This is a genomic window from Streptomyces sp. R-07, assembly GCF_049913175.1.
GTDB lineage: Bacteria > Actinomycetota > Actinomycetes > Streptomycetales > Streptomycetaceae > Streptomyces.
The window spans coordinates 1-225216 of record NZ_CP183978.1 but is presented as its reverse complement, the minus strand read 5'-3'; the positions used below and the strand labels follow the sequence as shown (position 1 = coordinate 225216).

Annotated in this window: 214 protein-coding genes, 1 tRNA gene and 22 pseudogenes (1 of these 237 only partly in view); 147 read left to right on the top strand and 90 right to left on the bottom strand. The window is 70.2% G+C overall.

What is annotated here, in order from left to right; all coding sequences use genetic code 11:
* A protein-coding gene (locus ACN9M0_RS01185) for an SDR family oxidoreductase (RefSeq protein WP_426402932.1) crosses the window boundary here: on the top strand, positions 1-96 show its final stretch. The gene continues 657 nt to the left of window position 1, outside the view; the window shows 96 of its 753 coding nt (coding positions 658-753); its start codon lies off the left edge, out of view; its stop codon occupies positions 94-96.
* 232 nt (positions 97-328) lie between these two features.
* Here the strand turns inward: ACN9M0_RS01185 and ACN9M0_RS01180 are convergent, their stop codons facing one another.
* Positions 329-1822 (bottom strand): IMP dehydrogenase, encoded by a 1494-nt coding sequence (locus ACN9M0_RS01180; RefSeq protein WP_426402931.1) that lies wholly within the window; start codon positions 1820-1822, stop codon positions 329-331.
* A gap of 387 nt (positions 1823-2209) precedes the next feature.
* On the bottom strand, positions 2210-2752 hold the full coding sequence (locus tag ACN9M0_RS01175) for a GNAT family N-acetyltransferase (protein WP_426402930.1): 543 nt from the start codon (positions 2750-2752) through the stop codon (positions 2210-2212).
* 226 nt (positions 2753-2978) lie between these two features.
* On the opposite strand from ACN9M0_RS01175, the gene ACN9M0_RS01170 reads away from it, so the two are divergent.
* Both ACN9M0_RS01170 and ACN9M0_RS01165 read left to right on the top strand, forming a co-directional pair.
* Positions 2979-3362, top strand: coding sequence for a VOC family protein (locus ACN9M0_RS01170; protein ID WP_366040392.1), 384 nt, complete (start codon positions 2979-2981; stop codon positions 3360-3362).
* A gap of 43 nt (positions 3363-3405) precedes the next feature.
* Positions 3406-3954: a GNAT family N-acetyltransferase gene (locus ACN9M0_RS01165; protein ID WP_366040391.1), complete on the top strand. Its 549-nt coding sequence runs from the start codon at positions 3406-3408 to the stop codon at positions 3952-3954.
* A 45-nt stretch (positions 3955-3999) separates the two neighbouring features.
* Here the strand turns inward: ACN9M0_RS01165 and ACN9M0_RS01160 are convergent, their stop codons facing one another.
* Both ACN9M0_RS01160 and ACN9M0_RS01155 read right to left on the bottom strand, forming a co-directional pair.
* Positions 4000-5112 (bottom strand): ABC transporter substrate-binding protein, encoded by a 1113-nt coding sequence (locus tag ACN9M0_RS01160; RefSeq protein WP_426402929.1) that lies wholly within the window; start codon positions 5110-5112, stop codon positions 4000-4002.
* Positions 5113-5260: 148 nt separating this feature from the next.
* Positions 5261-5854, bottom strand: coding sequence for a TetR/AcrR family transcriptional regulator (locus tag ACN9M0_RS01155; RefSeq protein WP_426402928.1), 594 nt, complete (start codon positions 5852-5854; stop codon positions 5261-5263).
* Positions 5855-6042: 188 nt separating this feature from the next.
* Between ACN9M0_RS01155 and ACN9M0_RS01150 the strand changes: the two genes are divergently transcribed.
* The 3 genes from ACN9M0_RS01150 to ACN9M0_RS01140 all read left to right on the top strand — a co-directional run bounded on the left by ACN9M0_RS01150 (position 6043) and on the right by ACN9M0_RS01140 (position 7542).
* A complete protein-coding gene (locus ACN9M0_RS01150) occupies positions 6043-6573 on the top strand; it encodes a hypothetical protein (protein ID WP_366040388.1) in 531 nt (176 codons plus the stop codon).
* A 304-nt stretch (positions 6574-6877) separates the two neighbouring features.
* Positions 6878-7045, top strand: coding sequence for a hypothetical protein (locus ACN9M0_RS01145; protein WP_366040387.1), 168 nt, complete (start codon positions 6878-6880; stop codon positions 7043-7045).
* A gap of 44 nt (positions 7046-7089) precedes the next feature.
* A complete protein-coding gene (locus tag ACN9M0_RS01140) occupies positions 7090-7542 on the top strand; it encodes a DUF5709 domain-containing protein (RefSeq protein WP_426402927.1) in 453 nt (150 codons plus the stop codon).
* A gap of 126 nt (positions 7543-7668) precedes the next feature.
* Here ACN9M0_RS01140 and ACN9M0_RS01135 read toward each other — a convergent pair whose 3' ends face one another.
* Positions 7669-8820: a PucR family transcriptional regulator gene (locus ACN9M0_RS01135; protein ID WP_366040426.1), complete on the bottom strand. Its 1152-nt coding sequence runs from the start codon at positions 8818-8820 to the stop codon at positions 7669-7671.
* A gap of 160 nt (positions 8821-8980) precedes the next feature.
* Here ACN9M0_RS01135 and ACN9M0_RS01130 point away from each other — a divergent pair, with 160 nt between their 5' ends.
* Positions 8981-10468: a long-chain-fatty-acid--CoA ligase gene (locus ACN9M0_RS01130; RefSeq protein ID WP_366040385.1), complete on the top strand. Its 1488-nt coding sequence runs from the start codon at positions 8981-8983 to the stop codon at positions 10466-10468.
* A gap of 50 nt (positions 10469-10518) precedes the next feature.
* On the opposite strand, the gene ACN9M0_RS01125 is transcribed toward ACN9M0_RS01130, so the two are convergent.
* Genes ACN9M0_RS01125 through ACN9M0_RS01115 form a run of 3 tightly spaced genes read right to left on the bottom strand, consistent with a single transcriptional unit; the run spans position 10519 to position 12861 of the window.
* Positions 10519-11673: an alpha/beta hydrolase gene (locus tag ACN9M0_RS01125; protein ID WP_426402926.1), complete on the bottom strand. Its 1155-nt coding sequence runs from the start codon at positions 11671-11673 to the stop codon at positions 10519-10521.
* 33 nt (positions 11674-11706) lie between these two features.
* Positions 11707-12132: a tautomerase family protein gene (locus ACN9M0_RS01120; RefSeq protein WP_366040383.1), complete on the bottom strand. Its 426-nt coding sequence runs from the start codon at positions 12130-12132 to the stop codon at positions 11707-11709.
* Positions 12133-12159: 27 nt separating this feature from the next.
* Entirely contained in the window at positions 12160-12861 is a 702-nt protein-coding gene (locus ACN9M0_RS01115) for an SDR family oxidoreductase (protein ID WP_426402925.1), read from the bottom strand.
* Between the two features lie 94 nt (positions 12862-12955).
* On the opposite strand from ACN9M0_RS01115, the gene ACN9M0_RS01110 reads away from it, so the two are divergent.
* Entirely contained in the window at positions 12956-13438 is a 483-nt protein-coding gene (locus tag ACN9M0_RS01110) for a winged helix-turn-helix transcriptional regulator (RefSeq protein ID WP_366040425.1), read from the top strand.
* Positions 13439-13490: 52 nt separating this feature from the next.
* Here the strand turns inward: ACN9M0_RS01110 and ACN9M0_RS01105 are convergent, their stop codons facing one another.
* The 4 genes from ACN9M0_RS01105 to ACN9M0_RS01090 form a co-directional block, all read right to left on the bottom strand.
* The gene (locus ACN9M0_RS01105; RefSeq protein WP_366040381.1) at positions 13491-14702 is read right to left on the bottom strand and encodes a helix-turn-helix domain-containing protein; all 1212 of its coding nucleotides are present in this window, start codon (positions 14700-14702) and stop codon (positions 13491-13493) included.
* 214 nt (positions 14703-14916) lie between these two features.
* Entirely contained in the window at positions 14917-15858 is a 942-nt protein-coding gene (locus ACN9M0_RS01100) for a hypothetical protein (RefSeq protein ID WP_426402924.1), read from the bottom strand.
* 44 nt (positions 15859-15902) lie between these two features.
* Positions 15903-17543: a DUF6801 domain-containing protein gene (locus ACN9M0_RS01095; RefSeq protein ID WP_426402923.1), complete on the bottom strand. Its 1641-nt coding sequence runs from the start codon at positions 17541-17543 to the stop codon at positions 15903-15905.
* A gap of 120 nt (positions 17544-17663) precedes the next feature.
* Entirely contained in the window at positions 17664-18293 is a 630-nt protein-coding gene (locus ACN9M0_RS01090; RefSeq protein WP_366040378.1) for a hypothetical protein, read from the bottom strand.
* A 621-nt stretch (positions 18294-18914) separates the two neighbouring features.
* On the opposite strand from ACN9M0_RS01090, the gene ACN9M0_RS01085 reads away from it, so the two are divergent.
* The 14 genes from ACN9M0_RS01085 (at position 18915) to ACN9M0_RS01020 (ending at position 31673) form a co-directional block, all read left to right on the top strand.
* Positions 18915-19925: an ABC transporter ATP-binding protein gene (locus ACN9M0_RS01085; RefSeq protein ID WP_426402922.1), complete on the top strand. Its 1011-nt coding sequence runs from the start codon at positions 18915-18917 to the stop codon at positions 19923-19925.
* Positions 19922-20686, top strand: a complete 765-nt coding sequence (locus ACN9M0_RS01080; protein ID WP_030212814.1) for an MlaE family ABC transporter permease — start codon at positions 19922-19924, stop codon at positions 20684-20686. Before ACN9M0_RS01085 ends, ACN9M0_RS01080 begins: the two co-directional genes overlap by 4 nt.
* Positions 20687-20691: 5 nt before the next feature.
* The gene (locus tag ACN9M0_RS01075) at positions 20692-21498 is read left to right on the top strand and encodes an MlaE family ABC transporter permease (RefSeq protein ID WP_426402921.1); all 807 of its coding nucleotides are present in this window, start codon (positions 20692-20694) and stop codon (positions 21496-21498) included.
* A 1-nt stretch (position 21499) separates the two neighbouring features.
* Positions 21500-22753 (top strand): MCE family protein, encoded by a 1254-nt coding sequence (locus ACN9M0_RS01070; RefSeq protein ID WP_426402920.1) that lies wholly within the window; start codon positions 21500-21502, stop codon positions 22751-22753.
* Positions 22750-23805 (top strand): MCE family protein, encoded by a 1056-nt coding sequence (locus tag ACN9M0_RS01065; RefSeq protein WP_426402919.1) that lies wholly within the window; start codon positions 22750-22752, stop codon positions 23803-23805. Before ACN9M0_RS01070 ends, ACN9M0_RS01065 begins: the two co-directional genes overlap by 4 nt.
* A complete protein-coding gene (locus tag ACN9M0_RS01060; protein ID WP_366040373.1) occupies positions 23802-24851 on the top strand; it encodes an MCE family protein in 1050 nt (349 codons plus the stop codon). The genes ACN9M0_RS01065 and ACN9M0_RS01060 overlap by 4 nt, the downstream gene beginning before the upstream one ends.
* Positions 24848-25939, top strand: coding sequence for an MCE family protein (locus ACN9M0_RS01055; protein ID WP_366040372.1), 1092 nt, complete (start codon positions 24848-24850; stop codon positions 25937-25939). Before ACN9M0_RS01060 ends, ACN9M0_RS01055 begins: the two co-directional genes overlap by 4 nt.
* Entirely contained in the window at positions 25936-27165 is a 1230-nt protein-coding gene (locus tag ACN9M0_RS01050; protein ID WP_366040371.1) for an MCE family protein, read from the top strand. The genes ACN9M0_RS01055 and ACN9M0_RS01050 overlap by 4 nt, the downstream gene beginning before the upstream one ends.
* Complete coding sequence (locus ACN9M0_RS01045) at positions 27162-28436, top strand: MCE family protein (protein ID WP_426402918.1); 1275 nt, start codon at positions 27162-27164, stop codon at positions 28434-28436. The genes ACN9M0_RS01050 and ACN9M0_RS01045 overlap by 4 nt, the downstream gene beginning before the upstream one ends.
* Positions 28433-28948 (top strand): hypothetical protein, encoded by a 516-nt coding sequence (locus ACN9M0_RS01040; RefSeq protein WP_366040369.1) that lies wholly within the window; start codon positions 28433-28435, stop codon positions 28946-28948. Before ACN9M0_RS01045 ends, ACN9M0_RS01040 begins: the two co-directional genes overlap by 4 nt.
* Positions 28945-29712, top strand: coding sequence for a hypothetical protein (locus ACN9M0_RS01035; protein ID WP_426402917.1), 768 nt, complete (start codon positions 28945-28947; stop codon positions 29710-29712). The genes ACN9M0_RS01040 and ACN9M0_RS01035 overlap by 4 nt, the downstream gene beginning before the upstream one ends.
* Positions 29713-29738: 26 nt before the next feature.
* A complete protein-coding gene (locus tag ACN9M0_RS01030; RefSeq protein WP_426402916.1) occupies positions 29739-30281 on the top strand; it encodes a hypothetical protein in 543 nt (180 codons plus the stop codon).
* 55 nt (positions 30282-30336) lie between these two features.
* Positions 30337-31125 (top strand): hypothetical protein, encoded by a 789-nt coding sequence (locus tag ACN9M0_RS01025; protein ID WP_366040366.1) that lies wholly within the window; start codon positions 30337-30339, stop codon positions 31123-31125.
* Between the two features lie 128 nt (positions 31126-31253).
* On the top strand, positions 31254-31673 hold the full coding sequence (locus ACN9M0_RS01020; RefSeq protein WP_426402915.1) for a TOBE domain-containing protein: 420 nt from the start codon (positions 31254-31256) through the stop codon (positions 31671-31673).
* A gap of 139 nt (positions 31674-31812) precedes the next feature.
* On the opposite strand, the gene modA is transcribed toward ACN9M0_RS01020, so the two are convergent.
* From modA to ACN9M0_RS01005, 3 genes are all read right to left on the bottom strand, one after another.
* Entirely contained in the window at positions 31813-32628 is an 816-nt protein-coding gene (gene modA / locus ACN9M0_RS01015; protein WP_426402914.1) for a molybdate ABC transporter substrate-binding protein, read from the bottom strand.
* Positions 32629-32721: 93 nt separating this feature from the next.
* Positions 32722-32928 (bottom strand): TOBE domain-containing protein, encoded by a 207-nt coding sequence (locus tag ACN9M0_RS01010; protein ID WP_426402913.1) that lies wholly within the window; start codon positions 32926-32928, stop codon positions 32722-32724.
* A gap of 313 nt (positions 32929-33241) precedes the next feature.
* Complete coding sequence (locus ACN9M0_RS01005; RefSeq protein WP_426402912.1) at positions 33242-33640, bottom strand: TOBE domain-containing protein; 399 nt, start codon at positions 33638-33640, stop codon at positions 33242-33244.
* Positions 33641-33800: 160 nt separating this feature from the next.
* Between ACN9M0_RS01005 and ACN9M0_RS01000 the strand changes: the two genes are divergently transcribed.
* Complete coding sequence (locus ACN9M0_RS01000) at positions 33801-34502, top strand: 2-phosphosulfolactate phosphatase (protein WP_426402911.1); 702 nt, start codon at positions 33801-33803, stop codon at positions 34500-34502.
* A gap of 52 nt (positions 34503-34554) precedes the next feature.
* Here the strand turns inward: ACN9M0_RS01000 and ACN9M0_RS00995 are convergent, their stop codons facing one another.
* Positions 34555-34746, bottom strand: a complete 192-nt coding sequence (locus ACN9M0_RS00995) for a hypothetical protein (RefSeq protein ID WP_366042592.1) — start codon at positions 34744-34746, stop codon at positions 34555-34557.
* A gap of 155 nt (positions 34747-34901) precedes the next feature.
* Positions 34902-35624: a TetR/AcrR family transcriptional regulator gene (locus ACN9M0_RS00990; protein WP_426402910.1), complete on the bottom strand. Its 723-nt coding sequence runs from the start codon at positions 35622-35624 to the stop codon at positions 34902-34904.
* A 126-nt stretch (positions 35625-35750) separates the two neighbouring features.
* Here ACN9M0_RS00990 and ACN9M0_RS00985 point away from each other — a divergent pair, with 126 nt between their 5' ends.
* Together ACN9M0_RS00985 and ACN9M0_RS00980 are read left to right on the top strand one after the other, a co-directional pair.
* Positions 35751-36974 (top strand): saccharopine dehydrogenase family protein, encoded by a 1224-nt coding sequence (locus ACN9M0_RS00985; protein ID WP_366042589.1) that lies wholly within the window; start codon positions 35751-35753, stop codon positions 36972-36974.
* A 41-nt stretch (positions 36975-37015) separates the two neighbouring features.
* Entirely contained in the window at positions 37016-37198 is a 183-nt protein-coding gene (locus tag ACN9M0_RS00980) for a hypothetical protein (protein ID WP_426402909.1), read from the top strand.
* Positions 37199-37309: 111 nt separating this feature from the next.
* Here the strand turns inward: ACN9M0_RS00980 and ACN9M0_RS00975 are convergent, their stop codons facing one another.
* The 7 genes and pseudogenes from ACN9M0_RS00975 to ACN9M0_RS00945 form a co-directional block, all read right to left on the bottom strand.
* Positions 37310-39199, bottom strand: a complete 1890-nt coding sequence (locus ACN9M0_RS00975) for an SMI1/KNR4 family protein (protein ID WP_426402908.1) — start codon at positions 39197-39199, stop codon at positions 37310-37312.
* Between the two features lie 150 nt (positions 39200-39349).
* Positions 39350-40201 (bottom strand): MBL fold metallo-hydrolase, encoded by an 852-nt coding sequence (locus ACN9M0_RS00970; protein ID WP_366042587.1) that lies wholly within the window; start codon positions 40199-40201, stop codon positions 39350-39352.
* A 228-nt stretch (positions 40202-40429) separates the two neighbouring features.
* The gene (locus tag ACN9M0_RS00965) at positions 40430-40882 is read right to left on the bottom strand and encodes a hypothetical protein (RefSeq protein ID WP_366042586.1); all 453 of its coding nucleotides are present in this window, start codon (positions 40880-40882) and stop codon (positions 40430-40432) included.
* Between the two features lie 229 nt (positions 40883-41111).
* Complete coding sequence (locus tag ACN9M0_RS00960) at positions 41112-41423, bottom strand: sulfurtransferase TusA family protein (protein ID WP_426402907.1); 312 nt, start codon at positions 41421-41423, stop codon at positions 41112-41114.
* Positions 41420-42085: a class I SAM-dependent methyltransferase gene (locus tag ACN9M0_RS00955; protein ID WP_366042584.1), complete on the bottom strand. Its 666-nt coding sequence runs from the start codon at positions 42083-42085 to the stop codon at positions 41420-41422. The genes ACN9M0_RS00960 and ACN9M0_RS00955 overlap by 4 nt, the downstream gene beginning before the upstream one ends.
* Positions 42086-42231: 146 nt before the next feature.
* Complete coding sequence (locus tag ACN9M0_RS00950; RefSeq protein ID WP_426402906.1) at positions 42232-42492, bottom strand: hypothetical protein; 261 nt, start codon at positions 42490-42492, stop codon at positions 42232-42234.
* 150 nt (positions 42493-42642) lie between these two features.
* Positions 42643-43658 (bottom strand): annotated as a pseudogene (locus ACN9M0_RS00945) (zinc-dependent alcohol dehydrogenase family protein).
* Positions 43659-43937: 279 nt separating this feature from the next.
* Between ACN9M0_RS00945 and ACN9M0_RS00940 the strand changes: the two are divergent.
* Positions 43938-44825 carry a helix-turn-helix transcriptional regulator gene (locus ACN9M0_RS00940; protein ID WP_426402905.1) on the top strand — a complete coding sequence of 296 codons (888 nt, stop codon included), beginning with the start codon at positions 43938-43940 and terminating at the stop codon, positions 44823-44825.
* A gap of 130 nt (positions 44826-44955) precedes the next feature.
* Positions 44956-45681, top strand: coding sequence for an SDR family NAD(P)-dependent oxidoreductase (locus ACN9M0_RS00935; RefSeq protein WP_366042582.1), 726 nt, complete (start codon positions 44956-44958; stop codon positions 45679-45681).
* Between the two features lie 434 nt (positions 45682-46115).
* On the opposite strand, the gene ACN9M0_RS00930 is transcribed toward ACN9M0_RS00935, so the two are convergent.
* On the bottom strand, positions 46116-47387 hold the full coding sequence (locus ACN9M0_RS00930; protein ID WP_426402904.1) for a multidrug effflux MFS transporter: 1272 nt from the start codon (positions 47385-47387) through the stop codon (positions 46116-46118).
* A 191-nt stretch (positions 47388-47578) separates the two neighbouring features.
* Here ACN9M0_RS00930 and ACN9M0_RS00925 point away from each other — a divergent pair, with 191 nt between their 5' ends.
* From ACN9M0_RS00925 to ACN9M0_RS00910, 4 genes are read left to right on the top strand one after another with little or no spacing between them, the layout of a single operon-like run.
* Entirely contained in the window at positions 47579-48388 is an 810-nt protein-coding gene (locus ACN9M0_RS00925; protein WP_426402903.1) for a PucR family transcriptional regulator, read from the top strand.
* Between the two features lie 5 nt (positions 48389-48393).
* Positions 48394-48972, top strand: a complete 579-nt coding sequence (locus ACN9M0_RS00920; RefSeq protein WP_426402902.1) for an ATP-binding cassette domain-containing protein — start codon at positions 48394-48396, stop codon at positions 48970-48972.
* A gap of 32 nt (positions 48973-49004) precedes the next feature.
* A complete protein-coding gene (locus ACN9M0_RS00915) occupies positions 49005-49496 on the top strand; it encodes a DUF2975 domain-containing protein (RefSeq protein WP_426402901.1) in 492 nt (163 codons plus the stop codon).
* Positions 49496-49720 carry a helix-turn-helix domain-containing protein gene (locus tag ACN9M0_RS00910; RefSeq protein WP_366042758.1) on the top strand — a complete coding sequence of 75 codons (225 nt, stop codon included), beginning with the start codon at positions 49496-49498 and terminating at the stop codon, positions 49718-49720. The genes ACN9M0_RS00915 and ACN9M0_RS00910 overlap by 1 nt, the downstream gene beginning before the upstream one ends.
* Positions 49721-50116: 396 nt before the next feature.
* Here ACN9M0_RS00910 and ACN9M0_RS00905 read toward each other — a convergent pair whose 3' ends face one another.
* Complete coding sequence (locus ACN9M0_RS00905) at positions 50117-50494, bottom strand: DUF4440 domain-containing protein (RefSeq protein WP_426402900.1); 378 nt, start codon at positions 50492-50494, stop codon at positions 50117-50119.
* Between the two features lie 224 nt (positions 50495-50718).
* A pseudogene (locus tag ACN9M0_RS00900) lies at positions 50719-50805 on the bottom strand (GNAT family N-acetyltransferase); the annotation flags it as partial.
* Positions 50806-50914: 109 nt separating this feature from the next.
* Here ACN9M0_RS00900 and ACN9M0_RS00895 point away from each other — a divergent pair.
* From ACN9M0_RS00895 to ACN9M0_RS00870, 6 genes are all read left to right on the top strand, one after another.
* A complete protein-coding gene (locus ACN9M0_RS00895) occupies positions 50915-51310 on the top strand; it encodes a hypothetical protein (protein ID WP_366042762.1) in 396 nt (131 codons plus the stop codon).
* A gap of 539 nt (positions 51311-51849) precedes the next feature.
* Complete coding sequence (locus ACN9M0_RS00890) at positions 51850-53619, top strand: CoA transferase (RefSeq protein ID WP_426402899.1); 1770 nt, start codon at positions 51850-51852, stop codon at positions 53617-53619.
* Between the two features lie 394 nt (positions 53620-54013).
* Positions 54014-55693: a class I adenylate-forming enzyme family protein gene (locus ACN9M0_RS00885; protein ID WP_426402898.1), complete on the top strand. Its 1680-nt coding sequence runs from the start codon at positions 54014-54016 to the stop codon at positions 55691-55693.
* 159 nt (positions 55694-55852) lie between these two features.
* On the top strand, positions 55853-56152 hold the full coding sequence (locus ACN9M0_RS00880) for a hypothetical protein (RefSeq protein WP_366042765.1): 300 nt from the start codon (positions 55853-55855) through the stop codon (positions 56150-56152).
* 43 nt (positions 56153-56195) lie between these two features.
* The gene (locus tag ACN9M0_RS00875; protein ID WP_426402897.1) at positions 56196-57452 is read left to right on the top strand and encodes a nucleotide sugar dehydrogenase; all 1257 of its coding nucleotides are present in this window, start codon (positions 56196-56198) and stop codon (positions 57450-57452) included.
* Between the two features lie 120 nt (positions 57453-57572).
* Positions 57573-58112, top strand: coding sequence for an EF-hand domain-containing protein (locus ACN9M0_RS00870; RefSeq protein WP_366042767.1), 540 nt, complete (start codon positions 57573-57575; stop codon positions 58110-58112).
* Positions 58113-58188: 76 nt separating this feature from the next.
* Here ACN9M0_RS00870 and ACN9M0_RS00865 read toward each other — a convergent pair whose 3' ends face one another.
* Genes ACN9M0_RS00865 through ACN9M0_RS00845 form a run of 5 tightly spaced genes read right to left on the bottom strand, consistent with a single transcriptional unit; the run spans position 58189 to position 64081 of the window.
* Positions 58189-58641 carry a DUF6917 domain-containing protein gene (locus tag ACN9M0_RS00865; RefSeq protein WP_366042776.1) on the bottom strand — a complete coding sequence of 151 codons (453 nt, stop codon included), beginning with the start codon at positions 58639-58641 and terminating at the stop codon, positions 58189-58191.
* Complete coding sequence (locus ACN9M0_RS00860; RefSeq protein WP_426402896.1) at positions 58638-59690, bottom strand: Gfo/Idh/MocA family protein; 1053 nt, start codon at positions 59688-59690, stop codon at positions 58638-58640. Before ACN9M0_RS00860 ends, ACN9M0_RS00865 begins: the two co-directional genes overlap by 4 nt.
* Positions 59687-60838 carry an Ldh family oxidoreductase gene (locus tag ACN9M0_RS00855; RefSeq protein WP_426402895.1) on the bottom strand — a complete coding sequence of 384 codons (1152 nt, stop codon included), beginning with the start codon at positions 60836-60838 and terminating at the stop codon, positions 59687-59689. Before ACN9M0_RS00855 ends, ACN9M0_RS00860 begins: the two co-directional genes overlap by 4 nt.
* Entirely contained in the window at positions 60835-63066 is a 2232-nt protein-coding gene (locus ACN9M0_RS00850) for a M20/M25/M40 family metallo-hydrolase (RefSeq protein WP_426402894.1), read from the bottom strand. The genes ACN9M0_RS00855 and ACN9M0_RS00850 overlap by 4 nt, the downstream gene beginning before the upstream one ends.
* Positions 63050-64081: a Gfo/Idh/MocA family protein gene (locus tag ACN9M0_RS00845; RefSeq protein WP_426402893.1), complete on the bottom strand. Its 1032-nt coding sequence runs from the start codon at positions 64079-64081 to the stop codon at positions 63050-63052. Before ACN9M0_RS00845 ends, ACN9M0_RS00850 begins: the two co-directional genes overlap by 17 nt.
* Before the next feature lie 262 nt (positions 64082-64343).
* On the opposite strand from ACN9M0_RS00845, the gene ACN9M0_RS00840 reads away from it, so the two are divergent.
* The 10 genes from ACN9M0_RS00840 (at position 64344) to ACN9M0_RS00795 (ending at position 75768) form a co-directional block, all read left to right on the top strand.
* Positions 64344-65501, top strand: a complete 1158-nt coding sequence (locus tag ACN9M0_RS00840; protein ID WP_426402892.1) for a DegT/DnrJ/EryC1/StrS family aminotransferase — start codon at positions 64344-64346, stop codon at positions 65499-65501.
* Positions 65498-66673: a DegT/DnrJ/EryC1/StrS family aminotransferase gene (locus ACN9M0_RS00835; RefSeq protein WP_426402891.1), complete on the top strand. Its 1176-nt coding sequence runs from the start codon at positions 65498-65500 to the stop codon at positions 66671-66673. The genes ACN9M0_RS00840 and ACN9M0_RS00835 overlap by 4 nt, the downstream gene beginning before the upstream one ends.
* Positions 66674-66731: 58 nt before the next feature.
* Entirely contained in the window at positions 66732-68084 is a 1353-nt protein-coding gene (locus ACN9M0_RS00830) for a protoporphyrinogen/coproporphyrinogen oxidase (RefSeq protein WP_426402890.1), read from the top strand.
* Entirely contained in the window at positions 68081-69694 is a 1614-nt protein-coding gene (locus ACN9M0_RS00825) for an AMP-binding protein (protein ID WP_426402889.1), read from the top strand. Before ACN9M0_RS00830 ends, ACN9M0_RS00825 begins: the two co-directional genes overlap by 4 nt.
* Positions 69691-70695 carry a class I SAM-dependent methyltransferase gene (locus tag ACN9M0_RS00820; RefSeq protein WP_426402888.1) on the top strand — a complete coding sequence of 335 codons (1005 nt, stop codon included), beginning with the start codon at positions 69691-69693 and terminating at the stop codon, positions 70693-70695. Before ACN9M0_RS00825 ends, ACN9M0_RS00820 begins: the two co-directional genes overlap by 4 nt.
* Positions 70692-71675, top strand: a complete 984-nt coding sequence (locus tag ACN9M0_RS00815; RefSeq protein ID WP_426402887.1) for a UbiA family prenyltransferase — start codon at positions 70692-70694, stop codon at positions 71673-71675. The genes ACN9M0_RS00820 and ACN9M0_RS00815 overlap by 4 nt, the downstream gene beginning before the upstream one ends.
* A gap of 159 nt (positions 71676-71834) precedes the next feature.
* Entirely contained in the window at positions 71835-73661 is a 1827-nt protein-coding gene (locus ACN9M0_RS00810; protein WP_426402886.1) for a glycoside hydrolase family 15 protein, read from the top strand.
* Positions 73662-73773: 112 nt separating this feature from the next.
* The gene (locus tag ACN9M0_RS00805) at positions 73774-74418 is read left to right on the top strand and encodes a class I SAM-dependent methyltransferase (protein ID WP_426402885.1); all 645 of its coding nucleotides are present in this window, start codon (positions 73774-73776) and stop codon (positions 74416-74418) included.
* Positions 74419-74655: 237 nt separating this feature from the next.
* The gene (locus tag ACN9M0_RS00800) at positions 74656-74958 is read left to right on the top strand and encodes a 3-oxoacyl-[acyl-carrier-protein] synthase III C-terminal domain-containing protein (protein WP_426405264.1); all 303 of its coding nucleotides are present in this window, start codon (positions 74656-74658) and stop codon (positions 74956-74958) included.
* A gap of 228 nt (positions 74959-75186) precedes the next feature.
* Positions 75187-75768 (top strand): dihydrofolate reductase family protein, encoded by a 582-nt coding sequence (locus ACN9M0_RS00795; RefSeq protein WP_426402884.1) that lies wholly within the window; start codon positions 75187-75189, stop codon positions 75766-75768.
* Between the two features lie 40 nt (positions 75769-75808).
* On the opposite strand, the gene ACN9M0_RS00790 is transcribed toward ACN9M0_RS00795, so the two are convergent.
* A complete protein-coding gene (locus ACN9M0_RS00790; RefSeq protein ID WP_426402883.1) occupies positions 75809-76624 on the bottom strand; it encodes a hypothetical protein in 816 nt (271 codons plus the stop codon).
* Entirely contained in the window at positions 76621-77187 is a 567-nt protein-coding gene (locus ACN9M0_RS00785) for an RNA polymerase sigma factor (RefSeq protein ID WP_366041548.1), read from the bottom strand. The genes ACN9M0_RS00790 and ACN9M0_RS00785 overlap by 4 nt, the downstream gene beginning before the upstream one ends.
* Positions 77188-77384: 197 nt before the next feature.
* Between ACN9M0_RS00785 and ACN9M0_RS00780 the strand changes: the two genes are divergently transcribed.
* From ACN9M0_RS00780 to ACN9M0_RS00765, 4 genes are all read left to right on the top strand, one after another.
* Positions 77385-77882, top strand: coding sequence for a plastocyanin/azurin family copper-binding protein (locus ACN9M0_RS00780; protein WP_366041547.1), 498 nt, complete (start codon positions 77385-77387; stop codon positions 77880-77882).
* Positions 77872-78285: a hypothetical protein gene (locus tag ACN9M0_RS00775; protein ID WP_426402882.1), complete on the top strand. Its 414-nt coding sequence runs from the start codon at positions 77872-77874 to the stop codon at positions 78283-78285. Before ACN9M0_RS00780 ends, ACN9M0_RS00775 begins: the two co-directional genes overlap by 11 nt.
* Before the next feature lie 447 nt (positions 78286-78732).
* Positions 78733-79278 (top strand): hypothetical protein, encoded by a 546-nt coding sequence (locus ACN9M0_RS00770; RefSeq protein ID WP_366041545.1) that lies wholly within the window; start codon positions 78733-78735, stop codon positions 79276-79278.
* 186 nt (positions 79279-79464) lie between these two features.
* Positions 79465-80016 (top strand): YciI family protein, encoded by a 552-nt coding sequence (locus tag ACN9M0_RS00765; protein WP_366041544.1) that lies wholly within the window; start codon positions 79465-79467, stop codon positions 80014-80016.
* Between the two features lie 264 nt (positions 80017-80280).
* Here ACN9M0_RS00765 and ACN9M0_RS00760 read toward each other — a convergent pair.
* Positions 80281-80399 (bottom strand) — tRNA-Arg (locus tag ACN9M0_RS00760).
* Positions 80400-80553: 154 nt separating this feature from the next.
* On the opposite strand from ACN9M0_RS00760, the gene ACN9M0_RS00755 reads away from it, so the two are divergent.
* Positions 80554-80988 carry a protein-tyrosine phosphatase family protein gene (locus tag ACN9M0_RS00755; RefSeq protein WP_426402881.1) on the top strand — a complete coding sequence of 145 codons (435 nt, stop codon included), beginning with the start codon at positions 80554-80556 and terminating at the stop codon, positions 80986-80988.
* A 19-nt stretch (positions 80989-81007) separates the two neighbouring features.
* Here the strand turns inward: ACN9M0_RS00755 and ACN9M0_RS00750 are convergent, their stop codons facing one another.
* Positions 81008-81145, bottom strand: coding sequence for a hypothetical protein (locus tag ACN9M0_RS00750; protein ID WP_426402880.1), 138 nt, complete (start codon positions 81143-81145; stop codon positions 81008-81010).
* A 318-nt stretch (positions 81146-81463) separates the two neighbouring features.
* On the opposite strand from ACN9M0_RS00750, the gene ACN9M0_RS00745 reads away from it, so the two are divergent.
* Entirely contained in the window at positions 81464-82072 is a 609-nt protein-coding gene (locus tag ACN9M0_RS00745; RefSeq protein ID WP_426402879.1) for a hypothetical protein, read from the top strand.
* On the opposite strand, the gene ACN9M0_RS00740 is transcribed toward ACN9M0_RS00745, so the two are convergent.
* A complete protein-coding gene (locus tag ACN9M0_RS00740) occupies positions 82047-82640 on the bottom strand; it encodes a YdcF family protein (RefSeq protein ID WP_426402878.1) in 594 nt (197 codons plus the stop codon). The two genes, ACN9M0_RS00745 and ACN9M0_RS00740, sit on opposite strands and share 26 nt — an antisense overlap.
* A gap of 246 nt (positions 82641-82886) precedes the next feature.
* Here ACN9M0_RS00740 and ACN9M0_RS00735 point away from each other — a divergent pair, with 246 nt between their 5' ends.
* The gene (locus ACN9M0_RS00735; protein ID WP_426402877.1) at positions 82887-83438 is read left to right on the top strand and encodes a hypothetical protein; all 552 of its coding nucleotides are present in this window, start codon (positions 82887-82889) and stop codon (positions 83436-83438) included.
* A 33-nt stretch (positions 83439-83471) separates the two neighbouring features.
* Here the strand turns inward: ACN9M0_RS00735 and ACN9M0_RS00730 are convergent, their stop codons facing one another.
* The 4 genes from ACN9M0_RS00730 to ACN9M0_RS00715 form a co-directional block, all read right to left on the bottom strand.
* Positions 83472-84497, bottom strand: coding sequence for a TolB-like translocation protein (locus ACN9M0_RS00730; RefSeq protein WP_426405263.1), 1026 nt, complete (start codon positions 84495-84497; stop codon positions 83472-83474).
* Positions 84498-84502: 5 nt separating this feature from the next.
* A complete protein-coding gene (locus ACN9M0_RS00725; protein ID WP_426402876.1) occupies positions 84503-85840 on the bottom strand; it encodes an MFS transporter in 1338 nt (445 codons plus the stop codon).
* A 1-nt stretch (position 85841) separates the two neighbouring features.
* A complete protein-coding gene (locus ACN9M0_RS00720) occupies positions 85842-86723 on the bottom strand; it encodes an alkaline phosphatase family protein (RefSeq protein WP_366041538.1) in 882 nt (293 codons plus the stop codon).
* 344 nt (positions 86724-87067) lie between these two features.
* A complete protein-coding gene (locus ACN9M0_RS00715) occupies positions 87068-87649 on the bottom strand; it encodes a TetR/AcrR family transcriptional regulator (RefSeq protein WP_426402875.1) in 582 nt (193 codons plus the stop codon).
* A gap of 117 nt (positions 87650-87766) precedes the next feature.
* On the opposite strand from ACN9M0_RS00715, the gene ACN9M0_RS00710 reads away from it, so the two are divergent.
* Both ACN9M0_RS00710 and ACN9M0_RS00705 read left to right on the top strand, forming a co-directional pair.
* Entirely contained in the window at positions 87767-88693 is a 927-nt protein-coding gene (locus ACN9M0_RS00710) for an NmrA/HSCARG family protein (RefSeq protein WP_426402874.1), read from the top strand.
* Positions 88690-89571, top strand: a complete 882-nt coding sequence (locus ACN9M0_RS00705; RefSeq protein ID WP_426402873.1) for a TIGR03620 family F420-dependent LLM class oxidoreductase — start codon at positions 88690-88692, stop codon at positions 89569-89571. The genes ACN9M0_RS00710 and ACN9M0_RS00705 overlap by 4 nt, the downstream gene beginning before the upstream one ends.
* Before the next feature lie 101 nt (positions 89572-89672).
* Here ACN9M0_RS00705 and ACN9M0_RS00700 read toward each other — a convergent pair whose 3' ends face one another.
* On the bottom strand, positions 89673-90053 hold the full coding sequence (locus ACN9M0_RS00700) for an FKBP-type peptidyl-prolyl cis-trans isomerase (RefSeq protein ID WP_366041534.1): 381 nt from the start codon (positions 90051-90053) through the stop codon (positions 89673-89675).
* A 299-nt stretch (positions 90054-90352) separates the two neighbouring features.
* Between ACN9M0_RS00700 and ACN9M0_RS00695 the strand changes: the two genes are divergently transcribed.
* A complete protein-coding gene (locus ACN9M0_RS00695; protein ID WP_366041533.1) occupies positions 90353-91804 on the top strand; it encodes an RNB domain-containing ribonuclease in 1452 nt (483 codons plus the stop codon).
* 128 nt (positions 91805-91932) lie between these two features.
* Here ACN9M0_RS00695 and ACN9M0_RS00690 read toward each other — a convergent pair whose 3' ends face one another.
* Positions 91933-94785, bottom strand: coding sequence for an AfsR/SARP family transcriptional regulator (locus tag ACN9M0_RS00690; RefSeq protein WP_426402872.1), 2853 nt, complete (start codon positions 94783-94785; stop codon positions 91933-91935).
* 146 nt (positions 94786-94931) lie between these two features.
* Between ACN9M0_RS00690 and ACN9M0_RS00685 the strand changes: the two genes are divergently transcribed.
* Positions 94932-95165, top strand: coding sequence for a hypothetical protein (locus tag ACN9M0_RS00685; protein WP_426402871.1), 234 nt, complete (start codon positions 94932-94934; stop codon positions 95163-95165).
* Between the two features lie 100 nt (positions 95166-95265).
* On the opposite strand, the gene ACN9M0_RS00680 is transcribed toward ACN9M0_RS00685, so the two are convergent.
* From ACN9M0_RS00680 to ACN9M0_RS00670, 3 genes are all read right to left on the bottom strand, one after another.
* A complete protein-coding gene (locus ACN9M0_RS00680; protein ID WP_426402870.1) occupies positions 95266-95388 on the bottom strand; it encodes a hypothetical protein in 123 nt (40 codons plus the stop codon).
* 85 nt (positions 95389-95473) lie between these two features.
* The gene (locus ACN9M0_RS00675) at positions 95474-96013 is read right to left on the bottom strand and encodes a GNAT family N-acetyltransferase (protein ID WP_366041529.1); all 540 of its coding nucleotides are present in this window, start codon (positions 96011-96013) and stop codon (positions 95474-95476) included.
* Positions 96014-96404: 391 nt separating this feature from the next.
* Positions 96405-97892 (bottom strand): RICIN domain-containing protein, encoded by a 1488-nt coding sequence (locus ACN9M0_RS00670; protein ID WP_366041528.1) that lies wholly within the window; start codon positions 97890-97892, stop codon positions 96405-96407.
* Positions 97893-98116: 224 nt separating this feature from the next.
* Here ACN9M0_RS00670 and ACN9M0_RS00665 point away from each other — a divergent pair.
* The 3 genes and pseudogenes from ACN9M0_RS00665 to ACN9M0_RS00655 all read left to right on the top strand — a co-directional run.
* Positions 98117-98735 (top strand): annotated as a pseudogene (locus ACN9M0_RS00665) (IS5 family transposase); the annotation flags it as partial.
* Positions 98736-98890: 155 nt separating this feature from the next.
* Positions 98891-99343, top strand: coding sequence for a hypothetical protein (locus tag ACN9M0_RS00660; RefSeq protein WP_426402869.1), 453 nt, complete (start codon positions 98891-98893; stop codon positions 99341-99343).
* A gap of 95 nt (positions 99344-99438) precedes the next feature.
* Complete coding sequence (locus ACN9M0_RS00655; protein WP_426402868.1) at positions 99439-99603, top strand: hypothetical protein; 165 nt, start codon at positions 99439-99441, stop codon at positions 99601-99603.
* A 292-nt stretch (positions 99604-99895) separates the two neighbouring features.
* On the opposite strand, the gene ACN9M0_RS00650 is transcribed toward ACN9M0_RS00655, so the two are convergent.
* Positions 99896-100756: an ROK family protein gene (locus tag ACN9M0_RS00650; protein ID WP_426402867.1), complete on the bottom strand. Its 861-nt coding sequence runs from the start codon at positions 100754-100756 to the stop codon at positions 99896-99898.
* Positions 100757-101009: 253 nt separating this feature from the next.
* On the opposite strand from ACN9M0_RS00650, the gene ACN9M0_RS00645 reads away from it, so the two are divergent.
* Positions 101010-101474 (top strand): hypothetical protein, encoded by a 465-nt coding sequence (locus ACN9M0_RS00645; protein WP_426402866.1) that lies wholly within the window; start codon positions 101010-101012, stop codon positions 101472-101474.
* Between the two features lie 11 nt (positions 101475-101485).
* Here ACN9M0_RS00645 and ACN9M0_RS00640 read toward each other — a convergent pair.
* Positions 101486-102162: pseudogene (locus ACN9M0_RS00640) on the bottom strand (transposase); the annotation flags it as partial.
* 33 nt (positions 102163-102195) lie between these two features.
* A complete protein-coding gene (locus tag ACN9M0_RS00635) occupies positions 102196-102597 on the bottom strand; it encodes an SMI1/KNR4 family protein (protein WP_426402865.1) in 402 nt (133 codons plus the stop codon).
* Positions 102598-103311: 714 nt separating this feature from the next.
* On the opposite strand from ACN9M0_RS00635, the gene ACN9M0_RS00630 reads away from it, so the two are divergent.
* Positions 103312-103728, top strand: a complete 417-nt coding sequence (locus ACN9M0_RS00630; RefSeq protein WP_426402864.1) for a hypothetical protein — start codon at positions 103312-103314, stop codon at positions 103726-103728.
* Positions 103725-107768 (top strand): hypothetical protein, encoded by a 4044-nt coding sequence (locus ACN9M0_RS00625; protein WP_426402863.1) that lies wholly within the window; start codon positions 103725-103727, stop codon positions 107766-107768. Before ACN9M0_RS00630 ends, ACN9M0_RS00625 begins: the two co-directional genes overlap by 4 nt.
* A 310-nt stretch (positions 107769-108078) precedes the next feature.
* Here ACN9M0_RS00625 and ACN9M0_RS00620 read toward each other — a convergent pair whose 3' ends face one another.
* Positions 108079-109002: a recombinase family protein gene (locus tag ACN9M0_RS00620; RefSeq protein ID WP_426402862.1), complete on the bottom strand. Its 924-nt coding sequence runs from the start codon at positions 109000-109002 to the stop codon at positions 108079-108081.
* 267 nt (positions 109003-109269) lie between these two features.
* On the opposite strand from ACN9M0_RS00620, the gene ACN9M0_RS00615 reads away from it, so the two are divergent.
* Positions 109270-110520 (top strand): MFS transporter, encoded by a 1251-nt coding sequence (locus ACN9M0_RS00615; RefSeq protein WP_426402861.1) that lies wholly within the window; start codon positions 109270-109272, stop codon positions 110518-110520.
* A gap of 263 nt (positions 110521-110783) precedes the next feature.
* On the opposite strand, the gene ACN9M0_RS00610 is transcribed toward ACN9M0_RS00615, so the two are convergent.
* Together ACN9M0_RS00610 and ACN9M0_RS00605 are read right to left on the bottom strand one after the other, a co-directional pair.
* The gene (locus ACN9M0_RS00610) at positions 110784-111152 is read right to left on the bottom strand and encodes a Tn3 family transposase (protein WP_426402860.1); all 369 of its coding nucleotides are present in this window, start codon (positions 111150-111152) and stop codon (positions 110784-110786) included.
* A gap of 169 nt (positions 111153-111321) precedes the next feature.
* Complete coding sequence (locus ACN9M0_RS00605) at positions 111322-111546, bottom strand: hypothetical protein (RefSeq protein WP_366041519.1); 225 nt, start codon at positions 111544-111546, stop codon at positions 111322-111324.
* A gap of 73 nt (positions 111547-111619) precedes the next feature.
* Here ACN9M0_RS00605 and ACN9M0_RS00600 point away from each other — a divergent pair, with 73 nt between their 5' ends.
* Positions 111620-112495 (top strand): IS5 family transposase, encoded by an 876-nt coding sequence (locus ACN9M0_RS00600; protein ID WP_426402859.1) that lies wholly within the window; start codon positions 111620-111622, stop codon positions 112493-112495.
* A 13-nt stretch (positions 112496-112508) separates the two neighbouring features.
* Here the strand turns inward: ACN9M0_RS00600 and ACN9M0_RS00595 are convergent, their stop codons facing one another.
* A complete protein-coding gene (locus ACN9M0_RS00595) occupies positions 112509-112940 on the bottom strand; it encodes a hypothetical protein (RefSeq protein WP_426402858.1) in 432 nt (143 codons plus the stop codon).
* A gap of 40 nt (positions 112941-112980) precedes the next feature.
* The gene (locus ACN9M0_RS00590) at positions 112981-113499 is read right to left on the bottom strand and encodes a hypothetical protein (RefSeq protein WP_426402857.1); all 519 of its coding nucleotides are present in this window, start codon (positions 113497-113499) and stop codon (positions 112981-112983) included.
* A 406-nt stretch (positions 113500-113905) separates the two neighbouring features.
* On the opposite strand from ACN9M0_RS00590, the gene ACN9M0_RS00585 reads away from it, so the two are divergent.
* The 7 genes and pseudogenes from ACN9M0_RS00585 (at position 113906) to ACN9M0_RS00555 (ending at position 121079) form a co-directional block, all read left to right on the top strand.
* Positions 113906-114451 carry a hypothetical protein gene (locus ACN9M0_RS00585; protein ID WP_426402856.1) on the top strand — a complete coding sequence of 182 codons (546 nt, stop codon included), beginning with the start codon at positions 113906-113908 and terminating at the stop codon, positions 114449-114451.
* A gap of 425 nt (positions 114452-114876) precedes the next feature.
* The gene (locus ACN9M0_RS00580; protein WP_426402855.1) at positions 114877-115170 is read left to right on the top strand and encodes a hypothetical protein; all 294 of its coding nucleotides are present in this window, start codon (positions 114877-114879) and stop codon (positions 115168-115170) included.
* A 38-nt stretch (positions 115171-115208) separates the two neighbouring features.
* Positions 115209-115595, top strand: coding sequence for an SCO4225 family membrane protein (locus ACN9M0_RS00575; RefSeq protein ID WP_426402854.1), 387 nt, complete (start codon positions 115209-115211; stop codon positions 115593-115595).
* Positions 115596-116066: 471 nt separating this feature from the next.
* Positions 116067-116681, top strand: a complete 615-nt coding sequence (locus ACN9M0_RS00570) for a hypothetical protein (protein WP_426402853.1) — start codon at positions 116067-116069, stop codon at positions 116679-116681.
* Between the two features lie 2059 nt (positions 116682-118740).
* Positions 118741-119676, top strand: a complete 936-nt coding sequence (locus ACN9M0_RS00565) for an SDR family NAD(P)-dependent oxidoreductase (protein WP_426402852.1) — start codon at positions 118741-118743, stop codon at positions 119674-119676.
* Positions 119677-119973: 297 nt separating this feature from the next.
* Positions 119974-120704 (top strand): annotated as a pseudogene (locus ACN9M0_RS00560) (dienelactone hydrolase family protein); the annotation flags it as partial.
* A 3-nt stretch (positions 120705-120707) separates the two neighbouring features.
* Positions 120708-121079 carry a hypothetical protein gene (locus tag ACN9M0_RS00555; protein WP_426405404.1) on the top strand — a complete coding sequence of 124 codons (372 nt, stop codon included), beginning with the start codon at positions 120708-120710 and terminating at the stop codon, positions 121077-121079.
* Positions 121080-121103: 24 nt separating this feature from the next.
* Here ACN9M0_RS00555 and ACN9M0_RS00550 read toward each other — a convergent pair.
* Positions 121104-121253, bottom strand: a pseudogene (locus ACN9M0_RS00550) (ATP-binding protein); the annotation flags it as partial.
* Positions 121254-121583: 330 nt separating this feature from the next.
* On the opposite strand from ACN9M0_RS00550, the pseudogene ACN9M0_RS00545 reads away from it, so the two are divergent.
* From ACN9M0_RS00545 to ACN9M0_RS00535, 3 genes and pseudogenes are all read left to right on the top strand, one after another.
* Positions 121584-121813: pseudogene (locus tag ACN9M0_RS00545) on the top strand (IS110 family transposase); the annotation flags it as partial.
* Positions 121814-121890: 77 nt separating this feature from the next.
* Positions 121891-122280 (top strand): hypothetical protein, encoded by a 390-nt coding sequence (locus ACN9M0_RS00540; RefSeq protein ID WP_426402851.1) that lies wholly within the window; start codon positions 121891-121893, stop codon positions 122278-122280.
* A gap of 186 nt (positions 122281-122466) precedes the next feature.
* The gene (locus tag ACN9M0_RS00535; RefSeq protein WP_426402850.1) at positions 122467-123120 is read left to right on the top strand and encodes a hypothetical protein; all 654 of its coding nucleotides are present in this window, start codon (positions 122467-122469) and stop codon (positions 123118-123120) included.
* Between the two features lie 30 nt (positions 123121-123150).
* Here ACN9M0_RS00535 and ACN9M0_RS00530 read toward each other — a convergent pair.
* Positions 123151-123315: pseudogene (locus ACN9M0_RS00530) on the bottom strand (IS110 family transposase); the annotation flags it as partial.
* Between the two features lie 180 nt (positions 123316-123495).
* Between ACN9M0_RS00530 and ACN9M0_RS00525 the strand changes: the two are divergent.
* The 5 genes and pseudogenes from ACN9M0_RS00525 to ACN9M0_RS00505 all read left to right on the top strand — a co-directional run bounded on the left by ACN9M0_RS00525 (position 123496) and on the right by ACN9M0_RS00505 (position 126205).
* The gene (locus ACN9M0_RS00525) at positions 123496-123981 is read left to right on the top strand and encodes a hypothetical protein (RefSeq protein WP_426402849.1); all 486 of its coding nucleotides are present in this window, start codon (positions 123496-123498) and stop codon (positions 123979-123981) included.
* Between the two features lie 512 nt (positions 123982-124493).
* Positions 124494-125129 (top strand): hypothetical protein, encoded by a 636-nt coding sequence (locus tag ACN9M0_RS00520; protein WP_426402848.1) that lies wholly within the window; start codon positions 124494-124496, stop codon positions 125127-125129.
* A gap of 197 nt (positions 125130-125326) precedes the next feature.
* Entirely contained in the window at positions 125327-125671 is a 345-nt protein-coding gene (locus tag ACN9M0_RS00515) for a hypothetical protein (RefSeq protein ID WP_426402847.1), read from the top strand.
* A 191-nt stretch (positions 125672-125862) separates the two neighbouring features.
* A pseudogene (locus ACN9M0_RS00510) lies at positions 125863-126012 on the top strand (hypothetical protein); the annotation flags it as partial.
* Between the two features lie 40 nt (positions 126013-126052).
* Positions 126053-126205 (top strand): hypothetical protein, encoded by a 153-nt coding sequence (locus tag ACN9M0_RS00505; RefSeq protein ID WP_366042437.1) that lies wholly within the window; start codon positions 126053-126055, stop codon positions 126203-126205.
* Between the two features lie 253 nt (positions 126206-126458).
* On the opposite strand, the gene ACN9M0_RS00500 is transcribed toward ACN9M0_RS00505, so the two are convergent.
* The gene (locus ACN9M0_RS00500; protein WP_426402846.1) at positions 126459-127307 is read right to left on the bottom strand and encodes an SDR family NAD(P)-dependent oxidoreductase; all 849 of its coding nucleotides are present in this window, start codon (positions 127305-127307) and stop codon (positions 126459-126461) included.
* Between the two features lie 104 nt (positions 127308-127411).
* Here ACN9M0_RS00500 and ACN9M0_RS00495 point away from each other — a divergent pair, with 104 nt between their 5' ends.
* Positions 127412-128023 (top strand): CGNR zinc finger domain-containing protein, encoded by a 612-nt coding sequence (locus ACN9M0_RS00495; RefSeq protein ID WP_426402845.1) that lies wholly within the window; start codon positions 127412-127414, stop codon positions 128021-128023.
* 768 nt (positions 128024-128791) lie between these two features.
* On the opposite strand, the gene ACN9M0_RS00490 is transcribed toward ACN9M0_RS00495, so the two are convergent.
* Positions 128792-129655, bottom strand: coding sequence for an RNA repair domain-containing protein (locus ACN9M0_RS00490; protein ID WP_426402844.1), 864 nt, complete (start codon positions 129653-129655; stop codon positions 128792-128794).
* Between the two features lie 862 nt (positions 129656-130517).
* A complete protein-coding gene (locus tag ACN9M0_RS00485; protein ID WP_426402843.1) occupies positions 130518-131711 on the bottom strand; it encodes an FG-GAP-like repeat-containing protein in 1194 nt (397 codons plus the stop codon).
* A 337-nt stretch (positions 131712-132048) separates the two neighbouring features.
* Here ACN9M0_RS00485 and ACN9M0_RS00480 point away from each other — a divergent pair.
* A pseudogene (locus ACN9M0_RS00480) lies at positions 132049-132135 on the top strand (HNH endonuclease); the annotation flags it as partial.
* 22 nt (positions 132136-132157) lie between these two features.
* Here the strand turns inward: ACN9M0_RS00480 and ACN9M0_RS00475 are convergent.
* The gene (locus tag ACN9M0_RS00475; protein WP_426405262.1) at positions 132158-132718 is read right to left on the bottom strand and encodes an IS5 family transposase; all 561 of its coding nucleotides are present in this window, start codon (positions 132716-132718) and stop codon (positions 132158-132160) included.
* A 122-nt stretch (positions 132719-132840) separates the two neighbouring features.
* Positions 132841-132939 (bottom strand): annotated as a pseudogene (locus ACN9M0_RS00470) (hypothetical protein); the annotation flags it as partial.
* Between the two features lie 209 nt (positions 132940-133148).
* Here ACN9M0_RS00470 and ACN9M0_RS00465 point away from each other — a divergent pair.
* The 6 genes and pseudogenes from ACN9M0_RS00465 to ACN9M0_RS00440 all read left to right on the top strand — a co-directional run bounded on the left by ACN9M0_RS00465 (position 133149) and on the right by ACN9M0_RS00440 (position 140545).
* A complete protein-coding gene (locus ACN9M0_RS00465) occupies positions 133149-133583 on the top strand; it encodes a hypothetical protein (protein WP_426402842.1) in 435 nt (144 codons plus the stop codon).
* A gap of 645 nt (positions 133584-134228) precedes the next feature.
* Positions 134229-134981, top strand: a pseudogene (locus ACN9M0_RS00460) (transposase); the annotation flags it as partial.
* Between the two features lie 10 nt (positions 134982-134991).
* Positions 134992-135729, top strand: coding sequence for a hypothetical protein (locus tag ACN9M0_RS00455; protein WP_426405403.1), 738 nt, complete (start codon positions 134992-134994; stop codon positions 135727-135729).
* Between the two features lie 744 nt (positions 135730-136473).
* Positions 136474-136695: a hypothetical protein gene (locus tag ACN9M0_RS00450; protein ID WP_426402841.1), complete on the top strand. Its 222-nt coding sequence runs from the start codon at positions 136474-136476 to the stop codon at positions 136693-136695.
* Positions 136696-136698: 3 nt separating this feature from the next.
* A complete protein-coding gene (locus tag ACN9M0_RS00445; RefSeq protein WP_426402840.1) occupies positions 136699-139161 on the top strand; it encodes a hypothetical protein in 2463 nt (820 codons plus the stop codon).
* A 934-nt stretch (positions 139162-140095) separates the two neighbouring features.
* Positions 140096-140545 carry a hypothetical protein gene (locus tag ACN9M0_RS00440; protein ID WP_426405402.1) on the top strand — a complete coding sequence of 150 codons (450 nt, stop codon included), beginning with the start codon at positions 140096-140098 and terminating at the stop codon, positions 140543-140545.
* 85 nt (positions 140546-140630) lie between these two features.
* Here the strand turns inward: ACN9M0_RS00440 and ACN9M0_RS00435 are convergent, their stop codons facing one another.
* Complete coding sequence (locus ACN9M0_RS00435) at positions 140631-141554, bottom strand: quinone oxidoreductase family protein (protein WP_426402839.1); 924 nt, start codon at positions 141552-141554, stop codon at positions 140631-140633.
* An 89-nt stretch (positions 141555-141643) separates the two neighbouring features.
* Here ACN9M0_RS00435 and ACN9M0_RS00430 point away from each other — a divergent pair, with 89 nt between their 5' ends.
* The 3 genes from ACN9M0_RS00430 to ACN9M0_RS00420 all read left to right on the top strand — a co-directional run bounded on the left by ACN9M0_RS00430 (position 141644) and on the right by ACN9M0_RS00420 (position 145240).
* Positions 141644-142075 (top strand): MarR family winged helix-turn-helix transcriptional regulator, encoded by a 432-nt coding sequence (locus ACN9M0_RS00430; protein ID WP_426402838.1) that lies wholly within the window; start codon positions 141644-141646, stop codon positions 142073-142075.
* 296 nt (positions 142076-142371) lie between these two features.
* Complete coding sequence (locus tag ACN9M0_RS00425; protein ID WP_426402837.1) at positions 142372-143052, top strand: transposase family protein; 681 nt, start codon at positions 142372-142374, stop codon at positions 143050-143052.
* A gap of 268 nt (positions 143053-143320) precedes the next feature.
* A complete protein-coding gene (locus ACN9M0_RS00420) occupies positions 143321-145240 on the top strand; it encodes a family 20 glycosylhydrolase (RefSeq protein WP_426402836.1) in 1920 nt (639 codons plus the stop codon).
* 39 nt (positions 145241-145279) lie between these two features.
* Here the strand turns inward: ACN9M0_RS00420 and ACN9M0_RS00415 are convergent.
* Positions 145280-145477: pseudogene (locus ACN9M0_RS00415) on the bottom strand (IS5/IS1182 family transposase); the annotation flags it as partial.
* A 38-nt stretch (positions 145478-145515) separates the two neighbouring features.
* Between ACN9M0_RS00415 and ACN9M0_RS00410 the strand changes: the two are divergent.
* Positions 145516-146037: a hypothetical protein gene (locus tag ACN9M0_RS00410; protein WP_426405261.1), complete on the top strand. Its 522-nt coding sequence runs from the start codon at positions 145516-145518 to the stop codon at positions 146035-146037.
* Here the strand turns inward: ACN9M0_RS00410 and ACN9M0_RS00405 are convergent.
* Positions 146023-146793: pseudogene (locus ACN9M0_RS00405) on the bottom strand (IS5 family transposase); the annotation flags it as partial. The gene ACN9M0_RS00410 and the pseudogene ACN9M0_RS00405 overlap by 15 nt on opposite strands.
* A 148-nt stretch (positions 146794-146941) precedes the next feature.
* On the opposite strand from ACN9M0_RS00405, the gene ACN9M0_RS00400 reads away from it, so the two are divergent.
* The 9 genes from ACN9M0_RS00400 (at position 146942) to ACN9M0_RS00360 (ending at position 155933) form a co-directional block, all read left to right on the top strand.
* Positions 146942-147274, top strand: coding sequence for a hypothetical protein (locus ACN9M0_RS00400; protein WP_426402835.1), 333 nt, complete (start codon positions 146942-146944; stop codon positions 147272-147274).
* A gap of 119 nt (positions 147275-147393) precedes the next feature.
* Positions 147394-147975 (top strand): DUF6368 family protein, encoded by a 582-nt coding sequence (locus tag ACN9M0_RS00395; protein WP_426402834.1) that lies wholly within the window; start codon positions 147394-147396, stop codon positions 147973-147975.
* A 121-nt stretch (positions 147976-148096) separates the two neighbouring features.
* A complete protein-coding gene (locus tag ACN9M0_RS00390) occupies positions 148097-149071 on the top strand; it encodes a hypothetical protein (RefSeq protein ID WP_426402833.1) in 975 nt (324 codons plus the stop codon).
* Between the two features lie 822 nt (positions 149072-149893).
* Entirely contained in the window at positions 149894-150310 is a 417-nt protein-coding gene (locus tag ACN9M0_RS00385; RefSeq protein WP_426402832.1) for an ISL3 family transposase, read from the top strand.
* A 252-nt stretch (positions 150311-150562) separates the two neighbouring features.
* Complete coding sequence (locus tag ACN9M0_RS00380) at positions 150563-150874, top strand: hypothetical protein (RefSeq protein WP_426402831.1); 312 nt, start codon at positions 150563-150565, stop codon at positions 150872-150874.
* A gap of 406 nt (positions 150875-151280) precedes the next feature.
* Complete coding sequence (locus tag ACN9M0_RS00375) at positions 151281-152027, top strand: TnsA-like heteromeric transposase endonuclease subunit (protein ID WP_426402830.1); 747 nt, start codon at positions 151281-151283, stop codon at positions 152025-152027.
* Positions 152027-154075 (top strand): Mu transposase C-terminal domain-containing protein, encoded by a 2049-nt coding sequence (locus tag ACN9M0_RS00370; RefSeq protein ID WP_426402829.1) that lies wholly within the window; start codon positions 152027-152029, stop codon positions 154073-154075. Before ACN9M0_RS00375 ends, ACN9M0_RS00370 begins: the two co-directional genes overlap by 1 nt.
* Entirely contained in the window at positions 154075-155130 is a 1056-nt protein-coding gene (locus tag ACN9M0_RS00365; RefSeq protein WP_426402828.1) for a TniB family NTP-binding protein, read from the top strand. Before ACN9M0_RS00370 ends, ACN9M0_RS00365 begins: the two co-directional genes overlap by 1 nt.
* Positions 155127-155933, top strand: a complete 807-nt coding sequence (locus ACN9M0_RS00360; protein WP_426402827.1) for a TniQ family protein — start codon at positions 155127-155129, stop codon at positions 155931-155933. Before ACN9M0_RS00365 ends, ACN9M0_RS00360 begins: the two co-directional genes overlap by 4 nt.
* A gap of 669 nt (positions 155934-156602) precedes the next feature.
* Here ACN9M0_RS00360 and ACN9M0_RS00355 read toward each other — a convergent pair.
* Positions 156603-157808 carry a WD40 repeat domain-containing protein gene (locus tag ACN9M0_RS00355; protein WP_426402826.1) on the bottom strand — a complete coding sequence of 402 codons (1206 nt, stop codon included), beginning with the start codon at positions 157806-157808 and terminating at the stop codon, positions 156603-156605.
* Positions 157809-158371: 563 nt separating this feature from the next.
* On the opposite strand from ACN9M0_RS00355, the gene ACN9M0_RS00350 reads away from it, so the two are divergent.
* From ACN9M0_RS00350 to ACN9M0_RS00325, 6 genes are all read left to right on the top strand, one after another.
* Positions 158372-159130, top strand: a complete 759-nt coding sequence (locus ACN9M0_RS00350; RefSeq protein WP_426402825.1) for a hypothetical protein — start codon at positions 158372-158374, stop codon at positions 159128-159130.
* 102 nt (positions 159131-159232) lie between these two features.
* Entirely contained in the window at positions 159233-160954 is a 1722-nt protein-coding gene (locus tag ACN9M0_RS00345; protein WP_426402824.1) for a PQQ-binding-like beta-propeller repeat protein, read from the top strand.
* 311 nt (positions 160955-161265) lie between these two features.
* Positions 161266-161784, top strand: coding sequence for a HEAT repeat domain-containing protein (locus ACN9M0_RS00340; RefSeq protein WP_426402823.1), 519 nt, complete (start codon positions 161266-161268; stop codon positions 161782-161784).
* A 287-nt stretch (positions 161785-162071) separates the two neighbouring features.
* Positions 162072-162386 (top strand): hypothetical protein, encoded by a 315-nt coding sequence (locus ACN9M0_RS00335; RefSeq protein WP_362009781.1) that lies wholly within the window; start codon positions 162072-162074, stop codon positions 162384-162386.
* 416 nt (positions 162387-162802) lie between these two features.
* Complete coding sequence (locus tag ACN9M0_RS00330) at positions 162803-163408, top strand: dihydrofolate reductase family protein (protein ID WP_426402822.1); 606 nt, start codon at positions 162803-162805, stop codon at positions 163406-163408.
* A 621-nt stretch (positions 163409-164029) separates the two neighbouring features.
* On the top strand, positions 164030-164785 hold the full coding sequence (locus ACN9M0_RS00325; RefSeq protein ID WP_426402821.1) for a hypothetical protein: 756 nt from the start codon (positions 164030-164032) through the stop codon (positions 164783-164785).
* A gap of 205 nt (positions 164786-164990) precedes the next feature.
* On the opposite strand, the gene ACN9M0_RS00320 is transcribed toward ACN9M0_RS00325, so the two are convergent.
* From ACN9M0_RS00320 to ACN9M0_RS00305, 4 genes are all read right to left on the bottom strand, one after another.
* Complete coding sequence (locus tag ACN9M0_RS00320) at positions 164991-165272, bottom strand: hypothetical protein (protein WP_426402820.1); 282 nt, start codon at positions 165270-165272, stop codon at positions 164991-164993.
* A 261-nt stretch (positions 165273-165533) separates the two neighbouring features.
* The gene (locus ACN9M0_RS00315) at positions 165534-165917 is read right to left on the bottom strand and encodes a transposase (protein WP_426402819.1); all 384 of its coding nucleotides are present in this window, start codon (positions 165915-165917) and stop codon (positions 165534-165536) included.
* A 474-nt stretch (positions 165918-166391) separates the two neighbouring features.
* Positions 166392-166571 carry a hypothetical protein gene (locus ACN9M0_RS00310; RefSeq protein ID WP_426402818.1) on the bottom strand — a complete coding sequence of 60 codons (180 nt, stop codon included), beginning with the start codon at positions 166569-166571 and terminating at the stop codon, positions 166392-166394.
* 17 nt (positions 166572-166588) lie between these two features.
* Entirely contained in the window at positions 166589-166960 is a 372-nt protein-coding gene (locus ACN9M0_RS00305) for a transposase family protein (protein ID WP_426402817.1), read from the bottom strand.
* Positions 166961-167546: 586 nt separating this feature from the next.
* Here ACN9M0_RS00305 and ACN9M0_RS00300 point away from each other — a divergent pair.
* Positions 167547-169151: an FAD-binding oxidoreductase gene (locus tag ACN9M0_RS00300; RefSeq protein WP_426402816.1), complete on the top strand. Its 1605-nt coding sequence runs from the start codon at positions 167547-167549 to the stop codon at positions 169149-169151.
* 160 nt (positions 169152-169311) lie between these two features.
* Positions 169312-169410, top strand: a pseudogene (locus ACN9M0_RS00295) (IS481 family transposase); the annotation flags it as partial.
* Positions 169411-169438: 28 nt separating this feature from the next.
* Here the strand turns inward: ACN9M0_RS00295 and ACN9M0_RS00290 are convergent.
* Positions 169439-169744, bottom strand: coding sequence for a hypothetical protein (locus ACN9M0_RS00290; RefSeq protein WP_426402815.1), 306 nt, complete (start codon positions 169742-169744; stop codon positions 169439-169441).
* Between the two features lie 307 nt (positions 169745-170051).
* Between ACN9M0_RS00290 and ACN9M0_RS00285 the strand changes: the two are divergent.
* Positions 170052-170288, top strand: a pseudogene (locus ACN9M0_RS00285) (transposase); the annotation flags it as partial.
* 128 nt (positions 170289-170416) lie between these two features.
* Here ACN9M0_RS00285 and ACN9M0_RS00280 read toward each other — a convergent pair.
* Positions 170417-170914 (bottom strand): hypothetical protein, encoded by a 498-nt coding sequence (locus ACN9M0_RS00280; protein WP_366042878.1) that lies wholly within the window; start codon positions 170912-170914, stop codon positions 170417-170419.
* A gap of 191 nt (positions 170915-171105) precedes the next feature.
* Positions 171106-171576: a MarR family winged helix-turn-helix transcriptional regulator gene (locus tag ACN9M0_RS00275; protein ID WP_366042879.1), complete on the bottom strand. Its 471-nt coding sequence runs from the start codon at positions 171574-171576 to the stop codon at positions 171106-171108.
* A gap of 84 nt (positions 171577-171660) precedes the next feature.
* Here ACN9M0_RS00275 and ACN9M0_RS00270 point away from each other — a divergent pair, with 84 nt between their 5' ends.
* A complete protein-coding gene (locus ACN9M0_RS00270; protein ID WP_366042880.1) occupies positions 171661-172038 on the top strand; it encodes a VOC family protein in 378 nt (125 codons plus the stop codon).
* Between the two features lie 703 nt (positions 172039-172741).
* On the opposite strand, the gene ACN9M0_RS00265 is transcribed toward ACN9M0_RS00270, so the two are convergent.
* Positions 172742-172888 carry a transposase gene (locus ACN9M0_RS00265; protein ID WP_366042881.1) on the bottom strand — a complete coding sequence of 49 codons (147 nt, stop codon included), beginning with the start codon at positions 172886-172888 and terminating at the stop codon, positions 172742-172744.
* 755 nt (positions 172889-173643) lie between these two features.
* Between ACN9M0_RS00265 and ACN9M0_RS00260 the strand changes: the two genes are divergently transcribed.
* Together ACN9M0_RS00260 and ACN9M0_RS00255 are read left to right on the top strand one after the other, a co-directional pair.
* Positions 173644-174024, top strand: a complete 381-nt coding sequence (locus tag ACN9M0_RS00260) for a hypothetical protein (RefSeq protein ID WP_366042883.1) — start codon at positions 173644-173646, stop codon at positions 174022-174024.
* A 25-nt stretch (positions 174025-174049) separates the two neighbouring features.
* Positions 174050-174514: pseudogene (locus ACN9M0_RS00255) on the top strand (ISL3 family transposase); the annotation flags it as partial.
* 18 nt (positions 174515-174532) lie between these two features.
* Here the strand turns inward: ACN9M0_RS00255 and ACN9M0_RS00250 are convergent.
* Positions 174533-175102 carry a YrhB domain-containing protein gene (locus tag ACN9M0_RS00250; protein WP_426402814.1) on the bottom strand — a complete coding sequence of 190 codons (570 nt, stop codon included), beginning with the start codon at positions 175100-175102 and terminating at the stop codon, positions 174533-174535.
* A gap of 5 nt (positions 175103-175107) precedes the next feature.
* Here ACN9M0_RS00250 and ACN9M0_RS00245 point away from each other — a divergent pair.
* Both ACN9M0_RS00245 and ACN9M0_RS00240 read left to right on the top strand, forming a co-directional pair.
* Positions 175108-175182 (top strand): annotated as a pseudogene (locus tag ACN9M0_RS00245) (ATP-binding protein); the annotation flags it as partial.
* A gap of 690 nt (positions 175183-175872) precedes the next feature.
* Complete coding sequence (locus ACN9M0_RS00240; protein WP_426402813.1) at positions 175873-176430, top strand: hypothetical protein; 558 nt, start codon at positions 175873-175875, stop codon at positions 176428-176430.
* 14 nt (positions 176431-176444) lie between these two features.
* Here ACN9M0_RS00240 and ACN9M0_RS00235 read toward each other — a convergent pair.
* A protein-coding gene (locus ACN9M0_RS00235; protein ID WP_426402812.1) for an IS5 family transposase occupies positions 176445-177304 on the bottom strand; the annotation gives its coding sequence in 2 pieces (ribosomal slippage) (positions 176445-176950 and positions 176950-177304; 861 coding nt in all).
* Between the two features lie 250 nt (positions 177305-177554).
* Between ACN9M0_RS00235 and ACN9M0_RS00230 the strand changes: the two genes are divergently transcribed.
* The 6 genes from ACN9M0_RS00230 to ACN9M0_RS00205 all read left to right on the top strand — a co-directional run bounded on the left by ACN9M0_RS00230 (position 177555) and on the right by ACN9M0_RS00205 (position 185687).
* The gene (locus ACN9M0_RS00230; protein ID WP_426402811.1) at positions 177555-177989 is read left to right on the top strand and encodes a hypothetical protein; all 435 of its coding nucleotides are present in this window, start codon (positions 177555-177557) and stop codon (positions 177987-177989) included.
* Between the two features lies 1 nt (position 177990).
* Entirely contained in the window at positions 177991-179403 is a 1413-nt protein-coding gene (locus ACN9M0_RS00225) for a M64 family metallopeptidase (RefSeq protein ID WP_366042621.1), read from the top strand.
* Positions 179404-179480: 77 nt separating this feature from the next.
* Positions 179481-183509 carry a glycosyl hydrolase gene (locus ACN9M0_RS00220; protein ID WP_426402810.1) on the top strand — a complete coding sequence of 1343 codons (4029 nt, stop codon included), beginning with the start codon at positions 179481-179483 and terminating at the stop codon, positions 183507-183509.
* Positions 183509-183787 (top strand): ABC transporter permease, encoded by a 279-nt coding sequence (locus ACN9M0_RS00215; RefSeq protein WP_366042619.1) that lies wholly within the window; start codon positions 183509-183511, stop codon positions 183785-183787. Before ACN9M0_RS00220 ends, ACN9M0_RS00215 begins: the two co-directional genes overlap by 1 nt.
* Before the next feature lie 126 nt (positions 183788-183913).
* Positions 183914-184405: a hypothetical protein gene (locus ACN9M0_RS00210; protein WP_366042618.1), complete on the top strand. Its 492-nt coding sequence runs from the start codon at positions 183914-183916 to the stop codon at positions 184403-184405.
* 136 nt (positions 184406-184541) lie between these two features.
* Positions 184542-185687, top strand: coding sequence for a hypothetical protein (locus tag ACN9M0_RS00205; RefSeq protein ID WP_426402809.1), 1146 nt, complete (start codon positions 184542-184544; stop codon positions 185685-185687).
* 65 nt (positions 185688-185752) lie between these two features.
* Here ACN9M0_RS00205 and ACN9M0_RS00200 read toward each other — a convergent pair whose 3' ends face one another.
* The 5 genes and pseudogenes from ACN9M0_RS00200 to ACN9M0_RS00180 all read right to left on the bottom strand — a co-directional run.
* Positions 185753-186382 carry a Fic family protein gene (locus tag ACN9M0_RS00200; RefSeq protein ID WP_366042616.1) on the bottom strand — a complete coding sequence of 210 codons (630 nt, stop codon included), beginning with the start codon at positions 186380-186382 and terminating at the stop codon, positions 185753-185755.
* The gene (locus ACN9M0_RS00195; RefSeq protein ID WP_426402808.1) at positions 186372-186947 is read right to left on the bottom strand and encodes a hypothetical protein; all 576 of its coding nucleotides are present in this window, start codon (positions 186945-186947) and stop codon (positions 186372-186374) included. The genes ACN9M0_RS00200 and ACN9M0_RS00195 overlap by 11 nt, the downstream gene beginning before the upstream one ends.
* 422 nt (positions 186948-187369) lie before the next feature.
* Positions 187370-189369: pseudogene (locus ACN9M0_RS00190) on the bottom strand (PHP domain-containing protein); the annotation flags it as partial.
* A gap of 317 nt (positions 189370-189686) precedes the next feature.
* Positions 189687-191477 (bottom strand): virginiamycin B lyase family protein, encoded by a 1791-nt coding sequence (locus ACN9M0_RS00185; RefSeq protein WP_426402807.1) that lies wholly within the window; start codon positions 191475-191477, stop codon positions 189687-189689.
* Positions 191478-191730: 253 nt separating this feature from the next.
* Positions 191731-191874: pseudogene (locus ACN9M0_RS00180) on the bottom strand (ATP-binding protein); the annotation flags it as partial.
* A gap of 288 nt (positions 191875-192162) precedes the next feature.
* Between ACN9M0_RS00180 and ACN9M0_RS00175 the strand changes: the two are divergent.
* On the top strand, positions 192163-192918 hold the full coding sequence (locus tag ACN9M0_RS00175; protein ID WP_426402806.1) for a transposase family protein: 756 nt from the start codon (positions 192163-192165) through the stop codon (positions 192916-192918).
* Positions 192919-193025: 107 nt separating this feature from the next.
* On the opposite strand, the gene ACN9M0_RS00170 is transcribed toward ACN9M0_RS00175, so the two are convergent.
* Entirely contained in the window at positions 193026-193646 is a 621-nt protein-coding gene (locus ACN9M0_RS00170) for a TetR/AcrR family transcriptional regulator (protein ID WP_426402805.1), read from the bottom strand.
* Positions 193647-193740: 94 nt separating this feature from the next.
* Here ACN9M0_RS00170 and ACN9M0_RS00165 point away from each other — a divergent pair, with 94 nt between their 5' ends.
* From ACN9M0_RS00165 to ACN9M0_RS00155, 3 genes are all read left to right on the top strand, one after another.
* The gene (locus ACN9M0_RS00165; RefSeq protein ID WP_426402804.1) at positions 193741-194559 is read left to right on the top strand and encodes an SDR family NAD(P)-dependent oxidoreductase; all 819 of its coding nucleotides are present in this window, start codon (positions 193741-193743) and stop codon (positions 194557-194559) included.
* 113 nt (positions 194560-194672) lie between these two features.
* The gene (locus tag ACN9M0_RS00160) at positions 194673-195491 is read left to right on the top strand and encodes an SDR family oxidoreductase (protein WP_426402803.1); all 819 of its coding nucleotides are present in this window, start codon (positions 194673-194675) and stop codon (positions 195489-195491) included.
* Positions 195492-195796: 305 nt separating this feature from the next.
* The gene (locus tag ACN9M0_RS00155; RefSeq protein WP_426402802.1) at positions 195797-196834 is read left to right on the top strand and encodes a hypothetical protein; all 1038 of its coding nucleotides are present in this window, start codon (positions 195797-195799) and stop codon (positions 196832-196834) included.
* Between the two features lie 55 nt (positions 196835-196889).
* Here ACN9M0_RS00155 and ACN9M0_RS00150 read toward each other — a convergent pair.
* Positions 196890-197741: pseudogene (locus tag ACN9M0_RS00150) on the bottom strand (transposase); the annotation flags it as partial.
* Positions 197693-198553, bottom strand: coding sequence for a PHP domain-containing protein (locus ACN9M0_RS00145; RefSeq protein ID WP_426402801.1), 861 nt, complete (start codon positions 198551-198553; stop codon positions 197693-197695). The pseudogene ACN9M0_RS00150 and the gene ACN9M0_RS00145, both read right to left, overlap by 49 nt.
* A 278-nt stretch (positions 198554-198831) precedes the next feature.
* Here ACN9M0_RS00145 and ACN9M0_RS00140 point away from each other — a divergent pair, with 278 nt between their 5' ends.
* A complete protein-coding gene (locus tag ACN9M0_RS00140; RefSeq protein ID WP_366042614.1) occupies positions 198832-199437 on the top strand; it encodes a dihydrofolate reductase family protein in 606 nt (201 codons plus the stop codon).
* A 180-nt stretch (positions 199438-199617) separates the two neighbouring features.
* A protein-coding gene (locus ACN9M0_RS00135) for an IS5 family transposase (protein WP_426402800.1) occupies positions 199618-200549 on the top strand; the annotation gives its coding sequence in 2 pieces (ribosomal slippage) (positions 199618-199950 and positions 199953-200549; 930 coding nt in all).
* Positions 200550-200565: 16 nt separating this feature from the next.
* Here ACN9M0_RS00135 and ACN9M0_RS00130 read toward each other — a convergent pair.
* Complete coding sequence (locus ACN9M0_RS00130) at positions 200566-200787, bottom strand: hypothetical protein (RefSeq protein WP_366042613.1); 222 nt, start codon at positions 200785-200787, stop codon at positions 200566-200568.
* A 177-nt stretch (positions 200788-200964) separates the two neighbouring features.
* On the opposite strand from ACN9M0_RS00130, the gene ACN9M0_RS00125 reads away from it, so the two are divergent.
* From ACN9M0_RS00125 to ACN9M0_RS00115, 3 genes and pseudogenes are all read left to right on the top strand, one after another.
* The gene (locus tag ACN9M0_RS00125) at positions 200965-201330 is read left to right on the top strand and encodes a helix-turn-helix transcriptional regulator (RefSeq protein WP_366042612.1); all 366 of its coding nucleotides are present in this window, start codon (positions 200965-200967) and stop codon (positions 201328-201330) included.
* A 124-nt stretch (positions 201331-201454) separates the two neighbouring features.
* Positions 201455-201856: an STAS domain-containing protein gene (locus tag ACN9M0_RS00120; RefSeq protein WP_366042611.1), complete on the top strand. Its 402-nt coding sequence runs from the start codon at positions 201455-201457 to the stop codon at positions 201854-201856.
* A 355-nt stretch (positions 201857-202211) separates the two neighbouring features.
* A pseudogene (locus tag ACN9M0_RS00115) lies at positions 202212-202370 on the top strand (IS481 family transposase); the annotation flags it as partial.
* A gap of 162 nt (positions 202371-202532) precedes the next feature.
* Here ACN9M0_RS00115 and ACN9M0_RS00110 read toward each other — a convergent pair.
* The gene (locus tag ACN9M0_RS00110) at positions 202533-203492 is read right to left on the bottom strand and encodes a HEAT repeat domain-containing protein (RefSeq protein ID WP_426402799.1); all 960 of its coding nucleotides are present in this window, start codon (positions 203490-203492) and stop codon (positions 202533-202535) included.
* A gap of 878 nt (positions 203493-204370) precedes the next feature.
* Here ACN9M0_RS00110 and ACN9M0_RS00105 point away from each other — a divergent pair.
* From ACN9M0_RS00105 to ACN9M0_RS00045, 13 genes are all read left to right on the top strand, one after another.
* On the top strand, positions 204371-204907 hold the full coding sequence (locus ACN9M0_RS00105; protein WP_426402798.1) for a hypothetical protein: 537 nt from the start codon (positions 204371-204373) through the stop codon (positions 204905-204907).
* Between the two features lie 43 nt (positions 204908-204950).
* Positions 204951-205235 (top strand): hypothetical protein, encoded by a 285-nt coding sequence (locus ACN9M0_RS00100; RefSeq protein ID WP_426402797.1) that lies wholly within the window; start codon positions 204951-204953, stop codon positions 205233-205235.
* Positions 205236-205247: 12 nt separating this feature from the next.
* Complete coding sequence (locus tag ACN9M0_RS00095) at positions 205248-205928, top strand: hypothetical protein (protein ID WP_426402796.1); 681 nt, start codon at positions 205248-205250, stop codon at positions 205926-205928.
* A gap of 872 nt (positions 205929-206800) precedes the next feature.
* Positions 206801-207961, top strand: coding sequence for an ATP-binding protein (locus ACN9M0_RS00090; protein ID WP_426402795.1), 1161 nt, complete (start codon positions 206801-206803; stop codon positions 207959-207961).
* The gene (locus ACN9M0_RS00085; protein ID WP_426405260.1) at positions 207895-208587 is read left to right on the top strand and encodes an ATP-binding protein; all 693 of its coding nucleotides are present in this window, start codon (positions 207895-207897) and stop codon (positions 208585-208587) included. Before ACN9M0_RS00090 ends, ACN9M0_RS00085 begins: the two co-directional genes overlap by 67 nt.
* A 223-nt stretch (positions 208588-208810) precedes the next feature.
* Entirely contained in the window at positions 208811-209977 is a 1167-nt protein-coding gene (locus ACN9M0_RS00080) for a DNA gyrase subunit B (protein ID WP_426402794.1), read from the top strand.
* A 308-nt stretch (positions 209978-210285) separates the two neighbouring features.
* On the top strand, positions 210286-211023 hold the full coding sequence (locus tag ACN9M0_RS00075; protein ID WP_366042549.1) for a lactate dehydrogenase: 738 nt from the start codon (positions 210286-210288) through the stop codon (positions 211021-211023).
* Between the two features lie 3 nt (positions 211024-211026).
* A complete protein-coding gene (locus ACN9M0_RS00070; RefSeq protein WP_426402793.1) occupies positions 211027-212133 on the top strand; it encodes a hypothetical protein in 1107 nt (368 codons plus the stop codon).
* A 237-nt stretch (positions 212134-212370) separates the two neighbouring features.
* The gene (locus tag ACN9M0_RS00065) at positions 212371-214590 is read left to right on the top strand and encodes an FG-GAP repeat domain-containing protein (RefSeq protein WP_426402792.1); all 2220 of its coding nucleotides are present in this window, start codon (positions 212371-212373) and stop codon (positions 214588-214590) included.
* A 118-nt stretch (positions 214591-214708) separates the two neighbouring features.
* Positions 214709-215386 carry a class I SAM-dependent methyltransferase gene (locus tag ACN9M0_RS00060; RefSeq protein ID WP_426402791.1) on the top strand — a complete coding sequence of 226 codons (678 nt, stop codon included), beginning with the start codon at positions 214709-214711 and terminating at the stop codon, positions 215384-215386.
* A gap of 121 nt (positions 215387-215507) precedes the next feature.
* Positions 215508-216325 (top strand): IS5 family transposase gene (locus tag ACN9M0_RS00055; protein ID WP_426402790.1). Its coding sequence is split into 2 segments (ribosomal slippage): positions 215508-215850 and positions 215850-216325, totalling 819 coding nucleotides; the frame shifts between segments, so codons are not numbered across the junction.
* A gap of 150 nt (positions 216326-216475) precedes the next feature.
* Positions 216476-216754 (top strand): hypothetical protein, encoded by a 279-nt coding sequence (locus tag ACN9M0_RS00050; RefSeq protein ID WP_426402789.1) that lies wholly within the window; start codon positions 216476-216478, stop codon positions 216752-216754.
* 19 nt (positions 216755-216773) lie between these two features.
* Complete coding sequence (locus ACN9M0_RS00045; protein WP_399702135.1) at positions 216774-217292, top strand: multiprotein-bridging factor 1 family protein; 519 nt, start codon at positions 216774-216776, stop codon at positions 217290-217292.
* Positions 217293-217822: 530 nt separating this feature from the next.
* Here ACN9M0_RS00045 and ACN9M0_RS00040 read toward each other — a convergent pair.
* The gene (locus ACN9M0_RS00040; RefSeq protein WP_366042641.1) at positions 217823-218767 is read right to left on the bottom strand and encodes a LysR family transcriptional regulator; all 945 of its coding nucleotides are present in this window, start codon (positions 218765-218767) and stop codon (positions 217823-217825) included.
* A gap of 145 nt (positions 218768-218912) precedes the next feature.
* On the opposite strand from ACN9M0_RS00040, the gene ACN9M0_RS00035 reads away from it, so the two are divergent.
* From ACN9M0_RS00035 to ACN9M0_RS00025, 3 genes are all read left to right on the top strand, one after another.
* On the top strand, positions 218913-219725 hold the full coding sequence (locus ACN9M0_RS00035; protein WP_426402788.1) for an inositol monophosphatase family protein: 813 nt from the start codon (positions 218913-218915) through the stop codon (positions 219723-219725).
* Positions 219726-219797: 72 nt separating this feature from the next.
* Positions 219798-220445 carry an NADPH-dependent F420 reductase gene (locus ACN9M0_RS00030; protein ID WP_426402787.1) on the top strand — a complete coding sequence of 216 codons (648 nt, stop codon included), beginning with the start codon at positions 219798-219800 and terminating at the stop codon, positions 220443-220445.
* Between the two features lie 297 nt (positions 220446-220742).
* Entirely contained in the window at positions 220743-220901 is a 159-nt protein-coding gene (locus tag ACN9M0_RS00025; protein WP_426402786.1) for a hypothetical protein, read from the top strand.
* Between the two features lie 232 nt (positions 220902-221133).
* Here the strand turns inward: ACN9M0_RS00025 and ACN9M0_RS00020 are convergent, their stop codons facing one another.
* From ACN9M0_RS00020 to ACN9M0_RS00005, 4 genes are all read right to left on the bottom strand, one after another.
* Positions 221134-222066, bottom strand: coding sequence for a hypothetical protein (locus tag ACN9M0_RS00020; RefSeq protein ID WP_366042644.1), 933 nt, complete (start codon positions 222064-222066; stop codon positions 221134-221136).
* 224 nt (positions 222067-222290) lie between these two features.
* The gene (locus ACN9M0_RS00015; RefSeq protein ID WP_426402785.1) at positions 222291-222773 is read right to left on the bottom strand and encodes a WapI family immunity protein; all 483 of its coding nucleotides are present in this window, start codon (positions 222771-222773) and stop codon (positions 222291-222293) included.
* A gap of 54 nt (positions 222774-222827) precedes the next feature.
* The gene (locus ACN9M0_RS00010) at positions 222828-223058 is read right to left on the bottom strand and encodes a transposase (RefSeq protein ID WP_426402784.1); all 231 of its coding nucleotides are present in this window, start codon (positions 223056-223058) and stop codon (positions 222828-222830) included.
* Positions 223059-223346: 288 nt separating this feature from the next.
* A partial coding sequence (locus ACN9M0_RS00005; protein ID WP_426402783.1) for a Helicase associated domain protein occupies positions 223347-225216 on the bottom strand: 1870 nt, incomplete at its 5' end.

Sequence of the window (225216 nt, the reverse complement as noted above, 5' to 3'; positions counted from 1 at the left end):
GTGGACGGCGACGTGCTCATCGGCGGTCCCGACGCCCGTCTGGCCCCCACCCACTACCGGGACTGGCTGAACGCGACCCTCGCCGCCCGCCCGTAAGTCCGCCAGGCAGCCGTACCGGGGTCCTGTGCGCAGGCAGCAGACCCGGGCCTCGCGCCAGGCGGCTGACCAGGTCTCCGGCACCGGCCGGGTCAGGTACGCGCCATGGGGCCGAGTTCAAGGCCAAGGCCTGCCCGAACATGTGGCCCGACGACAAACGGCCCCGCGCCCCCGGCCCTCAGCAGGGTCGGGAGCGCGGGGCCGCCGCGGTCAGGCCGCCGGGCCGGTCAGATCACTCTCCGGAGTCGATCGAGGGCTGGCGCAGCTGCACCTCGGCGCCGGTCTGCTTGAAGGACTCCGCGGACACCGGAACGAGCACGGCGTCGCGGTGGAAGTCCCGCAGGTTCGTCGATCCGCAGCTGATCATCGTCGAGGTGAGCTTCGCCCGGGTCCGCTCCACGTTGTCGTACAGGCTGCCCGCGTACGGCACGTAGCCGTCGACGCCCTCCTCGAAGACCATCTGGCCGCGCTGGCCGTAGCGGGCCTCGTTCTGCGCGCGCCGCGAGCCCTCACCCCAGTACTCCTTGTACCACTGGCCGCCGATCTGCAGCTTCCGCGACGGGCTCTCGTCGAGGCGGGCGAAGTACCGGCCGAGCATGATGAAGTCCGCGCCCATCGCCAGCGCCATCGCCATGTGCGAGTCGTTGAGCAGGCCGCCGTCGCAGCACAGCGGCACGTACACGCCGGTCTCCTGGGCGTAGGCGTCGCGCGCCTCGACCACGGCGAGCAGCGCGGAGGCCTGCCCGCGGCCGATGCCCTTCTGGGCCCGGGTCGTGCAGATGGCCCCGCCGCCGATCCCGACCTTCACGAACGCCGCGCCCGCGTCGGCCAGGTAGCGGAAGGCCCGTCCGTCGACGACGTTCCCCGCGCCGACGTGCACGTCGTCCCCGTACGTCTCCCGGGCGAACTCGACGGTCTTCGCCTGGTAGACGGAATAGCCGTCGGAGGAGTCCAGACACAGCACGTCCGCACCCGCCTCCACCAGCGCGGGAATCCGGTCCTTGAAGTCACGGGAGTTGATGCCCGCGCCGACACGCAGTCGCTTCTCGCCGTCCACGGTCGCCCGGTGGTACGTCTTGTGGGCCTGGTAGTCCCTCTTGAGGACCAGCGAGGCGACCCTGCCGTCCTCGACCACCGGCAGCACGTCCAGATGGTGCTGCCAGATCAGCTCGTTCGCCTCGGACAGGGAGACCGTGGCCGGAGCGGTGACCAGGCCGTCACGGCCCCGCATCCGGTTGCCGGCGGTCTCGGAGGCCCCGTGACGCTCCAGATGGAAGTCGTCGAGGCTGATGATCCCGAGGAACTCGCCGTCCGCTTCCCCGCTCCGCGTGACCACGGCCACGCCCTGCTCGGTGTCGGCCAACCGGCGGGAGACCTCACCGAGAGGCGTCGTCGGCGCCACCGTGACCTCGCTGGTCCGGAAGCCGGCCTTGTGCCGCTTCACGGCCAGCACGTCCGAGGCCTGGTCCTCGATCTGCTGGTTCTGATGGATGAACGACAGCCCGCCCACCTGCGCCAGTGCCACCGCGAGGGTCGGCGACGACACCGCCTGCATGATGGCGCTCACCATGGGGGTGGCGATCCGGATTCCCGGCTCCTCGCCGACCCGGTGACGCACCAGCGGCGCCCCGAGATCCACATTGTCCGGTGTGCAGTCTTCTGTGGTCAGGCCCGGGATGAGGAGGTACTCACTCAGCGTACGAGAGATCTCGGGAAGGATTTTCACATCGTCTCCAGCGAGGAGCCTGCGCACCGATCGATGAGGGATCGGAGAGGCTCGTACGGGCAGTGCGGATCGATGCCGGCCGGTAGCGCACTGGTGGAAGAAGACGCTCTGGACAACCTGAGAGCGGGCGCGCCCGGCGGGGCAGTGCGGGCACGCGCGGCTGAATCGACAGCCAAGGCACGACAGATCCGAATCCGACGGTGCTGCACAGGCGTTGACTTCCATTACGCCATACGTGATCTTAGCGCACCGCGCGCGTGTGCCCGTGTACGCCTGTTGACGCTCCGTGTGGAGCGTGGCACGGCCGAAGCGGCGCGCTTCACCGGCCGTCGCCCCTGTCCGGTAGCCGCCATGCGTCGGCCGTCGCCCCTGTCCGGCAGCCGCCATTCATCCGCCGTCGACCCCGCCCCGCATCCAGTCCGTCTTCGTCAAGAGCATCTGCGTCGCGGACCAGGGGCGGCCGTTCACCCGCTCCACGTCGGGCAGCACCTCCGTCACCTGGAAGCCGAGCCGCTCGTACAGACGGAGGGCGCTGGTGTTGTGGCTGAAGACGCCGAGTTCCACGCTCTGGAAGGCCAAAGCGCCGAAGGCGAGGGAGAGGACTTCGCCGAGCATCCCGGCCCCCACACCCCGACCGCGGGCCTCGGGGGCGACCAGTACGCGCCCGAGTCTCGCCTCGACGCCCTCCACGTCCAGGCGCAACGACACATGGCCGACTTCCTGACCGGTGCCGGAGTCGATTCCCGTCCAGCTGCGGCGCCCCGGTCCTTCGGACTCAGCCGCGTACGCGGCCAACTGCCGCTCGTCCAGAGGCCAGACGAACGCCCGACCCGACCAGGTCACCAGCTCGGTCGGCGATGCGATCCACGAGCTGAGCAACTGGCCTTCATCAGGGCGGTACTTGCGCAGGTGAACCACCGGAGCAGTCATGGACGATCCTCCATCAGTCGCGGACAGGCCAACGCGAGGTCGTGGACCACCGCGTCCAGCCGCTCGCGCAACGTGGTGCGGACGATCACCCTCCCACCGACGCGCAGGAGGCGCGCCGGTTGCACCCGGGGGCCACGCCCGAACCAAGAAGGCGCCCGCACCCTGTGCGCGACGGGCGCGCACAAGTCGGTGGCGTTCGGCGTGAAGATCAGGAAGGCTCGCCCTCATGGTCTCGGTATTGCAGAACGTGGCGATCGACTGTGCGGATGCCTATGAGCTGGCACGGTTCTGGAGCGGTGTGACGGGCCGTCCGCTGCATCCGGACGACGGACCGGGTGCACGCGAGACGCAGGTGATGCTGACGGACGGCCCGGTGCTGTACTTCAACCAGGTGCCCGAGACCAAGACGATCAAGAACCGGATCCATCTGTGCCTGCGCCCCGAGACCTCGCGCGACGAGGAGGTGGCCCGGCTGCTGGGCCTCGGCGCCACCTTTGTCGCCGATCACCGGAATCCCGACGGTTCGGGCTGGGCGATCCTCGCCGATCCCGAGGGCAACGAATTCTGCGTTCTGCGCAGCGATTCCGACCGGGCGACCGGGAGTTCCTGACCCTCACGTGCCGCGCCCGGCTCACAGCCCCTAGCGTGGGTCCATGCCGAAGATGACGTCACGGGTCGAACTCCACCCGCTCACCCTTTCCGACCAGGACGAGTTCTGCGCGCTCGTGCGAGCCAGCGCCGCACTGCACGGGCCATGGATGCAGCTCCCTGCGACCGCGGAGGAGTTCCAGACCTGGATGCACCGCTTCGACGACGGCACCAACCTGGGATTTCTGGTCCGTGTCCGGGAGACCGGCGCGGTCGCCGGGACGGTCAACATCAACTCCATCATCCGGGGCCGCTACCAGGGCGCGTCCCTCGGCTATGCGGCCTTCGCCCCGTCCGCAGGCCACGGGTACATGACCGAAGGGCTCGCCGTCATCCTGGAGCACGCCTTCACCGACCTGCGGCTGCACCGGCTGGAGGCCAGCATCCAGCCGGCGAACAAGCCGTCCCTCGCCCTGGTCCAGCGGCTGGGCTTCCGCTACGAAGGGGTTTCTCCCGCCTACCTCTACATCGACGGAGGCTGGCGGGACCACGAACGCTGGGCCATCACCGCCCCGAACCCCTGGACACCCGATCCTTCCCTTCCCGAGGTCTGAGTCGCACGGCGCTGCCGCTGACGTCCGTCGGACGCCGTGCCGTCCTCAGCCGGCGTGGAGGATACGGAAGCGGCCGGGTTCCGCCGGGTCACGATCGACGACGTGGATGGGTGCCCACGTCCATTGCCACACGCTGATGCCCGGGGTGCGGGAGAACCGGATCAGTCCCCGAGTGCCCTCGACCGCCACCCGCGGCCACGACTTGGCGATGGCCGCCCGGTCCGTGCCGTGGGAACGCAGCACCGAGGCGAGGACGGTGACGGCGTCCCAGCCCTCGAAGGCGACGAAGGAGGGCGCTTCGCCCAGCCGCTCGCGAAGCTCCTTGGCGACGCGTTCGCCGAGCGGACCGAGGCGCTCGGGCAGGTAACGCAGGAACGGGATCCCGGCGCCCTCAACACCCAGCGCCGCGGCCCATTCGGCGAACTCGGGCTGTCCGGCCGGAGCGCCGATCATGATTCCCGCGAGCCGCGGGTCGGCCCGGGCGGCCCTGACGAGGGGCACCGCCGGCTCCGGGCTGCCGACCAGCAGGAGGAGCGCCGACACATCGTGGTCGACGAGCGCGTCACACAGGGCCTCGGGCGTGAGGGCGTTCGTGTCGAGTTCGACGACGGTGCCGCCGTGGGGAGCGAGGTGGTCCCGCAGGACGCGGGTGCCGGTCGCCCAGTACACGCTCGGCTGGGTCGCCACGGCGATCCGGCAACGGCCGGTGCCGAGCAGGAAGTCCGCGTAGATCTGCCAGCCGCGGGACTGGGCCGGGGCCAGGCGAGCGACCCATTCCGTCGGCTCCTCGGTGAGCGCGTCGAGCACCGCGGACGAGCAGAGGAACGGCACACCGAGCGCGTCGGCCCTGGCGGCCGCGGCGCGGGCGACGACGCTGTGGTACTCGCCGACGACCGCGGCCACGCCCAGGCCGGCCAGTTCGTCCACGGCCGCCGCTGCCCGCTCCGGGTCCGCCGCGGTGTCCCGGACCAGCAGCTCCAGCGGTCTGCCGTCGATCCCGCCGGCGTCGTTGACCTCGCGAACGGCCAGTTCGAGCCCCGCGAGCAGGTGCCGGCCCGCCTCGACCCAGCCGGGCCGCGTCAGCGGGACGAGAGCGCCCAGGCGGACGGACGACCCGTCCGCCCGCTCCGCTCCGGACGGCGATGGTGGCGTGCTCATCGGATGGCGTCTCCCCTGGGTCGATGCGGTCGCGGGTGGACCGGGACGGTGGTCATTGGAACCGCCACCATCGCCCGCGGGCAACCGATTTCCCCGCTGTACGAGTCACCGCCGTACGCGTCCCCGCCGTACGAGGAAGTCGTCGCCGTCAGCGGCGGAGGCACAGGGCGTGCACGGCGGCGCGGACCTGGCCGGCCACCACCTCGGGGGTCGAGGAGTCGAGCGTGCCGTCGAGATGCAGGAACGCCAGGCCGTGGACGAGGGCCCACACGCCGGTCGGGAGCGCGCCCGCCTCGTCCGCGCCGGGGAAGACGTCGCGGACGATGCCGCGGACGTACTCCGTGAGGGCGGCGGTCGCGGCGACCCGTTCTTCGCCGGCCGGGTCGCACGGTTCGGCGAACATCACCCGGAACAGGGCGGGATGGTCGAGCGCGAACCGGACGTAGACGACGGCGACCGCGGCGAGGTCCTCGGGCGTAGAGGGTGTCGAAGGTGTGGAGGGTGCGGAGTGGGCCGCGGCCAGGTGCAGGGCGAGCTCGCGGTATCCCTCCGCGGCGACCGCGGAGACGAGCGCGTCACGGTCCGCGTAGTGGCGGTAGGGAGCCGTCGCCGACACCCCGGCCCGTCGGGCGACCGCGCGCAACGAGAGTCCGGCGCTGCCGTCCTCCTCCAGCAGCTCTCGCGCCGCGCGCAGGCAAGCGGCACGCAGATCGCCGTGGTGGTACGTACTCGGCTGCGACATGGATCGCATTCCTTCACGTGAGCACCGACTGCGTTCGACCGCATCCGCCCGCATGTGAGTGGTGTATACATCCTATCGCGCCACCACGCGGGAACCCTTCGGCCTGTTCACGCGTTCCGGAGGGCGACCTGATCGTTTGACGTGTGACACGGCGGCGGTGTGCCGACGTCGGGGGAAGTGAGCAATCCATGGCCATGGTGGGTCTGTTCTGGATCGCCGAGGGCGATGTGTACGTGGGCGCGAAGCCGTCCGGTCCGGCTCCCGGGGTGCGCCTGACCCCCGACGGCGTGGTGGCCCTGGGTGACGAGCAGTCGGGCCTGCACCTGTGGGAGGACGTGCGTGCCCTGACGGTGGCGGACGTTCCCGTGAAGTCCTTGAAGCGGCAGGTCGGCGTGGTCACGGACGTGGCCCTGGACGTGGTGATGAACCTGGCCATGACCCTGGGGCCGGGCCGGTTGGGCGAGGCCCCGCCGATGATGACGGTGAGCCTGGAATCGGGCGGCGGCGAGCACGAGCTGAAGGCCTACGTGGCCGCTGCCGTCGGCTACTCGGCGACGGAGGTCGAGCTCTCCCGAGCCCTTCTGTCCCGCCTCACGGAGGGCGCCGCGACGATGGCCACGACCCTGGCGGCGATGTCGGAGTGGGGTCGTGCCTGGGAGGGCGGGTCGTCGCCTCGCGGGGCGCAGCGGGAGGAGCTGCTGCGGCGGTGGCTGGCTTAGGGACCGTCCGGCGGATCGGGGTCGGGCAGGTCCCGAGGTCACCCGGTCCCGCTGTCCCCGGTTCCGAGCGCCGCCGCCCCGGTGACACCGGGTTGCGTTTGTACGGGAGGCGGGGACCATGGGATTGAGGGATTCGGCGCCTGACGAAGGCGCTCCGCACCCCATGCGCGCGGCCCAGCCCCTCACGCGAGGTGCGGCCGTCGGTCGCCGACGGCGAGACGGACCGGGGCCGCCGGTTCCCCTTCAAGACCCGGCACGCGTCCGGAACGGCCGGCAGCGACCGCACTCCCCCTCAGGAGGCGCCATGACCGTACCCGACGATCCGCACGGCGTCTGGACGGGCCGGTTGCTCCGGCTCGGCGTCGGCATCTCGCCGGAGGACGCCCGGAAGTTCGTGCACGACCTGTACGCACAGGCCCAGTCCGACCTCGACGACGAGCGTGCGGAGGCGGATTTCGAGCGAGAGGAATGACCCGGGCGAGAAGCGTCGTGGACGCCGAAGGAACGGAGTTCCCCATGACCGAGGCGCAAGCGTGGGGCGATGACGTCTACCAGCCCGACGGGAGCGAGGTCCAGGACGACGCAGGTGTCCTGGACTACGAGGACACCCTTGAGGGACCGGTCGGCGACCCGCTCGACGGCGGGTACTCGCCGCCGGAGCGGCCCCTCGGTGCCGAGCACACGGGGGAGACCGCGGCCGAACGGCACCATGGCGAATCCCTCGACGAGCGCCTTGCGGAGGAGGAGCCCGAGCTCTCCACCCCCGACGGCGACGGCCTCGGAGACACGTCGGACACCGACGGGGAGCTCTGGGACGACCAGGTCGGCGGCCGGCGGGCGGGCCGCCTGATGTCCGAGGACGAGGGCACGGGCCCCATCCGGTCGGAACTGAACGCCCGGGACCTCGGCCTCGACGGCGGCGCCGCGTCCGCCGAGGAAGCCGCGATGCACATCATCGACGAGGAGTGACTCCCGAGGGGTGACTGCCGAACTCCCGAGGGGTGATTGCCGAGGGGCGACTCCCGAGGACGGACTCCCGAGGGGCGACCCCGGGGGATCGGCTCTCCCGAGGGGGAGTCCCGAACGGCGGCCTTCTCAACTCGCCCCCGGATTGCGGACCGCGAGGAGTGCCGCGCCGATGTCCGCGGTCGCGCGCGGATCGGAGAGGGAGCGCCCCGTGAGTTCCTCCACGCGGCGCAGGCGGTAGCGGACCGTGTTGGGGTGGACGAACAGGCTCCGCGCCGCGGCGGCCGCCGAGCCGGCGGCGGCGAACCAGTGCTCCAGGGTGCGCAGAAGCCGGGAGCGTTCCGCGGCCGGAAGGTCGAGCACCGGCCGGAGGACCACCTCCGTCAGGTGTGCGGCCTCGGCCGGAGCCGCGGCGACGACCATGGCGAGCGGGTTGTCGTCGAAGCGGGCCACGCCGGGGCCGGCGCCCTCGAGACCGGCCAGGGCGAGACGGGCGAAACGCAGTGCCTGCGGTGTGTCCCGCAGCGACTGGAAACGCGGACTGAAGCCCACGCGGGCGCGGGTTCGGCGCAGGATGCGCAGGCACGTCGTCTCCGCCGTCTCCGTGGGCAGGGCGATCAGGGCGAGTTGCTGGTCCGGCAGCAGTCTCCAGGCGGAAGGAAGGCGTGCCTGGCGCAGTGCCGCCTTCGCTCCGGCGAGCGGCTCCTCGCCGGGAGTGCCGGCCCTCGCCGCGGCGACGGCGTAGGGCCCGTGCTCGGGCAGTCCCAGTTCGCGGGCCGTCTCCCACAGCGTGCGGTCGGTGATGATGCCGGTGAACAGGGCCTCCACCAGGGCGGAGCGCCTTGCCTGTCCCTGTGAGGTGAGTTCCGCGGCGGTCTCCCGGTAGGCGACGGCCACCGCCTCCGCGTACAGGCCGGACAGTGCCCAGAACTCCGCCGACTCCGACAGCAGGAGATCGCCGGAGACCTCGGGGCGCGTACGGGCCTCCGCGAGGATCTCCGTCCACAGGAGCCCCGATCCGATCCGGTACGCGTGCAACGTGTCCGCCAGCGGAACCCCCTGCTCCGCGCGCAGCCGCCCGGTCTCGCGGGCCGAACTCGCGTCCGGAGTACCTCCGAGGCGGAGGTGGGTCAGGATGAGGTCCGCGTTGGCGGTGCAGGAGCGGCGCAGCGAGTCCAGGGGGATCAGCGACTCGTCCTCGTACGCCTCGACTTCCGCGCGGATGCGCAGCGCCATGCGCTCGCCCAGTTCCGGAAGCCTCGCCAGGAGCGCGGCCGCCACACCCGAAAGGATCATCTCCGCAGCTTAACGCCCTCACATTGTCCCCCGGAACAATCCGGTGTGCCGCGCGTTGTCACACCGGCCATAGGCCGCCACCGTACGCGGCTGCAAGATGTCGGCGATGTAAACATTCGACGATTCCGTGTAACGGAGGCGGGTCATGGCCAATCTGGCAGGGTTCCTCGTGGAGACGGCGCGGCGGCAGCCCGAGCGCCCCGCGCTGCGCCTGGGGGAGCAGGTCATCTCGTACGCGGAACTGGACGAGCGCAGTGCCCGCGCCGCTGCCCTGCTCAGGTCCGAGGGGGTACGGCCCGGGGACCGGGTCGCCCTGATGCTCCCCAACGTTCCCGAGTTCGTCGTCCTGTACTACGGCGTCCTGCGCGCCGGAGGCGTCGTCGTTCCGATGAACCCGCTCCTGAAGACCCGGGAGACGGAGTTCCACCTCGCCGACTCCGGGGCGGTGTGGCTCTTCGAGTGGCACCAGGCACCGGGCGAGGGCGCGCAGGGCGCGGCGGCCACGGGCGTACGGCACACGGCCGTCGAACCCGGCGCGTTCGCGGCGGCCCTCGGCTCGTACGCGCCGCTGCCCGAGGTCGCAGACACGGACGCCGAGGACATGGCCGTCCTGCTGTACACCTCCGGCACCACCGGCCGTCCCAAGGGCGCCGTCCTCACCCACGCCGGGCTCCGGCACAACACCGAGGTCAACAGCGTCCACATCCAGCGGATGACGCCCGACGACGTGGTGGTGGGCTGCCTGCCCCTGTTCCACATCTTCGGGCAGATCTGCACCATGAGCGCGGCCGTCCGCAGCGGCGCCTCGCTCGTCCTGATCCCGCGCTTCGACCCGCAGACCGTCCTGGAGGCCGTCGCCCGCGAGCGGGCCACCGTCTTCGAAGGCGTACCGACCATGTACGCGGCGCTGCTCCAGCACCCGTCGGAGGCGGACGTGTCGACGCTGCGGATGTGCATCTCCGGCGGCGCGTCGCTGCCGGTGGAGATCCTGCACGGCTTCGAGCGGCGCTTCGGCTGTCCGGTCCTCGAGGGTTTCGGCATGTCCGAGACGAGCCCGGTGGTCACCTTCAACCACCCCGACCGGCCGCGCAAGGCCGGCTCCATCGGCACCCCCATCCGTGACGTCGAGGTGCGGCTGCTCGACGCCAAGGGCCAGGACGTGGCCCAGGGCGAGATCGGCGAGCTCGCGGTCCGGGGGCCGAACGTCATGAAGGGGTACTGGAACCGCCCGGAGGAGACGGAAGCGGCCGTCCCCGACGGCTGGCTGCGCACCGGCGACCTCGCCCGAGCGGACGAGGACGGCTATCTGTACGTCGTCGACCGCAAGAAGGACATGATCATCCGCGGTGGCTACAACGTCTACCCGCGCGAGATCGAGGAGGTGCTCCACGAGCACCCCGCCGTCGCCCTCGCCGCCGTGGTGGGCATCGCGCACCCCGAACTGGGCGAGGAGGTCGGGGCCGCGATCGTGCTCCGCCCCGCCGCGCAGGCCACCCCCGACGAACTGCGGGAGTACGTCAAGGACCGCGTGGCGGCGTACAAGTACCCGCGCAGGGTGTGGCTCGTGGACCAGCTGCCGCTGGGACCGAGCGGCAAGATCCTCAAGCGGGAGATCACCGCGCCCGTGGGGTGAGGACACTCGGCCACCGCGCGCCGGCCCTTCGCCGGCGCGCGCACGGGACCTCACTCCTGGGTCGGTGCCTGCGTCCTGCTGCGGGTCCAGGCCGCGAAGCGCTCGACGGCCTCGACCACGGAGTGGGTGCGCAGGGACTGGAAGAGATCGAAGTCGTGCTGGGTTCCGGGGAGTTCGGCGTAGGCGACGGGCTGGGTGGAGCGCTGCGCGAGCTCGTTCGCGAAGTGCCGGGCGTCGTCGGCGAGGACGAGGGTGTCGAGCGCCCCGTGGACGATGAGGAACGGCGGGGCGTCGGCGTGGAGGTGGGCGAGCGGTGAGGCGGTGACGCGGCTGTCGGTGTCGGCGGTGCCGTAGTAGCCGTAGAAGGCGACGACCGCGTCCACGGAGGTGTCCGCCCCCGCCGGGAGGCCCGGCTGGAGCCGTGGGTCGTTGGCGGTGAGTGCCGCCGTCGCGGCGAGGTGGGCGCCTGAGGAGCTGCCGGTCAGGAGCAGGGTGGAGGCGTCCGCGCCGTACGCGGCTCCGTGTTCGCGGACCCAGTGGATGACCCGTTTGACGTCGAGCAGCTGATCGGCGTAGCGGGCGCGGCGGCGCAGCCGGTAGTTCGCGCTGACGCACACCCAGCCCTGGGCGGCCATCCGGTGGAGCAGGGCGCGCGCTCCGAGCATCTTGTGGCCCTTCCGGAAGCCGCCCCCGTGCAGGTAGATCAGCACGGGGGCGCCCTGGGGCGCGGGCCGCGAGACGTAGAGGTCGAGGAGCCGGCCGCGACCGTCGTCGCCGTAGGGGACGTTCCGGATGCGCCGTACGTCGAAGCGGTACGAGACGAACGGCAGGAACAAGATCCGTACGATCGGGAGGCGGAAGCGCCGCGCCGGCGGCCGCGGGGGCCCGATGGCGTCCCGCAGCGCCGCGTCCAGGACGGGGCGGGCCGTGCGGGCCCTGACGGCGAGGGCTGTCAGTACGGCGACGGGGACGGCGACCACGCCCGCCGCCGCCCACCAGGCGGCCGACCCCGTCGTGACGCCGATCAGCGTCGGCAGGGTCCCGGCGGCGAGCCAGTACAGGGCCAGGAACGGCTGTTCATTGATGAGGTAGCCCAGCGCGAAGCTCAGCTTCCAGGGGCTGGAGTGGCGTGGCCGTGGCGGGCGCAGCGCGATGAGGCCGAAGAGCGTGACCGACGCGCTGGTGGTGAAGAAGGTGACGGACATCGGCGGGCAGTCCCTTCCGGCGGTCGATTCGGGTCAGTAGGGGGTTGCCGCGTTCTCTTCCGCCCAGCGCCGTTCGGTGTCGGAGCCGCCCGGAGGAGGCACGAGCCCGTTGATCATCCAGAGCTCCTCGCTGGTCTCGTCGACGTGGAACTCCCACTGGAGTCCGGCGTGCCGTTCCAGGTGGGGGTGCAGCATCTCCCTGATCCAGCGGGCGGTCCGGCGCCTGCTGTCCGAGTCGGGGTTGCGTCGCGCGATGTGGTCGATGGTGATGCGGACCCCGACCGGGGCGGGCTCACCGCCGACGTAGAAGTCCTCGGGCCGGGTCTCGTGGAAGAGGGTGACCACGTAGAAGCGGGGTAGGCCGACCTTCTCGTAGTGGTCGGCGATGGACGAGGCGAGCCGGTGCTTCTCGGCGTCGGAGAAGATTCCCGGCGTGTGGTGAACGGTCCACAGGGGCATGGTGGTTCGTCGCTCCTTCGCGAGAGGTCAGCCGACGGCCGGGAAGGTCAGCTGTTCGACGGGTCCGGACAGCGCGGACTTGACGGTGACGCTGACGTCGTCGGCGAGCACCTCCGTGTCTCCGGCCTCCAGGCCGTCGACGATCCGCGCGGCCACGTCGGCGGGCTTCGCCTTGTCCCGCTCGATGGCGGAGACCATGTCGGTGTCGATGAATCCGGCGTGCACGCCGACGACGTGGGTGTGCTGCGGTGCGAGTTCGAGCCGGAGCGAGTTCGTGAGGGACCAGGCCGCCGCCTTGGACGCCCCGTACGCTCCGCTGCCCGCCAGCCACGACAGGACGGAGTGCATGCCGACCAGCGCTCCGCCGCCGTTCGCGGCGAGGACGGGCGCGAACGCCCGTGCCACGCGCAGCGGCCCGAAGACGTTGACGTCGAACGTCTCGGCCGCCTGGTCGAGGTCGCCCGTGAGGAGAGGCGCGGGCAGCAGGACTCCGGCGTTGTTGAAGACGATCTCGGCGTCCGCGGCGAGCTCCGCGAGGGCGGCGACCGATGCGGCCGAGCGGACGTCGAGGGCGACGGTCACCACCCGCGGGCGGTCGTCGACGTGCGCCGAGCGGGCGGTGGAGTACACCTTGCGTGCCCCGCGTGCCAGCACCTCGTCCACGAGCGCGGCGCCCAGCCCTCGCCTGCCGCCGGTCACCACGACCACCCTGCCTGCCACCGCAACCACGGCACACTTCCCTTCTGGCTAACGACTCCGTTAGTCAGATGCAAGCACGCCAGGGCTGAGTAACGCAAGCATTAGTTACAATGGATGCGTGGCGATGAGATTCGAGAAGCGACTGAGCGACCGGGACGCCTGGTCGATCGGCGACGGATGTTCGGCCGGCCGGGTGCTCGACCTGCTGAGCACCAGGACGGTCTTCATGGTCGTACGGGAGTGCTTCTACGGCACGACCAGGTTCGAGGACTTCGTGACGAGGATCGGCACCTCCGCACCCTCGGTCTCCCGCGCCCTCAAACAGCTGGAGTCGGCAGGGGTCGTGGCGCGCACTCCCTACCAGGAGCCGGGGCAGCGGGCACGCGACGAGTACCGGCTGACCGGGGCCGGCGAGGACCTGTTGCCGGTCTTCCTGTCGCTGATCCGGTGGGGTGACGCGTATCTGCAGGACGGCCACCCGCCCCTGGCCTTCGTCGAGGCCGGGAGCGGGCGCCCGCTCAGCGTCCGCGTGACCGCCGACCCGGCGCCGGATCAGCCCTCCGACGACATCGAGATCCGCCTGCACCCCGACTGGCGCCGCGACTGACGCTCACGAGGCGTGTTCTCCCGTGTTCCGGAGTTCTCGGGCGGTACGCGGATCAGCCCGTCCGCTTCCTGCCGTGGAGGTGGAGCGATCGGAGGGCCGCTTCGAGGGCGAACCGGTGCTCGGGATCGAGCAGCCGGTCGCCGAAGTGGTTGTCCAGGTTCCGCAGGCGGTAGCGGACCGTCTGGGCGTGCACGCCCAGCATCTCGCCGACCTGTTCGGCCGGGGCCCGGGTGGAGATGTGGACGCGCAGGGTCTCGATCAGCCGCTCGCGCCGGGTGCCGGACAGCTCGTCGAGGGGGGCCAGTTCGCGTGCGGCGAGGTGGGCCGTGAGGGCCGGATCGGACAGCAGCCACAACGTTGTCAGGTGCTCCTCGCAGCGCACGAGGGGGGCGTCCGCCACGATGCCGTCGTCGATGAGCTGCAGGACCCGCCGCGCCCAGCGGATGGAGTGCGCCGCCTGCGCCGGAGGCACGGTCAGGCCGACGACGGCGGGGGTGCCGGCCAGGGCGGAGTCGAGCATCGCGAGGCGCTGCGCGGTGAGCGGGCCGGGGATGAGCAGGTGCGGCTCGGGAAGGGTGAGGTCGGCCAGCACGTCCCGGTCGAGTCCCGCCTGGATGAGCTCGGCGACCGGGGGACGGAGGGCCACCAGGGTGCACTCGGCCGGAAGCTGCCAGGAGGCCTCCTGGCACAGCTCGGCGATCGTCGCCCGGGGCAGTGGCGGACCCGCGACGACGAGGTGGAGTAACTGCCTGCGCCGCGCCGCCACGTCGGACACCGCGCGGGCCTGGGCCATGACGTAGCCCTCGCGGGACAGGGCCTCGAGCTCCTCGACGTAGGCGAAGAGGGCGTCCGCGAAGGCCAGGATCAGGGTGGGGGACAGGTTGTAGGTGCGGCCGATGCTCTTGGCCCGGCGCAGCGCGATCCGCGCCCCCAGTCGGTAGGCGCCCTGCAGGCATTCGAGGTCACGGCCCTCGTAGGCCTCCACCCGGCCGAACTTGCGCAGCAGTTCGTCCCGGAGCGCGGACTTCGTCCCCGGCGTGGCGACCCGTTCCACGAATGCCGCCAGGGCCTGTTCCACGCCCTGCCGGATGGCGTCCGAGTGCGGTCCGTTGAAGAGGTGGGCGTACACGGGATAGGTCCGCTGAACCTCCATGCCGATCTCTTTGATCAGGCCGGGGATCTCCGGTCTCATCAGGTCGGCGAACTCCCTGGGGAGAGGGTCGAGCGGCTCGCCGATGTTCGGTGACTGGGTGATTGCGGGCATGGACCGACCCCTTGCTCTCCTGCGCGACCGGTGGGGAGCGGCAGTACGGCGCCCTCCGTGGCTGGTGGGCGCCGTCGTGGCCGTCAGGTGCGTACCAACTGGGACTGCTGAAGCTAAATCAACTGCTGTGTGCTGTACACAACTTGAGCAAGAGTTGGCGTTCCGGAAGCGTGTGTGGCGCCCGAGTAGGCCGGGAATCGCCCCTGGGTGGCCTTTACCTGACGGCCGAGTGCCAGTTCTGCGAGAAGAGCCTGCCGGCGTCGGGGGCGACGACTCCGGGGGCGTAGAGGCCGGTCAGATAGGTCTGGGTGTTGTCGAGGGTGATGCTGTTCCTGCCGGCGGCGGAGGGCAGGCCGGTCTTGAGGTTGACCGCGCCGTTGACGAGGCCGAGCCCGAGCCCACAGCCGCTGGCGCCGGGGACGGCGAAGGTCCTGTCGACCTGGGTGGAACCGAGGATGTTCAGGCGGCTCATGTCGCCCTCCTCGTTGGGGAAGCCGTCGCCGTTGTAGCGGTCGACGGAGAAGTCGGGGGAGGTGAGGTTGCTCGGGCGCAGCATGATCGGGCTGGACTTCGTGCCGATGTAGCAGTTGCTGCCGAGGAACGGGTTCTGGAGGTGGATGCGGACCGGGATCTTCACGATCGGCATGTCGGTGAGGACGCCCGCGATCTGGTCGAACTCCGAGGGCGTGCCGACCGATTCCACGGTGGCGGTGATCTTGTTGAGGCTGGCGTCCGACAGCTGCCGGCAGATGTCGGTGATGAACGGGATGTCGCTCGGACACATCAGGCCGAACAGGCCCCCGGGGACGGTGGCGGAGTCCGCGATGAGCGACCCGGCGGGCGGGGGGACGACGGTGTTGGTGCCGTCGGCGTTCTGGATCACGCCGATCTGGAGGTTCGTCCTCCCGGTGACGACGGTCGTGTTGCCGAGCTTGATGGAGCCGCCGGCGGAGGAGGACGACACGCACTGCGGCGACTGGTCGAGGCCGTCGGCGGCGAGCATCGCGGGGGCGTCGACGGGGCAGCGGTCGAACGGAGCCCAGGCGCCGTCCAGCTGCGGAGCGGCCGCGGTCGCCGTGCCTACGGAGACGAAGGCGCCGAGCGCGGTCAGCGCGGAGAGGGTGGCGAGTCTCGTGCGGGAGGAGACGAGGGACATGGCGGATGCCTTCCGTCGGGGAGAGGGAGAGAGGGTGGGTCGGTTCAGCGTTCGGGCTTGGGGACCACGTACGGCTGACGGTCCTCGGTGCACTGGCCCTCGGTGGGCACGTCGACACCCACGGCGCAGGTCTGGCCCTGGATCTGCTTGATGTAGTTGCCGGGGCCGGAGATGGACGCGGTGAGGAGCCGGTCGAGGTTCTCACCGCCGGCGCCGCAGCCCTTGAAGGCGGGGATGGTCACCTCGCCGGTGAGGGGGCCGCCGCCGGTGAGGAGGTAGCCGGTGGCGTCCGTGCCGTTGATGAGCTGCCCCTTGCCCAGGAGCACGAGGTGGTCCCCGGGGTACTTGGCGGGGTCGGGCTCGGGGGAGGTGAGCGGCTTCTCGGTGCGGCAGGAGGGGCCGACGTCGAGGCGCGTTCCGTTGACCCGGACGTCGAGCACGCGCAGCACGAAGCGGGCGCGGATGTAGGTCTCCGAGAGGTTGTCGGGGAAGACCAGGAGGACGTCCGAGTCGACGGTCAGGGGCCCCGTCTGCTCCAGGACCATGGTGGCCGTGGCCGGCGCGAAGCCGAACGTCAGGAAGGTGGCCTGGAACGGCGGGGTCTGCTTGCGCCCCTGGTAGGAGAGGTTTCCCGTCGACGGGGTGAGGAGGTGGAAGCTTCCGTCCGGCCGGGGGTCGAACTGCGGCTCGCCCTGCTCGATCAGGACGCAGGACACCGGAATGATGTTGGCGCCGTTGAGTTTCCGTACGTTGGAGTAGCCGGTGATGTACGCCGACAGCGACGTGGGGGTCGGCTTCTCGGTCACGCAGGGCGGTGCGGCCGGCCGGGCCGCCGCGGTACCGGGTGTGACGTCGTCGGTCACTGCCAGGCCCTTGTCCGCCTGGTGTCCTGTCCGTGGGTCCTTCGGGGCGGTAAGCGACCCGCCCCCGGCTCCCGGCGGACTGACCGGGCCCTTCCGGTCCGTCGGGAACGACGGCCTGGAGGAGGGGGAGGACGGGGAGGACGAAGGGGCGGTCGGCGACGTGGGGGCAGGGGTGCTCGGCTCCCCGGTGCCGGAGTCGGAACCGACCGGAACCGTGGCGAGCACCGTACGGCCCTCCGCGTCCGGGCCTGGGGCGCAGGTGACGGAGAGGGAGGCGGGGGTGGTGGCCGCCCCGTCGGCCGTGCTCGGGGCGAGATCGACGGCGAGACCCCCGGCGGTGAGGGCCAGGTCGCCGGCCCTGTCCGTCGTCAGGATCGGCACATCGCCGGTCGTGGTGAACACGAGAGGCCCCTCGGCGGGTACGGCGAGGGGCTGCGTCGTCCCGCTCCAAGTGGCGTCCGTGCGCTGCTCGTTCTGGGCCACGCCGACCGTGAGCCGCGTCTCGGCCCGTACGGTGGCGGCCTTGAGCGCGGTGAGCTCGGCCACGGCCGTCGCGGGGAGTTCCACCGTCGTGGTGACGTCCGTGGGACGGATCTCCGCGCCGACGGCCGCCCGTTCGGGGAGGGCCGCCGCGATCCGTACCGTCACCGGCTGGGGTCCCGAGGGCAGCGTGCAGACGTAGGGCAGCGCGGTGTCGACCTTCAGTGTCCCCACGGCGACGGCCGCCGCCGGGAGCAGGGGGGCGAGCGCCACGAACGCGGCGATCGTCGCGCCGCGTGCGCGGATACGGGACGGTCGAGGGGTGGGCCCGGGGCCTCTCATCTGTTGCTCCGCTCGGGTCGTTCGTGGGCCGGCGGGGAAGGGAGGCCGGCGGAGGGCGCGGACAGGGCCGCGTCCGCCCGGCCGGGGCCGCCGGCCGGACGGACGCGGGTTCCTGCGTCCTTACGGGTTGGAACCGACGATCGTCGGGATGGCGGTGCCCGCCTTGAAGAGGTACGTGCCCTTGAAGGTGGGCTTGGCGCCGACCGGGACGGCCGAACCGCAGCCGCTCGACGAGACGACGGTGAGCTCGCCCGCGAGGCTGTTGACGGCGAGCGCGCCCGTCGAGTTGGTGTACGAGCTGGACGCCTTGCCCGTCACGCGGAAGACACAGGCGCCGACGGTCACCGTGGCGTCGACGTTGCCGACGTAGCCCTTGGTGACGCCGGTCGAGGCGGTGTAGTCCTGCGCCACGATCGTCCAGGGGGTGGTCGGGACGGCGGTCACGGGGCCCAGCACGCTGGTGCAGGGCGTCCCGGAGACGCCGAAGGCGATGGAGTTGATGGTGCCGACGGTGGCCGGGTTGCCCGTGGTGCTCTGCCCCGTGCCCGAACCGTTCGACTTGGTACACGTCATGGCGATGCCGTTGACGCTGAGGACGATGTTCCCGCTGTTGACGGCGGTGATGCTGGCCGGGGACGGACTGACGGTCCAGACCGTGGAGGCCACCGCCGAGGCGGGGCTCACGGCCAGGGCGAACGCGGCCGAGGCGGCTCCGGCGACGACGGCGAGGTTTCTGATCGGCTTCTTCATGGCTCTGGGACTCTCCTTGGGGATTCACCGGCAGAGGGATGGCCGCGGTGGGGGTCGAGGCCGGCGGCCCGTCGTTTCTCGGCCGCGAAACCAGACGTTACTTGCGGGAAACTTAGCTGAACAATGGCGCAGCCCATGATTCTTTGGAGATGCCCTATTGCCTGTCAAGCGGGTGAGCGATGGCGGGAATCCGCTTGGTTCCGGGGTGCGTAATGTCGACAATTCTGATCGATCACCCTGAATCTTCGGGGCGGATCTGGATTCCGTGACCACCTGCGTCCCGCCGGCGTGTGCAAGCGCTCTCTCCCGTGACAAGCGGCGCGGCGAATCTGTCTCCCGACTGATAAATATTCCGCCGTTCGATTCCGTCTCGGGAAAACTCGGAACCCGGTATTGCCGAGGCAGGTTACTCGGCCGTAACGTTCCCCTGGCCGACAGTGAATCGCAGGTCGGAGCACCACTCTGTCTCGCCGGAGACAAAAGCCGCTCCCGGTTTTGTCTCCGCGGTGACAAACGCGGGAGCGGATCAAGAAATGTGCGCCACGCCTATTGTCCGGGTGATCCGCACCGGCTTAACGTGCGCCCGCGGCGCACACCCGACGCACGCTTGCTGGAGGTGGGATGGGAATCGAAGTAGTCGTTGAGGGTCTGACCATGTCCTTTGGCAAGCAGAACATCTGGCAGGACGTGTCGCTGACCCTGCCGGCCGGAGAGGTCAGCGTCATGCTCGGCCCTTCCGGTACCGGGAAGACGGTCTTCCTGAAATCGCTCATCGGGCTGCTGAAACCGCAGCAGGGCCGTGTCCTCATCAACGGTGTCGACATGGTCAGCAGCCCCGAACGGGACATCTACGAGACCCGCAAACTCTTCGGCCTCATGTTCCAGGACGGCGCCCTGTTCGGCTCCATGAGCCTCTTCGACAACATCGCCTTCCCGCTGCGCGAACACACCCGCAAGCGGGAGTCCGAGATCCGGCGCATCGTCATGGAGCGGATCGAACTCGTCGGCCTGCTGGGCGCCGAGGACAAGCTCCCGGGCGAGATCAGCGGCGGCATGCGCAAACGCGCCGGGCTGGCCCGTGCGCTCGTGCTCGACCCGCAGATCGTCCTGTGCGACGAACCGGACTCCGGGCTCGACCCCGTCCGCACCGCCTACCTGTCCCAGCTCCTCATCGACCTCAACGCGCGGATCGACGCGACGATGCTGATCGTCACCCACAACCTCGACATCGCCGCCACCGTCCCCGACAACATGGGGATGTTCTTCCGGCGCAGGCTCGTCACCTTCGGGCCCCGCGAGGTGCTCCTCACCAGCGACGAACCGGTCGTCACCCAGTTCCTCGCCGGCCGCCGCGAAGGCCCCATCGGCATGTCCGAGGAGAAGGACGCGGCCCTCCTCGCCGCGGAGGCGGGCAACCCCGCCGGCCACTCGACGGCCCCCCGCGTCATCGTCCCGCAGCTGGAACCCTCACCCGGCCTGCCGCCCCGATCGGCCGTCACCCGGCGGCGGGAGCGCGTCCTCGGCATGCTCGACGAGCTGCCGCCCGCCGCCCGCGCCGCCATCCGCGACACCTACGCGCGCAGCGCCGCGGCGCCCACCCTGACCATGCCGGCCGCCGGGAGCGGCTCGTGATCACCGGCGCCCTGCGGCAGACCGGCCGCCTCTTCGCCCTCGCCGCCGAGGTGAGCCGGGCCGTCTTCCGGCGGCCCTTCCAGTTCCGGGAGTTCATCGAGCAGTTCTGGTTCGTCGCGAGCGTCACCATCCTGCCCGCCGCACTCGTCTCCATCCCGTTCGGCGCCGTCATCGCCCTCCAGGTCGGCTCGCTCACCCAGCAGCTGGGCGCCCAGTCGTTCACCGGCGGCGCCAGCGTCCTCGCCGTCATCCAGCAGGCCAGCCCCCTCATCGTGGCCCTCCTGATCGCCGGCGCCGGCGGCTCCGCCATCTGCGCCGACCTCGGCTCCCGCAAGATCCGGGAGGAGCTGGACGCGATGGAGGTCATGGGCGTCTCACCCGTCCAAAGACTGGTCGTCCCGCGCGTCCTCGCCACCATGGCGGTCGCCGTCCTCCTCAACGGCATGGTCTCCGTCGTCGGCACCCTGGGCGGCTACTTCTTCAACATCGTCCTCCAGGGCGGCACCCCCGGCGCCTACCTCTCCAGCTTCTCCGCCCTCGCCCAGCTGCCCGACCTCTACATCAGCGAACTGAAGGCCCTCATCTTCGGGTTCATCGCGGGCATCGTCGCCGCCTACCGGGGACTCAACCCCCGCGGTGGGCCCAAAGGCGTCGGCGACGCCGTCAACCAGTCCGTCGTCATCACCTTCATGCTGCTGTTCTTCGTGAACATGGTGCTGACGGGCATCTACCTGCAGATCGTCCCGCCGAAGGGAGGCTGAGACCGATGGCCTCCCCGTTCCTCTGGCTCGACCGGTCCGGTGACCAGCTCCTGTTCTACGTCAGAGCCCTGCTGTGGATCCCGCGGACACTGCACCGCTACCTCAAGGAGGTGCAACGACTGCTCGCCGAGGTCGCCTTCGGCTCCGGTGGCCTCGGCGTCATCGGCGGCACCATCGGCGTCATGATCGCGATGACGCTGTTCACCGGCACCGTCGTCGGCCTCCAGGGCTACGCGGCCCTCGAACAGATCGGCACCGCCGCGTTCACCGGCTTCGTGTCCGCCTACTTCAACACCCGCGAGATCGCCCCGCTCGTCGCCGGACTCGCCCTCTCCGCGACCGTCGGCGCCGGATTCACCGCCCAGCTCGGCGCCATGCGCATCAACGAGGAGGTCGACGCCCTGGAAGGCATGGGCATCCGCTCCATGCCGTACCTGGTCACCACCCGCATCATCGCGGGCGTCGTCGCCATCGTCCCGCTCTACGCGGTCGGTCTGGTCTCCTCCTACCTGGCCTCCCGCTACGTGACGGTCCTCTTCAACGGCCAGTCGCAGGGAACGTACGACCACTACTTCAACCTCTTCCTGTCACCGACGGACGTCCTCCTCTCGGTGCTGAAAGTGCTGATCTTCAGCGTGATGGTGATCATCGCCCACTGCTACTACGGCTTCCGCGCCTCCGGCGGCCCCGCCGGCGTCGGCATCGCGGTCGGCCGCTCCGTACGCAACGCCATCGTGCTGATCAGCGTCACCGACTTCTTCCTGTCGCTTGCCCTCTGGGGCGCGACCACGACCGTGAAGGTGGCGGGGTGAGATGAGCGACTCACGTGCCGAGACCCTGCGCCGCAGGTTCGCCGGCGTCGTCTTCCTGCTGGTGCCCGCCCTGCTCGCCTCGCTGGCGGTCGCCGTCTACGACAAACGCTTCACCGACTCCGACCCGGTCGTCGTCGAGACCGGCAGCGTCGGAAACGAGATGCACCTCGGTGCCGAGGTGAAACTGCGCGGCGTCGTCATCGGCGAGGTCCGCGCCATCGACGCCACCGACGGCGGAGCCCGGCTCACCCTCGCCATGCGGCCCGGAACCCTCCGCCACGTCCCCTCCGACGTCCGCGCGCAGATGCTGCCCACGACCCTCTTCGGCGAGCGGTTCGTGGCGCTCGTACCGCCCGCGAACGCCTCCGCGCGACCGCTGGGGCCCGGAGACGTCATCCCCGAGGACCGCTCGAGCAACGCCGTGGAACTCCAGCAGGTCCTCGACAACGTCCTGCCCCTGCTCACCGCGGTCCAGCCGCAGAAGCTGTCGGCGACCCTGTCCGCCGTCTCCCGCGCCCTGGAGGGGCGCGGCGACAAGCTCGGCGAGACCCTCGCCCGACTCGACGCCCATCTACGAGAGTTCAACCCCCACCTGCCCGCCCTCACCCGCGACCTGAAAGAACTCGTGAAGGTCAGCCACCTCTACGCGGACGCCGCCCCCGACATCGTCACGGCGCTCACCGACTTCACCACCACCAGCGGCACCCTCGCCGAGAAGGAGGGCGAGCTGGCCGGCACCCTCGGCGCCACCACCCGGACGGCGCAGGACCTGACCGCCTTCCTGCGGCAGAACAAGAGCAACATCATCCGGCTCAGTGCCACCAGCAGGCCCACCCTCGACCTGCTCGCCGAGTACTCCCCGTCCTTCCCCTGCACGCTGCGCACCCTCGCCCAGTTCGTGCCCGCGATGGACAAGGCCCTCGGCAAGGGCACCGACCAGCCCGGACTGCACGTCGACGTGACGACCGTCCCCTCGCGCGGCGCGTACGTCCCCGGCCGTGACACACCCTCGTACGGCTCCGGCGGCGGCCCGCACTGCTACCCCGTGCCCTACCTCGGCATCCCGCTCCAGCCCGCGACCCGGGCGTCGGCGGCGGCCGACCAGGACCTCGGGCCCGCCAACTCCCCGCAGGAGAACGACCTCGTCAACGAACTGCTCGCGCCCGCGGCGAAGAAGCGGCCCGGCGACCTGCCGGACTGGAGCAGCCTGCTGGCCGGCCCGGCGTTCCGAGGCGCGGAGGTGACCCTCCGATGACGACGCGACCCAGCCACACGCGACGCCGCGGCCTCAGCGGGACACTCCTGAAGTCCCTCGCGTTCGTCCTGGTCACAGCCCTTGCCACCACCGTCCTCGGCTTCAGCATCGCCAACACCGGCGTCGGCTCCGCCACCCGCTCGTACAAGGCGCTGTTCACCGACGTCACCGGGCTCGTCGAAGGCGACTCCGTGCGCATCGCCGGAGTGAAGGTCGGAGAGGTGACCGACGTGCGCGTCGTCGAACGGCGCACCGCCCAGGTCACCTTCTCGGTCCGCGAGGACCGCTCCCTGCCCCGGTCGGCGACCGCCGCCGTGAAGTACCTCAACATGGTCGGCCAGCGGTACGTCTCCCTCGGCCGGGGCAGCGGCGACCTCACCGGCACCCTGGAGGCCGGCGACACCATCCCGCTCGACCGCACCACACCCGCACTCGACCTCACCCTGCTGTTCAACGGATTCAAGCCGCTCTTCGAAGGGCTCTCGCCCGCCGACGTCAACGACCTCGCCGGATCACTCGTGCAGGTCCTCCAGGGCGAGAGCGGAACCGTCGACAGCCTCCTCCGGCACATCGGCTCCCTCACCAGGACGGTGGCCGCCAAGGACAAGGTCATCGGCGAGGTCGTCACCCACCTCAACACCGTCCTGACCACCCTCAACAACCGTGAGGCCGGTTTCAACGACCTCGTCGTCACCCTCCAGAGACTCGTCACCGGCTTCAACACCGACCGCAAACCCCTCGGCGAGGCCGTCAAGGCCATCGGCGACCTCACCACGACGACCGCCGGAATCCTCCAGGAGGGGCGTGCCCCCCTCAAGAAGGACATCCGCGAACTGGGCCGGCTCTCGGGCACCCTCGGCGACCACACCCCGAGCATCGAGGCCTTCCTCGCCAACAACCCCGGCAAGATGACGGCCCTGGCCCGGCTCTCCTCGTACGGCTCGTGGTTCAACCTCTACCTCTGCGAGGCGCGCGTGACCGGCGTCGGAACGTCCGACGGCTCCAAGCCGCCGACCGGCATCGCCGTGACCGAGACGAGGTGCCGCGGATGAGCCCGCTCGGCCGCCCCAAGCCGGTCAAGGAACGCAGTCCCGTCGCCGTCGCCGTCGTCGGACTGCTGATCCTCGCCCTCATGGCCGCCCTCGCGTACAACGTGGAACGGCTCCCCCTCGTCGGCGGCGACACCGCCTACAGCGCCGACTTCACCGAGGCCGCCGGACTCGACGCCGGCGACGAGGTCCGCATCGCCGGGGTCAAGGTCGGCAAGGTCACCGAAGTCGCCCTCGACGGACCCAAGGTCAAGGTGACGTTCGAGGTCGGCGACGCCTGGATCGGCGACCGGTCGACCGCCGCCATCGCCATCAAGACCCTCCTCGGCGAGAAGTACCTGGCGCTCGACCCGCTGGGCTCCGCCCCCCAGGACCCCGGAACCCGCATCCCGCAGTCCCGCACCACGTCCCCGTACGACGTGACGCAGGCCTTCCAGGACCTCAGCGGCACCGTCGACGCCATCGACACCGGGAAGCTCGCGGAGAGCTTCCAGACGATCTCCGACACCTTCAAGAACTCGCCGCCCCACGTACGCAACGCCGCCACCGGCCTCTCCGAACTCTCGAAGTCCGTCTCCAAGCGCGACACCGAGCTCGCCCGGCTCCTGGAGAACAGCAAGAAGTTCACCAAGACCCTGGCGGACAAGAAGTCCAGCTTCGAGATCCTCCTGGAGGACGGCGGTTCGCTGCTCGGCGAACTCAGGAAGCGCCGCGAGGCCATCCGCGCCCTCCTCAAGGGCAGCCGCGACCTCGGCACCGAGCTGAGCGGCCTCGTCGGCGACAACGACAAACAGCTCGGCCCCACCCTCAAGGCCCTCAGCCGCGTCACCGGCGTCCTGGAGAAGAACAGCGGCCAGCTCGACAAGACGCTCGCGCTCATCGGCCCGTACTACCGGCTCGTCGGCAACACCCTCGGCAGCGGCCGCTGGTTCGACAGCTACCTGTGCGGCGTGGTGCCCCGCACCTATCTGCCCGAGGCCTCGCAGCCCAAGACCGGATGCCTGCCGCCGAAACAGACGGCGACGGCCAAGGGGAGCGGTGAACGATGACCAAGCTCAGAAAGCCCCTCGTCGCCGGGCTCACCCTCGCGGTGCTCGCCGCCGGCGGCCTCGTCGCCGTACGCGTCCTCGACGAGGACGGCATCCGCGTCACCGCCTACTTCGACAGGGCGGTCGGCATCTACGCCGGCTCCGACCTGCGCGTCCTCGGCGTACGGGTGGGAGAGGTGGAATCCGTGGAGCCGCAGGGCACCCGCGTACGGGTCGAACTCCGCCTCGACGAGGGCGTACGCGTCCCCGCGGACGCCCGGGCCCTCGTCGTCGCCCCGAGCATCGTCGCCGACCGGTACGTCCAGCTCACCCCCGCCTACAGCAGCGGCCCCGCCCTCGCCGACGGCGCCCAGCTGCCCGCCTCCCGCAACCGCACCCCCGTCGAGATCGACCAGCTCTACGACTCGATCACCGAACTGAGCAAGGCACTCGGCCCCGACGGCGCCAACTCCGCCGGAGCCCTCTCCGAACTCCTCGACACCGGAGCGAAGAACCTCAAGGGCAACGGCACGGCCATCGGCACCTCCATCGAACAGTTCGGCAAGGCCGCCAAGACCCTCGACGGCAGCAGCGAGAACCTGTTCACCAGCCTCAGCCGGCTCCAGACCTTCACCACCATGCTGAAGAAGAAGGACGGCGACGTCCGCACCGCACAGGAACGCCTGGACGAGGTCGTCGGCTACTTCGCCGAGAACAAGAACGACCTCGCCGGCGCCCTCAAGGAGCTCGGCAAGGCACTCGCCCAGGTCAAGACGTTCATCAAGGACAACCGCGGCGAGCTGAAGAAGAACATCGACCGGCTCGTGCCCCTCACCCAGACCCTCGTCGACCAGCGGGCCTCCCTCGCTGAGGCGCTCGACGTCGCCCCGCTCGCCGCCGGCAACGTCGTCAACGCGTACAACAAGGACACCCGCACCCTCGACGGCCGCGCCAACCTCAACGAGATCAGCATGGGCGGACCACTGCTCCCGCTGCCCGTGACCGGCGGCTCCGCCGGGACCGGAAACCCTGCGGGCGGCGGCTCCGCCGGCACCGGAGCGCCGGCGACCGGCGGTCCCACGGCGCGCACCGGAGAGGGGGAGCGGTGAACCGAGACAGCCTGCCGTCCCGCAAGGCCGTCGGAGCCGGAGCCGTCGGAGCGGTCGCGCTCGGCCTCGGCCTCGCCGTCGTCCTCGGCGCGGTCCCCGCGAACCCCGTCCGGTTCGACGGCATCGAGGACCTCCCGCTGCCCGGCGGCGCCGACCTCGGCACCCACCCCTACACGGTCACCGCCGAACTCGACGACGTACTGAGCCTCGTGCCGCAGTCCGCGGTCAAGGTCAACGACGTCGCCGTCGGACGCGTCACCGCCATCGACCTCGGCACCGGCAACTGGTCCGCCCGCGTCACCCTGAAGATCAACGGCGACGTCCGGCTCCCCGCCGACGCCGGCGCCCGCCTGGAACAGTCGAGCCTCCTCGGCGAGAAGTACATCCAGCTCGTCGCCCCGCGGAAGGACAGCGGCGGACACCTCACCGACGGCAGCGTCATCCCGCTGGCCCGCACCAGCCGCAACACGGAGGTCGAGGAGGTGTTCGGCGCCCTGTCCCTGCTGCTCAACGGCGGCGGCGTCAACCAGCTCAAGACCATCACCCGGGAACTCAATGCCACGCTCGGCGGACGCGAACCCGAGGTCCGCTCGATGCTGAACCGCGTGAACACCCTGGTCACGAACCTGGACGCGCACCGCGGCGACATCACCCGCGCCCTCGACGGCGTCAACCGGCTCTCCGCCACCCTCGCCGGCCGCAAGAAGGACGTCGACACGATCCTCACCGGCCTCTCGCCCGGCCTGAAGACGCTGGAGACCCAGCGAGGCTCCCTCCTGACCATGCTGCGCGCCCTGGACACCCTGTCCGGCGTCGCCGTCACCACCATCGACGCGAGCAAGAAGGACATGGTCGCCGACCTCAAGGCCCTCGCGCCGACCCTGACGGCACTCGCGGACGCCGGTGCCGACCTCCCTGAATCGCTCCAGGTGCTCCTCACGTATCCCTTCACCGACGAGGTGATGCGCGGCATCAAGGGCGACTACCTCAACACCTACCTGCACCTCGCCGCCGCCCCCGGGACCGAGGTCGTCCCGCCCCTGATCCCCAAGGCGGAACCCACCCCGACGCCCGCCCCGACGGACCCCGGCTCCACCGCGCGCGGGCGGGCGGGGACGGACGCCGCCGCCCGGAGCCCACGGTCCCCGCTGCCGCTGCCCCCGGTCCAGACCGGCACGACGGCCGGGCCCGCCACCGCACCCAAGGACGGAGGCGAGAACCGGTGATCACCCGCACCGTACGGCTGAAGAACCTCGCGTTCCTCGTCATCGCCGTGCTCGTCCTCGGCTTCGTCGGCGTCCGCTACGCCGACCTCGGCCGGTACGCCGGCGTCGCCGACCACTACACCGTCCGCGTCCATCTCGCCCGTACGGGAGGGCTGTTCACCCACTCCGACGTCACCTACCGGGGCGTCTCCGTGGGGCGCGTCGGAGCCATCGACCTCACCGCCGAAGGCGTCGTGGCCGAGCTCCGCATCAAGAACTCCGCCCCCCGGATCCCCGCCGACGCCCGCGCCGTCGTCGCCGGACTCTCCGCCGTCGGCGAGCAGTACATCGACCTGCGCCCGGAGAGCGACGGCGGCCCCTTCCTCGCCGACGGCGCCCGCATCGAACAGTCCGACACACAGGTACCGGCGCCCGTCACCGACGTGCTCGCGAGCATGAACGACCTCACCACCTCCGTACCCCTGGAGTCCCTGCGCACGGTCGTCGACGAACTCGGCAAGGCCTTCGAGGGACACGGCGACGACCTCCAGGTCCTCCTCGACAACGGCAGCCGGTTCGTGCAGGCCGCCGACCGGTCCCTGCCGGCCACCACCCGGCTCATCGACGACGGCGAGGTCGTCCTGCGCACCCAGGCCGACGAGAGCCGCGCCATCCGCGACTTCGCCACCGGCGCCCGCGACCTCGCCGCCACCCTCAAGGGCTCCGACGCCGACCTGCGCCGCCTCCTGACCGTCACGCCCGACGCGGCCGGCCAGGTCAGCGGCCTCCTGCGCGACCTCGACCCGAGCCTCAGCGTCGTCCTCGCCAACCTCCTCACCACCTCGGAGATCGCCGTCACCCGACAGCGCGGCACCGAGGAACTCCTCGTCAAGTTCCCGGCGGCCGTCTCGGCGGGGGCCACCACCGTCGACGGAGGCCACGTGAACTTCGGCATGGCCGTCACCTTCTTCAAGCCACTGCCCTGCACCTCCGGGTACGGCGGGACGCGCTACCGCAACGGCCTCGACCTGGGCACCGCACCCGCCCTCAACACCGGCGCCTCCTGCACGGCCCCGGCCTCCACGGGACTCAACGTGCGCGGCTCGGCCCACGCCCCCAAGAACGGTGGCGTGCCCGCCCCGGCCCGGCCCGGTTCGCTGCCCTCCGGCAGCGCCCGCACCACGACGGGCACACAGCCGACGCTGCCCGGCGCCCTTGCGTTGCCCGGCCAGAGCGACGGACCGACGGACATGGCCGGCCTCCTCGGCCTGAACACCGGGAGCACACGATGAACCGCGCGAAGGCCCTGGGCATCGGCGCACTCGTCGTCGCCCTGGGATTCTGCGGGACCGGCGCGTGGACCTACGCCCAGGCCCGCACCGACGACGAGCTCGCCTTCGGCCGGGAGCGCGACACCGCGCTCACCGAGGGCCGCACCCGCATCACCGTGCTCAACACACTGGACGCCTCGACCCGTGAACGCGCCGAAGCGGGCATCCGGGCCTGGCGCGACGCCGCCACCGGACCGCTCCGCACCGAACTGGGCCGCACCGAGCCCACGGTGGGCGCCTCGGCACGCGCCACGGTCACCGAGGCCGCCCTCACCGCGCTGGACGCGAGAGCCGGTACGGCGAAACTCATCGCGACGGTACGCGTCGACGTCACCCCCCGCGGCGCCGCCACCGCGACCACCGACCGCAAACGCCTGGAGGCCGTCCTGACGCGCACGGGCGAGAACACGTGGAGGGTCGCCGCACTGAGCGCGGTGCCCGTCGCAGGAGCGGAGAAGGGCGGGGACGAATGACGCGACTGCTGGGCAGGACGAACGGCTCGGAGACAGCCGGGGGAGAGACACCGGAGACCGCCAGGGACGACGGGCCGGACGCGCCGGAAGCTACCGGGACCACGGGCGGAGACGAGAACGAGTCCACGGGCGAGGATCCGACGGACTCACCGGCGGCCTCGGGCGGAGACGAGAACGAGTCCACGGGCGAGGATCCGACGGACTCACCGGCGGCCTCGGGCGGAGACGAGAGCGGACCCACGGACACGAAGGACCGCCGCTCCGGCACCGCGTGGCGAAGGGTCGCCCTGGCCGCTGCCCTCACCGCCCTCCTCCTCGGCGGGAGCGGCTTCTTCCACGCCGCCCACCAGCTCCGGTCGACCCCGTCGGCGCGCAACCAGGCGCTCACCGACGCGGAAGCCACCACACGCGTCAGCGGCGACGTGTCCGAAGGACTCGCCCGGGTCTTCTCCTACACGGCCGCCGACACCGGCGCGGCCGAACGATCCGCCCGGAACGTGCTGGCCGGACGAGCGGCCCGGCAGTACGTCGACCTGCTCGCCCAGGTCCGCGTGAACCTGGTGGAGCAGCGCATCACCCTCTCCACCCAGGCCGTCCGCACCGCGGTGATCGAACTCGACGGGGACAGCGCGCGCCTCCTCGTGTTCCTCGACCAGACCTCGCGACGGGACAAGGCCGCCGCCACGTCCGCCGCCGCCCAGCTCACCGTCACCGCGAAGTACCAGGGAGACCGGTGGCTGATCGTCGACATCGAGGCCCGCTGACGATGAGCGGGAGACGGGAGAACCCCATGACACGCCAGGTCCGCGCCTCGGCGGGCAATCGGCCGGCCCTGGCCGCGGCCCTCGTACTCACCCTCGTCGCGGGCGGCTTCGCGGCCTGGGAGGGCCGGGGCTGGTACGCCGCGGCCCGCGACGACTCCGCCGCGTACGCCGTGCAGCGCGACGAGGCGCTCGCGGCGGGGGAGCAGGCCGTGCAGAACCTCAACACGCTCGACCACCGGCGCGTGGACCAGGGCCTGGACCTCTGGGAGTCCTCCACGACCGGCGAGCTGCACAAGCAACTCGTCGACGGACGGACGGAGTTCACCAGCCAGGTGAAGACCGCGAAGACGGTGACCACGGCCCGGGTGCTGTCCGGCGCCGTCACCGAACTCGACGACCGGGCGGGGCGGGCCCGGCTGCTCGTCGCGCTGCGCATCACCGTCACGACGCCCGACAGCAAGAGCTCGGAGAAGGACAGCCGCATGCTGGGCGAACTCACCCGCACCGACGGCCAGTGGAAGCTCAGCGGTCTGGGGCAGGCCCCCGTGGGCGGCACGGCGACCGGTTGACCGGACCGGTCCGGACCGTACGCGAGAGCCGCCAGCACCCGAAAGGACACGCGCCATGCCGACGCCCCGCCACCACCTCAACCGCCAACGCCGCCGCCAGGCCCTCGCCGACCAGCCGACCCACACCCCGGGCGACCTCCTGACCGAGCCGGCTTCCGGGCCCCGCCGGCGACCGGCGGTGAAGCCCGTACGGGGAGCGAGGGAAGAGCCGACGGAGGTAACCGCCGCAGACCGCTCGGGCACCCCGGAAGCGGCGCCCTCCGACCGGACGGCCAAGGAGGAGCCGAAGCCGCGCCGCCTCGCCCCTCTCCTGATCCTCTGCGTCCTGACCCTCCTCCTCGGAGGGTTCGCCGGATGGGCGCACAGCAGGGCGGGAGAACTCCGGGACGACCCCGCGCGCGGCAACACGGCCCTCACCGACCTCGCCCGTACCAGCGAGATCAAGGGGCAGACCGCCGCGGCCGTCGCCGCGCTCTTCTCGTACGACCACGCCGACACGGGCCCCTTCGAACGGGCGGGCAAGACCCTCCTCACCGGCAAGGCCGTGGCCCAGCACCGCACGCTGTTCGCCGGGGTGCTCGCCCAGGCGGCCCAGCAGAAGACGGTGATCACGACGACGGTCACCGACAGCGCCGTCGAGCGGATCGACGGCGACCGAGCCCGGGTCCTGGTCTACGCCGACCAGAGCAGCGTGAGCACGGCCGGAACCGGGAAGACCGGCGGAGGGAAACAGAAGCCGAAAGCCCAGGACCAGGGCGTCTACGCGGGCGCCATGTTCGCCGTGGACGTCGTGCACCGCGACGGCGGCTGGCTCGTCGAGAACATCGACATTTTCGGCCGCTGACGCCTGCGGATCACTGTGGCGGGGTGAGCGCGGTGAGGCAGCGCTCTCCCCCCTCCGGTAGCGTCGGCCGTAGCGCAGGTCACAGGAGTGACTACTGCACGCTTCCGGCCATGTAAGGCGTGTGTGCCATGACTCTGTCCATCCGCAACCAGCTCCCCGGTACCGTCACCGCGGTCACCACGGGCGAGGCCATGGCGTCCGTGAAGGTGCGCCTGGACGGCGGTCAGGACATCACCGCCGCCATCACCGCCGACGCCGTCAAGGACCTGGGTCTGGACGAGGGCTCCCGGGTCAAGGCACTGGTGAAGTCGACCGAGGTCGCCCTCGCGACCGGCCCTGTCGAGGGGATCTCCCTCCGCAACCAGCTCGCCGGCTCCGTCACCGAGGTGGCGACCGGCGGCGCCATGAGCTCGGTGAAGGTCTCCGTCGCGGGCGGGGAGCTCACCGCCGCGATCACCAAGGACGCCGTGGAGGACCTCGGCCTCAGGGCCGGTACCTCCGTCGTCGCCCTGATCAAGTCGACCGAGATCTCCCTCGCCGCAGCCTGATCGACCCCCGCCGGACACGTGGGTTCGCTTCGCCGAAGACCCCTGACAGGCACGGGCATCAGGCACGGGCATGACGAGAAGGGGCTGTCCGTTCCCCCGATACGGACAGCCCCTCACGATCGCAGCGATCCCAGATCCGCTACGGCTTCTGGAAGCCGGCGTCCTGGAGGATCTTCTGGCCCTCGGGCGAAGACAGCCAGGCGACGAACGCGGCCGCGGCCTCGGCGTTCTTCGAGTCCTTGAGCGCGGCGGCCGGGTACTGGGCGATGGCGTTCTGCGCGTCGGGGATCTCGACCGCGTCGACCTTGTCCTCGGCGCTCTCCGCGTCGGTCTTGTAGACGAGTCCGGCGTCGGCCTCGCCGAGCTCGACCTTGCTGAGCACCGCGCGGACGTTCGGCTCCTGGGAGACCGGCTTCACGGTGATGTTCTGGGCGTCGAGGACCTTCTTGCTGTACTTGCCGGCCGGCACCTCGGGCGCGGCGAGCACGACCTTGAGCTTGGTGTCCGCGAGGTCCTTGAGCTCGTCGACCTTGAACGGGTTGCCCTTGCCGGTGGCGATGACGAGCCGGTTCTTCGCGATGATCGCCGGGGTACCGGTGTCGGCCTTCACCTTGTCCATGCTCTTGGTGTCGGCGGTGACCAGGACGTCGGCGGGGGAACCCTGCGAGACCTGGGCGACGAGCTCCTGCGAGCCGGCGAAGGAGAAGGTGAGTTTCGTACCCGGGTGGGACTTCTCGTAGGCGGCGCCGGCCGTCTTGAAGACGTCGGTGAGGGAGGCCGCGGCGAGAACCGTCAGGTTCGCCCGGGGCGCGGCGCTCGCGGAACCGGAGGCGGTGGAGCCGCCGGTGTCCATCCTGGTGTCGTCGTTCGAGCAGGCCGCGAGCGGGACGAGCAGGGCGGCGGTGAGGACGGCGGCGGCCGTACGGCGTCCGGCGAGCGTGCGGGTGAGGGACATGAGGGTCTGAACTCCTTGGGAACGGACGGAAAGTGCGGTGGGAGGCCGGCCGCGCCGACGGCCGATGGTCCTGCGGCACTGCGTGAGGGGTGGTCAGGTGCGATCGATGTGCACGCTGGTCGATTTCACGCGGGCGGTGGCCTGCATGCCGACTTCCAGTCCCAGCTCCTCCACGGCATCACGGGTGAGGAGCGACACCGGGCGGTGCGTCGCGACGCGGTCCGCGTGCGCCCAGCGCCGTGCGGTGTCCGGGCTGACGCCGAGCAGCCGTGCGGCCCGCCCGGGGGTGTAGGACTGCATGTGCGACACCGTAGGGCGATCTGGCTCTCATCTGCAACAAGCCTGTGCGACCCTCCATCGCGAATAAGAGAGGGGCTGGAGAAAGGCACGAGGGGCGGGGCATCGGCGTCTCACGCCTCGGACGCACGCCCTACGGGGACCGAACGAGACGTGCTGAACGGCGCTGTCAGGCCGGCGGGGCGTGGCGGCGCCGCCACGCCCCGCCGGCCCGGTCCCACGGCCGGCGGCGTACCCGGACACCGCCCTGCACCCGATGCTGCGCGCGGTCAAGGGGTCGAAACGCCCCTCCCGCACGCATCAGTGGTGTGGGGGGTCAGGGCAGGTCGATGTGCACGCTGGTCGACTTCACGCGCGCGGTGACCGTGACCCCGACCTCCAGGGCGAGCTCCTCGACGGCCTCGCGCGTCACCAGCGACACCAGGCGGTGTGGCCCGGACTGGACCTCGACCTGTGCGGCGACGTCGTCGACCCGTAGCGCGGTCACGATCCCTACGAAGGAGTTCCGCACGGACGTCGGTACGTCGTCCTCCGGCACGGCGTGCAGTCCGGCACCGCGCTCCGCCGCGAAGCGGGCCAGAGCCACCCCGTCGACCGTGCGCCTGCCGGCCGCGTCGCGCTCCATGCCCAGCTTGCCGCCGTCCGCCCACCGGCGAACGGTCTCCGAACTCACTCCGAGCAGCTGCGCGGCCTGCCCAATGCTGTACGACGGCACACCCGCACTCTAGGCCACCGGCATCCCCACGCGCCGCCAGGGACGGAGCTGCCCACCGGTCCGGTCCCTCACGTTGCACAGAGAACGTCACGTCGCCCCGCCACCGTGACGCGCGTCACTGTCCGGGTGCTCCGGCTCGGGCATGCGTGATCATGATCGGATGGACGCTCGTTTCCTCGGCATCGCCGAGCTGGTCGAAGTCCCGCCCGTGGCGGTCGTGGTGGACGTCATGCGCGCTTTCACAGTGGCCGGTTGGGCCTTCGCCCAGGGGGCGGAGAAGATCGTCCTTGCCGAGTCGCTGGACGAAGCCCTGGCCCTCAAGGATCGTCACCCGGAATGGGTGGCGCTCAAGGACGGCCCGCCCGCGCCCGGTTTCGACGCGGTGAACTCGCCGGGCCTGCTGCGATCGGTCGACCTCGGCGGACGGACCGTTGTGCAGAAGACCACGGCCGGGACGGTCGGCGCCCTCGCGGTCAAGGAGGCGTCCCTGGTGCTGTGCGCGAGCTTCGTGGTGGCGGAGGCGACGGCTCGGCTCCTGCGGGAGCGCAGGAGCGACAGCGTCACGTTCGTGGTCACCGGAGAGGACGGGCAGGCCGATGAAGACCTGGCGTGTGCTCAGTACATCGCTGCGAGGACCACGACGCCGAGGGCGGATGCCGCTGACTTCCTCCGTCGTGCTGCCGAGTCGCGCGCCGCGACCGAGCTGGCGGAGGGGCTGCGGCAAGGAGTCCATCCTGATGACGTCGCCCTCTGCCTCGAACTCGACCGGTTCCCCTTCGCCATGGCGGCGACCTTGGAGGACGCACTCATGGTCCTCCGCCCGTGCGCCGTACCTTCGCCGACCGACGGGGCTTCGACCTGATCGCCGGATGGCGGTGGATGAGGATCGATGAAGCCCGCGAAGGTGCCTGGCGTCAATCCTCGCCGTCGGTGCCGGTGCCGGTGCCGGGCCCGAAGTCGTCCAGTTCGCTCCGCAGCGATCCCGGCCCCGTCGTGGGTCCCGCTCGGAGGAGGGTGAGGAAGCTGCTGAGAGGGTGGTGTTGCGGGCGGGCGTCGAAGTCGATGCCCTCGGGGTCCCGGTACTCGTCCAGGTGAGAGAACGGCACGATCACGTAGGGGCGTGCGGACCCGGGTGGGAGTCGGCCGGGTCCGGGTCCATGCGCCACGGGGTGCCGCGGGTGCGGTTGTGCACTTCGCCGACGTACCAGGCCCCGTCGTGCACGCGGGAGGCAGCCCTCCCGCAGTTACGGGACTCCCCGGTTCACGGCGCGGCGGCCTCGTGCCGCGAGGCGACCAGCTGTGCCTCCGCCCGGCCCAGGAGCGTGTCAAGGACGACCGGATAGGCGCTGAGGTTCATCCGGTCCGCCAGCAGGTGCGCGGTCGCGGCGATGTGGGGATGGGTCTCGGCCGGTAGCCGGGCGTAGGTGGAGGTCCACATCTCCTCGTCCGCCTCCCTCACCCCGTCCTCGATGGCCAGCGCGCCCGCGTCCAGGGCCGCGAAGGCCAGAGCCAGATCGATGAAGGCGTGGTACACGCCGACCGCGTCCGCGTCGCCGAAGCCCGCGCCGCGCAGGATGCCGAGGATCGTCTCGTCCACCTCGATCTCCCGGGGGCGGCCGGTGACACGGCTGGCGGTCAGCAGGGCGGCCTGCGGGTGGGCGAGGTAGGAGGCGTGGATGGCCAGGCCCAGAGCACGCAGGTCGGCACGCCAGTGACCGGTGGCGGTCCAGCTGTCCAGGGCCCGCCCCATCAGCTCCTCTCCGATGGCCCGGGTCAGGCCGTCCAGACCGGCGAAGTACCGGTACACGGTGCTCGGGTCGGCGCCGAGCGCGGCACCGAGCCGGCGTGCGGTCAGTCCGGCGCCCCCGTGCTCGCGCAGCATCCGCAGGGCCGTCCGCACGATCAGTTCCTCCGACAGGACGGTGCCCTGCCGGGTCGGCCGTCGCCTGCGCCGCTCCGCCTCCGGAACCACCTTCTTCGGCATCGCCCCACCGTTCCGTCGCTCCCCGAGTCCTTATGCCAACGCCGTAGACCTTAACCGCCGGGGTCGTGTTCCATCGAGCCGTTCCCGGGCGTCCGCCGGGGACGACTCGACGAAATGGTGTGTGACATGCGTGTACTTCTCGTGGGTGCGGGCGGCGTCGGAACCGCCGTCACCCGTATCGCGGCCCGCCGTGACTTCCTGGCCCACATGGTCGTCGCCGACTACGACCCGGCCCGCGCGGAGGCCGCCGTGGCCGCGCTCGGCGACCGCGAGAGCCGGTTCAGCGCTCACCGCCTAGACGCCTCGGACGAGGCCGCGGTCCGCCGCCTCCTCGTCGAGGAACGCTGCGACGTGCTCCTGAACGCGACCGACCCCCGCTTCGTGATGCCCCTGTTCAACGCGGCGCTCGCCGCCGGCGCGCACTACGTCGACATGGCGATGTCGTTGTCCGTGCCGCACCCGACCGCCCCGTACGAACAGTGCGGCGTGAAGCTCGGCGACGAGCAGTTCGCCCTGGCCGAGGCCTGGGAGAACGCCGACCGCCTCGCCCTGGTCGGCATGGGCGTCGAGCCGGGCCTGTCGGACGTCTTCGCCCGGTACGCGGCCGACGAACTCTTCGACGAGATCGAGGAGATCGGTGTACGCGACGGCGCGAACCTCACCGTCGAGGGCTATGACTTCGCTCCCTCCTTCAGCATCTGGACCACCATCGAGGAGTGCCTCAACCCGCCCGTCGTGTACGAGAAGGACCGTGGCTGGTTCACCACGGCACCGTTCAGCGAGCCGGAGGTCTTCGACTTCCCCGAGGGCATCGGCCCGGTGGAGTGCGTGAACGTCGAGCACGAGGAGGTCCTCCTGATGCCCCGCTGGGTGGACGCGCGCCGGGTGACGTTCAAGTACGGCCTCGGCGACGACTTCATCGCCAAGCTGAAGACCCTCCGCGACCTGGGCCTCGACTCCACGGCGAAGGTCACCGTCGCCGGCGCCGACGGGCCGGTCCAGGTCTCCCCGCGCGACGTGGTCGCCGCCTGCCTGCCCGACCCGGCCACGCTGGGAGACCGCATGAAGGGCAAGACCTGCGCGGGCACCTGGGTCAAGGGCACCAAGGACGGTGAGGCGCGCGAGGTGTACCTGTACCACGTGGTCGACAACGAGTGGACGATGCGCGAGTACGGTTCCCAGGCCGTGGTCTGGCAGACCGCCCTCAACCCGGTGATCGCCCTGGAGCTGATCGCGGACGGTACGTGGAAGGCGAGCGGCGTCCTCGGCCCCGAGGCACTGCCGCCCCGCCCGTTCCTCGACCTGCTCGGCGCGTACGGATCCCCGTGGGGCCTCCGCGAGGAGAGCTGACCCGCCGGGCCACGATCGGCACCTCGCGGGCGGAAGTCCCCGTGAAGGAGGACGTCTGGGCTGGTGCCGTCCAGCCGGCACGCGGCGCCGGGCACCGGTACGCGCAGGGCCCAGGCACTCGCCGCCCCGACGCGCAGCCGCAGGGGTGCTCGCCGTGGACGGCCAGGACCCGGGCCTCCCTCCCGGACCCGGGCGGCGGTGTCGAGGAGGACCTGGCCCGGTGAAGCGGCCCCTCGGGGACCTCGGTCATTGCGGGGCCGGGCGCTGTAGCCCCGGCCGAGGTGGCGCACGGCGCCCGACGGGTGCGAGGGCCGGCCCCCGGACAGCCTCCCGCCTCAGGGCCGGTGCCGCACGAAGCTGAGGTAGGCGTAGCTCTCGCCCGCGCGCGGCGCCCGGGTCCAGGACCGGGTGGTCAACGTGCGGAGCCTGCCTCGGGTCAGTGCGAAGCGGGGGAGCGAGAGCCCGAGCTCGGTGTGCAGGGCCCGCAGGACCCGCCGCTGGTTGTCCGGCTCGCCGTCCTCCGGGCGGAAGAGCCGCGCCGGGTCCAGGGCCTCGGGCACGGTGCCGGAGCGCTGGATCTCCGTACCCCTGACCGTGAAGGCGTAGAGCTCCTCGCCGTGTTCGGCCACCGACAGATGGAACGCGGCTGCTGGACCGTCACCCGGTGAGGAGCCCGCGGGGTCGCACCACACGACCACCGCGCGGCCGGACGAGGAGGCGGCAGCAGCGGGAGACCGGAACAACGTGTCCAGGCGCCGGTGGGAGTGGCCGTCGAAGGCGAAGGCCCACGCTTCGCCGGAGCGGCCGACGGCGACCACAGCCCGGTCCTCCCAGAGCTCCACGCCCTCCCGCTCGTGGGGCCTGAGCGCCCGCCGGGAAACCGTGTACGGATCCGCGGGCGCACTCAGTTCGGCGCCTTCCTCGCCGATCAGAGCGGGCAGGCGGGCGGGGTCGGCCCCTTCGACCCAGACGCACCGGTACCCGTCGAACCGTTGCTGGTCCGGCTCCCGGTCCGTCAGCCAGGCAAGGCCCGGCGGATCGAGATCCGGCACCGGTTCAGGAAGGGGCCCCGTCTCCCCGGCCCGCGGTGTCGCGAGGAGTTCCCGCCCACGCTCCGGGGTGATCAGGGGACCCAGGGCCGGATCGGCGAGCAGGCCGATCGGGGCGATCAGCAAGGGTCCCGGCGCCTCCCACACCGGCAGCGCGTCCCGCAGCACCCGCCACGCGGCGTCGGTCGCCCCCCACTCGGCGAACTCCCGGGCCTCGGCCACCGCCCGGCCCCACGGACCGGGAGGCGCGTATCGATGGGTGCCGTCGCGCAGCGCGCTCAGGACGGCCTCGGCGGTCTCCCGCTCGACTCCGCGGGCGGTCATCATCCTGAGCCAGTGCTCGTCCCCTCCCGGCCGCGCTGTGTCACGCGCCGGCGCCAAGGCCTGCACCGGGAGGACCTCCGGCAGATAACACGGGTCGGCCGCCAGGTGGCCGGGGTCCCGGGAGCTTCCCGGAGCCAGGAACTGCCGCAGCTGGTTCACGAAGACGGCGCTGCTCGGCCGCCCGAAGGAGGCGGCCTCCTCGAACAGGGGCAGGGCGTCCTCGTACCGTCCGCGCAGAGCGAGCAGGCGGGCCTCTTCCACACGGCGGTCCTGGACGCGCGTGGTCGCGTTCACGAAGTCGGGGCTGCCCGCCCGGACGGAGTGGAAGTGGCGGTACATGGCCTCCATGTACGCACGGAACGACGGGTACCGGGCGGGCAGTTCGCCGCCCCAGCCCTTGTACACGTACAGCGCCCACTCGCCGTCCTGACCACTGTCGCCCGGGTCGAGCAAGGCGTGCGACATGTCGGAGTCCGTCTCGAGGCGCAGCGCCCGCTGCCACATCCCGGCCAGCCGGACGTCCTCCTCGCGCGGGTTGTCGCCCAGACCCTCCTCGTACAGCGAGGTCATGTCGTACGGATCCCGGAACCAGTCGATGTCCGCGGCGCCACCGAGCTGATAGACCCCGGCCATCTGGTCGACGTGCCACCCGTCGCTCACGGCCAGGAACTCCCGGTACGAGGGCGGCAGCCGCCGCCCCAGCCGCTCCTCGGCCGCGACGATCACGCCCTCGTCCGCCCCGGCTCTGCCCAGGGGGACGACGGCCTGACCGTCGCCCTCGTCGGCGCACGGAACCCATTCCTCCTGCCAACCTCGCAGGAACTCGTGCCAGTTGAAGGACTCGCCACTCATGTATCGGATGGTGTCATCCGGCACTGACAGCGGCGTCCGGATCCTTCCCGGGCCCCGAGGCGCACGGGTGGCGGCAGATGTTCCGCTGTTCATCTGCCGGAGCCGGGGGGAGTTGGAGCGAGACGATGCGCCCGTCGCGGCGGCGGCCCCTCACGTCCCCGACGGCCGCGGCTGCTCCGGCGGAACCGAGCTCTCGGCGAGCGCCATCCACTGGTCCAGATCGGCCTGGGTGAACTCTGTCCACGGTGGGATCTCGGGGAGCTGTCGGAGAAGGTCATAGGCCTCGGGGATCTGGGGACCGCGGAGGACAGGGCAGTGGCAGCCGGCGATGACCTCGGCGTTCAGGTGTTGGAAGTCGGTGACGACCGTCCCGAACTTCTGGGTGTCCAGCAGGGCGACCCAGGGGGAGACCAGCCGACCGCCGAAGAACTGGCCGTCGCGGAATTCGTCCGGCGACAGCGCTGCCGTTTCGGGCATGGGGGTCTGCACGTTCGTGGCGAAGGTGTCCACGGACCACAGGGTGCTGGTCTTCCGGTCGAAGAGAGCGCGGGTTGTGGGGTTGTCGTACAGGGGCGGTCGTTTGGCGACCAGGGTGCGATCGCCCGCGTCGATCGTGTCGCCGTCTGTCATGAAGCGGCACCGGTTGATGGGAGTCTCCCACTCCTCGGCCATGCGGCCGATGGAGAACCACGTCGTCAGCAGGGTCGCGTTCGGGCACTCGGCGAGGACCGCCAGGAGGTTGCCGGCATGGTCGCGGTCGTCGTGGGTGAGGAAGATCCACCGTACGTCCAGAGGATCCACGACGGACCAGGCTGCCTCCAACCACTGGGCGCGGACTGCGGGCGCCCCGGTGTCCACGAGGATCGGTTCGGCTCCTCGGATCACCATCGAGTTCATCGGAAAGTGGCCGACCGGCGGGGCCTCAAGGGCCCACGGGATGACGAACGTCTCCTCGGCGATCTTGTACGGCTGCAAAAGGTTGAACGTGTCCATGGTTGTCATTGCTGCTCTCCCTAGGCGGAGTCACCGCAGCGTCCATAAACCAGTCCAGCCCCGTCCCGGACTGTCGTCAACCGCAGAACTCGTGGTGTCGGCTCCGGTGAGCGACTATGACCCGATCACTCTGGGCATCCGGGCCTCGCCCGCGCACGCAACATCGGCGCGCCCGCCATGCCGACGACCGACGCCTGCGAGCCGTCGTCGACAGGACGGACGTCGCCTGCTGCGGCACTAGACCTCCCTCTCTGCACTTGCGCGAGCGATCGTCCAGGCCTGCTGGCTGTACCGTTCGTAGTGGGTGCGGAAGTCGAAGAAGCCCAGCCCATCGACCTTGCACTCGGTGTTGATCTCTTCGAGCGTCCAGCAATGCTCGGAGTAGTCGTCGATGGCGACGCCACCTGCCTCGAGGATGTGCGACAGGAAGCTGCGGATCTCGGCAGTACCGTCAATGCGACCGGAGACGTCGACCTGGAGCGCCCAGGTCGGGTGATGGCCGAGCGCGGAGTCCACCAGCCGTATGTCCTCGGGTTCCCAGTCGGTGAACAGCAGACCGTCCTGCTCGTCCTCGAGGTCGATGTACAGCTTTCCGTCCGTCCAGTACCCGTCCTGGCCACGCATCAGCCGATCAAGCCGCGCGGCTGTCGCGGTCGACTCGCCGGCAGGGAACACGAAGACGGTACGCATCGACGGAGCGTAGATGGCGGCTCAAGGCTGTGGCCAGGAAGTTTCGGCCCAGTCAGGGGTTGTCTCCGTCGAAGGTGGAAGTACGAGCAGCGACTTCGCTGAATGTCAGGATGGCGAGGGACACCGTCGAGGTGCGCCCTCGCCGGCTGCACCGACGCTAACGAACGCAAGCCAGAACACCTCCTCGCCGCCGCAGCGCTCAAGTCTTTCACCCCGGCCTGAGGGGGCTTCAGGCCGTGTGCCAGGGCGCATCCGGCCTGGTGGGCAGGGCGTTCGAGGCGAGTCGGAGGGCATAGACGGGTCGTTCGCCGGGGCCGAGGCTGAGGTTGGTGATGTCGACGGGGCCGAGGTAGTGGTGTCCGGTCATGTGACACCAGGCCGGGAGGTCGAGCGGGGCGGCCGGGTCGGTGGCGATGACGTGTACGACCGTGCCGGCCTCGGCGTCCTGGATGGCTCTGCGGAGGCGGAGCAGGAGCGTGACACACAGCAGACCGGTGCCGTCCACGGTGAGGGCGGGCCGGGGTCCCGGTGCGGCACTCATCGCGGCTTGGTCTGGGTGACACGCCATAGACGTCGGGGCAGGTCGCCCTCTTCGAAGGCGTGGACCTCGTCCAGGGTGAAGCCTTCGGCGAGGGTGTCGACCAAGGGGCGGGGAAAGAAGTGCACGGCGAAGCCGCCGTGCTCGTAGATGTCGTCGCCGTGCGCGGTACCGGCGCCGTAGTGCGCGTCACCGGTATGCCGGACGGTGTAGACGAAGATCCCGCCGGGTCGCAGCACGCGACGGACCTCGTCGACCACCGCGTGGATCTCCTCGGTGGACAGGGCCATGCACAGCAGCATGTGCGCGAAGACCCCGTCGACCGACGCGTCCGCGAGCGGCAGAGGCTCGCGTACGTCATGCACCACGGTGGTCACCCGTTCGGCGACGTTCTGCTCGCGGGCGGCCTCTTGGAGCTGTTCCAGGCCGACGGCGGAGAAGTCGGTCGCTTGGACGGTGAAACCCTCGCGCGCGAAGAACAAGGCGTCACGGCCGTGACCGGCGCCGAGCTCCAGCACCTCCCGACCCCCGGCCGCCCGGAGACACGTGGCGGCGTGGCGGGCGGGCGCACTGGGCTCTTGCCCGTACATGCCGGGATGCGATCCGTAGGTGTGCTGCCAGTGCTCGCGCTGGGCCTCGGCCAGCTCCCGCTCGGGGCCGTTCATCCCTGCCTGCTCCTCTCGCTCCCGGCCGGTGCCGGATCGTTCGTGGGCCAGCCTAGGCCCGCCGCACGAAGGCCTTCGCAAGCGACCGACGCGCGCCGGGCAGGGGCGGGGGCGGGAGCAGGCAGGGCAGGGGCCGGCCGACGGCGTCACCCACTCCCGGTGGCGCGCGTCCCGGCTTGGGTGGTCGCGCGACGCACGAACGCGAGAGCTACGCCGACCGCGGTGAGGGTGCTGTACCCATAGGTGAGGCTCGCGATGATGGCGACGCCCACGACGAGGAGCGGGCCTCCGGCGCCGACGAGTTCGCTGTCGACTTCGGCGGCACCCGTGGTCTGGCTCGTGCGTTTCTCGGGGATGCAGCGGCCCCCGAAGGCGGTGGTGAACCCCGCCGCGTACAGGGGCCACATCCTGCGTTGCGCGGGCGTCGTCCGCCTCCAGAGCTGCCCGCCCGTCGGACGCGTCCGCCCCGGCGGGTCGAGAAGGAGTTCACTTTCCTGGACGCGCCCGACGGGAAGAACGCCTCCGTGAACGCCGCGTACCGCGCCGAGTACCGCTGGTCACGGCTTGAGGAGGGCCTTGATCGCGCGGCGCTCATCCATGGCCCGGTAGCCCTCGGCGACCTGTTCCAGGGGAGGGTGAGGTCGAAGACCTTGCCGGGGTCGATGCGGCCGGTGAGGACGCGGTCGATGAGGTCGGGGAGGTAGCGGCGTACGGGGGCGGGGCCACCGCGCAGGCCGACGTGGGAGAAGAACAGCTCCTCGCCGTCGACCGCGACGTCGTGCGGGACGCCGACGAAGCCGACGCTCCCGCCCGGCCGGGCCGAGCGCAGGGCCTGCCGCATCGCCTGGGCGGTGCCGACGCACTCCAGGACGCTGTCCGCACCGATGCCACCCGTCAGTTCCTTGATCCGCGCGACGCCCTCGTCGCCGCGCTCGGTGACGATGTCGGTGGCGCCGAAGGCGAGGGCGAGCCTCTGCCGGGGCTCGTGGCGACTCATCGCGATGATCCGCTCGGCACCCGTCTCCCTCGCCGCGATCACCCCGCTGAGGCCGACCGCGCCGTCGCCGACCACGACGACGGTGGAACCGGGCTTCACCTCGGCTGCGTCAGCGGCCCACCAGCCGGTGCCCATGACGTCGGACAGGGCCAGCAGGCCGGGCCAGAACTCCTCGTCCGGCGTCTCGTCGAGCGCGACCAGGGTGCCCTGGGCGTTGGGGATGCGGATGTACTCGGCCTGGCAGGTGCTCATGAACTCGCGGTGCAGGCAGTTCGACTGGAAGCCGTTGCGGCAGATGGCGCAGGTGTTGTCCGAGGTCGCGAAGGATCCGACGACGAACTGGCCAGGCCTGAGGGAGGTCACCTCGCTGCCGGTCTCCTCCACGAAGCCGACGTACTCATGGCCCATCGGGTGCGCCTCGCCGGTCGCGTCCAGACCGCGGTACGGCCACAGGTCCGAGCCGCACACGCACGTGACGGCCGTCCGGATGACCGCGTCGGTCGACCCGAGGATCTTCGGGTCTTCGAGCGTATCGAAGCGGATGTCCCCGGGGGCATGGATCACTGCTCCGCGCATGAGGAGTTCCTTAGGTGTCGAGGCGGCCGGCGGACAGGCGTACCGGCGGCGGGGGCTTGTGCGGCCACGGGGCCACGGCGGCACCATGGCCCCGCTGGTCCGGGACGGCGCCATGGGCCCCCGCGGGTCAGGGGCGGGCCGCCGTGCCGACCCGCCGGCCGGAGACGTGCAGCGCCACGTCATCCAGCCAACCGCCCGTCCGGGCGGTCAGCGAGTCACCAGCGAGGGGTGTACTGCCGGTACATCCCTCGCGCGGTCCGCAGGCCGTACGGTCGAGGTGTGGACAATCGTGACGAGGTCCGCGAGTTCCTCACCTCGCGGCGAGCGAAGATCACCCCCGAGCAGGCCGGCCTGCCCTCCGGCAGCAGGCGGCGCGTGCCGGGGCTGCGCCGCAGCGAGGTCGCGGCCCTGGCCGACATGAGCGTCGAGTACTACGCGAAACTCGAGCGCGGCAGCCTCGCCGGTGTCTCTCCGGCCGTCCTGGAAGCCGTCGCCCGGGCCCTCCGGCTGGACAACGCGGAACGGGCCCACCTCCTCCACCTGGCGCAGGCGGCCGACGGCTCGGACGCCCTCGCCCGCCCCCGGCGCCGGGCCGGCCGGCAGGGGAAGCTGCACCGGAGCCTGCAGTGGACCCTGGACGCCATCACCGCCGGGCCCGCGTTCGTGCGCAACGGCCGGATGGACGTCCTGGCCGCCAACCAGCTCGCCCGCGCCTTCTATGCCGATGTCTACGCCGCCCCCGACAATCAGACGAACCTCGCCCGCTTCAACTTCCTCGCCCCCGCTTCCCGGCGCTTCTACCCCGACGGGGACCTCTTCGCGGACGTGGCGGTGGCCATCCTGCGCACGGAGGCGGGAAGAGATCCGTACGACAAGGACCTGCACGACCTCATCGGCGAGCTGTCGACCCGCAGCGAGGAGTTCCGTACGAGGTGGGGCGCCCACGACGTGCGCCATCACGGCACCGGCACGAAGCGGTTCCACCACCCGGTGGTCGGGGAGCTCACGCTTGCCTTCGAAGGCCTGGAGACGGCGGCCGAGCCCCGTCTGACCCTCACGATCTACACCGCCGAGCCCGGCTCCCCGTCCGAAGAGGGCCTGCGCCTGCTCGCCTCCTGGGCGGCGACCCAGGAGGCAGCCCTCTCGCAGACCTCCACAGCGAACTGAAAGCGGCACCCATGCGAGCAGGAACGTTGCCCGCTGCCCGCCGTGGCGGCGCGGACGGACGGAACGGAGCAAGGACACCCGCGTCGCGAGCCCCGGGCACGCGCGCGCGAGACGGAGATGGGGTACGGGCATGAGCCGGATCCTGGTGACCGGGTCCGCGGACGGTCTCGGGCGTGCCGCGGTGGACGCGCTGCTGGCCCAAGGACACGAGGTCGTCGCCCACGCCCGGAACGGACAGCGCGCGGTCGTCCTCCAGGACCTGGTCGACCGCGGGGCAGGCCTCGTCGTGGGCGACTTCACGGAACGGGAGGACGTACGGCGTATCGCCGCCGAGCTGAACGACGAACCGCCGCTCGACGCGGTCATCCACAACGCGGGCGTGTACCGGGGACCGGCCGTCATGCCGGTCAACATCATCGCGCCGTACCTGCTCACCGCCCTGCTCCCCGGGCCGCGCCGACTCGTGTACGTGAGCAGCGGCTCCCACTTCGACGGGCGGCCCTCGCTCACCGGGGTCGACTGGCGGGGCCGGACCGCCGGCTCGTACGCCGACAGCAAGCTGTTCGTCACGACCCTCGCCGCCGCAGTGGCCCGCCTGCGCCACGGAGTGCTGAGCAACGCCGTGGACCCGGGCTGGGTGCCGACCCGCATGGGCGGCCCCCACGCGCCCGACGACCTCGAACTCGGCCACCGCACGCAGGAGTGGCTCGCCGCCGACGACGACCCCCAGGCCCTGACGAGCGGCGGTTACTGGTACCACCGCCGACGGCAGGAGCCGCACCCGGCCGTCCACGACGAGGCGTTCCAGGACCGCCTCCTGCGGACGCTCGCCGAGGAGACGGACACCGCGCTCTGACCGTGCACGAGAGCCCGGCACGCGACCGGCCCCGTGGACCTTCCCCTCGGACGGCCCACGGGGCCGATCGCACGGGTCACCGGCGTATGCCTCGGGGGCCTCACCGTCGGGGCCGGGCCAGATCTCGTCGAGCCGGCGCAGCGTGTCCCGCGACAGGGCCGCGTCGAGCGCACGCCCACACGCCTCCAGCTGCGGCCGGGTGCCGCTCGACGGTTGCCTGCATCTGCGGACCGTCCGGCGGCCGCCCCCGATCTTCCGCAGCACGCCGCCGAGCAGCCCGCCGCCCAGCGGAAGACTCCAACGGGATCAGCCCGATGCCGTAGGGGCGCAGCGCCGGGATCACTTCGAGCTCGATGGTGCGGGCGGTGAGGTTGTACAGGCTCTGCTCGGACACCAGCCCCATGAAGGGACACGCCCCGCGGTGACTCGGCAGGTCAGAGGGGTGCTGTCACCCGCTCGAGAGGCTCGCCCCACGCGCTCGCGCGATGCGGGACCCGGGTGTGGCGCCGGATCGTCACGGCGTGGACGCACGCCGCGAGCGCGGCGGCGGCGACCGTGACCACGCCGAGCGGGACGGCGGTACGGGCGCCGCCGAGGCCGACGAGCGGGGCGGCGAGACCGCCGAACGCGAACTGCGCGAGCCCGAGGAGCGACGAGGCGGTGCCGGCGATGCCGGGATAGTTCGCCAGGGCGAGGGAGGTGGCCGGCGGGGTCGTCGTCGCCGCGCCGCTCACCAGGACGAACAGCGAGACGACGAGGGCCGGCAGGGAGAGCTCGACCAGTGCCGTGACGAGCACGCCGGTCGCCCCGGCCACGCACATGAGGAGGCCGATCAGCAGGGTGCCCTTCTCCGACCAGCGGCCGGAGAGGCGGCCGGCAGCGAAACCGAACCCCATGAAGCCGAGCGAGTTCAGGCCGAACGCGAACGAATAGCCCTGCGGGGAGAGCCCGTAGACGCCCTGGAGGACGTACGTGGCGCCGCTGAGGTAGGCGAACAGCGCGGCGTACACGAACCCGATCACGAGAACGGCACCGAGGAACACCCGGTCGGACAGCAGCCGGCGGAATTCCCTGCCGGTCTGCCGGAACTCACCGGCGGCCCGCTCGTCCGGCGGCAGCGTCTCGCGGAAGACGACCACGACGGCGACAAGGATCGCGGCGCCGGCCGCCGCGAGGAAGACGAACAGGCCGCGCCAGTCGGTGACGGAGGCGAGCTGCCCGCCGAGCACGGGCCCGACGATCGCGGCGAGACCGCCGATCACGGTCAGGCGGCTGTAGTACCGCACGAGCTTGCCGCCGGAGTGGAGATCGCGGCCCGCGGCCTGCGCGATCACGATGCCGACCGCGCCGGCGAGCCCCTGTGCGAAGCGGGCGGCGATCAGTGTCCCGATGCTGGGACTGACCGCGCACAGCACCGCGGTGACGATGTACGCGGCCACACCGATCAGCAGCGGGCGTCGGCGGCCGAGCCGGTCCGAAAGCGGACCGGCGACGACCTGGCCGAGCGCAAGACCGAGCAGGCAGGCGGTGACCGTCAACTGCGCGGTCGAGGTGGCCGCGCCCAGGTCGCCGGTCAGGGCGGGCAGGACCGGGAGGTAGAGATCCATCGAGATCGGCCCGAAGACGGTCAGCAGCGCGAGGACGACGGCCAGGGCGCGGCCGACCGGCCGCTCGCGCGACGCGCTCGGGGTCACGGGCGTGGTCACAGGACTCCCATCGAGGAGAAACGGTTCGGAAGGAGGCGGGGCGCCATCGGCGCCCTGGCAGGCGGGAAGCCTCGCCGTTCTCAAGAAGACCGCGTTCCTCCGCGGTCAGGGAGTCACGCTCGAAGGGTGTACGGGCGGTACATGCCAGCGACGCGGCGAAGGTCGTCGCGCTCCACCTGCTGCGTCACCGGGTGGGCGTCGACGCGGACCGCCAGGTACGTGCGGACCTGATCGCCACTGCACTGGCCGCCGGCCCGGCAGCGCCGGAGGCGATCGAGCTTCTCGGCCTGGCCGGCCGGCCGGTCACCGTGATGGGCATGGCGGTCCCCGCGGCGACCGCCGCCGGTACGGAGGGCGGGCCCACGCGCCGCCAGGTGCTGGAGCGCACCACCGACGCCGTCGTGTTCCATCTTTCGGTCGTCGCCCCCGGATCCGTGGGAGCGGTGGTGGGCGACGTGTGTTACGCGGTGATTCCGGGTTCCACCTCCGGCGGAGGCTCCGACGACCTGGCGGGGAAGGCGCAGAGGATCGCGGAGGACCTGCTGCGCCGGTCCCGGGACGGACTGGGAGGTGCGGTGCTCGGTATCGGCCGCGCGGCGGACGCGTCGCACACTGCCGAGCTGGCCCGGTCCCGGCACGACGCGGACCGGACGTTGCGGGTGCTCCAGCATCGGCCCGGGCGGCGAGTCGCGCGGTTCGCGGACGTCCAGGTCGATGCGCTGCTCCTGGAAGTCGGAGATCATCTCCGCGCCGAAGGCGGACTCCTGGCCGGACCGATCGAGCGCCTGCGCACCCACGACCTGGAGAACGGCACCACTCTGGTCGACACCCTGGCCGCGTGGCTGGACGGTCACGGGAACGTTCTGGGCGCCGCGGCCTCGCTCGATGTGCACCCCCATACGTTCCGGTACCGGCTCCGGCGAGCGGCGGAGATCGCCGAGATGGACGTGAACGACCCCGGAGCACGCTTCGCCGCGATGGTCGAACTCCGACTCGACTGAGCGGCGTGGCGCTGGAGCGCTCGCGGCCGCGTGCGCTCCAGCGCGGCCTCGCCCAGGGCCTGACCGGGGCGAAGCTTGGCAGGCCTGCGTGCGGTCTGCTGTCCGGTGCCGAGCGCGGACAGCAGACCGACGCAGAGGGCGGCGGGCATCGGCAGCGCTCCCGCATCCAGAGAGACCGCGTGAGTACGGAACCGCGCCCCCGCATCCAGAGTGACCCGGGTGGGTACGGAACCGCGCTCGACCATCTGCCCGAACCACCGGATCGCCAGCGACAGGGCGAATACACGGGCCCGCTGGACGGTGGCCAGGGCGATGGTTCCCATCACCACGAGGACCACGGTCAGGGCCGCGATGCCACCGAAGGAACCGCCCAGCCCCATCAGACTGGCGCAACCGGTCGGCTCTCGGGCGGGCAGCAGCAGCGTGGGACGATCGCCCGCACCCTGATCACCCGGCCTCAGGTGGTGCTCAAGCACGAGCCGACCGTCGCCACCGGGTCCCGGCGGATGTTCCTCGTCTCCTCCTCCGGTGAGGGGAGCTACCGGGTCAGCAGGCCTCTTGCCTCACCTATCGAGATTCGATAGATTCCCATCGTAACTCGATGGAGGGATGGTCCATGGGAAAGCTGGCAGTCGGTGCACTGCGTGCCGTGCTCGCGGTGGTGCTGGCCGGCACCGTGCTCGTACAGGCAATGATGGTGTGGGTGCTGGTCAGCGGGAACGACCCGGAGGACGGATCGCTCCCGCTGACCCCGCTGCGCGTGATCACGATCCTGGGCATGGTGTCGGCTCAGGTCGCCCTGGTCTGCGTATGGCGGCTGGTGACGATGGTGCGACGCGGAACGGTGTTCTCCCCTGCCGCCTTCCGGTACGTGGACGGTGTGATCGGCGCGATCGTGGCGGCGGCTCTCGTGTGGTTCGCGGTCACGGCCATCAACGCGCCGGGCCAGCGGGAGGACCCGGGCGTGACCGTGATCATGGCCGGGGTCGGAGTGGCCATCCTGGGGGTCGCGCTCATCGTGCTCGTCCTGCGCATGCTGCTCGCCCAGGCCGTCGCGCGCGACGTCGAAGCGGCGCAGATGAAGGCCGAGTTGGACGAGGTGATCTGATGCCGATCGCCGTTGACATCGACGTGATGCTGGCCAGGCGGAAGATGTCCGTGGGCGAGCTCGCGGAGCGCGTAGGGATCACGCCCGCCAACCTCGCGGTGCTCAAGAACGGCCGAGCCAAGGCGGTGCGCTTCGCGACGCTTGCCGCGCTCTGCGAGGTGCTCAAGTGCCAGCCGGGCGACCTGCTGCGCTGGGAGGAGACCGAGGACGCCGCAGACGGATGACGTGCCGGAGGGGGCACCGCACCTCACCGCCCTGGTCGGCGAGCGCGGCTTCCTCACCGCAACCCCCGTCCTTCCCATGTGGAAGGGCGGGGGTTCGGCCGTTGACGTGCGGCGCACGGAATTCCACCGCAACTCGCTGGCCGCGTCCAACGGGCCCCGAACCCAGGTCACTGCCTGAAGACTTCGCTTCTTTGGCACCCTTGCTGTCATGGTGCCCGGTCGGTGGGTCAGACGTGGCGAGTGGACGCTGCCACCCTCGCCGCGATGGCGGTCACGGCCTCGGGGGCAGGTGCTGCCCCGGCCGGGGCGGACCGCCACCGTGGTGCCGGCCGCGGCGTCGTCCACGAACCCGACGCCGACGACGGTGCCCGCCGGGGCAGCCGACTCGACCGTGTTCTACGGCACAGGCGTGGCCTGGTGGTAGTACATCCGCCACCCGGAGACGTCGTCCAACTTCCGCCAGATCGAGCTCCTCCGGGCCCGTCGGCCATCAAGCGTGGTTTCGAACGTCAGGTGCACAATCCCCGGCGCCAGAACAGTGCCAGTCATCTCCGTATGCACGTACTGGGGGCCATCGTCGGCTGCACCCTGCATGACCGGCAACGCCGCGAGCATCGACTGGCGATCCCACTTACGCCCTGAGGCACCTACTTCAACGAACTCCGGATCGAGGAGTTGATCCGCCAATGCCCTGGATGACCGCCCGGCCGGACTCAGCAACTGCAACTCTCGCTTGATGACTTCGGCCACGCTGCTTTCCAGGTCCATGCTCATGGGAGCATCTTGCCTCAGGTGACCTTGGCTTTCGCAAGCGAGATGTAGCGGTGAAGCCGGCGGCACGCGGCGAGCCGACATCTGGTCCGTTCGTGCTGAATTGTCGAGCCGGGCCGGTCGCTTCATCGAGCCGCCGATCCGGCGGCTCTCCGAGACGTCACCATCGCCCGTCTGGCATGCCCGCAGCACCGCAGGGGCGAGGTGTTGTGACAGCCCCCAGTGAAACCGTTCCGGCGGACGGCAGATACCACGTCGTCGTACAGCTCGGCGCGAAGGATCGGGATGTCGTCCTCGTGCCGGGCTCGGTCACCGTCCGTCCGAAGCGCGTAGCTTCCCGTGCGTTCCCTGCTGTAGGGCCATGGCGCGTCGGTGGCCCCCGAACCCTTGGCGGTCGACCGTGCGCCGTGAGATCGTCCGCGGGTGACCAACGCTGCTGGTGGGGAAACGACCACGGGACGACCGGACGACCGGGCCGCGTCCGCACTGCGCTTCGCGACGGAGCTCGTCGCGTGGGTGGCGACCCCCTGGGCCCTGGCCGGCCAGGGCTGGCTGCTCGCCGCCCTGTCCGTGGTGGTCCTGATCGGCCTACCGACGCTGTTCTCCACGCCGGGGGACAAGGCCAACGTGATCATCCCGGTGCCAGGCTGGGCCACGATCCTGCTGGTGCTGCTCCAGCTCACCGCGGCCGTGGTCTCCTCGTGGCTGGCCTGGCCCACCTGGGCGGCGGTCCCCGTGACCCTGCTGGCCGCCGCCACCCTCGTCACAGAGCGTCCGCGCTGGCGTTGGCTGGTCGCCGCGGACCGACTGGCCGCCTGAAGCACCCCAACGACCGATCCTGACTGCCTCCATGAGGATGCCCAGGACCTTGGCGGCTTGCTCGTGAGGCTGGGTGAGCCAGACATACGAGACGCATAGCGGATTGCCGTCGTGCTCGCTGATCGCGAAGCCGAACCCATTCAGCCGGAACAGGAGGACTTCGACTTCGTCCAGTCCGTCCCACGACCGCTCCACGTGCAGGTACAGCCGCTGGGCCGCGGGCCGCACCGCCAATGTCAGCAGCGTCTCTTGGCGAGTAGTCGCCACCCGGGCGTATCGGCTCCCTGCCTCCCGTACCGCCGCTCCGTACGGTGCCGGGGCCACCGCCAGTGGGATGCTGCTCCCAGGCCCGCGTCCCTCCGCCGTGGCCGTCCCCGTCGGCGTCCCCTCGGACAGTCATGCGAAACCTGGTCCTTGGGGATGAAGCGGTGTCGGTGCCGTGCCTCCGGCCGCCCTCGCGCTGTTCTCTCCGGCGGAAGATCGTTTCGATGTGTGGAGAGGTGCGCGATGCGACGAGGCGGGGAAGGCGGTCGGCGCACGTGAGCCTGACCGACGAGGCCGGGACCAGGACGGTGTCCGCGCCCGCCCGTACCGCCCGAACGGTGGCCGAGGAGCTGCTCGGCCGCACGCTCGACGCCTTGCCCGCCAGCCCTGCGGACCGTCCCCGGTGGACCGTCGGCGGTGCCGGGCCGGTCGGCGTCGACGCGGGTGACGAGCGCGCGGCGCAGGCCGCGTGCGGTGTCATGCAGGTGCACGGCCGGGCCACGGGCACCCCCGCGCCGCTCGTCGCGGACTATGTCTCCACCGTGACCGGCGTTCTCGCCGCCCAAGGCGCGACGGCGGCCCTGCTCGCCCGTGCCCAGGGCCGCCCGCCGCTGCGGACCGGCACCTCCCTCGCCCAAGGGGCGCTCCTGACGGTCACCCAGTACCTCGCCGCCGCCACTGCCGCCGCCGACGACGGCGACCCGCCGCTGCCCGGAAGCGGCACGGGGCTCGCGACGCTCGTCACCGCCGACGCCGCGCGCGTCGAGATCGAGACGCTCGACCCGACGGCCTGGGCCGGGTTCTGGCGCCGATTAGGTGTGTCGCCCCGGACGGCGGGACGCGGCTGGCTGCCCTTCCAGACCCGCTTCGGGACAGCGGTCTGCCCGCTGCCACCGGAACTCCGTGCCGTCGTCCTGGCCCACCCCCTGGAAGCAGTACTCCGTGCGGGCGCAGCGCACGGTGTGTCGGTCGTCGAGGTCGGGGAGACGACAGCGCCGCCCCGCCTCGCCCCCTGGGCCCTCGAACCGGCCCCCCTCGCCCACTCCTCCCACCAGGCCCCGGCCGCGACCGCGCCCCGCGGGGACAGGCTCCCGTTGGCCGGCGTACGGGTCGTCGAATCGGCCCGCCGCGTCCAGGGCCCCATGGCCGGACACGTCCTGCGGATGCTCGGCGCCGAGGTCGTACGCGTCGAACCCCCCGGCGGAGACCCCCAGCGCGCCCTGCCCCCGGTCGCCGGGGGCTGCTCGGTCCGGTTCTCCGCGCTCAACCACGGCAAGCCCGTCGTCGAGGCCGATCTCACCACCCGCCAGGGGCGGGACGCCGTCGGCGAGCTGGTCTCCCGCGCCGATGTCTTCCTGCACAACTGGGCCCCCGGCAAAGCGCGGGACCTCATGCTGGACGCCGACGCGCTGCACGCACTCAACCCCCGCCTGGTGTACGCCTCCGCCTCGGGTTTCGGCTCCGCTCTCGGGACCGTCCCGCCGATCGGCACCGACTACCTGGCCCAGGTGCACGGCGGGCTCGCCGCCGCCCTGCGGCCCGCCGGGGAGGCCCCGGCCCCCTCCCTGATGACCGTCACGGACGTCCTGGGCGGCCTGGTTCTCGCACAGGCCGTACTCGCCGGCCTCCTCGCCCGCGAGTGGACGCACCGCGGCTGTCGTGCGACGTCGTCCCTGCTCTCCGCGGCGGCGCTGATCCCTCGCGCGGACCGGCGGGTGGGACTGTCCCCGCTGGACCGCCCGCTGCCCACCGCCGACGGACTGCTGTACCTGGGGGCCGAGGCGCGGGCCCGGCCCCGTGACGTCGCCCGGACGGTCGGCGCCGTCGGCGCCGACTCGGTGGGGGAACGGCTGAAGAGCCGCTCGACGGACGAGTGGCTGGCCGAACTGCGGGCGGCCGGACTGCCGTCCGTGGCCGTCTGCACCGACCTCGCCGACCTTGCCACGGACCCGGCGTTCACCAGGGCCGTCCTCCCGCCGGACGAGCACCTCCCGTACGCCCGCCCGGCCACGCCCTGGACGTTCACGGAGGAGACCCCCGCATGACCGGGCCCGGACCAGGACCGGCATGGATATCGGCAGGGCACCTCACCACTGCGTGGTGATCAAACAGGACAGGACCCGACTGCTCTCGCGCCGCGTGGCCGACAAGCAGCCGGGTACCTCCGCGCGCTTCCTGCGGCGTCGGTCGGCGGGCGACAGCGTCGGTATGCCCCAGCACGCCGGCAGCGCCGGCACATGGCCCAACACGGAGATCTCCTCGCGACTCCCGATCGGCAGCCGGATCGTCTCGCCGTGCCCGGCCGCCAGGTCTCGTTCGCCACCAGCGTCAGCTTCATGAAGCCCCCCATGCCCCGCATGCCTTCCCATGCCCCCCATGAAGACGCCCCACGAAGACCACCCCACGAAGACCACCCCAGGAACGAGAAGGCAGGACCCGATGACCGCGACGCACACCGAACGGGAGGCCCCCTGGCGCTCCCGGAACGGCCTGGACCTGCCCGACCGGGTCCCCCGTGCCGACCGCAGGGCGTGGGAAACCGCGGGCCTGTGCCCCGACGCCGACCTCTTCACGCTCTTCCGGAGACACGCCCTGGCTTCCCCGGGCCGCGAGGCCGTGGTGGACGAACAGGGCAGCCTCTCCTACGGGGAGCTGCACGCGGAGGTGCTGCGCATCGCCGCCCTGTTCGCGGAGGCCGGGCTCGGCGCCCGGGACGTGATCGCGCTCCGGCTGCCCAACGGGCGCCTCGCGGTGGCGGCGGAACTCGCCGTCTACGCCCTCGGCGCGGTCGCACTGCCCTACCCGCTCGGCGGAGGGGTCCGCGACACCCGTACGCTCCTGGCCCGGTCCAGAGCGGGCGGAGCGGTCTTCAGTGAACCCGATGACCTCGAAGCGGCAGCCGAACTGCCTTGGCTGCGCGCCGTGTTCACGACCTCCACCGATCAGGTCGCCGGGGCGCGGCGGCTGGATCGCGCCACATCCCGGGGGACGTTCCGCCCGAACGACCCCCCAGCCGGGGCCACCGCCCCGGCACGGCTCCTCGTGTCCTCCGGTTCCGAGGCCGAGCCGAAGATGGTCGCCTACAGCCACCAGGCCATGGCCGGGGGCCGGGCCGCGTATCTGCGGGCCCTCACCGCGACCGGAGCGGTACTCCCGACCGCACCGCCCCGCTTCCTCGTTCTGGTCCCGCTGGCCTCCTCGTACGGTTCCCTGGGCGTCCCGGTCGCGCTCGCCGCGCTCGGGGCGACCCTGGTCGTGCGCGGGCGGTTCGACGCCGCCGACGCGGTCCGGGCGATCGTCGAGCACCGGCCCACCCATGTGTTCGGGGTACCGACCATGCTGCGGCGGATGGCGGACCTGCCGCGCCTCCCGGGGGAGGACACCTCCTGCCTACGGGCCGTCGTCTCCAGCGGCGCCGCGCTGCCCGCCTCCACCGCGACCGCCTGCCGGGAACGCTTCGGCGTGCCCGTCGTCACCGTGTACGGCTCCTCGGACGGCGTGAACTGTCATACCGTCGCCCCCGCAGGGGACATCGCCGGCACCCCCGACCCCGCCGTGGCCGTCTTCCGCATCGTCCGGCCGGACGGCTCTCCGGCGGCCATCGGGGAGCCGGGAGAGATCCAGGCCAAGGGACCCATGACCCCGCTGTGCTACGTGGGCGCGCCCGACCTGGACGCCCGCTACCGCACCGCCACCGGCTGGGTCCGCAGCGGTGACCTCGGGGCGCTCGACGAGGCGGGGCGACTGCGGGTCCTCGGCCGGCTCAAGAACGTGGTGATCCGGGGCGGTTACACGATCAGTCCGGCCGAGGTGGAGCGCGAGCTGGGGACCGATCCGCGGATCGCCGAGGCGGTGTGCGTCCCCGTGCCGGACGAGGAGTTCGGGGAGCGGCTGTGCGCGTGCGTACGGCCGGTTCCGGGCGCGCCCGCGCCGCTCCTGAGCACGGTGACCGCGCACCTCGAAGCCCGAGGGCTGGAGCGGCGGAAGTTCCCCGAGTACCTGCTGGTGATGGATCGGGTGCCGTTGCGGCCCACCGGCAAGGTCTGCCGCCGCACCGTCACCGCCTGGGCCACGGCCGTCCTGGGCGCCGGCGCAGCGTCCGGCGTGACGGCCACGTGAACCAGGAGCAGAACATTTCACTCATACAGGGGAAGCGGGTGATTTATAGCGCCTAAGCCTCGAAGTGCGTGCAATCCTAGAACTGCAAACGGAATTTCTGATTCAACTTCCTTCGCGGCAGGGGTCATCCGTGGCCCGGCCAGTTACGGAGCAGCTCCCTTGCGGCGTTCCCTCGTCACTCTCGTCCTCGCCTCCGGCGCCGCGCTGGGTCTCCTTCAGGCCCCCGCGATCGCGGCCGAGGGGACCGTCACCGTCTTCGAGACGGAGGTGCAGCCCCTGACTGCGTACGAGAACCCGAGGGGCTGCCACAAGCTGCCGGGCGCGGCGCACGTGCTGACCAATGCCACCGACAGGCCGGTGCGCATCTACGGCGACCCGTTCTGCCTCGGCCCGTCCCTCGCGGTCGCTCCCGGCCACGGCTCCCACGTGGCGCCCGGCAGTGGCAGCTTCAGCGCCTGACGGCCGGATCACGAGGGGAGCTACCGCAACCATTGGGGGACGCATGTTCACAGAAGTCGCGGTGGTCGGGCTCGGCTACGTCGGCCTCCCGCTGGCCCGCAGGGCCTGCGAGGCAGGGCTGACGACCGTCGGCTACGACATCGGCGCCGACGTCGTCGAGGGGCTGGACCGGGGACACTCCCACATCGAGGACATCCTCGACGAGGACATCGAGGCGATGTACGCCGCGGGCTTCCGCGCCGACACCGACCCCGGCATCCTCGCGGGAGCGCACACCGTCGTCATCTGCGTCCCGACCGGACTCACCCCGGCCGGGGAACCGGACCTGTTACCGCTGACCTCGGCGGTCCGCACCGTGGCCCGTCACCTGGAGCCGGGCATGCTGGTCTGCGTCGAATCCACCAGCCACCCCGGCACCACGGAGGAGATCGTCCGGCCCCTCCTCGAAGCGCACGGACTGCGCGCCGGCGAGGACTTCCACCTGGCGTACTCCCCTGAGCGCGTCGACCCCGGCAACCGCCAGTACACCCTGCGCACCACGCCGAAGGTCGTCAGCGGCAGCACCAAACTCTGCGTCAAGCACGCCACCGCCTTCTACGAGCGACTCGTCGACGAGGTCGTCGTCGCCGCCGGGACCCGGGAGGCGGAGATGGCCAAACTCCTCGAGAACGCCTACCGGTACGTCAACATCGCCCTGGTCGACGAGGTCGCCGTGTACTGCGACCGGGTCGGCATCGACATCTGGGACGTGCTGCGCTGCGCGGACACCAAACCCTTCGGGTTCTCCGCGTTCCGGCCGGGCCCCGGCGTCGGCGGTCACTGCATCCCCGTCGACCCCCGCTACCTCATGACCCACGCCGCCGAACAGGGCTTCACCTTCCACACCCTGGGCGCCGCCCGCGCCGTCCTCGACGCCATGCCGGAGCACGTCGCCCGCCGGGCCCGCGACCTGCTCGTCGCGGCGGGCAAAGACCCCGCACAAGCCCGGGTGACCCTCCTCGGCGTCGCCTACAAGGCCGACATCTCCGACACCCGGGAGTCACCCGCCTACGCGGTGGCCCGTGCGCTGAGCGCCCTCGGAACGCGGCTCTCCTACCACGACCCGTACGTCGCACGCTTCGAAGTCGACGGGGTCCCCGTACCCCGGCAGCGCTCCCGCGAGCAGGCCCTGACAGGCAGCGACCTCGTGGTGCTGCTCCAGGAGCACTCCGAGTACCGGTCAGCCGACTGGGACGCCGCCGCCTGCCCCGTACTGGACACCCGGGGAACGGCGGAGGGGCGACGCGTGGTGCGGCTCTGACGCCGCGTCACGCCCCACAGACCTCCGGTCCGGTCCATGCACGCGTGGACCGGAGCGGGGACAGGCCGTGCGGACACCCGTCCGGAACGGCACCGATGAAGAAACACAAGGAGAAAACTCATGACCATGGCAGTCAGCGGCGTCGCCCAGGAGCGTCTGTCGAAGCGTTTCGACAAGTGGGACGTGGACAAGAACGGCGTGCTGGAGCCCGCGGACTTCGCCGCCGAGGCCGCCAAGATCGCCCGTGCCTTCGGCGAGACCCCCGAGTCGGCGAAGGGCGCCCAGCTGCACAAGGGCTTCCTCGCCATGTTCGAGACCCTCGCCAAGAGGGCGGGCGTCGCGCCGCAGGGCCCGATCGACCGCACGCAGTTCCTCGAGGCCGCCGGTGAGGTCATCAAGGGTGGCGCCGCCACCTTCAACCCGGTCCTCGGCCCGGTCACCAAGGGCATCGTGGCCCTGGCCGACAAGAACGGCGACGGCGTCATCGACGAGGCGGAGTTCGCCACCTGGCTCCAGGCCCTCGGACTGAGCAAGAGCGAGGCCCGCGCCGCCTTCAAGCAGATCGACACCGACAACAGCGGGACGCTGTCCGAGGACGAGCTGCTCGACGCGGTACGTCTCTTCCACCTCGGTGAGTCCGACGTCGAGCTTCTCGGCTGAGTCCGTCACCGACGCTGAAAGCGGCCGGCCGGCACCCCTTTCGGGGGCGCCGGCCGGCCGTCCTCGCGCGTGCGCCTCAGTCGGCCGGTACGAAGACCACCGGGGTCTCCGGCGCGAGCGCCAGGGACCGGCCGGTCAGCAGCCGGGGCGTGTGGATCAGGATGTTGTAGTGGTTGGGCAGGTGGCAGCCGTCGAAGCCCAGCACGCTGCCCACCGGCTCCCCACCGATCAGCACCGTGTCACCCCGGTCGAGGACACCGCCCTGCTCCAGTTCCACGAAGCCGAGGAAACCGACCCGGTCCACCGGGGAGCCCGGCACGTCGGTCCACTGGTCGGTCGTGACCAACTCGTGCACCTCGCCCCGGCGGACACAACGAGCCGCGAAAGGTTCCAGGCCCATGCCCCGGTCCGTACGCTCGTGCAGCAGCACCTTGACCAGGGTCCCGCGCACCGCGCGCTTGGCGCCGTTCTCGTGCCGGCCGGCGTCCAGGGAGGGCGGGGACGCGGGGAGGACGGGGGAGGCGGTCATCGTGACTCCGCTCGGGGTGTGAGGTGCGGTTCCCCGGCGACGCGGGGCGCCGGGAGACCGGGCGTGGCCTCCGCGGCGTAGACGGCGGCGACCAGCTCCAGGGCGGCCAGGCCGCCCTCGACGACCCGGGACGGGTCGGGCAGGTCGCGCAGCCCGGCGACGTCCCGCAGGACGCCCTCGTACTCGTGCCACAGCGACTCCTTGAAGCCGGGGCGGCCGTCCAGCATGTCCGCGGACAGCTCGGAGCCGTCGTCGAGCCGCACCAGGACGTCCTTGACCTCCCCCGGGTACGACCAGTCCAGCTCCACCAGCCCCCGTCCGCCCGGTCCGGCCAGCTCGATCACGGCCTGCCGGTCGGTACCGGCCGCGTCCCGGGTCACTTCCGCGGCGACGACCTCCGAAGGTGTCTCGCCCAGCAACAGCCGTACCAGGTCGAAGGCGTTGGGCCCGTTGTCCGCGACGCAGCCGCCGCCGCAGCGCGCCGGGTCCAGATACCAGGTGTCCGCGCCGATGTGTTCCTCGATCCGCTCCAGGTACCGCACCCGTACGGACTCCACCCGCACCGGAGAGTCCGGCGGGGGCAGCCGGCGCAGCAGATCGAGGACCTGGTCGTTGTAGCGGCGGTGGAACGCCGTGAACAGCGGGACGCCGTGCTCCCGTGACAGCGCGGCCAGCCGCCGCCCGTCCGCCGGGTCCAGAGCGAGCGGCTTCTCGACGCACACCGGTACACCGGCCCGCAGCGCGTCCGCGCACACCTCGGCGTGCGCGTGGTTGGGCACGGCCACGACCAGGGCGTCCAGCTGCCCGGAGGCGAGCATCTCCCGGTGGCCGGTGTGGCAGGCGACCCGGCCCCGGTGCGGGGCGAGCGCCTCCTCGCGCAGGTCGCAGACCGCGGCCACCTCCCACTCGGGCATCCACTCGGCGGCGGCCAGGTAGAAGCGGGAGATCACACCGAGCCCGGCGATCCCCAGACGGCGAGGGGACGACGGCGACGGTCGGGTGACGCCTTCAAGGTGCGGCAGCGGATCGTCCCCGGTGGTCGGGGTCATCGGGCCTCCTCCGGGGCGATCGGGAGCCGGAGGCCCAGGGCGGTCAGTTCGGCGTGGAGCCGGACGGACAGCGGGACGCCCGACGCGCGCCGCTCCTCGGCGCGTTCGGCCTCCGGGTGGCCCGGGTAGCGGACCGGCCCCTGACCCGGCAGCGGCGGGCAACCCAGCACCGTGCCGAACATCTCCTGGGCGTCGTCGGCGAAGCCGTCGCGCAGCGCGCCGGGAGCGATCGCCAGGACGAGGAAACCGATGTCGTCGTCGCTGCCGCCCGGCCTGCCGTCCCCCTCCAGCGCGGACGGCACGGGACCGGTGGCCGCTCCGGGCAGCACGGCGGCGAGCAGCTCGACCGCGAGCCCGAGACCGAACCCCTTGAACGCGCCGGTCGCGGGGGTGCCGCCCAGCCAGCCCAGCCAGGCCTCGCCCCGGTCGTACGCGGCCGCGTCGCGCACCGGACGCCCGGCGTCGTCGGTGAGCCAGCCCTCGGGCGCCTCCCGCCCGTCGCGGGCCGCCGTACGGATCCGGCCGGTGGGTACGACGGTGGTGCTCATGTCCAGGACGAACGGACGCCCTTCCAGCGCCGGGGCCGCCACGCTCAGCGGATTGGTGCCGAGGAGGGCGGTGGCGCCGAGCGGCGGACGGGCGATGCGCTGGCCGCCGCAGTTGGAGGCCACCACGCCGATCATGCCCCGGTCGGCGGCCCGGCGTGCGTGGACGCCCGCGCAGCCGAAGTGGGTGGCGCCGCGCACCGAGACGAGCCCGATGCCGCAGCGGGCCGTGCGCTCCGCGGCGAGGTCCATCGCCTCCGACGCGGCCCACAGCCCGAGCGCCCGCCGGTGGTCCAGGACCACACAGGCGCCCAGGTCGCGCAGGACGCGCGGTTCGGCGACCGGGTCGGCGCCGCCGGACTCGAGGAGCGGCCGGTAGAGCCGGTCCAGGTTGAACACGCCGTGCGAGTCCATGCCGGTCAGGTCGCCGTAACAGAGCGCCTCGGCGGCGAGCCGGGCCCTGGCCTCGGGGACGCCGAGCCGGACGAAACAGGCGGCGGTCTCGTCGAGCAGCGCCTCGTACGGGACCGTCACCTCCCTCTCGGCGCCGGGCGCCGGGTCGGCGCTCCGGGGTGCGGGGCCGTCGGACAGCGTGGACGTCATGCGGTTCCTGCTTTCTCGGTAAGTGCCGGTAAGGGGCGGTCCACCGCTCCGTACCGGAGGTCATCGGCGAAGGCGGTCAACAGCGCGGCGGTACGGGCCGCGAACGCCTCCAGGTCGGCCAGATCCACGAACTCGCCCGCCGCGTGAGCCCGGTTGGCGTCCAGCGAGCCCGGTCCGAACACCGTGGTGAAGGTGTCTGCCGCGCCTTCCAGCCAGATCGCGTCACAGGTGAACCCCGGCTCGTCGTCGGGCCACCGGTCGATGCCGGCCCGGGCAAACAGCTCCTCGCCCCAGGCCGGCTGGGGCCCCAGCGCGGGCAGGCCGCGCTTCTCCCACTCCAGTCGGGTGATCTGGGCCGCGTCGGACGCGGTCCGCGCGAAGAGGGGGATGCCGGAGAAGCGGGCGGTGAACTCCCGCAGCCCTTCGTCGAGGGCCCGGGCGAGGGATCGCTCGGCGGCGGCCCCGGCCGCGGCGGTGGCGTACGCCAGGTTGAGCAGCAGGCTGCCGGTTCCGTGCACCTTGTTGTGCAGCGTGCCGGTGTGCAGCCCCGCCACGCAGACCGTGGGAGCAGGCCCGCCCGGGGCGGCCGGGCCGAGGGCGGCGGCGAGGTGCTGGGCGAGGAAGCCCAGCAGGACGGTGGCGTTGTGCCCGGCCCCGGGCCGGTCGTCGACGGCGTCCTCGCCGTCGACCGTGACACGGGCGGTGGCGGCGGCGGTCGCGCGGGGAAGGTGGCGCAGACCCGTCGGCTCGCAGAACACGTTGAGCCGGCCCACGTACCCCGCCTCGACGAGCGGCCGGGTGCCGAAGGTGCCGAGGGCTCCGCCCTCCTCGCCCGCCACCACCTGGACGAGGATGGTGACGTCCCGGCCGATCGCCGCGCAGGTCGCGGCGGCCGCCGCGACACCGGCGAGCAGCGCCACGGCCGGACCCTTCGCGTCCACCGCTCCCCGGCCGTGGAACCGGACCCCGTCGTACGTGGGGGGTTCGCCGCCGGCGACGGTGTCCAGGTGCACGTTGAACATCACCGTGCGCTCCCGGGGCAGTTCGGGTCCCAGCCGCAGCACCAGGCTCGGCTGGCGCGCCAGGAACGACGCGTCGGCGGCGACCGCGCGTCGTACGGGCAGCGGGGTGTCGTCGCGCAGCACCGCCGCGGGGGCGGGGGAGCCGAGGTGCACCGCCTCGAACCCGAGCCGTGCCGCCGCCGTGGCGTAGGCGTGCAGGGCGGCCGTCAGATGGTGGGGCGCGTCGGGGCCGGTCTCCAGGGGGCCCGCGGTGGGGGTGTGCAGCAGGTGCAGGAGCAGCCCCGTGTCGACAGCGGCCGGAGGGACCTGCTCGGGGGCGGTGGCCGGGGCGGGGAGAGCGGGGGAGGGCAGAGGTGGCACAGGCAGGGTCGCAAGGCGGCGGGCCGCCCGGACGAACGGGCCCGCCGTGTCGGTGCCCTCCCCCCGTACCCCCGCGTGCGGGACCACCGCGAGATGGGGTTCGAGGGAGTACGCGCCCCGGTAGCCGTGGTCCTCGAGCAGCCGTACGCAGTCGGCGACCCGGGCGACGCCCTCACCGGGCAGGGTGTAGACGGCCTCGCCAGGCCGGTCGCCCGGCAGCGCGTCCTTGACGTGGACGTGGGCGACGTACGGCAGCAGCCGTTCGAGGAGCGCCAGGGCGTCGTACCCGTACGGCACCCCGTTTCCGATGTCGAACAGGACGCGCAGCGCCGGACTGTCCACCTCGGCCAGCATCCGGAGCGTCCGGGCGGCGTCGGAGCCGGCCCATCCCGTGCAGTTCTCGTGGAGCAGTTCGACGCCGAGCTGCTCCGCGCGCCGAGCCAGGCGGCGCATCCGGTCGATCGCCAGGAGCGCCCACTCCTCCTCGGGCAGCCCGTCGCGGGTCCAGGACATGACGCGCAGGCTGCGGCAGCCCAGGACCCTGCCGTGTTCGGCGAGCCGCTCCAGCTCCTCCAGGTCGGCGGAGAAGGGGCCGGTGATCGGGCGCGCCCAGTTGCCGATGCGGGAGTCGAGGCAGACCACCCCGAGGCCCGCCGCGTGCAGCTGTCCGGCGGCGTCCCGCACGGCCGGTGCGGGGAGGTCGGCCAGCGCCGTGCCGTCGAGGGTACGCAGCTCCAGCGCGGACCAGCCCAGTTCGCGGGCGACCGCGATCTGCCCCGCCAGGCCGGGGGCGGCCTCGTCGCCGATGCCGGTGATCCGGCCGGTCAGGTCAACGGGCCGCGACACGGGGCGCCTCCTCGTACCGCGCGCCGGCGGTGTCGTCCGCGCAGTGCTGCTTGGCCTCGTCCAGGAGCCGGACCACATCGGCGTGCAGGGCGAAGTTCGCCGCCCAGGAGGGGTCCTCGGCGGGGACGGTGTCGAACCGGGTGTAGGCCCGGTGCAGGAACGCGGTCAGCGCGTCGTCGCGGAACACCTCGCGCCGGCCATCGACGTCGAGCTGGACGTGGTCGTCGGCGTCGCTCGGGGCGAAGTGGGCGACGGCGGTGCCGTGTTCGAAGACGAGGACGGCCTTGCGCTCCCGCACGGGGGCGGTGAGGTCGGAGACGATGCGGGTCCGCACGCCGTTCGCGTGCAGCAGTTCGAGCCGCGCGGAGCCCAGGCGGGGGCGTACCGTCTCCCCGATCCGCAGGTCGGTCAGCCGGGCACCGGTCGTCTCGGCCGGGCCCGCGAGCGAAAGCACCAGGCCGAGGGAGTGCGGCATCTCCACGTCGAACGCCGTGGGGTGACCGTCGTCGGTGCGCAACGAACGGGTGAAGCGCGGCTTGTGCTGGGTGACGTCGATGCTCAGCAGCCGCCCCAGCCTGCCCGAGCCGATCAGTTCGCGCAGGCGGTCGGCCAGGGCGGAGGCGGGCCAGTGCGCCACCACCGCGAGGCGCAGCCCGTGGCGGTCGTGCAGTTCCGTCACGGCGGCCTGTTCCCCGGCGCCGGCGGCCAGCGGCTTCTCCACGATCAGGTCGCGGTAGCCCGCGGCGCACAGCTCGGCGAGGACGGCGAGCCGGGTGGCGGGCGGGGTGCAGACATGGACGACGGCGCGGTCGGGGGGCAGCAGGGCCCGTGCCTGTTCCAGCGACGGCGTCACCGTGACCCCGTCCGGCACCGGGGCCCGCTCCCCGGGTCGGGGGTCGACGGCCACGACCGGCCCTCGCCACACGTCCGGCGACCGGTCGCGGGCGGTGCGCAGGGCCCGCAGGTGCAGCCCGGCCCCGGAACGGCCCAGTCCGACGATCAGGGGCTGTCTCATACGGTTGTTCCATTCGGTGATTCGGGCGGGATGCAGCGAAAAATCTCGCTGTAGCGCGCGACACCGGTCAAGGAAATCAGGGGAGTGGTCACCGAAAAGTATGAATCTCCTTTGAGGATTCGTGACTTCATTCTTCCTGCTGTTACGTTCGCTGGGCAGGTTTCCTGATGGATGGGTGCCGACGCCGCCCGTCATCCCTCTCGGGCCTTTTCCCTGGCCTCAGTTGATGTCGGCGATGCGCCGGCCGAGAAGAATTGTTTCCGTGACGACATCCAGCATTCCCTTTTTCTCCCAGGCCAAGACGTTCGAAAAGATCTGGCCGGACCTCCGGGCCGGAGTGGACGAGATTTTCGCCGACGGCAAGTTCTCGCATTCCCGTCAGGTCGGCTGTCTGGAAAAGGCCCTCGCGCAGTACACCGGGGCCCGCCACGTGATCGGGGTGAACAGCGGGACCGACGCTCTGGTACTGCTCCTGCAGGCGTGCGGGCTGCGCCCCGGCGACCGGGTCCTGGTCCCCGCGTACTCCTTCGTCGCCACCGCCAGCTCCGTCGTCCTGGCCGGCGGGCAGCCCGTCTTCACCGACATCGACCCCGACACGTACGCCATGCACCCCGACGGGATCGGGGCCGAGGCGGCGGAGGGCGCCCGGTTCATGCTGCCGGTGCACCTCTTCTCCCGGATGGCCGACATGGCGGCGCTCTCCGCGTTCGCCGCCGACCGGGGTCTCTCACTCCTCGAGGACAGCGCCGAGGGCATCGGCATGCGGCAGAACGGCATCCACGCCGGTCTGCACGGACTCGGCGGGGTGCTGTCGTTCTTCCCGAGCAAGACACTCGGCGCGCTCGGCGACGCCGGGGCCGTCCTCACCGACGCCCCGGACCTCGCCGACCACGTGGCCGCGCTGCGGCACCACGGCCGGACGGGGCGCACCCTCGCCCACTTCCCGGGCATCTCCAACGAGACGCTGTACGTCGGCCACAACAGCAAGATGGACGACCTCCAGGCCGCCGTCCTGCTCGCCAAACTGACGGTGCTCGACGAGGACATCCGGCACCGGGCCGGGCTGGCCCGCCGTTACGACGAAGGGCTGCGGGGGTCGCCCGGCATCACCCGGCTGCCCGCGATCACGGGCGCCCCCGACGAGGTCTTCTACGTCTACCTGATCGAGACCGACCGGCGCGACGAACTCGCCGCCCACCTCCAGGACCAGGGGATCGGCACCGAGACGTACTACCCCCGGCCCCTCCACCTCCAGCCCTGCTTCGAGGAACTCGGCCACCGGCCCGGCGACTTCCCCGTCGCCGAGGCCGCCTCCCGCCGCGCCCTCGCCCTGCCGCTGTACGCCGATCTCACCGAGGCCGAGGTGGACCGCGTCTGCGCGGCCGTCCGCGCCTTCCACACCGGGAAGGTGCCCGCATGACCACCACCAGCGACCGGGGCACGGACCCCACCGCCGCCACCGGCGACCGCGTCCCCTTCTTCCCGCCCGACCTGTTCCACGAGGACCGGGACACCCTCCTGCGGCTCCTCCACGAGATCGGCACCGGCGCGGACCAGAAGTTCATCCTCGGCGACCACACCCGCCGCTTCGAGGACGCCCTGCGCGACCGGCTCGGCGCCGGCGACGTGGTCGCCTGCTCCAGCGGCACCTCCGCCCTCCATCTGATCCTCACCGCCCTCGGCATCGGCCCCGGAGACGAGGTCGTGGTCCCCGCCTTCGGCTGCGCCCCGCTCGCCGCAGCCGTCCTGCACACCGGCGCCGTCCCCGTCTTCGGCGACATCGACCCCCGCACGTTCACCCTCGACCCCGCCGACGCGCAGGGCCGGATCACCCCACGGACCAAGGCACTGATGCCGGCCCACATGTTCTCCGTCATGGCGGACATGCCCCGCTTCGCCGCCCTGGCCGCCGACGGGGGACTGCGCCTGGTCGAGGACTCCGCCGTGGCCCAGGGCGCAGTCCTCGACGGCACCCCCGCCGGACTCTGGGGAGACGCCGGGCTCTACTCCTTCGTCCAGGTCAAGTCCTTCGGCATGCCCGGAGAAGGCGGCGCCGTCGTCACACGGGACGAGGACACCGGCCGCCGGGTCCGGATGCTCCGCAACCACGGCCAGGACGGCATCCGGCGCGGCCTGCACCACACCATCGGCGTCAACAGCCGCTTCGACGAGATCCAGGCCGCCTTCCAGCTGCACCGGCTGTCCGGCCTCACCGCCCGCCTGGACCGCCGGGCGCGGATCGCCGCCCACTACACCGAACACCTCGCAGACCTGCCCGGCATCACCACCCCGCCCCCGGGCACCGACGGCCGCTGCTACTACGTCTACACCCTGCTCGCCGACGACCGGGACGCCCTGCGCGACCACCTCTCCGCCGAGGGCGTCGACACCCACGTCTACTACCCCAAGACACTCCCCGACCAGGCCGCCTTCGCCCCCGTCGCCGCCGGCCGGCCCGGCCCCGACTGGCCGCACGCCCGCGAGGCCGCCCGTCGGCACCTGTCCCTGCCCGTCCACCACCGGCTCACCGACGCCCAGGTCGAGCACGTCACCGGCGCCGTCCGCGCCCACGCCCTGCGCACCCACCGGTGACCGCACCGCCCCGGACCGACCGCGTCACCGTCCCCAGCCCCGCACGGAGTACCCCCGCATGACCCCTGATCTCGACATCGCCGTCGTCGGCTCCGGACTCGCCGGCCTCGCCGCCGCCCACGAACTCCGCCGCAACGGCCACGAGGTGTGCGTCTTCGAGGCCGCCGACGCCCCCGGCGGCCGGATGCGCAGCCTCCGCCGCGACGGCTACGTCATCGACACCGGGGCCGAACAGATCTCCGCCCAGGGCTACCGCGCCACCTGGCAGCTGGTGCGCCGGGCCGGCCTCACCCCCGACGACGTACCCCGCATCGGCCGCCCCATGGCCGTCTGGCGCGACGGACGGCCCCACAACGGCGTCGGCGAACCCCGCGCAGTCCTCACCGGCGCCGGACTCGTGCCCGCCGCCCGGCCCTCACTGGCCCGGTTCCTCGGCTGGAGCGGACGCCACCGTGCCGCCCTCGACCACGACCACCCCGAGGACACCCCGCTCGGCGCCGACACCGTCGCCGCCGCCGCGCGCCGCTACCACCCCGACCTCCACGACCACCTGTTCCAGCCGCTGACCGCCGCCTTCTTCGGCTGGGACGCCGAACGCAGCGCCGCGGCGCCCCTGGTCGGCCTGCTCCTCGCCGTCGGGCCGGTCTCCGCCTGGCGCACCTACCGGGGCGGCATGGACCTGCTCGCCACCCGCCTGGCCGCAGGACTCCAGGTCCGCTACGGCCACCAGGTCGAGGAGGTCACCGACCACGGCGACCACGCCCGGCTCACCTTCGACGGCGCCACCCTCACCGCCCGCGCGGTCGTCCTCGCCGTGCCCGCACCGGTCGCCCTGCGGCTCACCGGAGGCGCCGACCCGGCCGACAGCGGCTACCCGGCCGCCTCCACCTACCGGCCCATGTACAAGGTCAGCTGCGCCCTCGACCGGCCGCTCGCCCCGCGCGGCGGCTCCTACGCACTGCTCACCCCCGCATGCGAGGAACCACTGCTGTCCTGCGTCATCGCGGACCACATCAAGTGCCCCGACCGGGCCCCGGCGGGCCGTGGCCTGGTCAGCCTGCTCGCCTCCCCGCGCCGCATCCCCGAACTCGTCGAGGCGGGCGAGGACGAGGCCGCCCGCCTGCTCGTCGCCGCCGCCGAACGCTACGTACCCGGCCTCGGCGCGGCCCTCACCGCGACCCATGTGCACCACTGGCCGCAGGCCATGCCCGAGATCACCCCCCGCGCCCTCGCACTGCGCGCCCCCTTCCTGCGCCGCCCCGCGCGCGCCGTCGAATACGCCGGGGACTGGGTGGCCGCCCGGCCCTCCAGCGAGGGCGCCGCCCGCTCGGGCGCCCTCGCCGCCGCCCGCGTCCTCGCCCACCTCGCCCCGCGCCGGGGCCGCACCGTCCGGCAGGAGACCGCCGCATGACCCCCCACGACCTGGGCGTCCTCTTCGACGAACTCGCCGACGCCGGAGCCCCCACCCGCTACCACCTCGACCGCCCCTTCGACCTCGCCCCCTCCCCGGGCGGCGCAGGCGCCACCGACTGGACCGTCCCCGAACTCGCCCTGCTGGTCCGCGAGACCGCCGGCGCGCTCGCCGCCGCCGGGGCCGGCCCCGGCGAACGCGTCGCGATCGTCAAGGCGAACCACTGGGACTACGACCTGATCGCCTGCGCCGCGGTCCGCACCGGCGCCGTCCCCGTGAAGCTCTCCGACCACCTCGCACCCGAGGTCCTGCGCGTTCTCCTGGACCGCTGCGCCCCCCGCGTCCTGGTCACCGACCTCGACGTACTCGGCCGTGACCCGGCGGTGGACCTCACGGGGACGGCCCGCACCACCATCGTCCTCGGCCCCCGCGGCGACCTCCCGCCCGGCACCGTGCACCTCGACGACCTGAGCGGGCACCCCGACCCCGGACCGCACCCCCGCGACGACGACGCCCCCCTGGTCGTCGTCCACACCAGCGGCACCACCGGCGTACCGAAACTGGTCTCCCACACCACCCGCACCCTGATCCACCACCTGGCCCGGTTCGAGACCCTGCCGACGCCGCGCATCGGCCTGCGCCGCGACGACTCCCTCTTCAACGCCAGCTCCTACGCCCACGGCCGCACCATCTGCTGGACTGCCGTCGCCCCCGTCCGCGCGCCCCGGCACATCTCCCTCGCCTCCGAGGGACGGCCCGAGACGGCCGACCTGCTGCTGCGCGCCCATCCGCCCACCGTCGTCGAGGCGCTGCCCTCCCGCTTCGTACGGCTGCGCCCGCTGACCCGACGCCTGGACAACCCCTTCCAGGACGTACGGACCTACATCAGCACCTACGACGCCGTGCACCCCCCGGTCATCCGGTCCTACCTCCAGGCCAGTTCACGGCGCCGGCCGTTGTGGATGCAGGGCTGGGGCCAGAGCGAGACCGGCCCGCTGACCTTCGCCTTCCACACCCGCCGCTCCGTCGCCAGGACCGCCGACGGCGCCGCGACCACCGTGCGCGACCTCGGCCGTCCCGTCCCCCTGAAGACCCGTCTGAAGGCCGTCGACCCCGTCACCTTCCTCCCGGTGCCCACCGGCACGCCCGGACTGATCCTCTGCCGCACCCGGGCGCTCGCCCCCGACTACGTCGGCGAGCGGGAGCGCTGGACGTCCAAGCGGCACGGCTCCTGGTGGAACACCGGGGACATCGCGACCATCGCCCGCGACGGAAGCGTCCGGCTCCTCGACCGGGAGGTCGACCACCTCCCCGGGTTCAGCTGCCTGGAGGCCGAGGACATGCTGGAGGACCGGCTGCCCGAGGCCCTGGAGTGCGTCGTCCTCGCCCGGACCGACGCCGACCCGCTGCCCGTCGTGGTCACGGAGGACGGCACGCTGGATCCCGCGAGCTGGAAGCGGGCCGCGGAGGACCTCCCGGCGCTCGCCGAACCCGTCGTGGTCGGCTGGGACGAGGTCCCGCGCACCGGCACCGGGAAGGTCCGGCGCACGGCCCTCCTCGAACAGCTGACGGGCAGCACGGAGACCTGCGGCACCGGCCGATGGACATGACCGGGAGCCCGCCCGCGCCGCCCCGGGCCACCACAGCCCCGAGCGGCTACGCCTTCGACAACGACAGCCCGCACAGCGCCCACCACCACGCCTCCCTCGAAGGAGCCCTCGACCCGCTGACGCTCGGTCACCTCCGGGACGCGGGGGTGGCCCGCGGCATGCACTGCCTGGAGATCGGGGCCGGCGCGGGCAGCGTCTCGCGCGGCCTGCTCGGACTCGTCTCACCCGGCGGCACCGTCACCGCCACCGACATCAAGCCGGGCCGGATCGCGCCGGAACCCGGACTGACCGTCCTCACCCACGACGTCGTCACGGACCCGCTGCCCGAGGGCGCGTACGACATCGTCGTCGCCCGCCTGGTCCTCCAGCACCTCCCCGAGCGGCAGGCGGTCCTGCGGCGGCTGGCCGACGCGCTCGTGCCCGGCGGGCTCCTCCAGGTCGACGAGTTCGACGCCGGACACGAACCCTGTCTCCTCGCGCCCACTCCCGAGGACGCCCGTCTGTACGAGCGGTTCACCACGGCCAAGGCGGAGCTGATGCGCGCGGGCGGGGGCGATCCCACCTGGGGCCGCCGAGCGGCGGCCGCTCTGCGCGAGGCGGGCCTGACCGGCCTCCGCATCCGGCCGCACGTCCTGCTGCGCGCCCCTGGTACGCCCGCGCTCGGCCTGCAGCTCCACCATCTCGCGCACCTCGCCCCCCGGCTCCTCGACAGCGGCTTCACCCGCGCGGAACTGGACCGGCTCGGCGCGATGATGCGCGCCCCGGAGTTCGCCGCCGCGACGGGCGTCCTCTACTCCGTGCAGGGCCGCCGCCCTCTCCGTACCACTGCCGTCGACGACACTCCGGCCGTGCAGGGCCACCGCCCCCTTCGTACCCCCAGCGTCGACGGCACCCCCGCCGTGCAGGGCCGCCGCCCTCTCCGAACCCCCGCCGTCGACGGCACTCCCGTCGTGCCCGGCGGCACCACCCGAGACAGCACCCCGAGCACCGAGGCGACATGACCGACTCCACACTCACGACGACCACCGCGCCCGCCGAGCGGCCCGCGCCCCCGCCTCGTACCGACAGCAAGCTCAAGACCTACGCGCGGCTCGGCAAGCTGGACGTCTACGACTACTACCTGGGCACCTTCATCGCCCTGTCCGCCGTCCTGCTGCCCGCCGGCACGCTCACCGGCCGCACCGCCGCGCTCTTCGGCGTCTTCCTCGTCGGGCAGATCTTCCTGCTGATGGCGATGACCGCCTTCGACGACGTCACGGGCTTCCGCGACGGCAGCGACATCACCAACTACGGCCCCGACCACCCGCTGCGCAACGTGCAGCGCAAGCCACTGGTCGCCGGCACACTGACGGTGTCCGAAGCCCTGCGGTTCGCCTGGGCCAGCGCCGTCCTGGCAGCCCTCCTGTTCGGGGTGACCGCCTTCCTCGCCCCGCACCGCCCGGCCTGGACCGCGATCGGGCTCGTCGTCCTGTGGGTGGTGACGCTCCAGTACTCCTACGGCGTCAAGCTCAGCTACCACGGCTTCCAGGAGATCTACCTCGTCGCCCTGGGATTCGCCCTCGTCATCCTCCCCTACGGCATGGTCACCGGCCGGGCCACCGGTTTCCTCCTGGTCCAGGCCGTCCTCTTCGGGTTCGGCCCGCTGATGTTCGGGGTCTACTCCAACACCAACGACGTCGACGGCGACCGCTCGGTGGGCCGTCCCACCGTCGCCGCCCTGGTCTCGGAGCGCGGCAACGCCCGGTTCATCGGCGCGCTGTCCTTCGGCGAGTTCCTGACGATCGCCACCGCGAGCGCGGTGGGCATCGCCCCCTGGTGGTTCGTCCTGCTGATGCTGCCCGCCTCACTGCTCCGGCTGCGGCAGTACCTGCTCGGATTCCGGAGCGGCGACATCATGCGGGCCCGCCGCACCGGCTTCGCCGTGCACCGGCTCGGCGTCGTCCTGATGATCGCGGGCAACCTGCTGGCGGCCACCGGCTGAGGCCGGACGGGCCGGTTCAGACCGTGAGCCCGGTTCACCTGGTGTGGGCCTGGCTCACCCGGTCGGCCCCTTCGCCTTGCCCGGGCGGCGGCCGGCCGGTTGCTTGGACCGGAGGAGTGGCACCGAAGGCCCGGAGCCGCAGGAGAATCGAGGTCGCTCGTGCCCGAGTACCCCCCGATCGCAAGCCACGGACTGATCGGCGACCTGCAGACCGCCGCCCTGGTCTCCGCCGATGGCGCCGTCGACTGGTTCTGCGCACCACGGTTCGACTCGCCGAGCATCTTCGCCTCGCTCCTCGACCAGGAGCGGGGCGGGGACTTCACCATCGCCCCCGCCCTCGACGACGTGACCGTCCGGCAGCTCTATCTGCCCGACACCGCCGTCCTGATCACCAGGTTCCTCACTCCGGAGGGGGTGGGCGAGGTGGTCGACTTCATGGCGGTGAGCGACCGGCCCGACGTACCCACCGACCGGCACCGCCTGGTGCGGGCCCTGCGCGTGGTGCGCGGGACCCTCACCTTCGACGTGCGGTGCCGACCACGCTTCGACTACGGGCGCGCACCGCACACCCTCGAGGTCGATGGGAACACCGCCACCTTCCACGGCCCCGACCTCGACGTCCACCTGTCGAGCAGCGTCCCCCTGGACGGCGACGGCCAGGACGCCCGTGCCACCGTCACCCTCCGGCAGGGCCAGATCGCCGGCATCGTCCTGGAGACCTCCGCACCGGGCGCCGCCGCCCCCGAGCCGTGCACCGAAGAGGCCCTGCGGGCGGCCATGGAGGAGAGCCGCGTCTTCTGGCACCGGTGGATCCGCAGGTGCCGCTACCGGGGCCGCTGGCAGCAGATGGTCAACCGCTCGGCCATCACCCTCAAGCTGCTCATCTACGCACCGTCGGGCGCGCCGATCGCCGCCGCCACGATGGGTCTCCCCGAACAGATCGGCGGTGAGCGGAACTGGGACTACCGCTACACCTGGATCCGTGACGCGTCCCTTTCGGTGCGCGTGCTGCTCGATCTCGGCTACGTCGACGAGGCCGACGCCTTCCGCCGCTGGCTCGGCGACCGCTTCCGCGCACCGCGCCCGCCCGGCGCGGAGCCGATGCAGATCATGTACCGCGTCGACGGCGATCCCCATCTCTCCGAGGAGCTTCTGGAACATCTGTCCGGCTACCGCGACTCCTACCCCGTACGGGCGGGGAACGGAGCCGCCGACCAACTGCAGCTCGACATCTACGGCGAGTTCGCCTACGCCACGACCCACTCACGGGACCTCGCCGAAGTGGCCGGCTACGAGGGGTGGAAGGGGTTCGCCGCACTCCTCGACTGGCTCGCCGGCAGCTGGGACCGCCCCGACGAGGGCATCTGGGAGACCCGCGGCGGCCGCAAGGACTTCACGTACAGCCGGGTCATGTGCTGGGTGGCCCTCGACCGCGGGATCCGCCTCGCCACGCAGTACGCCCGTCCCGCCGATCTGGCCCGCTGGACCGCGCAGCGCGACGCGATCCTGGTCCAGGTGATGGAGCGCGGGTGGAATGCGGAGCGTGGGGCGTTCGTCCAGCACTACGGGAGCGACGTGCTCGACGCGTCCCTGCTGCTCATGCCCCTCGTCGGCTTCATCTCCCCGAAGGCGCCCTCGTGGCTGTCCACCCTCGACGCCATGGACCGCGAGCTCGTCACGGACAGCCTCGTCTACCGCTACAACCCCGAGGCGTCCCCCGACGGGCTGCGCGGCTCCGAGGGGACGTTCTCGCTGTGCACCTTCCTCTACGTCGAAGCGCTGGCTCGGGCGGGCCGCCTGGGAGAGGCCCGATACGCGATGGACAAGATGCTCACCTACGCCAACCACGTAGGACTCTTCGCCGAGGAGATCGGCCCGACCGGCGAACAGCTCGGCAACTTCCCCCAGGCGTTCACCCACCTGGCCCTGATCACCGCCGCGATGGCCCTCGACGAGGAGCTCGACAAGGCCGCCGAGCGCGACTGACCGGCCGGGTGACTCCGCCCGAACGCCTGCCCGTTCCACGAGTTGAAGGGAACGAGGAGGGGTAGTCGGCCTGTGGGGCCGGAGCCGGCCCGAGTCCGGGAACGGGGGCAGAGTGCGGGAAGACGGTTCCGAGGAGGCGCTGTCGGCGGCTGAGCTGTTCGACGGCCTGGGCATCACCTACGAACGGGCCTTCGGGCACCTCCCGGCGCAGCTGGCGGCGGTCGACTGGCTCACCGAACGGCTCAGCGGGAAGGCCCGGGTGCTGGACGTCGGCAGCGGCACGGGCCGACCGGTCGCCGAGCGGCTGGTCCGGTCGGGCCACGACGTGACGGGGATCGACGTGTCGCGGACCATGGTCGAGCTGGCCCGTGAGCAGGTGCCCGGGGCCCGGTTCGAGCAGTGCGGCGTCCACGAGTTCGACGCGCCCCGGGGGAGCTTCGACGCGGTGTGCGGCTTCTTCCCCCTGCTGATGATGACGCGGGCGGAGGCGTCCGCCGCGCTGGAGCGGATGGCCGGCTGGCTGGCACCCGGCGGCTATCTCGTGACGGCGACCGTCCCGGCGGACGTGGAGGGCGTCGAGATCGAGTGGATGGGCCGCCGGGCCCGGGTCTCCAGCTTCTCGGCGGAGGAGTACGTGCGGCGGCTCCGGGAGGAATGCGGGCTCGACGTACTCCACCACGCCGTGTCGGTCTTCCAGCCGGACGACGAGCGGGCGGGCCCGGAGGAGCACCTCTTCTGCTACGCCCGCCGGCCGTGACTCCACGAGGTTTCCAGGCCCGTTCGAACGTGGCCACCGCCTCGGGACGTCGGCCGGGCCTGCTCAGTCGGCGGGGGAAAGCCGTTGCGGCGGGCAAGGGCGGCCGTCAGGACGGCCGCGGCGAGCAGGGCGGCCGCCGTCCAGGGCAGTGCCCCGGTTCCGGCACCGTGCCGCTGGGACCTCACGCGGGAGAGGATCCGTACCGGTCTGACGTCCCTGACGGGCGCCGAGCTCGGCGTGGCTCTCCTGGCCGGGGCCTCGACCGACCCCGGAACACCGCCTCCGTGTTCCTGGCCGACTCCTCGGGCTGGCCCGCCGCGACCCTCTACGACCAGTACCACGCCCCCGGCCGTCCTCACGGGCTCCACGTGGATTCCGAGGCGCTCCCGACCTTCTCCCACCGGAAACGCGGCCGCGGCCACCCTCCCCCTCCAACTGGCCCGGGCCGTCCACGACCGCCGCCTGACCCGCGGTGACACCGTCGCCCTCTTCGGCCTCGCGAGCGGCGCGAGCGCGGGGGTGGCCCTCTTGCGCCGGTGACCGGGGCCGCTCACCAAGCTCCAGGCGCGAATCAACGCGCGCGGTCGCATCATGTGGAGGGTGGACGACGACTCCCCGCTCTGCCGAACCCCCGAGCGCGCCGTCGGTGCACGGCGGGACAGCCATGCCTGGAAGGAACTCCTGGCCGAGGGGGGTTCCGCGAGCGGCGATGAGCCCTGCGGTGTCCGGCGGTAGTTCTGTTGAACCCGATACCGAGGAGGATTGCTGATGCGCCGCGTGACCTATTCGATGGGCGTCTCGCTCGATGGCTACATCGTCGGGCCGGACGGCGGCTTCGACTGGACGGCCCCCGACGAGGAGGTTTTTCGCTTCTGGATCGACGAGATCCGAGGGGTCGGCGTGCATCTGTTGGGACGACGGCTGTACGAGACGATGCTGTACTGGGAGACCGCCGACCAGGATCCCTCGCTCGACGACTCCATGCGCGAGTGGGCCTCGCTCTGGAATCCGCTCCCCAAGGTGGTGTTCTCCACCACGCTGTCGGCGGTGGAGGGCAATGCCCGCCTGGCCTCCGGTGGTGTGGCGGAGGAGATCGAGCGGTTGCGAGCCGAGCCGGGTGACGGCGACATCGCGATCGGCGGCGCGACGCTCGCCGCCGAGGCGGCCGCGTCGGATCTGATCGACGAGTACCAGCTCATGGTCCACCCGGTGCTCGTCGGCGGTGGCATTGCCTTCTTTCCCCAGCACGAGCGCCGGGTGGATCTCGAACTCGTCGATACCCGCACCTTCAGCTCGAAGGTCGTCTACCTCCGCTACCGGGTGGCGCGCCAGGGGGCGTCTGGTCGTTGATCTTGTGGTGGGTCGTGATCGAACGCTGCTTCGGCGCGGTTCACCGGGCAGGGGCCGGCCCTGCCACCGCCCCGCTCCCGGTCTCCGTCTCCCGGGCTCCTGCGAAGTGGGCCGTCGCCAGGACCGTGCCGTCCGCGGCCACCAGGCGGGCGCCGCTCAGGGTGCCGGGGTCGACGGGGGCCGGGGCACCCCAGTAGCCGTACCCTGCGCGGACGGGGAACGTGCCCAGCGATACGGCGGAGCCGTCGGCCCGCACCAGGAGGCACCGCACCGGACCGTCCGCCGCCCGTCCGCCGCCGAGGTCGACCGACCCACCGAGGTCGACCGACATGTACACCCAGCCGTTCCCGCCCGCAGCGTCCCCCGGGTGCGCGTAGATCCGGCCCACCTCGCGGCCGTTCCCGGCCGGGTCCGGGGAGACCAGCGCCGCCTCCAGGACGTGCGGCGCCGGGGCCACCACACGGGGCGCGCCCTCCACCACGGTGCCGACCGCCCAGCCGCCGAACCCGAAGGCCAGGGCCGCGGCCATGCCCGCCGCCGCGATCCGCAGACGGCGCCCCCGTATCCGACGCCGGGCCGCCGCAGCGGCCGGGGGAGCGGACGCGGAGGTGGGGGCGATCGTCGACGGAGGGGCTATCGCCCGTACCACCCGGCTCTCGAAACCCACCGGCGGCTCCGCCCCCGGCAGCAGCCCGAGCAGCCCGTCGCCGACCGCCGTGAGCCGCTCCACGTACGCCCGGCATTCCGGGCAGCGGTCCAGGTGGGCCACCGCCTCGGCCCGCGGGCGCGCGGGAAGGATCCCGAGCGCCAGCTCGGCGCCCTGCTCACGCAGCCGCTCGCAGTCGATGCCGCTCACCGTGTCTCCTCGCTCTCCAGGAGCGCCCGCATCTTGATCATCGCCGCCCGGATCCGGGTCTTCGCCGTGCCCAGGGGCACGCTCTCGAAGCCGGCGACCTCGCGCGCAGTCATCCCGTAGATCCCGGCCATCACCAGCGCCCGCGCCTGCGCCCGGGGCAGCGCCCCCATCGCCCGCCGGACCCGCTCGGCCGCGTCGTCGGCGAGCGCGTGCCGCTCCGGCGTCTGCGTCACGATCCCGACGAGGGTCTCCAGGTCGTCCGGGGCCACCGGGGTCGCGCGCCGCGCCCGTACCGCGTCGATCGCCAGGTTGTGCGCGATGGCCGTCAGCCAGGTCCGTACGGAGCCGCGCCGGCCGTCGTACACCTGGGCGTGCCGCCACGCCCGCTCGAAGGTCTGCTGGGCCACGTCCTCCGCGAGCTGCGGATCGCCCACCACGGCGACGGCCACCCCGTAGACCGGGCGCTGGAAGCGGCGCACGAACGCCACCGCGATCTCCGGATCGCCCGTGGCGAGACCGGAGAGCAGTGCCTCGTCGGAAACCCGCTCCAGCGGAAGGCCCATGCGTCCCACACCCGTGGATACGTCTGACGTCCCCGAAGGGATCGTCCGAGCCCATTGTCCGCCCGGACCCGCAATCCCCGCGCGGCCCGGTTCCGTACACCCTGTGGGGGTCGAAGCCGAACCGGAGCCGAACCGAAGGACCGAACCGGAGCCGAACCGGAGAGCCGATCCGCAGGACCGACTCGGAGGACCGAACGATGACGGAACCACGCAACCGCGCACTGCTAGCCCTGTCGGCCGCCGCTCTGGCCGGGCTCCTCGCCGCCTGCGGGGGCGGCAACGGCGGCGGTTCGAGCAGTGGTACGACCACACCGCCCCCCGCCCAGAAGAGCACAGCACCCGCGGGCGCGACCCGGGTGACCGCGGACCTGGCCGACTTCAGGATCACGCTCTCCCAGCGGACCTTCACACCCGGTACGTACGCTTTCGTCGCGACGAACACCGGGCATCACGACCACGCCCTGGAGGTCGAGGGACCGAGCGGCGAGAACCGCTCCAGCACCGTCGCCCCGGGAGGGACCACCACTCTCACAGTGACGTTGAAGGGCGGGAAGTACGAGGTCTACTGCCCGGTCGACGGACACAAGGACCTGGGCATGAAGACCGAGATCACGGTGGCCGGCGCTCCCGTCAACCAGCCCGGCACCACTCCGACCACACCCAGCACTCCTACCTCTCCCGGCAATGGTTACTGACCGGACCCGCCGCACCGCCGTGCTCGTCCTGCGGCTGGCCGCAGCGGGCCTGACGGCGGCGATGGGCGCCATCCACCTCTCCCTGTGGGCCGACGGATACCGCGACCTGGCCACCATCGGCAGCCTGTTCCTGCTGAACGGCGTCCTCGCCTGCCTCCTCGCCGTGGCCCTGCTCCTCACCCCGTACCGCTGGCTCGGCCCGGTCGCCACCGCCACCGCACTGTTCACGGCGGGCACCCTCGGCGCGCTCTTCCTGAGCCTCACCACGGGCCTGTTCGGCTTCGAGGAATCGTCGGACGCGGACCTGATCCGCCCGACCATCGCGGTCGAGACGGCCGGCATCCTCGTCCTGACCACCCTGGCATTGGCGGCGCTCAGCCACCGCCACCACCCACGGCGTTAGAGCCCGCGTCGGCGCACGCCGGAAGAGACACCGAAGAACGCCACGCACTGGTCGACAAGGGGAAGCCGCCAGTGCCGGACACCGGCGCCCCGCGCACGGTCGGTGCGGTGAGGGGAAGGCCTCGCAGCGGGGGCGCCCTGGCACCGCGTCGCCGCGGACTCCCGCCACCACCGCATGACCGAGGCGGCCGGGTCTCGCCCAGGCGCTGGTCGCGCTCGTACGAGTGACGCCCGTCGACCGGCCGCACTGGCGGTCGCGGCCGCCTCGTTCGCCGAACAGGTCATCACATCGGACTGCATGTGTTTGACATCCCCTGAAAGCTCATCAAGAGTGCATTTCAGTCACATCGGACGATATGGACTGGAGTACGGAATGCGCTTGTGTACCAACCGTGGGCGCCGTGGCGTCATCGTGCCCGCGCTGGCCGCCGCATTGGCCCTGCCCTTGATGTCCGCAACCCCCGCCGCGGCATGTTCCACCGGTACGGTCACCCGCTCCGGTGGGATCGTCACGTACGAACCGCAGGCGGGTGCGGCCAACCAGGTGACCTTCTACATCGCGAACGCCCCCGTCCTGCGTGTGTCGGACCCGGCCGGAATCACGGCGGGTCCCGGCTGCACCCAGACCAGCCCGCGCACGGCGACCTGCGGCACGATCGCCGGCATCACCGGCATCTACGCCGACGGCGGCGACGGGGACGACCGACTCGCGGCCGGGGCGGATCTCAACATCCCCGTGAACTTCAACGGAGGCCCCGGCCAGGACATCCTCGTCGGTGGTACGGCCGACGACCACCTGGAGGACCCCGACGGCTGGCCCGTCCGCCCCGTCCGGGCCACCTTCCGCGGTGCCGCCGGCAACGACGTCATCATCAGTCGCAACGGCGGCTTCGACCGCGTCGAATGCGAAGGGGGCAGCAACGACACCGTCACAGCAGACCTCGCCGCCCTGGACCGCGTCACGAACACCTGCGAGACGATCAACCGCGGCTGATGCCTCCAGCGCGCCGACTGGCCGTTCCTGCCCGGCATTCGCTCCAGCCGGCACAGCTCCCTCGGCGCGCGTGGCCCGCTCTCCCGCACCGGAACGCCCACGAGTTCGGACAGCACGGGCTCTTCGTCGCCGACCGCCGCCGAGAATGCGCTCGACCTGGCGGCCTTCGTGAAGCGATCATGGAGCATGGAATTTCTTGCCTATCACCGCGACCGGTCGGGGTCGCTGCCGCTGCGTGACGAGCTGTTGCAAGCGCACTGGTCGTACATGGACCAGTACGCGAAGGAGATGATCGCCCGGGGTCCGACCTTCGACGACGAGGGCGAGAGGGTCACCGGCAGCGTGCACATCGTGGATCTGCCCGATCCCGCCGCCGCCCGTGCGTTCGCCTTCGACGAGCCGAACTACCAAGCCGGCGTCTACAGGGACGTGTTGTTGCGCCGGTGGCGGAACGTGCTGGGGCGCACCATGTGGGACTTCCCCGGCGGGCGGGACGGCGGCAACCGTTACCTGGTGATCGGTCTCGGGTCGGGGCAGGCCGCCGACCTCGAGCCGCCGGCAGACCGGGAGGAGCTGATCGCCTATGGGCCGCTGCTCTCCGACGACGGCGCCACTTGGGTGGGCACCGCGGTGTTGCTCCGGGCGCCGGACCCGGAGGCGGCGCGGGCCGTTCTGACGGCTGACCGCTACGCCGACATCGAGGTGCACGACTGGCAGTTCGGCGGTCGGCCGTCCTGATCGGTGATCGGTGATCGGCGGTCGGCGGTCGGCAGGTAGCGGGGCGTCGCCGGCGTCCACATGAGTTCGTGCGGCGCCAGACGGTCCCCGCCCTCACCCTCTGCCGGCGCAGCCCCCCCCGGACCACCGGGGCTGTGCTGATCAGGGCGCCCCGGCTGCTCGTCCGCGGCACACCTCGGTGCGCATGCATCGGCCGCCATCTCTGGAGGTGCAGCTCGGTGGGAGCCCGGGGCGGGCAGCGCACAGCCTCGTTCAAGTCGGCTGCGGTGCCGACGGGATTCGAACCCGCGGACGGATGGGGGCAGGCCCGCCCCGTCTCCGTCAGTCGCAGTGAGCGGGGCCTCGCTCACTGCGATCGCAATGGGCCGCTCTGCCACGGCACCGCAGCCGGCGGGGACGCGCAGCCCCGCTCCGACCGAGCGTAGGGACGCCGTTGCCCGCGTGCGAGCTCTTATCCGGGGAACTGGTCCCGCCTCCCCCCGATAAGGGCTCCCACAACTTCCGTACGCCGCCGATCCGCGTCGGTACAGTGGCGCGATGATCGACCCCTGGCCCACAAGTGCCCCCGGCGTGCTGCGGCCGCCTTCCGGGCGCCTGGTGCGTGGCCGTGGCCTGAGACGGCCCCTGCCCGAAGGCCTCGCCCCCACCTTCGCCGTCCATCTGCTCGGCCGTCGGCCGCCCGAGACCCCGTGGCCGTCGGTCTGGCTGCGGTGGCCCGACTTCCGGCTGCCGGCTGATCGGGCCGAGGCCCGTACGGTCCTCGCCGAGGCCTGGGGGAGGGCGGCCGGCGAGCGGGTCGAGTTCGCCTGCGGCGGCGGGCGGGGTCGTACCGGCACTGCCCTCGCCTGTCTCGCCGTGCTCGACGGCGTTCCGCCCGCCGAAGCTGTGGCGTACGTCCGCCGCCACTACCACCGCCACGCCGTCGAGACGCCCTGGCAGCGCCGCTACGTGCGCACCTTCACCTCCACCTGACCGGCTCGACACCGGTGGGTCATGAACCCTTGCCGACGGCAGCCGCGTTGCGGATCGCAGTGTTCAGGGTGCGCCGGTCGGCCGCGAGTCGAGCGGCGTGCTCGCGGAGGTACTGGTCGTGGATGTGGACCTCGACCTCGTGCCAGACCTCCGCCAAGCGGTGTCCGCGTCGGCGTCCAAGGACGCGGCGTAGGAAGAGCCGTAGTCCCGCATGCACGCGGACCACAGACCGAAGACCTTTGTGACGGCCGGTTGGCGTAGGAGACGGTGTCGGAGAACCCGTCGTACCGAACGGAACTTGCCGGTGTAGTAGGTACACCGCGAGAAGGTCACGCCGTGGTCTGCCTGGCCGCCCGAGAGCTCTCGTCCCGGTCACGGGTGACGCCCCGGTATCGATGGGCCTCCCCCGCACGGCGGAGGCGGACCGCACCGAGGGTGGACGCCTGGCTGCGTGCCTGTCGGCCACCGTGGAGCCATGCTGAAAGTGAATGCACTGCCTGACGTCCCGCGCTGGGCGCGCCACGCGGCGATGGGGGCCGCCCTGACCAACGTGCCGTCGGCGCTGTGGCGTCTCGCCATCGCCGTGGGCATCCCGGTGGGACTGGCGCGGTCCGAGTACGAGGCGATGGGCGCTCCCGGCTGGGGATCGCTCGTCCTCTTCGGGCTCAGTCTGGTCTCCGAACTGTTCGCGTTCCTCACTCTCGGCCTCGTGCAGAGCTGGGGCGAGACGTGGCCGCGCTGGATCCCGTACCTGCGAGGCCGACGCGTCCCGGTCCTGGCGGCGACCGTGGCCGCCGGCCTCGGGGCCCTGGCGACGACGATCTACGGCGTTCTCTTCGTCTGGACGACGTTCCACGGCGAGATGGCGGCCTCCGCCTGGGGCACTTGGCTGCTCAACGTCGCCTACTTGCCGTTGCTCCTCTGGGGTCCGCTCCTGGCCGCGGTCACCGTCCACTACTACCGGCGCCGCACGGCGGCGGTAGTAGTGGACGGTGTGCCGGACTCGCAGGGAGGCGGGTGCCGCGGATCGCTCGCGGGAAACGGCGAGGAGGCCGGAGTCACGGCTTCCGCTCGGCTGCGGTGAGACCGCGCAGTGTCCAGAGCCCGTACGCGGCCAGCAACGGCTTGAGCAGCGTCCACTCCCCGAGACGGTAGTCATCGGCCCGGACGAGTCTGTCGGCGAGATCGGGCCGATGGCGGCGCAGGTACGCGCGTGCCTTGAGCGCATGCGCCGGCTGGGAGACGATCGCGATGCGCTGCGCGTCCTCGAGCAGCGGGGCCACGTGGGTGATGTTCTCCCAGGTGGTCCTGCTCCGGTCCTCGACGAGAACGCGGCCCTTGAAGTGGAGAGCGGACAGCGCGTGGTCGGCCATCAGCCGTGCCTCGGCGATCTCATTGCCCACCGGTCCTCCGCTGAAGATGACCACGGTGTCGGCCCCGGCATCCGTACCGGCGGAGCGGAGCCCGGCTCGGACGCGCCACCGGTTGATGAGGTTGATCGACTCGGAGGGGTTGCGGTAGCCGAGCACGATCACCGCCTTGGAACCGTGGCGGTCGGCATGGACCAGGCTTCTCGACCAGCGCCAGTTCAACCACTCGCCCCAGGCCAGGAGAGCGACACCAGTGGCTGCCGGGACCGTCCACGCTCGCATGGCAGAGGATCCTAGGCCCGACGCGCGATGGTTGCAGCGTCATGACGATCGGCCGACGCTGTCCGCCGGCGCATCTCCTGCCTGCCTGTGTCCTCCCCCTTGGCTGCATGGTCCCCAGAGCACGGACCGTACGGCGGTCAGGAACGACTCTGGCGAGGCAACCGGGCATCGGCCACCATTGACCCGGTCACGGGAGTGCATGGAGCGGGGGAGACGCGAGTGCCTGAAACGAGACCCTCTTGGACGGTGTTCGCGAGCCTGGGTGTCACGGCTCTGGGGATCGTCGTCGGGTTATTGGCCTGGTTGTTTCCCGTGGTCGGCGGGGTGAAGGCAGAGGGAGGGCGCACAAGCGATTCGGTTGTGGCCGGGACAGGCGGCGGAACACGTTCAGACGGCACCGCCCGGCCTGCCGAATCGAAGACACCGACGACGCCCGAAGAGAAGACTTCCCCACCGGCGACGCCTGTCTCCCCGGCACTCAGCGGCCGGCTCCCCGCGGACTGGGCAGGGACGTGGCGTGGCTCCACCCGTGACGACGAAGAGCTGATCATCGTGAATCTGAGGACGGGGAAGGAGGGCCAGGTGGTCGGCACGATCCATTGGCCCTTGGCGTCGTGCCAGGGAGAGCTGACCCTGATGGCTGTCATGACGGAGAAGGTGGTCATGCACGAGGTCATCACCGAGGATCCCCAGCGGAGATGCCGCACCGAGGCGCAGATCGATTTCACGCTGAAGGGAGCCACGCTGTTCCTCGACGGGTCGGAGTGGGGCAAGGAAGCCACCCTGCGGCGTGCGTGAACCGTCGAGGAACGCATCGAGCACCCGGGCCCGTCACTCCAGGAACGCCGGTGCCAGTGCCGCCGTCATCAGGCGCTTCGGGGCACCCGAGCCGTCGGCCGGGATGCTGTAGAGGTCGGCGCCGTAGTCGCCCGGCAGGGAGTAGGAGACCGTGTGGTCGTCGAGCCAGACGGCCTGGTCGTCGACGCTGCGGGGTTCGGCGAGCGCGGTCTCCCGCAGGGTGGCCAGGTCCAGGGCGTATTCGTGCCAGGGCGCGTCGGCGGGGGCGCCCGCGACGCGCTTCTTGTAGACGACCCTGGTCTCGTCGGGAGACAGCGAAGGGCACTCGACGTTCTGGTGGAGGGTGCTGACGGTACGGGCCGCCAGGTCGCCGCGCACCAGGTAGGTCCGGCCGGCGGTCGCCATGGTCGCGTAGAAGTGCCGGTCGTCGCGGGAGAAGGTGACACCCCAGAAGTTGGTGTCGGCGGCGCGGTACTGCTTGCCGTCCTTGAGTACCCGGAACTCCTCCAGGGACGTGGTGAGCCGGCCGGTCGAGGTGTCCAGGACGGCGGTACGGGTGGAGAAGCTCGCGCTGGCGTACGAGTCGCCGCCGACGAACACCGTCCACGCCACCAGCCGGCCGGAGGGCGAGACCCGGGCACGGGTCGGGATGCCGGGCAGCGCGTAGTGGGCCCGCTCCTTGAGCGCCGAGTCGAGGACGACCGCCTGGTAGGTGTCGTCCACCGCCCCGCGCACGGCCTGGAGGCAGATGCCGGTGCCGCCGGCCGCGTGGAAGCGGAGGCACTTCACGCCGGACGCGGTCCGCGGACCGGCGGGGGAGCGGGTGGGTACGGTGACCAGCTCGTCGCGGTGGGGACCCCAGGCCATGTTGCGGAAGACGATCCGGCGTTCCGCGCCGGCCGCGAGCGAGACCCGCCCGGATCCGATCGCCGGGCCGCCCGCCTGCGGGCGGTCCTTCTCGGCTGCCCGGTCGGCCGCGTGCAGCAGGGACGCGGCGGCCACACCGCCGAGCACGGCGAGCGCCGCGAGCAGGACGAGCAGTTTGCCGCGCAGGGTCAGCGGGGTCATACGGGTGCTTCCTCCGAAACGGTGGCGGTCGGCGGGGGCGTGGCCGTGCCTGAGTTGGTGTCGTCGTCGGCCGCGGGCCGCAGGGCGAACGACGTCGCCGCGCACACCGCGAGCACGGCCGTCGCCGCGCCGATCGCCCAGCGGTCGCCCCACGCCGTCCAGGCCGCGCCGAAGGCGATGGAGCAGCCGAACCGGGCGAGCGCCTGCCCGGTCTGGATCAACGCGAGTCCGGACGAACGGAGTTCGGACGGGATGCGGCCGGCCGCGGCGGCCATCAGGACGCCGTCGGTGGCCGCGTAGAAACAGCCGTGCAGCGCCAGGACCAGATAGGGGAGCGCCGGGCTCTGCCAGCCGCTGAGCAGAGCCCCGTACACGAGCAGCAGGGCGCCGTGGCCGCCCAGGAACACCCGCCAGCGGCCGACCCGGTCGGCGAGCCGCCCGAGCGGGACGGCGAGCAGCAGGAAGGCTGCGGCGGTGCCGATCGGCAGCAGGGCGAACCAGCGGTCGGTGACGCCCAGCCGCCGCTGCAGCAGCAGATAGACGAAGGAGTCGCTGACCGTCGCGAGCCCCAACAGCAGTGCGCACAAGGCGAGTCGGCGTACATCGGGGATGTGGAGCAGGCCGAGCGCGGCCTTGAGCGAGGCGCGCGGTGCGGGTGCGGGCACCGGGGATGCGAGGGGTTCGGGCATCGACGGCCGCGACGGTACGAAGAGCAGGAGGACGAGCACGCCGACCGCGGCCACGCAGAAGCTGACCGTGAACACGGCGTCGTAACCGTCCGCCGCCTGGCGAAGGATCAGAAAGGCGACGAGTGGGCCGATGAGGGCGCCGGCGGTGTCCATCGCGCGGTGCACGCCGAAGGCCCGGCCGCGAGACTCATCCGGCGACGCGAGCGAGATCAGCGCGTCGCGCGGCGCGGTCCGCAGGCCCTTGCCGGTGCGGTCGGCGGCCAGTACGGCGCCGATCAACGGCAGCGAACTCGCCAGCAGGAGCAGCGGCTTGCACAGGGCGGATAGCCCGTAGCCGAGCGCCGCCACCGTCTTGTGGTGGCCGCCGCGGTCGGCGAGATGGCCGCCGACGAGCCGGACGAGTGCGCTGAATCCGTTGTACACACCGTCGAGGAGGCCGAAGCCGAGCGGCGAGAGGCCGAGTCCGGCGACCAGGTACAGCGGGAGTACGGCTGTGACCATCTCCGAGGAGACGTCCGTGACGAGGCTGACGGTGCCGAGCGCGAGTACGGTCGGTGCGACGGCGGCACGCCGCCCGGGACCGAGGTCCCGGGCGGCGGCCGTCGCGGCCGTCGAGGGGTTGCTGCGACTGTCCGCTACGTACACGTCAGGGCGTCCAGATGCCGGTGATCGGGGTCGCGTTGGCGGCCTGGCCGGCGTGCGTGGTGCCGTACATGTCCTCGATCGTGCGCAGCAGGTTGTAGTGGTTGTACGTGGTCGCGGACGTGGAGCCCGGGACCACCTGCTGGCCGTAGAGGACGGTCGCGATCTTGTTGCCGGCGAGCCGGTTGTCCTCGTCGAAGGTCACGACGAGGAGGCTGTTGTGGGTCTTGGCCCAGGTCGCGTAGGCGCCCAGGTTGTTCTTCAGCCAGGTGTCACCGGTGCCGACGGAACAGTCGTGCATGTCGCTGCACAGGTTCGGGACCACGAAGGACACCTGCGGCAGCGTGGTGTAGTCGGTCGGGAACTGCGCCATGGTGTACGCCGACGAGGTCGGGACGTTCGAGAAGCCGAACCACGGGTTGTGCTTGCGCGCGTACTTGCCGCTGCTGCACGTGGTCGAACCCTGGCTGGGCAGCGTCTCGTTGTAGCTCTTCCAGGTCTTGCCCGCGGCGATCAGCTCGGAGGCCAGGTTCGGCGCGGACGAGAAGCCCGGCGTGTAGCAGCTGTCGTCCGTGATGCCCTGGGTGGAACCCGAGAACATCGCGAAGTAGTTGGGCTGGCTGGGGTGGGTCTCGCCGAACGACTGGGTGAGGTTGGCGCCACCCGTCTTCAGCGAGTTGATGTACGGGGCGCTGGAGCTGCCGATGATCTGGCTGTATGCGTGGTTCTCGAAGACCACGACGACCACGTGGTCGGGGGTGGGGACGGTCGCCGCCGCCTGGGCCTGCGACGTGCCGCCGATGCCGGCCCACAGGCCGATCGAGGCGGCCGCGAGACCGAGGGCGGACAGAAGGGCGGTGCGGCGTTTCCTGGGCGCGCCGGACACGGTACCTCCGAGTGAGGGTGATGGTTACGGGAGTGGTGCACCCGGCAGGCTAGGAGTGAGCATGTCAACTTTGAAGGTGTTCCGCGTGAAGACCCGGGAAACGTCTCGTGTCCCGTTCCTGGAGCGTCAGAAGTGTCGGTCCCGCTTGGGGCCGTCGCCGCCGAGCACCACCGTTCCCATGATGTCCTTGCCGCGTGCGGCGAGCGAGAGGAACAAGGTTCGCCCGGTGCACGACGCTGAAGTGGCAGCAGGCCGAACGCGACGACCTCGTCGGGCCTGTCAGCGGCGGCGCCCCGGCCTGAAGAGGATGCCGTCCTCGTCGTGGACCTTCTCCGGCTCGGCCGTCAGCTGTGCGTGCGTACACCGTCAATGGCGATCGACACCAGGAGGCCGACCTCGGCCGGGCCGTCGGTGTCCCGCTCGATGGTCAGCGCGATGGCGCCGACGATCTTCAACAGCTGGGTGGCCGTGATGTCGACGCGCGCGGCGCCCGCCGCTTGGGCGCGTGCGAGGAGGTTGTCGCCGGCAACGGTGATCATGGCGTGGCAGGTGTCGCCGAGGGTCGTATCCGTGTCGCGCATCAGCGAAGCCCCCAGGCCCCGGTTGGTCACGGCGTGTGCGCCGACGGCGTGAAGCCAGGTCGACAGCGCCAGGCCCGGATCGGGCTCGGCGAGGAGGTCGTCCGCCTTCGCGCACAGCGCCTCCACCCGGCCCTTGAAGACCGCCTCCAGGAGCGCCTGCCGGGTGGGGAAGTGGCGATGCAGGGTGGCCGAGCCGACTCCGGCGCGCCGGGCGACCTCTTCCAGTGAGGCGTCGGCGCCATGCTCGGCGATCAAGGCCCCGGCGGCGGCCACGATCTTGTCGGCGTTGCGGCGGGCGTCGGCCCGCATCGGCCGACCGGGCGCGGGGGTGGCGTCCTTGGGCACAGGTACTCCTGGCGCTTGATAAACGGGGTGGCCCTCCATATCGTAGCGAACGAGAAACGGAGGGCCACCCCACTTGTGGAGTGGCCTCCCCTCCGCATGGACGCGACGGAGATGATCGTGAATCTGGCAAGGAAGACCGTCGTGGTGGCAGGCGCGACCGGCCTGCAGGGCAGGGCCGTGACACATCACCTGCTCCGCGACGGCTGGCACGTACGCGCACTGACACGCAACCCGAACGGGCCGCAGGCCGACGCGCTGGCGCAGGCCGGGGCCGAGGTGATCCGGGCGCAGATGGAGGACGTCGACTCCCTGAGGGCCGCGAGCGAGGGAGCCTGGGGCTTGTTCAGCGTCCAGCCCACCGTCGGCTCGCCCCGCACCGCGCCGGACTTCACCGCCGACGACGAAGTGCGCTGGGGAGTGAACGTCGCCGAGGCCGCGCACGCCGCGGGCATCGGCCACTTCGTCTTCACCTCGGTCGCCGAATCGGACCGGCACCTCACGGAGAAGCTGCCGGTGAATCTGGTCAGCAAGTGGCGGATCGAGCGGCACGTCGCCGAGCTCGGCCTGCCCGCGACGATCCTCAGGCCCGTGTCCTTCATGGAGAACTTCACCGGCGGATACGCGCTCCGGAACGGGAACCTGTCCACCGGTCTCGCGCCGGAGATCCCCCAGCAGATCATGGCCGTCGACGATGTCGGAGCCGTCACCGCTCTGGCGTTCTCGCGGCCGAAGGAGTGGATAGGCCGGGCCGTCTCCCTGGCCGGGGACGAACTCACGCCGGTACAGATCGCGGCGGCGATCGGGAAGGCACTCGGCACGCCGCTGCCCTACGTACAGATCCCGATCGACGCGATCCGGGCCCTGAGCGAAGACTTCGCCTACGCCAACGAGTGGCTCAACACATACGGCTACCGCGCGGACATCCCCGCCACCCGGGCGATCCACCCCGACACGATGGACTTCGGCACGTGGCTGGAGCGCACCGGCGCGTCCCAGATCGCCGCGTTCCTCGACCCCGCACGCACCGCGGGGCAGGACGCATGAGCGACCGTACGCACGGCCTCGGGCGCGTCGGTATCTGGGCGGCGGACTTCGACCGGCTCTCCGCACCTGAGGTCCGGAAGGCTGCCGCCGTGGTGGAGGACCTCGGCTTCGGAACCCTGTGGTTCCCCGAGACCACAGGGCGGGAGGCCATGGCGCAGGCCGCGTTCCTCCTGGCGGCCACCCGGCACATCACCGTGGCTTCCGGCATGACCGACATCTACGCCCGCGATCCGGTCACGACCGCCGCCGCGCAGCGCACCCTGGAAGAGGCGTCCCCCGGACGCTTCCTGCTCGGCCTGTGGGAGAGCCACCCCAGCCTGGCCGAGGACGTCCGCGGCCACCGCTGCGGCCCGGCCCTGGCCACCATGCGTGCCTACCTCGACGCGCTGGACAAGGCCCCGTTCGGGCCACCCGACACAGTCGCCTCACGCAACCGCGTACTGGCCGCCCTGGACCCCGGCATGCTCGCCCTCGCCGCCGAACGCGCCCGGGGAGCAACCGTGCTGGGCATGCCCGTCGAGCACACCCGAGCAGCCAGGGCCGTCCTCGGAGACGACGGTCTGTTGGCCGTCACACAGCTCTGCGTACTGGGCCACGACCACGCGGACACGGCCGACCTGGCCCGCACGACAGCCGAGGCCGCCCTGCCGAATCGCCGCGACCTGCTGCGTGGACTCGGACACGCGAACCCGGACGCGCTCGACAGCCGGCTGGTCGACGCGCTGGTGGCCCACGGCCGCGCCGAGGACATCGCCCACCGCGTCCAGGAGCACTTCGAGGCGGGCGCCGACCACGTCAGCCTCCACCTGGTGACCGCAACGCCCGACGCCCCGTCCGTACGGCAGTGGGAGCAACTCGCTGTGCACCTTCCCGTCTGACCCGGCACACCCGCGTAGGACACGGCACGAGCGGTGTCGCGGTCACCGAGCGGGGGCTGTTCGGTCTTGGTCCCGACGGGAAGGCAGGGCGGAAGCAGGCCTCAGACCGAGACGGAGAGCAGATCCACCACGAAGACGAGCGTCGAGCCCGCCGGGATCGACGGCGAAGGTGACTGGTTGCCGTAGCCGAGGCGCGGGGGAACGATGATCTCGCGCCGACCGCCGACCTTCATCCCCCTGATCCCGCGATCCCAGCCCTTGATGACCCGTCCACCGCCCACGGCGAACTTGAACGGCTGGCCCCGGTCCCAGGAGGCGTCGAACTCCTTCCCGGAATCGAAGGTGACCCCGACGTAGTGAACCTGGACGACCCTGCCCGGCTTCGCCTCGAGACCTTCCCCGACGACAAGGTCGCGGATGGTCAGCTCGGTCGGAGCGTCACCCTCCGGAAGGTCGATCTCTGGCTTCGTCAGTTCACTCATTGCAGCCTCGTTCACTCTCCGCGGGAAGCCCGCGTACGGACCAGCCGGGCGCATGGTCACTCCATGCGGTAGATCACCACGCTACCGAGAACGCTGATCCCCCGGAGGGCATCAAACCCGACGAAGCACGGAGCTCAGTGTGACGGGGCGTGCGGCGTCTTCGGTACGCCGCGCGTGTACCCGTCGATGGCGAGGTCGCTCCCGCGTCCGAGAGGACGGCTCCCTCGGATCGATGCCCCTTTCCCCCGCCCGGACCCGCTCACTGCGCCGCTCCGTGGTCGCCGCCCTACGCTCGATTCATGCGACGCCGCCAGATGAACATGTCCCGCGAGGCCCAGGACGCCCTGCTCAAGGCACTGCAGCAGCTCCGGGCAGAGCTGAAGGCCACTACGGAATTTCCCGCGCACGTGCTCGAAGCGGCGGAGGCCGCCAAAGCCGCGCTCCGGCTGCCCGACAAGGACGCCACCCACCTGCCGTTGTTCACGATCGACCCGCCGGCCTCGAAGGACCTCGACCAGGCCATGTACCTGGAGCGGCGGCCAGGCGGCGGGTACCGCGTGTACTACGCCATCGCCGACGTGGCCGCCTTCGTCAAGCCCGGTAGCCCCTTGGACGCCGAGGCCCACGACCGGATCGAGACGCTGTACTTCCCCGACCTCAAGGTGCCCCTGTACCCGCCCTCGATCTCCGAGGGACCAGCCAGCCTGCTTCCGGACCAGGTCGTTCCCGCCCTGCTGTGGCAGCACGACCTCGACGCCGACGGCAACGTGACCGACTCGACCGTGAGTCGGGCCAAGGTCCGCAGCCGGGCCAAGCTCAACTACCCGGGGGTCCAACAGGACATCGAGGCCGGCACGGCCGAGGAGTCCGTCGCCCTGCTGCGCGAGATCGGCAAGCTGCGGGAAGCAGTCGAGGCCGCGCGCGGCGGGATCTCGGTGAACCTGCCGGACCAGGAGGTCACCCTGGTGGGCGGTCAGTTCCGGCTGAGCTATGTGGCGGCACTGCCCGTAGAGGGCTGGAACGAGCAGATCTCCCTCATGACCGGCATGGCTGCGGCCCGGATCATGCTGGACAGCGGTACCGGGATCCTGCGGACCCAGATGGAACAGGCCGATCAGCACGTGGTCCAGCGCGTGCACGACATCGCAAAGCTCCTGGGCATCGAATGGAAGCCCCGCGTGTCGTACGCCGCACTGGTCAACTCCCTCAATCCGGCTGACCAGAAGCACATGGCCTTCCTCAGCGAGGCCACCGCCATGTTGCTCAAGGCGGAGTACACGACTTTCCGCGACCACCACATCCCGGAGCACACGGTCCACGCGGCGATCGCGGCCCCGTACGCCCACTGCACAGCCCCGCTGCGGCGCCTGATCGACCGGTACGCCGGTGAGCTGTGCGTGGCCGCGTGCGCCGGCCAGGCCCCGCCGAACTGGGTGCTCGACGCCCTGTACTGCCTGCCGTGCGACATGGCGCGGGGCAAGGGGAAAGTGGCGGACCGGCGCGCGGTGGACCTGGCGGAGGCCGCGGTGCTCAAGGACCGGGTGAACGAGGTCTTCGGCGGCACAATCATCAACACCGACGCGGAGGACGACAAGCCGAAGGAGGGCATGGTGCACCTGGCGGAACCCGCCGTGTTGGGCAGGATCACGTCCGGCGCCGACCTCGACCTGGGTGCCGGCGTCCAGGCGAAGCTCACGCGGGCCGACCCCTTCTTCTCCGGTAAGCACAAGATCCTCTTCAATACGGTGTAGCAGCCGGTCGCCTCGCCGGTGCCGCCCGCTGGGGCAAGGACACAGCCGTCAGCCGGTTGCTTCCGGCGTTCTCGACCGCGCGCATCCATGGCCGTCAGGTCCGGACCGTCATCCGCTCCCGGCTTCGATCAGTCGTCCGACGTGGCCAGCCCGCTCAGCGCGGCCCCCAGGCGGACCACCCCCTGTGCTTCGACCAGCGAGGTCCCCTGGGCGTCCACTCGGCGCATCAGTGGTGTCATCAGAGGCAGCCCGGAAGGCGGCTGGTCCGCGCCCACGGCGACGTGCAGGCGGGCAACGAACCGGGCGAAGCCGGCAGGGCTCGCCGGGTCGTCCGGATCGCCCGCGAAAGACTCGGCCCTCGCCATCGCGGCCTCCGACTCACCGACGCGTCCCGTGGCGCGCAGGACGAGCGCCAGCAGCACCCCCGACATGTGAAGGCGCCGGGCACTGCCGGTCGCCTCCGCCCAGTCGAGCGCCTCGCGCAGGTCCGTCTCCGCCGCCGTGTACTCGCCCACCAGACACGACAGCCAGGCCCGCGTGTGCAGCGCCCGGGCTCGGTACTCGGGTTCGCCGGCCTCCGCCGCCCGCCGAGCGGCCGATCCGGCGAGCCGACAGGCGTCCTCGTAGTGGCCACGGCTCGGAAACAGGCTGCAGACCGCGATCAGCGTCAGCAGTTCCACGGCCGTCCGCAGGGCGTCGGGGACCGACGCCAGCGATTGCTCCACGGTAGAGGTCAGCACGGCGTGCTCCGCCCGGAACCAGGCGCGGGCCTGCTCGGTGCCTTCGAAGGCGATGCCCGGATGGCCCGCCGGGTGGAGCCAGGGGGGTGAGGGGACGTTGTCGGGCAGAGCCGTCCGTGCCACACGCACCGCGCTGCCGTGGAGGAGGGCCAGGACCCGGCGCAGCGCCGCCGCCCGGTCCTCGGCACGCTCGGCGGATTCGGCACGGCGCCGGCCGTAGAGCCGGAGCAGGTCGTGCAGGCGATAACGACCCGGAGCGGGGGACTCCAGCATTCCGGTGTCGACCAGGCCCTCCGCGAGGTCCTCGGCCGCGTTCTCCTCGATGCCGAGCAGAGCGGCCGCGACGGGCAGCGGCACGTCGGGGGCGTCGAGGAGCGACAGGAGACGAAACGTCCTGGCCTGATCGGGCGTCAGGGCCCGGTAGCCGAGGTGGAAGGCGGACTCGACCGCGTGGTCGCCGTGGCTCAGCTCGCCGAGCAGTGTGCGGGTGTCGGCCAGCCGCGCCCCGAAGGCGCGCAGGCTGTGGCGCGGCAGGGCGGCGAGGCGGGCCCCGACGATGCGTACGGCGAGCGGCAGACGGCCGCAGGAGTCGGCCAGGGCCCGGGCGGCTTCGGGCTCCGCGGCCACGCGTGCGGAGCCGGCGAGGGTCCCGAGCAACGTCACCGCCTCGGCTTCTGCGAAGACGTCCACGGCGAAGGAACGGGCGCCGGGAACCGCGATATGAGGAGCCCGGGTGGTGACGAGTACCGCAGAGCCGGCCGTTCCGGGCAGGAGGGGGCGAACCTGGGCGGCGTCCCGGGCGTCGTCCAGGACCAGCAGCACGCGGCGGTCGGCGAGCAGGGTGCGCAGCAGCGCGGCCCGCTCCTCCAGGTCCAGCGGCAGCCGGTCGGGCGGGGTGCCGAGCACGGAGAGAAGATCGGCGAGCACACCGGCCGGGTCCGCCGGAGTGGCGCCGGCACGCAGGCCGACGTACAACTGCCCGTCGGGGAAGGCGGCGCGCAGGCCATGCGCCACGTGGACGGCGAGCGCGGTCTTCCCGACGCCGCCGATACCGGTGACGATCGCGATGGCCATCGCCCGGCTGAGCCCGGGGCGGGCCTGGAGCAGATGATCCCTTATCTCGCCGACGAGTCGGCTGCGCCCGGTGAAGTACCCGATGTCGGAGGGGAGCGGTGCCGCAGTCCTCCTCGCGGCGTCCTGCACGGTGCCTACGGCCGCAGAATCGCCGGGCCGCCGGTACGCCCCTGTGGACGGCTGCCGCCGGGGGCCCGAGGCACCGGCCGATCGGTGCGCGGGGAGGTACGGGACTACTGAGCCGCCCGCAGCCGGCGCTGCCGATCGGCGATCGTCCGTGGCGGCCGCGCGGGACGAGGTCAACGGACGGACGCCGGTGCCGCCGGGCCGCGCGAGTAACTGCCCTCTTCGTCCCGTACGGAGTCCACGATGCAGGTCCCTCAGCTCCGCCGACGGCTGCGTCCCCAGTTCCCGCGCCAGCACCTCGCACGCGGCGTCGAACACCCGAGCGGCCTCCACCTGGCGCCCGGTGCGCTGCAGAGCCAGCATCAGCAGCCCGTGCGAGCGTTCCCGCAGCGGGAACTCCGAGACCATCGAGCGCAGTTCGGTGACCACCTCCCCGTATCGTCCCAGCTCGACGGCTGTGGCGTACAGGTCTTCGCGTGCCGTCGCGAGGGACTCCGTCAGCTGTTCGCGGCGGCGCTCCGCCCAGGGCCCCGGCACCCCGGCCAGGGGGACACCCTGCCAGCGCCCGACCGCACGCGTCAGCCGCTCGTACACGGCCTCGGCCGTCCCGCCCCGGTCCGCGGTCTCGTGCGCGAACACCTCGGCGTCCACGACGACCGCGGGCGTCGGTAACCGACAGCCGCCCTCGGCGTCCACGACAACCGCCGGCACAGGGAACCGATAGCCGCCCTCCGCGGTGACGATCAGCCGGCTTCCCGACCGCACGGGCCGGTCCGGCTCCAGGGCCGCGCGCAACTGCGAGACGTACGTGCGGACGGCCGCGGACGCACTACGCGGTGCGGCAGCCGATCCCCACACCCCCTCCACCAACTGCCCGACCCCGACGACGTGGCCACGCCGCAGCACCAACATCGCGAACACCGCCTGCTGCTGCGGCGGTCCGAGCTCGATCCGCTGACCGCCCAGCCGAGCAGCGACCGGCCCGAGGATTCGCACCGCCAGGTGCCCCGATGGTGCCTGTGCCTCCGTCAACCCCTGCATGCCCACCCTCCCCCTGGCCTCGAACACGCCATCGCTCGCTTCGCTCGACCGGTACCGGGACGTTCATCGAACGTTGAGCCGTTCCTGGCAACCCGCGCCGAACCTTGGACAGCCCGCAACGACACACGACGAAACGGAGCGGAACCATGAAGCACACCATCGGCAGGTGCGGCCGGGCCGCCCTCGGCCGCCTCCTGCCCGTACTCGCCCTGGGCGGCCTGCTCTCCGCTGCCCTCACCGGGCCCGCGCACGCGGAACCGCCCGGCGGCGGCCGGGGCGAGCGCCCCCTCGCCGAGATCAACCTGTCGGCCGGTCAGCATGCGGTCGTCCCGTGCCTGGAGCATCCTTCGAACTGCAGGAGCACGACAAACGGCAGGTGACGCTGCCGTGTGATGCGCCATGAGGCCCTTGGCCTCGGCGAGTCCCTCCCGTCGAAGGCGGCGGTCTTCGACGGGAGGGCACAGCGAGACGAGACGAGGGCTACGCCTCGAGCTCCTCCGAGTCGCCCGGCTCATCCGGCCGACTCGATGGGTCCACGGCGTCGACGCCGATCTCGCTCTCGTCGATCGGCGCGACGCGGTCTCCCGGGCGGACTCCGTCCATCCTGTCCTCCTTTTGTGAGCGCGCGTGAGTGCGCTCGGTGATCGCCGCTGGAACCCGGCTGGTTCCCGGCTGGTTCCCGGCTGGTTCATGAGGGGCGGCGCAGCTGCTCACCCGACATCGTGAACAGCAGGACGTCGGCGTGGGTGCCACGCTGCTCCAGGTACTGCTTCTCTCGCCCCCACGGTTCGAAGCCCACCCGGCGGAGGAGCTTCGCGGACGCCGTGTTGCGGGCGTCGCAGGTGGCCGCGATCCGTTTCACGCCCGTGGCGAAGAGGCGGTCCGCGACAGCGGCCATCGCCTCGGTCGCGTAGCCCCGGTGTCGCATGTCCGGCGCCAGCGTGATGCCCACCTTTGCCTGGCGACGGCCGGTCTCGGTCTCGACATGGAGATCACCGATCAGGCCGGGCCGCTGGTTCTGCTCGATGGCGTACTGGAAGAAGCCGGGCCCGTCGGGATTCTCCGTGAGGTATCCGGCGACGATCGCCTCTGCCTCCGCCTGATCGATCGGCGAGCGCCAGGTCTGGTAGCGGGCGACACAGGGATCGGAGCGGTAGCGGGCGAGGGCCGGCGCATCGTCACGACTGAACCGCCGTAGCCGAAGCCGACGCGTCACGATGTCGGGCATCCGTCCCTCCCCTCACCTGCAGGTTCTCGAAACCGGCGACCGCGGCCTGTCAGAAACAGCCGCTGGGACTGGCACCACAGGCCTGGGGGGTCACCGGGGGGCTCCTTGCACCGCATCGCCTCCGTAGGCCGGCGTGACCGCGACGCCGAGCACCAAGGCCGCCGCCACACCCACCACCACTCGAACTGTCCGCCTGAGCACGATGGTCCTCCAAGACCGTGGACTGAATACCGACTCGTAGTAGGCCAGCCGCCCATGGACGGCTGATCAACAACCGATCAACGGCCCCCTTTCGGGGCCCCCTCGGGTTCGAGTGACCGCGACGGAGGCGGGAAGGGGATCCGCTCCCCGTCCTCCGTCGCGCTCAGGGCCCGGATTCAGGGCCGGTCCCTTACCGGAGCTTCCACTGCATGGAGTCGAGGCCGTCCACGGTGGCACAGGAGGAGACCGTCAGCTGGCCCTCACCCGTCGGGGCGCTCAGGCACAGGTCACCCTGCTTGGTACGGACGCTGTACCAGCCGGGGCGGTTCGGGGTGGCACGGAACCGCCAGAGCTGGTTGTCGCTCCCGCTGCCGTTCACCTGGTGCGACCAGGCCGTACCGTTGGCGAAGTTGTAGTCCAGGACCCGGGCATCGGCTCCGGTGAGCCCGCTGCGCTCGGTGTAGCGGTTCTCGATGAGGAAGTAGCCATCGCCCTTGTCCCACAGATGCCACTGCTGGTTCTCGGTTCCGGTCGCGTGATAGCCGTATACGGCCGCGCCGTTGTCGGTGCGGTAGGCGAAGAGGTCCGCGAGGTTGCCGTTCCCGTTGGTCAGGGTCGTGACCTTGTCGTGCGCGGGCCGGCCATCGGCGCCCTGCAGGTTGACGAAGACGGCGAGGGCGGCGTCGCGCCAGGCTGCGGCGGCGGCGTCGTTGCCGAGGCTTCCGGAGAAGTTGCCGATCTGGGTCGGGCCGCTGTCGAAGGTGTCTCCGTTGAGGAGGGGGCCGCCGCTCGCGCCGCCGGAGAGGTCGCTGTCGCCGGTGCAGGGGCCACCGGCGCCCAGGATCTGCGGCGGGTTGTCCGGACCCCAGTAGGGCTGCTTCACGCACGTGTGGAACTGGTTGCTGTTGGCGGGAATCCCCGCGAACACGACCTGCGCCGGCAAGGAGCCGGCGTTGAACTGGTAGCCGGAGGAGCCGACGGCATCCTGGACGTGCGTGCCGTTCTGGGTGTTGAGCGCCAGGAAGGCGGTGTCGTCCGTCTGCCGGCCGGCCGCGAAACTCCCGACGACACCGACGCTGCGGAAGGTCCACGTCCCGTAGGGGGCGTGATCGCCGTCGGCGTCCTTGAAGTAGCCGGGGGAGAACTCGTACACGGCCTTGGGATTGATCCCGCCCCTGCCGTCGTCGATGATGCAGTGCCGTGCGGTGGCGACCATGTCCTTGCTGTCGCTGGTGATCACATTGCCGGTGCACACATTGACGAACCACCAGCCGGGGTTGTTCTCGTCCGGCCAGGACATGCGGATGCGGCCGGTCGTGGCCCGCAGCCGGGTGTCACCCGCGGACCCGGGCGTGAGCATGCTCTTCCCCGCCTCCGCGGGGGAGGTCGCGGGCGCCTTCACGAGCTGCCCGGTGCCGAGCGCCTCGGCCTTCGGACGAGCGGCCTTGGGCTTCCAGTCCCGCCGTTCGCCCTTGAACGGGCGGAGGGTGCCCTTGGTGTCGTGCTGGGCCCAGAAGGCCCGCTGCTGGGCATCGGTGGCAGTGGCGGTCCGGTAGACGCCACCGTCCGCGACGCGCGGCGTGGGCGTGGCCGGGCCGTCGGCGTAGGCCGGCACGGTCGGCAGGGCCGCGGTCAGACTCGCGGCAGCCAGGGCCAGAGTGAGCGCATGTCTGCGCAACGGATTCTCCATTCGATTCGTGGCTGATCGAGATGCATGGAGAGAGTCGACCGCCCGAGTCCATGGGAGATTGACAGAAGATAAACGGGCCCCGGCCCCCGAGCACGGATGCGCCCGATCAACGCCCCACCCCGGCCTGCCAGGTGGCAACCGATCGCCCGAGTCCGTGCCAGCGGCGCGGGAGCCTCAGCTCTCACCGACCGTGAAACCGGACGATTACGGGTGTGGCCGGCCGGATCGACTGGAGCATGATCGGTGTCGACTCGACCTGCTGCAGATCCCACCAGCACGCAGCCGGCACCCGCAAGGCCACACCTCGGTCCCGAAAAAAGGACGACGCCCCGGGCACCACCGCCCCGACGAGGGACTCGGACGGTCCCGGGGCGGCCTGACTGCAATGTCCACCTCGCCGGGGAAGGCGGATGCCGCCCGATGGCTCTCCTGATCACTCCCGGACAGTGGGGCGACGCCCCGCAGATGATCGAGGTCCTGGACCGGATCCGGGTTCCCCGCCCACTGGGCGGACGACCCCGGAGCCGGCCCGACCACGTCAGCGGTGACAAGGCATACACGTCCCGCCGAAGCCGCCGCTACCTGCGACGACGCGACATCAAGCACACCATCCCGGAACCGAAGGGCCAACGCGCCAACCTCCGGCGCAAAGGCAGTACGGGCGGAAGACCCACCGGCTTCGACCCTGACCGAACCAGGCGCCGCAACGAGGTCTAGCGGACCATCAACCGCCTCGAGAACTCCCGTGCTGTCGCAACCCGTTACGACAAACGGGCCTGTGCCTTCCACGGCACCGTCACCGCAGCAGTCCGCCTCTGGCTCAAGCTGTGACCCACCAGGACCGAGCGCTCAGAATCCCGGGGCAGGGATGAAACTCGGCCACCACGGGGGCACACCGCTGGGGCACGGAGGAGTGGCGGCGCCTCCCAGAAAGTCGAGATGACGCACCGGACAACACCGAAGAGCGTCACCGCGAGGGCAAAGGCATGGAGAACTGGACGGTTCCCAAGAAGGGCAGCGTGATGGCCGTGCCCGCCGTCAGCCGCCACACCACCAAGGCTCCGCCCGCCGACGGACGTTTCGACGCCCGTGGCGCCGTGCTGCTCGCACTCCTGTCCAGCGGCCTCGTCCTGCTCCCGTCGAACCCGCTGCCCGCACTGGCCGTGGCAGCCGTCACCGGCGTTCTCCTGGCCCTGCACATCCGGCGCCGCCCGGACGGATACGTCCCGGCCACCGCACTGCGCTCCCGGGATTTCCGCAGCTCGGTCCTGATCGCTGTCGTGCTGTCCGTGCTCTACTTCACGCTGCTGTTCGGGATCCCTCAGGTGATCACCGACCGGGCGGGCTGGCAGACGAGCTCGGTCGCGGTCGGCCAGATGATCGCCATGATCGCCGGGTCCGTCCTCACCCTGGTCTTCGCCGGCGCGTCCGTCCGCTGAGCCAGACCACGGTACGAGCCCTTCTGCTCACGGTCGGGGCGCTCGCCGCGGTCGCGGCCGTCTTCGCCCACACTCCGGTCGTCCTGTTCGTCGCGATGGGCCTTGCCGTCTTCATCGCGACCAGCGTCAACGCCCCCCAGTCCATGGCCGCTGCCTCCGCCGTCCCGGCCGCGCAGCGCCCCACCGGGATCGGACTGTTCCAGCTCGCCTACCTCATGGGCGGAGCCCTCGGCCCGGCTCTCGCCACCATGCTCAGCTGATTGCTGCGGGCCGCGCCAAGACCCGAGCGGCCGACTACCGGTCGGGGAACTGGTCAAATGAATCGTCACGACCGCCCCACCTGGGCGGTCGTCGGCGTCCTGCCCGGTTACACGACAGCGCGCTCGCGGGGTCCATGGAGCCCGCCCGGCTGCTTCTCCTGACAGGAATGCGAACGGGCGGGCGCCTTTGGGTACCCACCCCCGTGATGATCGGGTGTCGCGGCTGGTCGGCATGAGGGTGAAGCCATGCCGGTCGGTGGCGAAGGGATCCGATGTCCCCGGTGTCTTGCCTTCAGACGTATTGCTGGACCCACTTCTGGCCATCGACGGCCGCGACGGCCAGACGCATGGCGCCTCGGGCGACGACCAGATGCGTGGCTTGGATTCGGTCGATGGTGCAGACGTCCCACAGCTCAGGGAGGGTGTGGGTGCGGGCAGTCGCGATGGCGGTGTCCCAGTACCCCCTGTAGCCAAGGGTGCCGCCGGCGATGCGTACGACGTCCGGGTTGAGGATGTTGACCAGCGAGGCGATGGCGAGTCCGAAGGCCTCGCCGGCCGCGTTCACGACGCGCTGGGCCTGTGGGTCGCCGGTGGCGAGCGCGGCGTGGATCTGCTCCGGACGTCGGCCCAGTGCGTGCACGATCGCCGCGCCGCCGGCCAGGTCGTCGAGCCGCTTGACCCCCTGCGGTGTCGGCATGGGCATGCTGCCGACCTCGCCGGCCCATCCTCGCGAGCCGCGAACGACTCGTCCCTCGCACAAGTAGGCCGAGCCCACTGCGGTCCCGCAGACGATCACCGCAGCGGATGAGGAGTTGGGGAGACCGGCTGCCTCCTGCGCGAGAGCGCCCCGAATGTCGTTGACGAGCAACTGGGGCACGCTCTCACGGATTCCCTGCCAGCCTCTGAGCTGGGGCAGGACGTCGGAGATCCTTACCCGGCCGTCCTCCACGAGGCCCGGCACGGCGATTCCCAGGGCCGCGGGCTTCAGGGAGTGGTCAGCAAGGAAAGTCTGGACGGCTTCCTCGATGTCCCCAGGGCTGGTCGAGAGCCCCGTGGCCGTGCGCCGCGTGATCGGCGTCTCAAGATCCGGCCCGTCCGCCAGCATGAGCAACTTCGTGCCACCGATGTCCACGCCCACCGTTGCGTTCCGCATCGCCCCACCTCATGCCTCGATCTCAGGCGGAAATCTATCGTGGGGGCGGTTCACACACCGCTGGGAAACTCACTGAAACCGTTGGGCAGGCGGTTTCGGAGGTGGGGCGCCTTCCCACGCCCGCTCTGCTCCCCGCTCGCGCGGGGACGGCCCTATGCCATGCGTATCCGAGCCGACCCAGGAAGGGTGCTCCCCGCGTACGGGCGGGGTGCCCCTATGTCTTTGGTCCACCTCAGTGGCTCACAATGCGGGCATGGGTGACCAGGGTGGGGACTCGGTGTCGGTGTGGCGGGTGGGCGGGGCGGCTCGAGTGGCCGGCTTCGTGATCCCTGGGGTCGTAGGGGTGAAGGCGTTCGTCGGCTGGGCGGAGTGGGCTTGCTCTCCGGGGGTGGAGACCGCGCGTTTGGCTGGGCTGTGGTCGGGGCTGGCCGTCGGTGCTGCGTTGTTCTTCTGGTGGGCGATTCTCCGGGTCCGGCTTCAGGTGGGTCCTGACGGGGTCGTGGCGGTCAATCCGTGGGGGACCCAACGCCTGGGGCTGGATGAGGTGACCTCGGTGAGGCTTGGTGCGTGGGGTGCGGAGTTCCACCACGGAGACGGCTTGAAGACCACGGCGTATGCACTGAGCGACCTGGCTTCGGGAACCTCGCAGGAGGACCGGTTCGCTGAGTTGCTGGCATTTCTGGAGGCGGACTCCACTCGGTCACCGCGCGACGCATGACGGAGTGAGGGTCAGGAACCGGCCGGTCTCGGTTCGTAGAAGGTGCCCCATCGCGGAGCATGGCGAAGGGGACGTCGGCCGGCGTCGGGCGGGGCAGAGCAGCGCTTGGGTGTTGTGCTTGCCCTGGGCGATCTTGTTGTCGGAGTAGGCCCCTCGATGCTGGGTTGCCCAGGGCGGCGAACGCGGAGAGGAAGAAAGCTCGTTTGAGCTGCTTGTCTCCTCTCCGGGAGGACTGTTCGCCGCGGATCGAGGAGCCCGAGCTCCGGGTCGCCGGGGCGAGTCCGGCGTAGGCAGCGAGGTGACCGGCGGTCGGGAACGTGCTGCCGTCACCGACCTCGATCAGGATCCTGGCTCCCGTCCTGACGCCGACCCCTGGCATCGAGATCAGGACTCTCGAAAGAGGGCGGGCCTCCAGGAGTTCCTCGATCCGCCTGGCCGGCGGTTTCCGCTGGTCCAGCACGGCGGTGAGCGAGGCGGCCAGGCTCGGGACGATCAACGCGGCCGCCTCGGTCACGGTCTGCTCGTCCATAGCGGTGAAGACATCGTCGACAGTGGTGAAGACATCGTCGACCAGCCGCTCGGCCATCCGCGGCGGCTTCGGCCGCAGCGGGGTGACCAATCATCGACGGCCCGCCTTGCGAATGTGTACCCGGGACCCCAACTGCTCCAGAGTGAGGACGGCGGGATGTCTGGCTATGTAGGTGAGCCGTGTGAGCGGCGGTCAGCAGGGCGATGGATCGGAGTGGTCCCATTTCCATCCGGTGTGGGGGAACTGCTCCAGGAGGGCAGAGAGGGACACCGCCTGGTGGATGGCCGATGACCAGTCCTCCGCTGAGACATCGAGTGTCACCAGAGGTGGGGCGTCCTGGCGAAAGTCGTAGGCAAGCAGCTCGCGGCTTCCGTCTCCGCCGATGACGATGGCACCGGGGAAGCGTCTCTGGAATTCACCGGCTTCATTGATGCCGATGAGCTCGTCCAGCGCGTCGATCACCAGGAAGTCGTCAGCGGGAGGAACGAACTGGCTCAGACTCCCTGTGGTGCCCAGGAAATGCCGGTAGTCCTGGGGAAACCGGACTCCGAAGTGGTGCTCGACCTGCACGATCTGGTCGTCGTTCGAACTCATGAAGGAGTTCTATCAAGGGCAGAGAGGGTGACGGCGGCCGCCCTTGTGTCGCGGTGAGGAGGACGTGTTCGCGGGGTAGGAGGAGCTTGGCTCGTCCGAACATCTGGCGTTTGATCATCTTGATGCGTGTGACACGGCCTTCGCCGGGTCCGGGGTTCCAGCGGGTGCTCAGGCCCTGGACGACGGCGGACCGGTCTTTCTCCAGATCGGTGGCGAACGTGTGCAGTCGGGGCAGGTTCGCGGTGCGGGTGGCGGTGATCCAGTCCTTGAGGTGCTGGCCGGAACAGGTTTGAGGAATCGCTCCGCGAATGCGCGGACGTGCGTGTGGAGGGCGGTCGGTTCCGGGCCGTGGCCCAAGACGTGGGCGAACTGCTCGCGTTCCTCGTCGCTCAGGCGCTCGGGGCGTCGCATCCTCCAGCCGGTGACCCGGCGGACTCCCGGTGGTGCGGGTGGGACGACTCGGATGCGGCGCCGGCGTCTCGGTCGTAGGTGGTCGCGACTTCCAGGACCTCCGAGGCCCGCATGGGCCGCGGCATGGACGCGGCGGTGCCGCGGTACACCGGTGCACCTCCTCGTCGGCCCCGCCGGGCCGCCAGGCCGCGGGATTGGCCCATCAGGCTGATGGTGCGCCGAGTCGGGGTGAGGTTGACCCGGTCCGGTGGAGGCGTCGCCTTTACGGTGCTTGTCTCGGGTGGTCCGGAGTGAGGGTGCGGGATGGATCCGATGGTGACGGCCGCGGGCACCGCGCTGGTGTCGGCGATGGCGACCAGTGCGTGGGAGCAGGCCCGGGAGGCGGCCGTGGAGTTGTGGCGCCGGGTGCGTCCGGAGCGGGCCGAGCAGGTGGGCACTGAGCTTGAGGGCGTACGGACGGAGGTGCTGGAGGCCCGCCGGGCGGGCGACGCCGAGGCCGAGCGGGCGCTGGCCGGCGCCTGGCAGAGCGAGCTCCAGCGGCTGGTCCGCGAGGACGCGTCGGTGGTGGACGAGTTGCGGCGGCTGCTGCAGGAGCGGCTCGCCCCGGTGCTGCCGATGGAGGAGCGGACCCGGATCGGGAAGCTGGTGATGAAAGCGGAGGCGTCCGGCCAAGCACGGGTGTTCCAGGCGGGCCGTGACCAGCACATCACCGGTTCGTGAGCGAGCCCGAGAGCAGCGAGACCGGCCTGCACGCCTGGGCCGCCGACCGGAGCCGGATCTTCCAGGCGGCTCGCGACCAGTACGTCGCCGAGCGGGACCTGCATGTGCACTACGAGGACGGGCTCCGCAGGACCCGGCAGGCCGGGCGCGGCGGCGAGCCGGACGGCGGCGAGTGCCCGTACCCGGGGCTCGCGGCCTTCGACGCCGAACAGGCCAGGTGGTTCTTCGGGCGCGACCGGCTGACCGCCGAGCTCCTCCTCCGGCTCGACGAACGACTGGTCACCGGAGGGCCGCTGGTGGTGACCGCGCCCTCGGGGGCGGGCAAGTCCTCGCTGTTGCGCGCCGGCCTGCTGCCCGCGGTCCGGCGGGGCGCACTGCCGGTCGCGGGCTCGGCCGTCTGGCCCCAGGTGCTGATCACCCCGACGGCGCAGCCCTTGGCCGCCTTGGCCGCGGGCCTGGCCGAGCACACCGGCCTGAGCGTCGGGGAGCCCGAAGACGCGGGCAGCACGGCGGGGACGGGCCGGTTCGTGGTGGTGGTCGACCAGCTGGAGGAACTGTTCGCCCCCGGGGTCGGCGAACGGGAACAGCACCGGTTTCTCGACCTGCTCGCCCAACTCGCCGGGACCGGCCCCGGCGGACAGCGCCCGCGCGCGGTGGTCGTGTACGGGCTGCGGTCGGACTTCTACGGTTCTTGCGCCGGCTTTCCGCAGCTGCGCGAGGCCCTGCGACAGGGACAGCAGCTGGTCGGGCCGATGACCCGCGCGGAGCTGCGGGAGGCGATCGTCTTCCCGGCGCGAGACGTGGGCCTGGAAGTGGAGCCGGGCCTGGTCGAGCTCCTGCTGCGCGACCTCGGCGCCGACGACCCTGGAGTTGCCGCGGGCGGAAGGGGCACGGGGACGCAGGACGCCGCCGGCTCCGCTGCGGGGGCGGAGGACGGACGTGCGCAGGACGCGGGAGCCGAGGACGGCGGTGCGTACGAGGTCGGGCGGCTGCCTTACCTCGCCCATGCCCTGCGCGCCTGCTGGCAGCAGCGGCACGGCCACACCCTCACCGTGGACGGCTATCGGGCCACCGGCGGCATCCACCAGGCCATCGCCACCACAGCCGAAAGGATCTTCGGCGCGCTCGACCCGGCCGGGCAGAAGGCCGCCCGCGCGCTGTTCCTGCGGCTGGTACGGATCGGGGACGCCATCCAGGACACCCGGCGCACGATCACCCGTACCGAACTGACAGGCATCGGTGACGACCCCGCAGCCGTCACAGCGACCATCGACGCGTTCACTCGAGGCCGGTTGCTGACGCAACGGCAGGACACCGTCGAGATCAGCCACGAGGCCCTGCTGCGCGCCTGGCCCCGGCTGCACCGGTGGATCGACACCGACCGGACCGGCCTGCTGATCCGCCAGCAGCTCGAACAGGCGGCGCGCGAATGGGCCGACAACCGTCATGACCCGGGCTTGCTCTACCGGGGCCTGCGCCTGCAGACGGCCCGTGACTGGGCGAACCGTCCGGATCACGACCGGCCGAGCGAGACCGCGTCCGCCTTCCTCGCCGCGTCCGGCCGCAACGCCCGGCGCTCGGTCCGGATCCGGCGCTCGGTGATCATCGGGCTGGCGACGCTGGCCGCCCTCACCTCCACCGCGGCGATCGTGGCCCTGCAACAACGCTCCACCGCACGGGAACAACAGCGGGTCGCGGCGAGTCGACAGCTGATGGCCCAGGCCGAGGCGGCGTTGCAGACCGATCCACGGACCGCGCTGAGACTCGACATCGCCGCTCATCGGCTGCACGCCGACGCCGACACGTACGGCTCGTTGGAGAAGGCGATCAGCACCACCCCGTACGCCGGGCAACTCACCGGCCTCGCCAGCCCGGTGACCTCGGTGGCCTATCCCCCCGGCGGCCGCTATCTGGCGGCCGGCTTCGAGCGGGGCGGCATCATGCTGTGGGACGTGAGCGACCCGCTGCGCCCCCGTCAGCTCGGTAAGGCGATCGGCCTCCCGAACGCCCGCGGCGTCGAGACGTTGGGCTTCTCGAAGGGCGAGAGCCGACTCGTCGCGGCGGACGCCGACGGGGGCCTCGCCGTATGGGATCTGACCGATCCACGGCATCCGCGGCTCATGGGCACGCCGCTGCGGGGTGTGGAGGAGAGCGACACGAGAACCTGGCTGTCGCCGGACGGCACCGTACTGGCCAGGTCGAGCAAGGCCGCCCCGGGGCTTCAGCTCCTGGACGTGACCGACCCCGCCCGGATCCGGCCGTTCGGACCGCCGACCGCCGTCACCCGCGGGCGGGTTCAAGCCGTCGCCTTCTCGTCCGACGGCAGCAGGATCGCCGCGTCCGGCCCCCACACCTGGGAAGGCCCGGTGACCTTGTGGGACATCCGGCAGCGCCGGGCGCCGCGGCAGCTCGGTCGGATCGAGCCCGCTCAGCGCGACTATGTGGATTCGCTCGCCCTCTCCGCCGACGGCAGGACGCTCGCACTGGGCGGAGCCCTTCTCGGCACCGTCCTGTGGGACGTCGCCGACCCGGCTCACCCGAAACCGTCCCGTGCCCTGACCCGGGTGACGGCCGGCGCGGGTGTCACCTTCTCACCGCGCGGATCCACCCTGGCGGCCATCGGGTACGGGGACGCCGGGCTGATGCTCTGGGACGTCACCTCCGTCGACGCCCCACGATCGACCGACCAGCTGACGGCCGGCCAGCCGGACTCCACCATGGCGTTCTCCCCGGACGGACTGAGGGCCGCCAGCGGAAGCACCGACGGCATCATCACCCTCTGGAACCTGCCGCGCGCCGGCCACCCGCGCCCCTTCGGTTCTCCCCTCGTCGGCCACACGGGGCCGTACAACAGAATCGACGCCCTGGCCATGTCCGAAGACGGCACCCTGCTGGCCACCGGCGCCTCGGACCACACGGTCGTCCTGTGGGACACCACCGATCCCGCCCGGCCGCGCAGACTCGCGACGCTCCCGGCTCTCACCGGGCACACCGACGAAGACGTCCATGCGGTTGCCTTCGCCCCCGACGGCAGGACCCTGGCCACCGGCGGCAGAGCTCCGGACGACGCCCTCGGAAAGGCGACGGTCGTCCTTTGGGATCTGTCCGACCGCAAGCACCCCCGGCGGCTGGGTTCCCCGCTCACCGGCTCGGTCTTCGGCGTGGAAGGCATGGTGTTCTCGGCCGACGGCAAGAGCCTCATCGCGTACGGGGGCATCGATACGACGATCTGGGACGTCGGGGACGCCGCCAGGCCGCGTCGTCGCGCGGAAGTGCTCCACGATGAGAACACGCTGGGCGTCTGGCGGGTCCATGACGGGCGCGTCCTGGCGCTCGTGGCCGGCTCCGGCAGTCCGACGGTGACGCGCAGTCCCGTCCCTGAACCGACGATCTCGATCACGTACTCGGACAGTGGAGGCGTGCTGATCGAGGGCAACAGCACCAGCACGCCGGACGTCGGGCCGGGAGATCCGAACGGCGCACGGCTGTGGGACATCTCCGACCCCGGCCACCCGCGCCGACTCGGACAGGCGCTGACCGGCCATGCCCACGAGGTGGCCGGTGCGGCGATGTCCCCGGCAGGCGATCTGCTGGCGACCAGCGACCGCGCGGGTGCCGTCATCCTCTGGGACCTGAAGGATCCCGCCCACGCCCGGCGCCTCGGCGATCCGCTCGTCCCGCACGGCAACGGCACTCCCAGCGTGGCGTTCGCCCCCTCGGCTGCCGTCATGGCGACCGGTGGGAGCGACGGAGACGTCCTCCTGTGGGATCTCGGCAACCCCGCCCGGCCCCGACAGCTGAGCACCGCCCTCTCCGCCGAGCTGGACGGCATCACGGAGGTGGTGTTCTCGTCCGACGGCCGGATCCTGGCCACCGCCGACTCCGTCGGTGAGGTCGCCCTGTGGGACCTCCGCCCGGCCTACGCCCTGCGCGGCAGCCTCGACAGGACCGCCTGTCTGGTCGCCGGTGGAGGCCTGACCCGCGAAGAGTGGGTCCGCTATCTGCCGGGCACCGGCTACCGGATCACCTGCCCCCGCTGAACCACCGCCCGCGGGAGCGGCGACCGAACCAAGATCGCCACCGATCATCTTCAGGCAACGCGAAGCGGGCCGAGGACGCTGGACTGTACGCGCGGCTGCAGGCCCGCGGAATCGCCGGGCCTGAGTTCGAGATGCTCCGGGACCGGCTCTTTCTCTATGGGTGGCGGGTCCTGCGCCGCTGGATGCGGGACGAGACGATCATGGTGAAGTGCCGGGAGAACAGGGTGTTCTTCCCGGCGCCGTATACAGGGGCATGACCCAGATACGCCAGAAACCCGCCACGGGATGATCTTGTAGACCGGAGGGCTCGCTACAGGGTGTTGCTCGCGAGGGCGGCGACGCGTTTCTCGTACTCGCGGCGCGCCTTGCGTTGAGCTGGGATCGCTGAGGCGCCCGAAGTGCCGTCGAGGGACTGGCAGCGGATGAGGAGCCGGCGGTGGACCGCGGGGGTGGCGCTGACGCGCAGGGTGTAGCCCTGGCCGCGTCGTACGGCCCCTTGGTCGAGTGCGACGTGCTCGGCAGGTTCCAGGTCGGCGGCCCGGAGGTAGTCGGCGACCTTGCCGGGCATGTCGAGGACGACCGACAGCTCCGGGGCCGGGGCGCTTGATTCTGCGGCCGTGTAGTGGGGCAGGAGATCGGCGACGGCGGTGCGGATGGCGCCGCGGCTGACGCCGTGATCGCGGGCGAGAGCGGCGATGGAGCGGCCCTCCAGGCACGCGGTGCGCACGGCGTCGGTCTCGTCGGCCGGGACGGCCGGGCGGCGCCCGCCCTTGTTGCGCTTGGCCTCGGCGGCCCACAGTCCGTCGTAGGTGAGCTCGCGCTGGAGGTCGCGCTGGAGTTCGCCGACGGCGGCGAAGGTCTGCACCATGAACTTGACGGTGGGCAGCAGTTCGGCAGTGCGGGGGTGGCGGGCAGTGAGGTCCATGGCGGAGAACGCGCCGTCGTGGATGCGCAGCGTGACTTGGTCGCGGTGGAGGACGTCGAGCACGTCGAGGATGTGCCCGGTGCCGCGTACGAGGCGGAACATCTCGGAGATGTGCACGGTGTCGCCCGGCCGGGCGTAGGCGAGCAGTTCCCCGAACTTCGGCCGCTCAAGGGGGTGGAGGCGCCTGGAGGTGCCGGCCTGTTCCTCGAAGACGACCAGGTCTTCGATCCCGGCCTCGGTTAGGACGAGGTTTTGCCGGTCGGTTGACTGCTGGTCCGTCGACGCCCGTTTGTAGACCAGGTTGGCCATGCCGTTCCCCGATCTCGGTGGTCACATTCGACCCTGGCTGTCAGCAAACCCTGTCATCATCCGCCATCGGATCTGATTGGATCGGCGCCGCCGTCGGGCCCCGGGAAGTCTGGGTTCATTGGACGCCCGGCGAGCCTGTCGTCATTCCTTCCTTTGCCGACACCGGCCTTCAGGGGATGGAACACGCGTCGGGGCCTGCGTCGCCGTTAGGGCACGCGATCTTCGTACGAGTGCGGCGGGTTCTTCGGCGCTGTTACCCTGCGGTCCATGATCAAGGGCGATTTGGCAGGTCGAATAGGCCGGATGGCGGGGGACAGTGGGCCGGAGCGCGTTCTGGTCGCCGCCAGTTTCGTCAACCGGGTCGGCAATGGTCTGTTCAACGCGGCGTCGGCGCTGTATTTCACCTTGGTCGTGGGCCTGCCTGCGGTGCAGGTCGGCGCCGCGCTCACCATCGCCGGAGTGATCGGCTTGTGCGCGGGGATACCTGGGGGTCATCTCGCTGACCGGCGCGGCGCACGCGTGATCATGATGCTGGCCCTCGCGGTCCAGGCGGTATCGATGGCGGCCCTCGTCCTCGTCGAGAGCTGGGCCGCGCTCACGATCATCGCGACGGTCGACCAGATCGCCGCGGCGGTCGGAGGGGCGGCGTGGGGGGCTCTGGTGGCCCGGGTCGGGGGTGAGCGACCGGCCATGTTCCGGGCGAAGCTGCGCACCTTCGTCAACCTGGGCGTCATCCTGGGAACGGTGGGTGCCGGGCTGGCGCTGGCCGCGGACACCCGTGGCGCCTATGTCACGCTGATTCTCGGCAACGCGGCGAGCTTCGCTCTGTGCGCGGTGCTTCTGATTATGCTGCCCCGCTATCCGGTGCTGGCCGCGCCGCCGCGGCAGCGGCGCTGGCTGGTCTTCGCGGATCGTCCGTTCCTGACGTTCACCGCCCTCTACGGGGCCATGGGGCTGCAGTACCCGGTGGTCTCCCTGGTCCTGCCGATCTGGATCTCCGAGCACACCGAAACGCCGCGTTGGACGGTGGCCGCGCTGTTCGCAGTCAATTCCGCCTTCTGCGTACTGATGCAGACCAGGATCGGCTCCCGTATCGAGACCCCGTACGACGGCGGCAGGGCGTTTCGGACTGCGGGGCTGCTCTTCCTCGTCAGCTGTCCGATGATGGCGCTGGCGGCGTACGCCCCTGTCTGGGCGGCAGCAGGACTGATCCTGGCGGCGATCTTCGTCCATAGCCTGGGAGAGGTCTGGGAGTCCTCGGCGTGCTTCGCCCTGGGTTTCGGTCTTGCCCCCGACCATGCCCAGGGTCAGTACCAAGGTGTCCTCGGCCTCGGCTTCAACGCGGGCCAGGCTCTTGCCCCCGCGATCCTCACCACGGTGGTACTCGGCCTCGGCACGGCGGGCTGGCTGCTGCTGGCGTTGTTCTTCGCGACGCTGGGCGCTGCTGGCCCATCTCTTGCCCGCTGGGGCATGCGGACCCGGCCGCAGCCGGGCGTTGCTGCGGAAGCGACGAGATGACCAGGGAGTAGGTGCCAGGAGCCTTCCGCGTGGCATGGAACAGCGTGTGTGCATCGCGTGGCCGCTGGAGCAGCGACATGACATGGGTGGTCAGGCCGCCTGACCGTAGCCGTCCGGTGCTGTCGGGGGTCACCGCGCAGCGGGCTGAAGTCGACGTCCAGATACGGGTCATACGCCTCGGGCACGAGGCCGAGCTCATGGGTGGAGTACTCGCCGAAGCGGCGGACGTGCTCGTTCAGGTACGGCGAGATAGGGGCCAAGCCCTAGGGGTCGATGACGTATCCCTCCTCCTGGAGCTTGCGCACGATCTCGGCGATGCCCAGGGCGTTGTGGAAGATCACCGCGTTCGTGAGCAGCGCGTTGAATTGCGCGGTCTTCTCCTGCTCGACAGGGTCGTTGTCGGTGATGACGCCGCCGTTGCCGAGGCCGATCCACTGGGAGAAGCCGTTGAACGCCTCGACCTTGTTCGTCGCGGCGGTCACCCGCCGGCGCAGCGGGGCGTCCGAGAGGTAGCGCAGCAGCTGGACGGCGCGGATGACGCGGCCGACTTCGCGGAACGCGGTGTAGGTGGCGTTCTTGCGGGAGCCGGTCCCCCTCGCCAGTTGCCGTACTTCTCGGGGAGGTAGACCCACTGCGATCCAGGCAGGAACTTTCAGGCGATCGCGTCACAATGGTCCCTCCATTGGCCACCCCGCCGCAGTGTCCGATCTGGGAGTAGCGGCTCGACTCGCGCTCACTGCGCGCCGGTCAACGGCACGCATGAACAACGACCGGCGGGGCTGGTCGGAACGGTGCTGCTCGTCAAGCGATCGGCCGGGTGCGGAGCCGCCGCACGTCCCGCACGAGCGTGTACAAGGCGCTGAGGAAGATCCCAACTCCGGCCACGAGCCAGAGGACCGACGCCCCAGAGCGGTACTCGCGAACGGCAACAACGAGCAGCATGACGCTGACAAGAGCACCGAAGGCCGAGATCAGAGCGCTGATGCGGTTAGTCACACCGACATCATCGACGACAACCTCGGCCATTGGAAGTGATCCAAACGAACCGGCCTAGGCCGTGTGTCGAAAGTGGATCTTGAGCGTTGGATGATCACGGTTCATGGGGCGGGGAGATCTCACGGACGAAGAGTGGGCGGTGCTGGAGCCGTTGTTGCCGAAGGGGAGGAAGCCGGGGCGGCCGCCCGTCTGGCCTCGGCGACGACTGATCGACGGCATACGGTTCAGGGTCCGGACCGGTGTTCCGTGGCGGGACGTGCCCGTCGAGTACGGACCGTGGGGTCGGATCTATGACCTGTTCCGCCGGTGGCAGCGGGACGGCATCTGGCACAGAATCTTCACGCGGCTCCAGTCTCTGGCGGACGCGAAGGGTGCGATCACGTGGGACCTGAGCGTCGACTCCACGGTGTGCCGCGCTCATCAGCATGCGGCCGGGGCCCGCAAGCAGGGTGATCTGCACAGGGAACCGCCGGGCGGTGTGTTCACCGAGCCCGGAGATCACGGACTGGGACGCTCGCGCGGCGGGTTCACCACCAAGTTGCACCTGGCCGTCGAGCAAGGTCAGCGGCCCATGTCGATCGTGATTACGGCCGGGCAGTGCGGGGACTCGCCGCAGTTCGAACCCGTGCTGGAGAAGGTCCGCGTGCCCCGCATCGGGCCGGGTCGGCCACGCGTCCGCCCCAACCGAGTCCGCGCGGACAAGGCGTACGCCTCCCGTAGAAACCGCACCTACCTGCGCCGCCGCGGAATCCGCTGCACCATCCCCGACAAGGCCGACCAGGCACGCAACCGCCAGAAGCTCGGCTCCTGCGGCGGCCGACCACCGCACTTCGACCCGGCCGACTACCGCGAGCGCCACGCGGTCGAGTGCGGGATCAACCGGCTCAAGAGGCACCGGGCCGTGGCCACCCGCTACGACAAGCTCGCGGTCCGCTATGAGGCCACTGTCCTCGTAGCGGCCATCAACGAGTGGCTGTGATCAGCACGTGTCCCTAGAGCTCGTAGTCCTGGGCCAGCTCTTCCCAGCGAATGCTGCGAAGAGCAAGATCAGCGTTCTCGCCCGACGGGACATCCGGGGTGGCCTGGAACCAGGCCACGATGAGAGCTGAGCGGTGCAGCACTGCGTCGAGTTCAGGATCGACCGCTGTAGAGCCGAAAACACCGATGCAAGCCACGGAAGGCAGCACCTCAACGGGGCCGAAGGCGCCGGCGGTCTGGTCCGGGTACTCGCGGGAGGGCGGAACGAGATGAACTGGCGCGAAGGAGAACGCATGCTCGGCCTGTCGCAGGAGGCCGCTGACCTTCATGTCGTTGATGCGCTGGCACGGATAGCCCTCCAGCATCCCCCCATAGGTCGTAGACATCCGCAGCTCGGTGAGTTCGATCGAACGACCGGACGAGAGGGCTATGTGGCTCAGCGACATGCCGACACCCTATGCGCATGATCCGCTTCCGATACACGCCCTAGACCCAATTCGCCCAGCCGAAGGTGAAGAGACAGGCGCGGCGACCTGCGTCCAGCCCCCGGACTCCCCGAAGGAGCATCACCACCAAAACAACAAGGAACAGAGCGGCAAAGGATCCAGCCACGAGGGCTCCGGTGATGGGCCCCGCGAACATGCCCACAACCGCACTCGCCACGATGACGATTCCAGGGCCGAGGTGCGCGACAGGCAGGTCGGCCCTGATCGCCTCTCGCAGAGCCTTGCGCTCCGCCTGCGTATCAGGGGCATAACGCTCGCGGGCCGCCACCGGATCAGCGGCGGGCCCCTCAGGCCACGGTTCCATCATCCCCGCCGATTCCGTTCGACGGAGCCTATCGCCTGGGTTACTTCTCATACGGAGATTGTCTGGATGTACCAGCACGTCGTCGGCCGCGGCATGGAGGCCGAACTCCTCGGTGAGGCCGAGCGCTCCGGGCTGCGGGTGAGCCGTTTGGGAGGACGGGTTTCTGCGCTCCCGTCCCATGCCGATCTCGGCCACGCCTGTCTCCTGGAAGGCGGCCGCTTCGCCGGCGCACAGGAACCGGGCGGGGCCCGGGGGCGGGGGAGTGGCGGGGCGGCGGGGAGCGCGCTGAAGCGCTCCAGGCGTAGGCCTGGACCGACCGCACCGCCCGTCACGCCTTCTACCGGTCACCGGGCCGCCCGAACGGACGAGGCGCATCGGACAGGACACTGTTCGAGCCTTTGGTGCCGGCGGGCTGGGCCAGACCGGCCTCGTGCACAGCGGGGAGCTACCGCCCGGAGCGTCACCCGTTCAGCGTCGTTCGGTCGTCTCCTGCTCACCGGCCGGCGCTACCGGGTGGACGTCTTGAACGCGCGCGGACAGCGGAGCCACAGCCGTCCGCTGGACAACCCGATCATCGAAGTGGGACCGGCGCGCGGTGGACGTGACGTCCACCATCATCGAGTGCGTGTTCGCGCCCTCGGGTGCGCCCGTGCAGAACGACATCGCCCCAGCCATCCAGATCGCGGGCGCCACGGGATCGGGTTCGCTCCAGTTGCGTCTGTACCCGCGCGGCGTCGCCTGTTCCGTCGGCGCGGGCCGCTACCCGTACCAGTACCGCGTCGACATGACACCGGTCTCGGGGCCGCTGCCTGCGTCGGACGTCCGCACGCTCAGCCTCGACTTCGGGCCCGTCAGCCGTATCAACTACGACGGAACCGGCGGATCGGACCTCTTCGTCATCACGCAAGGCGGACCCGGAACGGTCCGGCCCACCTCCGTCACCCAGCGGGAGAACCGCCTCACCATCGCCTTCGGCGCCCCCGGTGTCGCGGCCGGCAACAGCAGCCTCACCATCGGCCTCACATCGGACCATCCCACGAGCGACACCACCGCGCAGGTCACCGACGGGGCCGGGAACACCCACACCATCGCCACCCGCGCCCCGGCGTTACCGTCCGGGGCGAGGGGAAAGACCCCGGCCGGTTAGTCGCAGTGCTCACGAGGAGCGCGTCGGCGACCCCTCCGCGTGCAGGGAGCAGTCGTCCTCGATGAACACGCCGTTGTCGAGACCGAGACGACCCCCGCAGGGTCGGGGAGTAACAGTAGAGGCCACCCTAGGTGGGCACGGCCTTGGGGCCGCCCGTACGGGCGCGGGGAGCAGGCTCTGTGACCTGTAATTCTGGAGCACACACGGCCACGGTTGAACCGCTTTCACCGAAACCGGCAAACCGCTCAACGCCGCCTTCCCCAGCCCTGCCCGCCCTACCAGGGGCTGTCCGGGCGATCTTTAAAGGGCAGTGGTGTCCGACGGTCCTGCATCTTCTTGTCGAAGATCTCGTCGAGTGAGGCAGAAGGGCGGCATGGACACGGCCGTGCTTCAGCACCTGCTGAACGAGGTCCGGTCACGCTGTCGTGCACCACAGAAACACCAAGCACATGCGCGACTACGAGGTCATCGTGCACGCGAGAGCCGACCCTCGTACCGGCATCGCACCACCCCGCCCGCGGTATCCCCGGCCCTCGCCTCCTCGGTTCGGCCGCGTCTCGACGGCGGGCCAGGAAGAAGCCCTTTCGCTCGAGTTCGCCGATGCCGTGCGTGACCGGCGCCGACCGGTGCGCACCCCGAGCACCGTCGCCGCCCTCACCGCAGCCGCCGTCCTGAGCAGCCGTACGGCCCGCAACGCGCAGGCCCCCAGAGCGGTTTGAGTAGCGCTACTCAAGCGTCGGGGCTGCCCTGCCGCACGATGAAACCCTCGTCGAAACGGCGCAACCGATCCGCCCAGGAGGAATCAATCATGCGAGACGGCCGTCCCCGCAAACTCGTCCGGCTCATGTTCGCCAACCCCGCCTCGCTGGTCTACCTCGGTCTGGTGGCCGTAGCGGCGCTCCCCGTGGTGTTCGCCTCGACTAGCGCGGACCCCAGCTTCGCAGCCGTCTGGATCCTTCTGATCACCGAACCCACCAGCATGCTTCTGCTCCTCCCTGACTTCACGAACGGCGACTCGGCCCTGGCGACCGGGTACTTCCTCGCGGCGCTGGCCCTCTCCGCGCTGCTCAACTCCTTCCTCCTCGGCCTCGTCTACCGGGGGCTGCGGGGAAACCCTGCGCAGCGGGCCCGCACCACCCCGTGAAAGCCCTCCCCCCCCGATGCCACAAAACGCCACGCTGCCCGCCCCACCGGGAGCAAGCGGCGATGTCGAGGCCTGCTCGATGGAGCGGCGGATCATCCCCCGCGGGTGCGGGGAACAGGGAGCAGGTCCTGGAGGCGTGAGACCGGCACGAGGTAAAGGGGACCATCCCCGCGGGTGCAGGGTGCAGGGAGCAGGCGTGGAACCCCACGCGGGCTGGCTGGTTGACGGGACCGTTCCCGCGGACGCTCCGCTCGGCCCTGATCAGGCCGCCGCTCGCCTTCGACTCGGGCGAGTGATCCGACGGTCCGGAACTGGTTGCGACCTGACCACGGCGGCCCCGTGCCCCGAGCCCTTCGAGGCTCGGGGCGCGGGGCCGCCGTCATGAACGGGCCCGTCGTCGTGAACGGGCCCGGTTCCCTGTCGTGGGACCGCACAATGGGATGGCCCCGATGGTCCGTTGTCAGGAGCCCCGTGTCGATCTTCGAGTCGTTAGGCGTCCCGCTGCTCACGGTCGCGGTCACCCTGGGCGGCGGATGGCTCGTGACCACCCGCGTCACGGACCACTGGGATCAGATCAGGAAGAACCGCGACATGGATCAAACCGCGGCGGCCGAATTCCAGCGGCTCTACGGGGAATTCGTCGCGGTCTGGAAGACCTGGAACGCCCTGACGAGTGGTCACACCCCCGTCAGCTCGTCGGAGCATCCCGGATGGGGCTGCCTGGAGCGGGCGACCGCGGCCGAGGGGGCGATCGAGGCCCTCCTGGCGAAGCTGGCCGCCGAGCGCGTGCTGACCAGGACGGAGGTCGACGTGCTCGGTGGTGTCCGCCAGGCGTTCAAGGCCGTGCGGCGGGCGATCCAGCGGGGTGAGCCGCTCGACTGGTGGTCCTCGGAGATCCAGCCGTACGTGGCCTTCAAGTCCCTGTCCTCGGCGGTGTCCGTCCTGCTGGGCACCGCGGCGAGGACCAGGGGCCGTCCGAGCGCCGCAATGGCCGCCGACGCCTTCAGGGAGATCACCCACAACCGTCACGAGGTCGCGTGGATCGAGACGGCCCAGGGCATTTCCCTGGGAGTCCGGCCGAGTTGACACCTGTCCGGCCCGCTTCGTCAGGAGATCCACGTGACGACGGCGTCTCCGGCATGGGCGCCGCGGTCATGAGCGTCACCGAACAGTCGTAGCGCGCCTCCACGTACTTGAGGGCCTGCTCGTCCCGTGTCCGGATCACGTCCGGTTTGACCCCTGCCTAGAACAGCTCCTGGCGGGCCGCCGTCCCGGGCAGGGTCGTGGCGGCCATCCGGCCAGTCCTTCGGCCGCAGCCCGGACCTGTGTCCGACTTGCCGGTCGACGTGGTGTTCGGTGAGCAGGAGGTGGCGGGCCCCCGGACTGGGGCACGCCCCGCCCCGCTGCCTCTCACCGAGAAAGGCCGGCGCTCTCCACTCGCTGCGTCAGCGAAGCAGGCGGCCCCGGTCTGACCGGCGCGGCGTGGTCGACGACGGCGCTGCCCCACGGCTGTTGCGTGGGGCAGCGCCCTCGTCTCCGGCACCTCTGCCTCGGCGGCCGGGCGGCTCGCGGTAGCACCGGCGGCGCCGGTCCGGGTGGTCGACGCCGTTGTCGTACCAGGGCGCGCCGCGCTGAGCCGGGGCAGGGTGTTCACCCGGACGGACCGCGACGGCGATGCCCTTCCCGTCGCCGGCAAGCGCCCGGAGGCGGTTGTCGAGCAGATACTCTTCCCTTCCCACCAAGGCGACGTGCAGCCGCGGGAAGGTCGTAGAGCGGGTGGAGCGGTGGCACTGCCAGGACGGGGGAGGTGCCGCCGGGCTTCACGGCGCGCCACCCGAAGGATGGCGTGCGGTACGGGCGGCCCGTGTCGTCGTCCGGGTATGACAACGCAGGCCGCTACAGGCGCCGAGGCGGACCCCGGCCGCAGGTTCCGTGCCGCGCGGCTGCGGCCCCTTCCCCGTGAGACCGCGTACGTGCAGGAAACACCGACGTGTCCCTGCTCTGGGAAGAGATGGTCATCGACCCGCCGCACTCTGCGGAGCGGCGTCCTCGGGGCGCAATGACCACTTCGCGACCTGTTACGACGAGATGATCACCCCGGGGTGCGTTCCGCCCCGGTGTGCACGCTGGAGCCAGGCCACGAGGGTGCTCACGCCGCAGAGGTCGGGTTCGGTGACGACGGCATGTGTGACCAGGACATGTGGCTGTTCTGGCGAGCCGGAGTCCCAACCTACGGCCGGCGGCGGCGATGAGCGCGTCGAGGGCTGCCTACTCCGGGCCGGGACCGCGCAGCGGATCGGAGTGACCGCAGTCCCGGCAGCGCACGGTCTCCGGGAGCGTCTCGAACCGTATGCCGGGATGCCGAAGGAGCCGTCTATGCGGAAGCCTCCGCAGCCCTGGCACGGTGTGGCGTGGAAGGGCTTGTCGCAGCGGCACGTGCCTTCCGCGCCGGTCGGGCCGAGGCGGGTAACTCGGGTGCCCGCGCCGCCCCATCGCACGCAGAATGCTTCTTGGGTCTTCATGGTTCCCCGGGCTCGTGGCGTACCGGGCGATTCAGGGCCAGCGGCGGAACAGATCGCGTAGCTTGCCCGGCTGCTGGTCGTGATCCTGTTCCAGCGGCGAGGCGGCCTGGAGGCGGGCGGCTTTGGCGGCGGCTTCCTCGCGGCCGGCGCCGGCACCGGTGTAGAGGCCGGACGGACAAAGAGGCGGCCGCCCGAAGTTCCTGGGGGGCCGTCCCTTGTTGTGCCGGGCGGCTCGAGCCGGGGTGGAGGAGAGGAGGCAAGTACGGGGTGATCGATGCGGTGGTGCTCGATCTCAACGCCGTACCGGCCGCCCACACCTCTCAGACCTGGAGCCCGATTGCCTCGGCAATCGCAACACTGCTTTTCCGGACCAGCGAAACGATCAAGAGGGTGAGCTCATGGTGTCTGAGCACTCCAGTCGGTCATTGCGCTCCGGTGGGCCGACATGACGCTCAGCGGCGTGGTGCGGCGATGGGCTGGCACCATGTCGACCGGGTGTCGGTCGTCCGGCGGGACTGTCGGCGATGCATAGGCGATCTGTCGGTGGCCGCTGGAACTGTGGATGTCGAGTTGCCCGAGGGAGCAACCGCAATCGCTGTCAACAGCAAGGGAGCCCCGTCACCATGTCGTCCGCCCCGTCCTGGAATGTCCGACGACTGCCGGAGGCCGATGGCCGCGTCTTCCTGGTCACCGGCGGTAACGCCGGCATCGGGTACTTCATCGCCGAGCAGTTGTCGGCAACCGGAGCCACCGTCGTACTCGGCAGCCGGAGTCCCGCCAGGGCCGAGGTCGCCACGGCCTCGATCCGTGCGCGTGTCCCCGGTGCACAGGTGCGGACCGTACGGCTGGACCTCGCCGACCTCCCGTCGCTCGAAACAGCGGTGGAATCACTGGAGGTCGAGCGCCTTGACGCGGTGGTCCACAACGCCGGCGTCGCGCTCGACGACCCGCCGCGCAGGGAGACCGGGGACGGTCACGAGCTCATGTTCGGCACGAACCACCTGGGACACTTCGTCCTGACCCAATGGCTGATGCCACTGCTGTCGGCTGCGCCGGCGGCCCGCGTGGTGACCATGGGTAGCTTCGCGGCGAAGTCCGAACGCCTCGACCTGGACGACCTGCAGTCCCGGAAGGACTACCGGCCCAAGCGCACGTACGGACGCTCCAAACTGGCACAGATGTACTTCGGCCTCGAACTCGATCGCCGCCTTCGCGCCGCCGGCAGCACGGTGGCGAGCGTGGTGGTCCATCCCGGCGGCGCACTGGACTCCCTCACCCCGTCGCGGCCACCGGTCCATGTGCGAACCAACGGCGCACGGCTGAGCGCCGTACCTGCGGCCCTCCTCGTCCAGGGCAAACACGCCGGCGCATGGCCCGCGGTCCGGGCGGTACTCGACCCGGCCGTGCGCGGAGGCCAGCTGTGGGGACCTCACATCTTCGGCCTGCGCGGCCGGCCTCGACGTGAAGCGGTGTGGAACCACCTGGCCGACCGCTCCGTCGCGGCACGGCTGTGGGATGCAAGCTGCGAGCTGACCGGCGCCGACCTCAGCACCACGTAACTCGGACACGCCCGAGGTGGCCGACAGGTCGTCGAACAGGCCGCGGGCGTCAGCCGGGCCGCGAAGCCGCTCCCGCCCGGCATGTCGCCCGGTAGTCCGGTCAACGACCCGGTGCCGGCCTCCCTGGCACGCGGTCGTGAGCCGGATTGGACGGCCCACCGGCATCTCATCGGCCAGGACGCGCAGCTGGACAGCGGTCCGGTGGACCAGCGGCAGTTTCAGAGGGACACCTACGCTGTTCTGCCGGCGGCAGAACGCCGGCCGGACCGGACACGACGATCACTAAAGTCCAGTCTCATGACGACGATTACGGCGCGTACGGTCGAGTACCCGGCCGACGGTTTGACGATGATCGGGCACCTCGCGCTCCCGGCCGGTGTCGACCGCAGACCCGCGGTGCTGCTCGGACCAGAGGGCATGGGGCTCAGCGACGTTGAGCGCGGCCGGGCCGATGCTCTCGCCGAGCTGGGATATGTGGCGCTGGCCTTCGACCTTCACGGCGGGCGCTATTTGGGTGACCCCGAGGAGATGTTGGCCCGTTGCATGCCGCTGCTCGCTGATCCCGACCGGATGCGGGGCATCGGCCACGCGGCGCTCGACGAGTTGCGCGCCGAACCGCGGACCGACCCCGACCGGATCGCCGCCATCGGCTACGGCACCGGGGGCGCCATCGCGCTGGAACTCGGGCGAGACGGCGTCGACCTGCGCGCGATCGGGACAGTCAACGCAACTACCACGGGCCGACCGGGCGAGGCAGCGCGCATCCGCTGCCCGGTGTGGGCCGGAGTCGGATCGGAAGACCCGATCATGCCGCCCGCGCAACGAAACGCGTTCACCGCTGAGATGCAGGCCGCGGGCGTCGACTGGCGCCTCGCGATCTATGGCGGCGCCTTGCACGCCTTCCACCATCCGCCGGTCGACCACCCCGTGGTCCCCGGTGTCGGCTACCACCCACAGCACGCACAGCGAGCCTGGCGCGACGTCGTCGACCTGCTCGCCGAGTGCCTGTCGTGACGGAGGACCTGGGGGGCATGACCCAGGCAAACATGCTAGCGCCAGGATTGGTCAGCGACCAGGAGTTCGGACGGAAACCGCGGGGGCGAGCAGTCAGACTTGTGATCGACGTTCGGGTGGTGGACGAGGCCTTGCGGTGGGAGCCGGTGTGCCTGGACCTGGTCGACGTGAAGCGATTTCGGATCGACGAGAGCCAGGGCTCGCCTGTGGGGGTGCTCTACGATCCCCCGCAGTTCACCCGGTTCGACGGGCTGATGCAGGTCGACCTGTGCGCTGAGCGTTTCGGCAGCCTTCGTCCGAGGAGTGGGCAGGAGGTCTTCGAAGGCTCGGAGCTCGTCTTCGAGGCGGTCGAGGGGACGTGGAGTGTCCTGGAGCCGTGGAGCGTGTGACACCGCGCCCGCGACGAAGCATTGCTATGTGATCGTGGGCTTGGAAGGCCTCTCGACCGGGTTCTTGGGTCGCTTGTTCGGGCGGTAGCTGGGGCCGTTCATGATGACCTGATGGCTTGTGTCGATCAGTCGGTCGAGGAGCGACTCGGCGACGACGGGGTTGGGGAAGAGCCCCCCATGCCGTTCGAAGACCCCACCACCTCCCTCGTGCTCCCCGCACCTACGGGGTGGTCCCCAAGGGGTCTGACCGGTCATCGGCCGGGGCCGCTCCTCCCCGCGCCTGCGGGGATGGTTCCGCCGTGTCGGCGTTCCGGGTGACGGCAAAGCGGTGTCGACCCGGCGTCGGTGTACTTATCTGAGTGCTCCACGCAGTACGGAGAGCACCAGCCTTCGTTTCGTGGGCCCTTGATCCTGGATGGATGAGGCAGGCGTCTGAGATGCTCCACCTTGGGCAATCCGCTGGGGGCAGGAGCGATCCATGGGTGACTGGCTGAGCTTGATCTGGACCGGCTCAACCACGCCGACTGCCTCTGGGCCTTCGCCTCACTATGGGCATCCAGCGGGTCCAACGCCCACTACCGGCGCCGACGCGAGCAGGCGACCGGCGCGCGGCCGCCCAGCGCAACCTCAACCGCGTGATCGGCCAGCTCTACCACTGCCTCCAGCACGGACGACGCTCTGACGAATCAGTTGCCTTCCCCGTGGGGATCGAGGATGCGGCGCAGGCTGCGTAGTCGGTCCCGGAATGAGCCAGGAGGACCTACGGCTCGGGTGGCTAGGCTCCTGAGGCATGAGGAGCAACGAGCCCACCGTGTCGGACCGCTTCATCGGAGAGTTCAGGGAACTCGGGCACGGTCGGCCCGACGGACCCTCGCTGCGTGCTGCCGTACGTGACGAAGGAGACCAGGACGAGCAGTCCCTCACGCGATATCTGGGTGAAGGGACGGTCCTTGCTGCCACCGGGTCCAGCGTTCACGACGTCCTCAACCCGGAACACGAGCTGATCGGCGGACTGTCCTTGCTCACCGACGGTCAGTGGTTCTGGTACTCGGACCTCGCCCACTACGTCGAGCGCTACCACGTCGCCCTCGACGAGCGGTTCATTCAGCATGCCCGAAGCCGGAACTGGACCCCGCCTCAGCTGACCCATGACGAGCTCGTCGAAATCGAAGAGACCTTTTTCGACGACGAAGGCGCTTGACCCCATTGCTCGGGCGGCCCAACTTGACGGCGCAGCAACGTGAGAGGAGATTCTGAGCCGGTATGCCCGCATCGGATGCGGGCTTGAGTGGGCCACGAATCGGAAGATCACGCGGTCCCTTCGGCAGCTTCTACAGTGTCCCGAGGCGAAGAGGCCGGGGGCACGGCGAAGGGTTGACACACCGACGTGGCACAGAACGAGCGGTTGGCTGACCTGAAGCCCGTTCGCCGACGTGAGGCCGCCGCTTTGGCGCTGTGGCGGTGGCGTGCGCCGCTACTCGCGTTCGAAATGGATGCGGACTGGGGCGTCGACCCGCATGTACTGGAGTCGCTGTTCCGACTGGCAACGGAACCTCCTGGGGAACAGTCGAACCACGCTTACGGCCACGCATTCGCCGAGCTGTGCACGGCCCCGATCTTCGAATCCGAAGTCGACCCGGACACAGTCCAGCTCTTCCAATTGGAAATCTTCGGGAGCTTGTGGGCCTTTGGCGAGCTGCTCGACAAGCCAGGCCTGGACGAGGCCAAACGAGTAGTCGGGTTATCGTCCGGCCTGGCGAGCTACCTGGACAGACTCGTCGAGGGCTCGTTCTACTCCCATCCCTCGGAGGAAGCGCACCACCAGTATCTCGCCGACCTGGCAGACCGGACGAGCGGCGAGGGCTACTTCGCCTCACGCAACTTCGTTGTCGAGTCCGCCTGCCACAGCGCCCTCCGGACCTTTCCCGATTCCGATGGGCTGCTCGACTCGTCCGCGGGACGCGAGTTGCTCGAGCTTTGCGAGGACTTCGGCGAAGAACTCGTCGCAACGCTGCGGTGGGTCCGCACGACAGGCCATTAGCGATCACGCATCGAGCCCGGCGGCCGGCGGTTTGCGTTGGTCAAGGACGGCTGTGAGCGGGGCGGCGAGGCTCGGGGCGATCAGTGCGGTTGCCTCGGGGCCTGGGGCGGTGACGGTCTGTTCGTCCAGGGTGGCGAAGATCTCTTCGACCAGGCGCTCGGTCATCCTCGGCGCGTTCGGCCGTTGGGCAGCCACCGGGGTGAACGCCGCCGTCGGCTTCCTGCAGCACCTCATCGCTCTCGGCGCCTGACCCTGGACAAGGCATGGCAGCACCACGTCGGCCAGTGGCTGGCGGGCGGGCCTACTGCCCGCTAGCAGACCCCGGCATGATTCACGCAGGTAGCAGTACGTCGGGGTGGGAAGCGGGGGCTGTTCATGGGTGGGGACTCGGGCGCGAGGACATCGGGCGGGATCGAATACGGACCGCTGCCGCCGCGCTCGGCCTGGGGGCTGCGATGCCAGTTCTATCTGCAGTGGATCTACCTTCCCGTGGGGTTCGCCGTGGTCGCAGTCGCATCGCTCTTCGCCGGTGGCGGCGGGGCACCGCTGTTCGGCAGGGGACCGAAGGGTGTTCCGAAGGATCCGTATGGTGACGGCGTCTTGCTGTCCCGGCGCCAGTACCAGCTGGAACTGAGCGGCACACCCGAGCAGTGGCGGGAGCGTGCAGGCTTCGCCCTGCGGCGGGCCGTCGCGCAAGCTTCTCAGGGTCCTGACGAGACAATCTCGCTTCCCGCCAGTTCCTACCGCGGACTGGGGCTTGAGGGCCTCGATGAGCTGGCCGGTGCGCTGGCGTGGCGTCTCGATCGGGAGCGTCTGCGGTTCGGGTCGGTGGCCCTCAAGCCGGTGTCTGTGCCTCATTGACGCTCTCGAGACCAAGTGGCCACCCAGGGCCGGCTGTGTGCCGCAGGTTCTTCAGCCACCCGGCGTTGATCGCTTCCATGCGCGGGGCCGCGCCGGGAACACCCGGGACAGCCGATGGGGTGGGATCGATCTGGATCCACCGTGGCCTGTGGGAGTGAGGTGTCCGCCGCTGTGGAGCTCGTCTCGTCCCCGCCTCTACGCCGGTGTCCGGCCGCGACGAGGGAGGTCGGACGTGAAGCGGGCTCGAGCCGTGGATCTGGTCGAGGTAATACTCCACACGCTCGACGGCGGCCAGGACTGGCCACTGAACCTGGTACGACAGGTGTGGCTGTTCGCCAGTTTCGCCCGCGGCGTCGGCGAGCCACATGACGTCGACGTCGCCGTCCGCTTCGAATGCGACGAACGAATGACCCAAGTCGTCGTCCAGAACCTGCTCTCCGGCCGCGGGTTGCCGCGTCCAGAACCTGCTCTTCGGACGCGGCAACCCCTACGCGTCGCTGCGCCGCTCCCTCGTGGGCGCCTCCCGCGGGCTGCAGTTTCAGTTCGGCGACTCCACACGAGAGCAGCTCGAGGCCGAGGGCACGAAGATGTTCCCGCTGTGGCAGCAGGGCGACTCTCTCGCCCAGGCCCTGGCCGCACTGCACGCGATCGCTGAGGACCTGAGCGTCGGCCGGGCCGAGCGTGTCGACGTGATTGCCGTGTTCGAGGGCCTTGACCGTCATACTTCCCGCCTCGTGTGGGGGGAGTTGATCGGTTGGCAGCAGCAGGTGCTCTTCACCGTCTCGCGCATCGAGCTGCCGGGCGCGATGCAGGACGCGGCCCGCATCGGGCTGGCGGGCGCGCCGCAGGACGCGGATCTGCTCACCACCCCGGGCATGCGGTGGGCCTTTCGGCGGTGGGTCCAGGGCAGTCCGCTGCGACGCGCGGCGCTGGCGGGCCTGGCCGACATGCAGGGCTTCGGGGTCGAGCTCGACGACGTCGACCTGGCCGGCCGGTGGCTGCCCATCCCGCGGCGCCGCGGGGGGCACCGGAGCGAGCCGCCTGGTGGATCAACTGGAAGTGGAAGGGATACGGGTGCATCCCGTACTGCGTCACCAGCGCGGACGGCCGGCTGGACGTGGTCCAGCCCACCCGCACGCGCCCGCTGAACGCTCTGGTGATTCGGCCCGGGCCCAAGGCGGCAGCCTCTGCCGCTGAGAACCGGCCCGCGCCTGACACCGGGGTCGGAGGGGACCGCCGAGACACGGGCAACACCCTCTTTCGGCCCGCCCGGCATGCTGTTCTGACCCTGCCGCCATCAGCCGGGCGGCCTGTGGCGGGCGGTCGAACCACCAGGGAGGCGACGGTGTTGGATGGCGTCATGGTCAGGCGGAAGCGGGAGAAGAGGAAGCGGCCGTCCTTCGGGATGCCGAAAGGCGTCATCCTGCAGGCGACGCCGGAGGGCTGGCGCTGCAGCGTTTTCACTGTGAACGGCGGAACGCTCTGCGGAGGCCTGATGACGGCCGTGCCGGCCGCCGCCGATCCTGCCCGGGCCCAGATTGCCGCGGCCGCCTGGGTGGTAGGCCTCGCGCACGATTTTCATGGCACCGACGTCGAGGTGACATGGGAACCACTCCGGGAACTGTCGTCCTGGACCGGCCAGGTGACCCCTGCCTCAGGCTGCGGGCAGGCTGCGCACGAATGCCGGTAGTGGTGACGGCGGCACCGACGGGCGCACCGCTTGGCACCGCGCAAGCGGGCTGAAGGCGGACGTTCCCGTGTGGAGGGAGGCTGTCGCATGACGCCGTCGCAGGTCCCGGGACCAGAACCGAGCGAGACGGCCGCCGGGTGCGCCCCTGTGGCCGGCATGAGTTCTCGCAAGGAGAGAGGGAGTGTGTGCTCATGCTCGCTGGATTCGAAGTCGCCCACGCCGACGAGGCACCCAGGACAGAGGCGGCTGAAGGCATCGCGGTCACGACGCTGCAGGACGGCACCGGTGGTGAACCGTCGATGATGCTCGTCGAGTTCGCGCCCGGTGCTACGTTCGGTGAGGAGCTCCACCACACGAAGGAGATCCTCTACGTCCTCGAGGGTGAGTTCCACGACGGCGAGCGCGTTCACCGACGGCGAGCGCGTTCACCCGGCGGGCACCCTGATCACCGCGAAGGAGGGCAGTGCCCACTGGCCGCAGTCCAAGACCGGCTGCCGCGTCGTGGTTCTCTACCCCGATGGCGCGGGCACCTGACTCGCCCATACGGATCAGGCTGACGGTGGCCCGCCGCGAGGACGGTCGCCGCGGTTATGGCTGTGATGGCGACGGCGGCTCGGCGCCGTTGAAGCGCCCCTGCGCAGCCTGGCCCGACCGTCCATCCGCACACCGAAGCCGTCCTGCGGATGCGCGCAGCGGGTTCGGGCGCCGTGTTCGGGCTGGGCGTGTGCGGATTGCGTCGTCGGGGGGCCTCGGCTTTCAGCGCCGAGGCTCCCTGCGGGTGGTGTGGTCACCTGTCGACGGCGTCGGTCACGTGATTCCAGTTGTCCAGGTCTGCGGTGCGGGTCTCCAGGGCGGTGCGCATGCCGGTGGCGCTGGAGGTGCCGAGGGCCAGGCGTAGCGGGGGGTTGGGGCTGTCGACCGCGGTTCGGATGCCTTCGGCGATCCGGGCTGCGGAGGAGAACGCGGATGCGGGCAGTTCGCCGATGCCTTTCTGGACTTCGCGGACGGTCTGGTCGTAGTCGTCGAGGCCGGCGGCGACGTCGAGGTTGGACAGGAAGGGGGTGGCGGTCATTCCGGGCTGGATGATCGTGACCTTGATGCCGAGCGGTGCGACCTCGGCGACCAGTGCGTCCGACAGTCCCTCGACCGCGTACTTGGTCGCGGCCAGCAGTCCCACACCGGGGTGGGCGGACTGCCCGTAGACCGAGGAGCCCTGGAGGATGTGTCCGGATCGCTGGGCGCGGAGTACCGGCAGTGTCGTGCGGAGCACGTTGAGCACTCCGAAGACGTTGGTGTCGAACACGGCGCGGGCTTGCGTGTCGGAGGCTTCCTCGACGGCTCCGAAGAGTCCGTAGCCGGCGTTGTTGGCGACCACGTCGATGCGGCCGAACCGCGAGAGCGTGCGCTCCACCGCTTCCCGGACGGCCTGCTCGTCACGCACGTCTGCCCGGATGAGGAGCAGGCGGTCGCCGTGCGCTTCGGTCAGTTCGTCCAGGGAAGCGGTGTCGCGGGCGATCGCCGAGACGGCATCGCCGCTCTCCAGTACCTGGAGGGTCAGTTCGCGGCCGATGCCGGACGTCGCGCCGGTGATGAGCCATGTGCGGGGGGCGGTCTGCTGGTTTGATGTTCCATCCATGTTGCGACCGTAAGTCGATAGCTCATAACGAGTCAAGCAAGCTGCTGCTGCACGTTGCCCGTTAGATGACTTAGTGCCTCTTCTTGCTGATGTAGGGTGGGGCGATGAGCAGTGCTGCAGCCGGATCTGCGAAACCCAGCCCCCGCACCGCCATGCCGATGGCGGAGACCGTGCTCGCGTTCGTGAACACACGCGCGGACGGAGGCGGCCGGCGAGAACTGTTCGAGGACGGACACTCGTTCGCGGCATGGCTCGCGGAGCACGACGAGTTCGGCGGCGAGACCGTGGCGACCGATGCCGACGCCGCGGCCGCACGCGAGCTGCGTGACGCCCTGGTGACCCTCCTGCTCGCACACTCGGGCGACGAGGAGAGCCTCGGCGAACCGCTCCGGCACGCCGAGCAACACCTGCGGCGCGCAGGTGCGCTCTACCCGCTGGCGACGGTGGTCACAGCCGGTGGTGTCGAGCTGGCGTCGCCGCAGGCAGGGGTGCCGCGTGTGTTCGGGACCGTACTGGCCGCGGTGACGACCTTCGCGCAGACCGGCGACTGGGGACGCATCAAGGCCTGCCGCAACCCCCCGTGCCATTTCGGCTTCTTCGACCGCACACGCAACGGGGCGGGGCTCTACTGCAGTACCGGCTGCGGCTCCCAGGTATCCATGCGCAATTACCGCCGGCGGCAGCGCCGGGAGGGTGAGGTACCGCCCGAGGCGTGAGGCCGCGGCTTCCGCGGGTGGCCCCGTCGAAGCTGTGGCCACCCGCGTCTGCCGACTTCAGCATGAAGACGGCACCACGCCATGAGATTTCCGTCCGGGTGAGGCGGGGGGAGTGGGTCTAGGTGGCGGGGGTTCGTCGCGGCTTGGCGGTACCCGGTGCCCGCCCGCAGGTAGATCGGGTCGGTGTCGTCCGCGGCGGTGGCCACCTTGCGCAAGGAACTGGTGAGGTGGTGGACGGCCGGGTGGCGTGACCGGCTCGTGGGCGTCGGTGAAGCGATGACGCAGGGCGCGGGTGGAGCGCCCGGTGAAGGCCCGTTCCGGTCCGGTTTGCGAACCTTGCAGTCGTGTTGCCAGGCCCACGTGACGCTCACGCTGCCGGCTACCACCAGCGAGGAGCAGTGTGCGATCCGTAGCCCGCCAGACCGGCCTGCCCCGTCCGTGAATCGTGGACGGGGCCAGGGTGTATCCGAGGTCGGTCCCGGTCTCCTCCCTCGGACGCCAGGCGCAAAGTAGGTGCGTGCTTGCTGGTCAGCGGTTCGGCCGACGGTGAGGGAAGAACGCTGTGACCGGCTTCGATGCGCCGGCGCACCGCGTCGACGGCGGCCCGCTCGCCCCGGCCGGGATCGGTGAGCGCTTCTCGGCCCGTGTCGCTGCAGAAGGCGTGGGCGCGACCTGATGACTTCGTTGCCTGCCTGCCTGCCTGCCTGCCTGCCTGCCTGCCGGGCCGGCCGGGCCTGTCGGGTTGTTCGAAGCGTGTGCCGTGTCTGATTAGTCGGGCGGTGGCGGTGGTGGGTTGTCTGGAGGGGTCGGTTTGTCCGGGTGGCGTATGTCGCCGCTGCCGAGCTGGACGCGGGCCCGGATCCGCATCGGTTCGTCGCCGTGCCGGGAGAGCAGGACCAGTTCGTCGATCCGGGCGGTCATGGGGCCGAGGAGGGTCTCGGCCTTGCGGGCGAGGGGGTGCGGGTTGGGGGTACGGCCGAGGGACAGGTGCGGGGTGAAGCCGTGCGAGTGTGATCCGCAGAGCGGGAAGCGGAGCTCGAGGGATTCCCGCAGCCGCGCCCAGGGTTCGTGGTCGGCGGCGGCCGGGTCGAGCCATACGGTGGCGTCCTCGCGGTGTCCGAACCAGTGGACGCCCGCCAGGCGGGCGGTGAACGGCGGCGTCTCGGCGAGCGCCGCGGCGACCAGTGGCAGGGCCCGGGGGAACTCGGCTTCGGGGACGAAACCGAAGAGCACGTTGACGTGCGGCGGCCAGCGGTGGATCTGCCGGTCGTGTTCGCGGCGGATGTGCTGGATCGGCGCCCACAGCCTTGCGGGCGGCAGCCAGGCGATGGCGGTGCGGTTCGTCGGCGGGACGGCGAGGACGTCGCCGGGTGCCGGAGCGGGCACGGGACCGACCTGCCCGACGAGGGTCTCGTCGAGCCGGTCGATGCCGCAGGCGCGGTCCCAGACGACCTGGCCGTCCGCCTCGAAGAACATCACCCGGTGCCAGGGGATCTCCCCGCCCGGTACGAAGTCGCCGAGCAGGACGCGCTTCGGCGGGGCCCCGCGCTCGGCGATCCCCATCACGAACCGCTCGGGGTCGAAGCGCGGGTCCCAGAGCACCCGGTGGTAGATCTCGTCGCTGGTGTGCACGTCAGCACCTGCCCTCGACTATCAGGGTGCCGCGCGCCCGGTCGGCCCTGCAATGTCAGCGCCCGGCCCGCCCACCTCGCTGGGGTTGCGCCCGTCGTCTCCGCCGTCGCCCGCCCCGGCCGCGGCGCGCGGCGTCCGCTCCCGCCGGGCCGACGCGCGGGAGAGCGATAGAGCCGGCGCTGCAGCGTCGTGCCGGCTTCGGGCACGTCGTACGCGGCCTCAGCTGCGGCATGGGGCTCACCGCCGCGAGCATTCTGAGGTACGGGTTCCGGCAACTCGGGTGACCACTGGCTGGAAGGCTTCCGCCCTGCTGTGCCGGGGACATCCCCAGCCTCTGGTCCGCCGTCCCTGTGGTCGGCCCCGCCCTCGACCCGGCCGCGCTCGCCACCTCGCTGCGCGCAGCCGTCACCTGGGGCGCCGGGCAGACCCCGCGCCTGACCGGCCCGGGCCGGTCAGGTGATGAGCAGCCTGGTCTCGTACCTGCAACGGGGGAAGCAGACGTGGACGGGCTCGATGCGCCGCTGGGTGCGATGTGCCTGGTGGTGCCGGGGAATGTTCGGGCGCTGGATCCAGGAGCGGCGATGTTGGGCGCGATGCTGACCGGCTGGACACGGCAGCAGGGGCGCGTCCTGGGGGAGAAGACGATCACGGACCAGGTGAGTGTGGTGCGCCGGTTCGCCCGGTTCAAGGGACGTATCCGTGGCAGTGGACCGCGGCGGCACCCTGACCGGGCAGACCGCGGCGGCACCGTGACGGGGGGCCGGGCAGACCGCGGGTGCGGTCTGCCCGGTCGTAATGTCCGATGAGAGCCAGGCCGGTCCGGAGCAGGTCGCACGGGCCGGCGAGGCGGTTCACGGGCGGATCAGAAGGCGGTGGCGCCCTCCAGGGCCCACCAGGAGCCGTTGTAGTCGTCGACCTTGCGCAGGCCGCCGGTGGCGAGTCCTTGGTACTGGTAGAGGGAGAAGCCGTCGGACGCCTCCAGGTCCGGTCGTCCGTCGCCGGAGGTGTCGCCGACGCCGAGGATGTGGTCCATGGCGTTCCAGCCGCCGGTGCCGATGAGCTTGCGGGCGCCGAGGGTCCGGGTCGAGGTGCCGGGGTAGAGCCACAGCTTCCCTGTGGCCTTCTCCCGGGCAACGAGGTCAGCCCGGCCGTCGCCGGTCATGTCACCAGCGCCGACGAGGGCGTTCATGGCGTTCCAGCCGCCGGTGCCGATGAGCCTGCGCGCGCCGAGACCCCCGCTGGCGGTGCCGGGGTAGAGCCAGAGCTTGCCGGTGGCCTTCTCCACGCCGAAAAGGTCGGAGCGGCCGTCGCCGGACAGGTCGCCGAACGCGGCGAGCAGCCCCATGGAGTTCCAGCCGCCGGAGCCGATCAGCTTGCGCGCGCCGAGGCCCCCGCTGCCCGTGCCGGGGTACAGCCACAGCTTGCCGGTGGCCTTCTCACGGGCGATCACGTCCTCGCGGCCGTCGCGACTGAAGTCACCGTGCCGCACGAGGGCGCTCATGGCCTTCCAGCCACCGGAGCCGATCAGGCGCCCGGTGCCGTTGCCGGGCATGAACCACAGGCGCCCGGCCTCATCCCGCAGTACGGCGTCCGCGCGCCGATCGCCGTTCATGTCGCCGAACCCGCCGACCTTCGGCGACGTCGCCGTCTCCCAGTAGGGATACGGCTCCGCCTCACACTCGCGCAGCGTGGGCACGACCTTGATGGAGCTGATGTCGGCGCTACCGCCGCTGGTCGGATAGGACTGGGCGGGGGTATCCCATGAGTATCCGCCCGCGAGTCCGTAGTTCTGCTGGTCGTACATGCAGACGTTCAAGCCCGTGCGGTTGTATCGCGTCCGGATCTTGTTGTCCCAGCTCCCCAGCGTGGGCATGCTCGTCTTCGTCTTGAACATCGAGCCCGTACCGTCGCCGTTTGCCCAGCCACAGAAGTAGCCCTGGGGACAGTCACTGGTCGCCGCCTGCGCGGGCGCCGCGCCGGCCCCGAGCAGCCCGAGCGATGTGAGCCCCAGCGTCGTGGCCAACGCGGCCGCGCGCTGAAGCAGAGTGTTGCGCATAGATTCCCTCCCTTACGCGGCACGGAGAAGAGTCTCGACGCGCCGCGCCTGGAAGATATCCCAGCTTACGGACAGTTGATCAAGCCCCCCGGACGTGGTCGCCGGCTTTTGTGGTCGCTTCGTCCACCGGCCGGCGACCGGTGGACGAAGCAGCCTGGGGCATCAGCCGACGCCGAGGGCGGCGTCGTGCTGGAAGGCCGTCTCCCTGAACCAGGTGTCGCCCTGGCAGGTCGCTGAAACCGTAGTCCTTACCCCTGGACACGACCTCCAGCTCCGCCCGCTTTGGCTGCGGCCAAATACCGCGCACTTGGGATGACGCTCCCTGCCATCTGGAGCGGCGGCCCGTCGTGAGGCGTACGCGAACGACCGGGGCTCACCGGTTTCCCTGATCGCGGTCACCGCACGATCGAACCGGTCGAAGGCCCGACTAGGGGGTGTCTTGTCGATCACCGGTCGAGCCGGATGAGGGTGCTGGCGAGGGTGATGGTGGCGGGGGAGCGGCCGGGGTGTTTGTCGTAGTGGGTGGTGATGCCGCGCCATTGCTTGAGGCGGTGGAAGCAGCGTTCGACGACGTGGCGGCGTGGTAGGCGGCTTTGTCGAACCCGGCGGGGCCGTTCCCGGCGGCGTCTGCGGCCGGCGAGCTGGTCGACGCGTTCGGGGACCGTGGTCTTGATCCCGCGTCGACAGAGGTAGGGCCGGAAGGTGCGGGTGGAGTAGCCCTTGTCCGCGACCACGTGGTCGGGTCGGCTCCGGGGGCTTGCCCGGACCCGGCCCGGCCCGGGGACGCGGATGCGGATGCGGCCGATGACGGTCTTGGCCTGGGTGTACTGGTTGCGGTGGCCGGCTGTGACCAGGAAGGCCGGTGGCCGGCTGTGCCCGTCGCAGGCGAGGTGGATGTTGCTGGCCGGCCCGCCGCGCGAGCGTCCGGGACCTCGCTCTTCGAGCCCCTTTTGGTGGCCGTGTGCTGGTGGGCCGGCACGATCGTGGAGTCGATCGCGATCGGCCAGTCTCCCTCCGCCCGCCTCCGCCCGCCTCCGCCCGCCTCCGCCCGCGTCTCAGCCGCGGCCAGGAGACGGTCGAAGGCGCCGTCGGCGCCCTGGCGGGCGAACCGACCGCGCACCGTCTGCCACGGACCGAACCGCTCGGGCAGGTCCCTCCAGGGCAGGCCGGTGCGGAACGTGAACGCAATGCCCTCGGGGACCTGGGCGGTGATCCCGCCACCGGCCACCGGCCACCGGCCACTGGCCACGGGCCCGGCCCGCGGGCGGTAGCAGCGGCGCGATCACCGCTCACGCAGCGTCAGAGATCTCCCCGTCCCTCACGACCGGACCGGCGATCCGGTGATCGGAAAGGCACCCCCTGGGGCCTGTCCGGGCGATCACGCTGCAGTGACGTGCCACGGGCTTCTGTCGCAGGCCCTCAGTAGGGTTCGCAGACATGGGAGCGAGCAGATGGTCGTACTTCACGCCTTTCCAGCACGGTGAGCAGGATGCATTGGACGATCTTCGCGAGACGGTCTTCGCTCGGGAAGCCGAGTACTACCGGGAAGCAGGCATCGAGACGCCGGCAGCGCTGATGGCGAGCGGTTGGCTGGAGGAGGAGCCGGCGCATTCGGTGCTGGACGTCGAGCGCGTGGTCCGTTGCGAGGAACATATGGAGGAGCCCGGTGACGTAAGGGTGATCGAAGCGGGGGAGGTCGTCGAACTGTTCGGGACGGCGCAGCCCGGGCGGGATGGTGTCGAGCAGGCCCTGAAGCGGGCCGGAGACGGCTGGTTCCCTCCGTTCGACCGCGGCTCCGGCTGCTGCACGATCGTTTATGACACCGAGGGCCACCCGGCAGAACTGTGCTTTTGGGGCTTGACCGGAGACTGATCCGGGCCCCATGGCCACAGACACCAACAGCACTTCTCTCGTCGATCACGTGCGGAGCCAGATGACGAGGGCTACGACAGTCGCGGTCCCGAGGAAGACGTAGCCGCGCTTGTCGTGGCGGGTGCCCGGCTTCGTACGCCGAGAACGGGAGCCGTTCGTCGACCGCTGCGGGGGTCACGGCGTGCCGCTGTCGCTTGATCAATGCCAATGAGTGCGGGTTCCGGCTCAACTTTTGCGGTGGCGACGGCTAACTTGATCTTTAACGTCTGGGCCGTTGGTCAGCCGCTGAGCGGGGTCGAGGTGATCTCAGGCCGCGTGGGATCATCTCGGCATGCGCCTGGTAGCTGACGGAGCCACGCCGACCTCGCGGTTGGTACTGGTCAAGGATCTTGAGACCGGCGACGGATATGCCTTCGAGCTGGCGGGTCCGTTTTTCCTGGCCGCCAGTGATCGAATCGCTTTCGAAGACGGCAGGCTTGTTGTCGTGCGGGCCAGTGGAGAGCGACTGTCACCGGCCGGCGACTGGTCAACTCGTTGCGGGCCCGGATCTCTGCGCCGCCGGTAGAAGGCGTTCCTCGAACGGCGTGTCGTACTTGATCACTCGGTTCGGTATCCGCCGTACACGGAAGCGGCCTTCGTCTGAACATGTGCTCCGACCAAGGAACACACACGTCCAGCACGAAGGCCGTGAGCATGAGTCTGCTGCATCGTGATGTCCGGCAGGAGCCGTCGGCGGAACTGTCACGCTTCCGGGGCGAGTTGTACTCCTGTCTCACCGCTCGTTCGGATGCTCTGTTCGAGCTGGCCGACGCGGTCTTGTGCGGTGACGGGCCGGTGAGGTCGCTGGCAGAGCTGTCGCTGGTGGGCGAACACCGCCGTGGGCACGGAGGACTCTACGCCGCCGTCTGAAAGGGCCGAATCGATGCGGACCGGATGCGCCAGGCCCTGGCCTCCGTGCCGCTGCCGCGGGCAGTCGACGGGCGGCTGGTCCTGGCCGTCGATGTCACGTGCTGGCTGCGGCCGAACGCCCACACCTCACCAGAGCGGATCCTTTGTCACACCTACGGCCGGGGCAAGGACCAGCACATCCCCGTTCCCGGGTGGCCGTACTCGATCGTCTGCGCGCTGGAGCCGGGCCGCAGCTCGTGGACCGCCCCGCTGGACGCTCTGCGCCTGGCACCCGGGGACGACACCGCCACCGCCCGACAGTTGCGCGAACTGGTCGAGCGCCTGATCACCGCAGGCCAGTGGCAGGCCGGCGACCCGGACGTCCTCGTCATCGCGGACGCCGGATACGACGCACCACGCCTGGCCCACCTCCTGCGGGACCTGCCGGTGAAGGTCCTTGCCCGGATGCGTTCGGACCGAGTACTACGTCGGGCCGTCCCCGCCGCGGCAGCCTCACACCATGGGCCGTCCGCCGCGGCACGGCGGCGAGTTCGTCTTCGGGCAGTCCGACACCTGGGGCACCCCGGACACCGAAACCGTCACCGACACCCGCCTCTACGGAACCGCCCGAGCGCGCTCGTGGGACCGGCTCCACCCCAAGCTCACCCACCGTTCTTCCTGGGCCGCGGCCGACGGCACCCTTCCGATCGTCGAGGGGACCGTGATCCGCCTGGATATCGATCATCTGCCCAGCGGAGCGACCCCGAAGCCGGTCTGGCTGTGGTGGTCGGGCACCGGCGCCGGCGAAGCGGACAGCGACCGGCTCTGGCAGGCATACCTGCGTCGTTTCGACATCGAGCACACCTTCCGCCTGTTCAAGCAGACTCTCGGCTGGACCTGTCCGAAGATCCGAACCCCTGAGGCGGCGGACCGCTGGACCTGGCTGATCCTCGCGGCCTACACCCAACTGCGACTGGCCCGGCCACTGGCAGCCGACCGGCGCCGCCCATGGGAGAGGCCCGTCTCCTCGGACAGGCTGACCCCGGCACGTGTCCGCCGCGACTTCCGGCACATCCGCCCCACGGTCGTCTGCCCGGCCGGAGCACCGAAACCCACCCGCCCCGGACCTGGACGACCACCCGGTCGAAAGAACACCCGGCCCACCGCACGCCACGACGTCCACACGCCGAGCAGAACGGGCACTGCAGCATCCAGGAAGGCGAAGTCGACCATCCCACGACCCCGCCGCACAGGTTAAAGATCAAGCTAGAGGACGTGCTGTACTCGGAGTTCCCGCAGACGGCCAGGACCACGCTCTTCTACCCGCACCCCGCGGACCGGATCTCGCTGCCCTGACGCACACGGAGCAACGGGAGAACCCTCGTCGAGGGCCTGGCCGACTGGGAGCCGTGTTCTCGGCTGCGGTGAGGTTCTGGCTGGCGGCGGGCGGGTCCGCCCCGTGGGGCGGACCGCCGCGTTCGGTGCGGGACTCTGCTGCAACAGAGCGGTCCGCGTGCCCTTGTGTTGAGTGGAAGCGACCGCGAGGGCCCGCAGGTCGCTCCGCAAGCGTCGACAACGACTCACGCCGCCTTCTGGGATGCGACAAGACCAGCACGGGACGGCTCTGCAACAACTCGCCGCCCAGAGCCCTGAACTCGGACAATGACGGGACTTGTTGCGCAGATGTCCCGCCTGCAGGAGGGCGTGATGCGGGACATTAGTGAAACAACGCACGAGCGAGGTCCGGCGTGCGGGACGCAATGAATCTTTCCGGCATGCCCACACGCTCCGCAGGGTCCCTCATCAGGTCAAACGTGGTCCGACCGACCTCGACAGCAACCCGTTGTGACTGATTTATCCCACATTGGGGCGTGGGTGGGGGATAGGGCGCTCCTCGCGCGTACGGCATCATCGTCAACCTGGCCCCACGAGCTGCAACTCGCGGACAAGTCAGAGCAATTGAGTGGAAGCGACAAACAAGAGACAGCCCGGAGGTCGAACCATGCCCCGATCACGTGACGCGCGGGAGATGTCCCAGCGTGGCGAACAGCATCTGCCCGCCACGGCTGCGTTTCTGGCCGCCATCATCCTGGCCCTGACCGTGGCCATGGCCGCCTACGGCATGCCGGTGGAGACGATCGTCACCGTCCTGGTCATCGCCTCCGGCGTCGCCGTCGAAGTCATCCGTCGCCTGACCGGCGTGTTCCACCGGCGCCGCAGCTGACCGATGGGACGGCCCAAGACGCCACTGACTGGCCAGGGCCCCGTCCACACGCTCGCGCAGCGTCTTCGGACACTGCGCGAGCGCGTCGGCAAGCCCTACCACGCCATGTCCGGCGCGTACTCCGTCGCGACACTGGCCCGAGCGGACCGAGGCGACCGGCTGCCACGCTGGCAGACCGTCCTCGCCTACGCCCGCGCCTGCGACGCCACCGAGCAAGACCTCGCCGACCTCCAGCAGCTGTGGCGCGCCGCCAACCACAGCCAGGCCCGCGCCCGGCAAAGCGCCGACGACCAGACGCGCTTCATCGCGCCTGCCTACATCACATCCGTCGAGGACCTCCACACCAGCCTGCAGTACCTCTACCTGGCCAGCGGAGCCCCCAGCCTGCGCGAGCTGTGCCGGCGCGACCCGACAGGCCGGCTTCCCGCGCTCTCCCGTACCACCGCGCACAGTCTGCTGACCGGGCGCCGCCCGCCCTCCCTCACCACCATGCTCGCCTTCCTCGCACGGTGCCTTGCCACCGCCGACGGCGGAGCACACCGGCACCACGACATCCCCGCCTGGAAAGAGGCATGGACCAGGGCGCAGCACCCCCCCACCGATGCCGCCCGCCCTGCCACACCCACCCCCAGCCCGACCACACATCCCGCACCTCCCGCGGTCCCCACGACAGGCCGCCCCGTACCCATGTCCCGTTCGGCCGTCCCAGCACACTCCACACCTGCACCACGCATCAGACGGCCCCGAACCCTGCCACGCCCCAACCTGCCCCCCGGCCCCCTCAAAGACCTCAAGACACTGCTTCACGACGCCTACCTCACCGCCGGCGCCCCGACCCTGGACACGATCGCCGCCGCGATCTTGGACGACGACCAGCTGCGCGGCGCCCCCTCCCGGGACACCATCCGCCGCGGCCTCGCCACCGACACGCCCATCGGCCAGGCCGACACCGAAGCCATCGCAGCAGTCCTTGCCGACATGGCGGCCTGGGACCGCTCCAGCCTGCTCCACCAGGTCCGCGAACTATGGGTCGCCTCCCGCACCCACACCACGCCCGGCCGGCCCATCCATCTCTACGACCCTTACGAACTCGGCGTCCACCCCATCACCGACCCTGGCAGCGACAACGCCTTCCTGACGCCCTACATCTCCCGGCCCCACGACCGGCAGCTCGACACCTGCATCCGCCGCGCCATGGAAGGCCACAGCATCGCGGCGTTCCTGGTGGGACCCTCCGCCAGTGGCAAGACCCGAGCCGTGTGGGAAGCAGCCAACCTGCTGCCCCAGTCCTGGAGGCTGTGGCGGCCCTGGCCGACCACAGAGTCCGAAACTGTCCTCGCCGAGCTGCAGCACCTCCCCGCGCACACCGTCATCTGGCTCGACGAAGCCCAGCGCGCCCTGAAGGGATCGCACGCAGAGCACTTCATCACCACACTGCGCTCCGTTCTCGGCGACCCGACGCGAGGCCCGTTCCTCGTCCTGGGCACTCTCTGGCCGCAGTACGCCCACGACTTCACCAGGTTGCCCTCCGACACCGAGCCCGACCCGTCCCCCCACGCCAGGGATCTCATGCAGCAGGCCACCCTCATCACCGTCCATGAGCACTTCACGGCGAAGGAGCACCATGCCGCCCTCACACTCGGCGACGAGCGCCTCAGGCAGGCCGCGCAACTCACCGACACCCGCGTCCTGCCCATGCTGACCGCCGGCCCCCAGCTCCAGTCCCTGTACCAGACAGCCCCGCCCGCCACGCAGGCACTCATCAAGGCCGCCGTCGACGCCCGAGCCCTCGGCGCCGATCAGCCGCTGCCCGAGCACGTACTGATCGCAGGAGCCAGCGGCTACCTCGGCGCCCTCGACTGGGACCACCTTCCCGATGACTGGGCGCACACCGCCCTCACCCACGCCACCACTCCTGTAGCCGGCGGCCTGAGCATGCTGCACCGCCACCGTCACCGCCCCTCGGCAACCGGCGCGAACGAACCCGCCTACACGCTCAGCGACTACCTCGCCCGCACCCTCACCACCGAGACTGCCCATCCGCCGGAATCACTGTGGAAGGCCCTCGCCGACGCACCCGAGGTCATCGAGCGAGAAACGCTCATCCAAGCAGCCCGCCTCTACGGCCGCCTGGAGACCATCACGCCCCCCGCCCCTGCAGCCACCGACCCCACCGACAGCCCCCTGATCGCCGGCGCCCGCCTCCTCCAGACACAAGGCCGCCTCAACGAAGCCCTCACCTGGTACGAGCGGGCAGCACACGCCGGACACCACCAGGCATGGCTCGAAGCAGCAGCCATCCTCAGCAACCAAGGCCGAACCGAGGAAGCCCTCACCTGGTACGAGCAGGCAGCACACGCAGGCCACTCCGAAGCACTCAGCCACGCCGCATCCGTGCTCGCAGCAGGCGGAAGGATCGAAGAAGCGCTCCACTGGTACGAACGAGCCGCCGCACACACCCCATGACGACAACCAGCACCGGCAGCCGCAAAAGAGTGCGGCAGAAGTCTCAGTTCCGGCATTCCCGTGTACGGGTGGGGTGTTGCGGGCTGAGCCGGTGGGGGCGAGAGGTTCACGGACGTGCGGATCGACCGGCTCGTGAAGCCGGTGAAAGCAGTGAAGGAGCGAGACGGAAACGGTCCCGGTGGTGGCCAGCCGCGGTGCCTGCCGCTCGCCGACCGGGTCCCACCGGTTGCCGTCTACCAACAGGTAGGCGCAAATCGCACTCGAGGAATAGGCCCTGCCCGCGGGGACTGTGTCCGGCGCCAAGATTCACCGCGTGGTGATCCGCCCCTGTGCGAGGTTGAGGACACTGACCAGCTGATCGCTGCAGTTCATTGGTGCGCTGGAGCCGTCATCGAGACCGACGCATCACACGCGCCGAGACGAGGAAGCACACCGACGGCGAGATCGCCGCCGAGCTTGGCAGCACCGAGAAGGCCCTCACGCCCATCTGCACGGCTTCACACCGTCAACCGGAGGGCGTCGGGCCCCACTCGGGGACGCTGGGGGACTGACACCAGCCGTGGAAGGGGCGGCGGTCCTCTACCTCGCTCCACCGCACCCCTACAAGCGCCGCGGCCTCCACGGCAGCTCCCGAGCCCTCGCCCGGCCGCGGAGGCACTCATACAGGTGCAATGGTTGCGGCGTTCCGCGTGCGCAGCGACGCTCTACGAGTCTGCGTTCCGCACCTTGCGAAACTTAATCGCATTCGCGACGACGCTAACTGTCGGCTGATCAGGTCTCCTTGGGCAGGCAGGCGTGGGGCCTGTGTCTTTCATCAAGCCGACGTTGTTTTGTGCCATGCATCCAGACAGATTGCTATCGCGGATTACGCCTTGCCTAGACGCCGTGGTAGGACTGTGCGGCTGACTGATCATCGTCTGGGGGATTCTCGATCATGGCTGTCACGGTGCCGGACTGGGCGGACACTCTGCTGGACCTGGTGGGGGTGAACTGGCCCAACGTCGATGAGGACGCCTATCGGGAGATGGCGGACGCGCTGCGGGAGTTCGCGGACGATCTCGCCGATGACGGCCGGCTCGCCAACAACCACATGGAGCGTCTGCTGTCGTCGCGAAGCTCCTGGTGGCCGCGGCCGATCTTGGTCGAGAACCCGTCTACCAGGAGCTTCGTGGTTCCGCAGATCTGTCCAACACGCGGCCAGCACCGTCAGATTGGAACAGGGCTCCCTACGTTGTACACCGGGACAGGGCAAGGTGTCTGTGCCGCGCTGCGGCGAATCGTCGCCGAGCTTGACCTGGAGCTCCAGCAGGCCCGTGAGGAGCTCGAACAGCCCGGGAACGTCACCCGTCTCCCCACTCCGCGTCGACGCGTATCTCGCCGGTGACCGCACCCGAGTGGGCCACCTGGTCCAGGCCGCTGGTGCTACGACAACACCACAGTTGGGCGGCTGGAATCTGCGACTGGCCTGGCTAGGGAACAAGGACGACCTTGCCGAGGTTTCGGCGCTGCTCGATGAGCATATGAGCCCGAGCGGCTTCAGCGAGGGGAATCTCCTCGTGCACGGCGGTGCGCAGGGTGCCCGCGTCATGCATCTGCCAGAGCTCGCGCAGCCAGCGGTTGTACAGTTCCGGGTTGCCGACGGCGACGGCCCGCATCTGGAAGCCGATCATTGAGGCGCCGCGGAGCAGGAGTTCGTACGCCTCCACCGTGCCGCCGCCGGAGCTGAAGGCCACCAGCCGGCCGCCCGTCGCCAGGGCCCGCACGGCGGGGCCGAGCAGATCGCCACCGACGCCGTCGAGGATCACGTCGTACGGAGCGCCCCAGTCGGTGTCCTCGTACAGGACGACCTCGTCGGCGCCCATGCCGCGCACGAAGTCGGCCTTGTCGGCGCTGCTGACTGCAGCGACGACGCGTGCTGCCCCGCCGACCTTGGCGTACTGGAGGGCGAGTGTGCCGACCGCGCTGGCGGCCGCCGTGACCAGGACCGACTCGCCCGGCTCCATGCGAGCGGCCTCGTAGGCGCCGCGCGCCACCAACCCGCTGCGGACCAGCGCGACCGCCTCCACGGCACTCGAGCCGTCCGGAATCCGGGACGTCATCGCGGTGTTCAGGACCGCGAACTCGGCGTAGGCGTGGAGGAAGCACAGTCCGGTCACGCGCTCTCTGATGGCGAAGGCGGTGACTCCCGCGCCCAGGGCGACGATCTCCCCGGCGACCTCGCCGCCGAACGAGATCGGCTCGCTGCCCTCCCGGACCTTGCGCACGGTGGGCAGTGTGACCCCGATCGCCTCGACCCGGATCAGTACCTCTCCGGCTCCCACTTCCGGTGCGTCGACCACCTCGGCGAACAGCACCTCGGGTCCACCGTTGACTTCATGGCGAACGCGCAGCACTGGACCTCCCCGATCCGTTTTCATTGGGCGCCCCAACGATAAGGTGAAAGTCATAGGGAAGTCCAATGAATTTTGGGTAGGCTGAACTCATGTCCTCAGCCCTCCAGCGAATCCAGTCCATGCCGACCTGGCTCGTCGGCCGCGTCGCGGCGCGCGGCCGGAGCCTGGTCGCCGACGCGATCGCCGCAGAGGGGCTGAAGCTCATGCACCATGCAGTGCTGGCCGCGACCGCCGAGTACGGCCCCGTGACCCAGGCCGACCTGGGCCGCCGGCTAGCCGTCGACCCCAAGGACATGGTCGGCATCCTCAACCACCTCCAGCAGACGGGCCTTGTCCTGCGCACCCCGGACCCCGCCGACCGGCGCAAGAACGCCGTCACAGTCACTCCGGAAGGCACGGCCGTCCTCGCCCGCTGCGGTGCCTTGGCAGAGACCGCCAACGCCGAACTGCTGGCGCCGCTCACCCAGGACGAGCGGAACCAGTTGATGGCCCTACTGACTCGGGTCCACGAGGCGCCGTAAACCCGGCCCGGACGCCTGGGCCGACTCAAAACGCGTTCTGACCCTCAACGCAAAGAACCCGGAGCTCTCTCAGGCGCTCCGGAGTGACACGACAACCCTGATTCCGACAGTCGACTTGCCTCATGAGCTTCTTCGAGTTGGCCACCGATCGGGTGATGGGCCGTGAAGCCCAAGGAGGGAGGCCTCCGAGCTGTTGATCGAGATGTCTGACGTCTCAATCACGTTGCTCGGAGGCCTCGTCGGTCATCCATCCTGCCGCACTTGACCTGCCGCATGCGCTCGTGGAGTGGGTCACCATGCTGGTTGTCACCCGTGAGGGCGACCGGCGCTGCAAGCTCCGTCCGTCTCAGCGGGCGATGGTGGCACTGGTGTACCTACGCGAGCACACCACGCTGGCGAAGATCGCCGCCGGGTTCGGGATCAGCGAGTCCACCGCCCACGCCTACACCCGCGCGGTCGTCGACCTGCTCGCCGAACGAGCACCGGGTCTGCTCAAGACGCCGCGCGAGCACGATCCCGACTTCATCCTGCTCGACGGCACCCTCGCCGAGTGCGACCGGATCGGCGACGGCCGGGCCGACTACTCCCACAAACACCGGCGCCACGGCGTGAACGTGCAGGTCGTCACCGACCCCTGCGGCGAGCTGCTGTGGCTCTCGCCCGCCCTGCCGGGCCGCACCCACGACCTGACCGCCGCCCGTACTCACCGGATCATCCGGATCTGCGAGCGCCAGGGCGTTCCCATCCTGGCCGATCTCGCCTACCAAGGCGCCGGCCCGTGGCCGACCACCGGCATCAAACGCAAACCACTCCAGGAAATCACTTCCACCGAAAAGGCCATCAACCGGGCACTTGCCGCCGCGCGAGCGCCCGTCAGAGAGCGTCCAGCGCCCGTCGCAGCACGTCGCCTTCCGCAAGATCGCCGACAGGCAAGGAGTTCCGCGCACCCGCCCTCCATCGAAGGCGCCATGGGCTAGATCGGACTGCAGTGACCACTCTGTGCACACAGAGAGCCCGCGCGACCGTGGCGGTCGAGCGGGCCCCCTGTTGACCCTGGGGGCCGGTGCTCGTCGAGGTCCGCCAGGCGTGCCGCTGGTGCACGTCTCTTGACGTGGGCCCGACAAGCAGCTGCACTGGTCCGAGTGGTTTAGACCACTGGTCTGGACCATCCGTCTGTTCGTGGCGGGTCCCCTCCCTACTCCCATCGAGGTCCCGATGAGACTCCTGCGATTGTTGTCCTGTGGCATGCTGGCCGTGCTTGTCGGTCTGGTCGCCGCCGTTTCGGCTTCAGCCGGCCCGGTGGCCGCGAAGCCGGTGGCGAATCCGAAGCCCCTGACCATCCCTGCACTGCAGGAGTGGACCGGTAGCACCGGCTCGTTCACGTTAACCGGCGCCACGCGGATCGTGTCGTCGACCGCGCACTCTTCTGCTCTGGCGTCGACCAGCGAGGTGTTCGCCGATGACCTGCAGGCCCTGGCCGGCCTTACGGTCGCCCGGTCGACCGGCACCACCGCCGACCTGCGGGCCGGTGACATCTTCCTGTCGCTCGGCTCGACCGACACCCAGCTCGGCGCCGAGGGCTACACGCTCTCCATCACCGACAAGATCACCATCAGCGCTCGTGATGACCGGGGTGCGTTCTACGGCACCCGGACCCTGCTTCAGCTGCTCAAGCAGGGATCGTCGATCCCGCGGGGTGCGGCGCGGGACTGGCCGCTCAAGCCCGAGCGCGGTCTGATGGTGGACAACGGGCGCAAGTACTTCACGCCGCAGTGGCTGCGGGATCATGTGAAGGAACTGGCCTACCTGAAGATGAACTACTTCCACCTGCACCTGTCGGACAACAAGGGCTTCCGGATCGAGAGCAGCTCGCACCCGGAGATCGTGTCGGCGGAGCATCTGACGAAGCAGGAGGTGCGGGACCTCATCGCGCTCGCGGCGCAGTACAAGATCACGATCGTGCCGGAGATCGACGCCCCGGGCCACATGACCCCGATCCTGGCCGCCCACCCCGAGCTGAAGCTGGTCAGCAATGCCGGTGTGGTGCAGGACTCGTACATCGACCTGTCCAAGCCTGCGGCGTACGCGCTGCTCAAGGACCTGTACGACGAGTACCTTCGACTGTTCCCCGGCCCGTACTTCCACATCGGTGCCGACGAGTACGACATCAACTACACCTCTCACCCGCAGCTGGAGCAGTACGCCAAGGCCACCTACGGCGCCAATGCCATCGGGAAGGACGCGTACCTCGGCTTCATCAACTGGGCCAACGGGATCATCCGCGGGGCCGGCAAGACCACCCGCGCCTGGAACGACGGCATCGGCGGTGGCGTCGCGGTCACCGTCAACACGAACGTCATCCTGGAGTTCTGGTACAACTACGGCAAATCACCACAGGCGCACATCGACGCCGGACACCTGATCTCCAACGAGAGCTGGACCCCCACGTACTACGTGCTCTACGCCGGTGGCCCGGGCGGCCCGTCCAGCCAGTGGGGCTACGACACGTGGAACCCTGACCTGTTCCAGGGCGACCAGACCATCACCAAGGCATCGAAATCCAAGAACCTCGGCTCGAAGATCCACGTCTGGTGCGACAACCCCGACGTGGCCACGGAGGAGCGCATCGCCTCCGACATCAAGCAGGGGCTGCGGATGCTGGCCCAACAGACCTGGGGCTCGCCGAAGCTGGTGACTCCCTGGTCGAATTTCGTCCCGGTGATCAACACCATCGGCCGCAACCCCGCCTGGACGACGTCGGTCCAGGTCGGGAACCTCGCCGCGAACAAGCCGGTCACCGTCTCCAGCGCCGAGACGGCGACCTTCCTCGGCGTGAATGCGGTGGACAGTGACTACTTCTCACGCTGGTCCAGCGGCTACACCGACAATGAGTGGATCACCGTCGATCTCGGAACGTCCCGGCAGATCGGGCGCGTCAAGCTGTTCTGGGAGACGGCATACGGCTCGGGCTACAAGATCCAGACGTCGAACGACGGCACCACATGGACGACGATCTACACCACGACCACGGGTGACGGCGGCACCGACGACCTGACCGGCCTCTCCGGCTCCGGCCGCTACGTCCGCGTGCAGGGAACGGCGCGGGCGACGCAGTTCGGCTTCTCCCTGTACGAGTTCGAGGTCTATGCGCCAACCGCCGTCTAGCACCGGACGCGCATCGGTCTTGCGGCGGAGGTGTCGCCAGTAGGCGAGATCGGCCAGGATGGGAACGCCCTGGCACTCGCAGATCCGGCCGCCGGGGTCGCTGACGACCTGCACGTTCACGCCTTGGCGCCGTGTTTGTGGGAGTAGTCGGCCCGGCCGTCGCCGACCCGGTCGACACTCGGCGAGGGTGCCGTCGAGCAGGACGAAGTCGGGATCGTGCTCGCGCAGCGTCTTGAGCCTAGGGCGTGTGTCGGAAGTGATTTAGGTTGGCTGACGTGAATGCGCGGGGGCAGAGTTACAGATATGTCGGACCGGTTGAGCTGAAGGCTGCGGTCCGGCCTGGCAGCGGTGGGTGCCGAATCGGCTCGGTGGCTGACTTCGACGGCTGGATCGCTGAGCGATCGGCAGCAGAACTGACGGAACCGTTCACCTTCGTGGTCGGCATGGATGGTGTGCTTCGGCTGGCGCCGCGGCGAAGCGAGCACGTGGCCTGCGCCGGCGGGGACATGGTTCTGAGTGCTGGCGAGATCAGCTTCATTCGCGAGGCAGACCGGTGGACCGTCGACGAGGTCAGCAACCAGTCCACCGGATACTGCCCGGACGTCACCTCCTGGTCGGCAGTCGCTCATGCTCTGGACGACGTAGAACTTGGGCGACCCTCCGGATTCACCCACGAGGTGGTGTTCCGGCGGTGCCCCGACTGCCAGGAGCACAACATCGTGCGCGAGGATGACTTCGTCTGCGTCTTCTGCGGCAGCGATCTGCCGGAGACGTGGAACGTGGATCCCGCCGTATGACAGCCGGGGGTCACAACCACTCGTTGATGGCAGCGATTCGCGCGCCAGGCGGCGGTGCTGCATCAGCCAGCCGAAGGTCCGCTCGATCACCCACCGCTTGGGCAGCGGCTGGAAGCCCTTCTCTTTCGGTCGCTGTACCACCTCCACGTCGATCCCGAGGCGGGCGCCGTGCTGGATGACGCTGGTCTGGTAGCCGCCGTCGGCCCACACCTTGGTCACGCCCGGATGGGCCGCCGCCAACTCGGTCAGGGCCTGCTTGCCGCCGGCGGAGTCGTGGACCGAGGCGGCGGTGACCAGGACGGTCAGGACCAGTCCGAGGGTGTCGGTGATCAGGTGACGCTTGCGCCCTTTGATCTTCTTGCCCGCGTCGATCCCCTGACTCGCCTCGGCGACATTGCCCGAGGTCTTCACGCTCTGCGCATCCACCACGGCCGCGGACGGCTCCACCGTTCGGGCGTGCGCCCTGCGGGTCCTGTCCCGCAGCAGATCGTGGACCTGCTCGGTGGTTCCGTCCGGCTCCCACTTGGCGTAGTAGTCGTAGACGGTCTTGAACGGCGGGAAGTCGTGCGGCAGGTATTCCCATGGGATCCCGGTGCGGTTGACGTAGAGGATCGCGTTCACGATCTCTCTCAGGTCGTGCACCCGTGCTGCCGTCCCGGGTCCTGAACGGGCGGCCCGCCAGGCGACGAACACCGGCTCGAGCAGCGCCCAGCGGGCATCGGAGACGTCACTGCGATACGCACGTCGAAGTGTCACGTCCCGGACAACGACCGCCACGACCTGCAGTCACAAGAACATCCCAAAACACCAACTACCTATATCAGATGCCCTCTTAGCCCATGGAAGGGGCTGCGGTGTGTATGCCGGGTGCCTGACCCTGCGGTCCGTCAGGTTGGATGGCACCGTGGCGAGACGACCCAAGACGAAAAAGAAGCGGCCCCCCTTCGGCATACCGAAGGAGATCATCCTGCTGACTGGGCAAGACGTGTGGCCCTACACGTTCATCGCCGACGACTCGGGTGGCGGATGCGGCAAGGTCCCGATGCCCGCCGACGCGGCCCTTGAGGACGTACAGACGGCGATCTTCACACAGCTTGCGGACCTCACCCGCATATTCCACGGCGTTGAGATCGACGTGGAGTGGTCCTCCATGACGCCGGATTCGTGGGTAGGCCACATCCGGCGTGTCACCGTGGAGGAGCCTGCTCCGCCTGGCGCGGTACCTGAAGTCGGCTGACCACGGGTCGGGTCACCACAGCAACGCACTTGAGCCGTCGCCGTGATCAGACGTCCGCCGCCGGGACCTGGTAGAACCGGGTCCTGGTGGCACTTGGTGCACGAAGTTCTGGGGGCGGTATGGCGGGACCGGCAGTTGGACTGTGGCTCTTCGAACAACGCGGGTTCGCGGACATCCTGGCCGACGTGGTCCCGTGGTTGGAGACCTTCTGCGACCCGGTGGAGACCAAGGCCAGCGGCGACGTGGACTTCTGGGTGCGCGACGGTTCGGCCTTGGGCCTGCGGGCCTTCGATCCAGCCGGCGTCGGCGTGTTCTTCCTGTCAGAGGACGAGGAGATGCCTGCCGAGGACGAGGACTACTCATCCTTTTCGCGGCCACCGGCGCAGGGGCTGGTAGTCGGCGCCGGCTGCTCGGGTTCGGTGAACCATATGCTGCTCGGTCACCTGACGCTCGCTCTGGCCTGCCGCCTCGATGCCCTAGTCGACTTCGACGGCCTTTTGAGCAGCCGCCCCAGCACAGGAGAGGACACGGGGACCGAGGCCGTCCTGGCCAGGGCGAGAGCACTGGCGTCAACCCTTCCGGGAAGACTCGCGGAGGTCTCCTATGACACTGGGGGCGGTGGACGGTGGCTTCGACACGTCGGGGACGTGGAATGTCTGCAGGCATGGCTGCAACATCCTGATTTCCACTTGATCAAGTAGCGCCGCGGCGTCGATCGTTCTGGAAGGTCACCTCGCTGGAAGCGTCACGAGTTGTCATGGGCGGAATCTGGCAGGCCAGCCCCGCCCGTCGGGTGCCTGAGCTGGGCGTTAGCCTCGGCGAATGATTCCTCCGCAGCATCTGAAGGTCATTACCCGTCACCGCGACGGGTGGATCTATGCCTACGTAATCGACTCCGGTGCTTTCGGGACGCTGGAGCCCGCCGCGGTGTTCCAGCCGCAGGCTGGCGACGAGGTCGTCGCGTCGGTGGTATGGCCCGATCTGGAGCGAGTCGTGTACACGACGCTGAACCGGGTCGTCTGCCTCACGCCCGCGGGTGACCTGGTGTGGGCGTCGGACTTCGAGCCGCACTCCGACGTGCCCCATGGCCACCGGCCTGGCTGTGCGCTGTCCCTGGACGGCCGGACCGTGTGGGTCTACCGGCCGGACGCGATGGCGGGACGCGGGGGCGGAGACCAGTGGGTCGTGTACGACGCCGACAGCGGGGCGGTCCTCGCCCGCCGGGAGCTGGAGACGGTCGGGCACGGCGCCAGCCACCACGTTCACCCCGTGGACGGCAGCATCTACCTCGACATCGGTGAGGGCCAGGACGGCTCCGTCATTCTCCGAGGTATGGCCGGGGCCGACGGTGAGGTGAAGTGCGTGACGTACCCGTGGTCGGACCGCTGCCTAATCGACCTGGCTCCAGGCGGGGAGCAGTTCATGACCGTCGACCACGGGCAGGCGGACGTCGCCTTCCACCGCCACCCCAGCGGAGAGGTGCTCTTCACCCTCCCCGTCGAGGCCTTCGGGTACGACCCGGAGGAAACCTTCATGGAATGGAGCGGCGGCTATCTGACCCTAGACACGGCCGTCGTCACCCTCGGCAGTGAGACCGAGGACGGGGAGGAATGGTTCCGCCACCACTTGATCGACGTGAGTACGGGCACGGTCAGCGGCGAGATGACCGTCGAGGCGGCCCACCCTTACGACCTGGAGCCCCTGGGCGACGGCTCCTGGCTCACCGACGGCCCCGTCCGCTGTTCCCGGGCTACTGACACGGACTCAATGCATGACGACACGCATGTGTGTCGGTGAATCGCTCCTGCTCGCCAGGGGTGCCTGAGCGGGGGGTGAGGTGATCGCGGCTCCCCGGGAGAGCCGAGCCTGCGTGGTGCCGTCGGCGGCGCTATCTGTAGAGGACCTCTTGGTCGGCTCCACCATCTCGGAGATCCCGGATGATGACCTGCCCAGGGCCAGCTGGCGCGGTGGAGTATGGGCCGTGTAGGTCCAGGAGTTCAAGGTCCGTGGGCAGAGCGGAGGGATGCCCGACGTACTCCGGATCGAGATCGTAGGTCACTCTCGTGCCGCTTCCTGCTGGGGGCTCGAACTCCTGCGGGACGGTGAGCGGCCGGATGCCCGCAAGGTCCTGGCGGAAGCCTCGACCCTCGCACCACATCTCTACGGTTGCCCGCTCGCACAGTGCCGCTGCGGCGGCCGGCAGCCACCACTCCGGGCCCAGAAGCGAGTCGTAGTATCAGAGAGTGGGCCCCTGATGCTTTCCAGGTATGCGGTTGATCCATCGTCATCGTGAAGCCGAGGCTGTCGGTGATCTCGACGATGGTGCGCAGGGTGTGGTCTCCGGCGACACTCGTCGCCGGGTGAAGCGCATGTCTGGCTACACCGCACAGCACGGAGGCTGGCAGACCAGGGTCTCCCTGCCCCACGCCGAAGTACATGCTCGGCCTCTTCCGTATGGAGGCGTCGAACTCAAGCACCTTGATCTGAGCTGCTTCGTACGTGTGATCCGCCACGACCACACGCTACTTGCCTCGCCAAGCCAGATGAGGTGCTCAGCCTGCCGCTGAAAGGCACCGCTTAGCCATCGACGTTCACCTGCTTGACGAGCTCGGCGTCGATGTGTCCCGGCCGCAGCCAAGGCCGGCCCCGAAGCCCCGCCGCGTTGTTCGCTGGATCATGACGCACCCCCAGCACCTCGCGGCCGCCGACGCCGCGGAACTGAAGGAGATCCGTAGGGCCTGCCCTCACCTCGACGCCGCCGCACGGCACGTCCACGACTTCGCCGAGATGCTCCACAGCCTCCAGGGAGACCAGCTCCCGGACTGGATGGACCGTGTCCTTGCCGACGACCTCCCTGCCTTGCACTCCCTGGTCAGCGGCCTACGACGAGACTACGCCGTCACTGCCGGCCTCTCCACCCCATGGAGCTCCGGGCAGGTCGAGGGCCGCGTCACCCGGGTCAAACTCCTCAAACGCATGGCCTATGGACGAGCAAATCTCGACCTCCTACGCCAACGCGTACTTCTGGGCCCATGACCCTGCGACAGGACCTCCCGCTGTGAGACCGCCTGAACCTGCCGTCTATTCTGAACGCGTTCAGTCGGGGTGGGGTGGGATGTGGTGAGCACTTCAGTGAGACGGTGGGCGGCTCTGGTCGCCGCGTTGGCATGGGCCTGCGTTGCTTGCGCCGATGCAGGTGGAGACATAGCCCGGGTTGACCGGTCGGCGCTTACGGGCGAGTGGAGCAGTCCAGGCGGCGCTCGTCTTCACCTGGGGAAGGACCTCGCCATGACGGGGGAACGCCTGAACAGTGCGATGTTGGGAGGCACATCCTGCCCGGACGCTGCAACCGGACACTGGAGCTTCTTCAGCTCGCCCGACAAGGCGGGTTCCATGTTTGCCGATGACAGGTTCGCCAGCGGCGACACCATTTCTGTGCGCATCGACGACCCGAAGGATTCCTGTCTTCTCTCAGTTCAGGTCCGGCGGGACGAGCACGGACTCAATCTGTGCCTGGTAGAAGACCTCGACTCTGGCTGTTCCGCCGAGGAGCTTCTGCGCCTCGAGCCGGTGACGCCGACAGGACAGGCAGCGAAATGACTCGCCGTCCCTGCTGACGGAATATCACAAGATCCCCGACAGAGCCGAAATACGTGATCGTCGGCATGGATGATCTCGGGCTACGACAATCTTGCCGGAGCCACGTTCATGCGCACCCCGACACGGTTCGTCGGCATGCAGCAGACCTGACCTCCGTTTCTGCGGGGTCTCAAATTTCGTGTCGGAATCTCACGGTCGATGTCAGATGGATGTCGGATCCGCCATCGCGGTGAGACACCGTAGGGCTGTTGTCCCGTCGCATCGAACCGTGGCCAGTCGCATTGATCTGCGCGCCGACCTTGCGGGACGAAGGCCGAGACAGGTTTGAGTGAGACCAGTCCCGCTTTGGGGTGGCTCTTGTCTCGTTGTACGTGGCTTGTCGCAATCCAGTGGACATCGTCCTGGTGTGGACGATGAGGGGGAGCCGCTGAGCGGCAGGGACAGGGCGGCCGGTTTCGACGTGGCCTGGGTCCGGGAGGGCGTCGAAGTGCGCCGACCGCTGAGGAACGTGGTCGAGGTGGCCTTCGAGGAGGTCGTTCCGGTGCGGGAGTTCCCGTCGTACCGGGGACAGCGGCATTTTCCGGGCTTGTACTGGGCCGCCACGATGCTGCGGCATGTTGGGTTCGAGTCGTGGCTGGAGCGGGATCACGCGATTTCGATGGACTTCGACCCGTGTGTCGTCGCGTTCTCGTCGCAGCCGTTCTGGCTGTTCTGGACGTCGACGGAGGGCGGACGGCTGTCGCACGCGCCAGACTACTTCGCGCGTCGGGCCGATGGCTCGGCTGTCGTGGTGGACTGCCGGCCGGAGGGCCGGCGCAAGCCGCGGGACCTGGCCAAGTTCTCCGGTACGCGGGCTGCGTGCGAGGCGGTGGGGTGGGACTACCGGCTCGTCGGAGAGATCGATCGGGTGCGGGTGGCGAACCTGCGGTGGCTCGCCGGGTTCCGCCATCCGCGGTTCGGCGGGGCCGGGTTGACGGAGGCGGTGGAGGCCGCCTTCGCGGTTCCCGGCCCTCTGGTGGGCCAAGCCGCTCAGCTCGGAGACCCGATCCGAGTGCTGCCGGTCGTCTTCCATTTGCTGTGGTGTGGGCGCCTTGGGGTGGATCTGTCGCGTCCCTTGGGCGATTACTCCCTGGTCTGCCGGGTGGAGGGCTGATGCCGGAGCACGAGCGGCCGCGGGGTGTGCTGCGGGTGGGTGACCGAGTCCGGTTCGAGGACCGGGTCCAGACGGTGGTGGGCCTGTCGGGCACGACCGTCCGCCTGGTCGACGAGCACAACACCGCGAGCATGGTGATGTTCGCTCACCTGATGGCGTCGGACGGGTTCGAGCTGCTGGACTCCACGGCCCCCACGTCGGGACTGCCGCCCTTCGGCCTGCTGGACACAGTTCCCGAAGTGGCCCTGCGCAAGGCCAGATTCTTCGAGAAGCACCTGATCGAGGCAGAGACCGGGCTCCCGCCGGATGCGCCGAAGGGAACGGTTCCCCGGCCCGAGTACGACCCGCAGTGGCGGACCGTGAACGAACGATTGGTGGCCAAAGCAGCCGAGCTGACCGCGTCGGGCACCGAGGTGTCGGAACGGACGCTGTTCCGGTTGAGGTCGAAGTGGCGGGACGAGGGCTTGTGGGGCCTGGTGGACCGGCGGGCCACCAGGCTGTCCGTCGCACCGGGCACCGGCCGGGTGGACGGGCGACTGGTCGAGGCGGTGCTGGAGGCCCTGGCCGCGCAGGAGGATTTGTCGACGGGGACCCGCACCCGTGTGATTCGGCAGGCCGAGAAGCTGGTCGCCGAGCGGCACGGAGAGGGCGCGGTCCCACTGCCGTCGCGGGCAACGTACTTCCGGCTGCTCAAGTCGATGTCCGAAGGGCGCCACAGCTTCGGGGCGGCCACGACCCGGCGTTCTTTGGCTGGGCGTCCGGAGGCTCCGTTCACCCCGACGCTGGCCGCCCGGCCCGGCGAGGTGGTGCAGATCGACACCACCCCGCTGGACGTGCTGGCCGTCTTGGACGACGGCGTGACGGGCCGGGTCGAGTTGACGATCGCGGTGGATGTCGCCTCCCGCACCATCTGCGCGGCGATCCTGCGTCCGGCCGGGACGAAGGCCGTGGACGCCGCGCTGCTGCTGGCACGCATGCTCGTGCCGGAACCGATGCGGCCCGGCTGGTCGGACGCCCTGCGGATGTCAGCCTCACTGGTTCCGCACGCCCGGTTGATGAGTGTCGATGCCCGCCTGGAGCACGCCGCGGCACGCCCGGTGATCGTCCCGGACACGATCACCGTGGACCGGGGCAAGGTCTTCATCTCGGACACGTTCGTCGCGGCCTGCCGTTCGCTGGGAATCTCCGTCCAGCCCGCACGGCCGGCCACGCCGACGGACAAGGGCGTCGTGGAGCGGACGTTCGAGTCCATCAACACCCTGTTCTGCCAGCACGTCGCCGGCTACGTCGGCTCCGACACCACCCGACGCGGCCCTGACGTCCAGGCCGTCTGGACGATCGCGGAACTCGCCGATCTCTTCCACGAATGGGTCGTCGCCCGGTGGCAGACCCGCCCCCATGACTCTCTGCGCAGTCCGTTCCTGCCGGGCAAGGCACTCTCGCCGAACGAGGTCTACGCCATGCTCGTCTCCCGCACCGGCTACCTGCCGGTCTGTCTCGGCGGTGACGACTACATCGAGCTGCTGCCGGCGGAGTGGCGGAAGATCAACGACTACGGCATCACGCTCGACTACCGCACCTACGACTGCCGGGAGCTGGGCCCCTACCGGCGCCAGCCGTCCGGAGTGGACACCAAGGGCAACCTCTGGGAGGTCCACCACGACCCCTACGACCTCTCCCACGTCTGGGTGCGCGACACCAGGGCCGGCGGCTGGATCACCGTTCCCTGGACCCGGCTCGGCACGGTCTCCGCGCCGTTCGCCGACTTCACCTGGCGCCACGCCAGAGCCGTGCTGGCCGCCAAGGGAGCCGACGACACCGACGAGAACGCCATCGCCGCCGTCATCGACGACCTTCTGACCCGCGCAGGAAACGGCCCGGACCGCCGCATCGCCGCCCGCACCAAAGCGGCGACAGCCATGCCTGCCCTGCCGCAGGCCCGGCACGAACCCGCACCGGAGACGGACGAGGAGCCGGAAGGCGAAGAAGACATCGCCCAGGTCATCCCCTTCGGCGTGTTCGACGCCTTCACCGACGGAAGCCGCTGATGACCCACTTCTTCGAGCCCGAGGACGTCGACCATCCGCTGACGAGCAAGGAAGGCTGGGCCGCCTTCGTCGCGGAGACCACCACTCCGCCAGCCGTCCCGCCGCCGGCGGCCCTGCAACGGCTCACCGAAGCAGAACGGACCGCCTACGACCAGGCTCGGGAGGACTACCACGCACAACTCGTCATTGTCTCCACCCCGACGATCCGCCACGTCACCGCGACCGGCCGCAAACGCATCCTGCTCAACCGGCACCAGCACTCCGCCCGCTGCGGACTGATCGTCTCGGGACCCGCCGGGACCGGGAAGACCACCGCTATCACCCACCTGGGCAAGAACTTCGAACAGCTCGGGCGACAGCGCGGCGAGGTTTTTCCGGACGCGTTGCCGGTCGTCTACGTCACCGTCCCGCCCGCTGCCACCCCGAAGATGCTGGCCATCGAGTTCGCCCGGTTCATCGGCCTGCCTCTGCCGTCCCGCTTCAGCCAGGTCGAGGTCACCAACAAGGTCTGCGACCTGCTCTGCACCCTCGGCTGCCGTCTCGTGCTCATCGACGAGCTCCACAATCTCGACATCGGTACTCGGGTCGGTGCCGAGGCATCCGACCAGATCAAGTACCTGTCCGAACGCATCCCGGCGACCTTCGTCCTGGCCGGCGTCGACGTCGAGGGCACCGGACTGTTCGCCGGGCGCCGGGGCGGACAGATCGCCAGCCGCTACACCCTCATCCCCACCAGCCCCTTCCGCCACAAGACCGAGGAACAGCGCGACTCCTGGCGATCACTCGTGGCGACGCTGGAGGAATCCTTGCGGCTGCACGATCACCGACCGGGCACTTTGCTCAAGCTGAGCGCCTACCTGCACGACCGCACCGGCGGCATGATCGGCAGCCTGTCCCACCTCGTCCGCGAGGCCGCCCTGGACGCCATCCTCGACGGCAGCGAGAGGATCACAAAAGCCTCGCTGGAGCGGGTCGACCTGGACGAGGGCGCCGAACAGCAGAACATTCCCCGGGCACGGCGTCGCCGAGCCCGCAACGAGAAGCGCATCGCGTGACCGGCCGGCCGCGGACCCTGCCTCTCACGCCGCCGCCCGTCCACCACGAGACCATCGGCTCCTACCTAAACCGCCTCGCCGACGCCAACCACCTCACCATCGGCTACCTCTCGCACCTGATTGGTCCGTCCCGCCAACACCGTCGAGTCGACAACCGGATCGGCTACTGGACGCCAGATGCGCTGCGACGGCTCGCCATTTTGACCGGCCGGAGCCCGGCATCCCTGGTCCACGCGATGCCACCGCTCGGCTCGATCGGCGCCCCGCTTCGACACCATCGGTCTGCAATTGAAGAGGCCATCGAGCCGCGACGCCGCCCGGCCTGCCGCCTCTGCATGGCCCGGCGACACGTCCGCGGGCTCGTCGTCCGCAGCACCCCGCACCATGAAGGTGTCTGCCACCGCCACGGCCGCTGGCTCCTCGGAGAGGAGCAACACGATCTGACGCTGCTGCCCGAGGTTCTGCGGGCCAACCTCCAGCATCACCGGATCGTCCGCCGGGGCACTCATCCCTTCACCGAGCTGGCCTTCGTCGATGCCCGCGACCGCCTGACCAGGTGGTTCACCGGTGAGAGAAGCGGAGAGCTTCTTCGGCAGAGGTGGAACCGCCGGCTCGAAGTGCTCGGCGAGGACCCGTTCGGTGATCCCCACCGCCCCACCGAGCCCCGGATCGAAGTGGCCACCTACCCCGAAGTCATCGTGCTCACCGGCCTGTTCGCCTCCCCGCACTGGCGAGACCATCCCCAACTGCCCACAGAGACAGCACGCCGATTTGGCATCGCAGACACCCAGCTAGTGCTCTGACCTCACAGGTTCGCCGGTTTGGGGCTCGCCTGTGTTTGGGGTGTGCCGGGGTGGCTTTGTCCACGAGAACGGGAGTCGTTTGTCGATGAGCGCGGGAGGCGCCCCGAAGGCGGCCAAGTCGATGTTCACGAGTTCGGGTTCTGGCTCACTTTCCGTGGAGTGTGCACGCTGAGTGACGGTTTTCGAGCCAGCGAGCCCTGGTGAAGTTGCCCGGAACTGAGCCGTACCGGGTGCGGTGTGGCTGACAGTTCGGCCCGTTGAAGAAGTGGTGCTCCGGCTGGAGGAATTGCTGTTCCCCTCGATCGCCGATGTGACGGTGCTGTCGGTCGACGTGAACGAGGAGGCGGTACGGATAGTGGCCCGAAGCACGGTGGCTGGGGCCGTCTGCCCCGGATGCGGAATCTGGTCACGGTGGATTCACGGCTCCTACCTGCGCTTTCCCGCATGTGCCCAGCGGGGGCAGGCGCGTCGCGCTCTGTTTACGCGTCCGCAGGTTCCTCTGCCCGGTCCTCTCGTGCGGCGCAATGCCGAGCTGGAGGGCGACGCGGCTACCCTCCGCGGCCAGATCGCCGATGCGACCAGTGGTACGGTCCGGCCGCTTCGGAAGCCGTGAGCCTCACCGATCATCAGGGCCCGGCGAAGGGGTCGGGGCCGAAAGTCGCTCTCCTGTCACGGCAGCTTCCACAGGGCCACGTCGCTCAAGAGCCCGGCGGTGATCATGGTTCCGTCCGGGCTGATCCGCATCGGGTGCGCGGTGTCATAGTCCGCGCCGTTCTGGTAGATGCGCGCGTCCTCGATGTCGACGACCTTTCGGGTGGCGACGTCCCACCGCACGATCAGGGGGTCACCGTTGACCGAACCGATCACGGTCCCGCCGTCGGGACTGAATTGCACGGAATTCACGTACTGAGCGATGCGTTCCTTGCGGGGGATCGACTCTCCGGGGGTGGTGCCGTAGGGCACCGTGAGGGTCGCGACCTCCTCCTGGCTGTCTGCCGACCACAGCTTGACCTGCCCGTCCCTGCTGCTCAAGCTCGCGGTGCCACCGGCCAGCAAGGATCCGTCGGGGCTGTAGGCGAGGTGGAGTACCGGCAGTTCGAGGCCGTTGATCGTGCCGATGATTTCGCCGGTAGAAATGTCCCAGAAGCGTACGTTGCGCGCCTCGTGGCTGGTAGCGATCGTACTCCCGTCGCGGCTGAAGGCGACCGACTCGACCGACTTCTGCCGGCTCTTCGTGTAGCCGATCGGGTCGATCAGCGTCGCGAGCTTCTCGTGGGTGCCGGTGTCCCACAGATTCACTGTCGCGTGCATGTTGGCGCAGGCCAGGACGTCGGCGTGCGGATGAAACGCCAGTGACTGCACCTGGACGGGATCGATCTCGGTGTCGGTGAGCGTCGCGATCTCCTTGCGTGCGGCGACGTTCCACAGCGTCGTACCAATGCCGTCGCAGGCGGCGAGCAGCGTCCCGTCCCTGCTGAAGGCCAGGTCGTGGACCCCGTCGTACCGTTTGCTGGGCTTTCTGAGCTTGACGGTGGGGGCCAGGGTCCCCGGGTCCCAGAGTTCGACCCCTCCGTCGAGCAGTCCGACAGCGAGGATCTTGCTGTCCGGGCTGAACGCCAGGGCGTAGGCACCTCTGAAGTTCGTTTTTACGATCAAGGGGCGAGACAGCCGGTGTTGACTGCGCGGTCTTGGGGACCGGGAGGGTGGGGTCGGGCCCGACTGCCCGGAGGACGACATGGTCAGCGCGGTGGGTACGGCGGCGGCCGCGGCGGCCACGGTCCCGAGCGCGCCGAAGAGGAGGGTGCGTCGGTTCGGCCGTCGCGACGGCCGGCCGGTTGGGGGCTGGGGGGCACCGGCGTCCGCGTCGGGTGTCATGGCCCCTCCTCCGCTGTGTGTCCCTTGCTGGTGTCCGTGGCGGACGGGCATCCCTGATCCGCCGTGTGCCCGCCCTGACGGGCGGTCAGGGCTAACTCATCTGACATGACAGCACGATATTTCGGGGGGCGGCAGGCGCGTATCCGCGAGGCGGACATTCACCCTTCCCACACTCGGCACCGGGTACGCGCCGTGGATTCCGCACGTCTTGTGAGCAGGCGCTGGGGACATGGTGGAGGACACAGAGCAACACCTGGAAACGTACGCGCGAATGCCTGACCGGCCGCTACCTTCGATCTTGCCCGGGGCTCGTAGAGCGGGAGCACGCGTACGGGGCGCCGGCCCGGGGTATGGGAGCGGTGCCGGTCGGCCCGACCATGGTGACAAGGGATGCATGAGCCACCGGGGATGGGGGACGGGTGAGGAATCGGACCACGTTGCAGGCAGGGTCGCGCGGATCGCGTAAGTCACGGCCCGGTACGTCACGCGGGACACCGGAGACGGCCGCCGAGCCGTGGTGGAGGAAGCACGGGCGGCTGCTCTGGCTCGGGGCCGGCATACCTGTGATCGGCGCCGTACTGACCACCCTCGCCCTCAACGGCCTGGGCCTGGGAGGTGAGCCCGACCCTGCCGCGCCCGCCGCCACGGACAGCCCCTCGGCGAGCCCTCCGTCCGCGCCGTTCACCGTGTCCGCCCGACAGGATGGCAACGACGGCGGCTGTACGGCCCTGGAGCACGGGATCTCCTCGCCGCGGGACCGGGCGGAGATCGTGACCGGCGGTGACGTGGCCGGCGTCGTTCGGCGCCATCGGGGCGCACGGGCCGGCGAACTCACCACGGAACTCACGATCGAGGGCGGTACGCAGCCCCTGACCATCACCTCGATCGACATCGAGCCCGAACAGCCGCTTCCTGCACCGCCGCTCGCCGGAACACTGCTGTGCGAGGCGAGCGCAGGAGGTGAGGCGAAGATCCAGCTGTTCGCGGACCTGGACAGCCCCCGGCCGGTGTTTTTGACCGGAAAGGGCTCGCCCGATCGGTACTTCGACAAGCACGTCGTCACTCTCGCGCCCGGCGAGCAGGTCAACCTCACGGCGACCTTCGTGGCCGCGAAGGGGTCACGAGAGTTCCGGCTGGTCGTCCACTACGTGCGGCACGGGAAGGGGGGAGCAGTCCCCGTGCCTGCCCCGAGCGGGAGCCGGTACGCGGTGACCGGGTACGCCGCGAAGTACGAGGCCGTGTACTCGGGGTCGCCGAACGGAGGATTCCGGCGCGAGGAGGACTCCCGGCCCTGCCGATGGTCGCCAGCGCCTCCATGCTGACCGGCGCGGTGCCGACCGGTTCGTGGAAGTCCGGCAAGGCTTGGGAAGACGCGAAAGGGCTCCGGAAAGCCCTGGGAGACGGGGAGTGGTATGGCACGGCGGATGTCGCGTACGGACCTGAGTGCTGCGGGAGCGGGCCTGCTGGCCGTCTTGCTGCTGGTGCTGCTGGTCGGCGACGGAAGGACCGCCCGCAAGCCGTCCGAGCCTCCGAACACCCTGGAGGTGGCCTGGTCGTATGTGACCACCGGGCGGGCGCTGGACGCACGCGACGTGCCACCAGCCCTCAGCGACGAGGCGTTGGCGGTTCCGGTGGGCCGCTCCGTCCGCGTAGTGGACACTCGGAGCGGCCGGCTCCTCTCCATCGTGAACGGCTTTGCGGAGGACGCCCCCGACCTGGAGTTGTCGGGCGGTGTGCTCTTCCTCGTGGACACGCAGGTCCGCTTCAAGGACACCCTGCGGGCGTACGATCCCGCGACCGGGCGCGAGCTGTGGCACCGCAGGGCGGCCCCGCGTCCGGACGGTGAGGGGGCCGGTAACTTCGCCGTCGGAGGGGTCTTCTACGCGGACTGGGGACCGGTGGTCATGGACGGCGACCGGGTGTTGGCGCTCGAGCCACGTACCGGCGCGGTCCGGTGGTACGTCCGGTTGGACATCCCCTGCGCCAACCCCCACCCCTACGTGGACGTGCCCTACCGCATGGCGGCGACGGCCACCCGCCTCCTCCTTCTCCGACACTGCATGGGCGAGCCCGCGGAACTCCAGGCGGTGGACGAGCGGGACGGAAGGTCGTTGTGGCGGAAGCTGCTGGGGCTTGGGAAGTACGTCAGTGTCGGTGCGGTCGACGGGCTCCTCAGCGTACGCATGGACGACAAGTTCCGGTTGCTCACGGAGTCGGGTGAGGAGATCCTGCGGCAGGCGGGCGAGGTATATCCGCTGGGGAAGGAACAGGGGGTCGTGTACGCGAGTGTCGGCCAGAAACTGCGAGCCTTCCGGGCGGACACCGGGAAGCCCGTCTGGAAACGTGCCCGCCTTCTGACCGGCTTCGCCTTCATGAAGGACGGGCTGATCGTGGATGACACGAGCACGGACGGCTCGTACTCCGGAGACGTGCGCTGGTCCGTCGGGGACGCCGCCGCGCAGGGGCCCGGAGCCAGCACCTTCGTGGATCTTGACGGCCGTGGGACCGCCTCGGTGCCCTGGCCGGTCGCCGGGACGCTGCTGGGGGCGAGCGGGGAGTTGCTCGTGGTCCGCAGCGAGGAGGCGAAGGGAACCCGCTACACCGGACTACGACCGGTGCGTCGCGCCACGGACGTGGCCCGACCCGTCGCGCTTGGGGGAACGGAACCGCGGGACTGGCCCGACGCCTGTGGCCTGGTGGACGCCGGACTCCTCTCGGAACTCGCCCCGGACTATCTCGCACTGCCGGACAAGAAGAGTCGCGCCTTCCATGGAGTCCGGCTGCCGCACCCGAGTGTGTGCCGCTTCGCCACGGAGTCCGGTGACGGTAGTGACGTCTTCTCCGTCACCGTGCGCTGGGTCGCGCCCGACGCGACGGCCGCCCGGACGTACGCGGCCAGCGCCATGCCCTGGGGTTGCGCCCCCGCACTCGGCGGATGCGTGACGGCCGGGATCGAGGAACCGCGGAGCGGGGCCCGGCTGTACACCTACCGGACTGGCCTGGAGGCGAGACCCGTGGCCCACGCCACCGTGGTGTCCGGCCGGTACGTCCTCGGGGTCGCCGCGGGCGAGGACGAACCGGCGCACAGGGCGCTGGTACGACGGGTCGCCCTGCAGCTGTCCGAGCGGGGCGGGAACCGGGAATGAGACACGAAGCTCTGGGACGCAAGTTCTGCTTGCATAACGCGTCGCTGCAGAACCCACGGGCGGTCTTGCCAGGGTGAGTGTCGTACCAGGTCGGCTCGCCGCCCTCGCCGATCCACTGCAGCCCCGCCGCCGGGAAACCCGGGGTTCGTTCTCACCATCAGGATCGGCCAACCGAGAGGTGATCCGCTCATTCACAGTGGCCGCACCACAGAACCTGCGCCAGAACCCGAGTTCGGGAGGCACCCGCCGAGAATGATCTTGCTAGGGTCCACCCAAGATGGGGCGTTCAACGCGTGGGAGGTGGTCAAGCGATGACCCCCGAGGAGCAGGAACTGATCATGGGTCTGGCGGTCGGACTGGGTGAGGGTCCGACGCGCACGCTCGACGAGGTGCTCGCCCACTTCGGCGAGTCCGACGGTGAAACCCTGGCGCTGAGACTGCTCCGGGACGCCATGGAGCGCCGGGACGCCGACGACGTCGAGATGGCGTTGATCGTCAAGGCCGCCGCCGGCGCCCCGGCCGAGGAGTTCCTGGAGCCGTTGACCGAGCTGTTCCCCGCCGAATGGCACAGAGACCACGAGGACATCGTGTCCACGCTGGGCAAGCTCCGCTCGCCCAGGACGGTGCCGACACTGGCCCTGGCAACCCACTGGGTCCCCGAGCACCTGGACTGGGACGAGAACCGGGCACTCGCGGTGAAGGCGATCTGGGCTCTCGGCGCCATTCCCGGCCCGGAGGCCCGGGATGCCCTCGAAGGCTTGCGCGACGATGGGAACGAGATCATCCGCGAGAACGCGCTGAATCAGCTCGCACGCCGCGGCGAACTCTGACCGCGGAGTCGTAGCCGCTCCCCCAGAACGCCCGGCCGTGTTTCCTCGGCCGGGCGTTCCGCCCAAGACCCATCTCGCCAGGGTTTCCTGTACCTCGGCCACTCAAGGGAGGTCACACAAATCACCCGCCGGGCCGTGAGTGACTCCCAAACTCATCGACATTGATCAAGGAACCGGCCCACGCGGTGACTCCCGAAGCCGTCGACAGACAACTTCCGTTCTCGTGTACAAAGCCACCGGGGCATCCGGTCCACAGCCGCGAGCCCGTGTCTGGCAGGATCTCCCGCATGCTCGAAGAAAAGCTCGACGCGCTTGCCCAAGTGATGGCTGAGCACATGGCCAGGCCGTTCCCGCCCGGCTGCCGCGGCCTGGACGTCGAGGGCCAGGACATGGTGTTGCTCGACGCGGACTCCTATGGCTATGCAGCCGTCGTTCATGAAGGCCCGCTCAGCGAGCAGCACCGGGCAGGCTTGACGCGGCTGACGTCAGTGTTCGGGAAGGTCCTCCCGGCGATCGACGACGAGTACGCGGCCGAGTACTACACGCACGTGCGCGACATGGCTGTGCTGGCCGCCGAAATTGCGAGCCTGCGCGAGAAGTAGTCCTTCGCACGGGAAGGTTCCACGGGGGCATCCGATGGGGCGGGACACCTCCTTGCCAACGCGGCATGACCCGCAACCCGGTGAACCTATGCCGTCAGAGCACTAGCGTCGGGCCTGGTCCGGAAACTGCCACCTTCACTGCAAATCCTGGAGCAGGGCGTCTCACCGTCCTGACAAAGCCCAGCTCAGGAACCACCGGTCTCGCCGTGATCGATGAGACGCGAACTCGGCGCCGTGCTCAGCCCCTCCCGAAGCCCACGGCCTCCACGCTCTGAGTCGCAAGCCAATCTGTCACCCCCCAGGTCAGTGGCCTTCTCCCGTCAAGATCTAATGAGACGGGACAGCTGTGCCGCGGAAGTGGCGCCGATGAGTTTCCGGCGGTTGTGTGGTCTACCCGTCAACGAAGGGAGCGCACCATGCGCAAGATCATCGTTTGCACGTTCCTGACGCTCGACGGCGTCATGCAAGCGCCGGGCGGTCCGGACGAGGACGCGGAAAGCGGCTTCAAGCACGGCGGCTGGCAGAAACCGGTGGACGACGACGAGGTCGGCGCGGCCGTTGCCGGTTGGTATGAGCGCTCCGACGCGATGCTGCTCGGTCGCAAGACGTACGAGATCTTCGCGTCGTACTGGCCGACCGCTGATCCTGACAACCCGTTCACCGAGCGGATGAACAGCATGCACAAATACGTGGCGTCTCGGACCCTGACGTCCGTCCAGTGGCAGAACTCCACGCTGCTGGAGGGCGACACCGTCGATGCCGTACGTACGCTGAAGGCGTCCGACGGCGGCGACATCAACGTTGTCGGCAGCGGCGACCTCGCCCAGACCCTCATGCAGCACGACCTCGTCGACGAGTACCGGCTGACCATCCACCCGGTGATCATCGGCACCGGCAAGCGGCTGTTCGCCGACGGCGCGATCCCTACGGCGCTGGAGCCGGTCAGCGTCTCGACGACGAAGGGCGGCACCGTCGTCGGCGTCTACCGGCCGAACGGCAGGCCCAGCTACGACAGCTACTGATGTCGTATGCCGCGGAGTTTCCGCCGACGGCCACCGGCGGAAATGCTACGACGCAGCAGTAGTTCAAGGGGGCGCGCCGTCGCCACAGGTCCGCGCCGCCGGCGATTTCCGGCAGGGAACCGAGACTCCGTGCGCCCGACAGGATGTGAGACAACGGACAGATCCGCAGGGCGCGAGGCCTGGTCGCCCCGGCCGCCGGTGGCAGCGTCCTGGCCCAGTGAGAGATCATCCTCACCGCGGCCGCGCACTGCTCTTCGCTCGTGCGGGGATGGTCCCCGCCACTTGGATCGTCCGGTGGTCCGCACCGGCTGATCCGCGCTCGGGCGGGGATAGTCCCGGATGTCGACCGCCGATCCGATCGCCGCACCTCCTGCTCGCCGCCCGCGCCGATGAGCGGATCGCGCCGAGGGACGCGGAGGCGTTCGAGGTGACGCGACGGGCCTGCCGTCAAGTGAGGTGTGGGTGTGTGGGTCTTAACCGAGAGCGGTTGTTCGCGACGTTCAGGATCACTTCGTGATCGCCGTCGTCGGATGTCGGTGAGAGGCAGGAGCACCTGCGGCTGTGGACCGGGAAGGTCCGGGTGGTGCAGGGCCTGTCAGAGCCGGGTGGCACTCTGGGCGTGTGCTGATCGACGGATACGAGGACGATCCTCTCGTTGCGGCGGAGGATCTGCTGTCCCTGCCGGGGTTCTGGGCCGCCTATCTGCTGTGGATGTGCCAGACCGAGGAGAACGACCCGGATCCGCTGTGGTTCGGCGCGGATGAGGCCGACTTGGACGCGGCGTACGAGGCCCTGACCGACGAGGAGCGTTGGCCGGTCTTCCGCATCCCGTTCGCCGACCGGCACAGCGCGCTCATCGTGGGCCGCAACGTCGCCGACGACCTGGGCACGGAGTACTTCGTCTCCCACCCCGACTGGGACCGGCACGGTCACCTGGCCACCATCGACGGGCACCAAGCCGGCCCCGGACTGTCCTGGCGCGAACGCACACACGTCGCCGGCACACCCGACCCCAAGGCTCCCGGCGTCCACGCACCGCACGTCCGCCTGCTGCTACTGCTTCCGGCCCTCGGAGACAGCAACCTGCCCGGTGACGCTGCCGCACTGATCAGCAGCGCGCTCATTCAGGTGGGTGTCGCCGAGGACCAGGCGCCTGGGGCGGCAGATGCCCTCCTCCACGACCACCCCTTGTGGGAGCCGGCGGAATGGGCCCTGCCCTCACCGTCCCCGCTCTCCGGAACCGCGCAGCACTTTCCCGGCATCCTGCACTGCGACGATCCCCACAGCCCGCGGTGCGGAACCCGCCTCGCCCAAGGCATCACCCGCGAACACAGCGACCGATTGGCCCGAGCACTCGGCACCTGGCCCACGCCGTGAACACCTGCCCCGAGTCGACAAGCACGCGAGACTGCCACAAGCAAGCACTGGCGCGCTACCCGAACTCGGCAACACGCCTACTGTTGCCAACGGACTGCTTTCGACGGTGACCGATGAACGCTGCTGCCTCTCGGTTCTGGCACAGATCTTGGGGAGCCGTCGCGGAGAGTAGAGGTTTCGTTCGATTGCAGGTGGCACGAGGTCGTCAGCGTTCCCGCATCCTGGTCCACCACCAGCCGAACACCGCCAACTCGATGTTGTTGGGGTCCGGCAGGGTTCGGCGCTCGAGCTCCGCATCGATGCGTGTGATCAGTCGTTCCAAGTCCCGTTGTGTTCCGGGAGGAAGGTGCTGCATCGCCCACTCGAGGTCATCACGGGCATCTCCCACCCCGGGCGATTCGAACTCGGAGGCATTCAGGTAGCGTCCAGGCTGCTTGAACGCCCGCTCGAAACACGAGAGCGCATTGGCGACCGCGTTGGGCCACATCTCTTGGTCTTCGACCCGGCGGATCGCTGCACGGGTCCGCGCGGAGACACCGCGGACCTTCAGTACCGGATACTGCCATCGTGGCCGCCATCGCTCTGCGCGGACGGCCTTGGGACGCCTACGCGGCATCGCCCTTTCGGATCAACATGTAGCCATCCTGCCACGGCTGGGAACCTGGATGGCCTTCTTCCGCACGCCCGCTAAGGCAGACATTCCAGCTTCTCGGATCTCGCGCAGATCTTGAGGGGGCGTCTCGGAGTGTTACTGGAGCAGGATCATCTCGCGGAGTAGTTCGAATCCGGCTCGACCGTAAAGCTGCCGCTTGATCTTCTTGATGCGGTTGACGGCGCCTTCGATGCTGCCGGAGCTCCAGTCGAGAGTGAGCCCGGCGGTCACAGCGTCGAGGTCTCGGAGCAGGTGGAGTGCGAAACCTGTGAGGCCGGGCAACTGGCTGGCGTCGACTGCGTCGATCCAGGTGGGGAGCGTGGGGCCGAGGCGGTCGGTGAGTATCTCGCCGAAGTCCCGGACATGTTCGGCGGTCTTGTCCAGTTCGGGGCAGCGGGCCAGGACCTCCTTCAGGCCGGCGCGGTCTTCCTCGGTCAGGGCCGTCGGGTGGCGGGTGATCCAGCCGGTTACCTGCCGCACCGTCGGCGGCCGCGGCGGCCGCGGCGGACGGAGCCCCGCGCAAGGTGGCGATGTGGGCGCGGGCCCATGCCGTAGGTGACAGGAGTGTGCTCGGCACCAAGCTCGCCGTGGAGTTGGGTGACGCTGGTGCATCCGTCCGCGAATCGTCGTTCCAGGTGCCGGGCGATCGCCCGACGTGAGTGACCCCGGGCAAGCAGCTCATGGACCAGGGCATGTACGGCCTTCTTCCGCTCGGCCCGCCGGCCGACGGGGTCCGAGTCGTCCTGTGGCAGGCCAGAGGCCAGGCGGGGCGTCTCCGGCCGTGTGCCGCTGGGCGGTTGCGCAGGCAGTCGCGGTGGGCGGCGACGCAGGTCTCCAGGCTCGGCCGAGGCCCTGCCACAGGTGGAACCGGTCGGCGACCTACAGAGCGTCGGGGGCACCGCGACGGGCACCCTCGGCGTAGGCGCCCGCCCGGTCCCGGCAGATGATTTGTACTCAGGGGTGCCGGATCAGCCAGGCGGCCAGCGGCCGGCCCTCGCGGGTCGGGAGCATATCGACCACACGACGGTCTTCGACACTGGTCAAGACGGTGGAGCAGGTCTGGCCGCGACGGATCGCGAAGTCGTCCACGCCCAGCACACGCGGCGTGCTGAACGGCGGATCGGGCAATGCCATGACCCTGCGTAACAAGGTCATCCGTCCCGAACTGAAGCCCAGCTGGGCCGCCAGCCGAGCACGGCCCGCCCGGCCAGCGCGAGCCCCACTCGCTCCAGGGCGCGGCTGAGGCGCCTGGTGAACCGCGCGTGCGGGGCAGCCAGCCGGGAGAACGGCTCGGCGAACGTCCGGCGCGGGCAGTCCGCCGAACCGCAAATGAAGCGCCGGACCGTCAGCCGGATCACGAAGCGCAGCTCAGCGAGCGGAAGATCCCTCAGCCTGCGCTGATATCGGTCGTGGATCCGGTCCGAGAGCAGCCGCAGTCCGGACAGGCAGCGCCGACCGCTCGGCCTCTCGCCACCACCTCGACCTTGCCGAACGCGGCAGTAACCGCGCCTCAACCTCCACATCGTCGATCCCGTCGAACACCAGCGAGTCCCAGAATGGTGCATCGGTCTGCATGACCAGCACCATCACCGTCCACAACCGACCGCAGCAGCGAACGACAGACACCTGAGGGAGCGTCACCTCCAGCTGTTGAAGGGCACGGCGTACGCGGTCTCATGCGAACCGTCTCCTCGCAATCGAACATCGAGGTAACACTCCGCGACAGCTCCCCAAGATCTGTGCCAGAACCTGCCTCTCGGCGACAAAGCCAGTCGCCGTATCTTCACGGCCCACGGCATCACCCCCGACCGTCCCCGCCTTCGCGGGGATGGTCCCCGGTCCGAGAACCGTGGAACTCGGGGGTGTCCTGCTCTACGCACCCGTGGGGAGGGGCCCGTCGCCGGAGACAACCCGAGCGCCTGCTCCCCGCGCTCCGGCTCGCCCGCCTCGACCCGGTTCCTCGCTGCCGCGAGCACCGGCTCGGTCTACGACACGGCACGGTCAGGCTGCGCGTGAACTCCCGGAGCGCAAATGCCCACCGAGCGGAACCACTACCCCTCATTCGCACTCTGCCTAAGCGACAGCAAAGCATCGTGAACGGAGGCCGCCATGAACCGGCGCACACTGCTCGCAGCGGGGACCGGCTACACGGCGGCCGTCGCCTGGACGATGGGCCGGGGCAGCGGCCAGGTGAGGGCCGCGCCCACCAGCGGTTCCGCCCCTGTCACCAGCGGGCAACGGCCCCTGGACCCCGCATCTGCTGCAGCTGGGAGGCACGCGGTCGCGCCGCGCGCCGCTGACTGGTCCGGGCTCGACAGGGGCCTGCAGGGCGGTCTGATACGGCCAGGCGATGCCGACTACGCCACCGCCCGCCAGCTGTACAACACGCGCTTCGACAGTCTGCGCCCCGTCGCTGTCGCCTACGTGGCCAACACCGCGGACATTGCCGAGTGCCTGGCCTTCGCACGCCGCCACGGTACCCCCGTCGCCATCCGCAACGGCGGTCACTCCTACACCGGTTGGTCCAGCGGCAACGGACGCCTGGTCATCGACGTCTCTGCGCTGAATTCCATTCGCAGTGACTCCGGCAGCGCCGTCATCGGGGCCGGCGCGAAGCTCATAGACGTCTACACTCGGCTCGGCGCACGAGGCGTCACCATCCCCGGCGGATCTTGTCCCACGGTCGGCATCTCCGGCCTGACGCTCGGGGGCGGCCACGGTGTGGTCTCGCGCTCCTACGGGCTCACTTCCGACAACCTCACCGGCGCCCGCATCGTCACCGCCGACGGCAGGACCCTCGACGTGTCCAAGGACCGGGAGACCGACCTGTTCTGGGCGCTTCGCGGCGCAGGCAACGGAAATTTCGGTGTCGTCACCGAACTCCGGTTCCGCACCCACAAGGCCGCCGACGGCGTCACCGCGTACATGACCTGGCCCTGGTCCAAGGCCGCTGCCGTACTGCGCTCCTGGCAGGAGTGGGGCCCCGCTCAGCCCGACGAGATCTGGTCAGCGCTGCACCTGTCCGCCGTCGCCGGCCGGACCCCCACGATCTCCATCAGCTGCTTCTCACTGGGCACGTACGGCGCCTTGCAGAACGCCGTCGACCGACTGGCGGACCGCGCCGGCGGCCCCGGCGCCGCCTCCCGCATCACCATGCGCCGCCGCGGCTACCTCGACACCATGCGGATGTACGCGGGCTGCGCGACGAAGCCCACCACCCAGTGCCACCTGCCCGGCACAACCCCGGGGCGGCAGCCCACCGGCGTCCTCCAGCGGGAGACGTACGCGGCACGCTCGGACTTCTTCAACCGCTCACTGAGTACCGCCGGCATCCGGTCACTGCTCGACCAGGTCGAACGCCACGGACGCAGCAGCAACAGCGGCGCCGTCTCCATCGCGCTCACCGCCTTGGGCGGCGCCGTCAACCGCGTTTCCCCACAAGCGACCGCCTTTATACACCGCAACTCACGCTTCCTGGCGCAGTACACCGCATCCTGGCCCGCCGGTCACACCGCCGGGCCGGCGGCGGCCTGGCTGGACAGCACACACACCGCGATGCGCCGGCACGCCTCGGGCGCGGCATACCAGAACTACACGGACGCAAATCTGAGTAACTGGCGCTCCGCCTACTACGGCTCGGCCGCTCACCGACTGACTGAGCTGAAGAGGCGCTACGACCCGGGCAGGATGTTCGACTTCCCACAGGCTCTGTGAACCGACGCGAGGTGCCGTCACACAACGGCGCCCCGAGCCACCGCCGCCGGACGCGCGATTCCTCTCCCCGTACCCGCGGTGATAGCCCTCAGCCGATCGGCACCCCGGACCTCGAGTCCAACTGCTTCCCGTTCCGGCGGGGATGGCCCCTCGACCAGGGAACCGCACTCTGCTCGACGAGTGGGCCTACCTGCGGCCCTACACCTCAAACGACGAGCGAACAGCGGCTCTGGCAGACTTCCTCCACGCCTACAACCACCAGACCGGCGCCCTGCCGGCCGGCCGCCTCAGGTCCACTTCGTGCACGAGACCGTGGCGTTCGACCAGTACATGTACTGGCTGATCTGCCGCGTGTATGGGATGCCGGACTGGAAGCACATGGAACGGGAGTAGCCGGCGAACGACGCCTTCATGTAGGCGTCGTTGTAGGCGGAAGATTCGGCCGTCCACGCGCTCGACCCGGTGCCGAAGCCGCTGAAGTACTCGGTCGCGGCGGCCGCCGTGCTGGCCGAGGCCGTAGCCACGCTGCCCAGGCCCATCAGGCCGAGCACTGCGGTGAAGGCGAGAGTCAGACGTACGAAGGATCTCTTCATTCTCGTTTCGTCTCCCTGTTCTGGAGCGTGTCTCGCTCCGGAGGAGAAGCTAACAACGAGTCGGAGTCCACGAAGGAGAGTCCCACAAGAACGCTGAAGAAACCTGGAGCGCTCAACTCCGTTGCAGAAACATTGATTTGGCCGGATCGCGCGGAGGGAGAGAGATCGGAGTGGAGTTCCGCGCGCTACCCACGGGACGGTTCGGGGCCTGTCGCGGCGTCGAGGGGCGGCCAGGCGAGACCCGGGTGTTCCGCGAACACCTCGGCCACGTGCCCGCGCCAGTTCGCGCGGGCGGGCCGGACCTCCGCGCGGCATCCCGCACACGATCCCCGAGCGGGCCGACCAGGTCCGCAACCGGGCCCGGCGAGGCAGCCGAGGCGGCCGCCCGCCTGCCTTCGACCGCGAGGCCTACAAGCACCGCAACGTCGTGGAACGCTGCTTCAACCGCCTGAAACAGTGGCGCGGCATCGCCACCCGCTACGACAAGACCGCCCAGTCCTACGAAGCCGCCGTCACCCTCGCCTCACTCCTGATGTGGGCGTGACACTTGACGACAGAACCTAGAATCGGATCAAAACCATCAAACGAACCATGTATGGCCGGGCCTCGTTCCGGCTCCTGAGGATTCGCTTCCTTACCCGGATCTGAAAGGGCTCGCCCTTCGACCAGCCGTCAGGGCTGCCAGCTGATCTGCCGAGAGAGCCCCTCGAAAAACTCCTGAAGACCGGATGCAGCAAGGTCGAACTGATCGAGCCACGAGGTGGTGGTCGACCTCCAGATCCGTCCGGAGCCGGCCAGTGCGAACAGATGGCCGCCCCCGTCGCTGGCGAATACCAGGGCAGGCTCTTCCCCGTCGATCTGGACGGCCCCGTACTCGCGGAGGTGGTCCGCGACCAGCGAGGCTGGGTGGACGAAGTAGCCGTTCTCCACATCGGGCAAGGAGACCTCGTCGATCACCCAGTACATCGTGGTCAGATCCGAGGGAATCGGTGTCAGCTCCACGAGCGCGTCGGTGGCCTGATGGCTCTCCTCCGACGCGAGCACGACCTTGTTGCTGCCCGGCTCGAAGCCAAACCGCGCCTGGAACGACGCCATCAGCTTTGCGAGCGCCGAATCCGCCTGCTCGCACCAGCCGCGAAGCCACTCGGCATCAAGCCGATCGTCAGTCACGGTCAGTCCCTTTCGCCTCCGCCGCGACCCGCCCGCGCGAGTCCGGAAGAACCTACAGGAGCGTTCACGCAGATCTGGTCAGAGCCTTGAGAATCCCCACCCCCTGCTCAGGGATTCCCCAGATCTACTCACCTTGCCTCCTCACCCACAGGTTGCCTCCCCACCCACAGGCGATCCGTCTGCGCACCGGTTCATCCGCCGAGTGTCTCTGCCATCCGGTTCAGGTCGGTGAGAAGAGCGGTGAGGCGCTTTGGCGGGACGGCGTCGGCCAGCTGCTGGTCGATGGCGTAGACGGCGGTGCGTGCCGCGGCGAGGCGGCGGTGGCCGTCTTCGGTGAGGTGGGCGGGCAGGGCGCGGCCGTGGTCGGCGGTGGCCGCGCGGGTGATGAGGCCGGCGTCCTGCAGTCCGCGCAGGACGACGTTCACGGACTGCCGGGTGACGAAGGTGCGGCGGGCCAGTTCGGCGTTGGACAGCCCGGGGCGCTGGTCGAGCAGTTCGAGACAGGCGTACTGCGGCACGGTCAGGCCGTACTCACGCAGGGCCCTGTCCATCGCGCCGCGCAGGGCGGCCGCGGCTCGCTTGAGGCGGTAGCCCAGTCGCTCGGTCACGTCGGCGGTTCCGTCGTCGGGCGGGGTCGGGTCGGTGGTTGTCTCATCCCTCATGTCAGGAGTTTGACATAGCTGAGCGGAGACGCCTACCGTCTCTTATGTCAAAGTCCTGACATCACGTACGGCTGAGGAGCACCCATGACCACCAATATTTCCGTCGCCGGGCCGGACTTCATCGCGCTGCAGACGCGTGACGTCGATGCGGCTGCGGCCTTCTTCGAGACGCACCTCGGGCTGCACCGGGCGCCCGCCTCGCCCCCCGGCGCCGTGGTGTTCACCACCGAGCCGATCGCGTTCGCCGTCCGCGAGCCCCTGCCAGGCGTGGACCTCGACAGCGTGGAGCGGCCCGGCCTCGGCGTCTCACTGTGGTTCAAGACCAGCGACGCCGAGACCCTCCACGACCGTCTCCAGGCCGCCGGGATCCCCATCGTCAGGGAGCCGGAGGACGGCCCGTTCGGAAGGATGTTCACATTCCTCGGCCCCGAGGGCTACGCCATCACCGCCCACGGGAACTGACCGTGTACGCCTTCACCATCACCCCGCAAGGACCGTTCTCCCTCGCAGCCGGTCTCGGCTTCCTGAAGGGCTTCACCCCCGCCAGGTATCACGACACCGCACAAGACCAGGCGCTGTGCCTGGCGTTCCCCACCGACGACGGTCACTCGACCGTAGGCGTCGAGGTGAGGCAGGCGGACGGCCCGCAGGGCACCGTGGAGGCGGAGGCGATCGTGCACACTGGCCTGCCCCGCGAGGGGCGGGCCGGAACGGCCACAGAATCCAAGCCCGTTCCGCCTTCCCCCAGGTGGATGCGGTGCGCGGGCTGGGGATGTCGGCGCGGACCGGTTCGGCCGTCCCTACGCGGAGCTTGCAAGGTGGCGGCGCAGGACTTGGGTGCTGCCGGTGTGGCCTGCGCGGGCGGATCTCGTGGAAGAGCCGGGTGCCGCTGGCGCATCCGGCGGTGAACCGGCTGTTCAGATGGGGCTTGAACGGCTCCAGGAGCCTGGCCTTGTGGATGCCGAAGTCCCCCGCGGAGGCGAGGAGTTCATCCAGGGGCGTGGTCTTGAAGCGGCGCACGGTCTAGCGGTCCAGGTCGAGGTGGCGGGCAGATGGCGCTGATCGTCCAGTTCTGCTCCAGCAGCCGGTGGATGTCCGTGTAGCGGGCGCGTGTGCGCTCGACGAGAGGCGTACGGATGATCTCCGCGCCGGGATGTTCACGCAGTCAGGCGGCGAAGGTCTCGGAGGGAGGGTCCGGGAGCACGTCCACGACGCGGCCGGTCTCGATGTCAACGAGGACGGTCCCGTAGGTGCGGCCCCTGCGGAACGCGAACTCGTCGACGCCCAGAACCCACGGCGCCCGTTCTGGCACTTCGGGCGCTTCCAGCAGCCAAGGAGACGGGTCCGGCCTGCGGCGATGCTGAGCTTGTGGCACAGCCGTTCGCCGGCCCGGCCGCCAAGCTCGGTGGCGACGGCCCGCAGCCACTGCCTCAGTCCGACGCTGGAGCGTACGTGGCGCTCACTCAGCCCGGGGACCTGCTCGACGAAGGTCGTCCGCCGGCACCTGGCGCGGTCGCGGAAGAAGCGCCGCACTCGAAGGCGCATCGCCAACTTCCTTCCAGCAAGCGGCCGTTCTGCCAGCGTCCGCCAGTGGGAGAAGTGTCTCCGTCTCCCCAGGCTTCCGCAGCCCGGGCAACGGGCCGCATGCGGCAACCCCCACCAGCACGACCTCTGGACCAGCAGTCAGCCGTTCCAGTTCGACATCGACTCCGGGGAACAGAACATCTTCGATCGAGCGGAGAGCCACGCGCACGTCATCCCGCAGGGAAACGATCTTGCATGCATGCCGTTGACCTGGGATTTCACGGAACTCCGGTCAGAGTCAAAATTCGAGATCGGCATCAGTGGTCACGGAGGGCTCTATGGCGCGCTCGCCCAGGGCCGGGTCGACGCGGACAGGGTGCACTGAGATCCCGAGCCGAGCGTTCTCACTCGACGTGGCAACCTCACAGCCCGACGCGAGATCCACGGCCAAGCTCCATGCGACGGGACAGGTGTAGCTGTAGAGGGCCTCGCCTGGGACACTTCAGCCCTTGACGAGGAGATCAGATGGTCTATACAGAACCCATGGCGCGAGCCGTCGTGGAACCGGCCGTACGCGAGCTGATGCACCAGTGCGCTGACGGCCAGGAGCCCTCCACGACGGTTACCTTCCGCGGAGACGACTTCAACATGTGTGCCCACGTTCGGGCATGTCTGACGTCGCCCGGACAGGTCAAGGTCTCGTTGGCCTGTTGGGTCGTCAACATGGACTTGGCCCGCTACTTCGGCAGCAACCCACCGAGTGAGGACGAAACCCGTCTGCCCCCAGAAGGCACAGCCACGCCGGACGCGTCACTCACCAGCCGCGTGATCGGCCACCTGGCCACCCGTATGAACGCTCTCGATATCCCTCAACCGGACCATGACGGCCACCTCGCCATCACCGTCCCCCTCGCCTCCCCATAGCAGCCGATCAGAGACGGCTGCGCTCGGTGACAACAACCGTGTTCGCGCCTACCTGCACGTCAAGCGCACCTCGCCACGACAGGTGACCGCCCGGCCGCCCTCGCCCCGGGCTGTTGCCGGATGGATCCTCCGGCACCCGGACACCCTCACCGAATCGGAGCAGATCCAGCTCAGGGCCGTCCGGATACACTGCCCCGAACTGGACGCTCTCACGCGCCACGTCCGATCCTTTGCGAGCATGCTCACCGGCCGCCAGGGAGAGCGTCTACCAGACTGGCTCGACGCCGTCCGGCAGGAGGACCTGGCCAGCCTCCATTCGCTCGCCGCTGGCATCGACCGGGACCGCGATGTTGTCATCGCCGGCCTCACCCTGCCCTGGAGCTCGGGCGTTGTCGAAGGTCATGTCAGCCGGATCAAAATGCTCAAGCGCCAGATGTTTGGCCGTGCTGGCTTCTCGCTCCTGCGTAAGCGAGTTCTCCTTGCTTCGTGAGGGCAGCTGCTGATGCGGTCAGGCACCTCGACGGTTCTCGGCTCTGCGGATGGTCACTACGGACAAGAACGGGTCGGTAGGCGGCGCCAGCTCCCTGGAGGAGACCTCTACGAGGTGCGCCGGAGCATCGCCGTGTTGCAAGGCGGTCACGTACTCGATGATCTGAGCGTGGGAGAGCACTGGCACTTTTTGGCGAAGGGTGTGCATGGCATGCACCCTCCCGCGAGCGTCTGCCACCGCCCGGACCTCATCGTGCAGATCGTCCACTGCGGTCCGCGTGACCTGCCTTCGAATGCGGACTCGGTAGTCCGCCTCCCACGCGTCCGTTACTGCGGAGACGACACCGATCTGGTGCAGGCTTCCGTCGACGCGGTCAACAAGGTACGGTCCGTTCCCGGCCAGCGCGAAGTCCGGGTTTCGGGTGCGCAGATACTCCTCAGATGTCCAGGAAACGATCCATACCAGCTCATGCTGCTCTACATGCGACACAGCCATGCGTATCGGCTCAAGCCCGAGCGGCAGCTCTCGCTGGTAGTCGCGTTCCAGCTCTTCCTCAACGATCTGAACCGCAGCATCTCGTTCAATCACTTTGGGCCGAGGTCGTCGACACCACACACCTGACGCCCGCCCAGGCCGCCCTGCAGATCGCAGAGGCCGTCGAGAGCTGACGAAGAACGACCTGCCGACGTCAAGCCTCGCAGGTGCCGAGAAGCCTGCCCATGTGACAACCAGCGTGCTTCGGCTCAATCGGGAAACGGTCAACACCTCACGAACCGCCCTCTCAGAGGCATAACGCTCGCGGGCCGCCACCGGATCAGCGGCGGGCCCCTCAGGCCACGGTTCCATCATCCCCGCCGATTCCGTTCGACGGAGCCTATCGCCTGGGTTACTTCTCATACGGAGATTGTCTGGATGTACCAGCACGTCGTCGGCCGCGGCATGGAGGCCGAACTCCTTGGTGAGGCCGAGCGCTCCGGGCTGCGGGTGAGCCGTCTGCTGGGCGGGTTTCTGCGCTCCCGTCCCATGCCGATCTCGGCCACGCCTGTCTCCTGGAAGGCGGCCGCTTCGCCGGCGCACAGGAACCGGGCGGGGCCCGGGGGCGGGGGAGTGGCGGGGCGGCGGAGAGCGCGCTGAAGCGCTCCGCGCGTACACCTGGACCGACCGCACCGCCCGTCACGCCTTCTACCGGTCACCGGGCCGCCCGAACGGACGAGGCGCATCGGACAGGACATTGTTCGAGCCTTTGGTGCCGGCGGGCTGGGCTAGGGCCTGTCTCTTGGAAGTGCGGTGCGCAGGGTGCTGCATGTTGGATCGATATCCTGTGTCGGCGTCGGCGGCAGGGTGCGAAACTTCGGGCGATGACCTCACCCGAGCTCAGTGACCTGGACTATCTCCGGGAGATCGAGCGCCTCGCCAACCGCGTCAGTGTGGAGGCATCCAACGAAGGATGGCTCTCGTTCCAGGCAGACCCGGAAGCGGCGACACCATTCCAGCGCAGCGTGAATGTGCTTGCTCGGGCTCTGCGCCACTACCACTTCGAGGGTGACGGCTGCCTGGATGAGGACCGGCCTTTGGTCCGCCTCGTCGGAGCCTCGGTGCTGAAGCCCGGGGTCATGCCGGCCGCGGTGGAGGAAGCGTACGAGGAGGCGTGTGCACGGATCGGCGTCGACCCCAGGCCGGAGGGCTGGGCACTGTGGAACACCTGGAGCGACGGGGACGTGAAGGTGACCATGGTGGTGTCCGCGGTCGAGACGACTGAGGGGCTGTTCCAGAACTGGGCGCGTGGAAGGGCACTCGACCCGGTGTCACCGTTGCCCTCCCAGATCGCCCACGTCCGCCGGGGATGGATAGGGCCGATGACGTTCTCACCTCGCGGCGTCAACCGCACGGGCCTTGGCGGTCGGCCACTGTCCTAGGCTCTGACTCTCGGTCAGAGCCGTGTCCACATGAGAATCGCACCGAGGTGCAGTGCGGCCTGGTAGGCGATGGCGAGCTTGTCGGTTCGCATGGCCAGACCACGCCACTGCTTGAGCCGATTGATACACCGTTCGACGGCATTGCGCTGCTTGTATGCCTCAGCGTCGAAGCCGGGCGGGCGACTACCGGCGCGACCTCGCCGCAGTCGGTGACCGACCTGGTCGGCGGGCTGCGGGATCACGGCACGGATACCTCGCCGCCGGAGATGCTCACGGATCGCGCGAGATGAATACGCGCGATCTGCCAGGACGGCATCCGGCCGGGTCCGCGGTCTGCCCGGCCCACCTCGCGGAACACGGATGCCTGCCATGACCACCTCGAAGGCCGGCGCGTCGCCCGCCTGGCCTGCGGAGACATGGAGGACCAAGGGTCGTGCATGGCTGTCGCTGACGAGATGGACCTTCGTACTCAGGCCGCCGCGCGAACGTCCGAGAGCATGGTCATCGGGCTCGGCCCGAAACGGCGCCCCCTTTTCCTGGCTCCGGCGGCGTGCTGGTGAGCCCGGCAGACGGTGGAGTCCACAGACACAGTCCAACCGATGTCGTCAGCACCGTCGGCCGATGCCAGGAGCGCGGCGAGAATACGTTCCCAGGTGCTGTCCACGGCCCACCTGAGCAGACGTTTGTGAGCGGTCTGGAATGAGCCCAGCTCCTCCGGCAGGTCCCGCCAGGGCGAGCCGGTGCGGTACTTCCACGCGATGGCCTCCAGGGTTCGACGATGGTCGGCCCATCGCCGATCACGGACCGGATCGGCCGGCATCAACGGCTCGATCCGGTCCCACATCGCATCAGTAATCACCAACCGGACAGACATGTCCGATCAACCGACGAGCAGATCAAGGAGAAACGCTCTAGACCGGCCTCGGTGCACACGGGGGAGCTACCGCCCGGAGCGTCACCCGTTCAGCGTAGTTCGGTCGTCTCCTGCTCACCGGCCGGCGCGTTGCTGTCCGGCCCGCCACGGCTTGCGGAGGGGGTCCTGTGGTGTGGCGCGCCTCGTCCGATGGTGGTCCGGTGGACGTGACGACGGTGTCCGGGAAACCGGATCCGAGGAGGCGTACCTGATGAGCGGTGCGATACGGCTCACCTTCGAGTACCGGGGCCAGCACATCGAGCTGGTCGCCAGTGAGCATGTCGACCTGGTGATTCCGGGCGGCCTGGCGGGACAGCTGGGCTTGGCGGTCGGCTTGGCCCCGGCCGGCCCCACCGAAGAGCCGGGCGTCTCGGTCGGCTACCGGGTGGACCTCTTGAACGCGCGCGGACAGCGGATCCACAGCCGTCCGCTGGACAACCCGATCATCGAAGAGGCGGAGGTCCCTTCCGCCGATCCGGACCGTCCCTTCACGCACCAGCCGGTCTCCCAGCCCAAGGGACGCTTCTTCGTCCTGGTGCCTGCATTGGCAGAGGCCAGGGAAGTGGCGCTGCTGCGCATCACCGTAAAGACGCATGCGGTCGCCCGGTATCCACTGGGACACGGCGCCGAGGGGGGTGGATCCTGAAATGGGTACCGGCGACGGCACCGTCCTCGGCACGACGCTGCTCCACAACAGCGGCCCGGCCGCCTCGCGGTGGAACCTCGTTCTGCTCTCGGAGGGCTACAAGAGCAGCGAGATGACCCAGTGGCACACGGACGCGCAGTTCTTCGTCAGCCAGCTCTTCGCCATGCCACCGTTCAACGAGCCGGCGGTCCAGGGCCGGATCAACATCCACCGCGTGGACGTCACCTCCACCGACAGCGGCGCCGACGACCCCGCGCCCTGCGGCGGGACGGGAGCCACTCCGAAGACCTATTTCAACGCCACGTACTGCTCCGGCGGACTCGACCGACTGCTGACGGCCGACACTGCGATCGTGCAGGGCGTGCTCAAGGCCCAGGTTCCTTCCTGGCATCAGGCGATCGTGGTGGTCAACAACACCAAGTACGGAGGATCGGGTGGCGCCATCGCCGTGAGCTCGACGGCCACCAACTGGGTCACGGTCGCCGCGCACGAACTGGGACACTCCGCGTTCGGACTCGCCGACGAGTACGAGTCCTGGGCCGGTTGTGGCAGCGGGGAGACCGGACGCGACTCCTACAGCGGCATCGAACCGACCGCGCCGAACATCACCCTCGACACCGGCCGCACCACGATCAAATGGTTGGCGCTGGTCCAGGCGACGACGGCGATGCCCACGTCCAAGAACGCCGACTGTGCGCTGTGCGACCCGCAGGCCAACCCCGTGGCCGCGGGCACGATCGGCGCCTTCGAAGGCGCGGGCAACTACCACTGCGGTCTGTACCGGCCGGCGTTCAACTGCATGATGCGCAACCTCACCCCGTTCTGCGCCGTGTGCCAGCGCGTGATCCGCCGCACGCTGCTCCCGTTCGAATGGAACCTGCGCGCGGCGGACGTGACGTCCACTATCATCGAGTGCGTGTTCGCGCCCTCGGGCGCGCCCGTGCCGAACGACATCGCCCCAGCCATCCAGATCGCGGGCGCCACGGGATCGGGTTCGCTCCAGTCGCGTCTGTACCCGCATGGTGTCGCCGGCTCGGTCGGCGCGGGCCGCTACCCGTACGAGTACCGCGTCGACATGACACCGGTCTCGGGGCCGCTGCCGGCCGCGGCCGTCCGCACGCTCAGCCTCGACTTTGGGCCCGTCAGCCGTATCAACTACGACGGAACCGGCGGATCGGACCTCTTCGTCATCACGCAAGGCGGACCCGGAACGGTCCGGCCCACCTCCGTCACCCAGCGGGAGAACCGCCTCACCATCGCCTTCGGCGCCCCCGGTGTCGCGGCCGGCAACAGCAGCTTCACCATCGGCCTCACATCGGACCATCCGCCGCGCGACACCACCGCGCAGGTCACCGACGGGGCCGGGAACACCCACACCATCGCCACCCGCGCCCCGGCGTTCCCTCAACCCTAGAACCCCGACGTCGAGTCCCGTTCAAACATTGAAACTTGCACAGGAACTGCCTCTGACCTGCGTCTATCGTGAGATTCATGGACGGCTACGGAAGCACCACCGGCCGGTCCGACGGTGGACCGGTCGCCACCCCTCACCTCGAAGTCAGCCTCCCCGAATGCAGGCAGGGCATGCCGCTCGAGATCCGCGGGACGAGCTGGCAGAGCTGGCCGGTCCGGCTGTCGGTCGACGGGCAGGCGGTCCTGCCCGACCGTGTACTACAGGGGCTGACCGTGCCCGATCCCGCCCGGGACAAGGGCGAGGCGGTCCGCCCGGACGGCACCGGGGTCTTCCTCTGCCGGCTCTCGACGCTACGGATGGAGCCGGGCGAGCACCACATCGGGGCCACGTACGCCGAAACCGGGGAGGGGTACGCGCAGGACGGGTATGAGGGCAGCGCCCACACGCAGGTGGTGGTCAGGGCGCGCGAGCAAGCGCGAGGCGGCGAGGTCCCGCCGCCGGACCTCGATGACGGGCAGGGAACCGGCGCCGGTGAGGAGCCGGAGGCGAGCGACAGCGCCTTCGAGCGCGAGCGATTCCACTGGGAGCGCCGCTTCGGCCACCTCGGCCGCATCCCGCCCGGCGCTCGGGAGACGCAGATTTCACAGGTCAGGGCGCTCCGGGAGCGTCGGGACCGCATCGAGGCGGGCCTTCTGGCCACGGCGGGCCAAGACCCGGGCACCTTCCCGCCGCCGCCGGTGACGGGCGACACCAACTGGACGCCGATGGGTCCCGGCCCGGTGGTGTCCTTCGGCACCGGCTACAGCGGCCGCGCCCTCGCGATCGCCATCGACCCCACCGACCCCAAGACGGTGTACCTGGGCACGGCGAACGGCGGCGTGTGGAAGAGCACGGACCGCGGGCTGACCTGGACCCCGAAGTCAGACTTCCAACACAGCCTGGCGATCGGCGCCCTGGCCGTCGACCCCAACGACCATCTCCACATCGTCGCGGGAACCGGTGAGTTCCAGTCCTCGGCCGACACGTACTACGGCAACGGGCTGCTGAGTTCCTCCGACGGCGGCGACACCTGGACAAAGCTGGCGACGGCGCGCTTCGAGCAGGCCGAGATCACCCGCCTGGTGTTCGATCCGACGGACTCCACGGGCAAGGGCCTGCTGCTGTCCTCCAGCATCGGTGTCTTCGAGAGCACCGACGGCGGTGTGGACTGGACGCTCCGCACGGGCCCCGGCCTGTTCACCGACATGGTGGTCCTCCGTGTGCCGGGCCCCCAGGGCACCGTCAAGGTCATCGCCGCCGCCTTCGGCCAGGCCCTGTGGACGAGCACCAGGACCAACGGGACGTGGTCCGCCTGGACGGTGATCAACAGCCCCGAGCTGCCCGTGGCCGTCACCTTCGACCGGGTGGCGCTGACGCAGCAGGCGGAAAACCCCACCGTGATTCTCGCCCTGTTCGCCTGGTACCCCGGCTTCGTCGCGCTCGCCAGGACGACGGACGGGGGCGCCACGTGGTCGGCGGTTCCGATGCGCCTCGGCTACCCGGCGGCGCCGACGACATCCGTGAGTGCGGGGCACGACCATGAGTTCACCGTGCCCGCCTCGGACATGACGGCGGCGACGGCGCCCCACACGTACACGAGCTCGGCGACCGGAACCCCCGCCCACGCACACACCGTGTCGTTTACGGCGCAGCAGTTCGCACGTCTGGCCGGCGGCGGACGGGTGACCCTGACCACCGACGATGTCGCGGGTCACACCCACACGGCCACCTTCGGCTTCACCAACCAGAGCTGGTGGGCCCTCAACGTGGCCGTGCACCCGACCGATCCCAACATCGTGTTCGTGGCCGAGCGCAGCCTGTGGCGCTCCAGCACAGGTGGCGGCGTCTTCGACTACGTCGCGAACGTCCACGACGACCACCACGCGCTCGTCTTCGATCCCGTCAACCCCGCGACCTGCTGGGAGGCCAACGACGGCGGTATCCAGATCTCCACGGATACCGGAGTGACATGGAGCCACCGCAACCGCGACCTGGCGACGCTGCAGTTCGAGTCGCTCTCCCTCCATCCCGAATGGGAGAACGTCATGCTGGGCGGCACCCAGGACAACGGCGTCCAGCGCTACGCGGGGACTCCGGCCTGGACGCTGTCGAGGGGTGGGGACGGCGGCTTCACGGCGATCGACCCATCGAAGCCCACACGGATGTTCATGCAGTACACCCACGCGAGCATCCTGCGGTCCGACGACGCCGGCGCTTCGTGGAACACGAAGAACAGCGGGATCGCCGACGCCGACGTCGAGTTCTACGGCCCGTTCGCGCTGGACCCGGCCACCCCCACGACCTGCTACTACGGCGGCGGAATGCTCTGGCGCAGCGCGAACAGCGGGGACACCTGGTCTGCGGTCTCGGCGGCGCCGGTCAAAGCGATCACGGCGATCGCCGTCCATCCGACCGACAGCACCATCGTGTACGCCGGAACGAAGGACGGGCACGTCTACCAGTACCGGCGTACCGGAACGACATGGAACCCCGCGGACGTGACGCGCACCGATCTGACCGCCGCGCCCCTCCCTGCGGTGTGGATCTCGGACATCGCCGTCGACACCGCGGGCAATCTCTGGGTGACGATCGCGGGCCTGCTGAGCTCCGAGGAGACCGGCGAGTTCATCAACGATCACGTCTACCGGTGGTCCGCCACCGACAAGGTGTGGACCTCGCGCTCCCACGGCCTGGCGCAGGCCAATCCCATCAACACGATCGTCATCGACCCCACCAACAGCAACCGGCTCTTCTGCGGCGGTGACCTCGGCGTCTTCCGGACCGAAGACGCCGGCCTGACCTGGCTCCCGTGGGACCAGGGCCTGCCCAACTCCCCGGTGTTCGACCTCGTCCTGCACGCCAAGAGCCGGCTGCTGCGCGCGGCCACCCACGGCCGGAGCGTCTGGGAGCGCCCCGTCGACGCGGCGCAGACGAAGATGGTCGACCTGTACGTGCGCGACACGGTCCTCGACTCCGGACGGGTCCAGCCGTCCCCCTCGGGCGTCGCGGACCCCTTCGACCCGAGCGCCACGCCGGGCGTGATGTGGTGGTGGCAGAGCCCGGACATCGTCGTGGACGCCCCGGAGCCGAACTACCAGACGGCCACCCCGGTCGGCGACTACGTGGCGCTGACCACGATCGCCCACCGGAGCGCTCGTCGGGACCGCCTGAACCGCTTCTACGTCCAGGTGCACAACCGGGGCGTGAGCGCGGCGACGAACGTGCGCGTGCGGGCGTTCCTGGCCGACGCCTCCGCCGGCCTGCCCGGGCTGCCCCCGGACTTCTGGTCCGGCGGCAGGCCCTTCGACGCCGATCCCACGGCCACGGCGTACACGCCGCTCGGCCCGGCCAGGACTTTCGCGCGGCTGGAGGCGGCGGAGCCGGGCGTGGCCGAGTGGGACTTCCTCGTCCCGTCCACGGCCGCCTCACACTCCTGCATCCTCGCCGTCACCACGTGCGACGAGGACCCCCTCCAGGCCGCCCAGATCTTCGACGTGGGGACACTGGTGACCTCGAGGAAGCATGCCACGCTGAAGAACCTCCAGGTGGAGAACGCCCTGCCCGGCGGTGTCACACCGTCCAGGGCCTTCGTCGTCATGCTCAACAACTTCGAGCAGACCGCCCAGCCTTTCACCGTACGGTTCGACTGGGCGAACCTGCCCGCGGGGACCCGGCTCTACATCACCTTCGAGAAGCTCGGGAACGCTCAGGGACCGCAGCCCGGCCACGGAGTGGAGCAGCTGCAGAACGCGGGCCAGTTCCTCCCGGCCACCTTCACCGATCGCAACGGACAGGTGCGCAAGTTCGACTTCGCGCGCTCGTTCGTGATGAAGCCCGACGAACACCGCAAGAACGTACTGAAGGGCGTGCACATCGATCCTGAGAGCGGCTCGCGCGGTCTCGCCGTAAACGTCCGGCTGCCCGAGGCAGTGGCCGACCGCCCGGTGGAGTTCCACGTCCTGCAGGAGTTCCAGGACAAGCTGCTGGGCGGCAGCACCTACGTCGTCCGGCCCACCCATCCCGATCCCGCGAATCCGTCGGGCGCCCAGACAGGGGAGGCCCCGTGATGTCCCTTCAGCACCCACGCCACCCCGAGCCCAGCACGCTCCGCCCCCGCTTCTGGACGGAAGTGGTCCTGGGATCCCTGTCCGGACTGCTCTTCGTGATCACCCTCGTCCGGCGCGACTGGATCGAGGTCCTCTTCGACGTTGAACCCGATGCCGGAAGCGGAGCCCTTGAGTGGCTCATCGTGGCGGTCACGGCCCTGGTCGCCGTCCTGTGCGCCGTCGGTGCGCGGGCGGAATGGCGCCGAGCGCACCCGGCCGGCGCGCGCACCGCGCGATGAGAGGACCGCAGGCGACAACGCCCATGCGGCAGGCTGCTGCCTGATGACGCCGCCTCCGCTCTCTTCCAGGTTTTCAACCAGAGGTATCGGAAGTCGAGCAGCCACAGCCACGGAGGCAACACCCTGATGGGACAGATCACCGAAACCAGCCGGGCCCGCAATGAACAATCCATTCGCGCGGCCATGGACCGACTCCTGAATGGGGAAGTCCCCGCCGGCGGCCGCTGCGACCTCAAGACCCTCGCAGCCGAGGCCGGAGTGACCCGGACCGGCTTCTACGCGAAGAAGGACCGGGACGGCAGCATCCGCCCCGGCTCCTACCAACACCTGGCCGACGAGTTCAACCGGCGCCTGCAAGCTCTTCACGAAGCCGGCGACATTCCGGACCCCAGGGACGCCCAGATTGACCGGCTGAAAGCCGCCAACAAAGCCCTGCAGGACCGCCTTGCCGAGCATGCCACGACGATCGAGGCCCTGACCGACTTCAAGAAGCGAGCCCTGTCTCAACTCGCCGCCCAGCACGAGGAGATCAACCAACTCCGCCGACAATCCGGACCACCCTCCCTGAGGGCACTTCCGCCTCGACGACCGGAAACCGTCATCGGGACTTGCAGCTGACCTCCGTCCCGACGGTGGTGGTCCCCATCCGAGGGCCCTGCCGGCGTACACGGGTAAGTACTCAGCCGCGTAATGCTGAACGAGCTCTGGCGCCGATCTTGTGACGGTCACAGATGGCAGACATTGGGGATGCCCAGTGGTGGTCGAGGATGATGCGGGGATGACTGATCAGGGCTCCGCCGTCATTCCGGCGCTGGTATTCGATGAGGAGCACGTACCCGTGCTCGTCGGTGGCTCGGTGAGCGCCGGGTGCTTCATGGTGGGGGGCGCCAGCATCGTCATAGGCCAGGCGGGGATGGTGATCATCGTGGAAGCGAATGACGCACCCGCCAGGAGCGCTGTGTGGAGCGCTGAGGAGGTCCGTCTGATCGGGCCCGCACCAGCCCCGGTCACAGAGCGACTGATGGGGTCACCCTGGGGCACGGACGGACGTTCGTTGCCGATCCACATCGCGGTCCGCCTCGGAGAAGGGGTCCTGGACCTGGGCACTGCCAAGGTGAGCCAGGCCAGCACATCCGACGGCGTTCTCACCAACTGCGAACTGCGCTTTGAAGCACCCTTGAGTCGACAACTCCTCAACCGGGTACGCCCAGCATTTCCCCCCGTGGACCTGCCGGGCCTCGAGTGGCTCAGGAATGTGAACGGTGATCGTGCGGCAGCGCTGGAACAGTTCGTCACCGGCTGGTACCCCGCCGCAGGCGCCACCGAACCACCTGCCGGCTGCGCTCCGTCACGCCTGCCTGCTGGACTGAGGCAGCTGCACCGGCTCGCGAAGCAGCGGCCGGGTGCCCTCGGAACCCAGAACCGCATCCTGCCCGAGCCAGACATGCACACCGACCATCTCGGGGAGATGCTCGTCTTTGGCGTCGAGAACCAAGGAGGCTTCCTCTGGTCGCTCCTGTGGACGCTAGACGGACCTGAGGCCGATCCGACTGTCTGGTTCCGTGAATTCGACGAGGAACCGATCGCCGAACAGGAACCGCTCAGCGGCTTCCTGATCCAGTTCTCCCTCTTTGAGGCATCCATGGGCGCCGACTATCTGGCCCTGCCGCGCAGGCTCACGGCAGCACAGGTCGCTCAACTCACCCAAGCACTGCACCCTGTACCCTTGCGTCCCTTCTGGCCCTGGGCACCCACCCACTTCTACGTGGCCCCCGGCCTCGTCGTGCGCGTCAGCAACGAGGGCGGCGAAGATTTCGATGTCTGGGCCGGCGCCACCCACCGAAGCGCCCTGGAACCGCTGGCGGACTTCCCCGTCGACTGGACCCGATTCGATGGCTGACGTCACAAGATCAGCGACAGAGCCGCTGAACATGCTCACCTGTCAGCTTCGACGGGAGCCTTCACTCACCGTGCGGTTGCCCTACGGTGAGTGGCGCGGATCAGCACGGTGACCAGAGCCGCCAAGTCGAGAGCGCCGTCAGGGTCGTCCGCGTAGCGGGTGGTTTGCAGCGGCCCCACTTCGTCCAGGCGTACTCCTTCCCTCTCCAGGACGTGGGCGAGGATCAGCAGTGCCAGGCGGGCGTTACCGTCTGGGTAGGGGTGGAAGAAGGCGATGTCGAGGTATGCCCTGGCTGCGCGGGCTGTCAGGGGAACTGACGGGTCGGCGCTCTGGTGCAGGCAGGCGGCGAAGTCCTGCCATGTGTGGGGCGTGAGGCCGTATCGTTCCCGGCCGCCCTTGGCGAAGGCGTCGCTCTTACGCAGACCCACCTCGTTCACACCGAGAACCAGCCTCTGCCAGTCGGTGAGAAGGGTCGGGGTGAGCGGCTCTCCCTGTGAGGCCGCGACGCGGGACAGGGCCATCGCAGCGAGCAGCCGGTCGGCGCGATCCGGGTCGCGAAGGCGGACCGGACCGTCGAACCAGGCAGCGAGTCCGTCGACGGCCGGGCGCACCGGTGCCGGGCCTACGCTCGCGGCCGAGGACCAGTCGACCTGCTCCCTGACCTTGCACCACGCTGCCAGCGCGTCATCGCTCACGATAGAACCCGCGACCGGTCAGGCGAATCGCCAGGTCCTCTCCAACCGTGTCGACCAGGGTCGGGGCAGGTGCAACGTGGCTCTTGAACTGGCCGCCGATAGCGGCTTCCACCGCCTTCTGCGCCTCTTCGGAGCCAAGGCCGGTGGAGGTGAGGAACCAGGTCAGCGTCGTCTCGCAGAGCCCGTACCAGGACGATTCGGCGTGCGTGCTGTTGACGACCGCGGTGACCAGGCGGGTCACCGCGCGTTCCAGATGCCAGCTTCGGTCCTCGGCGTCCGCGTCGGGATGCGGTGCAAGCTGCTCGAACCGCTCGGCCCTGTCCTCCAGCCAGTCACGCCACTCCAGGAGGCAGGCCACGACGCGTTCGGCGGTCTCATGTGCGTCTGTGACCGAGTGTGACTCGCAGCACCAGGCTTCGACGGGTCCGCCGTTGTGGACGGAGCGGTCCCAACCGCAGGCCCACCGGCCGTAACGGGACACCAGGAGCACGGTGACGTTGTCCATGAACCGATAGCCCGCCACCCGGTCGGGATCAGCCGCCCGGTCGGCTTCGGAAGGAACCATCGGGACGACAAGCGCCGTCAGCCGTGCCGCCTCATCATCGTCCCAGTCGAAAATGTTCCGGCTGGGGTCAGCGGCAGTCCAAGGCAGCGACCAGACTCGTTCGATGTGGATGGACGTGGCGTACCCCCGAAGTCAGACATGACGGAACAACTAACCGATCATGCCCGGCAGGTCAAAGCCTGTCACTCCCATTTGTTAGCTCTGCCGCCCGGCTGCCTCCACCCGCCGGGCACGTTCACGGGTACCCGCCCGAGACTCACCCGTGGGTACGCCGACAGGCCCTCCCCGCCCACACCCCTGCGAGTGAATTCCTTCGCGAGATACACGGGACACACCTCGCAACAGCAGACCGACATCTCAAGAGGCACTACCTCGCGCCTATGGGACATGACCTGCGAGGGACACAGCCAGTGCGGGAACAACACGGGGCCCGGCCTGAACAGCGAGATGTCGGCGATGACGTCCTGGGGGTCGCGCGGCTGGAGCCGGCCGACGAGGTCCTGCTGACCGGGTGACTCGAGCTGGAACATGCCGACCGTGTCGCTGTCCTGGATCATTTTGAAGGCGAAGACGTCGTCGAGGGGGACGTGATCTGCGTTGTCGAGGTCGATCTGGCGGCCGGTGGTACGGCGGATCTCGGCGACGGCGTGGGCCGTCGCGGACTGCATCCTCACGCCCAGGACGTCGAGCTTGAGCAGGCCGAGGTCTTCGACGTCGTCCTTGTCGGCCTGGACCATCGGGTACTTGCCCTGCGCGGTGGGCTGAACCGGCAACCGATCCAGCAACGCAGCGTTCGACAGGATCACACGCCGCAGGGGTGCATCGCCATCCCGCGCAGAAGCTTGTCGAGCCCCTCGGCCAGCTCCCACAACGGCCCGTACTCGCCGGCCTCGGCGTTCAGACGGCGCAGTTCGGGGAGCTCAGCGAGTGCGGAGCGGATGTCACAGGCCCGGATGTGCGGGAAGGCTTTCGCGCCCCGGTCGACGACGTGCGGGGGCAGGCCGAGCGCGAGCCCGGTGTCACGCAGGGCGTGCCGCGCACGGTAGGTCTCCGGCATCCCCGTCACCGCGACCCGCTCAGCGCCGAAACGCTCGAAGATCCGGTCGTAGACCTCAAGGCGGCGGGCGGACTCCACGTCGATGTCGATGTCTGGCAGCGACGCCCGCCGCTCGGACAGGAACCGCTCGAACAACAGGTGGTGTTCCAGCGGGTTCGCGGTCGCCACGAACAGCGAGTGGTTGACCATGGAGCCGGCGCCGGAGCCGCGGGCCGCGACCCGGATCCCCATATCCCGGGTGTCGGCCACGACCTGCGCGACCGCGAGGAAATACCCCTCGTAGCCGAGCCGGCCGATGATCCCCAGCTCGTACTCCAGCTGCTCCACCGACCGCCGGTCGGTATCGAGGCCGCGGGCGACCATCCCGGCCTCACACCGCTGCCGCAGCAGCCGCATCGCCCCGCCTGCCCCCGGATCCGCGCCGACGACCGTCGGCTCCGGGAAATGCGCAGTGCCCATGCCCAGGTCCGCCACCGGATCGACGACGCACGCCTCCGCCGTCCGGAGGGTCTCGGCGAGCAGCCGGGCTGCGCGGCCCGGGCCGCCGCCGGCGTCCGTGCAGATTCGCTCCGCCACCGCGGCCGTCTCGTCCGGGCCCTTGAGCCATCGCTCGCCGCAATCCAGCCGCCACCGGTCGACCGGCCGCAGCAGCCGCGCCGCATCCAGCACATCCGCGAGCCGGTTCTGGCCAGGATCGGCGTAGCGGACCGCGTTCCCGAGCACGGCCGGGATGCCGAGCCGGTCCGCCGGGCCGAGCGTGTGCGCGGCAAGCCGTCCAGACCCCGGGCCCATGCCCGCGAGCCTCACGACAAGACCTCCAGCCGAAGACCGGCCCCCACCAGCTCCCGCCACGGCACGAGCAGCCGCTCAGCGACATCAGCCCGGCCCGCCGCGAGCGCGCGCACCGGCTCGGGCGCCGGCCCGAGCCTCACCGCCAGGTCCTCGCCCGCGTACGCCTGAAGGGTCTCCCGCGACGCGGTCGGCACCCCGTCGGCAAGGTGGGCAGCCGAAACGATCCGGCTCAGCCGGCCCCACCCGGCAGCGTTCTTGGCCGGCAGGGTGTCGCGCAGGGGCGCCTCGACGACATGGGCGCCACCGCGGACCGGGGTCCGCCCCCGGGCCGGCGCCTGGGAAGAGGTCGGCAGGCACGGGGCGACCGCGAGGTCGACGCCGAAGACGGGGCGGACCCCGGCGGCCATGGCGGCCTTCGCGAAGCGGACCGTGCCCGTGACGTTGTCGCGGTCGGTCAGCGCCAAGGTCCCGATCCCGCGCTCCGCGGCCCGGGCGACCAGATCGCTCGGGTGGGAAGCGCCGTAGCGGGGCGGAGAAGCCGGAGGCGCCATGCAGATGCACCCCACCACCCATGACAGCCTCCGCCTAAATACCCCCAAACCCGCACTAACCTCCTGGTCAGACTTCCACCGTACCGAACAGATATTCGAACACGCGCCCGCACGCCCTTCGGTAGGAATGGGAAACGTGTGACTGAGCGCGCTACCCGGCCCGGATGGACAACTCCGATGCTCAGAATCGGACCGGCGGCCGACCGGCTCGGATCGGCAGCTGAGGGGGACTTCCTGGCCGAGGGCATTGTCGGAGCCGATCGGCGGCTGCTCGACGGCTGAGGCCGGGGGCGGGGTGCTCCCGGCCGGGGTCCCGGTGTCGGGAGCACCCCGTCGGGGTCACGGACAGCCGGGGCCCGTGCCGGGGTTGGCGCAGACGTCGGTGCCGGCACCGCCGTTGTTGTTGTTCGTTCCCGGGCCGCCGTCGAGGTTGTCGTTGCCGACGTCGCCGAAGAGGGAGTCGTTGCCGGGGCCGCCGGTCACGGTGTCGTCGCCCGCGGAGCCGTGGAGGGTGTCGTCGCCGACGCCGCCCGCGACGAGGTCGTTGCCGGGGCCGCCGGTGACCGAGTCCGCCCCGGGACCGCCGCATACGAGGTCGTCGCCAGCGCCGCTGTTGATGGTGTCGTTGCCGCCGTGGGCGAGGATGACATCACGTCCGGGCGTGCCGTTGATCCGGTCGTCGCCGGGGGTGCCGGTGATGGTGGGCTGTTCGCCGAAGCAGGTGACCGCGTCGACGGTGGTGGTCTCCGTCGCAGTGTCGTTGGCCGGGGCCGGGTCAGAGACCGCGCCGGCTACGCCCGCCGTATCGACGGCGATGTCCTCGGTCGTGGCCTTCGCGGTGATGGTCCGCGCGGCGCTCGCACCGGCGGTGAGGGTGCCGATGCCACAGGTGACGACGTCCGGGGTGGTGCCGGCCGCGGTGCACCCGGGGGACGCCGAGACGAACTGCAGTCCGGCCGGGAGGGTGTCCTGGAGGACGACCCCCTCGGCCGTCTGCGGGCCGTTGTTCGTCGCGGTGAGCGTGTATGTCACGTTCTGGCCCTCCACGACGGGGTCGGAGCCCGCGTCGGACTTCGCGACGGCCAGATCGGCTTCGGTCAGGTGGATGTGCCCGATGAAGCTGGAGGTCTCGGCGAACCAGATGTCGTCGTCCGGGCCCTTGGTGATGCCCCAGGGGCCGCGCTCCGAGGAGGGCAGGGGGAACTCGGCGATGACGCCGGACGTGCTGATCCGACCGATCTGCCCGCTGTTGCGTTCGGTGAACCACAGGCTGTCGTCCGGCCCGGCGGTGATGTCCTGGGGCTGGGGCGCGAGGCCGCTCGACGGTACGTCGTACTGGGTCATCACGCCGGACGGGGTGATCCGGCCGATCCGGTTGCCGCCGAACACGGTGAACCAGAGGTTCCCGTCGGGGCCCGTGGTGATGTCGGTCGGGCCGCCGCCACCGGGGACCGGGAACTCGGTGACGACGCCTGACGGGGTCATGCGGCCAATGAGGTTGTCGCCGATTTCGGTGAACCACAGGTTCCCGTCCGGCCCGGAGGTGATGTAGGACGGCTGGCCGGAGCCGGCGGGCAGGGGGTACTCGGTGAGGGCGCCGGCGGTGGTGATGCGGCCGATCCGGTGGGCGTTCTGCTCGGTGAACCACATGGCCCCGTCCGGGCCGGCGGTGATCCCGGTGGGCTCGTCGAACTGGTCGGGGAGCGGGTACTCGGTGACCGTGCCGGTCATGTCGATCTTCCCGACCCGGGAGTCGAAGTGCTGCATGGTGAACCAGACGTTCCCGTCCGGGCCGGTGGTGATGTCGTGGGGGGTGCTGAACTCACCGGGCAAGGGGTACTCGGCGATGAGGGTGCCCGTCGGGCTCATCCGGCCGATCTTGTTGCCGACGGCCTCGGTGAACCACAAGTTGCCGTCGGGGCCGGTGGTGATGCCGACCGGGGTGCTGGGGGTGGGTACGGGGTATTCGTCGAGGCTGACGGCGGCCCGGGCCTGCGGGGCCCCGGCGACCAGTGGCAGGGCGGCGGCCATCAGGATGCCGGTGAGTAGCGCCGCCAGACCGCGGCGACGGCGGGGTTCCGGCCGCTGGGGCGTTCCTGGCTCTGGCGCGTTGCGGGTTGTGGGAGTCATGGGCGAGCACCTTTCGGTCGCATGGGAGCGAGCCTGTCGTACCAGAGCCCGATCGTTTCTTCGGATGCGGCGGCACCTGCGGCGCGCCGGATCTTCACCTGTATTCCACCCGATTGGAGCCGTGCCGGCCGGTGGCGACGGCGGGCGGCTCTGGTCTGAGCGGGTCGTTGGGCAGCGTGGTTTGCACCGGTCCTGCGCCTGTCTCACGCGGCTACACGGAAGCGATCACCAGCGGCGTCGTGCGCCTGACCGGGACGCTCTTCGGCAGCCTCCCCCTGACCCTGGCCGGAGCCAGCCGAACCAGCTTGGTCGCCAGGACGTACTTGACCCGGTAGCCGGCCATTGCGGTCTCTGTGCCGAGCGCGATCAGCAGGTGGGATTTGCCAGTGCCCGGATCCGCGCTGGGACGGCATGCTGGTGTGACAGTCGGGCGAGGCCCTCTGTGTGTGTCTGGGCCTCGTGTGCGTGTGTGCACGCGGATGCCGAGGATCGTGGGTGGGGGTGGTGTCTGGTTGTGGGGGAGGGGGGGTATGTGGGTGGGGCGTCTTTGAAGGTGTGGGTGCGGTGCCAGTGAGCCTTTTTCAACCTGGCGGTAGTGGCCACGAGTTGGACGCTCCTGCGCAACGACGAAGCTCCTGGTAGTCGGTGTCATGACCAAGATCCACCGTGCTGCCAGGAGCCTCGCGTGCTTGTCTACCCGTCGTCGATCGACCTGTCCAGTCGCACCCTGCGATATCTGGCCGGACATCTCACCTCCCGGCGGCAGGAGATCGGCACGCGGTGGCGACGACTGGCACCAGGGCGCCAAGCCCTGCTCGCCCTCGCCCACCTGTGGTGTGGTGACACCTACGCCCAGCTCGCCGCTGGGTTCGGTATCGGGATCGCGACCGCCTTCCGCTACATACGCGAGGCCGTCGACGTACTGGCCGCCCTCGCCCCATCCCTGGCCGAGGCGATGAAGACGATCCAGATGAAGGCGTTCGTGATTCTGGATGGCACCCTGCTGCCGATCGACCGGATCGCCGCCGACACCCCGTACTACTCCGGGAAACACAAACGCCACGGCATGAACGTCCAGGTCCCCACCGGCCCGTTCGGACGCCTGCTCTGGGCCTCGCCGGCTCTGCCCGGCTCGACTCACGACCTGACCGCCGCACGCCACCACGGGATCACCGAAGCCCTCGCTGAGGCGGACCTCAAATGCTGGGCGGACAAGGCGTACCAGGGAGCTGGCGGGCCTGTCCGGGTGCCCTTTCGCGGCCGTCGCCTCAAGCGATGGAAGCGTCGTCACAACACCACCCACGCCAAGATCCGCTGCCTCGGCGAACGCGCCATGGCCACCCTCAAGGGGTGGCGCCTCCTCCGGAAGCTCCGCTGCAGCACGAACCGGATCACGGACGTGGTGAAGGCGGTCGTCGTCCTTCACCACGCCTCAACGTGAGGTTGGAAAAGGCTCACGGGTCTGGCTGGGCCAGGCTCGCAGGACAGACGGGAAAACTGGAGTTCTGTCGCCCAGTCCTCTTCAGTTCGGGACCGCAGGCAGAACAGCTAGTCAGCGAATGCGCCCATGGCGCGGTCGAGCAGCACGGTCAGTGGAACTGCTCCCTTGCAGGCCACCCACGCCGCCGAAGCCGCGTCCGCGCAGGCGAGGGCGGCCGCGACGAGCGCGGCCGGCCGGGGATCGTCCGGCTGGCCGGGACTGGTCCCCAGTCGCCGTGCGATCTCCGGGGCCATTATCTCCTGCCAGTGCATCTGCTTCTCGAAGTGCCGGGCGCGCAGTGACGGCGTCTCCTGGAGCATCCGCAGATAGCTGAGCATTCGCTCGGGTTCTGCCTCGAGCATCCGCGTCATCACGTCGAACACCCGGCGCAGCGCGTCCCAGGGCCGCTCTTCGTCGGGCCGGGCGGCGAGCGCGTCGGTGACCTGGCGGCCGATCTCGTCCAGGTCGGCCAGAACGATGTCTTCTTTCGTGCCGAAATGGCGGAACAGGCTGGCGCGCGACAGTCCGGCCTCGGCGGCGATCTGGTCGACGGTCGTCCGGTCGAATCCCTGCTTGGCGAAGAGCCTGAGGGCCACGTCTGTCACTTCCGCCCGGATCGTGGCGCGCTGGCGCTCGCGAAGCCCGGGCTTGGCCGTGGAGCGGGTGGGGGTAGCGGCGGAGTCACTCATACCCGCAGAGTACATGAAGATCTCAACTTGATACTGAGTCTCAAATAGAGTTACAGTCTTCATGTAAGACGTCGTTTCGAGTGGGAGTGTTTCCATGAGCAAGATCTGGTTCATCACGGGTTCCTCGCGCGGCTTCGGCCGCCAGTTCGCCGAGGCCGCCCTACAGCGCGGCGACAAGGTCGCGGCCACCGCCCGCAACACCAAGGCGCTGGCCGACCTGGCCGAGCAGTACGGTGACGCGGTGCTGCCGCTGCAGCTGGACGTCACCGACCGCACCCAGGTGTTCGAGGCGGTCGCGGCGGCCAAGGAGCGGTTCAGCCGACTGGACGTGGTGGTCAACAACGCCGGCTACTCCCTGATCGGCGCCGTGGAGGACCTCGGCGAGCAGGAGCTGCGCGACCAGCTGGAGACCAACGTCTTCGGCGTCTTCCACGTCACCCAGGCGGTACTGCCCGTCCTGCGGGAGCAGGGCAGCGGCCACATCGTCCAGATCTCCTCTGCCATGGGGGTGGCCACCTTCGGCGGTACGGGCGGCTACAGCGCCTCCAAGTGGGCGCTGGAAGGGATGAGCGAGGCCCTCTCCCAGGAAGTCGCGCCCTTCGGCGTCAAGGTCACGCTGATCGAGCCCGGCGCCTTCGCCACCGACTTCGCGAGCTCGGCGGTCTTTACCGCGCACGGCCAGGACGCCTACGGCCCGCTGTACGCGTCGCTGACCGAGATGGGCGCCTCCGCCCAGGCGCCCGGCCCCGAGGGGGTCGGCGGCGCGATCCTCCAGATCGTCGACGCCGAGCAGCCGCCGCTGCGCGTCTTCTTCGGCGAGCAGCCCACCCAGTGGATACCCGCGGTCTACCAGCAGCGCCTGGAGACCTGGGCCCAGTGGGCGCACGTGTCCAAGGCCGCGGAAGGCAAGTAAGGAAACCTCCGGCCCTCGGGCCATGACATGCCGGGCCGCTACCGCCGCCCATCTACACCCGGACAGCCCTCCCGTTCGAGGGCGGCCGTCCCTACCAACAGAAGGTTCACATCATGAGCAAAGTCTGGTTCATCACCGGCGCATCGAAGGGCTTCGGCCGCGAGTTCGCCCTCGGCGCCCTCGAGCGTGGCGACAAGGTCGCAGCGACCGCCCGCAACACGGACACTCTCAGCGGTCTGGTCGAGCAGTACGGCGACGCCGTCTTGCCCATCGAGCTCGACGTCACCCATCGCGACCAGGTGTTCGCCGCGGTGAAGTCCGCGCACAAGACGTTCGGGCGGATCGACGTCGTCATCAACAACGCGGGCTACGGGCTCTTCGGAACGGTCGAGGAGATCACCGAGCAGCAGCTGCGCGACCAGATCGAGACGAACCTGTTCGGCGTCTTCCATGTCACGCAGGCGGTCCTCCCGATCCTCCGCGAGCAGCGCGCGGGCCACATCATCCAGATCTCGACCATGGGCGGCATCGTCGCGTTCCCGACCCTCGGTGCCTACCACACGTCGAAGTGGGCGCTGGAAGGGATGACGGACGCACTCGCCCAGGAGGTCGTCGGCTTCGGCATCAAGGTCACCCTGGTCGAACCCGGCGGATTCGCCACCGACTGGTCCGGTGCATCCGCCGTCATCGCCGACGCGCATCCCGCGTACGCGGCTCTGCACGAGAACATGGCCGCACAGCGGGCACAGGTCGTACTCCCGGAGCCGGTCGGCTTCAAGTCCGCGATCCTCACGCTCGTCGACGCCGAGGAGCCGCCGCTGCGCGTGTTCTTCGGCGAGGGGCCGACCTTGATGGCACCGCAGGTCTACCAGCAGCGCCTGGACACCTGGGCCGAGTGGGCGCACGTGTCCAAGGCAGCCGAAGGCAAGTAGCGGGCGCCTGACCCGCAGGCCATGACACGCCCACACCACGGCGTGTCACCGCACCGCCGACACCTGAGAGCGCCCGGACGGCGCACCCACCCAGGCCCTCTCACCCTCGCAGGCAGCAGGCCCTTCCCCAGCGGGACGCGACATCCCCTGCTCACGCAAGCATCATGCCGCCCCCGTTGCGGGAGCCTCTCGGCCGGCAGCCCGGGCGACTCGTCCCGCACCACCAACAGCAGCACAATCAGGAGTGGGCTGGCTGGGCCCACCCGCCCCACCCCCCCACCAAGGCCCTCTGAAGGAGCCCTTTCATGTCCACCGCCAAGCGTCGTGCACTGATCATCATCTCGTCCGGTCACCGGCTGCCGCTGGCGGCGCCGGCCGAGGTCAAGTCGATCTCGACCGGGTTCTTCCTGGTGGAGATGGCTCAAGTATTCATGGAGTTCGAGGACGACTACGAGTTCACCTTCGCCACACCCGACGGCAACGCCCCGCAACTCGACATCAACGGCATGGCCCTGTCCATGCACTACATCGAGAAGATCGGCGCCAAGACCATCCCCCTGCGCAGGCAGCAGCGCCGCCGCTCGTTCACCGTCAACAGCTTCCGCGAGCGCCACCCCGACCTGGTCGCCCGCCGCGAGCAGGAAGTTCGGCTCCTTGAGCGGCACATCGGCCGGATCCCGGTCTCCGACCTCCTGCCCAACAGCGAACCTGAGCTCGCCGAGTACCGCCCCGAACTGATCCGCCGCCTCGACAAGCTGCCCGAGGGCACCTTCCACTCGCTGCAGGACCTCGTCCAGCGCCACCGCGATGCGGCCGACCCGTTCACCTTCGCCGACTTCGACTTCATCCACACCCCCGGCGGTCACGCCCCCATGGTCGACTTCCGCGACAACCCGTGGCTCGGCGAAACCCTCCATGTGGCCCGGGAGAACGGCGTCACCATCTCCTTGATCTGCCACGCGCCCATCGCGGTGACCTCCACCCGGCAGCGCATCGACGCGCAGGGCGCCGCCTACCCCGTGAAGGACAACCCGTTCCTCGCCGCCACCATCTCGACCGTCCCCAAAATCGGCGAGCTGTTCGCGCTGAGCTTTCTCTACCCGCACGTCCCGGGCAAGAAGACCCGACTGCCCTACTTCGTCGACGTGGCCATCAAGGAAGCCGGCTTCACCGTCGCGTCCTCCCTCAACATGTCCGCCCCGCAAACCTCCTACGAGCCGTCCGTGCGGCTGCTCACCGGCAACGGCCCGCAGGCCGTCGACAAGCAGACTGCCGAACTCCGCAGCATCCTCACCCACAGCCCCGCCGCCCACCGGACCAGCGGCAAGCAGGCGAGCGCATAGACACGACCACACACCGTGCCGATCAGGCAGCCAATGATGCGGTCAAGCAGCCAGATCAGGTGCGGAGGGGGGCCGATACGGCCCTCCTCCGTACCTGATCTGGCTCCCTGGCAGAAACTGCCTTCCCGTCAATGTCCTGTCGCGTCATGGGCTCACCGACGCGTGTGCCGTCCAGACGCAGGCCGGACGGGCCGCCCCAGCTCAACATGCAGAACTTGACAGGGAAGCGCAGGGCGTGCCGCGCACGGTAGGTCTCCGGCATCCCCGTTACCGTGACCCGCTCGGCGCCGAAGCGCTCGAAGATCCGGTCGTAGACCTCATGGCGGCGGGCGGACTCCACGTCGATGTCGATGTCCGGCAGCGACGCCCGCCGCTCGGACAGGAACCGCTCGAACAACAGGTGGTGTTCCAGCGGGTTCGCCGTGGCCACGAACGGCGAGTGGTTGACCACGGAGCCGGCGCCGGCGCCGGAGCCGCGGGCCGCGACCCGGATCCCCAGGTCCCGGGTGTCGGCCACGACCTGCGCGACGGCCTTGGGGAACTTGGCGCCGTAGGTCTTCGCAATGGCGTCGATCGCCTTCTCGGCGTGGCCGCGGTCCTCGGCGTTGTAGATCTCCTGCATCGCCTTCGTCGCGCCCGGCTGCGCGGACTTCGGCAGGCAGTTGGTGACGTTGCGGGCCTTGTGGACCCAGGAGCGCTGGTGGCGGGCGGCGGGGAAGACCTCGGCGAGGGCCTTCCAAAGGCCCATGGCGCCGTGGCCGATGACCAGCTCAGGGTCGCGCATGCCGCGTCGGCGGCAGTCGCGCAGCAGGTCGGCCCACGACTCGGTCGACTCGCGCAGCCCCTCGGCCAGGGCGATCAGCTCCTTGGTGCCGTCCAGGCGGACGCCGAGCAGGACCAGGACGCACGAGTGCGCCGCTCCGCCACCGCGGCCGTCTCGTCCGGGCCCTTGAGCCATCGCTCGCCGCAATCCAGCCGCCACCGGTCGACCGGCCGCAGCAGCCGCGCCGCATCCAGCACATCCGCGAGCCGGTTCTGGCCAGGATCGGCGTAGCGGACCGCGTTCCCGAGCACGGCCGGGATGCCGAGCCGGTCCGCCGGGCCGAGCGTGTGCGCGGCGAGCCGTCCAGACCCCGGGCCCATGCCCGCGAGCCTCACGACAAGGCCTTCAGCCGAAGACCAGCCCCGACCAGTTCCCGCCACGGCACGGGCAGCCGCTCGGCGGTATCGGTCCGGCCCGCCGTGAGGGGGCGCACCGGCTCGGGATGCCGGTCCGAGCCTCACCGCCAGGTCCTCGCCCGCGTACGCCTGAAGGGTCTCCCGCGACGCGGTCGGCACCCCGTCGGCAAGGTGGGCAGCCGAAACGATCCGGCTCAGCCGGCCCCACCCGGCAGCGTTCTTGGCCGGCAGGGTGTCGCGCAGGGGCGCCTCGACGACATGGGCGCCACCGCGGACCGGGGTCCGCCCCCGGGCCGGCGCCTGGGAAGAGGTCGGCAGGCACGGGGCGACCGCGAGGTCGACGCCGAAGACGGGGCGGACCCCGGCGGCCATGGCGGCCTTCGCGAAGCGGACCGTGCCCGTGACGTTGTCGCGGTCGGTCAGCGGCAGTGTCCCGATCGCGTGCTCCGCGGCCCGGGCGACTAGATCGCTCGGGGGGGGAAAAGCGCCGTGGCGGGCGGAGAAGCCCGAGGCGACATGCAGATGCACTCCGCCACCCATGACAGCCTCCGCCTAAATACTTTCAAACCCGCACCAACCTCCTGGTCAGGCTTCCACGCGTCCGAACAGGTATTCGAATACGTGAGTCCGCGCACCCTTCGGCATGGACGGGAACGTTTGTGACTGAGTGTTTCGGTTGACCCGCTGAGCGTGGTACTTGGGCCCGGCTGAGCGTGCTGATTGGCCCAGGCCGTTACCTCGTTACTCCACGGCGCGGCCGATGAGTTTGTTGCTCCCGGTCGGTCCAAGCTGGTGACACCCCAGGAAAGGACACTGCCATGTCGGAACTTCTCGTCGACTTCATCACCTCCCTCGACGGCCATGCGTCGGGAAAGGGGTGGCCCGGGTTCTGGGGTCTCGAGGGGCCGGAGTACCTCGCATGGCTCGGCGAGCAGCCCGAGGCCGCTTACCTGATGGGAGCGAATACCTACCGCCTGATGTCGGGCTTCGCCGCAGGCGAGGTCCCCGAGGGCCAGGACGAGTTCAGGCCCGAAGAAGAGGCGTCCGTCGACGAGCTCACGCAAGCGTCCAAGGTGGTGTTCTCCTCCTCGCTCGAGGAGCCACTGACGTGGGCCAACTCCACGCTCGTCCGCGACGACGCTGTCGAGGCGGTCCGCGCCATGAAGTCGAGTGGCTCGGGGCTCCTCAGCACGATCGGCAGCCTGAGCCTGTGCCGGTCCCTGCTGCGAGCCGGACTCGTCGACCGCTTCCGGGTCGTGATGTTCCCGGTGATCACGGGGGCCACCGGCGAAGAACGCATCTACGACGGCTATCCGGACGTTGCCCTGGAGATGATCGAGCACCGCACCTTCGACGGCCGCATCCAGCTGGTCGAGTACAAGCCCCGCGTGCTCGAGCACCCGCCGCTCGGCGTCCCTGCGTGACGTCGCCCCGTCCGCCGGTCTGGACGGCTGCCGGGCCGGCTCCGGCGGGCGCGGCCTTTGAGTGGGCTGGCTGGCCTCTGAGCGCGATACGGCTGGGGCGAAGGAGGTGCTTGCGTCATGCGGCTAGGGCTTGTCCGGCCGATCATGTGACTACCGCGTGTCCGAGTCGTTGATGTGGGCATGGGGCGGGGTGATCTGAGTGATGCCGAGTGGGAACGGCTGCGGCCGTTCCTGCCGGTCAGCAACGGGCGTTGTGGCAGGTGGCGGGATCACCGGCAGGTGATCGACGGGATTCTGCACCGGGTGCGGACCGGGGTGCAGTGGCGTGATCTGCCCGAACGGTTCGGGCCGTGGAAGACCGTCTATGAACGCCATCGCCTGTGGTCGGCCGACGGCACCTGGGAACGCTTGCTCCAGCAGGTCCAGGCCGCGGCGGACGCCGCAGGCGAGATCGACTGGGACATCTCGGTGGACTCCACGATCGTCCGCGCGCATCAGCATGCGGCCGGTGCCCGCACCGATCCACCCCCAGCACTCGCTTCAAAGGGGGCCGAAGGAGTGGAACATCGGGACGAGACACCGTGGGAGAGCCTCGTCGGCCGCCTGGTGGAGGTGGTGCTGGAGGTGAGGGCCTGGGCCGCTCGCGCGGCGGGTTCACCAGCAAACTTCACCTGAGCGCGGCCGGCCGCTGCCGCCCCCTGTCTCTGGTCGTCACGCCGGGACAGCGGGCGGACTGCACGCAGTTCATCCTGGTCCTGGAGGCAATCCGCGTCCCGCGGACCGGCCCGGGCAGACCTCGCAAGAAGCCCGGCAGCGTCGCGGCCGACAAGGCATATAGCAACGGGCCCTGCCGCCAGTACCTGAGGCGCCGGGGCATCCGGCACACCATCCCGGAGAAAGCCGACAGCCAGGCCGCCCGCCTGCGCAAAGGCTCACGTGGCGGACGGCCACCGGGCTGGGATGAAGAGCGGTACAAGAAGCGGAACACCGTTGAACGGGCGATCAACCGACTCAAGCAGCACCGGGCCGTGGCCACTCGGTACGACAAGCGCCGATACGTCTACCTAGGCACCGCGACTGCTGCGGCACTGGTGATCTGGCTCCGCTCGTGAGTGCCAGGATCAGTCCTCATTCGTCTTCCGGCAGGTGGTAGTAGACGGTCCCCGACCGCCAAGGGCCGTGTTCGGTCGTCTCTGACGAGATCACCACGTCTTGGATCTCAACAGGTCCCAACGCGTCGATGGTGTCGGCCAGCCGTCGCAAGAGGGCCGGAACGCTATCGCAGCCCGGGCCAGCGGGGTTGGCCTGCGAGAAATGGCGCACGGTCCAATGCTCCGGAGTATCAATCATGGGCTGATCGTAGGACCTGCCGTGGTCAGCAGACCGACCGCTGGGGCCGGCGACTCGCATCCCGGGAGCAGCCCAGACCGTGATCGACCGGACAGGTCCTAGCTGACCCATGTTCTGCCTATCGTGAATCCGGATTCATGCTTGCGAATACCGGACATATGGTTCTTTAATGGATGCGTGGCGGAAGAGGTGCAGGATCCTCGGAGCAGCTGGACGTTTCTCACGCATCACGCTCGCGTCTTGCTGATGATCTCGCGTGACGCCGATGCGCGTGTGAGGGACCTGGCTGTGGCCAGCGGGTTGACTGAGCGGGCCGTGCAGTCGGTCCTCGGCGATCTGGAGAAGGCCGGTTACGTGAGAAGGTCGCGGATCGGGCGCCGCAATCACTACCGAATCATCCGTGGTACCCACTTCCGTCACCCGGCAGAGGCGCGCCATGAGATCACTGGCCTGCTGAAGCTGTTCAGGGACCTGGATGGCGACGTCGCCTACGCATCCGACACCGTGGCGGGTGAGGGAGATGGACGCAGCGCAGAGGCGTGACGAGGGGCTTCCTGCCGTCCTGTTGCGACCGGGACCGGACAAGCTCCGGCGCACGTTCAACGGGACGGCTGCCTATCGACGGCCAGGGCCGGGCCCTGTGCATCTGTCGGTACACGCTGCGCACATGACGCGCAGCGTGACGGCCCCGGTGGTCGCCGTGGTCGCCGGTGGCAGCGCACCGCGAGGCGAGATCGCTACAGAGCAACTGGTCATCCGGCTCGCCCCGGATGAGACCGGCCGCGGTCGGGTCCTGGTGCGCGGGGAGATCGATATCCAGGGAGCGCCCGATCTCCACCAGGCACTCGTCCTGGCCCTGGGCACCGGCTCTGGACGTCTCTTGGTGAACCTGGCCGAAGTGTCCTTCAGTGACTGCAGTGGACTCAACGTCTTGTTGAAGATAAACGCTCGGGCCAGGCGAATGGGGGTTGCGTTCGTCCTGGAAGCCCCGAGTGCTTCAGTCGACCGGCTGCTGTCGCTCACCAAGAGCCGGAAGGTTTTCACCATTCGTGACGTCCCTGAGGCGTGATCGCGGCTCTGTGGAACCATGCGGTACGCACCGATATGGGATGAGGCGTCCTCTGTCCCGCTGGCACCTGAGCGTCCCCGGGACAGGGGAGCAGGGGCGCCTACCGAGCCGCGAACGGGGATTGTCATGCTCATCAGTCATGACCTCGACGACGGTGTACTGCGTCTGGTGCCGATGTGTGATCTCGACGTCTCTGCCCGAGCCGCGGCTACGTTGCAGGCGGAGGCGCTCCTGTACGCGTACCGGCTCAGGCATGTCGAGTTGCCGTTGCCAACCGCTGCTCCGTCATCCGCCTCACTCGGTGCCCTCGCCCGTACGCGGCGACTGTGTGATGCCCTGGGTATTTCCCTGACTCGACCGTTCCAGCCGACTGCGGACGACTCCGCACCGCATACTTCCGGCGGTCGAGACCCGCGTCTTCCGGCTGCGTTGCGAACGCAAGCTCGGCCCGGCATGGATCGGCCCGATCCTGGGCCTTTCCGCCTCGACCGTGTACCGGATTCTGGTCCGTCACCTAGACCTACTCCACCTGCAAGCGGCGCGGCGACGTCCCATCACCCCGAGACCGTCGTCGCCCTCTTCTCTGAACCCGCCCGAACCGTCTCGGTGGGCGCCCTGGAGCGCGCCGGCACGGTCAACGGCTGGCCCCTGGCCGCAGCTGCTGATCCGGTCCTGCTCACTGCGTCGTGAGCAGGTCCACAGCCTCGCGTACGGACCCGTCCGGGTCGTGCGCGAGGAGCGCCAGGACGGCATCGGCCTCGGGTGTCTCGCGTGCGACGAGTCCTTCGACGGAGGCTTCCCGTACGGCGGGGGCGGGGTCGTGGGCGAGGGCCGTGAGGAGGGCGGCGGTGGCTTCGGTACGCCGGTAGGCGACAACCTCGGCCACGGTCTGCCGTACGTCGGCCGGCGCGTCGCCCGCAAGCTCCCGCAGCAGCCCGTCCGTACCAGGCGTCGACCAGCCGGCCACGGCCCGGGCGAGCGCCTGTCTGACGCCGGCGTCCGGGTGCCCCGCGAGCGGCGCGAGCCGCGCTACCGGGCCGCGCCGTCGGAGCCCGTACCACCGGAGCGTGTCGCACAGCGCGGCCGTGTCCGCCCGCGCCTCGGCCCGCTCCAGGCGGTCCAGGAGCACCCGGGAGGCGGGCGCGGGCCCGTCCTGGGGGTCCGGCCGCCGCTCCCGCAGCCGCCGGGACCCGTACTCGCCGCGTACGACACAGCAGACGCAGGGCGTGGTCCCGTGGGCCCCGGGGAAGTACCGCCACCCGCTGACCTGCCGGACAGCCCTTACCTGTCGGACCTCGCTCCGCGCGACCGCCCGGGGCAGGATCACCTCCCACCCCAGCGCCCCGTCGCCCAACTCCCGTATCCGGCGCACCGCATCGGCCGCCGTCACCGCCTCGTGGACCCGCCCGTACCGCCCGACGGTCACCGGCTCGCCGTCCGGCAGCCGCACATGCACGGCGGCCATCCCGCGCGGCCCGGGCCGCCGGGCCAGCTCCCGCAGCCACTGATGGGTCAGCGTGTATGAGGGCAGTACGGGGAACAGGAAGACCCCGGTCCGCCCACTGTTCGCCTTGATCCCGCTCCGCCGGATCCGTTCCGCGTGCGCGGCGGGTGTCAGGTGCACGAAGGTCGCCATGCGGCGATGCTAGGCGGCTTCTCTGGCGGTGGCGGTGGCGGTGGCGCTGGCACTGGCGGTGGCTTGGCACGGCCCGCACCGGTGCGAGGCGTCCGCCCCCTTGGGCGGGTCAGCCCGTGGAGGGCCGGGTTGGGGTGTGGGTGGTCGGCCTGCGTGGGCGGTGTGGTGTGTCCCGCAGGGGAGCGTTCGCCTGGCCACAGGGTGGTTGTGACGTGCCGTGGTGAGGGGGGAGCGGGGTCTGCGGGCTGACTCACCACCGGGCTTACCACGCGGGTCGCAGGCCGCATACCACGCAGGTCACAGGCTGCTGACCGCCGGACTCGCCATGGGGAGTTATGGCCTTGTGACGGCTGGGGCTTGTGGTGGTCAGCTCCGTGGTGAGGGGGCCGTCGAAGGGTGAGGCATCAGCCGTTGCCGACCTCTTCAAGGAGCCCTGGATGCCTCCGCCCGCTCTGCTGAGACCCCGTCGCGGTGCCCGCCCGACAACAACGCGCTCCCGCGTCACCTCTCTACGCGGACGGCGGGCGTTCCTCATTCGGGTCGGGGTGTGGGCGGCTCTCGCCGCGGGCCCCGCTGCCCTCTTGGTCGCGGTAGACCGTCCCGCCGCCGTGCCGGTGAAGCCGGCCGCTGTCGCCCGTCCCGCTGCCCTGCAGCCGACTGTCGACGGCGCCGGTGAGGGTGGCGGGGCCGCCGGGTTCGCGGAGATGGTGGTGGGGGTGTGGCTGGAGTCGGGTACGGCCACCGAGCCGTCCGTTGAGATGGCTCAGCTGCGGCTGCTGGCACCGGGCGTTCAGGCCCCGAAGTGGGGACGCCGACCCGTCGCAGTCCTACAGGTCGCTGCCCTCCGGACCGAGCGGCAGGGGAGTGGCGTGTGGGCGGTGACGGTAGCCGCCCGCCTCGCGGACGCCGCCGTGGGTGTACCGGGTGATGAGTCGGTGCGGGGGCTGCGGTTCTTCACCGTTCCCGTCACCGAGACCGGCAGCGGTGACGGCCGGGCGTACGCGGCTGGGGCGCCGATGGAAGCGGCCGGGCCGCAGGCCGGGCGGGAGCCCGCCTCGCCCTACACCGCCCGCATCGAGGACTCCGCGCTCGCCGACACGGTGGTCGGGTTCCTGTCCGCGTTCCTCGGTGCCGGCGGCGCGGTCGAGCGCTACCTCGCGCCGGGGACGGTTCTGGCTCGCCCCGAGGCCCGGTTCGCGCAGGTGGAGACCCTCCAGGTTCTCTCCCAGGGCCGGCCTGCCGGCGCCGGACAGGACGGTGCGACCGCCCGCGTCCACGCGGCGGTGACCGCCACCGACGTGGCCGGCCGCACGTGGCCGATGGCGTACGTGCTCACGCTCACCGCACGCGACGGCCGCTGGGAGATCGCCTCCCTCGCCACCGGCCTGGCGGCCTCGGCCGCTCCTCGTTCCTGACCCCTCACCACCGTTCACCCCTGTTCTTGTGAAGGAGTCCGCCATGAGCACCGCTTCTGTTGTCCTTGCCGCCCCGATCAAGGAGATCGGCGACCACCTGCTCAGCCTGGGCGGCGAGTGGGGTGAGAAGGCCCTGATGGTCGTCATCCTCATTTCCGTCGTCATTGCCGTGGCCAGCAAGATGAGCGTCAAGGCGGGGATCGGCGCCCTGATCGGCCTGGTCATCTGTGCCGGTCTCTACCAGTCCCGCGACGAGCTGTCCCAGGCGTTCAAGGAAGAGATCACCAACATCGGCGCCTCAACGCCGACGGCGCCGGCGGGCAAGTGACGGCGCGCAATCATGAGCGCGACTCCCGGCGGGCCCGCGCCCCGGGTCGGCCGCAACTACACCAAGGCCCGCACCCACCCCTGGGTCCTGGGCAAGCTGGGCGACTTCGTCCTGTGGTTCGGCCCCTACAACGCCGGCCAGCTCGTCATCGCGGCCGTCGGCGTCCTGGTCCTGATCAAGACGTTCTCGTGGTGGTCCGGCCTCGGACCCGTTCCGGTCCTCGCCCTCGGCGTGTTGGTGTGGGCGTCCCGTGCCCAGCGGATCGGCGGCCGCGCTCCGGTGTGGGTGCTCTACGGACTGGCCCGGCGGGCGCTCCAGCCCAAGGCGGGCCGGATCGGCGGCCGGGCCGCCCGCCCGCCGAGGACACACCACCTGACCGGCACCGTCCTGATCGAGCACACCACCGATCCCACCGAACCGGTCGGGCCGCTCGAGCCCACCGAGCCGGTCGAGCCCACCGAGCCGGTCGAGCCGGCGGGGGCGGAGGGCCGGCCCGGTCCCCGCCTGGCTGTCCGGCCCGCCCGCCGGTGGCGTCCGGCCGCCACCGATCCGGCCGCCCTGGCCCTGGCCCCGGTCCCGGTCCCGGTCCCGGTCCCGGTCCCGGTCCGGGCGGGCGGAGGCGGGGGTCCGGTTCGCACTCCCTTGCAGCAGATGCTTCATGACCGATCGAAGGCGAAGGGAGCAGCCCGATGAAGCTTCCCTTGCGGCACATCGTCGATCACCTCGTCTGGTCGACCAGCGGCACCGTGTGGGCCGTGTGGTCCCTCACTCCGGCCGGCTCCCGCTACATGCCTGACCGCACCCGCGAGCAGATCACCGCCCAGGTCACCGCTCTGGTGCGGTCCCTGCCCGGCAGTGCCCGGATGCTCGGGCTGTGTGCCCGGATTGACGCGGGCGAGGTCGTCGCCGGAACTCTGGACGGCGTCGACTACCGGCGGCACGAGGCGTGGGCGGAGGTCGCCGAAGGCGCAGCTGCGGCTGCTGGCGGGCGAGGACCTTCACGAGCCGGTGGACATGCACCGGCGCACTGTGTGGCTGGCCGTCCCGCTTCCCGCGCTCGGTGGCAGGGGGCAGTGGCAGGCGACGGCCGGGACGGCGTGGTCGGAGCTCGCGGGGCTGCTGGGGCTGCCGCCGGCGCCGGTGAGGGCCCGCGAGGTCGATGAGTACCGGGAGCGGGCCGAGCAGGTGGAGGCCCAGCTCACCGGCGGGATCCAGCTGCGGCGGGCGACGCCGGCGGAGATCGTGTGGATGCACCAGCATGCCGTCGGCCGCGGCCTGGAGGCCGAACTCCTCGGCGAGGCTGAACGCTCCACGTTGTGGGGGAGCCGTATGACGGGCGGGATCCTGCGCTCCCCGTCCCACGCCGACCTCGGCCACGCCTGCCTCCTCGAAGGCGGCCAGCACGCCGGCACACCGCAGCCGAGACGGGGGCGGGTGGGAGGGCGGGGGAGTGGCGGGGCGGCCGGGGGAGTGGCGGGGCGGCCGGGAGTCTGGCCGGCCGGCGCTGGCTGCAGGTCGAGTCCGAGGCCGGCACCTCCTACCAGGCGCACCTGGCGCTGGCGGAGATGCCCCGGCGGTTCACTGCGGCCGGGGCGGAGTTCTTCGCGGAGCTGGACCGGCTGCCGTTCGCGGTCGACTGGGTCGTCGATCTGTCGACCGTCGCTTCCGAGAAGGTCGTCGCCGCGGTCACGAAGAAGAAGCGGGACCTGGTCGACCAGGCCGACCAGTACGCCGCCCGCCGTGCGACCGGTCTGCCGGATGCTCTGCACGATGCCGCCGACGACCTGGGCGACCTGGGGGCCCGCGCGTCGCGGTCCAGTGTCGAGGTCGAGGTGCAGTCCGTGACCGCCTTGAGCGTCTGGGGCACCACGCCGGCCGAGTGCGACCAGCGGGCTGCCGCCCTGCAGGCCCGCCTCAAGGGCGCGAACTACCGGCTCGTGCGCCCGGTCGGCGGCCAGGAGGAACTCTTCACCCTCGGCCTGCCGGCCGCGGTGACACCGGCGGCGGTCCGCCAGTATGTCCAGCACGAACTGGGGGAGGACTGGGCGATGCACGGCGCCCTGCACGGGCAGGCCTTCGGTGACCCGACGGGCGCGATGGTCGGCTACTCGCAGGACATCGGCACGATCTCCCCGGTCCTGCTGAACATCGCCGACGCCCCCGTCCACAACGCCGGCGCCAGCTTCGCGCTCGCCGGTGACCTCGGCGGCGGCAAGTCGACCCTGCTCAAGCTGATCACGGGATCGGTCGTCGACCGCGGCGGCCGGGCGATCGCGATCGACCGCACCAAGTCCCGCGAGTGGGCCCGCTTCGCCCGCTCCGCCGCGCCGGGCCGCTGCCAGGTCGTCGACGCCGCCACCGCCGACATGTCCATCGATCCCCTGCGCGTGTTCACCGACCCGGCCGTCGGCGCCCGCTACGCCCTGTCCTATCTGACCGTGCAGCTCGGCGTCGGAGCGATGACCGAGCACGGCGCCCTGCTGAAAACCGCGGTCAAGCAGGCCGCCGCCGCCCCCTATCCGTCGATGTCCCTCGTCCTGGACGCCCTTCAGGAGATGTCCTGGAAGACAGCGCCCGCGGCCGGCGCGCGGCTGCGCTCGTCGAATGGCTCCGGGTCGCGGCCGACGAGCCGCTCGCGGCAGCTGTCTTCGACCACACCCTGCCGCCGCTCGACCTGGCCGCAGGCCTCGCCTCCGACTTCGTCGTCATCACCACCACCGGCCTGACCCTCCCGCCCCGCGAGGCCGCGACCAACCCCGAACGGCTGCGCTCCCAGCCGCTGGAGGCACTGATCGGCCGCGCCGTGCTCTACCTGATCGCCGCGATCGCCCGCGAGACCGTGTTCACCGACCCCCGCTTCACGCTCCTGCCCCTGGACGAGGCGTACTGGCTCACCTCCTCCACCGAGGGCCAGGCGTTGATCGACGAGATCGTCTACGACGGCCGCAAGCACGGCGCCGGCGTCGGACTCGGCTGCCACGACGTCCTCGAACTCGGCACCTCCACCACCCAGGGCCTGCTCGCCCACCGCTTCCTCGCCCGCACCGCCGACCCCGTCCTCGCCGCCCGCGGCCTGGCCTGGCTCGGCCTGCCCGCAGACGACGAGGACCTGCTGCGCATGGTCACCACCGACCTCTCCCCCTACGGAGGGCCCGAGCGGGCCGGCGAGTTCCTGGCCCGCGACCCCCGCATGAACATCGGCCGCTTGAACACCGGCCTCCCAAGCGACCCATCCCAGTCTCCACGAACTGCCCCGCTGCAATCCCCAAGTTGGCCCGCCCGGCCATGTACGTGCTCCGAGAGGAGTCCAGCGATGAAGCGACCGGCCACTGTGTTCCGGGCAGGTGTGTGACGCATCGGAATCGGGGGCCTCGGGGTCGCCGGAATTGGGGTCTGGCGCGGTCTCCACAAGCCCCCGGCTGCCCTCCGACAGCGGCGCGCGATCCCTGGGCAGACCTCCTCCGAACAGGCGCCCACCCGCCCGCCTACGCCCTCGACGAATAAGGCCTGACCTGGCATCTTCCCTAGATCCGCCTAGGCTGGAGGCTCCGCTGGAGACACCATTGGGGGGCCTAATGAGTGACGCCGAAAATCCGTACGACGCCAGCCACATTCAGGTGCTGCAGGGGTGGGAAGCCGTGCGGATGCGGCCCGGGATGTACGTTGGCTCGACCAGCCAACGCGGCGTGCACCGGATGGTGTTCGAAATCGCCTGCCGGGCGGTGAACGAAGTCCTGGCCGGGCGTGCCAGCGCCGTCGATGTCACCCTCACGTCCGACGGCGGTGTACGTGTCGCCGACGACGGACCAGGTGTCCCGGTCGAGGCCGCCGGGGACAATGGCCGTCCCGGCCTCGAGGCCCTGCTGACTCACATGCACCCGGGGGCGGAGCCAGGCGGCCGCCATGCTGTGGCCATGAGTCTCTTCGGCGTCGGGCCCTGCGTCATCAACGCCTTGTCGAGCCGCCTGACAGCCGAGGTGAGACGCGAGGGCGTCCACTGGGTTCAGGAGTACGCCCGCGGCGTCGCGCTCACCGCACCCACCAGCGCAGGACCGACGACGGCAAGTGGGACCACCATCGCCTTCTGGCCCGACACCGACATCTTCGAGACGGCGCAGTGCTCGTTCGCGGTGCTGGCGGAGCGTTTCAGGGAACTGGCCTTCCTCAACCGGGGCCTGGACATCTCGCTGACCGACGAACGCCCCCCGGGCAGGTCCCGATCGGTGCGGTGCTCTTTCCCGGGCGGTGCTCGTGACTTCGTCGACTTCCTCGGCGCGCAGGCGGGAGCGTCCGTTCACCCAGACGTCATCGGCTTCGAGCGCGAGGACCCCCGGATCGCCGGGACGATCGAGGTGGCCCTGCGGTGGCGTGGCTCCCACGAGGAGCAACTCCACAGCTACGCCAACAGCGAGCCCACACCCAACGGCGGCACGCACATGGCAGGATTCCGCGACGGCGTGGCGGCCGCGGTCAACGCGCACCTGCGGGAGCGGCGGCTCCTGACGGAAGCAGCCCCCGATCTCAGCGTCGACCGGATCGGCGACGGCCTTACGGCGGTCGTGTCGGTGAAGCTGGACCGGCCGGAGTTCTCGGGCTCAACACGCGGCATGCTGGGCGGCGCCGCAGTGCGCGCCAGCGTCTCCCAGGCCGTACGGGAATACCTCGGCACATGGCTGGAGAGACACCCAGAGCAGGCCGCAGCCATTGCCTGCCGGATCACCCAGGACACCCGCCAGGACTGAGCAGCCGCGAACCACCCTTGTCGGGTCCCAGGACGGGACCCCACAGGGCCGGTCGAGGTGAAGTGCCCCGGCTGGCCTTGCTCACCGGTTTCGGTCTGGCTCAGGTTCCGTGGTGCCGACACGGTGAGTGATCACGGCTAATAGAAAGCGCGAAGGATGAGCTGAACTTCTCGGCGCCACTCCGCAGCCGTATCGTCCGCTCCGGATGGTGCGACGAGGTCCTCGTCGCCTCCGGCTCCGAGGTCAGCGCCCGCGGACTCGTCACCGATCTGGAGGACCTGACCCAGGTCACCCGCTCACCGGTCCGGGTGGCCGTCGCCTCCCCGGACACCATGGGCGACTGCGACTGCGACTGCGACTGCGACTGCGACGCGGTCGTGGTCTCCCCGCGCGCCACGTTCACCAACACCGCCACCACCGATGTGCGCATGGCCGGACTTACGGCGAACGCGCCGCTCATCAAGGCTCTCGCCCGGCAGCTCACCGGCTACCCGGGCGTGGCAGTGATGGTCACCAACCCCGTCGACATCCTGACGCGCCTGTTCGCCGAGGTGTCCGGCTGCCCGCGGGTGCTGGGCGTCGGGGCCGCTACGGACACCGCCCGCTACCGCCTCACCCTGGCCCGCCTGTTGCACGTGCCCCCCGATGCCGTACGCGGGCACGTGATCGGCGAGCACGGCGACGCCGCCGTCATCTGCGCCTCCACCACCACCGTCCACGGCCGCCCCGCGCCCGTTCCGGTCCAGCGGGTGCGCGACGAGCTCGCCGCCCGGCCCCGCCGGATCAGCGCCGGGATCGGCCGCACTCGCTCCGGCCCGGCCGGCGCCGTCCTGACCGCCCTCACCCACGCCCTCGGCCTCGACGACGGCGTCACCGAGGTGTCGACCCGCCAGGACGGCGGCGTCTGGCTCGGCATGCCGGTGCAGTACACCCGCGGGCGGCCGACCCCGTGCCCGCCGCCACTCGACTCCTCCGAGGCCGCCCAGCTCGCGGCGTCCGCGGACAAGCTCCACACCGCCTACACCCAGCTCGACAAGGAGATCTGACCCGTGAGTGCTGTACGTATCGCCACCGCCGACGGCCACGCCGTCACCGTGACCAGCGTCGGTGACGCCGTCCCGGACTGGGCCGCCCGCTACTTCGGCGCCTGGTGGACCGCGACGCCGGTCACGGACATCGCCGGGCCCGTGGTCTCCGGCGACGTCGACGAGGAGGAGCTGCGCGCCCTGACGGCCGTGGTCGACGGCTCCTTGCCCGAGCGGATCGAGTACGCCGGCGCCGAGATGCTCTATGTCCGCGAGGACACCATGGTCACGGCCGTCCAGCCGACGGAGGGTCTCGCCTACCGGTGGGACGCGGAATGGAAGCTGCTGCGGATCGTCGGCACCGACGAGACCGCCGTCGCCACCGCCGCCGCCCGACTGGCCCGCGAGGTCGTCCGGGCCCAGCTCCTCGCCGACGGCTGGGCGGTCCTGCACGCCTCCGCCGTCACCGGCCAGGACGGAGCCACGATCCTCACCCTTGGCGACAAGGGCGCGGGCAAGACCACCACCGCTTTCACTCTCGCCCGCGCCGGATCGGCCATGCTCGCCAACGACCGCGTCTTCGCCCGCGTCGACGACTCCGGAACGGTGCGGGTGCTGCCGTGGCCGTCCGCCGCCGCGATCGGCTTCGGACTCCTCGACGCGCTCGACCTCGTCGAGACCACCCGCGAACGCCTCGCCTCCGGCGAGCAGATGCACCCCACCCAGCACCAGAAGGTGACCGACGCCCTCCTCGCCGGGGGCCGCGAGCCGTTGTGGAAGTCGTCCGGCAAGGAGCTGAAGCCGCAGTTCTGGCCTGACCAGCTCGTGAGCTGGCTGTCCATCCAGCTCGCCACCCAGGGCCACGCGGCCGGAATTCTCTTCCCGCAGATCACCCACGATGCCGCCCCGCGGCTGATCGAGATCTCGCGCGGCGTGCAGGACGGCGACTTCTTCGACGAGACCACCGAGGACCGCTACCCCGACGCGTTCGGGCTCCTGCCCCCGGCCGCCGACCACACCGCCCTGCGCGCCCGCCTGGCGGAACTGCCCCGGCAGGGCCTCGTCATGAACCACGACACCAGCGTCAACGCCACGGTCCTGAAGGACGCCGTGGCCCGCCTGAGTGTTTGACCCTCACGCTGGCAGTCCGAGCATTTTCCGCGGGGACCCGACTAGCGCACGGTGCCCCTCCCTGCCCCAGCCGCGCGAGGAGGGGTGCCTCGATAACACGCTGAGGACTGATGAGGACTGTCCGGCTGGGTAGGGACCCGAAACCCCCGGGCTTTCCGTGCAACTATTCGAGCTGTTCGCGAGTCTGAGTCGGACACGGCATTTCCGTGTCCGACTCAGACTTGTGGGGGCTTCACCTTGCAGTTCCGTTCCACCGGCAGCCGTCTCGCCACCGCCGTCACGGCCGTCCTCGCGGTCACCGCCCTCGGCGCCGGCACGCTGGCGACCGCCCCGGCCGCGCTCGCGACGACATCGGCCTCGTCCGGGCAGGCCGACACCACGCTTCCCGTCTACCCCGAGGGCTCCTCCCTCGCGGGCGCGGGCACCAGCGGGTTCTTCACATACGACTACGTCGACGCCGACAGCATCACGGACCTGGTCTGGACGCCCTACCACGGAGGAGCCTCGAAGCGGCTCCGGCATCCCAAGGACGGCGGCTACGCCCTGGCGGGCAACGACGTGGCCGTCGTCGGCGACGACAGCTGGCCCGATGCCATGCAGTCGATCACCTTGTGGAACATGGCCGACCCGGCGGCCCCGGGCGTGGACATCGACCTCGGCGCGCTGAACGGCACCTACGTGGCCGTGCTGAGCCCGACGAGCGTCCTCGCGGACATCCGGAAGGCGGACGACACGAGCGAACTGCGCGTCGTCACCAAGGACGGCGCCACCACGACCACCCGAAAGATCACGGGCCTGCCGGCGGACGCCACCGAGATCAGCGGCTCGACGGTCCTCGGAAGCTCCGTTCTCGTGAGGTACGCGGCGGGCCCGCCGGACGCGCGCACCGGCCACCGGGCCCTGGTCGACGTGGCGGCCGGGACGATGACCGAGACCTACTCCTCCGCCAAGGCCGGATACAACAACGACTCCGGCCACCTGACGTTCTCCGCTTCGCACGTGGCCTGGCTCGACCAGGACGACACCGAGGCGTACGTCACGTCCGTCGACCGCAAGACGGGCGAGGAGAAGAAGACCGTCCTGGGCGACAGCTTCCACGAGTGGTACTACGAGCTGGTGGGCGACTGGTTGGTGTACGGCGCCTACTGGGCACCGGCCAAGGCCGTCTCCCTGACCAGCGGCGAGACTCGCGTCCTCGACGTCACGGCGTCGGAGTCGGCGCCCTCGGCCGACGGCAGCGCGGTGCTGCGTGGCAGCCGTGACGCCGACGGCGACGGGCTGTTCCGCGTCGGGGCCGGTGCGGACGGCACCCCGATGGTCACCAAGGTGGCGGAGACGGGCCAGGTGATGCCCCCGCTGGAGATCGAGCAGGTCCACGTCCCCGACGCGGTGAACCTCGACCAGACCGGCGGCAAGGCGACCCTGGGCTGGACGCTGTCGCGCGCCGACGCCTACCTGGACGTCACGCTCACGCACACCGCCACCGGCAAGGAGTTCAAGAAGCGCCTGGCCGCACCCGCGAGCGGCACGCTGTTCTCCTTCGACTGGGACGGCGTCATCGCGGGCGTCGATGCGCCGAACGGCACGTACGGCGTGGAGGCCGAGGCAACGCTCCTCGACGGCACCGGCGAGCCCGCCTACCAGGGCTGGCTCATGAACATCACCCGCACGTACAACCCGCACGACTACACCAACAACGGCTCCACCGACGTCCTCGCCCGGGACGCAGCCGGCGTGCTGTGGCGCGACGACCTGCGGGACCGTCCGGACTACGGCCAGGTCAAGCCGGCGCAGCGGACGAAGATCGGCCCCGGCTGGCAGACGTACAAGCAGATCGAGGCCGTCGGCAACGTCGGCGGCGGCGCCGTCGGCGATCTGATCGCGGTCGACGGCTCCGGTGTGCAGTGGCTCTACCTGGGCAAGGGCGACGGCACGTTCGCCACCCGGGTGCAGGTCGGCACCGGCTGGCAGATCTACAACAAGCTCGCCGGCGGCTCGGACCTCGACGGCGACGGCCGTTCCGACCTGGTGGCCACGGACAGCGCCGGCGTCCTGTGGTTCTACAAGGGCACGGGCAGCTACACGAAGCCGTTCGCGCCCCGGGTGAAGGTCGGCGGCGGCTGGCAGATCTACAACCAGCTCACCGCCGTCGGGAACATCGCCGGTTCGGCAGCCGGGGACATGGTCGCCCGCGACACCTCCGGCGTCCTGTGGCTCTACCAGGGCAATGGCAGTGGCGGCTTCTCCACGCGCGTGAAGATCGGCGCCGGCTGGGGCGCGTTCTCCCAGCTCGTCGGCGCGGGTGACCTCGACAACGACGGCCGCCCGGACCTGATCGCGTACGGGGCGGGCGGCACGTACGTCTACCGCTCGACGGGCTACGCTACCGTCCCCTTCAGCCGTCAGTCGACGTCGCTGTACGCGGGCGAGGGCACGAAGTTCAACAGCGTGATCTGAGGCATGTCCGTGCTTTGAACGGACCGGTTCGCCCGCGGTGTCCCTCCTCGTCCCAGCCGAGGGGGAGGGACACCGTACGGTTGTCGCCGTCCGGCCCGTGTACCCGGAGGACCCGTTCATGACCAGCGCCGCGCCCACCACCCCGGCCGAGTACTGGGACAAGTACAAGCCCTATCGGGGAGAGGGAGACCAGCCCCGGCCCCAGGCCGGGGCTTTCGACTGGACCGGGCTCGCCGACGGCGGGCCCGGCGCCGAACTCCTCGGCACCCCCGCCACCGCCCTGGACCTCGGGCCGGCGGAGGGCGAGAACGCGGCCTTCCTCGCCGGCACGGGGGTGGAGGTCACCGCCGTGGACTTCTCGGCCGTGCAGGTCGAACGTGCCCGGCGCTTCTGGGACGGCGAGCCCCGGCTCACGTTCGTGCACGCCGAGGCGTGCGCCTTCCTCGACGAGAGCACCTGCCGGTTCGACGCGATCTACTCGACCTGGGGAGCGGTCTGGTTCACCGACCCCGAGGAGCTGTTCCCGCGCGTCGCCGCACGCCTCACGCCTGGCGGCGTCTTTGCGTTCTCGCACCGCGAGCCGATCGTCGGCCAGTACGGTGCGCAGGAGACGGGCGGGAAGTGGCTGGAGGGCCGCGAGACCGAGCTGACCGTCTGGCGCTGGCAGTACGGGCCCGAGCAGTGGGCCGACATCCTCAAGCGCCACGCCTTCACCGCCGTCGACGCGAAGGTGCTGCCGAACCCCGACCCGGCCGCCCTCGGCACGCTCCTGGTCACCGCCACGACCGCCCCCTGACCTGCAGCGCGCTGGCTTCACGGCAGACCCAGCCGTGAACGTGGCCCCCGCCGGCCTCTTCCCGCGGGGCCACATGCGTTAAGACCGTGTCCTATGTGGTGAGGCGGTCGTTAGGGGCGTCATGGGGCGGGGTACGTGGAGTTGGATGGTTCCGGACGGGTTGTGGGAGATCGCGAAGCCGCTGATCCCGCCGTCGCGGGTGCGGCCGCAGGGTGGTGGGACGCAGGACACGCCTGATGAGACGCTGTTCGCCGCGATCGTCTACGTGCTGGTGTCCGGCTGTGCCTGGCGGGCCCTGCCGCCCTGTTTCGGGGTTTCGAAGTCGACCGCGCACCGACGGTTCCTGATCTGGTCCCGTGCCGGGGTGTGGGGCCGGCTGCACGAGGAGATCCTGCACCGCCTGGACGACGCCGGCCTGCTCGACCTGTCCCGCGCGGTCCTCGACTCCGCCCACGTGCGGGCGAAAAAGGGGGCGAACTCACCGGTCCGAGCCCCGTGGACCGCGGCAGGGCGGGTTCCAAGATGCACGTCCTGTCGGACGCGAACGGCCTGCCCCTGGTCGTCGGCGTCACCGCGGCCAACACCCACGACAGTCAGGCCCTGAAGCCCGTGGTGCTCGGTCACCAAACGAGACACGACCCTCACCGCGGCCGTCATTTCAAGCCCCAGCGTCTGCATGCCGACAAGGCCTACGACATACCTGAGCTGCGAAAATGGCTCCGCGGGAAACGCGTCGGGGTCCGTATCGCCCGCAAGGGCATCGAATCCAGCGAACGACTCGGCCGCCGCAGGTGGGTCATCGAGCGGACCATGTCCTGGCTGACCGGCTACCGCCGGCTCAACCACCGCTACGAGCGCCATCCCCGCAACTACCTGGCCTTCCTCGGCCTCGCCGCCGCCCTCTGCTGCTTCAAGCGACTGGTCCGCCTCACCACATAGGACACGGTCTTACTCAGTGGCACGATGCTCTCACGCAACGTGGCGAGCCAAACGCCCGTACGTATGAAGCCGGTTGGAGCCGGACGCCCTCACAACCCGAGGGCACCCCCATGACCGCCCTGTGGCGGCAGGTACAGAGAGAGAAGCATCATGTCCCGCATCCGTACGATCTCCCCCAAGCAGCCTCTCGCCGCCGCCGCCGGCGCCGCCGTCATCATCGTGATCGTGGTGACAGCCGCCGCCCTGACCGCGCTCACCGGCGAGGCCTCGCCCACGCGACCGCTCAATGTCCTCGGCCTGCTCGTCGCCTCCGCCGCCATCGGCGTCCTCACGATCCGCCTTGCGGCCACCGGAATCGCCGACCGGCTGCGCACCTCGGCGATGCGCATCCTCACCCCCACACCCCCACACCCTCGCAGGGCTGAGTGAGGGCAGAGGAGGTGGCTCCATGGCGACCCGGAAGGGCCGGCCACCGAGCCCGGTGGCCAACGCCGTCAACGGCCTGGGCAAGTTGGCCGAGTACCTCCGAGCGGCACGCTGCAAAAGGGAACTGTCCCGCGAGCAGCTCGCGATCAAGCTCGGATGCTCCATCACGACCATCCAGCGTGCCGAAGGAGGAAAGACCCCTCCCGCACGCGACACCCTCGACGGGTACATCCGCGTCTGCGTCCTGGACCACACCCAGGCCGAGGCGCTGTGGAGTAAGGCCGTGAACCTCTGTCGCGGCCGCACGCCACGCACCTACACACAGGCCCCCGGCCCGATCTTGTGCGCACCGCCGACGAACTCGGCGCCGCGCTCGCCCGGGTCTGGGAGCAGGACGGCCGCCCTTCGACGAGGGAAATGGAGAGGCGCGCGGAGGGCCGCTACAAGGAGACCAGGGCGCCTCTCTCCCGCAGCACGGCGGAGAGGATCTCCCGGCGCAAGTCGCTGCCGGGTTCGGAGCGAACTTTGTACGCGTACCTGATCGCCTGTGAGGTGCCCGAGGCGAAGTTCCCCATGTGGGCCCAGGCATGGGGACGCATCCAAGGGAGGCGCCAGGCCGTGCGGGACAGAGTGCGAAGAGAAGCCAGGAGGGTCATCCAGAAGCAGGCTCCCGAGGCCACGTCCCGCATGCGGGACGTGGCCTCATCCCGCTCGACAAGTTCCGCGGATCGGTGGCGCCGTGGTCCGCTCGACACATCACCTGTGACACGGTCAGCCGATTCCGGCTCCGATCCGTCCTCGAAGGCACCGCCCACTGCCCCGTCTGCGACGAGCTGCTCCCTCCCGTTATGAGTCAGGGGCACTAGCGGAAGCCGCCGTGAGCCCGCCTGGCTTTGTCCATGAGTACGGTTCCGTTCTTATGGACAAGCCACCCGCCGGACGGTCCTCTTGGCTTTGTACACGAGTAGCGACGTCGTTTTGACGCGACATTGGGAGTCGCACGCTCGCGCGAATAGGTGGTGTTCACGAGAACGGGAGTCAGCTGCCGCGGGCCTTCCCCGGGCGCATCCGTCACTGCCCGGACCGGTTGGTGAGGGGCTGTTGAGAGGCGGTCGGTGGTGCGAATAGTGCCTGGACGGTTTCGGCGGCTGTTTCGCGCAGCCAGGTGTGGGCGCGGTCGTCGTCGTAGCGCTGGTGCCACAGCAGGTACAGCGGGACATCGGGCAACGGCAGTGGCAGCGGCAGCATGACCAGGCCGAGTTGGTCCCGTGCCGTGCGGGTGACCGCGTCGGGAAGGGTGACCACCAGGTCGGTGCCCAGGGCGAGTTGGAGCGCGAAGGCGGCGGTGGGTCCGGCGGCGACGACGCGTCGTTCGAGGCCGCGCGTGGTCAGGGCGTCGTCGATCGGGTCGCGCAGGCTTCCGCGCCGCGAGACGGTGAGGTGTTCGGCGGCCGCGTAGCTCTCGAGGCTCATCGGGGTTTCGGTGAGGGGGTGGCCTGGGCGGACGGCGACGACCAGCCGGTCTCTGCCGACGAGGCGGTGGCGGATGTCGGGGAGCGTCGGTCGGCTGGAGCTTGATTCGAGGTCGATCTCACCCCGGCGCAGCTCGGCGTCGTCCGTCCCGGGTTCGGCGGACAGGCGCAGCCGGACACCGGGGGCCTGGCGGTGGACGGCCGTAGTCAGGGCGGTGCCGCAGGCAGCGGTCAGGGCGTCGTGCCAGCGCACGGTGAACACCCGGTCCAGAGCCGCCAGGTCGAGTTCCTGCTGCGCGGAAAGAAGTTGGTGGGCCTGTTGCACGAGGGCGTGGACCTCGGCGCGCATGGCCAGCGCGCGGGTGGTGGGGACCATGCTGCGGCCGGTGCGGACCAGGATCTGATCACCGGTGGCCTTGCGGATGCGGCCCAGGGTGCGGCTCATCGCCGGTGAGGTGACGTGGAGGCGTGCTGCGGCGCCGGCGACACTGCCCTCTTCCAGCAGGGCGTCCAGGGCCGTGAGCAGATTCAAGTCCAGTTGCATGACAGTAACTCTACAAGTGACAAGCATGCACTTGTTGTTAATGATCGGGCGGCCTACCTTCGAAGTGCCGGGGGCGAGACAACCGCCCCGATCACACCGATCAGACCGATCCGAACCCGGTCCGACCGACCCCAAGGAGCCCACCATGAGCACAGCCATGCCTTTCGCCGCCGGTACGACGCTCCTCGCCGACGTGACCGCCGCAGTAAAGACCGCCGGCGCCACGCTGCGCGACCGTCACACCCCGCACGCCCGGGGCGTGAGCCTCGACGAGGTCGTCGGCGAGATACACGCCAACGACGACGCGGTGCTGGAGGTACTGCGGGAACCGCTGCTGGCGGCCCGGCCGGGGTCTCAGTGGGCCGAGGACGAGCTGGCCGGCGGCGCGCTCCCGGCCGGGGAGTGGTGGGTCGTCGACCCCGCCGAGGGCAACATCAACCACGTACACGGCATGGACGACTGGGCCGTCACCGCCACCCTGGTCCGCGACAACCAGCCGGTACTCACCGTCGTCCACCTGCCGCTGACCGGCGACACCTACACCGCGGTCGCCGGCGGCGGCGCCCACCTCAACGACCGTCCCCTGACGGTGTCCGCCAAGACCGACCTGGGCGCCGCGCTCATCGGCACCGGTCAGGCCAAGCCCGGCGAGGACGAGCGCACCTTCCGGCGGATCGGCGACTCCGTCACCGCGATGCTCGTCAACGGCCTGGTCGTACGGGTGTCCGTTCCCGCCACGATGCAGCTCATCCACGTCGCCGCCGGACGCATGGACGCGTTCTGGCAGTTCTCCGACGTCCGCTCCGGCCTGGTCGCCGGTGCCCTGTTGGTCTCCGAGGCCGGAGGCACCGTCACCGACCTGGCCGGCGAACCCTGGAACACCGCCAGCCGCGACTTCCTGGCCTCCGCCCCCGGCATCCACGCCGCCACCCTCAAGGTCCTCTCGCCGATCGCCTGAGCAGAGGTACGTACCTGCGTACGTGCATACCCGCCCACCCCTCCCACTCGATACCGCAAGGAGCATCACCGCATGACCCACATCGGCATCCTGGGCGCCGGCCGCGTCGGCGCCAACCTCGCCGGCAAACTCTCCGCAGCCGGACACCACGTCACCCTCGGCGGCCGCAGCCCCGAGGACCCCGCCGCCCGCACCTCCGCGCCCGCCGCCCCGCGGATCGCCTTCGCCGACCAGCGCACCACCGCCCGCACCGCGGACATCGTGATCAATGCGACACCCGGCGACAGCTCCCTGGACCGCCTCACCGACCTGCGCACCGAACTCGCCGGCAAGATCCTCGTCGACGTCTCCAACGCCACCCGCGACGACGGTGACGGCTTGCCCGGCAACCTGTGCTATCCCGGCAGCAGCCTGGCCGAGAAGCTCCAGGCCGCGCTCCCCGACACCCACGTGGTCAAGACCCTCAACACCATGCTCTTCATGGTCATGACCGCCCCCGACACCCTCGCCACCCCACCGACCGCCTACCTCTCGGGCGATGACGAACACGCGAAGAAGACCGTCACCGGCCTGCTCGGCGACCTCGGCTGGCAGCCCGAACGGATCGAAGACCTCGGCGGCATCACCACGGCCCGCGCCACCGAGGCCATGATCCTGGTCGTGCCCCACATCCTGCGCCGACACGGCTTCAAGCCCTTCGCCGTCTCCCTCGCCCGCTGACCCCACCAAGACCGGGTTCAGACCAAAACAAGGTAGCGGGCTCGTACGAGGCAGCTGGGCGCTGGCACGGACAACGCCCGCTGGGCTGCAAGTGACGCCCGAACTCATCGACATTGATCACGCTTGCTACACGCGAGGCGACTCCCGAAGCCGTCGACGAGCGGCTCCCATTCCCGTGTACAGAGCCACTGGAGCCTGATGTGGCAGGGCCCTCTGGCCGCATCGACAAGCCCGTACGCGCCTGACCAGGGGAGGCTGTGGGATGGGCCCGGAGCGCAGTGAAGGAGGCCATCCCGAGTGGTTCTCACCCCGCCCTTCGAGCCGATGCTCGCCCAGGCCGCCGAGTACCTACCCGGCTCCGGCGTCCTAGCGAGCGGCTTCGCGGCGGAGCAGAAGTTCGACGGCCACCGCGCGATCCTCTTCACCCCCACCGGCCCCGGTGATGGCACTCTTTGAAATCGGCCACCTCTTGCTCGGCGGTGACCCCAGACCTGCTCAGTGGATCTCCCCACATTGCCTGATAGCCAGTCGGCTCTAGGGGCAGGGGCCCTCGACCGCGGACCGCCAACTGACAGCGGCTTGCGTCAGGGTCCGCGTAAGCGTGAGGGCTCGCACCTCGAAGGTGGTCCTTCATCGCGGTGCGCGAGCTCTTGGCTGCGCGGCGGCGGTGGGCGACTTTCGGCAGGGCTCAGATGTGGGGCCAGTCATGGCCGGCTGTCACCTCGCGTGCGATACGACGCCACTGGTCCTCTCCCCCAGGCAGAGGCCATGCCCAGGTCGGCTGTTCCGCGGTGTTCAGGTCGTGAAGGAGACGGACGAGCTGTGGGCCAGCGGTGGCGGCACCGTCTGGAACGGTGGGGCCATGAACGGTGCGGAGCTCGGCGAAGCGTGCCAGTTCGTCCTCGTAGAAGCCCGTGGCCTCATTGATGCGCGCGGTCAGGTCATCGCGCGGCACCGTACAGTGCAACTGCAGCAGCGGAGGCTCGACGGATTCGGCGATCGCCGCGGCGAGCCGCGCGTGACCGTCCAGGATCAGATGGCAGTCAAGGCCACTTATCCACCACAACAGGACAGGTGGAAGCGTCCCTTCACGGGCCTGCTTGCGGTACGCCCTGACCCGGCTGTCGTCAGCATTGGGCATTGGCCGCAGCGGAAGGACCTCCCACGAATGGGAATGGAGGAACCAGTCGATGCATCCGTCCGGATGCCCTTCGACGAGCATCGAGCTCCAGTAATCGGCATGCGAGGTCTCGGCGTGGCGCCAACGCCGGAGGGGGCTGTCGCACGAGAGCAGCCACCGGCCCTCATGCAGAGGGCTGTCCGGCGAGTCGACGAGGTACTGAGCAAAGCGGTGAGCCCAGCGTTCCGGGCTGCCTGCCAGGGCACGCCCGGCATCGGCGCGCAACGGCGGAACGAAGGAGCGGTACTCATCGGTGCGCCAGAAGTCCACGCCCTGGAGTTGCTCATCGACAACGGCGAGCAATACAGACCGCGACAGCTGGGAGACCTGCAGTTGCGGCCCGGCACTGAACACGCACAGCCCCGGCTGGTGGCGGTCCTGTACGTCCAGGGACAGGCCCATCCACGTGCCGTCGTCCCTCGTGACATCGCTACGCTGCATGGCGAGAGCGTAGACGGCTGCTGAATGGGCCCCGGTGGTCCCCCTGACAGCCCGACACACCTCCCTCAATCACACGACCCGGCGCCCCGGCCAGAGACACGCGAGGGTGCTCGCTGAAGTTCCTCACCCCGTTGAACGTCGGACCGAGTGAGGCGACGACCGGCCCTGGCCGATTTCAGGGCTGTGGCGGATATTTCGTGATGCCCGCCATCACACGATGCTGATCAGCGGGGCGGGAAGGACGCCAGAGCAAGATCCCACTGCTCAGCGGCGTGAAGCAGCGCATCCGTATCCGCCCGTACCTCCACGGCGTACTGGTAAATGCCCGCGCTCTCAGCACCCTGCTGCCATGGAGGCGCAGCCTCCAAGGACAGGTGAACGCGAATCACCACCACGCCCTCGCTCCGATCGGCGAGGCTGAAGCCAAGAACCGGTTCGACGAACCAGGTGTCCGGAGACAACTCGCCTTCGGCATCCCGATCGGTCGCGGGCACTGTCTCAGCGGCCACCGCGCGCAGCCAGGCGGTCACCTCACGGGCCTCGTCGGTCAGCAGACATGGATCAGTGAACGACCAAATGCCCTGGGGAGTCGTCACCTTTCCACCGATGACCAGCCAGTTGTTGTCGTACGAGTCTCCCGGGGCGGCGGGGAACTGGTAGCGCAGGGGCCAGAGCTCGACGCTGCTCACATGATCACTCAACAGCACGACCGCAGGATGTCACATCTAGCCCGGTAACCCCAGGTCAGGAGACCGTCCCGGTCATGGAGGCTGAGCGAGGACGAGGGTCCGCAGGAGCGCGAAGGAGGCCCGGCCGTATGACCGGCGCTTGATCAGCTTGATGCGCGTGACCTGACCTTCGACGGCGCCGGAGCTCCAGGGCAGGGTGAGGCCGTTGACAACAGCGTCCCAGTCGTTCTGGAGGAAAGCGGCGAAGCCCTGGACCGGCTGTGGTCCCTGGTCGAGGGGCGGCGGACACTCTTCGAAGGCCACCTCGGCGGCAGCCGCCGGCCAACTCGAACACTCCACCATTCCGCCGGAAGACAGGAACAGCACGTCTACCAACCCCACGCCCGCCTGCCCTGCCCTCGCATCGCGACCTGCAGCCCGCACACAGACCTGAACGCCTTATCGGTCCATCGGGTAATGGGGGCGCGGGAATCCGATCGACGAACGCCGCACCGCACCCAGGACAGCAGGCGGGCCGGGCCGCCCCAAGCCCTCTCGACCACCATGGCGTTGTGACCGCCCCCTGGCGCGACGTTCTGGTGCCAGGGAGTGTCAGATGCTCGCTGCTGCCCACTCCAGTCCAAGCGCAGCCAGCATCCGGAGCCTGTCAGCGGCGAGCTTCCCTCGCCTCGATTTCGCGTTCGACAGAAATACCCCCAGCTTCACCTGAGTCCCATCAGGCAAAACCTCGATGTGAGAGCGGCTGACAGGCCCCACGGCACCCTCTCGCGCTTTGTACTGCGTCAGAGCCGCGACACCCCGTTCGAACGCGCCAGAGGCAGCCTTGGAGGCCCTAGCGGTTCCTTCCAATTCAGAGGCGTGTGGGATGACGCCGATGGTCTGCAGGCGTTCACGTTGCCCGTCGGTCAGGGCCGCCCACACCTCGGGCTTGCGCTGCTTGGCGAGCCATTTGCCGATGTCCATGCCGTGGACGGTGACGCCGGGTTCGATGTAGCCGAGGATGGTTTCCTCGGCGAGCATCTCCCGTACCACCGCGTAGTGGCGTTGCCACTCGGCGGGCCATGACGGGTTCCAGTCCTCATCGACCTCGCGCAGCGCTTCCTCCCACGCGGGACGGCCCTCCAACGCGCCGGGGCGGCGGAGGTTGGACAGCCACTGCCCGATCGGCCGGTCCAGCATGGTCGCGGTCCGGGGCGCGCACAGCGTCCAGTGCTCCTCGTAATACGCACGCGCGGCCTGAAGGTTCTCCTGGAACCGCTCATCCACCGGCGACCACACCATGCCCAACTTCTCCAGCCGCTTCGCCCGCAGACCACTCATCTGCCCCGCCCCGAACGCCCGTCGCTGCTCCGCGACCCACTGCCCCAACGGGTACGCACCCTCCCTGTGCCCGTACGGAACCCGGGCATGACCCTCCCGCCCGGCATACTGCTTGAGCTTCACCCAGCCACGCGCCCAGTCCTGCTTCTCCGTGTCGATCACGTTGAACGACACCCACTCCGCGACCATCACCGGATCACGCGGAGCAGCAAAACGAAGCAACAGACGAGATTCCTCCTCACCCTCCCCGGGCGCCGGACCGATATACCCGGACGGCTGTACGACGTCCTTCTGCGGCTCCTGAGGAATCGCCAACAGCTCCACAGCCTCCTCATCGTGAGCGCGCAGACCCTCAAGGACCTTCACCAAGGGCCGGTACGATCCCGAAGTGAACATGTCCTCCGGCTTCTCCCCGGGCTGGAGAAAAACCGGCACGATCAAAGAAGCGACCTTCCCCTCACCCGGCTTCTGACGGAGAGCCCGACCGATGGCCTGGACGATGTCATGCGGTGCGCCCTTGGGGTCCAAAAGAGCGACACTATCCACCGCTCTGATGTCGACGCCTTCCCCCAGAACGCGACAATTCGAAAGCACCGCCCGCCGCGCCGTCGTACCGAAGCCGCCCAGCACCTCCCGCCGGCGCTCCGGGACGTGCTCGCCGCACAGCCAGTCCGCCCAGATCCTCGCCGGGTACTTCCCGGGCCGGTCGGCATGCAGTTTCGCCGCAACACGGTCCAGGCCCTCCGCGTACGCCTGTGCCTCTATCGTCCGGTGGTGGAAGCTGATGCAGGTCGACAGGTCGTGCTGCGCCATCGTGTGCAAGAGCGCAGCCTGGAGGGCTCCGAGGCGCTCACCGCGCACCTTCTCGCTGTGCCGCTCCTCGCCCATCAGCCGCTCGGGCGTGACGACCGGGTCCTTCAGCTCCAGCACGATGATCTGATACCGCGCCAGCAGACCGCGCGACACGGCCGACGCGAGCGAGAGCTTGTACAGGACCGGCCCGAAGACCTTCTCGTCATCCATGGAGGCCGCCATCTCGCGCGGCAACGGGTCCCGCACCCCCTCGGCTACCTCGCGGTTCAGGCGCTCCTCCCAGATCCGCGGTGTGGCCGTCAGATACAGCCGGCGGTGCGACGGGATG

Excerpts from the sequence above, each read along its gene's own strand:
- ACN9M0_RS00300 (WP_426402816.1), top strand. The coding sequence starts at position 167,547 with ATGAACCGGCGCACACTGCTCGCAGCGGGGACCGGCTACACGGCGGCC.
- ACN9M0_RS00455 (WP_426405403.1), top strand. The coding sequence starts at position 134,992 with ATGGGCCGTCCGCCGCGGCACGGCGGCGAGTTCGTCTTCGGGCAGTCC.
- ACN9M0_RS00290 (WP_426402815.1), bottom strand. The coding sequence starts at position 169,744 with ATGAAGAGATCCTTCGTACGTCTGACTCTCGCCTTCACCGCAGTGCTC.
- ACN9M0_RS00395 (WP_426402834.1), top strand. The coding sequence starts at position 147,394 with ATGGCGGGACCGGCAGTTGGACTGTGGCTCTTCGAACAACGCGGGTTC.
- ACN9M0_RS00305 (WP_426402817.1), bottom strand. The coding sequence starts at position 166,960 with ATGTGGAGGTTGAGGCGCGGTTACTGCCGCGTTCGGCAAGGTCGAGGT.
- ACN9M0_RS01160 (WP_426402929.1), bottom strand. The coding sequence starts at position 5,112 with ATGAGCACGCCACCATCGCCGTCCGGAGCGGAGCGGGCGGACGGGTCG.
- ACN9M0_RS00225 (WP_366042621.1), top strand. The coding sequence starts at position 177,991 with ATGGGTACCGGCGACGGCACCGTCCTCGGCACGACGCTGCTCCACAAC.
- ACN9M0_RS00090 (WP_426402795.1), top strand. The coding sequence starts at position 206,801 with ATGCCCCGGCGGTTCACTGCGGCCGGGGCGGAGTTCTTCGCGGAGCTG.
- ACN9M0_RS00130 (WP_366042613.1), bottom strand. The coding sequence starts at position 200,787 with ATGATTGATACTCCGGAGCATTGGACCGTGCGCCATTTCTCGCAGGCC.
- ACN9M0_RS00220 (WP_426402810.1), top strand. The coding sequence starts at position 179,481 with ATGGACGGCTACGGAAGCACCACCGGCCGGTCCGACGGTGGACCGGTC.
- ACN9M0_RS00600 (WP_426402859.1), top strand. The coding sequence starts at position 111,620 with ATGGGGCGGGGAGATCTCACGGACGAAGAGTGGGCGGTGCTGGAGCCG.
- ACN9M0_RS00035 (WP_426402788.1), top strand. The coding sequence starts at position 218,913 with ATGAGCACAGCCATGCCTTTCGCCGCCGGTACGACGCTCCTCGCCGAC.
- ACN9M0_RS00650 (WP_426402867.1), bottom strand. The coding sequence starts at position 100,756 with ATGCGGAACGCAACGGTGGGCGTGGACATCGGTGGCACGAAGTTGCTC.
- ACN9M0_RS00355 (WP_426402826.1), bottom strand. The coding sequence starts at position 157,808 with ATGACACCCGACGCGGACGCCGGTGCCCCCCAGCCCCCAACCGGCCGG.
- ACN9M0_RS00555 (WP_426405404.1), top strand. The coding sequence starts at position 120,708 with ATGACCCAGGCAAACATGCTAGCGCCAGGATTGGTCAGCGACCAGGAG.
- ACN9M0_RS00950 (WP_426402906.1), bottom strand. The coding sequence starts at position 42,492 with ATGTGGCCCCTGTACGCGGCGGGGTTCACCACCGCCTTCGGGGGCCGC.
- ACN9M0_RS00705 (WP_426402873.1), top strand. The coding sequence starts at position 88,690 with ATGAGCGACCGTACGCACGGCCTCGGGCGCGTCGGTATCTGGGCGGCG.
- ACN9M0_RS01150 (WP_366040388.1), top strand. The coding sequence starts at position 6,043 with ATGGCCATGGTGGGTCTGTTCTGGATCGCCGAGGGCGATGTGTACGTG.
- ACN9M0_RS00830 (WP_426402890.1), top strand. The coding sequence starts at position 66,732 with ATGACCCCTGATCTCGACATCGCCGTCGTCGGCTCCGGACTCGCCGGC.
- ACN9M0_RS00320 (WP_426402820.1), bottom strand. The coding sequence starts at position 165,272 with ATGTGGCCCAACGCGGTCGCCAATGCGCTCTCGTGTTTCGAGCGGGCG.
- ACN9M0_RS01105 (WP_366040381.1), bottom strand. The coding sequence starts at position 14,702 with ATGCCCGCAATCACCCAGTCACCGAACATCGGCGAGCCGCTCGACCCT.
- ACN9M0_RS00140 (WP_366042614.1), top strand. The coding sequence starts at position 198,832 with ATGTCGGAACTTCTCGTCGACTTCATCACCTCCCTCGACGGCCATGCG.
- ACN9M0_RS00860 (WP_426402896.1), bottom strand. The coding sequence starts at position 59,690 with ATGACCCCGACCACCGGGGACGATCCGCTGCCGCACCTTGAAGGCGTC.
- ACN9M0_RS00565 (WP_426402852.1), top strand. The coding sequence starts at position 118,741 with ATGTCGTCCGCCCCGTCCTGGAATGTCCGACGACTGCCGGAGGCCGAT.
- ACN9M0_RS00345 (WP_426402824.1), top strand. The coding sequence starts at position 159,233 with ATGTCGCGTACGGACCTGAGTGCTGCGGGAGCGGGCCTGCTGGCCGTC.
- ACN9M0_RS00935 (WP_366042582.1), top strand. The coding sequence starts at position 44,956 with ATGAGCCGGATCCTGGTGACCGGGTCCGCGGACGGTCTCGGGCGTGCC.
- ACN9M0_RS00240 (WP_426402813.1), top strand. The coding sequence starts at position 175,873 with ATGACCTCACCCGAGCTCAGTGACCTGGACTATCTCCGGGAGATCGAG.
- ACN9M0_RS00210 (WP_366042618.1), top strand. The coding sequence starts at position 183,914 with ATGGGACAGATCACCGAAACCAGCCGGGCCCGCAATGAACAATCCATT.
- ACN9M0_RS00785 (WP_366041548.1), bottom strand. The coding sequence starts at position 77,187 with ATGGGCCTTCCGCTGGAGCGGGTTTCCGACGAGGCACTGCTCTCCGGT.
- ACN9M0_RS00215 (WP_366042619.1), top strand. The coding sequence starts at position 183,509 with ATGTCCCTTCAGCACCCACGCCACCCCGAGCCCAGCACGCTCCGCCCC.
- ACN9M0_RS00275 (WP_366042879.1), bottom strand. The coding sequence starts at position 171,576 with ATGAGGGATGAGACAACCACCGACCCGACCCCGCCCGACGACGGAACC.
- ACN9M0_RS00170 (WP_426402805.1), bottom strand. The coding sequence starts at position 193,646 with ATGAGTGACTCCGCCGCTACCCCCACCCGCTCCACGGCCAAGCCCGGG.
- ACN9M0_RS00765 (WP_366041544.1), top strand. The coding sequence starts at position 79,465 with ATGGAATTTCTTGCCTATCACCGCGACCGGTCGGGGTCGCTGCCGCTG.
- ACN9M0_RS00825 (WP_426402889.1), top strand. The coding sequence starts at position 68,081 with ATGACCCCCCACGACCTGGGCGTCCTCTTCGACGAACTCGCCGACGCC.
- ACN9M0_RS00050 (WP_426402789.1), top strand. The coding sequence starts at position 216,476 with ATGTCCCGCATCCGTACGATCTCCCCCAAGCAGCCTCTCGCCGCCGCC.
- ACN9M0_RS01040 (WP_366040369.1), top strand. The coding sequence starts at position 28,433 with ATGAACCGCGCGAAGGCCCTGGGCATCGGCGCACTCGTCGTCGCCCTG.
- ACN9M0_RS00260 (WP_366042883.1), top strand. The coding sequence starts at position 173,644 with ATGGCGCGAGCCGTCGTGGAACCGGCCGTACGCGAGCTGATGCACCAG.
- ACN9M0_RS00380 (WP_426402831.1), top strand. The coding sequence starts at position 150,563 with ATGACGGGGGAACGCCTGAACAGTGCGATGTTGGGAGGCACATCCTGC.
- ACN9M0_RS00915 (WP_426402901.1), top strand. The coding sequence starts at position 49,005 with ATGGGAAAGCTGGCAGTCGGTGCACTGCGTGCCGTGCTCGCGGTGGTG.
- ACN9M0_RS01140 (WP_426402927.1), top strand. The coding sequence starts at position 7,090 with ATGACCGAGGCGCAAGCGTGGGGCGATGACGTCTACCAGCCCGACGGG.
- ACN9M0_RS00970 (WP_366042587.1), bottom strand. The coding sequence starts at position 40,201 with ATGACAACCATGGACACGTTCAACCTTTTGCAGCCGTACAAGATCGCC.
- ACN9M0_RS01110 (WP_366040425.1), top strand. The coding sequence starts at position 12,956 with ATGAGATTCGAGAAGCGACTGAGCGACCGGGACGCCTGGTCGATCGGC.
- ACN9M0_RS01170 (WP_366040392.1), top strand. The coding sequence starts at position 2,979 with ATGGTCTCGGTATTGCAGAACGTGGCGATCGACTGTGCGGATGCCTAT.
- ACN9M0_RS01120 (WP_366040383.1), bottom strand. The coding sequence starts at position 12,132 with ATGCCCCTGTGGACCGTTCACCACACGCCGGGAATCTTCTCCGACGCC.
- ACN9M0_RS00660 (WP_426402869.1), top strand. The coding sequence starts at position 98,891 with ATGGAGAACTGGACGGTTCCCAAGAAGGGCAGCGTGATGGCCGTGCCC.
- ACN9M0_RS00745 (WP_426402879.1), top strand. The coding sequence starts at position 81,464 with ATGCTGAAAGTGAATGCACTGCCTGACGTCCCGCGCTGGGCGCGCCAC.
- ACN9M0_RS00595 (WP_426402858.1), bottom strand. The coding sequence starts at position 112,940 with ATGTCGCTGAGCCACATAGCCCTCTCGTCCGGTCGTTCGATCGAACTC.
- ACN9M0_RS01025 (WP_366040366.1), top strand. The coding sequence starts at position 30,337 with ATGCCGACGCCCCGCCACCACCTCAACCGCCAACGCCGCCGCCAGGCC.
- ACN9M0_RS00820 (WP_426402888.1), top strand. The coding sequence starts at position 69,691 with ATGACCGGGAGCCCGCCCGCGCCGCCCCGGGCCACCACAGCCCCGAGC.
- ACN9M0_RS00620 (WP_426402862.1), bottom strand. The coding sequence starts at position 109,002 with ATGGCCAACCTGGTCTACAAACGGGCGTCGACGGACCAGCAGTCAACC.
- ACN9M0_RS00270 (WP_366042880.1), top strand. The coding sequence starts at position 171,661 with ATGACCACCAATATTTCCGTCGCCGGGCCGGACTTCATCGCGCTGCAG.
- ACN9M0_RS00680 (WP_426402870.1), bottom strand. The coding sequence starts at position 95,388 with ATGGACGGAGTCCGCCCGGGAGACCGCGTCGCGCCGATCGACGAGAGC.
- ACN9M0_RS01165 (WP_366040391.1), top strand. The coding sequence starts at position 3,406 with ATGCCGAAGATGACGTCACGGGTCGAACTCCACCCGCTCACCCTTTCC.
- ACN9M0_RS00885 (WP_426402898.1), top strand. The coding sequence starts at position 54,014 with ATGACCGCGACGCACACCGAACGGGAGGCCCCCTGGCGCTCCCGGAAC.
- ACN9M0_RS00855 (WP_426402895.1), bottom strand. The coding sequence starts at position 60,838 with ATGACGTCCACGCTGTCCGACGGCCCCGCACCCCGGAGCGCCGACCCG.
- ACN9M0_RS00985 (WP_366042589.1), top strand. The coding sequence starts at position 35,751 with ATGCGTGTACTTCTCGTGGGTGCGGGCGGCGTCGGAACCGCCGTCACC.
- ACN9M0_RS00425 (WP_426402837.1), top strand. The coding sequence starts at position 142,372 with ATGCTGGTTGTCACCCGTGAGGGCGACCGGCGCTGCAAGCTCCGTCCG.
- ACN9M0_RS01030 (WP_426402916.1), top strand. The coding sequence starts at position 29,739 with ATGACACGCCAGGTCCGCGCCTCGGCGGGCAATCGGCCGGCCCTGGCC.
- ACN9M0_RS00365 (WP_426402828.1), top strand. The coding sequence starts at position 154,075 with ATGACCCACTTCTTCGAGCCCGAGGACGTCGACCATCCGCTGACGAGC.
- ACN9M0_RS00430 (WP_426402838.1), top strand. The coding sequence starts at position 141,644 with ATGTCCTCAGCCCTCCAGCGAATCCAGTCCATGCCGACCTGGCTCGTC.
- ACN9M0_RS00875 (WP_426402897.1), top strand. The coding sequence starts at position 56,196 with ATGTTCACAGAAGTCGCGGTGGTCGGGCTCGGCTACGTCGGCCTCCCG.
- ACN9M0_RS00960 (WP_426402907.1), bottom strand. The coding sequence starts at position 41,423 with ATGAGTGCCGCACCGGGACCCCGGCCCGCCCTCACCGTGGACGGCACC.
- ACN9M0_RS00500 (WP_426402846.1), bottom strand. The coding sequence starts at position 127,307 with ATGGATGGAACATCAAACCAGCAGACCGCCCCCCGCACATGGCTCATC.
- ACN9M0_RS01125 (WP_426402926.1), bottom strand. The coding sequence starts at position 11,673 with ATGTCCGTCACCTTCTTCACCACCAGCGCGTCGGTCACGCTCTTCGGC.
- ACN9M0_RS00605 (WP_366041519.1), bottom strand. The coding sequence starts at position 111,546 with ATGGCCGAGGTTGTCGTCGATGATGTCGGTGTGACTAACCGCATCAGC.
- ACN9M0_RS00780 (WP_366041547.1), top strand. The coding sequence starts at position 77,385 with ATGACGGAACCACGCAACCGCGCACTGCTAGCCCTGTCGGCCGCCGCT.
- ACN9M0_RS00630 (WP_426402864.1), top strand. The coding sequence starts at position 103,312 with ATGGATCCGATGGTGACGGCCGCGGGCACCGCGCTGGTGTCGGCGATG.
- ACN9M0_RS00155 (WP_426402802.1), top strand. The coding sequence starts at position 195,797 with ATGTCCACCGCCAAGCGTCGTGCACTGATCATCATCTCGTCCGGTCAC.
- ACN9M0_RS00955 (WP_366042584.1), bottom strand. The coding sequence starts at position 42,085 with ATGAACGGCCCCGAGCGGGAGCTGGCCGAGGCCCAGCGCGAGCACTGG.
- ACN9M0_RS00870 (WP_366042767.1), top strand. The coding sequence starts at position 57,573 with ATGACCATGGCAGTCAGCGGCGTCGCCCAGGAGCGTCTGTCGAAGCGT.
- ACN9M0_RS00195 (WP_426402808.1), bottom strand. The coding sequence starts at position 186,947 with ATGGTTCCTTCCGAAGCCGACCGGGCGGCTGATCCCGACCGGGTGGCG.
- ACN9M0_RS00100 (WP_426402797.1), top strand. The coding sequence starts at position 204,951 with ATGAGCACCGCTTCTGTTGTCCTTGCCGCCCCGATCAAGGAGATCGGC.
- ACN9M0_RS01145 (WP_366040387.1), top strand. The coding sequence starts at position 6,878 with ATGACCGTACCCGACGATCCGCACGGCGTCTGGACGGGCCGGTTGCTC.
- ACN9M0_RS00330 (WP_426402822.1), top strand. The coding sequence starts at position 162,803 with ATGCGCAAGATCATCGTTTGCACGTTCCTGACGCTCGACGGCGTCATG.
- ACN9M0_RS00685 (WP_426402871.1), top strand. The coding sequence starts at position 94,932 with ATGAAGCACACCATCGGCAGGTGCGGCCGGGCCGCCCTCGGCCGCCTC.
- ACN9M0_RS01175 (WP_426402930.1), bottom strand. The coding sequence starts at position 2,752 with ATGACTGCTCCGGTGGTTCACCTGCGCAAGTACCGCCCTGATGAAGGC.
- ACN9M0_RS00390 (WP_426402833.1), top strand. The coding sequence starts at position 148,097 with ATGATTCCTCCGCAGCATCTGAAGGTCATTACCCGTCACCGCGACGGG.
- ACN9M0_RS00440 (WP_426405402.1), top strand. The coding sequence starts at position 140,096 with ATGGCTGTCACGGTGCCGGACTGGGCGGACACTCTGCTGGACCTGGTG.
- ACN9M0_RS00795 (WP_426402884.1), top strand. The coding sequence starts at position 75,187 with ATGCGCCGCGTGACCTATTCGATGGGCGTCTCGCTCGATGGCTACATC.
- ACN9M0_RS01010 (WP_426402913.1), bottom strand. The coding sequence starts at position 32,928 with ATGCAGTCCTACACCCCCGGGCGGGCCGCACGGCTGCTCGGCGTCAGC.
- ACN9M0_RS00145 (WP_426402801.1), bottom strand. The coding sequence starts at position 198,553 with ATGGGTGGCGGAGTGCATCTGCATGTCGCCTCGGGCTTCTCCGCCCGC.
- ACN9M0_RS00740 (WP_426402878.1), bottom strand. The coding sequence starts at position 82,640 with ATGCGAGCGTGGACGGTCCCGGCAGCCACTGGTGTCGCTCTCCTGGCC.
- ACN9M0_RS00775 (WP_426402882.1), top strand. The coding sequence starts at position 77,872 with ATGGTTACTGACCGGACCCGCCGCACCGCCGTGCTCGTCCTGCGGCTG.
- ACN9M0_RS01060 (WP_366040373.1), top strand. The coding sequence starts at position 23,802 with ATGAGCCCGCTCGGCCGCCCCAAGCCGGTCAAGGAACGCAGTCCCGTC.
- ACN9M0_RS00575 (WP_426402854.1), top strand. The coding sequence starts at position 115,209 with ATGAAACCCTCGTCGAAACGGCGCAACCGATCCGCCCAGGAGGAATCA.
- ACN9M0_RS00485 (WP_426402843.1), bottom strand. The coding sequence starts at position 131,711 with ATGCGCAACACTCTGCTTCAGCGCGCGGCCGCGTTGGCCACGACGCTG.
- ACN9M0_RS00030 (WP_426402787.1), top strand. The coding sequence starts at position 219,798 with ATGACCCACATCGGCATCCTGGGCGCCGGCCGCGTCGGCGCCAACCTC.
- ACN9M0_RS00080 (WP_426402794.1), top strand. The coding sequence starts at position 208,811 with ATGAGTGACGCCGAAAATCCGTACGACGCCAGCCACATTCAGGTGCTG.
- ACN9M0_RS01155 (WP_426402928.1), bottom strand. The coding sequence starts at position 5,854 with ATGTCGCAGCCGAGTACGTACCACCACGGCGATCTGCGTGCCGCTTGC.
- ACN9M0_RS01130 (WP_366040385.1), top strand. The coding sequence starts at position 8,981 with ATGGCCAATCTGGCAGGGTTCCTCGTGGAGACGGCGCGGCGGCAGCCC.
- ACN9M0_RS01020 (WP_426402915.1), top strand. The coding sequence starts at position 31,254 with ATGACTCTGTCCATCCGCAACCAGCTCCCCGGTACCGTCACCGCGGTC.
- ACN9M0_RS00060 (WP_426402791.1), top strand. The coding sequence starts at position 214,709 with ATGACCAGCGCCGCGCCCACCACCCCGGCCGAGTACTGGGACAAGTAC.
- ACN9M0_RS00120 (WP_366042611.1), top strand. The coding sequence starts at position 201,455 with ATGACGCGCAGCGTGACGGCCCCGGTGGTCGCCGTGGTCGCCGGTGGC.
- ACN9M0_RS00450 (WP_426402841.1), top strand. The coding sequence starts at position 136,474 with ATGCCCCGATCACGTGACGCGCGGGAGATGTCCCAGCGTGGCGAACAG.
- ACN9M0_RS00230 (WP_426402811.1), top strand. The coding sequence starts at position 177,555 with ATGAGCGGTGCGATACGGCTCACCTTCGAGTACCGGGGCCAGCACATC.
- ACN9M0_RS00525 (WP_426402849.1), top strand. The coding sequence starts at position 123,496 with ATGGGTGGGGACTCGGGCGCGAGGACATCGGGCGGGATCGAATACGGA.
- modA (WP_426402914.1), bottom strand. The coding sequence starts at position 32,628 with ATGTCCCTCACCCGCACGCTCGCCGGACGCCGTACGGCCGCCGCCGTC.
- ACN9M0_RS00615 (WP_426402861.1), top strand. The coding sequence starts at position 109,270 with ATGATCAAGGGCGATTTGGCAGGTCGAATAGGCCGGATGGCGGGGGAC.
- ACN9M0_RS00310 (WP_426402818.1), bottom strand. The coding sequence starts at position 166,571 with ATGGCATTGCCCGATCCGCCGTTCAGCACGCCGCGTGTGCTGGGCGTG.
- ACN9M0_RS01070 (WP_426402920.1), top strand. The coding sequence starts at position 21,500 with ATGAGCGACTCACGTGCCGAGACCCTGCGCCGCAGGTTCGCCGGCGTC.
- ACN9M0_RS00965 (WP_366042586.1), bottom strand. The coding sequence starts at position 40,882 with ATGCGTACCGTCTTCGTGTTCCCTGCCGGCGAGTCGACCGCGACAGCC.
- ACN9M0_RS00905 (WP_426402900.1), bottom strand. The coding sequence starts at position 50,494 with ATGAGCATGGACCTGGAAAGCAGCGTGGCCGAAGTCATCAAGCGAGAG.
- ACN9M0_RS01090 (WP_366040378.1), bottom strand. The coding sequence starts at position 18,293 with ATGAAGAAGCCGATCAGAAACCTCGCCGTCGTCGCCGGAGCCGCCTCG.
- ACN9M0_RS00095 (WP_426402796.1), top strand. The coding sequence starts at position 205,248 with ATGAGCGCGACTCCCGGCGGGCCCGCGCCCCGGGTCGGCCGCAACTAC.
- ACN9M0_RS00110 (WP_426402799.1), bottom strand. The coding sequence starts at position 203,492 with ATGGCGACCTTCGTGCACCTGACACCCGCCGCGCACGCGGAACGGATC.
- ACN9M0_RS01055 (WP_366040372.1), top strand. The coding sequence starts at position 24,848 with ATGACCAAGCTCAGAAAGCCCCTCGTCGCCGGGCTCACCCTCGCGGTG.
- ACN9M0_RS00040 (WP_366042641.1), bottom strand. The coding sequence starts at position 218,767 with ATGCAACTGGACTTGAATCTGCTCACGGCCCTGGACGCCCTGCTGGAA.
- ACN9M0_RS00845 (WP_426402893.1), bottom strand. The coding sequence starts at position 64,081 with ATGAGACAGCCCCTGATCGTCGGACTGGGCCGTTCCGGGGCCGGGCTG.
- ACN9M0_RS00160 (WP_426402803.1), top strand. The coding sequence starts at position 194,673 with ATGAGCAAAGTCTGGTTCATCACCGGCGCATCGAAGGGCTTCGGCCGC.
- ACN9M0_RS00815 (WP_426402887.1), top strand. The coding sequence starts at position 70,692 with ATGACCGACTCCACACTCACGACGACCACCGCGCCCGCCGAGCGGCCC.
- ACN9M0_RS00675 (WP_366041529.1), bottom strand. The coding sequence starts at position 96,013 with ATGCCCGACATCGTGACGCGTCGGCTTCGGCTACGGCGGTTCAGTCGT.
- ACN9M0_RS01100 (WP_426402924.1), bottom strand. The coding sequence starts at position 15,858 with ATGTCCCTCGTCTCCTCCCGCACGAGACTCGCCACCCTCTCCGCGCTG.
- ACN9M0_RS00420 (WP_426402836.1), top strand. The coding sequence starts at position 143,321 with ATGCTGGCCGTGCTTGTCGGTCTGGTCGCCGCCGTTTCGGCTTCAGCC.
- ACN9M0_RS00020 (WP_366042644.1), bottom strand. The coding sequence starts at position 222,066 with ATGCAGCGTAGCGATGTCACGAGGGACGACGGCACGTGGATGGGCCTG.
- ACN9M0_RS00045 (WP_399702135.1), top strand. The coding sequence starts at position 216,774 with ATGGCGACCCGGAAGGGCCGGCCACCGAGCCCGGTGGCCAACGCCGTC.
- ACN9M0_RS00495 (WP_426402845.1), top strand. The coding sequence starts at position 127,412 with ATGAGCAGTGCTGCAGCCGGATCTGCGAAACCCAGCCCCCGCACCGCC.
- ACN9M0_RS00370 (WP_426402829.1), top strand. The coding sequence starts at position 152,027 with ATGCCGGAGCACGAGCGGCCGCGGGGTGTGCTGCGGGTGGGTGACCGA.
- ACN9M0_RS00690 (WP_426402872.1), bottom strand. The coding sequence starts at position 94,785 with ATGCAGGGGTTGACGGAGGCACAGGCACCATCGGGGCACCTGGCGGTG.
- ACN9M0_RS01095 (WP_426402923.1), bottom strand. The coding sequence starts at position 17,543 with ATGAGAGGCCCCGGGCCCACCCCTCGACCGTCCCGTATCCGCGCACGC.
- ACN9M0_RS00700 (WP_366041534.1), bottom strand. The coding sequence starts at position 90,053 with ATGAGTGAACTGACGAAGCCAGAGATCGACCTTCCGGAGGGTGACGCT.
- ACN9M0_RS00975 (WP_426402908.1), bottom strand. The coding sequence starts at position 39,199 with ATGAGTGGCGAGTCCTTCAACTGGCACGAGTTCCTGCGAGGTTGGCAG.
- ACN9M0_RS00770 (WP_366041545.1), top strand. The coding sequence starts at position 78,733 with ATGTCCGCAACCCCCGCCGCGGCATGTTCCACCGGTACGGTCACCCGC.
- ACN9M0_RS01085 (WP_426402922.1), top strand. The coding sequence starts at position 18,915 with ATGGGAATCGAAGTAGTCGTTGAGGGTCTGACCATGTCCTTTGGCAAG.
- ACN9M0_RS00165 (WP_426402804.1), top strand. The coding sequence starts at position 193,741 with ATGAGCAAGATCTGGTTCATCACGGGTTCCTCGCGCGGCTTCGGCCGC.
- ACN9M0_RS00465 (WP_426402842.1), top strand. The coding sequence starts at position 133,149 with ATGGGAGCGAGCAGATGGTCGTACTTCACGCCTTTCCAGCACGGTGAG.
- ACN9M0_RS00635 (WP_426402865.1), bottom strand. The coding sequence starts at position 102,597 with ATGAGTTCGAACGACGACCAGATCGTGCAGGTCGAGCACCACTTCGGA.
- ACN9M0_RS00645 (WP_426402866.1), top strand. The coding sequence starts at position 101,010 with ATGGGTGACCAGGGTGGGGACTCGGTGTCGGTGTGGCGGGTGGGCGGG.
- ACN9M0_RS01035 (WP_426402917.1), top strand. The coding sequence starts at position 28,945 with ATGACGCGACTGCTGGGCAGGACGAACGGCTCGGAGACAGCCGGGGGA.
- ACN9M0_RS00910 (WP_366042758.1), top strand. The coding sequence starts at position 49,496 with ATGCCGATCGCCGTTGACATCGACGTGATGCTGGCCAGGCGGAAGATG.
- ACN9M0_RS00655 (WP_426402868.1), top strand. The coding sequence starts at position 99,439 with ATGGGCCTTGCCGTCTTCATCGCGACCAGCGTCAACGCCCCCCAGTCC.
- ACN9M0_RS00835 (WP_426402891.1), top strand. The coding sequence starts at position 65,498 with ATGACCACCACCAGCGACCGGGGCACGGACCCCACCGCCGCCACCGGC.
- ACN9M0_RS00865 (WP_366042776.1), bottom strand. The coding sequence starts at position 58,641 with ATGACCGCCTCCCCCGTCCTCCCCGCGTCCCCGCCCTCCCTGGACGCC.
- ACN9M0_RS00335 (WP_362009781.1), top strand. The coding sequence starts at position 162,072 with ATGCTCGAAGAAAAGCTCGACGCGCTTGCCCAAGTGATGGCTGAGCAC.
- ACN9M0_RS01065 (WP_426402919.1), top strand. The coding sequence starts at position 22,750 with ATGACGACGCGACCCAGCCACACGCGACGCCGCGGCCTCAGCGGGACA.
- ACN9M0_RS00990 (WP_426402910.1), bottom strand. The coding sequence starts at position 35,624 with ATGCCGAAGAAGGTGGTTCCGGAGGCGGAGCGGCGCAGGCGACGGCCG.
- ACN9M0_RS01075 (WP_426402921.1), top strand. The coding sequence starts at position 20,692 with ATGGCCTCCCCGTTCCTCTGGCTCGACCGGTCCGGTGACCAGCTCCTG.
- ACN9M0_RS01000 (WP_426402911.1), top strand. The coding sequence starts at position 33,801 with ATGGACGCTCGTTTCCTCGGCATCGCCGAGCTGGTCGAAGTCCCGCCC.
- ACN9M0_RS00185 (WP_426402807.1), bottom strand. The coding sequence starts at position 191,477 with ATGACTCCCACAACCCGCAACGCGCCAGAGCCAGGAACGCCCCAGCGG.
- ACN9M0_RS00445 (WP_426402840.1), top strand. The coding sequence starts at position 136,699 with ATGGGACGGCCCAAGACGCCACTGACTGGCCAGGGCCCCGTCCACACG.
- ACN9M0_RS00695 (WP_366041533.1), top strand. The coding sequence starts at position 90,353 with ATGCGACGCCGCCAGATGAACATGTCCCGCGAGGCCCAGGACGCCCTG.
- ACN9M0_RS00755 (WP_426402881.1), top strand. The coding sequence starts at position 80,554 with ATGATCGACCCCTGGCCCACAAGTGCCCCCGGCGTGCTGCGGCCGCCT.
- ACN9M0_RS00340 (WP_426402823.1), top strand. The coding sequence starts at position 161,266 with ATGACCCCCGAGGAGCAGGAACTGATCATGGGTCTGGCGGTCGGACTG.